Annotated in this window: 192 protein-coding genes, 5 pseudogenes and 2 riboswitches (2 of these 199 only partly in view); of the genes and pseudogenes, 91 read left to right on the forward strand and 106 right to left on the reverse strand. The window is 66.4% G+C overall.

Annotated features, from left to right (window positions below):
• Positions 1-1,331, reverse strand: partial view of a methyl-accepting chemotaxis protein gene (locus DES44_RS26030; protein ID WP_269465240.1) — the 5' portion only. The gene continues 220 nt to the left of window position 1, outside the view; the window shows 1,331 of its 1,551 coding nt (coding positions 1-1,331); the start codon lies at positions 1,329-1,331; its stop codon lies off the left edge, out of view.
• Between the two features lie 244 nt (positions 1,332-1,575).
• On the opposite strand from DES44_RS26030, the gene ribA reads away from it, so the two are divergent.
• Both ribA and DES44_RS19440 read left to right on the forward strand, forming a co-directional pair.
• The gene (ribA, locus tag DES44_RS19435; RefSeq protein WP_058936989.1) at positions 1,576-2,205 is read left to right on the forward strand and encodes a GTP cyclohydrolase II; all 630 of its coding nucleotides are present in this window, start codon (positions 1,576-1,578) and stop codon (positions 2,203-2,205) included.
• A gap of 46 nt (positions 2,206-2,251) precedes the next feature.
• Positions 2,252-2,506, forward strand: a riboswitch (cobalamin riboswitch).
• A 78-nt stretch (positions 2,507-2,584) separates the two neighbouring features.
• Positions 2,585-4,510 (forward strand): TonB-dependent receptor domain-containing protein, encoded by a 1,926-nt coding sequence (locus tag DES44_RS19440; protein ID WP_147307146.1) that lies wholly within the window; start codon positions 2,585-2,587, stop codon positions 4,508-4,510.
• A gap of 30 nt (positions 4,511-4,540) precedes the next feature.
• Here the strand turns inward: DES44_RS19440 and DES44_RS19445 are convergent, their stop codons facing one another.
• Together DES44_RS19445 and DES44_RS19450 are read right to left on the reverse strand one after the other, a co-directional pair.
• Positions 4,541-5,185, reverse strand: coding sequence for a response regulator (locus tag DES44_RS19445; RefSeq protein ID WP_058936991.1), 645 nt, complete (start codon positions 5,183-5,185; stop codon positions 4,541-4,543).
• Entirely contained in the window at positions 5,182-6,627 is a 1,446-nt protein-coding gene (locus DES44_RS19450) for a sensor histidine kinase (protein WP_058936992.1), read from the reverse strand. The genes DES44_RS19445 and DES44_RS19450 overlap by 4 nt, the downstream gene beginning before the upstream one ends.
• Positions 6,628-6,826: 199 nt before the next feature.
• On the opposite strand from DES44_RS19450, the gene DES44_RS19455 reads away from it, so the two are divergent.
• From DES44_RS19455 to DES44_RS19465, 3 genes are all read left to right on the forward strand, one after another.
• Positions 6,827-7,810 (forward strand): hypothetical protein, encoded by a 984-nt coding sequence (locus tag DES44_RS19455; protein WP_198164863.1) that lies wholly within the window; start codon positions 6,827-6,829, stop codon positions 7,808-7,810.
• A gap of 207 nt (positions 7,811-8,017) precedes the next feature.
• Complete coding sequence (locus DES44_RS19460; protein ID WP_211326943.1) at positions 8,018-8,458, forward strand: DUF6088 family protein; 441 nt, start codon at positions 8,018-8,020, stop codon at positions 8,456-8,458.
• Positions 8,406-9,443 (forward strand): nucleotidyl transferase AbiEii/AbiGii toxin family protein, encoded by a 1,038-nt coding sequence (locus DES44_RS19465; RefSeq protein WP_083525949.1) that lies wholly within the window; start codon positions 8,406-8,408, stop codon positions 9,441-9,443. Before DES44_RS19460 ends, DES44_RS19465 begins: the two co-directional genes overlap by 53 nt.
• Positions 9,444-9,501: 58 nt before the next feature.
• Here DES44_RS19465 and DES44_RS19470 read toward each other — a convergent pair whose 3' ends face one another.
• Positions 9,502-10,818, reverse strand: a complete 1,317-nt coding sequence (locus tag DES44_RS19470) for a DUF4397 domain-containing protein (RefSeq protein ID WP_058936995.1) — start codon at positions 10,816-10,818, stop codon at positions 9,502-9,504.
• A 322-nt stretch (positions 10,819-11,140) separates the two neighbouring features.
• Here DES44_RS19470 and DES44_RS19475 point away from each other — a divergent pair, with 322 nt between their 5' ends.
• Together DES44_RS19475 and DES44_RS19480 are read left to right on the forward strand one after the other, a co-directional pair.
• Complete coding sequence (locus DES44_RS19475) at positions 11,141-12,253, forward strand: alpha/beta hydrolase (protein ID WP_058936996.1); 1,113 nt, start codon at positions 11,141-11,143, stop codon at positions 12,251-12,253.
• Between the two features lie 411 nt (positions 12,254-12,664).
• Positions 12,665-13,369, forward strand: coding sequence for a hypothetical protein (locus DES44_RS19480; protein WP_116001786.1), 705 nt, complete (start codon positions 12,665-12,667; stop codon positions 13,367-13,369).
• Here the strand turns inward: DES44_RS19480 and DES44_RS19485 are convergent.
• The 5 genes from DES44_RS19485 to DES44_RS19505 all read right to left on the reverse strand — a co-directional run bounded on the left by DES44_RS19485 (position 13,341) and on the right by DES44_RS19505 (position 21,678).
• Positions 13,341-16,505, reverse strand: a complete 3,165-nt coding sequence (locus DES44_RS19485) for an efflux RND transporter permease subunit (RefSeq protein ID WP_058936998.1) — start codon at positions 16,503-16,505, stop codon at positions 13,341-13,343. The genes DES44_RS19480 and DES44_RS19485 overlap by 29 nt on opposite strands.
• Before the next feature lie 13 nt (positions 16,506-16,518).
• Positions 16,519-17,829 (reverse strand): efflux RND transporter periplasmic adaptor subunit, encoded by a 1,311-nt coding sequence (locus DES44_RS19490; RefSeq protein WP_058936999.1) that lies wholly within the window; start codon positions 17,827-17,829, stop codon positions 16,519-16,521.
• A 34-nt stretch (positions 17,830-17,863) separates the two neighbouring features.
• Positions 17,864-18,994 carry a TolC family protein gene (locus DES44_RS19495; RefSeq protein ID WP_170156704.1) on the reverse strand — a complete coding sequence of 377 codons (1,131 nt, stop codon included), beginning with the start codon at positions 18,992-18,994 and terminating at the stop codon, positions 17,864-17,866.
• Positions 18,995-19,310: 316 nt separating this feature from the next.
• Positions 19,311-19,655, reverse strand: a complete 345-nt coding sequence (gene czcI / locus DES44_RS19500) for a cation efflux protein, CzcI family (RefSeq protein ID WP_058937001.1) — start codon at positions 19,653-19,655, stop codon at positions 19,311-19,313.
• Positions 19,656-19,728: 73 nt separating this feature from the next.
• Positions 19,729-21,678, reverse strand: a complete 1,950-nt coding sequence (locus DES44_RS19505; RefSeq protein ID WP_232309879.1) for a TonB-dependent receptor — start codon at positions 21,676-21,678, stop codon at positions 19,729-19,731.
• 119 nt (positions 21,679-21,797) lie between these two features.
• On the opposite strand from DES44_RS19505, the gene DES44_RS25735 reads away from it, so the two are divergent.
• Positions 21,798-21,938, forward strand: a complete 141-nt coding sequence (locus DES44_RS25735) for a hypothetical protein (protein ID WP_232309880.1) — start codon at positions 21,798-21,800, stop codon at positions 21,936-21,938.
• Between the two features lie 222 nt (positions 21,939-22,160).
• A riboswitch (cobalamin riboswitch) is annotated at positions 22,161-22,413 on the reverse strand.
• A gap of 127 nt (positions 22,414-22,540) precedes the next feature.
• On the opposite strand, the gene DES44_RS19510 is transcribed toward DES44_RS25735, so the two are convergent.
• Entirely contained in the window at positions 22,541-24,013 is a 1,473-nt protein-coding gene (locus DES44_RS19510; RefSeq protein WP_058937002.1) for a PepSY-associated TM helix domain-containing protein, read from the reverse strand.
• 126 nt (positions 24,014-24,139) lie between these two features.
• The gene (locus tag DES44_RS19515; protein ID WP_083525952.1) at positions 24,140-24,673 is read right to left on the reverse strand and encodes a DUF2946 domain-containing protein; all 534 of its coding nucleotides are present in this window, start codon (positions 24,671-24,673) and stop codon (positions 24,140-24,142) included.
• Here DES44_RS19515 and DES44_RS19520 point away from each other — a divergent pair.
• Positions 24,672-25,319 carry an MBL fold metallo-hydrolase gene (locus tag DES44_RS19520; RefSeq protein ID WP_058937004.1) on the forward strand — a complete coding sequence of 216 codons (648 nt, stop codon included), beginning with the start codon at positions 24,672-24,674 and terminating at the stop codon, positions 25,317-25,319. The two genes, DES44_RS19515 and DES44_RS19520, sit on opposite strands and share 2 nt — an antisense overlap.
• A gap of 75 nt (positions 25,320-25,394) precedes the next feature.
• On the opposite strand, the gene DES44_RS19525 is transcribed toward DES44_RS19520, so the two are convergent.
• On the reverse strand, positions 25,395-26,375 hold the full coding sequence (locus DES44_RS19525; protein WP_083525953.1) for a M48 family metallopeptidase: 981 nt from the start codon (positions 26,373-26,375) through the stop codon (positions 25,395-25,397).
• 177 nt (positions 26,376-26,552) lie between these two features.
• Between DES44_RS19525 and DES44_RS19530 the strand changes: the two genes are divergently transcribed.
• Positions 26,553-27,098 (forward strand): flavin reductase family protein, encoded by a 546-nt coding sequence (locus tag DES44_RS19530; protein WP_116001790.1) that lies wholly within the window; start codon positions 26,553-26,555, stop codon positions 27,096-27,098.
• Positions 27,099-27,120: 22 nt separating this feature from the next.
• On the opposite strand, the gene DES44_RS19535 is transcribed toward DES44_RS19530, so the two are convergent.
• The 4 genes and pseudogenes from DES44_RS19535 to DES44_RS19550 all read right to left on the reverse strand — a co-directional run bounded on the left by DES44_RS19535 (position 27,121) and on the right by DES44_RS19550 (position 30,876).
• Positions 27,121-28,635: a hypothetical protein gene (locus DES44_RS19535; RefSeq protein WP_058937006.1), complete on the reverse strand. Its 1,515-nt coding sequence runs from the start codon at positions 28,633-28,635 to the stop codon at positions 27,121-27,123.
• Positions 28,632-29,549, reverse strand: a complete 918-nt coding sequence (locus tag DES44_RS19540) for an ABC transporter ATP-binding protein (protein ID WP_232309881.1) — start codon at positions 29,547-29,549, stop codon at positions 28,632-28,634. Before DES44_RS19540 ends, DES44_RS19535 begins: the two co-directional genes overlap by 4 nt.
• On the reverse strand, positions 29,546-29,947 hold the full coding sequence (locus tag DES44_RS19545) for a GntR family transcriptional regulator (protein WP_058937007.1): 402 nt from the start codon (positions 29,945-29,947) through the stop codon (positions 29,546-29,548). Before DES44_RS19545 ends, DES44_RS19540 begins: the two co-directional genes overlap by 4 nt.
• Before the next feature lie 365 nt (positions 29,948-30,312).
• Positions 30,313-30,876 (reverse strand): annotated as a pseudogene (locus DES44_RS19550) (YdeI/OmpD-associated family protein).
• Positions 30,877-30,952: 76 nt separating this feature from the next.
• On the opposite strand from DES44_RS19550, the gene DES44_RS19555 reads away from it, so the two are divergent.
• Together DES44_RS19555 and DES44_RS24750 are read left to right on the forward strand one after the other, a co-directional pair.
• Positions 30,953-31,612 (forward strand): glutathione S-transferase family protein, encoded by a 660-nt coding sequence (locus tag DES44_RS19555; protein ID WP_058937686.1) that lies wholly within the window; start codon positions 30,953-30,955, stop codon positions 31,610-31,612.
• 346 nt (positions 31,613-31,958) lie between these two features.
• A complete protein-coding gene (locus tag DES44_RS24750) occupies positions 31,959-33,080 on the forward strand; it encodes a hypothetical protein (protein WP_147307147.1) in 1,122 nt (373 codons plus the stop codon).
• 37 nt (positions 33,081-33,117) lie between these two features.
• On the opposite strand, the gene DES44_RS19565 is transcribed toward DES44_RS24750, so the two are convergent.
• The 4 genes from DES44_RS19565 to DES44_RS19580 form a co-directional block, all read right to left on the reverse strand.
• A complete protein-coding gene (locus DES44_RS19565; protein ID WP_147307148.1) occupies positions 33,118-33,888 on the reverse strand; it encodes a zinc metallopeptidase in 771 nt (256 codons plus the stop codon).
• A 103-nt stretch (positions 33,889-33,991) separates the two neighbouring features.
• The gene (locus DES44_RS19570) at positions 33,992-34,231 is read right to left on the reverse strand and encodes a hypothetical protein (protein ID WP_116001794.1); all 240 of its coding nucleotides are present in this window, start codon (positions 34,229-34,231) and stop codon (positions 33,992-33,994) included.
• Positions 34,228-35,160 carry a hypothetical protein gene (locus tag DES44_RS24755; protein ID WP_147307149.1) on the reverse strand — a complete coding sequence of 311 codons (933 nt, stop codon included), beginning with the start codon at positions 35,158-35,160 and terminating at the stop codon, positions 34,228-34,230. The genes DES44_RS19570 and DES44_RS24755 overlap by 4 nt, the downstream gene beginning before the upstream one ends.
• 142 nt (positions 35,161-35,302) lie before the next feature.
• Positions 35,303-35,725, reverse strand: a complete 423-nt coding sequence (locus DES44_RS19580) for a HEAT repeat domain-containing protein (protein WP_058937011.1) — start codon at positions 35,723-35,725, stop codon at positions 35,303-35,305.
• A gap of 46 nt (positions 35,726-35,771) precedes the next feature.
• Here DES44_RS19580 and DES44_RS19585 point away from each other — a divergent pair, with 46 nt between their 5' ends.
• Positions 35,772-36,200 carry an STY0301 family protein gene (locus DES44_RS19585; RefSeq protein WP_058937012.1) on the forward strand — a complete coding sequence of 143 codons (429 nt, stop codon included), beginning with the start codon at positions 35,772-35,774 and terminating at the stop codon, positions 36,198-36,200.
• Between the two features lie 20 nt (positions 36,201-36,220).
• On the opposite strand, the gene DES44_RS19590 is transcribed toward DES44_RS19585, so the two are convergent.
• Genes DES44_RS19590 through DES44_RS19620 form a run of 7 tightly spaced genes read right to left on the reverse strand, consistent with a single transcriptional unit; the run spans position 36,221 to position 43,810 of the window.
• A complete protein-coding gene (locus tag DES44_RS19590) occupies positions 36,221-36,718 on the reverse strand; it encodes a DUF3592 domain-containing protein (protein WP_083525954.1) in 498 nt (165 codons plus the stop codon).
• A 35-nt stretch (positions 36,719-36,753) separates the two neighbouring features.
• Positions 36,754-37,641 carry a polysaccharide deacetylase family protein gene (locus DES44_RS19595; protein ID WP_058937014.1) on the reverse strand — a complete coding sequence of 296 codons (888 nt, stop codon included), beginning with the start codon at positions 37,639-37,641 and terminating at the stop codon, positions 36,754-36,756.
• Between the two features lie 23 nt (positions 37,642-37,664).
• Positions 37,665-38,720, reverse strand: coding sequence for a bifunctional UDP-4-keto-pentose/UDP-xylose synthase (locus tag DES44_RS19600; protein WP_058937015.1), 1,056 nt, complete (start codon positions 38,718-38,720; stop codon positions 37,665-37,667).
• A complete protein-coding gene (locus tag DES44_RS19605; RefSeq protein WP_083525955.1) occupies positions 38,717-39,730 on the reverse strand; it encodes a formyltransferase in 1,014 nt (337 codons plus the stop codon). The genes DES44_RS19600 and DES44_RS19605 overlap by 4 nt, the downstream gene beginning before the upstream one ends.
• On the reverse strand, positions 39,727-40,752 hold the full coding sequence (locus DES44_RS19610; RefSeq protein ID WP_058937016.1) for a glycosyltransferase: 1,026 nt from the start codon (positions 40,750-40,752) through the stop codon (positions 39,727-39,729). The genes DES44_RS19605 and DES44_RS19610 overlap by 4 nt, the downstream gene beginning before the upstream one ends.
• Complete coding sequence (locus DES44_RS19615) at positions 40,731-41,921, reverse strand: DegT/DnrJ/EryC1/StrS family aminotransferase (RefSeq protein WP_058937017.1); 1,191 nt, start codon at positions 41,919-41,921, stop codon at positions 40,731-40,733. Before DES44_RS19615 ends, DES44_RS19610 begins: the two co-directional genes overlap by 22 nt.
• Positions 41,918-43,810: a glycosyltransferase family 39 protein gene (locus tag DES44_RS19620; RefSeq protein WP_232309882.1), complete on the reverse strand. Its 1,893-nt coding sequence runs from the start codon at positions 43,808-43,810 to the stop codon at positions 41,918-41,920. The genes DES44_RS19615 and DES44_RS19620 overlap by 4 nt, the downstream gene beginning before the upstream one ends.
• A gap of 237 nt (positions 43,811-44,047) precedes the next feature.
• Between DES44_RS19620 and DES44_RS19625 the strand changes: the two genes are divergently transcribed.
• The 4 genes from DES44_RS19625 (at position 44,048) to DES44_RS19640 (ending at position 48,226) form a co-directional block, all read left to right on the forward strand.
• On the forward strand, positions 44,048-44,362 hold the full coding sequence (locus DES44_RS19625; RefSeq protein WP_058937018.1) for a hypothetical protein: 315 nt from the start codon (positions 44,048-44,050) through the stop codon (positions 44,360-44,362).
• A 33-nt stretch (positions 44,363-44,395) separates the two neighbouring features.
• Positions 44,396-45,286 carry a LysR family transcriptional regulator gene (locus DES44_RS19630; RefSeq protein WP_375137552.1) on the forward strand — a complete coding sequence of 297 codons (891 nt, stop codon included), beginning with the start codon at positions 44,396-44,398 and terminating at the stop codon, positions 45,284-45,286.
• 218 nt (positions 45,287-45,504) lie between these two features.
• Complete coding sequence (locus DES44_RS19635; RefSeq protein ID WP_058937020.1) at positions 45,505-45,984, forward strand: (2Fe-2S)-binding protein; 480 nt, start codon at positions 45,505-45,507, stop codon at positions 45,982-45,984.
• 1 nt (position 45,985) lies between these two features.
• The gene (locus tag DES44_RS19640; RefSeq protein ID WP_083525957.1) at positions 45,986-48,226 is read left to right on the forward strand and encodes a xanthine dehydrogenase family protein molybdopterin-binding subunit; all 2,241 of its coding nucleotides are present in this window, start codon (positions 45,986-45,988) and stop codon (positions 48,224-48,226) included.
• 113 nt (positions 48,227-48,339) lie between these two features.
• On the opposite strand, the gene DES44_RS19645 is transcribed toward DES44_RS19640, so the two are convergent.
• On the reverse strand, positions 48,340-49,548 hold the full coding sequence (locus tag DES44_RS19645) for an MFS transporter (protein WP_058937021.1): 1,209 nt from the start codon (positions 49,546-49,548) through the stop codon (positions 48,340-48,342).
• 313 nt (positions 49,549-49,861) lie between these two features.
• Here DES44_RS19645 and DES44_RS19650 point away from each other — a divergent pair, with 313 nt between their 5' ends.
• Positions 49,862-50,389, forward strand: a complete 528-nt coding sequence (locus DES44_RS19650) for a (R)-mandelonitrile lyase (protein WP_083525958.1) — start codon at positions 49,862-49,864, stop codon at positions 50,387-50,389.
• 227 nt (positions 50,390-50,616) lie between these two features.
• Complete coding sequence (locus tag DES44_RS19655; RefSeq protein WP_058937022.1) at positions 50,617-50,991, forward strand: cyclophilin-like fold protein; 375 nt, start codon at positions 50,617-50,619, stop codon at positions 50,989-50,991.
• Positions 50,992-51,009: 18 nt separating this feature from the next.
• On the opposite strand, the gene DES44_RS19660 is transcribed toward DES44_RS19655, so the two are convergent.
• On the reverse strand, positions 51,010-52,650 hold the full coding sequence (locus DES44_RS19660) for a C13 family peptidase (RefSeq protein WP_058937023.1): 1,641 nt from the start codon (positions 52,648-52,650) through the stop codon (positions 51,010-51,012).
• A gap of 195 nt (positions 52,651-52,845) precedes the next feature.
• On the opposite strand from DES44_RS19660, the gene DES44_RS19665 reads away from it, so the two are divergent.
• The 9 genes from DES44_RS19665 to soxA all read left to right on the forward strand — a co-directional run bounded on the left by DES44_RS19665 (position 52,846) and on the right by soxA (position 61,328).
• A complete protein-coding gene (locus DES44_RS19665) occupies positions 52,846-53,961 on the forward strand; it encodes a hypothetical protein (RefSeq protein WP_058937024.1) in 1,116 nt (371 codons plus the stop codon).
• Positions 53,962-54,085: 124 nt separating this feature from the next.
• A complete protein-coding gene (locus DES44_RS19670) occupies positions 54,086-55,723 on the forward strand; it encodes a sulfatase-like hydrolase/transferase (protein ID WP_232309883.1) in 1,638 nt (545 codons plus the stop codon).
• A gap of 87 nt (positions 55,724-55,810) precedes the next feature.
• Positions 55,811-56,356: a hemerythrin domain-containing protein gene (locus DES44_RS19675; RefSeq protein WP_083525959.1), complete on the forward strand. Its 546-nt coding sequence runs from the start codon at positions 55,811-55,813 to the stop codon at positions 56,354-56,356.
• Between the two features lie 232 nt (positions 56,357-56,588).
• Positions 56,589-57,092: a (2Fe-2S)-binding protein gene (locus tag DES44_RS19680; RefSeq protein WP_058937026.1), complete on the forward strand. Its 504-nt coding sequence runs from the start codon at positions 56,589-56,591 to the stop codon at positions 57,090-57,092.
• Positions 57,089-59,293 carry a xanthine dehydrogenase family protein molybdopterin-binding subunit gene (locus DES44_RS19685; protein WP_058937027.1) on the forward strand — a complete coding sequence of 735 codons (2,205 nt, stop codon included), beginning with the start codon at positions 57,089-57,091 and terminating at the stop codon, positions 59,291-59,293. The genes DES44_RS19680 and DES44_RS19685 overlap by 4 nt, the downstream gene beginning before the upstream one ends.
• 32 nt (positions 59,294-59,325) lie before the next feature.
• Positions 59,326-59,745 carry a sulfur oxidation c-type cytochrome SoxX gene (gene soxX, locus DES44_RS19690; RefSeq protein WP_116001796.1) on the forward strand — a complete coding sequence of 140 codons (420 nt, stop codon included), beginning with the start codon at positions 59,326-59,328 and terminating at the stop codon, positions 59,743-59,745.
• Positions 59,742-60,170: a thiosulfate oxidation carrier protein SoxY gene (locus tag DES44_RS19695; RefSeq protein ID WP_232309884.1), complete on the forward strand. Its 429-nt coding sequence runs from the start codon at positions 59,742-59,744 to the stop codon at positions 60,168-60,170. The genes soxX and DES44_RS19695 overlap by 4 nt, the downstream gene beginning before the upstream one ends.
• A gap of 4 nt (positions 60,171-60,174) precedes the next feature.
• Positions 60,175-60,498, forward strand: coding sequence for a thiosulfate oxidation carrier complex protein SoxZ (gene soxZ, locus DES44_RS19700; protein WP_058937028.1), 324 nt, complete (start codon positions 60,175-60,177; stop codon positions 60,496-60,498).
• Positions 60,499-60,668: 170 nt separating this feature from the next.
• A complete protein-coding gene (gene soxA, locus DES44_RS19705; protein WP_083525961.1) occupies positions 60,669-61,328 on the forward strand; it encodes a sulfur oxidation c-type cytochrome SoxA in 660 nt (219 codons plus the stop codon).
• 50 nt (positions 61,329-61,378) lie between these two features.
• On the opposite strand, the gene DES44_RS19710 is transcribed toward soxA, so the two are convergent.
• The 7 genes and pseudogenes from DES44_RS19710 to DES44_RS19745 all read right to left on the reverse strand — a co-directional run bounded on the left by DES44_RS19710 (position 61,379) and on the right by DES44_RS19745 (position 70,731).
• Positions 61,379-62,035 carry a HEAT repeat domain-containing protein gene (locus DES44_RS19710; protein ID WP_170156707.1) on the reverse strand — a complete coding sequence of 219 codons (657 nt, stop codon included), beginning with the start codon at positions 62,033-62,035 and terminating at the stop codon, positions 61,379-61,381.
• Positions 62,036-62,375: 340 nt separating this feature from the next.
• The gene (locus DES44_RS19715) at positions 62,376-62,846 is read right to left on the reverse strand and encodes a hypothetical protein (RefSeq protein ID WP_058937031.1); all 471 of its coding nucleotides are present in this window, start codon (positions 62,844-62,846) and stop codon (positions 62,376-62,378) included.
• A gap of 665 nt (positions 62,847-63,511) precedes the next feature.
• The gene (gene mdoH, locus DES44_RS19725; protein WP_058937032.1) at positions 63,512-65,614 is read right to left on the reverse strand and encodes a glucans biosynthesis glucosyltransferase MdoH; all 2,103 of its coding nucleotides are present in this window, start codon (positions 65,612-65,614) and stop codon (positions 63,512-63,514) included.
• Complete coding sequence (locus DES44_RS19730) at positions 65,611-67,143, reverse strand: glucan biosynthesis protein G (RefSeq protein ID WP_058937033.1); 1,533 nt, start codon at positions 67,141-67,143, stop codon at positions 65,611-65,613. Before DES44_RS19730 ends, mdoH begins: the two co-directional genes overlap by 4 nt.
• 162 nt (positions 67,144-67,305) lie before the next feature.
• Positions 67,306-68,669 (reverse strand): annotated as a pseudogene (locus DES44_RS19735) (sigma 54-interacting transcriptional regulator).
• Positions 68,666-69,280, reverse strand: a complete 615-nt coding sequence (locus tag DES44_RS19740; protein WP_058937034.1) for a hypothetical protein — start codon at positions 69,278-69,280, stop codon at positions 68,666-68,668. Before DES44_RS19740 ends, DES44_RS19735 begins: the two are co-directional and overlap by 4 nt.
• Complete coding sequence (locus DES44_RS19745; protein ID WP_232309885.1) at positions 69,244-70,731, reverse strand: sensor histidine kinase; 1,488 nt, start codon at positions 70,729-70,731, stop codon at positions 69,244-69,246. The genes DES44_RS19740 and DES44_RS19745 overlap by 37 nt, the downstream gene beginning before the upstream one ends.
• Positions 70,732-70,895: 164 nt before the next feature.
• Between DES44_RS19745 and DES44_RS19750 the strand changes: the two genes are divergently transcribed.
• Positions 70,896-71,489, forward strand: coding sequence for an ORF6N domain-containing protein (locus tag DES44_RS19750; protein ID WP_058937036.1), 594 nt, complete (start codon positions 70,896-70,898; stop codon positions 71,487-71,489).
• Between the two features lie 55 nt (positions 71,490-71,544).
• Here the strand turns inward: DES44_RS19750 and DES44_RS19755 are convergent, their stop codons facing one another.
• The 3 genes from DES44_RS19755 to DES44_RS19765 all read right to left on the reverse strand — a co-directional run bounded on the left by DES44_RS19755 (position 71,545) and on the right by DES44_RS19765 (position 77,385).
• Positions 71,545-73,473: an ABC transporter substrate-binding protein gene (locus tag DES44_RS19755; RefSeq protein WP_232309886.1), complete on the reverse strand. Its 1,929-nt coding sequence runs from the start codon at positions 73,471-73,473 to the stop codon at positions 71,545-71,547.
• 164 nt (positions 73,474-73,637) lie between these two features.
• The gene (locus DES44_RS19760) at positions 73,638-75,569 is read right to left on the reverse strand and encodes an ABC transporter substrate-binding protein (RefSeq protein WP_058937038.1); all 1,932 of its coding nucleotides are present in this window, start codon (positions 75,567-75,569) and stop codon (positions 73,638-73,640) included.
• On the reverse strand, positions 75,541-77,385 hold the full coding sequence (locus DES44_RS19765) for an ABC transporter substrate-binding protein (protein WP_058937039.1): 1,845 nt from the start codon (positions 77,383-77,385) through the stop codon (positions 75,541-75,543). Before DES44_RS19765 ends, DES44_RS19760 begins: the two co-directional genes overlap by 29 nt.
• Positions 77,386-77,739: 354 nt before the next feature.
• Here DES44_RS19765 and DES44_RS19770 point away from each other — a divergent pair, with 354 nt between their 5' ends.
• From DES44_RS19770 to DES44_RS19800, 7 genes are all read left to right on the forward strand, one after another.
• Positions 77,740-78,678 carry an ABC transporter permease gene (locus tag DES44_RS19770; RefSeq protein WP_058937040.1) on the forward strand — a complete coding sequence of 313 codons (939 nt, stop codon included), beginning with the start codon at positions 77,740-77,742 and terminating at the stop codon, positions 78,676-78,678.
• Between the two features lie 61 nt (positions 78,679-78,739).
• Positions 78,740-79,786 carry an ABC transporter permease gene (locus tag DES44_RS19775; RefSeq protein ID WP_116001802.1) on the forward strand — a complete coding sequence of 349 codons (1,047 nt, stop codon included), beginning with the start codon at positions 78,740-78,742 and terminating at the stop codon, positions 79,784-79,786.
• Between the two features lie 17 nt (positions 79,787-79,803).
• Positions 79,804-81,495, forward strand: a complete 1,692-nt coding sequence (locus tag DES44_RS19780; RefSeq protein WP_058937042.1) for an ABC transporter ATP-binding protein — start codon at positions 79,804-79,806, stop codon at positions 81,493-81,495.
• A gap of 96 nt (positions 81,496-81,591) precedes the next feature.
• Positions 81,592-82,875: a solute carrier family 23 protein gene (locus DES44_RS19785; RefSeq protein WP_058937043.1), complete on the forward strand. Its 1,284-nt coding sequence runs from the start codon at positions 81,592-81,594 to the stop codon at positions 82,873-82,875.
• A 145-nt stretch (positions 82,876-83,020) separates the two neighbouring features.
• Entirely contained in the window at positions 83,021-85,165 is a 2,145-nt protein-coding gene (locus tag DES44_RS19790; RefSeq protein ID WP_058937044.1) for a GGDEF domain-containing protein, read from the forward strand.
• The gene (locus DES44_RS19795) at positions 85,162-87,228 is read left to right on the forward strand and encodes a GGDEF domain-containing protein (protein ID WP_147307151.1); all 2,067 of its coding nucleotides are present in this window, start codon (positions 85,162-85,164) and stop codon (positions 87,226-87,228) included. Before DES44_RS19790 ends, DES44_RS19795 begins: the two co-directional genes overlap by 4 nt.
• A 17-nt stretch (positions 87,229-87,245) precedes the next feature.
• A complete protein-coding gene (locus DES44_RS19800) occupies positions 87,246-88,904 on the forward strand; it encodes a SulP family inorganic anion transporter (RefSeq protein WP_058937046.1) in 1,659 nt (552 codons plus the stop codon).
• 61 nt (positions 88,905-88,965) lie between these two features.
• Here DES44_RS19800 and DES44_RS19805 read toward each other — a convergent pair whose 3' ends face one another.
• Positions 88,966-90,312, reverse strand: a complete 1,347-nt coding sequence (locus DES44_RS19805; protein ID WP_058937047.1) for an MFS family transporter — start codon at positions 90,310-90,312, stop codon at positions 88,966-88,968.
• Positions 90,313-90,602: 290 nt separating this feature from the next.
• Between DES44_RS19805 and DES44_RS19810 the strand changes: the two genes are divergently transcribed.
• Positions 90,603-90,926, forward strand: a complete 324-nt coding sequence (locus DES44_RS19810; RefSeq protein ID WP_058937048.1) for a DUF4148 domain-containing protein — start codon at positions 90,603-90,605, stop codon at positions 90,924-90,926.
• A gap of 598 nt (positions 90,927-91,524) precedes the next feature.
• Complete coding sequence (locus tag DES44_RS19815) at positions 91,525-92,436, forward strand: LysR family transcriptional regulator (RefSeq protein ID WP_058937049.1); 912 nt, start codon at positions 91,525-91,527, stop codon at positions 92,434-92,436.
• Positions 92,437-92,439: 3 nt separating this feature from the next.
• Here DES44_RS19815 and DES44_RS19820 read toward each other — a convergent pair whose 3' ends face one another.
• The 4 genes from DES44_RS19820 to asd form a co-directional block, all read right to left on the reverse strand.
• Positions 92,440-92,817 (reverse strand): YkvA family protein, encoded by a 378-nt coding sequence (locus DES44_RS19820; protein ID WP_058937050.1) that lies wholly within the window; start codon positions 92,815-92,817, stop codon positions 92,440-92,442.
• A 401-nt stretch (positions 92,818-93,218) separates the two neighbouring features.
• Positions 93,219-94,937, reverse strand: coding sequence for an AMP-binding protein (locus DES44_RS19825; RefSeq protein ID WP_058937692.1), 1,719 nt, complete (start codon positions 94,935-94,937; stop codon positions 93,219-93,221).
• A gap of 466 nt (positions 94,938-95,403) precedes the next feature.
• Positions 95,404-96,744 (reverse strand): tryptophan--tRNA ligase, encoded by a 1,341-nt coding sequence (locus DES44_RS19830; RefSeq protein WP_058937051.1) that lies wholly within the window; start codon positions 96,742-96,744, stop codon positions 95,404-95,406.
• A 68-nt stretch (positions 96,745-96,812) separates the two neighbouring features.
• Positions 96,813-97,730, reverse strand: coding sequence for an archaetidylserine decarboxylase (gene asd, locus DES44_RS19835; RefSeq protein ID WP_083526140.1), 918 nt, complete (start codon positions 97,728-97,730; stop codon positions 96,813-96,815).
• A 275-nt stretch (positions 97,731-98,005) separates the two neighbouring features.
• Between asd and trhO the strand changes: the two genes are divergently transcribed.
• The 4 genes from trhO (at position 98,006) to DES44_RS19855 (ending at position 102,724) form a co-directional block, all read left to right on the forward strand.
• A complete protein-coding gene (gene trhO, locus DES44_RS19840; protein ID WP_058937052.1) occupies positions 98,006-98,851 on the forward strand; it encodes an oxygen-dependent tRNA uridine(34) hydroxylase TrhO in 846 nt (281 codons plus the stop codon).
• Positions 98,852-99,035: 184 nt separating this feature from the next.
• Complete coding sequence (locus DES44_RS19845) at positions 99,036-100,337, forward strand: UDP-N-acetylglucosamine 1-carboxyvinyltransferase (protein ID WP_058937053.1); 1,302 nt, start codon at positions 99,036-99,038, stop codon at positions 100,335-100,337.
• Positions 100,338-100,340: 3 nt separating this feature from the next.
• On the forward strand, positions 100,341-101,318 hold the full coding sequence (locus tag DES44_RS19850) for a pseudouridine synthase (RefSeq protein WP_058937054.1): 978 nt from the start codon (positions 100,341-100,343) through the stop codon (positions 101,316-101,318).
• Positions 101,319-101,422: 104 nt separating this feature from the next.
• A complete protein-coding gene (locus DES44_RS19855) occupies positions 101,423-102,724 on the forward strand; it encodes a GGDEF domain-containing protein (protein WP_058937055.1) in 1,302 nt (433 codons plus the stop codon).
• A 26-nt stretch (positions 102,725-102,750) separates the two neighbouring features.
• Here DES44_RS19855 and DES44_RS19860 read toward each other — a convergent pair whose 3' ends face one another.
• Both DES44_RS19860 and DES44_RS19865 read right to left on the reverse strand, forming a co-directional pair.
• The gene (locus DES44_RS19860; protein ID WP_058937056.1) at positions 102,751-103,569 is read right to left on the reverse strand and encodes an HDOD domain-containing protein; all 819 of its coding nucleotides are present in this window, start codon (positions 103,567-103,569) and stop codon (positions 102,751-102,753) included.
• A 99-nt stretch (positions 103,570-103,668) separates the two neighbouring features.
• Entirely contained in the window at positions 103,669-104,430 is a 762-nt protein-coding gene (locus DES44_RS19865) for a sulfite exporter TauE/SafE family protein (RefSeq protein ID WP_375137554.1), read from the reverse strand.
• A gap of 515 nt (positions 104,431-104,945) precedes the next feature.
• Between DES44_RS19865 and DES44_RS19870 the strand changes: the two genes are divergently transcribed.
• Positions 104,946-107,249 (forward strand): DEAD/DEAH box helicase, encoded by a 2,304-nt coding sequence (locus tag DES44_RS19870; RefSeq protein WP_058937057.1) that lies wholly within the window; start codon positions 104,946-104,948, stop codon positions 107,247-107,249.
• A gap of 116 nt (positions 107,250-107,365) precedes the next feature.
• On the opposite strand, the gene DES44_RS25150 is transcribed toward DES44_RS19870, so the two are convergent.
• Positions 107,366-107,527 (reverse strand): hypothetical protein, encoded by a 162-nt coding sequence (locus DES44_RS25150; RefSeq protein WP_157592984.1) that lies wholly within the window; start codon positions 107,525-107,527, stop codon positions 107,366-107,368.
• 215 nt (positions 107,528-107,742) lie between these two features.
• Here DES44_RS25150 and DES44_RS19875 point away from each other — a divergent pair, with 215 nt between their 5' ends.
• Both DES44_RS19875 and DES44_RS19880 read left to right on the forward strand, forming a co-directional pair.
• A complete protein-coding gene (locus DES44_RS19875; RefSeq protein ID WP_058937058.1) occupies positions 107,743-108,165 on the forward strand; it encodes a thioredoxin family protein in 423 nt (140 codons plus the stop codon).
• A gap of 203 nt (positions 108,166-108,368) precedes the next feature.
• Complete coding sequence (locus tag DES44_RS19880) at positions 108,369-109,745, forward strand: leucyl aminopeptidase family protein (RefSeq protein ID WP_058937059.1); 1,377 nt, start codon at positions 108,369-108,371, stop codon at positions 109,743-109,745.
• A 7-nt stretch (positions 109,746-109,752) separates the two neighbouring features.
• Here the strand turns inward: DES44_RS19880 and DES44_RS19885 are convergent, their stop codons facing one another.
• From DES44_RS19885 to DES44_RS19905, 5 genes are all read right to left on the reverse strand, one after another.
• Positions 109,753-111,429, reverse strand: coding sequence for a GMC family oxidoreductase (locus tag DES44_RS19885; RefSeq protein ID WP_058937060.1), 1,677 nt, complete (start codon positions 111,427-111,429; stop codon positions 109,753-109,755).
• A 33-nt stretch (positions 111,430-111,462) separates the two neighbouring features.
• A complete protein-coding gene (creD, locus tag DES44_RS19890) occupies positions 111,463-112,818 on the reverse strand; it encodes a cell envelope integrity protein CreD (protein WP_058937061.1) in 1,356 nt (451 codons plus the stop codon).
• A 51-nt stretch (positions 112,819-112,869) separates the two neighbouring features.
• Positions 112,870-114,333, reverse strand: a complete 1,464-nt coding sequence (gene creC / locus DES44_RS19895; protein ID WP_058937062.1) for a two-component system sensor histidine kinase CreC — start codon at positions 114,331-114,333, stop codon at positions 112,870-112,872.
• Positions 114,334-114,336: 3 nt separating this feature from the next.
• Entirely contained in the window at positions 114,337-115,038 is a 702-nt protein-coding gene (creB, locus tag DES44_RS19900) for a two-component system response regulator CreB (protein ID WP_375137558.1), read from the reverse strand.
• A gap of 125 nt (positions 115,039-115,163) precedes the next feature.
• Positions 115,164-115,931, reverse strand: coding sequence for a helical backbone metal receptor (locus tag DES44_RS19905; RefSeq protein WP_232309887.1), 768 nt, complete (start codon positions 115,929-115,931; stop codon positions 115,164-115,166).
• A gap of 312 nt (positions 115,932-116,243) precedes the next feature.
• Between DES44_RS19905 and rbp the strand changes: the two are divergent.
• Positions 116,244-116,746: pseudogene (rbp, locus tag DES44_RS25155) on the forward strand (RNA-binding regulator).
• Between the two features lie 97 nt (positions 116,747-116,843).
• Here rbp and DES44_RS19920 read toward each other — a convergent pair.
• The 6 genes from DES44_RS19920 to DES44_RS19945 are packed head-to-tail and all read right to left on the reverse strand — an operon-like array spanning position 116,844 to position 121,949.
• Complete coding sequence (locus DES44_RS19920; protein WP_058937065.1) at positions 116,844-117,617, reverse strand: SDR family oxidoreductase; 774 nt, start codon at positions 117,615-117,617, stop codon at positions 116,844-116,846.
• A gap of 27 nt (positions 117,618-117,644) precedes the next feature.
• Positions 117,645-118,352, reverse strand: coding sequence for an LPS export ABC transporter periplasmic protein LptC (gene lptC, locus DES44_RS19925; RefSeq protein ID WP_058937066.1), 708 nt, complete (start codon positions 118,350-118,352; stop codon positions 117,645-117,647).
• On the reverse strand, positions 118,352-118,948 hold the full coding sequence (locus DES44_RS19930; RefSeq protein ID WP_058937067.1) for a KdsC family phosphatase: 597 nt from the start codon (positions 118,946-118,948) through the stop codon (positions 118,352-118,354). The genes lptC and DES44_RS19930 overlap by 1 nt, the downstream gene beginning before the upstream one ends.
• Positions 118,948-119,937 (reverse strand): KpsF/GutQ family sugar-phosphate isomerase, encoded by a 990-nt coding sequence (locus DES44_RS19935; protein ID WP_058937068.1) that lies wholly within the window; start codon positions 119,935-119,937, stop codon positions 118,948-118,950. The genes DES44_RS19930 and DES44_RS19935 overlap by 1 nt, the downstream gene beginning before the upstream one ends.
• A 51-nt stretch (positions 119,938-119,988) precedes the next feature.
• Positions 119,989-121,299, reverse strand: a complete 1,311-nt coding sequence (locus DES44_RS19940; RefSeq protein WP_058937069.1) for a sensor histidine kinase — start codon at positions 121,297-121,299, stop codon at positions 119,989-119,991.
• On the reverse strand, positions 121,296-121,949 hold the full coding sequence (locus DES44_RS19945; protein WP_058937070.1) for a response regulator transcription factor: 654 nt from the start codon (positions 121,947-121,949) through the stop codon (positions 121,296-121,298). Before DES44_RS19945 ends, DES44_RS19940 begins: the two co-directional genes overlap by 4 nt.
• 195 nt (positions 121,950-122,144) lie before the next feature.
• Between DES44_RS19945 and DES44_RS19950 the strand changes: the two genes are divergently transcribed.
• From DES44_RS19950 to DES44_RS19960, 3 genes are all read left to right on the forward strand, one after another.
• Positions 122,145-122,915, forward strand: a complete 771-nt coding sequence (locus DES44_RS19950; RefSeq protein ID WP_083525965.1) for a phosphatase PAP2 family protein — start codon at positions 122,145-122,147, stop codon at positions 122,913-122,915.
• 223 nt (positions 122,916-123,138) lie between these two features.
• Complete coding sequence (locus DES44_RS19955) at positions 123,139-123,717, forward strand: DJ-1/PfpI family protein (RefSeq protein ID WP_058937071.1); 579 nt, start codon at positions 123,139-123,141, stop codon at positions 123,715-123,717.
• Positions 123,718-123,802: 85 nt separating this feature from the next.
• A complete protein-coding gene (locus tag DES44_RS19960) occupies positions 123,803-124,177 on the forward strand; it encodes a ribbon-helix-helix domain-containing protein (RefSeq protein WP_058937072.1) in 375 nt (124 codons plus the stop codon).
• A gap of 154 nt (positions 124,178-124,331) precedes the next feature.
• Here the strand turns inward: DES44_RS19960 and DES44_RS19965 are convergent, their stop codons facing one another.
• Positions 124,332-125,603, reverse strand: coding sequence for a Glu/Leu/Phe/Val family dehydrogenase (locus DES44_RS19965; RefSeq protein ID WP_058937073.1), 1,272 nt, complete (start codon positions 125,601-125,603; stop codon positions 124,332-124,334).
• 335 nt (positions 125,604-125,938) lie between these two features.
• Between DES44_RS19965 and DES44_RS19970 the strand changes: the two genes are divergently transcribed.
• From DES44_RS19970 to DES44_RS19990, 5 genes and pseudogenes are all read left to right on the forward strand, one after another.
• On the forward strand, positions 125,939-127,933 hold the full coding sequence (locus DES44_RS19970) for a monovalent cation:proton antiporter-2 (CPA2) family protein (protein WP_058937695.1): 1,995 nt from the start codon (positions 125,939-125,941) through the stop codon (positions 127,931-127,933).
• Between the two features lie 84 nt (positions 127,934-128,017).
• Positions 128,018-128,752 carry a histidine phosphatase family protein gene (locus DES44_RS19975; protein ID WP_058937074.1) on the forward strand — a complete coding sequence of 245 codons (735 nt, stop codon included), beginning with the start codon at positions 128,018-128,020 and terminating at the stop codon, positions 128,750-128,752.
• A 23-nt stretch (positions 128,753-128,775) separates the two neighbouring features.
• A pseudogene (locus DES44_RS19980) lies at positions 128,776-130,037 on the forward strand (acyl-CoA dehydrogenase family protein).
• A 228-nt stretch (positions 130,038-130,265) separates the two neighbouring features.
• Entirely contained in the window at positions 130,266-131,756 is a 1,491-nt protein-coding gene (locus tag DES44_RS19985) for a GGDEF domain-containing protein (protein ID WP_058937075.1), read from the forward strand.
• A gap of 25 nt (positions 131,757-131,781) precedes the next feature.
• Complete coding sequence (locus DES44_RS19990) at positions 131,782-132,324, forward strand: adenine phosphoribosyltransferase (protein ID WP_058937076.1); 543 nt, start codon at positions 131,782-131,784, stop codon at positions 132,322-132,324.
• Positions 132,325-132,425: 101 nt separating this feature from the next.
• Here DES44_RS19990 and mnmE read toward each other — a convergent pair whose 3' ends face one another.
• The 5 genes from mnmE to rpmH all read right to left on the reverse strand — a co-directional run bounded on the left by mnmE (position 132,426) and on the right by rpmH (position 136,899).
• Complete coding sequence (mnmE, locus tag DES44_RS19995) at positions 132,426-133,880, reverse strand: tRNA uridine-5-carboxymethylaminomethyl(34) synthesis GTPase MnmE (protein WP_058937077.1); 1,455 nt, start codon at positions 133,878-133,880, stop codon at positions 132,426-132,428.
• A 202-nt stretch (positions 133,881-134,082) separates the two neighbouring features.
• Positions 134,083-135,780, reverse strand: a complete 1,698-nt coding sequence (gene yidC / locus DES44_RS20000) for a membrane protein insertase YidC (protein ID WP_058937078.1) — start codon at positions 135,778-135,780, stop codon at positions 134,083-134,085.
• Positions 135,777-136,091, reverse strand: a complete 315-nt coding sequence (yidD, locus tag DES44_RS20005; protein WP_058937079.1) for a membrane protein insertion efficiency factor YidD — start codon at positions 136,089-136,091, stop codon at positions 135,777-135,779. The genes yidC and yidD overlap by 4 nt, the downstream gene beginning before the upstream one ends.
• Before the next feature lie 15 nt (positions 136,092-136,106).
• A complete protein-coding gene (locus DES44_RS26090; RefSeq protein WP_058937080.1) occupies positions 136,107-136,511 on the reverse strand; it encodes a ribonuclease P protein component in 405 nt (134 codons plus the stop codon).
• A 253-nt stretch (positions 136,512-136,764) separates the two neighbouring features.
• Complete coding sequence (rpmH, locus tag DES44_RS20015; protein ID WP_058937081.1) at positions 136,765-136,899, reverse strand: 50S ribosomal protein L34; 135 nt, start codon at positions 136,897-136,899, stop codon at positions 136,765-136,767.
• A gap of 455 nt (positions 136,900-137,354) precedes the next feature.
• Here rpmH and dnaA point away from each other — a divergent pair, with 455 nt between their 5' ends.
• From dnaA to gyrB, 3 genes are all read left to right on the forward strand, one after another.
• Positions 137,355-138,908, forward strand: a complete 1,554-nt coding sequence (gene dnaA, locus DES44_RS20020; protein ID WP_375137555.1) for a chromosomal replication initiator protein DnaA — start codon at positions 137,355-137,357, stop codon at positions 138,906-138,908.
• Between the two features lie 153 nt (positions 138,909-139,061).
• On the forward strand, positions 139,062-140,186 hold the full coding sequence (gene dnaN / locus DES44_RS20025) for a DNA polymerase III subunit beta (protein WP_058933140.1): 1,125 nt from the start codon (positions 139,062-139,064) through the stop codon (positions 140,184-140,186).
• A gap of 122 nt (positions 140,187-140,308) precedes the next feature.
• On the forward strand, positions 140,309-142,828 hold the full coding sequence (gene gyrB, locus DES44_RS20030; RefSeq protein ID WP_058933141.1) for a DNA topoisomerase (ATP-hydrolyzing) subunit B: 2,520 nt from the start codon (positions 140,309-140,311) through the stop codon (positions 142,826-142,828).
• Positions 142,829-143,264: 436 nt separating this feature from the next.
• Here gyrB and DES44_RS20035 read toward each other — a convergent pair whose 3' ends face one another.
• From DES44_RS20035 to DES44_RS20060, 6 genes are all read right to left on the reverse strand, one after another.
• On the reverse strand, positions 143,265-146,774 hold the full coding sequence (locus DES44_RS20035; RefSeq protein ID WP_058933142.1) for an Ig-like domain-containing protein: 3,510 nt from the start codon (positions 146,772-146,774) through the stop codon (positions 143,265-143,267).
• Between the two features lie 19 nt (positions 146,775-146,793).
• Positions 146,794-148,566 carry a hypothetical protein gene (locus tag DES44_RS20040; protein ID WP_058933143.1) on the reverse strand — a complete coding sequence of 591 codons (1,773 nt, stop codon included), beginning with the start codon at positions 148,564-148,566 and terminating at the stop codon, positions 146,794-146,796.
• A gap of 321 nt (positions 148,567-148,887) precedes the next feature.
• Complete coding sequence (locus DES44_RS20045) at positions 148,888-150,207, reverse strand: hypothetical protein (protein ID WP_147307152.1); 1,320 nt, start codon at positions 150,205-150,207, stop codon at positions 148,888-148,890.
• Between the two features lie 451 nt (positions 150,208-150,658).
• The gene (locus DES44_RS20050; protein WP_058933145.1) at positions 150,659-150,901 is read right to left on the reverse strand and encodes a hypothetical protein; all 243 of its coding nucleotides are present in this window, start codon (positions 150,899-150,901) and stop codon (positions 150,659-150,661) included.
• Between the two features lie 342 nt (positions 150,902-151,243).
• Positions 151,244-152,692: an IS1182 family transposase gene (locus DES44_RS20055; protein ID WP_058937082.1), complete on the reverse strand. Its 1,449-nt coding sequence runs from the start codon at positions 152,690-152,692 to the stop codon at positions 151,244-151,246.
• Positions 152,693-152,946: 254 nt separating this feature from the next.
• Positions 152,947-153,252 (reverse strand): peptidyl-tRNA hydrolase, encoded by a 306-nt coding sequence (locus DES44_RS20060; RefSeq protein WP_058933146.1) that lies wholly within the window; start codon positions 153,250-153,252, stop codon positions 152,947-152,949.
• Between the two features lie 451 nt (positions 153,253-153,703).
• On the opposite strand from DES44_RS20060, the gene DES44_RS20065 reads away from it, so the two are divergent.
• Positions 153,704-154,018 (forward strand): hypothetical protein, encoded by a 315-nt coding sequence (locus tag DES44_RS20065; RefSeq protein ID WP_058933147.1) that lies wholly within the window; start codon positions 153,704-153,706, stop codon positions 154,016-154,018.
• A 24-nt stretch (positions 154,019-154,042) separates the two neighbouring features.
• Complete coding sequence (gene pyrF / locus DES44_RS20070; RefSeq protein WP_058933148.1) at positions 154,043-154,744, forward strand: orotidine-5'-phosphate decarboxylase; 702 nt, start codon at positions 154,043-154,045, stop codon at positions 154,742-154,744.
• Between the two features lie 263 nt (positions 154,745-155,007).
• On the opposite strand, the gene DES44_RS20075 is transcribed toward pyrF, so the two are convergent.
• The 5 genes from DES44_RS20075 to DES44_RS20095 form a co-directional block, all read right to left on the reverse strand.
• Positions 155,008-155,559 (reverse strand): chlorite dismutase family protein, encoded by a 552-nt coding sequence (locus DES44_RS20075; RefSeq protein ID WP_083525183.1) that lies wholly within the window; start codon positions 155,557-155,559, stop codon positions 155,008-155,010.
• 162 nt (positions 155,560-155,721) lie between these two features.
• Complete coding sequence (locus DES44_RS20080) at positions 155,722-156,396, reverse strand: peroxiredoxin-like family protein (protein ID WP_232309888.1); 675 nt, start codon at positions 156,394-156,396, stop codon at positions 155,722-155,724.
• A 32-nt stretch (positions 156,397-156,428) separates the two neighbouring features.
• Complete coding sequence (locus DES44_RS20085; protein WP_170156708.1) at positions 156,429-157,340, reverse strand: DMT family transporter; 912 nt, start codon at positions 157,338-157,340, stop codon at positions 156,429-156,431.
• A gap of 38 nt (positions 157,341-157,378) precedes the next feature.
• Entirely contained in the window at positions 157,379-157,633 is a 255-nt protein-coding gene (locus tag DES44_RS20090; protein ID WP_232309889.1) for a carboxymuconolactone decarboxylase family protein, read from the reverse strand.
• Between the two features lie 38 nt (positions 157,634-157,671).
• The gene (locus DES44_RS20095; RefSeq protein WP_083525184.1) at positions 157,672-158,505 is read right to left on the reverse strand and encodes an enoyl-CoA hydratase/isomerase family protein; all 834 of its coding nucleotides are present in this window, start codon (positions 158,503-158,505) and stop codon (positions 157,672-157,674) included.
• 227 nt (positions 158,506-158,732) lie between these two features.
• Between DES44_RS20095 and DES44_RS20100 the strand changes: the two genes are divergently transcribed.
• Entirely contained in the window at positions 158,733-159,650 is a 918-nt protein-coding gene (locus DES44_RS20100; RefSeq protein ID WP_058933150.1) for a LysR family transcriptional regulator, read from the forward strand.
• A 230-nt stretch (positions 159,651-159,880) separates the two neighbouring features.
• Here DES44_RS20100 and DES44_RS20105 read toward each other — a convergent pair whose 3' ends face one another.
• The gene (locus DES44_RS20105; protein WP_147307153.1) at positions 159,881-160,813 is read right to left on the reverse strand and encodes a hypothetical protein; all 933 of its coding nucleotides are present in this window, start codon (positions 160,811-160,813) and stop codon (positions 159,881-159,883) included.
• 72 nt (positions 160,814-160,885) lie between these two features.
• Between DES44_RS20105 and DES44_RS20110 the strand changes: the two genes are divergently transcribed.
• On the forward strand, positions 160,886-161,569 hold the full coding sequence (locus DES44_RS20110; protein ID WP_058933152.1) for a hypothetical protein: 684 nt from the start codon (positions 160,886-160,888) through the stop codon (positions 161,567-161,569).
• Here DES44_RS20110 and DES44_RS20115 read toward each other — a convergent pair.
• Positions 161,547-162,608 (reverse strand): beta propeller repeat protein, encoded by a 1,062-nt coding sequence (locus tag DES44_RS20115; protein ID WP_147307154.1) that lies wholly within the window; start codon positions 162,606-162,608, stop codon positions 161,547-161,549. The genes DES44_RS20110 and DES44_RS20115 overlap by 23 nt on opposite strands.
• A 224-nt stretch (positions 162,609-162,832) precedes the next feature.
• Between DES44_RS20115 and DES44_RS20120 the strand changes: the two genes are divergently transcribed.
• From DES44_RS20120 to DES44_RS20130, 3 genes are all read left to right on the forward strand, one after another.
• Positions 162,833-164,182: an SWIM zinc finger family protein gene (locus DES44_RS20120; RefSeq protein WP_058933154.1), complete on the forward strand. Its 1,350-nt coding sequence runs from the start codon at positions 162,833-162,835 to the stop codon at positions 164,180-164,182.
• A gap of 33 nt (positions 164,183-164,215) precedes the next feature.
• A complete protein-coding gene (locus tag DES44_RS20125; protein WP_058933155.1) occupies positions 164,216-166,966 on the forward strand; it encodes a DUF6493 family protein in 2,751 nt (916 codons plus the stop codon).
• A gap of 78 nt (positions 166,967-167,044) precedes the next feature.
• Positions 167,045-167,707 (forward strand): GAD-like domain-containing protein, encoded by a 663-nt coding sequence (locus DES44_RS20130; RefSeq protein ID WP_058933156.1) that lies wholly within the window; start codon positions 167,045-167,047, stop codon positions 167,705-167,707.
• Here DES44_RS20130 and DES44_RS20135 read toward each other — a convergent pair.
• Entirely contained in the window at positions 167,704-168,600 is an 897-nt protein-coding gene (locus tag DES44_RS20135) for an AraC family transcriptional regulator (protein WP_058933157.1), read from the reverse strand. The two genes, DES44_RS20130 and DES44_RS20135, sit on opposite strands and share 4 nt — an antisense overlap.
• 163 nt (positions 168,601-168,763) lie before the next feature.
• Here DES44_RS20135 and DES44_RS20140 point away from each other — a divergent pair, with 163 nt between their 5' ends.
• Positions 168,764-169,501 carry an SDR family NAD(P)-dependent oxidoreductase gene (locus DES44_RS20140; protein WP_310732377.1) on the forward strand — a complete coding sequence of 246 codons (738 nt, stop codon included), beginning with the start codon at positions 168,764-168,766 and terminating at the stop codon, positions 169,499-169,501.
• Positions 169,502-169,513: 12 nt separating this feature from the next.
• On the opposite strand, the gene DES44_RS20145 is transcribed toward DES44_RS20140, so the two are convergent.
• Together DES44_RS20145 and DES44_RS20150 are read right to left on the reverse strand one after the other, a co-directional pair.
• Complete coding sequence (locus DES44_RS20145; RefSeq protein ID WP_058933159.1) at positions 169,514-170,533, reverse strand: zinc-dependent alcohol dehydrogenase family protein; 1,020 nt, start codon at positions 170,531-170,533, stop codon at positions 169,514-169,516.
• A gap of 147 nt (positions 170,534-170,680) precedes the next feature.
• Positions 170,681-171,547, reverse strand: a complete 867-nt coding sequence (locus DES44_RS20150; RefSeq protein ID WP_233441660.1) for a LysR family transcriptional regulator — start codon at positions 171,545-171,547, stop codon at positions 170,681-170,683.
• 152 nt (positions 171,548-171,699) lie between these two features.
• On the opposite strand from DES44_RS20150, the gene DES44_RS20155 reads away from it, so the two are divergent.
• Entirely contained in the window at positions 171,700-172,899 is a 1,200-nt protein-coding gene (locus tag DES44_RS20155) for an MFS transporter (protein ID WP_058933161.1), read from the forward strand.
• Between the two features lie 54 nt (positions 172,900-172,953).
• On the opposite strand, the gene DES44_RS20160 is transcribed toward DES44_RS20155, so the two are convergent.
• On the reverse strand, positions 172,954-175,101 hold the full coding sequence (locus DES44_RS20160; RefSeq protein ID WP_058937085.1) for a metallophosphoesterase family protein: 2,148 nt from the start codon (positions 175,099-175,101) through the stop codon (positions 172,954-172,956).
• 296 nt (positions 175,102-175,397) lie between these two features.
• On the opposite strand from DES44_RS20160, the gene DES44_RS20165 reads away from it, so the two are divergent.
• Entirely contained in the window at positions 175,398-176,798 is a 1,401-nt protein-coding gene (locus DES44_RS20165; protein WP_058933162.1) for a carbohydrate-binding protein, read from the forward strand.
• A gap of 97 nt (positions 176,799-176,895) precedes the next feature.
• Here DES44_RS20165 and DES44_RS20170 read toward each other — a convergent pair whose 3' ends face one another.
• Both DES44_RS20170 and DES44_RS20175 read right to left on the reverse strand, forming a co-directional pair.
• The gene (locus DES44_RS20170) at positions 176,896-177,705 is read right to left on the reverse strand and encodes an SDR family oxidoreductase (protein ID WP_058933163.1); all 810 of its coding nucleotides are present in this window, start codon (positions 177,703-177,705) and stop codon (positions 176,896-176,898) included.
• Between the two features lie 53 nt (positions 177,706-177,758).
• Complete coding sequence (locus DES44_RS20175) at positions 177,759-179,588, reverse strand: glycoside hydrolase family 15 protein (protein ID WP_058933164.1); 1,830 nt, start codon at positions 179,586-179,588, stop codon at positions 177,759-177,761.
• A gap of 247 nt (positions 179,589-179,835) precedes the next feature.
• On the opposite strand from DES44_RS20175, the gene DES44_RS20180 reads away from it, so the two are divergent.
• Both DES44_RS20180 and DES44_RS20185 read left to right on the forward strand, forming a co-directional pair.
• Positions 179,836-180,933, forward strand: coding sequence for an acyltransferase family protein (locus tag DES44_RS20180; protein ID WP_058933165.1), 1,098 nt, complete (start codon positions 179,836-179,838; stop codon positions 180,931-180,933).
• A gap of 167 nt (positions 180,934-181,100) precedes the next feature.
• Positions 181,101-182,618: a methyl-accepting chemotaxis protein gene (locus DES44_RS20185; protein ID WP_058933166.1), complete on the forward strand. Its 1,518-nt coding sequence runs from the start codon at positions 181,101-181,103 to the stop codon at positions 182,616-182,618.
• A gap of 63 nt (positions 182,619-182,681) precedes the next feature.
• Here the strand turns inward: DES44_RS20185 and rtcR are convergent.
• Positions 182,682-184,220 (reverse strand): annotated as a pseudogene (gene rtcR, locus DES44_RS20190) (RNA repair transcriptional activator RtcR); the annotation flags it as partial.
• Between the two features lie 170 nt (positions 184,221-184,390).
• Here rtcR and DES44_RS20195 point away from each other — a divergent pair.
• Together DES44_RS20195 and DES44_RS20200 are read left to right on the forward strand one after the other, a co-directional pair.
• Complete coding sequence (locus tag DES44_RS20195) at positions 184,391-186,094, forward strand: class I SAM-dependent methyltransferase (RefSeq protein WP_232309890.1); 1,704 nt, start codon at positions 184,391-184,393, stop codon at positions 186,092-186,094.
• Between the two features lie 8 nt (positions 186,095-186,102).
• On the forward strand, positions 186,103-187,188 hold the full coding sequence (locus DES44_RS20200) for a XamI family restriction endonuclease (RefSeq protein WP_058933169.1): 1,086 nt from the start codon (positions 186,103-186,105) through the stop codon (positions 187,186-187,188).
• A gap of 68 nt (positions 187,189-187,256) precedes the next feature.
• On the opposite strand, the gene DES44_RS20205 is transcribed toward DES44_RS20200, so the two are convergent.
• Positions 187,257-188,123, reverse strand: coding sequence for a DMT family transporter (locus DES44_RS20205; protein ID WP_058937086.1), 867 nt, complete (start codon positions 188,121-188,123; stop codon positions 187,257-187,259).
• 198 nt (positions 188,124-188,321) lie between these two features.
• Between DES44_RS20205 and DES44_RS20210 the strand changes: the two genes are divergently transcribed.
• Complete coding sequence (locus DES44_RS20210) at positions 188,322-189,179, forward strand: LysR family transcriptional regulator (RefSeq protein WP_058933170.1); 858 nt, start codon at positions 188,322-188,324, stop codon at positions 189,177-189,179.
• Positions 189,180-189,240: 61 nt separating this feature from the next.
• Here the strand turns inward: DES44_RS20210 and DES44_RS20215 are convergent, their stop codons facing one another.
• On the reverse strand, positions 189,241-190,140 hold the full coding sequence (locus tag DES44_RS20215; RefSeq protein WP_058933171.1) for an alpha/beta fold hydrolase: 900 nt from the start codon (positions 190,138-190,140) through the stop codon (positions 189,241-189,243).
• Between the two features lie 102 nt (positions 190,141-190,242).
• Positions 190,243-191,307, reverse strand: a complete 1,065-nt coding sequence (locus tag DES44_RS20220) for a tartrate dehydrogenase (protein WP_058933172.1) — start codon at positions 191,305-191,307, stop codon at positions 190,243-190,245.
• 451 nt (positions 191,308-191,758) lie between these two features.
• Between DES44_RS20220 and DES44_RS20225 the strand changes: the two genes are divergently transcribed.
• Both DES44_RS20225 and DES44_RS20230 read left to right on the forward strand, forming a co-directional pair.
• The gene (locus tag DES44_RS20225; protein ID WP_058933173.1) at positions 191,759-192,229 is read left to right on the forward strand and encodes a hypothetical protein; all 471 of its coding nucleotides are present in this window, start codon (positions 191,759-191,761) and stop codon (positions 192,227-192,229) included.
• A gap of 17 nt (positions 192,230-192,246) precedes the next feature.
• Positions 192,247-193,269 (forward strand): DUF2145 domain-containing protein, encoded by a 1,023-nt coding sequence (locus DES44_RS20230; RefSeq protein ID WP_232309891.1) that lies wholly within the window; start codon positions 192,247-192,249, stop codon positions 193,267-193,269.
• Between the two features lie 18 nt (positions 193,270-193,287).
• Here the strand turns inward: DES44_RS20230 and DES44_RS20235 are convergent, their stop codons facing one another.
• On the reverse strand, positions 193,288-194,556 hold the full coding sequence (locus DES44_RS20235) for a glycosyltransferase (RefSeq protein ID WP_083525187.1): 1,269 nt from the start codon (positions 194,554-194,556) through the stop codon (positions 193,288-193,290).
• A gap of 427 nt (positions 194,557-194,983) precedes the next feature.
• Here DES44_RS20235 and DES44_RS20240 point away from each other — a divergent pair, with 427 nt between their 5' ends.
• The 3 genes from DES44_RS20240 to DES44_RS20250 all read left to right on the forward strand — a co-directional run bounded on the left by DES44_RS20240 (position 194,984) and on the right by DES44_RS20250 (position 197,567).
• Positions 194,984-196,201 (forward strand): RtcB family protein, encoded by a 1,218-nt coding sequence (locus DES44_RS20240; protein WP_058933175.1) that lies wholly within the window; start codon positions 194,984-194,986, stop codon positions 196,199-196,201.
• Positions 196,202-196,248: 47 nt separating this feature from the next.
• The gene (gene rtcA / locus DES44_RS20245; RefSeq protein ID WP_058933176.1) at positions 196,249-197,283 is read left to right on the forward strand and encodes an RNA 3'-terminal phosphate cyclase; all 1,035 of its coding nucleotides are present in this window, start codon (positions 196,249-196,251) and stop codon (positions 197,281-197,283) included.
• Positions 197,284-197,345: 62 nt separating this feature from the next.
• The gene (locus DES44_RS20250) at positions 197,346-197,567 is read left to right on the forward strand and encodes an oxidoreductase-like domain-containing protein (RefSeq protein WP_058933177.1); all 222 of its coding nucleotides are present in this window, start codon (positions 197,346-197,348) and stop codon (positions 197,565-197,567) included.
• Positions 197,568-197,594: 27 nt separating this feature from the next.
• Here the strand turns inward: DES44_RS20250 and DES44_RS20255 are convergent, their stop codons facing one another.
• Together DES44_RS20255 and DES44_RS20260 are read right to left on the reverse strand one after the other, a co-directional pair.
• Positions 197,595-198,293: a GntR family transcriptional regulator gene (locus tag DES44_RS20255; protein WP_083525189.1), complete on the reverse strand. Its 699-nt coding sequence runs from the start codon at positions 198,291-198,293 to the stop codon at positions 197,595-197,597.
• Positions 198,294-198,427: 134 nt separating this feature from the next.
• Positions 198,428-198,916, reverse strand: coding sequence for a hypothetical protein (locus DES44_RS20260; RefSeq protein ID WP_147307155.1), 489 nt, complete (start codon positions 198,914-198,916; stop codon positions 198,428-198,430).
• A 317-nt stretch (positions 198,917-199,233) separates the two neighbouring features.
• On the opposite strand from DES44_RS20260, the gene DES44_RS20265 reads away from it, so the two are divergent.
• Complete coding sequence (locus DES44_RS20265; RefSeq protein WP_375137557.1) at positions 199,234-199,524, forward strand: H-NS histone family protein; 291 nt, start codon at positions 199,234-199,236, stop codon at positions 199,522-199,524.
• Between the two features lie 88 nt (positions 199,525-199,612).
• Here the strand turns inward: DES44_RS20265 and DES44_RS20270 are convergent, their stop codons facing one another.
• The 3 genes from DES44_RS20270 to DES44_RS20280 all read right to left on the reverse strand — a co-directional run bounded on the left by DES44_RS20270 (position 199,613) and on the right by DES44_RS20280 (position 204,063).
• Positions 199,613-201,811 carry a hypothetical protein gene (locus tag DES44_RS20270; RefSeq protein ID WP_147307156.1) on the reverse strand — a complete coding sequence of 733 codons (2,199 nt, stop codon included), beginning with the start codon at positions 201,809-201,811 and terminating at the stop codon, positions 199,613-199,615.
• A gap of 191 nt (positions 201,812-202,002) precedes the next feature.
• Positions 202,003-202,449: a BON domain-containing protein gene (locus tag DES44_RS20275; protein ID WP_170156710.1), complete on the reverse strand. Its 447-nt coding sequence runs from the start codon at positions 202,447-202,449 to the stop codon at positions 202,003-202,005.
• A gap of 147 nt (positions 202,450-202,596) precedes the next feature.
• A complete protein-coding gene (locus tag DES44_RS20280; RefSeq protein WP_083525191.1) occupies positions 202,597-204,063 on the reverse strand; it encodes a CHASE3 domain-containing protein in 1,467 nt (488 codons plus the stop codon).
• A 45-nt stretch (positions 204,064-204,108) separates the two neighbouring features.
• Here DES44_RS20280 and DES44_RS20285 point away from each other — a divergent pair, with 45 nt between their 5' ends.
• Entirely contained in the window at positions 204,109-204,741 is a 633-nt protein-coding gene (locus DES44_RS20285) for a response regulator (RefSeq protein ID WP_058933183.1), read from the forward strand.
• Positions 204,742-204,826: 85 nt separating this feature from the next.
• Here the strand turns inward: DES44_RS20285 and DES44_RS20290 are convergent, their stop codons facing one another.
• From DES44_RS20290 to DES44_RS20300, 3 genes are all read right to left on the reverse strand, one after another.
• The gene (locus tag DES44_RS20290) at positions 204,827-205,237 is read right to left on the reverse strand and encodes a response regulator (protein WP_058937087.1); all 411 of its coding nucleotides are present in this window, start codon (positions 205,235-205,237) and stop codon (positions 204,827-204,829) included.
• Between the two features lie 205 nt (positions 205,238-205,442).
• Positions 205,443-205,760, reverse strand: a complete 318-nt coding sequence (locus tag DES44_RS20295) for a BON domain-containing protein (protein ID WP_116001808.1) — start codon at positions 205,758-205,760, stop codon at positions 205,443-205,445.
• Between the two features lie 31 nt (positions 205,761-205,791).
• On the reverse strand, positions 205,792-205,989 hold the full coding sequence (locus tag DES44_RS20300) for a hypothetical protein (protein WP_058933184.1): 198 nt from the start codon (positions 205,987-205,989) through the stop codon (positions 205,792-205,794).
• Positions 205,990-206,242: 253 nt separating this feature from the next.
• On the opposite strand from DES44_RS20300, the gene DES44_RS20305 reads away from it, so the two are divergent.
• Entirely contained in the window at positions 206,243-206,734 is a 492-nt protein-coding gene (locus tag DES44_RS20305; protein WP_058933185.1) for a hypothetical protein, read from the forward strand.
• A 119-nt stretch (positions 206,735-206,853) separates the two neighbouring features.
• Positions 206,854-207,504 carry a DUF2242 domain-containing protein gene (locus tag DES44_RS20310; protein WP_232309892.1) on the forward strand — a complete coding sequence of 217 codons (651 nt, stop codon included), beginning with the start codon at positions 206,854-206,856 and terminating at the stop codon, positions 207,502-207,504.
• 80 nt (positions 207,505-207,584) lie between these two features.
• Here the strand turns inward: DES44_RS20310 and DES44_RS20315 are convergent, their stop codons facing one another.
• Positions 207,585-209,759: a M3 family metallopeptidase gene (locus tag DES44_RS20315; RefSeq protein ID WP_058933186.1), complete on the reverse strand. Its 2,175-nt coding sequence runs from the start codon at positions 209,757-209,759 to the stop codon at positions 207,585-207,587.
• 251 nt (positions 209,760-210,010) lie between these two features.
• Here DES44_RS20315 and DES44_RS20320 point away from each other — a divergent pair, with 251 nt between their 5' ends.
• Entirely contained in the window at positions 210,011-211,036 is a 1,026-nt protein-coding gene (locus DES44_RS20320; protein WP_058933187.1) for a Gfo/Idh/MocA family protein, read from the forward strand.
• Between the two features lie 126 nt (positions 211,037-211,162).
• On the opposite strand, the gene DES44_RS20325 is transcribed toward DES44_RS20320, so the two are convergent.
• On the reverse strand, positions 211,163-211,870 hold the full coding sequence (locus tag DES44_RS20325) for a Bax inhibitor-1/YccA family protein (RefSeq protein WP_058933188.1): 708 nt from the start codon (positions 211,868-211,870) through the stop codon (positions 211,163-211,165).
• Positions 211,871-211,979: 109 nt separating this feature from the next.
• Entirely contained in the window at positions 211,980-212,942 is a 963-nt protein-coding gene (locus tag DES44_RS20330) for a LysR family transcriptional regulator (protein ID WP_083525192.1), read from the reverse strand.
• Between the two features lie 359 nt (positions 212,943-213,301).
• Between DES44_RS20330 and DES44_RS20335 the strand changes: the two genes are divergently transcribed.
• Positions 213,302-213,496: a hypothetical protein gene (locus DES44_RS20335; protein ID WP_058933189.1), complete on the forward strand. Its 195-nt coding sequence runs from the start codon at positions 213,302-213,304 to the stop codon at positions 213,494-213,496.
• A 30-nt stretch (positions 213,497-213,526) separates the two neighbouring features.
• On the opposite strand, the gene DES44_RS20340 is transcribed toward DES44_RS20335, so the two are convergent.
• From DES44_RS20340 to DES44_RS20365, 6 genes are all read right to left on the reverse strand, one after another.
• Entirely contained in the window at positions 213,527-214,720 is a 1,194-nt protein-coding gene (locus DES44_RS20340) for a trans-sulfuration enzyme family protein (protein WP_058933190.1), read from the reverse strand.
• A complete protein-coding gene (locus DES44_RS20345; protein WP_083525193.1) occupies positions 214,717-216,186 on the reverse strand; it encodes a pyridoxal-phosphate dependent enzyme in 1,470 nt (489 codons plus the stop codon). Before DES44_RS20345 ends, DES44_RS20340 begins: the two co-directional genes overlap by 4 nt.
• A 622-nt stretch (positions 216,187-216,808) precedes the next feature.
• Positions 216,809-217,684: an ABC transporter permease gene (locus DES44_RS20350; RefSeq protein ID WP_058933191.1), complete on the reverse strand. Its 876-nt coding sequence runs from the start codon at positions 217,682-217,684 to the stop codon at positions 216,809-216,811.
• Positions 217,681-218,682, reverse strand: coding sequence for an ABC transporter ATP-binding protein (locus DES44_RS20355; protein ID WP_083525194.1), 1,002 nt, complete (start codon positions 218,680-218,682; stop codon positions 217,681-217,683). Before DES44_RS20355 ends, DES44_RS20350 begins: the two co-directional genes overlap by 4 nt.
• 10 nt (positions 218,683-218,692) lie before the next feature.
• On the reverse strand, positions 218,693-219,691 hold the full coding sequence (locus tag DES44_RS20360) for an ABC transporter substrate-binding protein (RefSeq protein ID WP_058933192.1): 999 nt from the start codon (positions 219,689-219,691) through the stop codon (positions 218,693-218,695).
• Between the two features lie 133 nt (positions 219,692-219,824).
• Positions 219,825-220,772 (reverse strand): TauD/TfdA dioxygenase family protein, encoded by a 948-nt coding sequence (locus DES44_RS20365; RefSeq protein WP_058933193.1) that lies wholly within the window; start codon positions 220,770-220,772, stop codon positions 219,825-219,827.
• A 256-nt stretch (positions 220,773-221,028) separates the two neighbouring features.
• Between DES44_RS20365 and DES44_RS20370 the strand changes: the two genes are divergently transcribed.
• From DES44_RS20370 to DES44_RS20395, 6 genes are all read left to right on the forward strand, one after another.
• The gene (locus DES44_RS20370) at positions 221,029-221,841 is read left to right on the forward strand and encodes a hypothetical protein (protein WP_058933194.1); all 813 of its coding nucleotides are present in this window, start codon (positions 221,029-221,031) and stop codon (positions 221,839-221,841) included.
• A gap of 864 nt (positions 221,842-222,705) precedes the next feature.
• Positions 222,706-223,713 (forward strand): sulfate ABC transporter substrate-binding protein, encoded by a 1,008-nt coding sequence (locus tag DES44_RS20375; RefSeq protein WP_058937091.1) that lies wholly within the window; start codon positions 222,706-222,708, stop codon positions 223,711-223,713.
• Between the two features lie 10 nt (positions 223,714-223,723).
• A complete protein-coding gene (cysT, locus tag DES44_RS20380) occupies positions 223,724-224,605 on the forward strand; it encodes a sulfate ABC transporter permease subunit CysT (protein ID WP_058933195.1) in 882 nt (293 codons plus the stop codon).
• Position 224,606: 1 nt separating this feature from the next.
• Entirely contained in the window at positions 224,607-225,491 is an 885-nt protein-coding gene (cysW, locus tag DES44_RS20385; protein ID WP_058933196.1) for a sulfate ABC transporter permease subunit CysW, read from the forward strand.
• 24 nt (positions 225,492-225,515) lie between these two features.
• Entirely contained in the window at positions 225,516-226,586 is a 1,071-nt protein-coding gene (locus DES44_RS20390; protein WP_058933197.1) for a sulfate/molybdate ABC transporter ATP-binding protein, read from the forward strand.
• A gap of 7 nt (positions 226,587-226,593) precedes the next feature.
• Complete coding sequence (locus tag DES44_RS20395) at positions 226,594-227,517, forward strand: CysB family HTH-type transcriptional regulator (protein ID WP_058933198.1); 924 nt, start codon at positions 226,594-226,596, stop codon at positions 227,515-227,517.
• On the opposite strand, the gene DES44_RS20400 is transcribed toward DES44_RS20395, so the two are convergent.
• A complete protein-coding gene (locus DES44_RS20400) occupies positions 227,474-228,367 on the reverse strand; it encodes a hypothetical protein (protein ID WP_058933199.1) in 894 nt (297 codons plus the stop codon). The genes DES44_RS20395 and DES44_RS20400 overlap by 44 nt on opposite strands.
• Here DES44_RS20400 and DES44_RS25160 point away from each other — a divergent pair.
• Both DES44_RS25160 and DES44_RS20405 read left to right on the forward strand, forming a co-directional pair.
• A complete protein-coding gene (locus tag DES44_RS25160) occupies positions 228,366-228,512 on the forward strand; it encodes a hypothetical protein (protein WP_157592924.1) in 147 nt (48 codons plus the stop codon). The two genes, DES44_RS20400 and DES44_RS25160, sit on opposite strands and share 2 nt — an antisense overlap.
• 196 nt (positions 228,513-228,708) lie before the next feature.
• On the forward strand, positions 228,709-229,599 hold the 5' portion of the coding sequence (locus tag DES44_RS20405) for a CysB family HTH-type transcriptional regulator (protein WP_058937092.1). The gene runs 57 nt beyond the window's last position; the window shows 891 of its 948 coding nt (coding positions 1-891); its start codon is at positions 228,709-228,711; the stop codon falls past the right edge of the window.

Here is a 229,599-nt window from a genome sequence, read left to right on the forward strand (position 1 = left end):
TGAACCAGTTGCGCCATCGTGGCACCGGTGCTGCCGACGATGCGGCTGCCGCTTTCCACCTGCTCCACCGACGTGGTGATCAGCGCCTTGATCTCCCGCGCGGCCTGCGCACTGCGCTGCGCCAGCGTCCGCACCTCTGCCGCCACCACCGCAAAGCCCCGGCCTTGCTCACCGGCGCGAGCCGCTTCCACCGCGGCATTGAGCGCCAGGATGTTGGTCTGGAAGGCAATGCCGTCGATCACCCCAATGATGTCGGCGATGCGCCGCGACGACTGCTGGATGCCATCCATCGTCTGCACCACCTGCCCCACCATCTGCCCGCCCTGCTGGGCGACGCTGGCCGCCTCCGTCGCCAGCGAGCTGGCCTGCTGCGCCGAGGACACACTCTGCCGCGCCGCGTCCGTCAGCTGATGCATCGCGGCGGAGGTCTGCTCCAGGTTCGACGCCGTCTGCTCGGTGCGGGCCGACAGATCGGTGCTGCCCACTGCTACTTCGCGGCTGGCCTCGGCGATCTGGTCGGCGCTGTCCCGCACCGCCGACACCGACAGATGCAGCGCTTCCCGCATCCGGCCCAGCGACCGCAACAGATCCCCCAGCTCATCGCTGCGCGTGCTGACCGCCACGCCGGTCAGGTCCCCGTCGGCGATACGGTCGGCCGTATGCGAGGCCTCGCGCAGCGGATGCGTCAGGGATCGCGTCAACAGCCAGCCGATCACGGCGCCCAGACCGACCGCCACCGCCACCATGATCCAGATGGCCCACAACACCGATCGATAGCTGGCCTTGGCGTTTTCGTGCGCTTCCTGCGCGCCCAAGCCGTTGACCTTCACCAACTGGTTCAAGGTCTCGGTCGTCGGCCGGAACGCGGCCCGGGATTCACTGCGTTGCAGCGTCATGGCCTGATCCCGCTCGCCGGCGGCCATCAGCGCCACCAGCCGTTTCTGCACCTCCCGGTAGCGCTGGATCTGCTGCTGCAAGGTGTCGAACAAGCGCCGTTCCTCCGGGCTGCTGACGTTGGCGTCGTAGCGCTTGAGCAGGTCCGGCAGACGGGCCCATTGCGTGTCCAGGCGGGCGGATTCGTCCTTCAGCGCCTTGGCATCGCCGCCCAGCAGCATCTGCAGCTCGGCCCGTCGCATCTGGTTGAGCGACTCATTGATGTCGCCCAGCTGCTGGGTGCTGGGCAGCCAGTTGGTGGCCAGGTCCTCGACCTTGTCCTGCACCGTCCCCACCCGGCTCACGGAGAACACCCCCATGGCCAGCATCAGCAGCAGCAGGAGCGCAAATCCCAGCCCCAGCCGCACACCCACCCGCAAGTCCGACAGCATTCGCATCTTGACCCTCCCGAGTTGTGGGCAAAACCTACCACAGCGGCGTGCGATTGGCATCCACAACCCACCCGGCAAGAGCCGCGACAATGCACCAGCGCAGGGCAAACGCCGTCGCGCAGACCCCTTGACGGCAGATGTACGCTGAGAAGAGTTAAATTGACAGGTTTTCCGGCATTGAAGGGCTGGAGCGTTGGTCAAAGCAGGTGGGTCCTGCCACGACCGCGACCTCTGTGAACAGGTTAGAACCATGGCTGTAGTGAATCACTGTGAAAAGATCCCCTTGGGCGCCCAGGGCGCGCAGGAGTGGGAAGTGGTGCAGCTACCGTCCCCCATGGGTGACTTCCAGGCCCGGGCCTTCCGGAGCCCGTCCACCGGGTCGGAGCACCTGGTGCTGTCGGTGGGGCCGCTCAAGGCCCGCGGCGGCCTGCTGCGCCTGCACAGCGAATGCCTCACCGGCGACGTGTTCCAGTCCCTGCGCTGCGACTGCGGCCCGCAGCTGCATGCGGCCCTGGACCTGATCTCCAAGGAAGAAGGCGGCGTGATCATCTACATGCGCGGCCATGAAGGTCGCGGCATCGGCCTGGTGGAGAAGCTGCGCGCCTATGCGCTGCAGGAAGCCGGCGTGGACACCATCGACGCCAACCTGCAACTGGGTCATGCCGAGGACGCCCGCGACTATGCCGACGCCATCGACATCCTCTGCATGCTGGGCATCAGCAGCGTCCGGCTGATCACCAACAATCCGCAGAAGGTGGATGCGCTGGTCAAGGGCGGCATCGAGGTGGAAGCGCTGGTGCCCATCCGCATCGCCGCCAATCCGCACAACGAGCGGTATCTCGAGACCAAGCGCAAGCGCATGGGTCACTACCTGGAGTGAGGGCCCCCCGGTGGCGCCCGCGCCACATCCGGCAGCGTCCTGGGTCGATATGATCGCGGCCGTTGGTGCTCGCGTCCGGCCGTCCGGTCGGCGCAGTTCAACGGGAATCAGGAAGGGCCCCGGGACGCCTGCGCGTCGGCCCCAACCTGAGCTGCCCCCGCAACGGTAAGCAGACCGCGCAACCCGGGCCACCCTGGTTGTTGCGCCGCCGTCATCCATGGCCACTGGAGCCCTGCTCTGGGAAGGCCGCGACGGCGTCAGGTCCGCCAGCCCGGATACCGGCCAACAGGAGGCCCTGACGCATCCCAGGCGCAGGGCCATGTTCGCATTCGGCCGCGGGGAAGCGGCCACCGTGCGCCTTGCTGTACTCCTTCGCTGCATGACTCATCCCACCCTGCGCGCGCTGCCGCGTGCCCTTGCCTCGTCCCTGCTGGTCTCGGCCGCCTTGCCACTGGCCGTGCCGGTCGCTTTCCAGGCCCTGGCCCAGACGGCCGGAGCCTCCGCGGCCAATGCGCTGGCCCCCGTTGTCGTGGTGGGCACCCGTGAAGCCCAGCCGCTGAAGGACAGCGTGGCCGACGTCGTGCTGATCGATGCGCAGACCCTGCGCGATGGCGGCTTTGATTCGGTCGAGGAGGCGCTGCGTCGCCAGGCCGGCCTGCAGATCACCCGCAACGGCGGTCCCGGCCAGACCACCGGTTATCAGCTGCGGGGCACGGGCACCAGCAGCACGGTGGTGATGATCGACGGCGTGCGCGTCGGCTCGGCCACCCTGGGCCAGGCCGCCTTCGAATCGATGAGCCTGAGCGAGATCGACCACATCGAGGTGCTGCGCGGTCCGGCCTCCGGCCTGTACGGGGCGGATGCCGTCGGCGGTGTCATCCAGATCTTCACCCGCAAGGGACAGGGGCCGCTGAACCTGACGGGCCATGTGGCCGTGGGTGACTACCGCTCGAGCGAGGCCGACCTGGCCGTCACCGGCGCCCAGGGCGGCTTCGACTATGCCGCCAGCCTCAGCCATGACCGCTCCCGCGGCGTCTCGGCGGTACGCCCCGGTGACGCGAACGGCACCTACAACCCGGACGACGACGGCTTCCGACGCACCGTGGCCAGCGCCCGCCTGGGCTTTACCCCGGCCGCGGGCCACCGCATCGGCGTGAGCGCCACCCAGAGCCGTCTGAACGCCCAGTACGACGGCGCGCAGTACGCCGCGCCGGACTTCCTGCCGGACAGCACGCCGGACTTCCGCAACCATCTGGTCACCCGCCAGGTCGCGGCCGACTACCGCGGCGTCATCAGCCCGTTGTGGACCACGACCGTGCAACTGGCCCGCAACACCGACGACCTGCGCAGCGGCGCCACCGAGCTGGCCCGCTTCGAGACCGACCGCAACCAGTTGACCTGGCAGAACGCGCTGCGACTGAGCGAAGGCCAGCAGGTGGTGCTGGGGTATGAACGCGTGGCCGAGACGGTGGAAGGCGACGTCTATGCAGACGCTCCCAAGCGCACCAACAACGGTTACTTCGCCGGCTACACCGGGGCCTTCGGTCCGGCGTCGCTGGAAGCCAGCCTGCGCAGCGACCACAATTCCGCTTACGGCACACACACCACCGGTGGTCTGGGCGCCAGCTACGCGCTGACCTCCACCCTCAGGCTGCGCGCGCTGGCCGGCACCAGCTTCCGCGCCCCCACTTTCAACGACCTCTACTACCCGGATTACGGCGTGGCCACGCTGCGGCCGGAACAGGGCCGCAGCATCGAACTGGGTGTGAACTGGACCTCCGGCGTGAGCAGCGCCTCGGCGACGGTCTACCGCAACAAGGTACGCAACCTGATCGGCAACGACCCGAACGCCTCCGGCACCTCTTGCCCGCCGGGTTACTTCTTCGGCTGCGCGAGCAATGTGTCCCGCGCGCTGATCAAGGGCGTGAGCTTGCTGGGTGCGCATCGCATCGGCGATCTGAGCCTGCAGGCCACGGTCGACTTCCTCGATGCCCGCGACCAGCTCACCGGCGCCCGCCTGCCGCGTCGCGCCGCGCATCAGGAAAGCGTCTCGGTGGACTACAACCCGGGCGTGTGGAGCATCGGCGCCACGCTGACCGATGTGGGCGCGCGTCCCGACCTGGTGCAGCCGCTGGGCGACTATGCCCTGCTGGACCTCCGTGCCACCTGGCGCTTCCTGCCGCAGTGGCGCCTGGAGACACGTCTGCTCAACGCCACCGACCGTGATGTGCAGCCGGTGCGGGACTACCAGGGCCTGGGCCGCCAGATCTGGGTGGGCCTTCGCTACGACATGAAGGGCTTCTGAGGTCTGGGCCGGGCCGGGTCAGGGTCCGGCTCAGGATCCCGACGAGGGGCCGCGACTGGCCAGCAGCGCCGCCTCGACCCGGCTGCGCACCTGCAGCTTCTGCAGGATGTTGGTGACGTAATGCTTGATGGTCTTCTCGGCCAAATGCAGCTCGTCCCCGATCTCCCGGTTGGTGCGGCCCAGCCCGATCAGCGAGAGGATGGTGCGCTCGCGGTCGGTGAGCTCCTGCAGCGGGTCCGGCGCCTTGCGCTGGGTGAGTGACACCAGCATCTCGGCCGCGATGGACGGCGAGACATAGACCTCCCCGTCCACCGCCGCCCGCAGTACCTGCGCCAGCTCGCGGGCGGACACCCCCTTGAGCACATAGCCGCGGGCACCGGCCTTGAGGGCGGCCAGCAGCTTGTCCTTGTCCTCGGACGAGGTCAGCATCACGATCACCGTGGCCGGGCAGGCCATGGCGATGCGCTCGGCCGTCACGATGCCATTCCAGCCCGGCATGCTGATGTCCAGCAGCACGACGGTCGGCAGCAGGGCCTGGGCCAGCATCAGCGCTTCCTCGCCGCTGGCGGTCTCCCCGACCACGCGAAAACCCGGCTCCTGGCCCAGCGAATGCACCACGCCCTGGCGGAACATCGGATGGTCATCGACCACCAGCACCTCGATCACTTCATTCATCGTCCCGACTCCAGTCCCACCTTGCTGGCAGAGTCCGCCTCCGGCTCCGTCAACGGCAGCGACACCCGCATCGCGGTGCCCTGCCCCTGGGTGCTGCGCAGATCAAAACGCCCGCCCAGCGACTCCACCCGCTGCCGCATGCCGCTCAGGCCCAGGCGCCCGCTGGCCAGCGCGACCTGGAGGTCGAACCCCGGCCCGCGATCGTTCACCTCGATCACCACGCTGCGCGCATCGGCCCCCACCATCACCTGACAGCGGCTGCCCCGCGCATGTCGCCAGACATTGGCCAGCGATTCCTGCAGCAGACGGTAGACCGTGGTCTTGATGCGTCCCGGCACCCGCAGGTCGGGCGCCACCGCGCAACTCAGCTGCACCTCCTGGCGGGTCTTGCCGACGAAGTCGCGCACCACCCGCTCGGCCACTTCATCGAGCGCCAAGGGCTCGATGTCCGGCAGTTCCAGATTGGCGGCGATGGCGCGCAGATCGGCCATGGCGGCCTCCACGGCCTGGCTGATGCGGGCCACGTCCTGCGCGCCCGGCTGGGGCACGGCGCTGGCGGCAGCCGGTGCTTCCATCAGGCGGTCCTGCAGATTGCGCAACTGCATCAGCGCAAAACCCAGATCCTGGCAGGGCCCGTCATGCACGCTGGCCGAGATCCGCTGCAGCAGGGCCTCGTTCACCACCACCGCTTCCTGGGCGGCTGAGCGCACCCGCTCATGCAGCTCGCGGTTCTGGCGGTTCAGTTCGGTCAGCCGGCGCACCTGCGCACTGAGTGCACCGCGCTGCGCGGCAATCAGCCCGCTGCCGCGCCGCACCAGCACAAACAGCAGCAGGTAGGTGGCCAGCATGGCGCCCGCCACCACCCCCCAGCTGCGTCGCTGCGCGGCACCGGCTTCGCGATCGACCTCGTCGGGCAACTGATAGAACTCGGCAATGGCGCCGATGCGCCCACGGTCGGAGGTGTGGATCGGCGTGTAAGTCTCGATCATGCGCTCCAGCGGCTGGCCGTGATCGGTCTGCGCCTGGCCGCGCCGCACACTCACCTCCGAGAAGATGCTGCCGGCCACTGCCGCCTCCAGCCCTTCGTCGATGTCCAGTTTCTGGCCCACGCCCTGCCCGTCGCTGGAGAACAGCACCGTGCCGTCCGGCCGCCAGATGCGCAGCGCCACGATGCGACGAGCCCATTCGGCGTCGGTGATCATCTCGAAGAGCGCACGGGCCTCGGCCTCGGTCAGATCGCCGCGCTCATCGACCTGCTGCAGTTGCGGCGCAATGAAGCCGTCCACATACAAGGCCGTGTCCGCGCCGATGCGGTGCACCACGCTGTCATGCACCTGGCGACCGACCCACCCGCCCAGCAGCACGGTGGTGGCCAGCAGGATCGGAAAACTGAGCAGAAGAAACTGCTGGGACAGCGACAGCCGCCAACGCGCCGGATTCATGCCGGTCACTGTAACAGTCGGTATGCCCCGTCGCCATGGACCAAAGTCCCGACCGATCGCGACCATCGGCCGCCTCAAGTCCCGACCTGTGCCCCTGCCGGTGCGGCGTCGCGGTTCCTAGGATGCAGGCTCTTCTCTTATTCACCGTCCTTTCATTCACAGGCAGGCGGCCCTTCTCCTGGCCGCCATGGAGCATCCCATGCTGAATCGTTCATCATTGTTCACCGCCGCGCGCCACTGCGCGGTCCAGGCCCCCCGCGCGCTGCTGCTGGGCATGGCGCTTGTGCTGTCCGTCGGCGCGGCGCAGGCGGCCTCCTCCAAGGGCTGCGAAGGCGGCGGCTTCCGGGTGCTGGGCCTGAGCGGGTCCGTCAGCACCACCGTGCCGGCCGCGCAGGTCGGCAGCAGCTTCCTGGTGCAAGGCAAATACGTGCAGTTCGAAGTCGATGCCGCCAGCTTTGGCATCCGCAACTATGTACTCACCGGTGCGGCCAATGCGCTGGACATGACCGGCGGCGTGCCCACCCCGGTCTTTGCCGCCAAGATGCCGGACCACCGCGGCGCCACCCTCACCAGCGGCGTGGATGTGGACCTGAAGGACACCAGCATCGAGCTGATGCGCGAGGGCGCCCAGGTGACGATGAAGCTGCAGGCCAAGGACTGCGCCAACGGCGGCGTGTTCCAGATGGAAGTGGCCCGCGCCGACGGCACCTCCACCGTGTTCACCCACACGCTGGCGACGCATCCGAGCAACCCCAGCCTCAACGCCTTCTACTTCGACAACCGCAAGTTCCGGGACCGGGAAGGCGATGCCGTGCCTTACAAGGACACGACCGTGGTGGTGACGCCGCGCGTGAATTTCGGCAACGACTATTCGGCCCGCTTTGTCGGCCGTGACAGCCCGCAGGTGGCCACCCGCCTGTCCGACGCCAACTGCGTGAATCGCATCGTCAAGCGGGACGGCTCGCTGGCGACGGTGTCGCACTGCGGCCTGACGTCCCGCTGGGACGTGTCCAGCGGCGGCCGCATGGGCATGGTGTTTGGCGAGGACGCGACCGAGGTCGCGCCGCCCGCCACCATTTGCACTCACAAGTGTCAGGCGCAGAACCAGGTGAAGGGCCAATCCACCGTGCTGGGTGCACCGTTCCCGGTGGCACCGGCGGACCGTCTGGCACCGCGGCTGTAAGCAGGCCATGCGGGGGCGGGCTTTTGGTGCAACACCACCCAAAGACCGCCCCCAAACTTCGGGGCAAGCCATGGCTGGAAAATGGGGCTAATCCGGCAAGTTCAGTAGAACTAAGTCATTGTCGATATTGATGTTTTTATCTACAAATGACAGATGTTCTACACTACCTCCACCGACAGATTTTGCGCCATCGATAGGGCATCCGCCATGAAGCTTGAAGAACGACTGATCAGGTCCGTCAAGATGCGGGCAGGCAACGTCATCCTCAGGTCAGACCTTGCATCGCTGGGAAGCGCATCGCAGCTTTCCGAAGCACTCCGGGCGCTTCAAAGACGCGGCTTGCTGGTGCGCATTGGCACCGGCATTTACGCCAAGACACGGGTCAGTTCCATCACGGGCGCAGTCGTCCCTGCTGGGTCACTGGAATCGCTGTCCCAGGAAGCCCTCCAGCGGCTGGGCGTCACCGTATCGGCGAGCAGTGCCGCCGCAGCCTATAACGACGGCGGCACTACCCAGATTCCTGGCAAGTTGGTGGTCAACACCGGCAAACGGCGGATTCAGCGCAAGATTGCAGTCGGTGGACGCCGTCTTGTCTATGAAAACGATTACACCCGAGCAGCGACGAGCGCTGGAAGATCTCTCCGCTGAAGGTCTGCTGGGCGGATTGCCTGTGCAGGTTGCAGAGAAGGACATCCACGTCACCGACCTGCTGGAGGCATTGAGCCATTTGTCGGTCTCGCATGGTCATTTCAAGGGCCTGTCGAAGGACGAGACCGTTCGCGTGGATGACGGAATTCAGCTGGTCTTCGCCGGTGGGACCTGTCTCTCGAAAGCGCACCGCATGATCTCGCGCATGTCGGAGGACATCGATCTCAAGGTCATCCTGTCCGAGCCCCGCTCGGAATTGAAGCAGAACGTAGGGCCGCGGGCTCGCCTCAGGGCCCTTCACTCCGCTATCGAGAGCTTGCTGCATGACTTGGGATTCGAATTGCTTCCGGGTACGCCACAACGGCCCAATCCGCACATTCGCGACAACCACCGCTACTACGCGATCAATGCGAAGTATCACAATGAAGGATCGGTGGTGGGAGTCCTTCGCCCCGAGTTGAAACTCGAAGTCATTCATCGACACCCACGACTTGAAGTGACGCCTTTGAGCTTTGGCTACTTGTACGAAACCCTGGCCAGCGCTCCCTCAACGAAGGAAGTGACGATCCCATGCATTCATGTGGCGGAAACCTTGGCGGAGAAGGTGCTCTCGCTTCTCCGACGATGCCACTGGAAGTGGTCCGGCTTCCAGGAAGACGCATTGGACCCCTCCCTGGTGAGGCATGTGTATGACGTCCATCGAATCCTGACGCTACAACCGGAGCAGCTGGCGCTTTCGTGCACGGTGTTCAAAGCTCTGGTTGAAGGAGACGCCGCAGAATTCTCCGGGCGTGACCCTCGATTCGAAGCAGACCCTCGAATGGCGCTGACCGACGTGCTGGAAAAGGCGAGGCGCAGCGACCAACTCCGCACCAACTACGGGGAGAAGGTGGTTCCCTTGATTCACGAAGGCCACGAGGTGGACTACTCGACCGCCTTTGAGTCGTTCGAGCGGGCGGCCAGCATGCTTGTTGAGCAACTCTGAACCGGCCCGCCTCTTGAATCCACGCCCCCGAAGGGGCTGCTCGTCGCCAGCGCCGCGCTCAGCGCTCCTTGACCAACGACGCCCCCACGGTGGACGCGCTGGTGCCATCCCCCAACAGGAACACCGTGTAGACGCCCTGCGCCAGGATGTCGGTGTCGGCCTGGGTGAACAGCGGCGTGGACGACGCCGTCGAATTCACTGTCAGCAGCGAATCGGTCGTGGCCGTCAACTGGACCGGCGTGGAGGCCGTCCCCGGGAGCACGCCGGATGCCTTCGTCGAGTAATCCAGGAACAGCGACATCTCCGTGCTGTTGTTGCTCAGGCCGTTGAACAGGCGGATCTTGGCGTAGGTGGAGCTGGTCGGCAGCTTGTTGTCGTCGGTGATCAGCTTCACCGTGGGAGCGGCCGCATCCCCGTAGACCACCATGGTGTAGTCATACCCGGCGACCAGGGTGCCGGCATCGGCCGACACCGCATTGCCGTTGACGGCAAGGCTCAGGCTCGGCGTGCCGGCGGTCACCTTCACGTAGCCACCGATGGCCGGTGACGTGCTGGTGGACAGCAGCTGCGTGCCGCCCAGCGAGGCCGTCACCGTCCCGCTGGTCAGGCCCGAGATGACGCGCACTCGCGAATAGGTGTTGGGCAGGTTGGTCAGCGTCCCCTTCTGCACCAGCTGCATGCCGTTGACCAGCAGGCCGCCATTGGAGCCGGTCAGGATGAGGGTCGACACGCCCTTGTCCGGCAGCGTGATGGACGGGATCTCCAGACGCACATCCGAAGTTTCGCTGGCGGCGGTGACCACCAGTCGGAAGGTGCCCGACTTGATCGACAAATACCCCGAACCGGATCCACTGGCCACGCTGCTGGCCAGGGTGGCCGCACCGCTGAGGTCGGTGTCGGAGGTGGCGGTTTCGTAGATGTCCAGGGCACCGGCGTCCGGCGCCAGGTTCAGGATTTGCAGCTTGCTCTTGCCGCTGTCCGGGGTGTCTTCGGTTTCGGTGATCAGCGTGCTCTTGACCGAGCCGCTGACGCCGTAGGCAATCAGCGTGTACTTGTTGCTGGTGCTCAGGGTCGGCGTGGTGGAGACCAGGGTCGCGCCGCTGGTGGCGTTCTGCACTTCCAGCAGGGAGTCGTCTGTGGCGACACCTTCATAATCCCCCACGGCGGCATACGCCACACCGCTGGTGACCACCTTCTCGTCGTCCCCCACGGCCAGATCCAGCGACGCCACACCGATGCTCGCATTGAGCAGGCGCACCTGCGCCTTGTCGTCACTACCGCCGCCACAGCCGGCCACCAGGGCCAGGGTGGCCACCAGGCTCAGGCCCAATGCCGAACCCTTTGCCACACCCTTTGCCAAACGCTTGAATCGCATGTTCCAACTCCATGAAATGACTCATGGATTGGAGAGGCGCGGTGTTTCCCGCTTTCGTGCGCTGCATGGCGGGCGTGTCCGGGACGTGTCCATTCCGACATGTTGTGCGCCGACGCCAGCACACACCACCCGGTCTTTCCAGGTCTCCTAACATGGGGCCATGCACCGACCCTTGCCGACCCTTGAAGATGCCCTCGCTCCCGGGCGAGCCCCCCTGCCCGGTGGGCGAAAGCGCAGGGCCGCCGGGCGGTGCCTGTTCCTGCTGGCCCTGGCGCTGGGCGTTGTGAGCTGCGCCACCCATGTCCCGCCACCGCCAGCCCCCGTGCCCGCGAACGCCAGCTTCCAGGACTACCAGCAGCAGGCGCTGAAGACGCTGACCGAAGGCCGCGCCTATCGCGGGGAGCGTGCCGGCGCGGAAGCGGCCCTGAACGCGCCGCAGGAGTGGCGCCCCATCGGGCCGGTGCGCGGCGGGGTGCTGTTGGTCCACGGACTGGGCGACTCGCCGTGGTCCTTCCGGGACATCGGACAGGCGCTGGCTCGCCAGGGCTTCCTGGCCCGCACCGTCCTGCTGCCCGGCCACGGCACGCAGCCGGCCGACATGCTGGACGTGCGCATGGAGCAATGGCGCGACGTCGTGGAGTCGCAGGCGGCGTTGCTGCAGCGGGATGCGGGCCATATCTACCTCGGCGGCTTTTCCACCGGCGCGAACCTGGTGCTGGATCATGCCTACCGACATCCCGAGGTGGCGGGCCTGCTGCTGTTCTCACCGGCCTTCCGGTCGTCGGTGTCGCTGGACTGGCTGGCGCCGGCCCTGCGGTATGTGCGGCCCTGGCTGATCGAGACCTCGCTGCAGAGCGAAACCATCCCCGTGCGCTATTCCATGGTGCCGACCAACGGCTTTGCCCAGTTCTACCGCAGCAGCCGTGTGGCCCAGGACCATCTGGCCAGCGCCCCGTTCGACCGTCCCGTCCTGATGGTGCTGGCCGCTGGCGACTCGGTGGTGGATGTGGCCTATGCCGCCCGCACCTTCCATGCACGCTTCACCCATCCCGCCAGTCGGCTGATCTGGTACGGCAAGCAGCAGCCGCCCGCGGACGGCGACCCGCGGGTGCTCAGCCGGACCGACACACTGCCGGAGTGGCGCATCAGCCAGTTCTCCCACATGGGCGTGCTGTTCGCCCCGGACAACCCGTTGTACGGGCCGCAGGGCTCGCTCAAGCTGTGCCGCAACAGCCGGGACGGCGACGCCATCCGGGCCTGCGAGCAGGGGGCACAGGTCTGGTACTCCGACTGGGGTTACACCGAGGCCGGCAAGGTGCATGCGCGGCTGACCTTCAACCCCTACTTCGACCTGCAGACGCAGGTGATGGCGGAGGTGATGGAGGCCGGCGAGAAGAGTGCCGTACGTGCAGGGGCGAGCTCTCCGCATTTTTGAAGCCGGAAATCCGACAAAGTCCGATGGTCGCCATGCCCGGCGCCCTGCACCATGCGAGCGATGCCCAGCAAGATGGCGGGCGCGTTTGACCGGGGCCCACCCCGCATGTCCTTGATGCATTCACGGCCACCTCGGCAGCGACAACATCCCGCGTCTCACGCCTTCGCCTCGCGGGGGTCGGGCGGTACTGCCTCCTCGTCGTCCTCGCGGCAGGGAGAGCCTCCCGCGACGGGCCCACTGCGCGTGCAGAGTCCTGCCCAGACGCGGACGCTTCAGGCCATGGTGGATGGCAGCGCGAGGTCCGCGCACATCGGCCGATGGCAGCAAGCGGCGGACCGACACGTCGGCGCGCCAGCGTCCGCATCGACGTCCACTGCCGGTACCGAACGTGCGCCCGTGCAGCGACTGCGCATGTCCCACTCCAACAGCTTCTACGGCGATCCGCTCCAGCCTTCCGATCTCCCGTGGTTCTACTGCGCCGGCATCGTCCACCACCTGGCCCGCAACAACATCACTCTCACGCCAGGAACGCCGGAGATCGTCTGCGTGCCCATCCCCTACGGCGAGACGATCACCATCCGCTGGTTCGAGCTCACGGCCGAGGATGTACCGGCCCTGCAGCGGATCGTTGCGGCCCGCAGCCCCGAAGGCCGCCGCGAGGCCAGCCAGGACGCGCTGGCCCGTGGAGACGACACCGGCGATGTCAATCCATCGGCCTTCGAGGACAACTGCGGCTACTGCGTGCTCACCCGGCTGCTGGGCCAGAGCGATGCCGACCAGATGACACGGGAGATGGAAGAACAGGACCTGAGCGACGGCATGTCCAATCACTGGCTCAGCCTGGAAGACATCGCCAAGACGCTTCAGCACTATGGCCGATTCGTCGGATTTTCCGGCATGGGCCTGAGCCGGGATCACCTGCGTCACTGGATCCTGAACATCAGCCAGGGCAGTGACCAGGTCGCGTTCGTGGTGCACTTCCCCAGCCATTTCGTCATCGCCTACCCGCAGACGGACGGGTCGATCCTGATCGAGGACCCGCAGTCGGTCGATTTCTTCGACTTCGATGCACTGCCCGACACCGTCTTCAAGACCTTTGCGGTGGATCGTCCGTGATGCCCCGCCTGCGTTGATGCGCCAGGCGGTAGAGCACCGGCAGCACCAGCAGCGTGAGCGCGGTCGAGGACAGGATGCCGCCGATGACCACGGTCGCCAGTGGCCGCTGGACCTCCGCGCCCGTGCCGGTGGCCAGCGCCATCGGCACGAAGCCCAGGGACGCCACCAGCGCGGTCATGAGCACGGGGCGCAGGCGGGTCAAGGCCCCCTCGTGGATGGCAGCGTCCAGCGCCATGCCGGACTCGCGCAGGTTGCGGATGAAGGCAATCATCACCAGCCCGTTGAGCACCGCAACGCCGGACAGCGCAATGAACCCCACCGCCGCGGAAATCGACAGCGGAATGTCCCGCAGCCACAGCGCCACGATGCCGCCGGTGAGCGCGAACGGAATGCCGGTGAACACGATCAGCCCGTCCTTGAGATTGCCAAACATCGCAAACAGCAGCACGAAGACCAGCATCAGTGAGACCGGCACCACCACCTGCAGGCGCTCGGTGGCGGACTGCAGGTTCTCATACTGCCCGCCCCAGGCCAGCCAGTAACCGGTCGGCAGACGGACCTGCGTGCCGATCACCTGCTGCGCCTCGGCGACGAAGCCGCCCAGGTCCCTGCCGCGCACATTGGCGCTGATGACGATGCGACGCTTGCCGTTCTCGCGGCTGACCTGGTTGGGCCCCGGCGTGCTCGTGAAATCCGCCACCTCGCTGAGCGGAATGAAGCGACGTGGACCGTCCGCCTTCCCCGCCTGGGACGGTAGCGGAATCGGCAGACGCTTGATCGCCTCCACATCCGACCGCAGCACCTCCGGCAGTCGCACCAGGATGCCGAAGCGGCGGTCGCCTTCGAACATCAGCCCGGCCTCCCGGCCGCCCACCGCGGTGGCGAGCGTGTCCTGGACGTCCTGCACGTTCAGCCCATACCGAGCGGTCCGCTCCCGGTCCACGGTCACGTTGAGCATCGGCAGGCCGGTGGTCTGCTCCACATTGACTTCCGAAGCGCCCTCCAGCCCCTGCAGCAGGGACTGGATCCGCTGGGCGGCGCTGCCCAGCACCGCCATGTCGTCCCCGAACACCTTCACCGCCACATCCGAACGCACGCCGGAGATCAGCTCGTTGAAGCGCAACTGGATGGGCTGGGAGAACTCATAGTTCTGGCCCGGCAGCCGCGCCACCTCCGCCTGCACGGCGGCGAGCAGATCGTCGCGGGTGCGCGCGGGATCGGGCCAGTCCTTCTGCGGCTTGAGCATCACATAGCCGTCGGAGATGTTCGGCGGCATCGGGTCCGACGCGATCTCGGCGGTGCCGGTACGGGCAAAGACCCGCTCGATCTCGGGGAACTTCTGCTTGAGCGTCGTCTCCAGCTGTTTCTGCATCTCCAGCGACTGCGTGAGGCTGGTGCCCGGAATGCGCAGCGCCTGGATGGCGAAGTCGCCTTCGTTCAGGCTGGGGATGAACTCACTGCCCATGCGCGAGGCCAGCAGGCCGCTGAGCACCACCGTGACGGCGGCACCGGTCAGCACCACCGCCTTGGCCCCCATCACGTGGCGCAGCAAGGGCTCGTACGCGCGGCGTGCCCAGGTCATCAGCCGGTTCTCCTTCTCATCGACCTTGCGGCCGATGAACAGCGCCACGGCAGCAGGCACGAAGGTGATGGACAGGATCATCGCGCCCACCAAAGCGATCACCACGGTGAAGGCCATCGGGTGGAACATCTTGCCCTCCACGCCGGACAGCGCAAAGATCGGCAGGTAGACGATCATGATGATCAACTGTCCGAAGAGCAGCGGCCGGCGCGCTTCCTGCGACGCCAGGAACACCTCCTGGAAGCGCTCCTCCCGGGTCAGCAACCGGCCCTTGAGCTGCTGCGCATGGGCCAGACGGCGCACGCAGTTCTCCACGATCACCACGGCCCCGTCGATGATGATGCCGAAGTCCAGTGCGCCCAGGCTCATCAGGTTGGCGCTGATCTTCTGGTTCACCATGCCGGTGAAGGTGAACAGCATCGACAGCGGAATCACCATCGCGGTGAGGAGGGCCGCCCGCAGGTTGCCCAGGAACAGGAACAGGATGGCGATGACCAGCACCGCCCCTTCCACCAAGTTCTTCTTGACGGTGGCAATCGCCTTGTCGACGAGCTGCGTGCGGTCGTAGACGGTCACTGCATGCACGCCCTTGGGCAGGTTGGCGTTGATCTCCTCCATCTTGCGGGCTACCGCCTGCGACACCGTGCGGCTGTTCTCGCCGATCAGCATGAAGACGGTGCCCAGCACCACCTCGCGGCCGTTGTCGGTGGCCGCGCCCGTGCGCAGCTCCCGGCCGATGTCGACCGTGGCCACATCGCGCACGCGGACCGGCAGGCTGCCGTCATTGCGCAGGACGATGTTGCCGATGTCCGCCATCGACTGCACCTGGCCCGGCGCGCGGATCAGCGTCTGTTCCCCGCGCCGCTCGATGTAGCCCGCGCCGACATTGGCGTTGTTGCGGTCCAGGGCGGTGACCACGTCACTCAGCGTGAGGCCGTAGGACGACAGCTTGGACGGGTCTGGAGCGACGTGATATTCCTTGGCGAATCCGCCGATGGAGTTGATCTCGGTCACCCCGGCCACCTGTCGCAGTTGGGGCTTGATGACCCAGTCCTGGATCTCACGAAGGTCCGTGGGGGTGTACGGGTCTCCATTGGGTTTTCTGGCGTCGGGCTCGCTTTCCACCGTCCACAGGAAGATTTCGCCCAGGCCTGTGGAGATGGGGCCCACCGCCGGCGTCACGCCGTCCGGCAGTTGGTCCCGCGCGGACTGGATGCGCTCGTTGACCAGTTGGCGGGCGAAGTAGACATCGGTGCCGTCCTTGAAGATGACCGTCACCTGCGACAGGCCATACCGCGACAGGGAGCGGGTCTGCTGCAGGCCCGGCAGCCCGGCCATCACCGTCTCGATCGGATAGGTGATGCGCTGCTCCGTCTCCAGCGGCGAATAGCCGGGCGCCTGCGTGTTGATCTGGACCTGCACATTGGTGATGTCCGGCACGGCGTCGATCGGCAGCTTCTGATAGCTGTAGACGCCCAGCCCGGCCATGCCGAAGACAGCGAGCAGGACCAGCCACCGATGCTCGATGGCAAAGCGGATGATGCGTTCAAACATGAGGCGTCATCCTTCAGTGTGCGTGCGAGGCGGTGGACTTGCCCAGCTCCGCCTTGGCCATGAAGCTGCCGGTGGCGATGTAGGGCGTGCCGGCTGTCAGGCCCTGGACGATCTCGGTGCGCTGGCCATCGCTGCGGCCGATCTTCACCGGCTGCGCCTGGAATCCGCGCGGCGTCTGGACGAACACCACGGGGCGCTCCTCCACCGTCTGGACCGCATCGGCAGCCACCGTGACCGGCACCTCGACCGCGTCGCCCTTCATCTCCACATTGACGAACAGACCCGGGCGCCAGGTGGCCTTCGGGTTCTCCAGCGTCACACGGGCCTGCGCCGTCCGCGTGGATTCGCCGATCAGCGAGCCCACATAGGCCACCTTGCCGACGGCGGACTGGTCGAAGGCCGTGGCCCGCACCGTCACGCGGTCCCCCACCCGCACCAGCGGCAGGTCCTTGGCCGGGACGCTGATCTGCGCCCAGACGGTGCGCAGGTCCGCCACGGTGAAGACGTTGGTGTCCTCCCGCACCTGCTCTCCCAGGGCAATGTGTTTTTCCACGATGGTGCCGTCGAAGGGCGCGCGCAGCTCGAAGCGGTTGAGGGCGCTGCTGTCGGGCGTGGCGCCCACCGCCATCAGCTTCTGCCGCGCGTTGGTGACGGCAATCTCGGCTTCCCGCAGGGCCTGCTCGGCCCCCTGCACATCCTGCTGCGGGGAGATCCTGGCCTCGAACAGGCTCTTCTCGCGCTCGTAGGTCGTGCGCGCCAGTTGCAGGCGCTTCTGCGCCGCCTGCAGGTCCGCGCGCAGGTCGGACACCGCAGGGCTGCTGAGCACGGCCAGCACCTGGCCCCGACGCACCACCTGCCCCAGGGCAGCGGGCACCGACTCCACCACGCCCACCACCCGCGGCACGACGTGGGCGGTCGTGTCTTCATTGAACTTCACTTCGCCCGGCAGCTGATAGGTGGCGGTGAGCGTGGCGGCCTTGGCGGTGTCCACCACGATGCCCGCGGCCTTCTGCTGTTCGGGCGTCAGGGTGATGACGTCCGGTGCGCCTGCATCGTCGTGCGGTTTCTCGGTGGAGGCGGGTTTCTCGCCGCCGTGGCCCTTGTCGGCGCCGGATTTGGCGTGGGCATGCGCGTCGCCCTCGTTGTGGTCCTCGCCGTCCTCATGGCCGTGGGCGGCTTCACCGCCAGCACCGGCGCGACCGCCTGTGCTGAGGATGCCGATGCCGGCGGCCACGCCCAGGGCGAGCACCACGGCGATGGCAATGGCCTGCTTGCGACGGGCGACGGGCTGAGTGCCGTCTTTCGATTCGTAGGGGGAATTCATGGAGATGTCTCGGTAATTGGGGTCAGCGGCGGGGTCAGCGGCCAACGTGCGGATCGCCAAGGCGGCGGTCGAGCTCGGCAGACAGCCGGTGGGCCTGGGACAGCGCGGTGAAGTACTGGCCGCGCGCCTGGAGGAAGGTGCGCTGGGCGTCGAGCACCTCCACGACACTGAACTTGCCCAGCTCGAAGCCGCGTCGGGCGGCGTCATAGGCGGTCTGCGCGCCCGGGAGCACCTCGCGCCGCAGCATCTCGATCTCCTCCGTGCGGGCCTGGAGCTGGTCTGCCGCCTGCAGCACCTCGGCCCGCAGACGCTGCTCCTGCGCCTGGGCCAAGGCCTGCGCGGCCTCGCGCTTGCGATGCGCCTGCAGCTGCGCGCCTTGGTTGCGGTCAAACAGCGGGATCGGAATCGACACGCTGATCAGCGGCTGCGTCCGTCCCATGTCGGGGGCCCGCTGGGCGCCGAGTCCCACGGTGACGTCGGGCACGCCCCGCGCCCGCTCCAGGTTGAACGCGGCCTCGGCACGCAGCACGTCCAGCTGGGCGCGGCGCAGGCTGGGGGCCGCCTGGATGCGGCTGGCCAGCGTGTCGCGGTCGGGCAAGGGTGGCAGGGCATCGGGCCGCCCGTCCACCACGTCGACGGCGTCCTGGGGCTCACCCATCACGGCGCTCAGTGCGTGCAGCGCCGTCGCCAGGTCTGCCTGCGCCTGCCGCAGCTCGATGCGCGCGGTGGAGGCGGCGACGCGGGCGCGTGTCTCCTCGATCGGCGACACCTTGCCTGCGGTCACGCGGCGCACGACCGCCTCGGTGCCGCTGGTGGCGATGTCCAGTGACTGCTGCGCCACCTGGACCCGTTCCTGGGCGATCAGCACTTCGAAGAAGGACTGGATGGTGGTGGCACGCACCTCGGCGCGCTCGGTCTCCAGTTCCATGGCGGCGACGTCCCGCTCCCGCTGCGCCAGGTCCACCCGGGCCGGGCGCTTGCCGCCGAGCTCCAGGGTCTGGCTCAGCGTGACCTGCGTGGTGCGGGTGGCCGTGCGGGTGTCCTCGGCGCTCAGGCCCAGGGTCGGGTTGGGACTCAGGCCCGCCTGGCGGATGGCGCCCTCGTGGGCGTCCAGCGCATGGCTGAAGGCCCGAAGGGACGGGTTCTGCGTCAGCGCGGCCTGCAAGGCGCGCTCCAGGGTCAGGCCGCGTTGGACCGTGGTCTCACCCGGGCTTTGGCGTTGGCCTTCCGCCTGAGTCTCGGTAGAGGCCGGAGCTCGGCTTTGGCTTTGGCTTTGGCTTTGGCTTTGGCTTTGTGCCTGGGCCTGAGCTTGGGTCTGCGTTTGGAAAAGGAATAGCGCCGCGCACGCCAGCGGCATCAGCAATTGAGGCATCGAATACTCCAGGGTTGGGAAAACCGCTTGAAGGATTCGACGAAGGCAGCGCGGCGCAGGCCGCTATGACGCCATCACGGACAGGGGTGCGCCCGCTGCAATCGCCGAATCAGGCGATGCGCCAGTTGGGGCGTTCAGGATGGTCGGGGGCGCGGGAGGAAAAGCGCAAGGCAGCGCCGGTGCCCAGCACCTGGGTGGCGGGCGCATGGAGCTCGGCCGCATCGGCGGGGACGGTTTTGGCGGCGCTCAGGTGGCAGGTGCCGCAGTCGGTGTCCGGCGCCAGCTTGGAAGGGGACTTGGATTTCTCCGCGCTGCCATCGTCATGCTGGTGGGTGTGGTGACCGATGTGATGCGTGCTGGGGGCGCTCTCGTGCCCGCAATAGCTGGCGGCCACGCTCCAGGTGAACTGGAAGGGCAGCAAAACCAGCAGCAGGATGGAGAGCCAGCGGCGCATGGCGTGGATTGTAGGAAGTTCGCCGCTTCCCGCAACAGGGCGGAAAGCGACGGTTTCACGGTTTTTGCGCTGTTTAGAAGCTGCGGCGCAAGGTCACCCTCAGCGTGCGGGGTTCGGCGGGATGCACATGGCGGTCGGCCACCGGTGCGGCCTCGCCGGGCAGTTGCGACTCATAGAAGTACTCGATGTCGTTGACCTTGCGGTCCGCGAGATTGAAGACATCCAGTGTCAGCTCGGTCTTGTCGCCCAGGCGCCGACTCAATCGCAGGTTGGTGGTGAAGGACGAACGGGACCGCACGCTGTTGTCCTCCACCAGTGCGCCACTGCCCAGATAACGCCAGTTCACGCTGGCCGACCAGGGGCCGAGCGCCTGCAAGGTGACGCCCAGCGTGGCCACCTTGTCGACGGCATTGGGAATGCGGTTGCCCACCGGGTCCTGGTCCGCAAAACGCGCGTGCGTCCAGGCGAAGTCCGCGTCAATCAGCAGCCACGGCAGCGGGACATACCGGTTGTTCCATTCCACGCCGCGGCGGCGGCTGGCCCGGTTGGCTTCGGTCGCTCCGGCGTCACCCACATAAACGAGCTCCGAATCGAAGTCGAGTGTCCACAGCGCAAGGGAGCTCTGCAGACCCGGGATCCATTCCGTCCTCAGTCCGGCTTCGTACCCCTTGGCCTTCGACAAGCCGGGCGCGGGATCAGCCGTCGACGTCACGCCGCGCGCATCATTGCTATGAAAGCCCCGACCCGCGTTCAGGAACAGCTCCGTCCGCGCCCACGGGCCCAGCACCACCGACAGCTTGGGCGAGGCCAGCGTCTGCCGCGCACTGCCGGCGTCCCCGTTGCCCGAGAGCGGGTCCACCCGGAACCGGCCCTGGTCCGCACGAAGGCCCAGCACCGTGCGCATCCAGGGCGTCCACTCCACGCTCGTCTGGCCGTACACGCCGAGCATCGTTTCGCGGACACGGTCTTCCCGCGTGACGTCGGTCACCACGCGCGCTTGCGTCTGGAAGAACCCCACCCGGGCTCGATCCTGCCGCAGCTGGAAGCCCACCTCGGTGCGCGCGGGCCACGGCCCCAGCGAATGCTCCACGGCCTGGCTGCCGCTCAGACCATAGACCTTGCGGTGATCCTCCTGGGCGAACTGGTCGCCCGTGTCGGGACGGTCCAGCGCATAGGTGAAGTTGGAGAACAGCGCCAGTTGATAGTCGATGGCGTAGGCCGCCAGTCGTGCGTGCTGCCCGTCCTCATCCCGCGACCATTGCGCCGACACACTGGTGCGGCGCGTGTGGCCGCCATCCGTCGGATCCACCGCATCAAAGCGTCCGAAGGGGCGCCCCGCCAGCGTGCCGGCCTCGATCAGGCGCTCCGGCACCTGGTCGGTAGACCGCCAACGCGCGTGATAGTCCATCAGGCTCACCGTCCATCGGTCCGGCCCCGACGTGCGCGACAGACTCGTCACCAGATTGCGGCGGTTCAGGCCCTCGGGCAAGGACCACGGGCCATCATTGCCCATCAGCTCGGCCGCGCCCATCCATTGGAGTCCGTGGCCCCAGTCACTGCTGCCGGCCACCAGACCCCGGCGGTAGCGGCCTTCCCCGGCCGTCAAAGAGACGAAGGGGGCGTCCACACGCCGCTGATACACGATGTCCGCCGACCCGGCCGCAGCGAAGTCTCCGTTTGGCGCGAAGTACGGACCCTTGCGGTAGTCGATGCGATCGACCAGTTCCGGAATCAGGAAGTTCAGATCGGAATAGCCTTGGCCATGCGCATGGCTTGGCATGTTCACCGGCATGCCATTGACGGAGGTCGCGAAGTCCGTGCCGTGGTCGAGATTGAAGCCGCGCAGGAAGTACTGGTTGGCTTTGCCGTCGCCGCTGTGCTGGGTCACCATCAGACCGGGCACGAATTCCAGGACTTCCCCCGGGCGCAAGGCGGGCCGGCTCTTGAGCAGCTCGGCCCGGATGCTGCCCTGGGAGGCGGCGTCGGAGCTGCCGATGCCGTTGTCATAGTGACGGCCCTGCACTTGTACGGTCTCCAGGCGGGTCTGTGCGGCGGCGGCCGGACTGGCGGCGGAACTGATGGCCGGGCGCGTCGCAGAAGGGGCAAGGTCGGCGTCAGCGGTCGCCGGATCTGCGGTTGCGCTTGCGGTTCCCACTGCAGGTGCAGGTGCAGGTGCAGGTGCAGGTGTGGGGGCAGGCGTGGGCACAGGTGCTGCTGCTGCTGCTGCTGCAGTTGCACCTGCCGATTCCGATGCAGCGAGCGCGGTCTGCGCGATCGCGCTGATGAGCAGCCAGCCGGCCAGCGCGCTGCGCCGCCGTGTCAAAGGGGGGAGGCCGGACCGGCCAGAGAACCCGCGGCGACCGCGGGGCACAGAGATCAAAGTGTTCATTGCAACAGTCCATTCCCCTGCGTCCCCGCAGGTGGGTCGATGACGACACTGAGGCATGAGCACGGCCCAGGCGGCGCAGCGGACGCGCAGCCTCGACGGCGCGCCGCACCCCGCAGCATCCGGAGCAGTCGCAGGCCGGTATCCGGGCTCGCGGCTGACGCAGGACATGGACCATGTTCCGCGTCGGCGCCCTCTCCTTCCCAGGCGGCAAACCCAGTGGATGTCGGCGCATGGAGCCCGACGTGAGGACGCTTTCAACCGCCGACCGTTGCGGGGGCAGCACAGGCATTGGCCCTTTGAAAGGGCCGCACCTGTTTCCCGTTTAACCCGACCGCGCTGCGGCCGGGCACCTTCGACTGAATGAGGTCGGTGGCCCGATTGGAGGGATACCGACGGAGGGCGAGTGTATAGGGCTAACGGGGGCTTTTTGGGGGCTTTTTGGGGGCTTTTTGGGGGCTTTTTGGGGGCTGACGGGGCTGATGGGGGCTTAGGCCCCCTAGAGCGCAAACCGCTGCTGCCAGTGACGCGGCATGAGCGCATCGACGCCCAGCGCCACCAGCATCGAAGCGCCGAGCAGCGGATAGAGCAGGCCCAGCAGCGCCGCGATGGCCAGCGCGCCGATGGCGGCCCGGTCCCCTTCGCGACGCGGTGGGGCGGCCAGACGTCCGCGCGGGCGGCGCTTCCACCACATCACCACGCTCGACACCGCCAGCAGCACGATCGACAGGCAGCCCGCCAGCATGAGCAGCTGGTTGATGAGCCCGAACTGCCGGCCGGTGTGCAGGCTGATGCCCCATTCGGTCAGGCGCCCCACGGCGCCATAGTCCTTCAACCCGATGTCGGCCAGGACGGCGCCGCTGTAGCGGTCCAGGTGGACCACCCGCAGCTCGCGCACGTCGTCAGGGAACCGCATCGCTGAATACACGCCTTGTGGCCCGCTGGGCAGGCGCACGGGCGTGCCCTCCGGCAGTCCGAGGCGCCGGAAGATCTGCAGGGCTTGATCGATGCCGACTGAAGGTGCTGGGGACGCTTGGGGGGCAGGGGGTGCAGGGGGTGCAGCAGTCGCGGGTGCCATCGCCGGTGCCATCGCCGGTGTAGGGCCATTGTGGCCATCGTGGCCGTTATGGCTGCTCGACGTCGGCAGTGCCGCCTGGCTCGATGCCCAGGGCACATCGGTCAGCCCCGCCAGCGGCAGCGTCGAGGCCGGCGCGCCGCCCCAGACGTAACGCGGTGTGCCCACGCCCCAGGTCTTGGTGAGCCGGCCAAACTGCTCGCCCCAGAAGGCTGACCAGGGCATCCCGGTCACCGCCAGGAAGAGGATGGCAGCCGCGGCCAGGGCGCCGGTGACGGCATGCAGGTCGCGCCACCACAGCCGCTGCCGGGGCTGTCCGCGCACGCGCAGGACGCCGCCGGAGCGTCCCCGCGGCCACCAGAGGAACAGGCCGGACACGACCAGCACGATCGCCCAGCCGGCCACCACCTCGATCCAGAGGTTGGCGACCTTGCCCGCCAACGCCAGCGAGTGCAGACGCTTGACGACGTTCATCAAGCGCGCACTGTCCGCAAGCCGCCCCAGCACACGGCCATCGGAGGGATCCAGGTAGACCGCCACCACGCCCGAGGCGGCGGTCTTGACCCCCACCTCAGCGCTTCGCCCCGGGGATGCTGGAGACACGAAGCGAACCGCCTCACCGGGTTCCGCAGCCAGGGCCCGTGCGACCAATGCCTCGGCGCCAAGGCTCTTGCCGGACGGCGGCCCGTTCACGGTCAGCAGCGGACGGTAGACCCATTGCTCGATGGGGTCCTTGAACAGATAGAGCCCGCCGGTGAGCGCCAGCAGCACCAGAAAAGGCAGGCAGATCAGTCCGGCGTAGAAATGCCATCGCCAGACGCGTCGGTACAGCGCGGAGTCACTGCCGCTACCCAAGCGGTCGGTGTCACCGCCCTTGGGGGTCATTTTGTGATTCATACGGAGGGGTCCTGGGCCGGGCTTCTCACGCGAGCAATCCGGCCGATCGGTGAGGGCGGACCATGGGCGGCCGCCAGCCTCCCGCCGAACAGGCGCAGCACGCCCGCGCCCGGCGGTCTTTGACGCTCAGGCTCGAAGCGGCGGCGCACGCGGCTGGGCACTGACCCAGGCGAACAGGGGCCGCGGCGCGGTCAGGAACAGCGCGGGGACGTGGGAAGCCAGAGCCTCCTGCGGCAGAACGGTTCGCGGCGCGGGCGGCAGGCCCAGCACGGTGGCATGCGTTGCGCAGTAAGGGCAGTGCTTGAGCCCATGCGCGCCGGCGCCCTCCTCAGTGGGGTGGCCGGAATCGGCAGACTGGTCCGCCTGGGTCGCGCTACCGCCGTCCCCCATCACCCGCTGCATGCCCGAGGCGCTGCAGATGTCGGCCCAGCCAGCAGGCACCGGGGTCCGAAAGGCCTGCGCCAGCGCCGGCGCCCAAAGGCTCATCAGGAGCGCGGTGCACGCGATCCATGAGACGAGGGCGTTGAAGGGGCGGCCGATGGGCATGCCGGGGAGTGTAAGAGACGCGGCGCGAGGCGGCCCCCCCATCCCCAGCGCTGCGCCCATAAACTGCAAGGCTGCTGGCGAAGCCGGCCGAATGTGATCGAGACTTGCACCCATGCCCCTGCACTACCGCACCCTCCCCGTCACCCCCTTCCAGCAAAACTGCTCCATCGTCTGGTGCGATGCCACTCGGGATGCAGCCGTGATCGACCCAGGCGGTGAAGTGCCACGGCTCAAGGCCCTGGCCCAATCACTCGGCGTCACGATCAAGGCCATCTGGCTGACCCATGCCCACATTGACCATGCCGGGGGTGCCGGTCAGTGGGCGCGGGAAGACGGACTGCCCATCATCGGCCCGCATCAGGGCGACCTGTTCTGGATCACCGGCCTGCCGCAGCAGTCGGCCATGTTTGGCTTCCCGCCGGCAGAGCCCTTCACCCCCACCCGGTGGCTGGAGGATGGGGACACCGTCACCATCGGCGAGGAGACCCTGACCGTGCGCCACTGCCCCGGCCACACGCCCGGCCATGTGGTGTTTCATTCGGCTGGGGCTCGGCGCTGCTTCGTCGGGGACGTGCTGTTTGCCGGCAGCATCGGCCGCACCGATTTTCCGGGCGGACACCACGACACGCTCATTCGCTCCATCACGGAGAGGCTCTGGCCCATGGGCGACGAGACCGTATTCATCCCCGGGCATGGCCCGGAAAGCACCTTCGGCGAGGAGAAGCGCAGCAACCCGTTCGTGAGCGGCCGGCACGGCTGACCGGTCCGGGCCGCCAGGGCGGCGCGAACCGGCAACGCTCCATCAGCGCTCCTTCAGCGCTCGTTCAGCGGTCCTTCAGCGATTCTGGGCGCTGGCCGCTGGCGGCGAGAACCGCTGCGAGGGCTTGTCCGCACGCTGGTAGAGACCTGCCACCTTGGGCAGGTTGCGGCGCATGTCCTCGATCCGCGTCGGGCCTGACGGGTGGGTGGAGATGAACTGCGGCGGCGCGCCCTCCGACGCTTTGGCCATCTTTTGCCACAGCGAGATGCCCGCCTCCGGGTTGTAGCCGGCGCGAGCGGCAAGCTCCATGCCCACCAGGTCGGCCTCGGACTCGTCCTCCCGGCTGAACCGCAGCTTCAGCAGTTGCCCGCCGATGCCCATGAACGTGCGGCCCACGTCTCCAAAGCCCAGGACAGAAGACAGGAGATCGGCACCGATGTTGGTCGCGGCCGACTTGCCCATGCGCTCGCGAGCATGTTCCCGCAGCGCGTGGGCGATCTCGTGACCCATCACCATCGCGACTTCGTCGTCGTTGAGCTGCAGCTTGCGCAGGATGCCGTCATAGAAGGCGATCTTGCCGCCGGGCATGCAGAAGGCGTTGACCTCGGCGGTCATCAGGAGATTGACTTCCCAGCGCCATTGGTCGGCGCGGCGGTTCCAGGTGCCGGTCAGTGGAATGATCCGCTGGGCGATGAAACGCAGGCGCTGCACTTGCGGGTCATTGGTCGGCGCCAGGACGCGCTTTTGCTGCGCCTCCTTCATCATGGCGGCATATTGCTGCTGACCGGCGGTCTCCACCTGTTCCGCCGAGACCAGCCGGGTGGCCCAGCTTTCCTTGCCGACGTCCACTCCTTCCCGCGCCCAGGCCGGCACCAGCGCCAGACCACCTGCGGCGCCCAGCAGACGGGTGAACAGACGGCGCGAGGTCGGCCTGCCGGCCAAGCTTGCAGTGCTGCCCGAGGCCGCCGGTGCCCCGCAGGTGCAGTGACCAAAACCGTGAGTGGGTGCGCCAGTGAGGGACGGCTGACCGTCCGCGCGGAAATCAACTTCATCCATGGGCAACATTCTAGGGACGCTCCGACGCCGGTCGAGCGGTCCCCCGGGTCCAGGATGCAGGTTTCCTCTGAAGGAGGGACGCAGGAATGCCATGAAATCGGCGCAGTCCTGCCGCATTTGCCAGTGTTGCCTGGCCCACAGATGCAGGGGATTTGCCGGGAGGTGACAATACGAGCCATGTCCCTGCCGCCCTCTCCCACCCCCCTTCACATCAACAGCGACCCCGCGGTGGCGGTGGCCTCTGTGCTCGACAGCCAACAGTTTCGGGCCGCGCTGGGCATGTTTGCCACCGGCGTCACCATCGTGACGGCCCGCGGGGAGGACGGCACGCTGGTGGGGCTGACCGCCAACTCCTTCAATTCCGTGTCGCTCACGCCGCCGCTGGTGCTGTGGAGCCTGGGCAAACGTGCCGGCTCCATGCCGGTGTTCAGCCGCGGGTCGCACTACGCCATCAACATCCTGGCCGCCGACCAGAAAGACCTGGCCCAGCGTTTTGCCACGCGGGACATCGACCGCTTTGCCGGCGTACGGTGGCGGGAAGGGTGCGGCGGTGCACCGGTGCTGGAGGGCTGCGCGGCGGTGTTTGAATGCGCCAACCGCAGCCAGTATGAAGAGGGCGACCACGTCATCTTCGTGGGCGAAGTGGAAGCCTGCTCGCGGGTGGAGCAGGCCCAGCCGCTGATCTTCCACGGCGGGCGCTACTACACGGAATTGCCGATCTGATGCGGCGGGGTCCGGGGCCTGGTCAGACGTCCCGGCCCACTGGCCAGAAGCTGGGGTAGCGGTTGATGCTGCGCCAGCGCAGCGTCACCAGCAGCAGCGTGATCAGCGCGGACGCACCGAGCAGGTAGGCCGGCTGCAGGAACGGCCGGCTGCCCGCCAGTGCCGCCAATGCCGCCGTGCCGCCCACCACCATCATCGACAGCAGTACGGTCCGGGTCGGCGTGGGCTCGCTTTCGATCGACCAATTGCGCCACTGCAGAATCCCCATCGGCAGCACCATCGCCGCAAAGCCCACCGCGGCCCGGCTCCAGAACGACATCGATGTGTCGGACCCGCTGAGGTGGCTGGCCAGCGCCTGCAATCCGAGCACCAGTGCCAGGGCCAGCACCCAATTCAAGGCGTGACTGATCATTTGCCGGGCGGCCCACTGACGATTCAGCGCCTGACCACGCGGCACGCCGGGCAGCAGCAGCAGCAAGGCCTGCTCACGCCGACGACGCAGGATGCTGCTTGTGGCCCCCGCCACCGGGCCCATCAGCATGCCCAGGTAAGAGAAGGCAAAGGACTGCACCACGATGCCGCCAAGCACCATCCCGTCCGCACGCAGCATCGACGTGACCGTCAGCCCGATGGCAACCCCCAAGGCAATCAGCAGCAGCGCGCCAAGGGTCGCCGCCCAGTGCGTCTGCGGACTGGCGGTCAGCTCCGCACGCGCCATCACCGAGCGGACGGTGGGGCGGGCGTTGCGGATCAACCAGTTCATCCAGAGCAAACGCAGCCAGGAAAACGCTCGGGACGACCCGTCCACAAACCCGGCGAACCATGCTTGCTTCGTGGCCTCTTGAGAGACTGACCCGATGCGTGGCTTGAGCAGGTTCCGCAGCTGGGCATGTCGTTTCCAGCTCCTCACATGGCCGGGGCCGCCGGACTGGAACAGATGCCACAGGGTCAGGCCAGCCATCGCCAGCAGGAAGGCGGCCATCGAAGCCGGCTGGTCCTCATAGATCTCCAGCATCCGGGTTTTGGTGGCGGCCTTGATCCCGACCGGCAGCCACGCCGCCACCGAAGAGCCCACCACCCATCCGGCCACCCACAACCAGGGCCACCGCACGATGAAGGCCAGCAGCAAGCAGGCCAGTGCCGATAGGATCAATGCGGCAGGCCCTGGCACCTGCAGCGGAGATGTGGCCAGCAGCCAGGCGCTGGGCAGCACCACGGCCAGGAAGCCCAGCACGGTGACCTCACGCAGGCATCGGAGCTGGCCTGGCAGCAATCGCGCCGGCAGCGGATGGTTCTGCCGCTGCACCGCCGCGAAGAACCCCGCCCAAAGCAACACCATGCCGGCGAGGGCGCAGAACTGCGCCGTTGGCACGACAAACCGGGGCTCGGCCCACCCAGCCACCAGGGCCACGATGCTCACCAGCAGCACCGCCACCAGCGGGGTGGCGTAGCGGACCCGGTGCGTCCACACCCGCAGGATGGCGGTGTACCCGGCCAGCCGCAGCGGGCCCGTCAGGCCCATCGCCGGCGCGCTCACTGGGCCAGCTCCACGAAGAGGTCTTCCAGGCCCAGCGCTTCGCACTGCAGCCCGGCCTGTGGCGGCGGAATCTGTCCTTCAGGAAAGCGCACCAGCCATCGCTGGGACGAGGGCAGGCTACGCCGATGCAGCACCTGCGCGCGGGACGCTTTCACCACGGCCTGCAGCGCCGGCTCGCTGCCCACCAGCAGCCGCACTTCTTCCGCCAACTGGTCCTGCGGCGCCTGCAGGGCGATCTTGCCGCCGCTGAGAAACGCAATGTTGAAAGCCACCCGCTCCAGGTCGGACAGGATGTGGGTGGAGAAGACCACGGTGGTGCCGCGATCGAGCACCTGCTCCACCAGCTCACGCAGAAAGTCTCGTCGGCCCAGCGGGTCCAGGCTCGCCACGGGCTCGTCCAGCACCAGCAGGTCGGGGTCGTGGGCCAGCGCCCGGATGATGGAGAGCCGCTGCTGCTGCCCCTGGGACAGGCGTGCGATGCGCCGGTTGACCGGAATCTGCCAACGCGACATCAGGCCGTCCACCTTGGCCTCATTCCAGCGCGGATAAAAGCTGCGGAAGTAGCGCAGCAATTGCTCGGGCGTGAAGTCGTCGAACAGGTCGGATTGCTGGGGCACGTAGCCCAGCCGGGCGCGCAGGGCATCGGAGGGCTGCAAGGCCGGTTCGCCGAACAGCTGCACCTGACCCAGGGACGGCTCGCGCAGGCCCAGAAGCGTCTCGAGCAAGGTGGTCTTGCCCGCGCCGTTGCGCCCCAGCAGCCCCACCACCTGGCCGGGCTGGATCTGCCAATCCAGGTTGTCGAGCACCGGGCCATGGCCTGCGAAATGAAGATGCAGACCCATGGCCTGGACGGGCGGACGGGCAAGCGGGAAGGGGGCGGCGTCGGTCGCGTCGAGCATCAGGGTCTGCGTCATGAGGGGTCTCCCGGGTCCTTCAACAGGCTTTTGAACAGTGCCAGCACCTGGTCGGGCGGCACCTCCAGCTGGCGGGCTTCGGCGGCGGCCTTTTCCAGGGTGGGCCGCAGCAGTTCCACACGAGACCGGGTGCGCAGCGGCTTCTGGTGATGAGCCGCGACGACCATGGGCAGGCCGCGGCGACGCTCTACCAAGCCCTCGGCTTCCATCAAGCCGAAGGCCTTGGAGATGGTCATGGGATTGACCGCCAGGGCCTGGGCCAGCTCTCGCACCGAGGGGATCTCCTGGCCCGCCACCAATTGCCCGCTGGCCACGCGGCGCCGCATCTGATCGACCAGCTGGCGATAGATGGGCTCGGGGGAGCCGGGGTTGACGGTGAAGAGGAGATCGGGGTCCATGGGTCGTGTGTGTGTATTAGTACGGTAATACACGTGGAGGGGGAGGTCAAGGATCTCTGCAGTCAGGGCGGTTTCAGTGACCCGACGTATTACGAGTGGCGCGCGAAGTTTGGCTGCACCGGCAACTTCGTCTGGGCCGACGCCAATAGCCTGTCACCCTCACTGGCACTGATGTGCCGCGTTCCAATTCCCCGTGGCCGAGACTGCCGACGTCGGTCGGCGAGGGATTGGCCAAGGTCACCACCAGGCCGCGCAAGCGACTGGGGCGTGCTGCCCGCGCCGCTGAGCGAACCGCGCCGGCCGAGTTCGAGATGAACATCTCGGGGTTAATTCAATGCCGGGGCGGGTCAGGACGATCTGCTGCTTCAGCTCCGCGCAAGCATTGCCACAAGCGTCGCGATGCGCGTCGCGCGCGTCTGCGGCTTCTTCGCCGTCTGGATCCGCCATAACACCGCGTAGCGATTCGCAGCATTCAATGTCGCGAAGAACTCTTTCGCCTTGGGTTGCGCATGGAGCGCCGCTTCCAAGTCTGGTGGTACAGCAGCAGTTCGCGGGCCGTCGTACGCCGCATCCCATCGCCCGTCTCGCTTGGCCCGGTCGACCTCAGCCTAGCCGCTCGCTTCCATGCGGCCTGCGCCGATCAGCGCCTCCGCCCTGGCGCGATTCGCCTTTGACCACATGCTGCGCGATCGACGCGGGGTGAATCGCTGCAGCCAGTAGAACGACGTCTCGCCGGCCTTCTTCTGGCCGTCAATCCACCCGTAGCAGAGCGCGGCTTCCAGCGCCTCTTCATAGCCCACGGTCGGTTCGGGCGCACCCGGTTTGGCAATCTCCAACCACACCCCTTGCGAGACGTCGTGATTCTGACGTAACCACAGTTCAAAGATGCGCGCGGAGGGGCATCGAAGCGTGCCGGTGATACGGTTCATTCTGCCGATGACGAAGCCAAATGGCTTCCGATAGAGTCAACCAGCTGCACTATGCAACCTATCAAAGGTAATGTCCATGTCGCTCACTCTCTACGGCCATCCATTTTCTTCGTACACACAGAAGGCGCTGATCGCGCTGTACGAGAACGAGGTCCCCTTCGAGTTCCGATGCATCGACGCAGAGCATCCGCACCATGCGCAGGAGTGGCTGCGCCGCTGGCCGATGGCGAAGTTCCCGTTGCTGGTGGACGGCGATCGCGCGATTGGGGAAACGAGCATCATCATCGAATACCTGCAACTCGCTCATCCCGGGCCCATCAGCCTGCTCCCATCGGACCCCATGGCCGCCCTTGAGGTGCGCTTTCTCGACCGGTTCTTCGACTTGCATGTGATGTCGCCTGTTCAAGGCGCGGTGAGTGGCGCCCTAAGCGGGGATGCGGGCCAGCGCGAGTACTTCCGCGCCCGGGCGCAAGAACTTCTCGAGCGCGCCTACGCGTGGCTCGAAGCACACCTCGCAGACAAGCAGTGGGCCGCCGGCACAACCTTCTCCCTTGCCGACTGCGCTGCCGGCCCCGCACTCTTCTACGCTGATTGGACTCACCCGATTTCGCTCTCACTGCCTAATGTTCACGCCTATCGAGCTCGTTTGCTCGATCGCCCATCGTTCGCCCGCGCGGTGCGCGAGGCAAGGCCCTACCGGCCATTGTTTCCTCTGGGCGCGCCAGATCGCGATTGAGTTCAGACGCCCGCGAGAGCAGGTGTAAACACGCTGACTTTGAACCTGGCCAGCGGCTCAACAGGCGACGATTGGCTCAGTCCACCGGTGGCAGTGGACGCAGTAGACCTGATCCAGTGACTTCGACGGGTTGCCTGAGTCAGACAACACGGCAGTGAACGTCAGAACCATTCAGTTTCGAACTTTTGGGGTGGCACGCGTATTGTCGAAAGACGTTCCGCGCAGCAGAACTGGGCCTGCGATTCAAGGCCTGTTTCGCCTCCTCGTCGCCAGATTCGCGTGCGTACGATCGAGCGCTTCGAAAGGCCCACACCATCGCGGGAAACACTTCCCCCGAGGCCCTTCAATGAAGCTTTACAGCGACGCGCCGACGACGAAACACCAGACTGGCGGGGTTCAGCCATCGAGTCCGCTCCAGCGCACCTCACCGGGACAAGGTGCCGCCGCACGGCCACCTGGCTCGTTTGAACTGTCGGGCCTGACCGCGGCCAGCAGTCGCCCACCCTCCCTGCCCCTGTCCACAGACTCGACCGCCGCCAAGCGCCCGGGTGAAGAGGACAGCACGATTGATCCATCCGCGAAGAAGGTCAGGCGCAACGCCGTTCTGCCAAATCGCCCGGAGCAGCTGGCTTCAGCCACGCCCGCACAGGCATCACAGATCAGCGCCCTGTCATCGCCTGCCGCCGCAGCCCGCCCCCTCGGCGGGAAAGTGATCGACGTTCCGGGTCTTACGCTGCACTCGCAGGTGCCCACCAAAGCGCAGACCAGCGAGATCGAATCGAAGATCAAGCAAGCGTTGCAGGACCAGCACGGGCCCGTCCAGGTGTTTGGATATCACGTCACCACCCAGGAGAACGCCGACGCGATCCGCAATCAAGGCTTTTCTGCCGATGCGAATCACGGCCTGGCAGGCGGCGTTGCCGGGATGAACATCCACGGGCCCGGCCTCTACACCTCCAATCGTCCCGTCGACGACTACGTCAAGCCTGACAAGACCAATGTCATGTACGCCGTGGTGGCACCGCAAGGGGCTGGGTTCAAGGAGGGAAAGATCGGAGCAGGAAAGTCATGGGATGCGGCGAGTAACGCTGCAAGTGCCCACGATGGGGACTTTGTCAACAGCATGACGGGCGACCGCAAAGTCAATCCCGGCGCCATCTCCAAGGTGGCTCTGGTCCCCATCGCGACCATTGGCCCCTCGATGGCGCCAGAACTTCTCGCCATGCAGCCCGGCGCTTCGAGCAAGCCAGCACCCGCCAAGACAGTGTCTCCCGAACTCCACGATCTCATTTCCGTTGCAGTGAAGAACCATCCGGCTGCAGTGCAGGCCATCCGCGACGAGCCGAATCCCGACATCAAGATCGATCGGATCGCCGAGCTCAAGGACAAAATCATCGAAAGCGGGGGCATGCCCGAAGGTGGCACCAACAGGCTCCTGATGATGGATCTCAAGAAGCGCTATCTGTGAGCAGACCTTTGACAGCGGCGGCCGGCGACTGGCCAGCCTAATGGCTTCTGCTGTAACTCACGTAGTCGACCACCTCTGCGCCGTCCCGCGTCTTCAGGCGCACGGTTTTCCCGCGTGGGTCATGATGGGTGATGTCCTGGAACTGCACATCGTCCAGCCCCGCATCGAGAACCTTCTGCGCCAATTCGTCGGTGACCATCAGGTGGCCTGACCAGCGCGAGATAAAGAGTGCGGACGGCGCGGTCGCGTCTTCGCGAAAGGTGAACGTCATCGGTGCATAGCGGATGGGTTCGAGCGGCGTTGGCGGCAGTTGGCGCGGCCGCCAGGTGTCTATCGGATGACCGTCCCAACCGGGTCCGCTGCCGAATTCATAACCGGACGCACTAAGGTCCAGTACGTCTCCAACGGCCAGCACATGCGCCAACCGATAGTCTTGCGCTCGAAACGGTCTGACGCACCGAGTCGTGTCCACCGGGAGGTACTGGATCTGATCGGGCGGCAGATCCAATGCATCGCGCAACGCCCGCGAATAGAAGTCGGGGCCCATCAGGACAATGCTGGGGTGGTAGTCCTCAGCCGTCACCTCGAAGGCTGGAATCGGACATCCAGATAGCGCGCGAATCTCGATTGGGCCCTGCCCAACGAAGGCTGGCCCCGCCGCGAAGGCATCCAGCACTTCGTCCTTGTTGCGGATCCGAAAGCGAGGCGGCTTTGCGCTCGACAGGCGCAGCATGTAGTCGTCCAGTCTGGCCGAGCCATGCATGTGCCAGAACCGAGGCAGGTCCGCTTCATTGGGATGCTCATTCATGGCAGCACTGGTTGACTTCGTGGAAGTAGAGGAGATGACCTGCCATTCGCCGCCATTCGGAGAAAGCCACTAACCACCGCGCAGAGCATTGACTCTCAGGGGCTTAGCGGTTTCCCAAGGCATGAATCGACCGATCGTAAATCGACGCATGCAGTCTTCGGAAGGCCAGCGTATTGTCAAAACTCCCCGCCCGGTAGGCGGCATCCCCCTGCGCGTTGAGCGCGGCTGCTGCGTTTGGGTCCTTCTGAGACGGCGCGGTGCCGTCCACAGCATGGGCTGGAGCAAGCACGATCATCGCCACCAAAGCGACAACGAGTGCGAAACTTCTCTTCAACAGCGTCATGACCCAGTGCCCCTCGGCGCAACGATCCCGATCTGCGAAAGGTCACCTGCCTTCACCGCAGATTCAATCGCTTCCCGAAGCTGGTTGATCCCTTGAATCTGGTCGGGCGCCATAGAGTCCGACCAGTGATGCCAAAGCCCCCCCGAACAGTCCCCTTGCATGGCGCACAGCAGCTGAGCGCTATAGGAACCAGCGCCGCAGTCCTTTCCAAGATTACAGGCTGCGAGCAGGGACGCCATGCTCATCTGCTCAACCCTTGGGTCGGAAGGCGCAATCTTGTGGGCTTGCGCCCAGATTTCAGGCAAACCAGCAAGCCCGGCTTCCACAGCAGAAGGACTGCCGGAGAGGAGAAGTCGGGTCACAGCGGCTGGCGCAGAAGCTGGGATGTCGATGCTCTTCTCGGCAGCGCTCAAACTTCCACCCAACTGCTTTTGGCGATGGTCTAGCGCCCTGACAAGCTCCAGCGTTTTCGCTTTGCCTGCCAACAAGAAACCGCCGCATTTCTCGGCGAGAGCCTGAATTGCAACCTGCCGCTCTGGCGTCAAAACACCTGAAACTCGAGGGCTCGGCGACCCACTTGCGAAGTTTGAGTACTCTGACCAAATCGCAGACAGTCCAAAGCATTCCTTTGCGGCCATGTAGCCCTCGTGGACCTGCGCTTCAGAGTTGCTCTGCAAAGCGCCTTGGGCAAATTTCCAAAGGTCTTTCGCTGAGTTGAACGACGTGGGCAGTGGCTCATCGGGCACAGGTCGCTCCGCCCGGCGAATCGGCGCGCTGGCTGGCATGGGTCCGGCCGGGAACGGAAGCTTTGAGGTTACCGGCGCCGCAGCGTGCGCCACGACTTCAGGCTGTGTTGCCAGCAATTGGTGGGCAGACAGTCCGATAAGAATGGTTGCCGCCAAGAAGATGCTGAAGTGAACGGGTTTCATGAAGGACGGGCCCACTCATTTCTGCATCGCCATGGGCACAACATCGGCGTGTTGTCCTCGGCATGCACGGGAGCAAGCGCGATCGGCGCCACCAGGCGACACCGGGTGCAATCTTGGCATGTGCTGCTACCCCACGCGCGAGTCAGGCGTCATTGGCTGACCTGCTGGCTTCAATGGCATTGACCAGCTCCTCAGCATGGCTCGTGTCGTAGCCAGGGACTGCGACCCCAAGATAAAGCTGAAGGTCGCAAGCTGCGCTGTCGGCCTGGCCACGAACGTAGTCGTGTGGATCGGCAAGGGCCTTGGCGATGAGCGGAACGGCGCGCTCGAGGTTCAACGTTCGACAGGTCCGCGCAATGTGACCCAGCCCCAGGATCGCATTGCCACGGACGTTGAAGTCCTGATGTCCGGCCAAGCTGAAACAAACGCCCTCTGCCCACGCTTGCTCGCAGTCAGCAGCATTCATGCCGACCACGATAGGAACGTAAAGCAGCTCGCTCGGGTCTCCGCGAGCGATAACGGCCTCGACGTCGGCCTCAGTCCAGCCCGCTGCAAAGGGTCCCATGCATGAAGCCTAACGTGTGGCACGAAGGGCCGTTGTAGAGTAATGCATGCGTCAATTCATCGTCTTCGCAGGTCTGGTGCTCGCCAGTTTATCTGCCAGTGCCCAGGACTCGCGTCTCATCTGTCCGGAACGTGTCCGCCTGGACAGTGGGACGGTGGCTGCCGCCGATCTCCCCGCCTCCGCTGAGGCGCTGGTGACATCGGGGCCGCAATGGCTGTCCAGCGTCAGCGTCTTTGATGGCCCCCCGGCGCGGGGCGCCGAGCTGATGCCGGCCAATACTGGAAAGAACGACTCGACAATCGTCTGGCGCATCGAGTCCCCCTCCGCCCAGGGCGTCTGGCTGGCCTGCAACTATGGAAGCCAGGTGGCGCGTATCGTGATGAAGACCGAAGGGACGCCCTCGCAGTGCGAAGCACTGATGACCCGCGGCGGTTCGCCGCGCGTGCTGCGTGCCACGCTGAGCTGCAAGGGCTAGGGTCCTTCTCCCACGCGTGATCAATTCGCCCGACACTGCGTCGACGTGTTGGACATCACCGAATACGAGAACTCGATATCCGGAGAAATGCAGGCCGATTCAGGCGAAGACGGCCGGACCCAGGCCACAACCACAGTCCCACCCCGGGCATCGTCGAAGAATCGCTCCACCTTTGACCAATCCACGCTGACGGTGTTGCTGTCACGGCAGAACATCCGTTTGCTGGTGTATTGCTTGCCGGAGACCGTGTAGCTGTACTCCACCACCGGGAATCGGTAGGTCTTTCGACGGCTCTCCACCGGAACACTGTCGATCCGGATGAAGCGCACCGGCGTGCTGAAGTAGGCGCAGGGCGTGGTGGCAGGCTTCACGAAGAGCGGCACAAGGCTCGCACCCACGGTCAGGCACAAGGCGATTCCAAGAGCAATGGCAAGGACGTGGCGATTCAACGGTGAGACCTTTTGCAAGGGGCCCGCGTTCAGCGGCCACGGCGCCCACAGCACCATGAGATCCGTCATCACGGACAGCCCAGGCTCACTGTAGCAGCCCCTGCTCAGCCCAAGACCACCTCCCCGCTGCGGCCATGCACAGGCCCCCAGCGCAACGGCTGCGCCCTGACCCTGCGTCCGGACATCGCGCGAAACTGGTCGCCCATCGTGCCCAGTTGATGTCCCTGGGCCTTCCAGCCGCTGAGCAAGCGATCCAACACAGGCGCGAACGCACCGCCTTCCAGTTCCGCATGCAGCGTGAACACCTGGTCCTGGCTCGATTCGGTGAGCGACAAAAGCGCACGGTCCATCTGCTGTTCGTCCACGCCGTCCAGACCGATCAACTCGTCCAAGGTCGGCAAGGAAGTCGGCATCTGCACGTGTCGCAGCGGCCGCCCGCTCACGAGCGGATGAAACGGACTGCGGCCCCTGCCGTCGGACGCATACGCCAGGCCCCACTCATCGATCTGCTGCCAGGCCGCTTCATTGATCTGCCACCCCGCAGCGCCGTGAGTGGCAGGAGGGCATCCAAAGATGTCGCCAAAGCGGGCGTAACCCAGCTCCATCTGCTGCAGCGTCCAGGCTGCATCCCGATGCCGCACCTGGTCCTGCCAGGGCACATGGTCCCAGGCGTGCAGCCCGCATTCATGGCCCGCTGCGGCACACGCACGCATGAGCGGACCGGCTCGCCGGCCGATGTCGGGGGCCGGCAGCAGCACCCCGTAGAGCAAGGTCCGCAGGCCGTAGTGCTTCAACACCGAGGTGCGAGACACCTTGCGGAGAAAGCCCGGCCGCAGGACCCGCTTGAGCGCCCAGCCGGTGTGATCGGGCCCGACGCTGAACAGAAAGGTCGCAGCCAGGCCATGCCGATCCAGGATGTCCAGCAGCCGGGGAACGCCCTCCAGCGTCCCGCGCAGCGTGTCGACATCCACCTTCAGCGCAATGTGTGCCATGCCTGATGCACCTGCTGGACGCCTCAAGCCTCAACCAGGCCACGCGCCTGCTCGACAAGGCCCCGGTACGACTCGAAGATGCGACGCAGCGAAACGTCCACGCACACCTTTGGCTCCCAGCCCAGCACTTCCCGCGTCACACGGATGTCGGGCTGGCGCGCCTGGACGTCCTGATAGCCGTTCCCGTAGAACTGGGAGGACGTGGTCTCCTGCAACCGCACCCGGCGCGCGACATCTGCATATTCGGGGAATTCGCTGGCAATGGACAGCATGCGCTCTGCCAATTCCCTCACCGACAGCACATTGTCCGGATGGCCCACATTGAAGATGCGCCCGCTGGCCGCGCCGCCTTCATTGGCAATGATGCGCACCAGCGCATCCACACCGTCGGAGATGTCGGCAAAGGCCCGCTTCTGAAGTCCGCCGTCCACCAGCTGAATCGGCTCGCCCCGCACGATCTGGCCGAGAAACTGCGTCACAACTCTTGAACTGCCTTCCTTGGTCTCGAAGATCGAGTCCAGCCCCGCGCCGATCCAGTTGAACGGACGGAACAGGCTGTAGTTCAGTCCCTGCTCCTGGCCATAGGCGTGGATCACGCGGTCCATCAGCTGCTTGCTGCACGCATAGATCCAGCGCGGCTTGTTGATGGGGCCGTAGACCAGCTCGGAATGCTCCGGGTCGAATTCGGCGTCGGTGCACATGCCATACACCTCGGAGGTGGAGGGAAACACCAGGTGTTTGCGGTACTTCACCGCCGAGCGGACGATGGGCAGATTGGCCTCGAAATCCAGCTCGAACACCCGCAGCGGTTCCCGCACATAGGTGGCCGGCGTCGCGATCGCCACCAGGGGCAGGATCACATCGCATTTACGCACGTGGTATTCGATCCACTCGCGGTTGATGGTGATGTCCCCCTCGAAGAAGTGCATGCGGGGATGCTGCTTCATGTCGCCCAGGCGGCTGGAGGACATGTCCATGCCGTAGACCTCCCAGGGGGTGGTGTCGAGAATGCGGCGGGTGAGATGGTGGCCGATGAAGCCGTTGACGCCGAGGATGAGGACTTTCTTGGGAGGCTTCATGGGGTGGCTTGGGTCGGAGGGTCCAGGGGGTCGGGTGGGTATGAAGGGGTCGATGGGGTCAATGGGATCGACGCGGTCGCTTCGGGCGAGGCGCTCATGGGAATCTGCGGTGAACAGACCGCCCGCATCGCGTCTGGCGCCAGTGGTGTGCCGTGTTCCTGGATCTCCAGAATGCGCAGGACCTGGCCGTCGCCGCAAATGGCAGCAGGCGTGTCCTGGATCAGGCACAGGCCAGGCGCTGCGCCAGGCGGCGCCAGGGCGCCGTTCCAGTGCCGGGCCCGGGCGATGACCAGCCGGCGTCCGTCCCGCTCGATGAAGGCCCCGGGATACGGCGGCGCCACCGCGCGAATCAGCCGTTCAATCTCGTTCGCTGCCGCCTCCCAGTGGATGCGGCCGTCCTCCGGCCTGCGACCCCCGTAGTAGCTGCCTTGCGCCACGGGGTTGGGGCGCCGTGGTGGCTGGCCGGCGATGAGGGCTGGCAGCACGCGCCAGAGGGTGATTTCCGCGGCCACGCAGACCTTGTCAAAGACCTGTCGGGCGTCGTCATGGGGCAGGATGGGGACGGCCTGCTGGTCAATGATGTCTCCGGCATCGGGCTTGTCCACCATCCAGTGGAGCGTGGCGCCGGTTTCGCAGGCCCCTTTGAGCACGGCCCAGTTGGTCGGTGCGCGGCCGCGGAACTGCGGCAGCATCGATCCATGCATGTTGAAGGCGCCTTGCGGCGCCAGCGCGAGCAGAGAGGCCGGCAGCATCGCCCGGTAATAGAACGAAAAGATCACATCCGGCCTGGCTGCGGCCACTGCGTCGAGCAGGGATGGGGCGCGTGGATCATCCCCGTAGATCCAATCAAGGCCCAGCTCGTCGGCGGTATCGGCCACGCGGCTGAACCAGAGCGTCTCCCCGGGTGAGTCGCGGTGGGTCACCACCAGGGTGATCTCCACACCACCGGCCTGCAACACCCGCAGGCACCGGTCGCCGACATTGCTGTAGGCAAACACCACGGCTCTCATGACAGCGGCTCCGCGGAGGTCTGGCCTGTCTCGGCAGTCACCACCGGATGCGCCTGCAGCACCGCGCTGACGCGGTAACGAGGCCGCCGCCGCACTTCCTGCTGGATGCGGCCCACATACTCGCCCATCAGGCCGATGCCGAAGAGCACGATGCCCGTCAGGAAGAATTGCAAGGCAAACAGTGTGAACACGCCCTCCATCTCGGCGCCGAACAGGAATCGTCGCACCGCCAACAGCACGAAGAGCGAGCCCGCCCCTACCGACAGGACGGTTCCCAACAGCGAGAACCACTGCAAGGGCACGATGGAGAACCCGGTGACCAGGTCGAAGTTGAGGCGGATGAGCTTGTAGAGCGAATACTTGGATTCACCCGCATGACGCTCCTCGTGGCGGACCTCGATCTCGGTGGGGGCCGCCGCGAAGGTGTAGGCGAGTGCCGGCACGAAGGTGTTGACCTCCTGGCAGGCATTCAGCGTGTCGACCAGCGCCCGGTCGTAGGCGCGCAGCATGCAGCCCTGGTCGGTCATTTCGATGCGGGTGATGCGCTCGCGCAGACGGTTCATCAGCCGGGAGGCCACGCGGCGAAACGCGCTGTCATGTCGCTGCTGCCGCACGGTGCCCACATAGTCATGCCCCTGACGGATGGCGGCGATCAGGCGCGGAATCTCCTCCGGGGGATTCTGCAGGTCGGCGTCCAGCGTGACGGTGATGTCGCCGCGGGCATGCTTGAATCCCGCCATCAGGGCCATGTGCTGGCCGAAGTTGCCATTGAACAGCACGACGCGGGTCACGTCCGGCCGTCGCCGGAACTGCTCGCGCAGCAGGGCCACGGAACGGTCCCGACTCCCGTCATTGATGAAGATGACTTCGTAGGCCTCGCCCAATGCATCCAGCGCGGGATAGAGGCGGGCAAAGAGCGCATCCAGCACGCCCTCCTCGTTGTAGACCGGGATCAGCACCGACAGTGCGGGCCGCGCAACCTCCCAGGCGTCCGGCGGCGTCACGAGAGCAGAAGACGGCATGCGTGGTCGAGTTGTTGGCAGACACGTTCGACGTCCGCTTCGGACATCGCGGGAAACAGCGGCAAGGTGAGGGTGCCGCGACCGATGCGTTCCGCGATCGGCAGCTGCCCCGGTCGCCAGCCCTGGCGGCGGTAGAAATTCAGCAAATGGACGGCCGGGTAGTGCACGCCGGTGCCGATGCCCGCCTCCTTGAGGTGACGCATCACCGCGGCCCGACCCCCGGACAATCGTTCTGCCGGCAGCACCACCTGGAACAGGTGCCAGTTGGTGATGCCGCCCACGCTGGCGAGCGGGGTCGGCAATTCCACACCCAGGTCCTGCAGGCCGCTGGCGTTCAGCCGCTCCAGGTACTGGGCGGCCCACTGCGCCCGGCGGGCCGTGATCTCAGGCAGTCTGTCCAACTGGGCCAGGCCGATGGCCGCATGCACATCGCTGAGGTTGGACTTGCCGCCGGGCTCGTCCATCTCCAGGCCGTCCCATCCGCTGCGCACGATGCCCTGTAGACGCAGGCGTTCCGCTCGGGCCGCTTCCTCCTCGGTGTTGAACACCAGGCAGCCGCCCTCCGCGCAAGTCAGATTCTTGTTGGCCTGGAAGCTGAAACTCACCAGATCGCCGATGGCGCCGATGCGCTGGCCCTCCTCCACACCGCGCACGCGGCCCACGCTGCCCGGGCTGACCCAGCGCGCGTCGATGGCCTGCGCGGCATCCTCGATCACGCGCAGCGAATGCCGACGGGCGATGGCGGCCAGTCGGTCCATGTCCACCGGCAGGCCGGCGAGGTGGACCGGCATCAACGCCCGGGTACGCGGGGTGATCGCCGCCTCGACGGCGTCCAGATCCAGATTGCGGGTCACTGGGTCCACGTCCACGAAGACCGGCGTGGCGCCGACCGCCACGATCACATTGGCCGTAGCCACCCAGGTCAGCGGGGTGGTGATGACCTCGTCGCCGGGGCCGATACCGGCGATGCGAAGCGCCACTTCCAGCGTGGCCGTTCCATTGGAGAAGCAGCGCACCGGGCGGCCGCCAAACAGCGAGGACAGGGCCGCCTCGAAGGCCTGGGCGCGCGGGCCGGTGGTGATCCAGCCCGACCGCAGCACATCGGCGACAGCGGCAATGGCCGACTCGTCGATCTCGGGGCGGGTGAAGGGCAGAAAGGGGAGGGTCATGGATGCAGCGGCGTCGCGGGCGAGGAGTCCGGCGCCGTGCTCGGAGTCGGCGTCAGGGTCGGAGTCGGCGTCAGGGTCGGAGTCGGAGTCGGATCAGCGCGCCGTTGGAGGTCCACCGGGGGAACGTTGGCCACCACCACACGGCGGGCATCCGCAGCGACCGTCCACATCGGCCACTCCGCCGCCCGGAGCTGCTCATGGGTCTGGCGCGACATCAGGGCCAATGCCGCCGGGCCTTGCCGCCATCGGGTCTCGAAGGCTTGCAGCGTCGGCACCCAGCGCTGCGGCTCCAGACCCAGCCCAAAGGCCAGCTCATCGGGTTCGGCGACCAGGGTCAGCGGATGCTGAAGATAAAACGGCAGGGTGTGGTCCAGCCGCTTGACGCCGTAGAGCGGCATATCGGGCGTCAGCACCCGCTGGATGGACGGAACCAGATCAATGCCGGATGCCGGACGCCCAAACGTCTCGTGGCCGAGCAGGGCCACCGTCAAGCCCAGGTAGAGGCCGGCCGCATAGGCGATGCGCGACGGTCCTTGACGTCCGACGCGGTTCAGCCACAGCGCCACGGCCGCCCCCAGCGCAATGAGGAGGCTGGCTGCCAGCACCCAGTGTCCGAACGTGGCAAAGCTGGCCTGCGCATCGGGACCCTTTCCCAGCCGACCGGTCCAGGGCGACAACGCGGCCGCCAGACTGAAGAGCGCCAGCATTCCCCACAGCCAGCGCGCCCACACGCGCCTCGGCAACCGCTCCAGGGCCAGCCCTCCCAGCAAGGCCGCCGCAGGCATCACCGGCAGGATGTAGCCCGGCAGTTTGGACGAAGAAGCGCTGAAGAAAAGGATGATCACTACCCCCCAGGTCAACAGCAGCCGCGCGGGTTGGAAGCTCACCGGACCGTGCGCGGCCCGGCGCTCGTCGCGTGCTGCCCGCCACATGCCCGGCAAGAGCGCCAGCCACGGGAGAAATCCGACCACGAACTGCGGAACGAAGTACCACGGCGGCGCCTCCCGCCGATGCACGGCGGAGGTGTAGCGTTGCAGATGCTCGTGCAGAAAGAAGAACGAAGGGAAGGACGGATGGCGGCTTCCAATGGCCCAGAACCAAGGAACGACGATCACCAGGAAGACGGCCAGCCCGGGAAGCAGATGCAGCCGCCCCCAGAGCCGCCCATCGCGGGTGAGCAGGCTGTGCACAATCAGCACCAGGCCCGGCAAGGCGATCCCGATCAAGCCCTTGGCCAACACGGCAGCACCCATGCCCGCCCAGGCCAGCAACATCCACCGCCGGCGGCGCGCGATGTGCGAGACCGTGTCCGGATGCTGGGCCATGAGCGTGGCGGCCAGGGTGACCGTCAGCGCGGCGGACACGCTGATATCCAGTGAATTGAAGTGGCCGCCCAGGTACCAGCTTGGCGTCGTGGCCATGACCAGGGCCGTACCCGCCGCCACACGCGGTCCCCACCAGCGCCAGGCTGCCATCACCATCGCGCCCAGGCCCAGCAGTCCACAGCAGGCGCCCCACAGACGGGTCTGCCACTCCCCCAGGCCGAACAGCGTGTATGAGAGCGCAGTCATCCACAGGTGCAGCGGCGGCTTCTCGAAATAGAGAACCCCGTTGTAGCGAGGGGTGATCCAGTCCCCCGACAGGAACATCTCGCGCGCGATCTCGGCATAGCGGCCTTCATCGCTGGGCAGCAGATGACGGGCATCAAGGGTGGCGAACCACAGCACCACTGCGACGGCCAGCAGACAGAGCGCCCATCCGGACACCCCGAGCGCGCCGAAAGTGCCGAAAGTGCCGAAAGCGCCAAACCGACGGCGCGGCGCCTCGCCTGGCGTCAGAACGCGAGGCAAACCGGCAGGGGCGGCGGTGATGCGGGCGGGATCAGTCAATGGCAGAGCACCCATCGGGAAGCGCAGATGACATGGCGCAGAGAAACATCCCCCTGCGGTCAACCGGCGATGAGTGAGGCGTGACCCTGCGGGAAGTTCCCTGACCCAGCACGTCAGCCCCTGAACCGCCGCATACCTTGACGCTCGTCAGCATTCACCGCGATACACTCGCGCAGCGCAAGGCAGGCGCTTGACGGTCGTCATGCGGCATCCGTCCGGCGCGATCAAGGTTTCATCGTGTCCTCATCCCCCCTGCGCTTCCTCACCCTCGACCTGACCGACAGCTCGGACGACGTCCTCACCGTGGAAGCCATGGCCTCCACCCGGGAGGCACAGCATGCGGAGGTGATGGAAGAGGTTGATGCGCTGCTGGCCTGGGCCCGGCGCGAGTTCGGCGGTCGCCAGGGTCCGGTGGAAGAAGGTTACGCCTGGGACGACGAACTGCTCGTGCAGCGCGAAGCGGACGGATGGATCACCGTCACCTTGACGTTCAGCGCCTCTCCTGAATTCGCGCAGGCCTTCATGGCCGCCTTTGCAGACCCCGAGGACTGAGCGCCCCGGCCCCCCGCCAAGCGCCCCCCGATCATGCGAGAGAACCTTCAAGACCTGCTCTACCTCATCGCCGTGGCCCGCGAGCGCAGCTTCACCCGGGCCGCCGCCAAGCTGGGCATCTCCCAGTCGGCTCTGAGCCATTCGATGAAGGCGCTCGAGACCCGCATGGGCGTGCGCCTGCTCACCCGCACCACCCGCAGCGTGGCCCCCACGGAGGCGGGCGAGCGGCTGCTGCGCACCATCACGCCGCGCTTCGAGGAAATCGAAGCGGAGTTCCACGCCGTCGGCGAGCTGCGGGACAAACCCGCCGGCACCATCCGCATCACCGCCATCGACTTCGCCATCGACCACTACATCTGGCCCCGGCTGGCGAAGATCCTGCCCGACTATCCCGATCTGAAAGTCGAGCTGATCGTCGATTACGGCCTGTCCGACATCGTGGCCGACCGCTTCGACATCGGCGTGCGTCACGGCGACCAGGTGGAGAAGGACATGGTGGCCGTGCGCATCAGCCCGGACGTGAAGATGTGCATCGTGGCGCATCCAGACCATGTGCGCGCCCACGGCGTGCCGCGCACGCCCCAGGATCTGCTCACCCACAACTGCATCACGCTGCGCCTGACCTCCAGCGGCGGCCTCTATGCGTGGGAACTCAAGAAAGGCAAGCGCGCCCTGCAGGCCCGGGTGGAGGGCCGCAGCATCTTCAATGGCGTCTATCAGATGATCCAGGCGGCGCTCAGCGGTGCGGGCCTGGCGTTTGTGCCGCTGGAGCTGGTGCAGCCGCATCTGGACAGCGGTGCGCTGGTCAGCGTGATGGAGGACTGGTGCCCCACCTTCCCCGGCCTGCATGCCTACTATCCCAGCCGGCGCGCGTCCTCCCGGGCGATGACGGTGGTGGTGGACGCGCTGCGGCATCGCGGCTGACGGCGCCCGGCCCCAGGCGCCCGGCCCCAGGCCCCCGGCCCAGCGGCGCGCATTCATGAGCACCGCTCATATGCCCATGCGGCGGCAGGCGCTTTATCGCATCAGCACTCCCTCGTAGATTCGCACGCGGCGGAGGCCTTGCGGCACCGCCCGTTCGATCCATCCCAGGGGCACGCCGCATCTTCGCCAGGGCCTGCCCGTCAGACCCGAGAGTGCAGATGAGTTTCACCTTACAGATCAACGGCCAGAAACGGACCGTGGACGTCGACGCCGACACCCCGCTGCTGTGGGTCGTGCGCGACGTGCTCGGCATGACCGGCACCAAATTCGGTTGCGGCATGGGCCTGTGCGGCGCCTGCACCGTGCATGTGGACGGCCAGGCCACCCGCTCCTGCATCACGCCGGTGGAATCGGTGGCGGGCAAGTCGGTGACGACCATCGAGGGTGTCGGCGACACGCCGACGGGCCGTGCCGTGCGCCATGCCTGGCTGAAGCTGGACGTCGTGCAATGCGGCTACTGCCAGCCTGGGCAGATCATGTCCGCCTGCTCGCTGCTCAAGTCCACGCCCGCCCCCAGCGACGACGACATCCGTGCCGGCATGGCCGGCAACCTCTGCCGCTGCGGCACCTATGCCCGCATCCATCAAGCCGTGCGCGAGGCCTCGGTCACGCTCACCTCGGCCAAGAAGGAGGGCTGACATGAACAAGCACTTCGATCTGGACCGCGACACCGCGTCCCCGGCGTCCGCTGCCACTCCGCCCGCCGCGCTCACCCGCCGCACGCTGCTCAAGGCCAGCGCCGCCGCCGGTGTGCTGATGCTGAGCGTGGAACTGCCAGGCACCGCTGCCGCGGCAACCACCGCCAAACCTGGCGGTGTCGCTACCCGCGATGCCAGCCATGATGCCGCCACGGCGCTGAACGCGATGGTGCAAGTGGGTCCCGGAGACACCGTCACACTGGTGATGCCGCGCGTGGAGATGGGTCAGGGGACCTACACCGCGCTGTCGCAACTCATCGCGGAGGAGCTGGAGGTCGATCCCACCCGCGTGACCCTGCAACACGCCCCTGCGGATGACAAGCGCTATGGCAACCCGGCGCTGGGTGCGCAGGTCACGGGCGGCTCGACCTCGATGGCGACCGCGTGGCTGCCGATGCGCCAGGCCGGCGCGGCGGCCCGCACGCTGCTGATCCAGGCCGCGGCGACGCAATGGGGCGTGGCGCCCGGCGCCTGCCGGGCCGAGAACGGCCGCGTCGTGCATCCCGACACCGGCCGGGTCCTGTCCTATGGCGACCTCGCATCCGCGGCAGCGCGTCTGCCCGTGCCGGCGCTGGATCAATTGACGCTCAAGGACCCGAGGGACTTCCGCTATGTCGGCCAGCCGCTGCTGCGCCTGGATGCGCCCGCCAAGGTGGAAGGTCGTGCGCAATTCGGCATCGACGTCCGCATCCCTGGCATGCTGATTGCGGCGGTGGCCGCCAGTCCGTATTTCGGCGGCAAGGTCAAGTCGGTCGATACGGCTGCGGCCCGCCGGGTGCGTGGCGTGCGCCAGGTGCTGAACCTGGGCGACCTCGTGGCCGTGCTGGCCGACCACAACGGTGCGGCCCGCAAGGGTCTGGCCGCAGCCAAAATCCAGTGGGACACCGGTCCTGCAGCGTCCTATTCCACCGCCACGATGGAAGCGGAGCTGGAGGCCGCCTCCCACCGCGAAGGCGCGACCGCGCGGACCCAGGGTGACGTGGCCGCGGCCCGGTCCAAAGGTGCACGAACCTTGGAGGCGATCTACCAACAGCCGCTGATGGCGCATGCCGCGATGGAGCCGATGAACTGCACCGTCCGCCTGAGCCGGGACCGCTGCGAGGTCTGGACCGGCACGCAGGTGCCCACCCGGGCCCAGGCCGCTGCCGCAGAAGCCGCTGGCCTCAAACCCGAGCAGGTCGAGATCCACAACCAGTATCTGGGCGGCGGCTTTGGTCGACGACTGGATGCGGACGTGGTGCCCCAGGCCGTGCGAATCGCCAAGGCCGCACGCGTGCCGGTCAAGGTGGTGTGGAGCCGCGAGGAAGACCTCCAGCATGACGTCTACCGCCCCTACCACTACAACCGCCTCAGCGCGACGCTCGATGCCCAGGGCCATCCGGTGGTATGGCAGCACCGGGTCACCGGCTCGTCGATCATGGCGCGCTTTGCGCCGGCGTTCTTCAAAGACAACATCGATGGCGATGCGATCCGCGATGCCGCCGGTCCGTATGACTTTGCGAACCTGCAGATCCAGTACGTGCGCCAGGAGCCGCCCGCGGGCTTGACGACGGGATGGTGGCGAGGCGTTGGCCACATGCAGAATGCCTTTCCGGTGGAATGCTTCCTGGATGAGCTGGCGCACGAGACCCGCCAGGACCCGCTGCAACTGCGACTGAAGCTGCTGGGCAAACATCCCCGCGCCCAGCATGTGCTGAAGTTGCTGGCGGACAAGGCCCAGTGGGGCGCCCCGGCGCCGGCAGGCCAGGGCCGCGGCCTGGCGCTGACGCAGGCCTTCGGCACCTATGCAGCCCAGGTCACCGACGTGGCGGTGGCGGCGGACGGCACCGTGCGGGTGCTGCGGGTTGTGACGGTGGTGGACTGCGGCATGGTGGTGACACCAAGCACCGTTGAAGCGCAGGTGCAGGGCGGCAACGTCTTTGGCCTGTCGGCGGCGCTCTTTGGCAACATCACTGTCAAGGACGGCCGCATCGAGCAGTCCAACTTCCATGACTTCCGCGTGATGCGGATGAATGAAGTTCCAGTGATGGAAACGCACATCGTGCCCAGCGCCGAGGCACCCACCGGCATCGGTGAGATCGCCACGGTGCTGAGTGCGCCGTCGGTGGTCAACGCGGTGTTCGCGGCCACCGGCCGGCGCGTGCGCAAGCTGCCGCTGGATCCGGAGACGCTGCGCGCTTGATACGTGGGCTGCGGCGACTCGTCCCAGAGTCGCCGCGGGCGGGCTCTGCAGCCGCGCAGCCCCTCAGCCCCGCAGCACTGAGCCGCGGCGCTTGGCCGCAGGGGGTCGCTCGCTCAGCGACCCGACTGCATGCGTGCTGGCCTCGCGGCGAGGATCGCGGCCAGCAGCAGCAGCCCGGCGCCGCCCACAAAGGTCGCGTCGATCGAGACATGATCCAGCAGGGCCCCACCCAGCCCAGCGCCTGCCATGATGGCCAGCTGGATGGCGGCCACCATCAGGCTGCCGCCCGCTTCGGGTTCGTCGGGCACCTCACGCGCCAGCCAGTTGAACCAGGCCACCGGCGCCGCCGCATTCAGCGCGCCCCACAAAGCGAGCATCCCCGCGACCAGCAGCCACTGTGGCGCGACCCAGACCAGCATCAACGTCACCAGGCCCAGCGCCAGCGGCACGGTCCACAGCAGGCGGAACAGGTGGCGCTGCAGCAGAGCCGTGGCCGCCGAGGTGCCCACGAACCCCGCAGCGCCCAAGGCCAGCAGCAGCAGCGACAGCGCGCCCACGGACACATGGCTCCGCATCTCCAGGAAGGGACGCAGATACGTGAAGGCCGCAAACGCCCCGGCAAAGCCCAGCATGCAGGCCAGCACCGCGCGGCGCACGTGCGGCCGGCCCAGCAGCCCGAGCACGCGCGACGGCGGGATGGCCCGTCGCGGCGGCAGCGAGGGCAAACTCATCCACAGCCAGGCCACGTTGATAATGGCCAGTGGCACCAGGGCCCAGAAAACGCCGCGCCAGCCGATCCAGCCGCCGAGGTAGCTGCCGATCGGTGCGGCAAATGCCGTGGCCGCCGCATTGCCCATGTACATCACCCCCAGCGCGCGACTGACGTGAGAGGCCGCCACCAGCCGCATCAAGGTGGCCGTTGCCAGCGACCAGAAGCCGCCGATGGTGATGCCCAGCAGCGCGCGCGCCACCATCAGCAGCGGGAAGCTGCGCGCTTCGGCCACCAGCACCAGCGACAGCAGCATCGTGGCCGCCAGCACCACCAGCACATGGCGCAGGTTGAAGCGGCTGGCCACCGTGGCCACCAGCAGACTCGTGGCCACCGCGAGAAAGCCTGACACCGAAATCGCCTGGCCGGCCTGGCCCTGCGTGGCCTGGAGGTCGGTGGCCATCGGGGTGAGCAGGCTCACCGGCATGAATTCGGCGGCAATGAGCAGGGCCACGCAGAGCGTCATGGCGGCCACGGCGGCCCAGGCATCGGGGCCGTCGGTGGTGGGGGCAGCGGGCGAGAGTGCGGGGGTGGTAGGCGTAGGGGACGTCACGGCAGTCGATGCAGCACGGCCGTAGGCGCGACTCGCGCGGCAGGCCGGCCCCGGCGAATGGGTGGGAGGGTGAGCAGGTCCGCGTCACTCTAGGGAGTACAGCCGTGCCGGCCTAGAGGCAGCGGGCGCAAGGGGCTATGAACGCCGGTCATCAGTGCGCCAACGCCGCAAGCGGTCGAGCCACCACCGGGCTCGGACACGCATGCGAGCGATTCATGAGCAGGAGTGAAAAGGGCATGCGCGCTGGCGGTCTGGTGCTCAGGCGCGGTCCGCCCTAGATTCATCGCATCCTTCCTCTTCTCCTCCATCCGCCATGAAGTCCTCGACCGCTTCCGCCTTGATCGCCCTGTCAGCGACCGGCCTGTGCTCCCCCGCAGACGCCGCTGCGACAGACGCCTCGACGGCCGCCCAGGCCGCCACCCCAGCATCCGCCCGGACCGCCCCGTTGATCGTGACGAAGGTCGGCACGGCGCCTTCGATGAATGGCGCCCCGGAGAATTTCACTGGCCGGGTGCGTGTGGAGATGCTGCATGTGCCCACCGCGCCGTGGCGCTCGTCCAGCGCCTCGGTCACCTTTGAACCTGGCGCGCGCACGGTCTGGCACACCCATCCCGTCGGCCAGACCCTGATCGTGACCGCCGGCGCGGGCCAGGTGCAGCGCTGGGGCGGGCCGCTGGAGTCGATTCGGGCGGGCGATGTAGTGTGGATTCCCGCCGGGGTCAAGCACTGGCACGGCGCGACCGCGACGGCGGCCATGACGCATATCGCCATCACCGAGTCGCTGGACGGCAAGAGCGTGGACTGGCTGGAACCGGCCACCGACGAGCAGATTGGCCGTTGAAGGCATTGCCGAGGCCAATGCCAATGCCGATGCGGTCCAGCCATCCGATCTCACGTCGAGACGCTCTCAAAGCAGCCGCGGCGCTGTCGCTTGGGGCGCCCACAGTGACCGCTATCGCCAGCCCGGCCCCCTGGACGGCGGCCGGTGCGCTTGAGCGCACGCCGCCACAGCACGCGTCAAACGCGCCTCGACCCTCCGCTCACGTCACCGACACGCCCGCTTCCGCCATGCCCGCTCTCCAGCTCCAGATCGGCGAACACCTCATCGGCATCGACCTCGATGCGTCGCCGACGGCGCGAGACCTGATCTCCTTGCTGCCGCTGACGCTCACCTGGGAGGACTATGCCGCCACTGAAAAAATCGCCACCCTGCCACGCAAGCTCGTCACCACCGACGCCCCTGCCGGCGTGAAGCCCGTCGCTGGCGACCTGGCCTACTACGCGCCATGGGGCAACCTCGCGCTGTTCCATCAGGATTTCCGCTATTCAGCAGGGTTGATCCGCCTGGGGCGCATCCGCGGCGGCCTCACTCTCGTGGCGCGCAGCGGCAGCTTCGAGGCACGATTGGCTCCGTCCCCATCGAATCGCGCCACGCCGGGTTGACCGCCGCTGGCTCGTCCATCACTGCTTGGCCAGTGAGGCTTGCTGCGCGGCCAGCCGCTCCAGCACGGGACGGATGGCGGTCCCCATCCGCAGTTGCGGATTGGAATAACCGTCCGTCTTGCCGGCCTCTTTCTCCCGCGTCGCGATCAACTTCCGAGCCTGCGCATGCGCCTCCTCGAAGGACCAAGTCTTGGCCAGCGCATCCACATACATGGCCTGTCCGAAGAAGGTCAGCGGCGACCGGGAGCCGCAGCCGTAGGACGTATGGTCCGCGTCCGCGGCCGTCATCACCAGCGTCTCCTTGCTGACCAGCGCGTCGATCCAGCTGCCGGAGTAACAGGCCGAAATGGAGATCACGCGCCAGCGGATGCCCGCCTCATCCAGCCATTGCTTCAGCAGAACCGGCGTGACGGGTGCACTCTCCATCGGCCACGCATCGACCGCCAGTTCGCCGGAGCGAGCACCATGCGAGGTCAGATGCAGGAACAGCACATCACGGTCGCGGTCCATGACATCGGCCATGTGCTGGATCGACTTGCGCAGCGCCAGCGGCACCGCCCACGGCAGCGTGGTGCCGGTGGCAGGGTTCAGCACCAGTTCCACGGTATGCCCCTGGGCCCCGAAGCGCTTTTCCAGGGTCTCGGTGACCACCCGGCTTTCCTTCATGAACACGTCCTGGGACGCGTAGGGGGCGTAAGTGATCGAATAGAGATTGACCTGTCCCGGGCGGGGTGGCTGCACGGCCTTCAGGGTCCGGGCGAGCAGTTCCGGCTGCCCGAAGACCACCTCGTCGTCCAGGGTCAGCCCTTGGTAGCTGGACTCGTCAGACTCACCGGATTCGCTGGATTCGCTGGCTTTGCTTGACTTGCTGGACTCACTGGATGTGCTGGCAACACTGGACGTGCTGGAAGCGCTGGACGTGCTGGAAACACTGGAATTGGATGTGGCGGGCTGTTTCCACCAGAAAATCGCCGGCTGCCACTGTTGGGAGATCAAAAAGGACAGAGGCAACAGCACCACCACTGCGCCCCGAACCAGCCACGAGCCAGCGACCCCGATCAGCATCCGTATTTGAATCAGGATCCACCAGGCGGTGGTGCCGAGGTAGACCGCCCCACGGAGGACATCCGGCCATTCGGGCATCGGCTTGACCCAGCGGTGCAAGGACACCAGCAGCACCGACACGGGCAACAAAGCCATGAGATCCGACACCAGCATTGCCATGAACAGCACGGACGGAGTCGGCGGGGCCGACTCGCGCTTTGACGCAGATCGGCTGACCACCCAGCATGTCCACAGGACGATCCCGTACGTCGCCCAGCCGGCCAGCCATGCTTTCGGGTAAAAGTGGACGGGACCCGTCATCATCCCGCGTTGGGAGCCCATCGTCATGAGGTAGGACAGGGCCAGCAGCGCGAGGACGGCGATGGGATGCACCTGGAGTCCGGACCAATCCGGCTTCCGAAAGGTCAGCACCCGCACGCCCACCTTGAGCCAATCCCGGGCGGCGTGGCTGAATGGGCGCATATGCGGGTCCGGTGCCACAGCCTCCTGGCGGGTGCCGGGGGCGTTCACGTCTGGCATGGGCGCAGCGGCGCTGTCCGCAGGAGCTGTCTGCGCAGAGGTGGCCTCGGCGCGGGTGTTTTCGTTTTCAGTCACAACTTCTCCCTCCGCCTGGATGCATCTGCAGGCGCATTCTTGTGGCCGGAATGGTAGCCGCGCCGGTTCTCATGCCTGTTCTTGCGGAGGTGACCCAGGCGGAACAATTGCGCAAAGTCGTGAGGCGGGGTGTCTCTAGAATCATGCAGCGTCAAGGACGCAGGGACTCAATCACTCAAAGACAGACCTCGCGCAATGACGGCCGCAATCAGACGCTACACCCTCACCCCGGTGGCCACCACTACGATCGACAGCGGCTACGGCATTGGCAGCGCCATCGACAATCGGAGCGGCAATCAGAGTGGCAATGGGAGCGCCGACCTCAGTCACGGCAGCAGCTTCGCCGACTTCAAGCCCTACGTGCCCTCCATTCGGGGTGATGGCCTCATCTGCTTCCAGGCCGGGCTGCGGGATGGACGAACCGGCGTCTTCACCGCCGATGGAGAAGCCGTCACACAGATCGGCGTGACCGGCACCCCCACCTGCCCGCTGGCCGCCTTCACCAGCCACCCGGACCTCAACTCAGCGGGCGATGTGACGGTCTACGCCAGGCAGCCGTCGGGCGAGGAAGTCCTGGCCTTGTGCAAGGCCGGTGGACGCTGGGAGACGACCGGCGCTGACAGGCAGCTCTATGGCATCGGCCCGCTGGGCCCGACCATGAACGAGCGCGGCGACGTCGCCTTTCGTGCCACCACGCACCGGGGTACAGCCAGTCTCCTACTCTGGCGGGACGGTCAGGTCATCACGGTCGCCGAATCGGACGAGCGCTTCAGCGGCTTCGCCGGATTGCCAGTGGTCAACGGCGGGGGCAATGTGACCTTCCGCGCCAGCCTGCGTGACGGGCGCGAAGGCGTCTTTGTGCGGCAACTCGACGGCCCCTGCCTGGAAGTTGCCGCGACCGGCGGTGACTTCGACGACATCGCCCCCTTCCCGACGATGAACGACCGCGGAGACGTGGCGTTTGTGGCCCGACCGCGAGGCTCACCCGGCTGGAGCGTGTTCATCGCCACCGCGGGCGGCCTGAACCGCTGGATCGGCCCGGATCCTGCCTTTGAGAGTTATCGCGGCCTGCTGCTGAACAACGCCGGTCCGGTCGTGTTCTATGGCACGCCAGCGGGCGGCCAGCTCGGCATCTACTGCGGCACGGACGCGGTGCACCATCGCATCCTCGGACTGGGCGACCCGCTGCTGGGCTCGACGGTGACCGATTTCGCCCTGAACCCGGTGTCGGTCAATGAGGCGGGACAGATCGCCGTGCGCGTGGCCCTGAAGAACGGCCAGCAATGGGTGCTTCGGGGTGACCCGACCTGAATCGCCGGTGCGCGCTCGCCATGACCTCCGCTGCAGCGGTTTTTGAGTCGACAAGCGCTCGACTTCGCTGACCGGATTGGACGCCGCGCCCGCTAGCATCGCGGCGGTCCATTGCCTCGATCCCATGTTCAAACGTCTGTTGCCGGCGGCTGGCCGCCGTATGAATGCGCCCGTTGCGGCCCTGTTGCTGAGCCTGGCGCTGTTGACCGCCCTCATCCTGGCCCACGACCGACACCGTGTCGCCCAGGTGTTCGTGCTGGCCCTGGGGCCCCTGCTTTGGCTGCGCTGGCCGCTGCGGTCCGCCGCAGTTGCCCGGCTGCGCCTCGTGGTGGTGACCGCGCTGCTGGCGCTGTTTGTAGTGGACGCGGCCGCCCGGCTCTACCTGCAGCAGGCCTACCAGGCCGCCCCGGACAGCGCCCTGGTGGTGGCCGCCATTGCCAACACGACGCCGCAGGAGACCCAGGAGTACCTCCAGGCCCATGGACGGGATCTCTGGCCGCTGGCCCTGGGCCTGCTCTCCGCCCTTGCCGCCGTCACGGCGCTGGTGTGGCGCAGCGGCCATCACCAGGCGGCCATTCCGCGATGGCAGCGCTGGGTGCTGGGCCTGCTAGTGCTGCTGTGCCTGGCGGCCTTGCTGATCAAGCCCTGGCGGCGTCACCATCCGCTGCTGTTTTGGCCGCAGTGGGCCCAGTCGGTGGTCCAGTTGCAGCAAGGCTGGAGCGATCAGCGCCTGGAGCGGGAGCAGTTGCTGGCCAATGCCCGCGCCCAGGCGCCGGTGCTGTCGGTGGACGGCCCTTCCACCGTTGTGCTGATCCTGACCGACAGCGTGAACCGGGACAACATGAGCCTGTACGGTTACCCGCGCCCCACCACGCCCGAGCTGGCGGCGCTCCGTGACGAGGAACAGGGCCGGCTGATCGCCATCCGCCATGCCTGGTCGGCGGAGTCCGGCACGGTGGCCTCGCTCAGCGGCCTGTTCAGCTTTGGGGAACGGGACATCGGCGAACCTGCGGGCAACAGCCAGCACATCCTGGCCCTGGCCCGCGCGGCCGGTTACCGGGTCTGGTGGATGAGCAACCACGACGATCTGGCCATCGAGCAGCAGCATGCCCGCCTGGCCGACGAGGTGGAGATGATCAACCGCGCCCCGGGCCGCTCCACCGTGAGCCTGGACGGCGAGCTGCTGGACTGCCTGGAAGAAGCGCTGACGGACCCGGCCCCGCGCAAGCTGATCGTGGTGCACCTGCTGGGCGCCCATCCGCACTACGCCTTGAGGGCGCCCGAGCACTTCAAGCCGTTTGCGGACGTGGACGACGCCGTGGAGCAGCGCCTGCAGCGCGACGGACAGCCGCTGTGGATCCGGTCTGCCCGCCGCGCCTATGACACGGCCATCGCCTATCACGACACCGTGGTGGCCCAGTCGCTGCGCCTGACCCGCCAGCACACGCCGGCCAGTGGCCGCGCGGCCTGGATGTTCCTCTCGGACCACGGGCAGGAGGTGGGGCATGAAGTGGCCCGTGCGGGCCACAGCCCCGGCACCCGCGCCGGTTATCGCGTGCCCGCGGTGGTGTGGCGCAGCGATGGTGCTTTCGACCCTGCGCTGGCGGACGCACGGTTTCGGGTCGACTGGTCGGCGTGGACGCTGGCGTCGCTGATGCATTTGCGGTGGCAGGACGACCGTCCGGAACGCGACGTGCTCGATCCCGCCTATGCCTGGGAGCCGCCCCGGCTGCAAGTGCGCGTGGCCCGCTACGACCATTAAGGTTCGCTGGGCGGCTGGAAACCCAGTGGGCATCGCGCTTGCCCGCTGTCTCCAACGCAATCCTGCACATCCGCAAGGAGTTCCTACATGCCCACGCAAGCCACGACCGCCAGCCGCAAGACCAGCGCACGCAGTGCTGCCACCACGACCCGTCGTGTGGCGGTCAAGAAGACGCCGGACGCCATTGCGTTGCTGCGCGCCGACCACAAGAAGGTGAACGACCTCTTCGAGCAGTTCAAGAAGACCCGGTCCGCCGCCAAGAAGAAGCAGATCGTGTCCGAGATCTGCCTGGAGCTGAGCGTTCACGCCCAGATCGAGGAAGAGATCCTCTACCCCGAGGTGCAGGCCGCACTGAAGGACAAGGAGATGGTGCCTGAAGCCCGCGTCGAGCATCAGAGCGTCAAGGACCTGATCGCCGCCGTGGAGGGCGTGGAGCCCGACGGTGAGGACTACGACGCCAAGATCACCGTCATGGGCGAATGGGTGAAGCATCACGTCAAGGAAGAACAGAACGAGATGTTCCCCAAGGTGAAGAAGTCCAAGCTCGACCTGGTGGAGATGGGCGAACGCCTCCAGCAGCGCAAGGACGAGCTGATGGCGGAGAAGATGAACGGCGAGATGCTGCCGCACTGACCCCGCACTGACGCCTGTTTAACACCCAACGCCGCAGGGGCAGCCTTCTCCGGAAGGTCGCCCCTGTGTTTTTGAGCGTCTCCCTTCCGGGAAACCGCTGTCCGGGCGGCAGCGTCTCCGCGAAATCCCGAACGCAGCCGGCGGGTCGCCTCGCTACAGTGACGGCTTCTCTTGCTGCCCGCGCCAGGCCGCCAACCAGCGCCCGCGGGCCCACCGCATTCAGGGAGACGACATGGCTCAGCTGCAAGTCAATGGCAAGACGATGGAGGTGGACGCCGATGGCGACACACCGCTCCTGTGGGCGCTGCGAGAGCAGTTGGGGCTGACCGGCACCAAATACGGTTGCGGGCTCGCGCAATGCGGGGCGTGCACCGTCCACCTCAACGGCGAAGCGGTGCGCAGCTGCGTGCGGCCGCTCTCCAGCGTGTCGGCCACCGACCGCATCACCACCATCGAAGGCCTCTCCCGGGATGCCAGCCATCCGGTGCAGAAAGCCTGGGCCACGCTGGACGTGCCCCAATGCGGCTTCTGCCAGAGCGGCATGATCATGGCCGCGGCCGCCCTGCTCAAGGCCAAACCCAAACCGACCGATGCGGACATCGACAGCGCCATGACCAACATCTGTCGCTGCGGCACCTACAACCGGGTGCGGGCGGCGATCCATCTGGCAGCCGGCCAGGTGCCCCGCAAGTCCATCGCCATCCGCCTGCTGGACCCCAATGGGAGCGAAGCATGAATGCGCCGCACAAGCACGAGATTCTGAAGGTGGATACCGGACGGCGTCTGTTCCTGCAGTCCAGCGCCGCAGCGGGCGGGCTGATGCTGGGTTTCCATGTGCCTAGTCTGGCCGCGGAAGCTCCGGCCGCCGGAGCGACGCCCGAGCTGAACGTCTGGGTGGTGGTGCAGCCGGATGAGACGGTGACCATCCGCATCGCCCGCTCGGAGATGGGCCAGGGCACGCTGACCGGTCTGGCCCAATTGGTGGCCGAGGAGCTGGACTGCGACTGGGCGCGGGTGCGGACCGAATATCCGACCCCCGGCCAGAACCTGGCGCGCAACCGCGCCTGGGGCAGCTTCTCCACCGGTGGCAGCCGCGGCGTGCGGGAATCTCACGATTACGTGCGCAAGGGCGGCGCCAGTGCGCGGGCCATGCTGATGCAAGCCGCTGCGGCGCAGTGGCAGGTGCCGGTGGGTGAGCTGACGACGAATCAGGGCCAGGTGCGCCATGCCGCGAGCGGTCGCACCCTCAGCTATGGCCAGCTCGCCGCGGCGGCGGTGTCGCAGACGCCGCCCACCGACATCGCCCTCAAGGACCCGAAAGACTGGAAGATTGCCGGCAAGCCCTACAAGCGGCTGGACACACGCGGCAAGCTCGATGGCAGCCAGGTCTACGGCATGGACCTGAAGATGCCGGGTCTGCTCAATGCAGCGATCAAGGATTGCCCCGTCTTCGGCGGCAAGGTCAAGCGCTTTGATGCCGCAGCGATTGCCGCCCGGCCCGGCGTGAAGAAGGTGGTGCCGGTCGGCGAGACTGCCGTGGCCGTGGTGGCCGACACCTGGTGGCAGGCCAAGACCGCCCTGGACGCCCTGCCCATCGAATGGGACGAAGGCCCCAACGCCAAGCTGGACAGCGCGCAGATCGCCGCCACGCTCAAGGCCGGTCTCGATGCACCAGAAGCAGCGGTCGGCCAGCGACAGGGGGACGTGACCGCCGCTCTGGCCGGTGCCGCCCGCAAGATCGAGGCGGTCTACAGCTATCCGCATCAGAACCACGCCACCATGGAGACGATGAACGCCACGGCGCGATGGACGCCGGAGCGCTGCGAAGTCTGGACGCCCACCCAGAACGGCGAAGCCGCGCTGGCGGCGACGGCGGAAGCCGCGGGCCTGCCGCCGGCGCAGTGCGAGGTCTACAAGATCCACCTGGGTGGCGGCTTTGGCCGACGCGGTGCCGTGCACGATTGGGTGCGACAGGCTGTGGCCATTGCCCGCGCCATGCCGGGTACCCCGGTCAAGCTGATCTGGAGCCGGGAAGAGGACATGCTGCATGGCCGCTACCACCCCATCACCCAGTGCAAGTTCACCGCCGGCCTGGATGCCAAGGGACAGCTGCAGGCGCTGCACATGCGCATCTCCGGGCAGTCCATCGTGGCCGACCTGTTCCCGCAGAACATCAAGAACGGCGTGGATCCGGTGGTGTTCCAGGGACTGAACCAGGGCGGCACCGAAGGCGCCTTCGGCTATGCGGTGCCGAACCTGCTGATCGACCACGCGATGCGCAATCCGCCGGTGCCGCCGGGCTTTTGGCGCGGCGTGAACCTCAACCAGAACGCCATCTATGTCGAGAGCTTCATCGACGAGGTCGCCCATGCCACCGGCAAGGACCCGCTGACGCTGCGCCGAGAGCTGCTGGCCCAGTCGCCCAAGCATCTGGCGGTGCTCAATGCGGTGGCGGAAAAGGCGGGATGGGGCAAGCCCGCGCCCAAGGGCCACTACCGGGGCCTGGCGCAGATCATGGGCTTTGGCAGCTACGTGGCGGCCTGCGCGGAGGTGTCAGTGGCCAAGGACGGCACGCTGAAGATCCACAAGATCACCGCCGCGACCGATCCCGGCCATGCGGTGAATCCGCAGCAGATCCAGGCGCAGGTGGAGGGCAGCTTCGTGTATGGGCTGTCGGCCGCGCTGTTCGGGGAGATCACGCTGAAGGACGGCCGAGTGCAGCAGGACAACTTCCACACCTATCCGGTGGTGAAGATGGAGCACATGCCGCAGGTGGAATCGATCGTCATGCCCTCTGGAGGCTTCTGGGGCGGGGTGGGCGAACCCACCATCGCCGTGGCGGCGCCGGCGGTGCTCAATGCGATCTTCGCCGCGACCGGGCAACGCATCCGGGAGCTGCCGCTGTCCCGGCATACGCTCAAGCCCAAGGTGGCCTGACGGCCGCGGGGCGGGCTGCTCCCAACACCACCATGCCGCTGCTCGAGTGGATGCTGGCCACCAGTCTTCTGGTGCCCTTCAAGGTGGAGGGCGATGCCATTCCGGCACCGCTGGAGGGGCGCGCGGGAGATGCGGCACGCGGGCGTGCGATCGTGGCCCAACGGTCCCAGGGCCTGTGCCTGCTGTGCCATGCCGCTCCGATTCCGGAGGAGCGGCAGCAAGGCAACCTTGCGCCGGATCTGGCGGGGGTGGGCCGGCGCCTGTCGGAGGGGCAGCTTCGCTTGCGCCTGGTGGCGCCACAGGCGGTGAACGCGCAATCGATCATGCCGGCCTACTATCGCGCGGGGCCGGATTCGGGACTGCAACGGGTCGCGCGTGAGTTCGACAACAAGCCGGTGCTGGATGCGCAGCAGATCGAGGACATCGTGGCCTACCTGAGGACCTTGAAGTGAGCCGCCCCACGCGTCGCCTGATGCTGCAGGCGCTGTCCCTGGCGGCGCTGCTGCCCCGGCCCGCCCTGGCCAGCCGCGCCGAACTGGAGCAGGCGCTGCGGACTTTCACCCAGGGGCAGCCCCTTAATGCCGGCGAGGTCCAACTGGACATTGCACCGCTGATCGAGAACGGCAATGCGGTGCCGGTGACGCTCTCAACCCGGCAGCCGGTGCAGGTGCTGGCGCTGTTCAACGAACTCAATCCGCAGCGCGAGGTGCTTCAGGCGCAACTGCAGCCCAGCCCGGCCGGCGCGCGGCTCTCCACCCGCATCCGGCTGGCCACCAGCCAGCAACTGGTGGCGGTGGCACAGACGCCCGATGGCCGCTGGTGGTCGCATCGGGTGGACGTCATCGTGACGCTGGCCGCCTGCATCGAAGGAGGCTGAGACCATGGCCATCACCCGCATCACGATGCCGGCCACGGCGCGCCGCGGCGAGACGGTGGACGTGCAATGGCTCATTGCCCATCCGATGGAGACCGGCCACCGCAGTGACGACCAGGGCCGGGTCGTTCCGCGCGACATCATCACCCGCTTCGAATGCCGGTATCTGGGACAGGTGGTGATCGGGCTGGATCTGTTTCCCGCCATTGCTGCGAATCCCTACGTGGCGTTCACACTGGTGGCCGATCGCAGCGGGGATCTGGAGTTCCGCTGGACCGGGGATCATGGGTTCGAGCAGCGGGAAGTGCGACCTCTGGTGGTGACGGGGTGACCGCTGTGGGGGGCTTAGCCATTGCTGCGCTTGTATGCGTCGCGCCGGTGGCGTCGGCCTTGTCCATCGCGTCCGCGGCGGCCGCTGTGCCTGCCACGTCCGCAACAGCGTCACCATCGAACGTGCATTTCTCGGCCTCCCGCGCGGCACCTCGCTCAGGCTTCGACTTCATGACCCCGTCCCTGCAGGCGATGCAACGCAGCGACGCACAAAACCCCGCGATGCTGTGGGTCGCGCAGGGCAGCGAGCTGTGGAAGTCGGCACCCGGCAATGGCAAACCGGCCTGCGCCGGGTGCCATACGGACGGCATGTCGGGCGTGGCCGCACGCTACCCCGCATTCTCCGAGCCCCTGCAACGCCCGCTGACGCTGATGCAGCAGATCAACCGCTGCCGCAGCACCCGCCAGTCGCAACCGGTTTGGCGCAGCGAGAGCGAGGCCCTGTTGTCGCTGGCGGCCTTCATCGGCCAGCAGTCGCGCGGAGTACCCATCGAACCGCCGGAGGACAAGCGGCTGTTGCCTTGGCAGAAAGCGGGTGAAGCGCTGTATCGGATGCGGATGGGGCAGTTGAACCTGTCCTGTGCCCAGTGCCATGAGGAGCGGGCCGGCGGGCGGCTGGCCGGCGCCGTGATCCCCTCCGGCCTTGCGACCGGTTATCCGATCTACCGGCTGGAGTGGCAGGGCATGGGGAGCCTGCCGCGGCGCCTGCTCAACTGCACCACCGGTGTCCGCGCCGCGCCGCTCAATGAAGACGAACTCACGCAGCTGGAGATGTATCTGATGCAGCGCGCCAGTGGGCTGCGGTTGGAAACACCGGCCGTCCGGCCCTGAAGCGCAGGCGACGCCGATGCACAGTCCCGGCGGCCGGGCTCGGTCAACTCCTAAGAGTCGCAGGACTCCGTGCGACAGGCCTCAATGGCGGCCTGTAGGCGTCCGAACCAATAGCCCTCTTTGTCCTCGTCCTTCAATGCCCCGGCAATCGCCTGGAGCGGGCTCAGCAACCTGGGAACAGCAAGCGCCTGGGCAGCATCCAGGTCATAGACGAGACACTGGGGACCTAAGTGCTCCACCAGATGGTCGACCGCTCGCTCGTCGTGCCGAACGGCCAGTCCCACCAGGGCTTCTCCACGCACGTCTGCGTCCTGATCGTCCAGGTTCCTCCACAACGCCGCTCGGATCTCGGGGGTGTCCGCGGATTGAAGCGAGCCCAGCCCGAACGTCGCCCAGTCGCGCACAGCGTCATCGGGGTCGACCGCCAGTCTCAGCAGCGCTTCGATGGCGATTGGATCCTCATATCGACCCAGCGTCACGGCCACATTCCACCGGAGGCTCGTATGGGGATGCGCCGACCACCTGACGAGATCCGCCAGTGCCGAAGGGTGGGGGCGGTGCCCGAGGCCGGATACTGCGGCGCGAACGACGTCAAGGTGTTGATCGTGCAGGCCGTCCAGCAGGAGCTTGTGCGTTTCTTCCACGGCGTACTCGCTGCTCGAAGCACCTTTTCGCTGCGTCAGCTGAGAAGCGATGTACAGGCCCAAGCTCCGCCGGCGCCAGCTGGCACTTCGCGCCAAACGCTTTGCACTCGCCAAGGTGCGCGGTGAGCCTCGCATCTGGAGTTCTGCGATGGCGCACCAGCCTTTGTCAGTGTCCCAGCACCGGAGCGCTGTACGGACAAGACGCTGAAGACTCTTCTTCTTGCTGGGGTTTCTGGACGTCCGCTTCATCGGCTCACATGCTAACAACGCCCCGGCCCACACGGACGCATCCGGCAGCTCATTCGCCAGCGCGTCCAATTGCGCCACGCTCACCCGATGCAAGGCCTGCAAACGGAACCACCGCGGGCGATCCAAGCGCGCAGGCCTCTCCTGAGGGCAGTGTTCAGGTCTCTTGCGCGTCAAGCCTCTCAAACGGGGCAAAGTACCAGAGTACGAACGCTACGCCGAGGCCGATGAGAGAGACGAAACCCCAAATGAACTTCGCGGTGCGGAAAGCAGGGGCCTGAGACTCCTCGGACGCAACTGGTTTTTCGCCAAGCTCAGCGGCCACGATCCAGCGCCCACCCAAAAGGCCGGTATCTTGCAGCCAGACATGAAGAGGAGTGCCCTGACGCGGCATGGGCAGCCTGCAGAGTGTTGGCGCGTTAACGCACTGCACCCGGACTTCACCGAAGTCAGGCGTCTGTAGAAAGAGGTAATCCACGCCCTTTACTTCTGATCGAGTCACAAGGGCGGTCGTCTCTACTGCTTTGGAGACCTGCAGCCGCGAAGGCAGTAGCAGCCAATTCGCGGCAAGAAACAGGGCGGCAGGGATTGCGATCCAACGGGCGATAGTAAAGCGAAGATCCGTCATGGCTGTTTACTGTCAATGCGGCCAGTCGTCATGAACCACTTTCGTGTAGATTGCCGGCTCCATGCCAGGCGAAGCGATGTCTGCTCACTACAGCGCTGGTCTGACTGTATTTCAACGATCGATGCCACGCCGCTCCGAAGTCATTGTCTTCCTGCTTGCCTACCTGGTGCTGCTGGGTGGCCACGCCATGCTCAATCGGAGTGAGTTCCGCCGGAGCCCGGAAAAGGGGCATCGATATCGGTTGCTCCCTTTGGGCTACAAGCTTTCTTGCTGGCTTCTCGTGGCACCCCAATGCGCCGCCATTGCTGTGTGGCCCTGGTTCACCGTCCCGAGCGTGATCTCATATCTAGCTCTGGAGTCTGCCTGCATGCGCTGGTATCGAAAGGCTGGACTGATGCCGCCGTGACGAGACAGGAAACCTGAATCCGAAACCGGCGAAAGCAATCGGGAATCGAAGATCGGGAAACGGTCGTCCGGCCCAGTCACCCTTGGACGCCTACTGCACCACCAACAATCCCACCCAAACCACGGAGAACTTGCTCAGCAAGCGAAGTGTCGACGGTGTCACCTTTTGCAGCTTCCGGCCGCTCCAATGAAAAACGCGGGTCGGGCGCCACCGAAGTGGACACCACGACCCGCGCCGGAGCAACGGGAGGCAGCCGGGATCAGGCGGCCTTGAGCTGGCTCAGTCGCAGCAGATGGCCCGGCTCGCTCAGGAAACGCATGCGCTCATTGGCCGCCATGCTGTGCAGGGCCCCCGGCAGCATCGCGATGCGCGACAGATGCAGGTCCCGCACATGCGCCCGCAGCCCGCGACCGGTGTCGCGACGGCCCATGGCCTGGCAGGCCAGCGCCAGCAGGTGGCGGTTCTTCAGCATGTCGGCCCAGCCCGGCAGGCTGCGGCTCTGCTGGCCGTAGGCCCAGGCGTGGCGCAGCACGGTCGGGGTGCGGCTTTCCTCGGGGATCAGCAGAAGACCGATCTGACGCACACGGGCACCCAGACGCGCCCGGCTGGTCAGCACCGTGATGGGCGCAGCCAGCATCAGCGGCAGGGCGATCGGCGCGATCCACAGCAGCGTGGACGGACGCAGCACCGCCAGCACCAGGGCCACCGCCAGCGCGGCCAGACCCGGACGACCGAAGGCCGCAAAAGCTTCCTTCCAGGACACGTCCTCAGCCGCCCGCGGGGGCGACTTCCATTCCAGCGAGATGCCGGTCACCGCCACCAGGCAGAAGATGCTGTGCGCGACCATGCGCAGGGGGGCCTGCAGCAGCGCCATCACGGCTTCCACGGCACTGCTGCCCAGCAGCTTGAGCGCACCGCCATACTGACCTTGCTCGCCGCGCAGCAGCACAGCGCCGACGGACAGCACCCGCGGCAGCGTCAGCATGCCGATGGTGCCCACCCACAGGGCCAGCACACCCGGGGCCAGCGTGCCTTCCGGCGTGAACGGATGGAAGGCGTCATTGCCACCCACGTTCCACAGCAGCGCACCCAGGCACACATACAGCAGCCACAGCGGCGCGGTGAAGTAGGACAGCGCACCCGTCACCAGCATGGCACGGTGGACCGAATGCAGGCCAGGCTCGGCCACCAGGCGCAGGTTCTGCAGGTTGCCCTGGCACCAGCGACGGTCGCGTTGCAGTTCAGCCAGCAGGTGCGGCGGCTGCTGTTCATAGCTGCCGACCAGGTCGTGCACCAGCCAGACCTGGTAGCCAGCCCGGCGCATCAGGGCCGCTTCGACGAAGTCGTGCGACATGATGTCCTTGCCATGCAGCGGCGCCAGCGCGCAGTGCTTCATGAACGGCTCGACGCGAATGATGGCGTTGTGGCCCCAGTAGTGGGCCTCGCCCAGCTGCCAGTACTGCATGCCGGCAGCAAACAGGCGGCCGGTGACGCGGCTGGCGAACTGCTGGGCGCGGGCATGCAGCGTCTCGTGGCCGCAGACCTGGTTGGCCGCTTGCAGGATGCCGGCGCGCGGATGGGCTTCCATCAGACGCACCAGGGTCAGCAGGCAGTCGCCGCTCATCACGCTGTCGGCGTCCAGCACCACCATGTAGCGGTAGTTGCGACCCCAGCGGCGGCAGAAGTCGGCCACGTTGCCGGCCTTCTTCTTCACGCGGCGCTGACGCCAGCGGTAGTGGATGCGGCCCTGACCGGCGAACTGCTCGCGCAGCTCTGCCCAGGCGGCCAGCTCGGCCGTGCGGCATTCCGGATCACTGCTGTCGGACAGGATGTACACGTCGAACAGACGCAGGGCACCCGCCGCGGCCAGCGATTCGCAGCTGGCCCGCAGGCCGGCGAAGACGGTGGTCACGTCCTCATTGCAGATCGGCATGACCAGGGCCGTGCGTGCGTCCGCGCTGATCGGGCCATTGCCTGCCGAGTGGGCCGACAAGGCATGCCGGTCCCCACGCAGTTGGACCCAGAAGCCCATGACCGCGGTGACGCAGCCGGCACTGACCCAGGCGAACAGCAACACGAACAGGCTCAGATGCAGGCACTGCAGCATCAGCGGCAGACCCGGTGTGGCCCAGCCGCCCTGTGTGTGCACCAGCACGCTGGTCGCCAGCGCGGTGGCCGCACCGATGGACAGCATCAAGGCCTGGCGCCGACGTCGGGCGGCGCGTTCCCAGGGGGCCAGTTCCGGCGCCGCGGGCAGCGCACCCTCGATGGGCGCGCTGCTGAACCACGGACGCGGCACCATGGCACCACGGTTGACCGGCGGAGCGCTGGCGCCCGCCGGGCCGGCGAGGCCGGCACTCATTGGGGAGGAAGTACGAGGCTCCATGTTTCCGTCAGAACGTTGTTGTCGTGTTGCAGGAAGCCGCGCAGCTCAAGAGGCTGCCCGGGGCGAAGTTGCTTGGCTCGGACCGTCATGCGCCAGCCGCCCGTGGCCGGGTTGGGATAGGCGTTGGCTTCGGTGATCTGTCCGTTGGCGTTGGTGCTCAGCTGCGCCTTGACCTCGGCGCCGGCCGGCAGGGCCTTCAGGGAGGGCCCCTCGAAATCGACGATGTACTGGACCTCGTTGGCAGCCAGCTTGGCGTAGCTGTAGCCGGTACGGGTCTGCACCGCCCAGGCGCCCGGCGGACGCTGCTGCGGGTCGTCGCCCTGCTGGTGCAGCTTGTAGGCAAAGTCCAGCGGCTGCCCCGGTGCGGGCTGCTTGGCAGGCACCCAGTAGGCGACGATGTTGTCGTGGGTCTCGTCAGGCGTGTGCAGCTGCATCAGCTCCACGCGGCCTGGGCCCCAGTCGCCCACCGGCTCGATCCAGGTGGAGGGTCGCTTGTCGTAGCGGGCTTCCACGTCTTCATAGCTGGCGAAGCGGCGGTCACGCTGCATCAGGCCGAAGCCCTTGACGCCGGGCAGACCGAAGGAGGTGGTGAAGATGCCCTTGGGGTTCATCAGCGGGCGCCAGATCCATTCGCCGCTGCTGCTGTTGACCATCAGGCCGTCGGAGTCGTGCACCTCGGGGCGGAAGTCGCCGATCTGCGGCTGGTTCTCGCCGAACAGGTACATGCTGGTCAGCGGCGCCAGACCCAGGGTGGCCACCGGATTGCGCAGGAAGATCCGCGCCTTCACGTCCACCACCGTCTCGCTGCCCGGCTGGACCACGAAGCGGTAGGCGCCGCTGACGCTCTTGGAGTCCAGCAGCGCATAAACGGTCAGCGACTTGGCATCGGCGGCCGGACGTTCGATCCAGAATTCGGTGAAGCGCGGGAATTCCTCGCCCTTGCCGCCGACGGTGTCGATGGCCAGGCCCCGGGCCGACAGGCCGTAATGCTGGCCCGCGCCCAGCACGCGGAAGTAGGACGCGCCCTGGAACACCACCAGCTCATCCTTGTAGCCGTTGTTGTTCAGCGGGTAGTGGACACGGAAGCCGGCAAAACCCAAGTCGCCCCACTTCTTCGGGGACAGCTTGTTCTTGCCGTAGTCGAAGTCTTCGGTGCGATAGGGAATCGGCTGGTCGTTGCCGTCCTTGATCTCATGGATGCGCACGCCCTCGGTCTGGTAGTGACCGAGGTGGAAGAACATCACTTCGAAGGGCAGCTTGTCTTCGCGCCACAGCGCACGGGCGGGCTTGAAGCGGATGTCGCGGGCGCCGTCGTAGTCGAGATTCTTCAGCTCGGCCGGCAGGGCCTGGCTGGACGGTTGGTAGGGCTTGGCCGCCAACGCACGTGCACGCTCGGCCACATCATCGAAGCCGAATGCCTGTGCTGCGGCGCAGCGGAGCATGAGCGCCAGGCCCATCAGAAGGCCGGCGTATCGGGGGGTGAGGGTGGGGGCTGGAGTACGCATGTACCGGGGTTAAAGCAACCCCCGTGCCATGTCACTTAACCCTTTTAAATCAACAACTTAGGAATCCGAACGGCAATTTTGCCGGTTCATGTGTCGCCGGACAGCGACGGATCTGCCGCCGATTGTTCCAAGTGATTGATTTGATTGAGTTTTTCCTTGTCGCTATTCAGCGACAGGCGGATCCGCCCGGAAAAGCCCTGGATTCAGGCCGTTGCGCTGCAGCAAACGGTAGAACTCCGTGCGGTTGCGCTCGGCCAGCCGTGCAGCGTCCGCCACGTTGCCGTCGGTGAGCTGAGCAGGCCCACCAGGTATTCCCGCTCGAAGCGTTCACGGGCCTGGGCGTAGCTCAGCACTTCCATGCTGGGCACTCGCAGCGCCCGTTGCACGAGCGACAGCGGAATCAGCGGCGAGGTGGCCAGCGCGCACACCTGCTCCACCACGTTGTGCAGTTGGCGGACATTGCCGGGCCAGGTGGCCATGCTCAGGGCCTTCATCGCCTCCGGCGCAAAGCCGTTGAGCCGCTTGTTGTATTTGTCGGCCAGGCGCGTGAGCAGATGCTGGGCCAGCAGTGGTATGTCCTCGCGGCGCTCGCTCAGGCTGGGCAATGTGAGGCTGACCACATTGAGCCGGTAATACAAGTCCTCGCGGAACAGGCCTTCGGCCATGGCCACGTCCAGGTCCCGATGGGTGGCCGAGAGAATGCGCACATCAATGGGCAAGGACTCGCTGGACCCCACCGGCCGCACCTGCTGTTCCTGCAGCACCCGCAGCAGCTTGACCTGCAGCGGCAGCGGCATGTCTCCGATCTCGTCGAGCAGCAGCGTGCCGCCGTCGGCAGCCTGGAACAGACCCCGGTGGTGGCTGACCGCCCCGGTGAAGGCGCCCTTCACATGACCGAACAGCTCGGACTCCAGCAGCGCCTCCGGAATGGCGCCGCAGTTCACCGCCACAAACGGCTTGCCCGCGCGCGGGCTGGCGGCATGAATGGCGCGGGCCAGCAGTTCCTTCCCGGTGCCGCTTTCGCCGCGGATCAGCACGCTGGCCTGGGAGGCGGCCACCAGCTTGGCCTCGGCCAGCACCTCGGCCATGACGTTGGAGCGGCTGACGATGCCCTGGCGCCACTCGGTGTCGCCCGCGTCCTGCGCATCGCCCGCCGGGGCCGTCAGAGCCAGGGCCTGGGCAATGGTGTCCAGCAGGGCCCGGCCGTCGAAAGGTTTGGTGAGATAGGTGTAGACCCCGCGCGCCGTGGCGGCCACGGCATCGGGGATGGTGCCGTGGGCGGTCAGCAGGATCACCGGCAGGGCGGGGTGGCGTTCGCGGATGGCATCGAACAGGGCCAGGCCATCCATGCCAGGCAATTGCACGTCGCTCAGCACCAGGGCGGGCCGCTGCACCGCCAGGTGCGTCAGCGCGGCCTCGGCCGACGCGACGGCCGTGACCTCGTAGCCGGCGGCATCGAGCCGCATCGACAGCAGCTTGAGCAGGTCGGCGTCGTCATCGACCACCAGCAGGCGCGGACCGGTCATTTGGAGGCCCCGTTGGCAGGTGCACTGGCGGCCGGCGGCTGGGCCGGCGACGCAGGCCGCGGCGCCACCAGGCTGCGTTCGATGGCCTTGAGCGCCTCGAGCTTCTGGTTGGATTGGTCCAGGCGCTGCTGCAGGCTGGCGCGCTGCTGGTTGAGCTTGTCGGCCTGGTCTTCCAGCCGGCGCTGCTCCACCAGACGATCCAGCAGCAATTGCGCGATCGGTTTCCAGTCGCCCGTGTCCGGCTGGCGCAGCACCTGGTCCAGCAGGGACTGCGCCCGCGCCAGTTCCCCCGGCGCATGGTTGGTCATCAGCGCCAGGGCCAGCGGCACAGCGTTGGCCGCCGGCAGGTTGGCGTCGTCGCGCGGCAGCACTTCCTGCGCCAGCTCGGCCGTGCCCATCTGGCGAATGCGGTCGTGATAGGCCAGCAGGCTGCGGGTGGCGGCATCGGCGGGGCTGACGGTGGGCACCTGCACCGGCACCTCCACACGGACCTCGCGCACCACCGTCTTGGGCGGCAGCGGCGCGCAACCGGCTGCCAGCAGCAGGAACAGGCTGGTGAGGACCGGGGTCAGCGTCAGGCGTGGGCGGGTGGAAGGTGCGTGTGGCTGCATGGCAGACTGATTCTGAAATGGGCACCCCGCTCGGAGGGCAGCAGGTCGATCTGCCCGCCGTGCGCGGCGATGTACTCCTTGACGATGGACAGGCCAATGCCGGTGCCGCGCAAGGCGTCCTCCGGCTGGCGTTCGCCTCGGTAGAAGGGTTCGAAGATTCGGGCCTGATCGGCCGGCGCCACACCGGGACCGTCATCGCTCAGGTCAATGAGCAAATGGCCGTCCCGTCGCGACAGTTCGAAACGGATTCCGCCACCGGGCGGGGCGAAGCGTATCGCGTTCGAGAGCAGATTGCCGAACGCGGCGCCGAGCTTGTCCGGATCCACCTCGATCTCCTGCGGGCCGCCTTCCACGCTGATGCGCAGGTTGCGGGCCTGCCACTGCAGCCGCTGCGCCTGGATGGACCCCTGGATCAGCGACGCCAGCTCGGTCGGCTGACGCTGCAGGCGGCGGGCTTCGAAGGCGGCGGCATTAAAGCGCAGCAGGTCTTCGATCTGGCGCTGCAGCACGGCGGTGTTGTCGCGCAGGATGCGGGCCACCTCGCGTTGCTTGTCATTCAGAGCCCCGGCGACTTCATCTTCCAGGAGCGACACCCCCTCGCGCAGCGCTGCCAGCGGGGTTTTCAGTTCATGGGAGATGTGGCGCAGGAAACGCGCCTTGTCGGCATCGAGTTCCCCCAGGCGCAGGCGCAGCCAATCCAGCCGCTGGCCCAGGGACTGCAGGTCGGCGGGGCCGCGGAAGTCGATCGGTTCTTCCAGGCGGTTTTCACCCAGGCGCACGATGGCTTGCTCCAGCCGGCGCAGCGGCCGGGTGAGCCAGAAACCGAAGGCCATGGCCAGCAGCACCGACAGCACGATCGCGCCAAGCACCTGCTGACCCAGTTTGACCCGTCCGCTTTCCAGCTGGTCCTGCAGCGAGCCGTTGCTCTGCTGTGTGTGCTGCCGCACCATGTCGCCGAGCTGCGCGGTCAGGGTGCCGAGTTCGCGGAACTTGGCGGTGAGGTCGGCTTCCTTGCGGCGGGCCGGTCCTGGTTTGACGGCCTGGTCCAGCAGATTGCGGATCTCGGCCAGCTTGGCGGTCCAGGCGTCCAGCGCGGCGGGTTGCAGCGACTGTTCCCGCAGTTGCTGCAAAAGACGCTCGGCATCTTCGGCGTCGTCCTCGAAGCGCTGGCGCAGGCTGCGGTCTTCCAGCACCAGGTACTGACGGGCGGCGCGCTCCATGCCGACGCTGCGCTCGACCAGTTGCTGCACTTCGGTGCCCATGCGGGCGGCGCGCAGCACGGCCTCGCGCCCCTGCACGGTCAGCCGCTCCAGCGTGAGCAGCGCGCCCAGCGACGCGGCCGAGAGCAAACCAGCGATCAGCAGAAAGCCGATCAGCAGCACCTGGCGGAAGGAAATGCGGAAGAAGCCGAACATCAGCGCAACGGCGCCATCGGCTCTCGCCGGGAGCATGGCTGGGCATGGGGGGTGGACATGGCGGGCAGTGTAGCCCCGGGGGCATGGCGAGTTGGGGTCAGGGTGTCACTTGGCGACCTACGCTGACTTTGCGTGAAACGACATGGCGTCTGGCAAGGCATGACTAGACTTTTCCGCCTCCCCACCCACGGCCCGTTTCTATGCACACCCTTCCACCGCTCACCCCCGATTCGCCCACGCTGAGAATTGCTGATATCCGCGGACAACGAGTCATCGTCGATGCCGATCTCGCAGCTCTGTATGGTGTCGAGACCAAGCGCTTCAACGAAGCTGTCAAGCGTAACGTTGCCAGATTCCCAGTGGACTTCATGTTCACCCTGACGCCGGAGGAGTTTGAAGCTTTGAGGTCGCAATTTGCGACCTCAAACGCGCAAGAGACTCCCGCGCGAGGCGGACGCCGATACGCGCCGCGCGTGTTCACCGAGCACGGTGCGTTGATGGCCGCCATGATTCTGAACAGCCCTCGTGCCATCGAAGTCGCCATCTACGTCGTCCGCGCCTTCGTCCGCCTGCGTGAACTGGCCGTGACGCACGGCGATCTGGCCAAGCGGCTGGATGAGCTCGAGCGCAAGACCGAGGCCCTGTCCATCAGCCACGACGAATTCAGCCGTACCACCCGCCTGCAACTCAAGCAGGTGTTCGACGCCCTGCGGCAACTGATGGCGCCCCCGGAGCCACCGAAGCGTCCTATCGGCTTCCTCGCCAAGGGGGATGCCGAAACGGCTGGTGACTGAGGAGCGACGGGCTGAGGGAACCTGGGGCGCACGCCCTTCCCTTGCACGTTTCCCGTCACTGTCGAGTTTGCTTCTCCACATCAACGTCCACGTACTGCCAGAACATCTGGTTGAAGAAGGGCCGGCGGTAGCCCAGCACCCAGGGCTGGGTGATGTCGATCACCATCCGGTGCGTTCGGTACTTCTGCGGCATGTAGGCCGTGGTCAGCCGCTGTGCCTCGCGCAGCAGGGCCAGCCGCTCCGGCCCGTCCGGCAGCACCAGCATCTGCCGGTAGAGCTCGTCGAAGCGGTCCAGCTTGAATCGGCCCAGGTTCTGGCCGCCGGAGGCCGGTCCGTACAGCAGCTCCAGACTCAGCTGCGCATCCGGCGTCGAGTTGTTGAAGCCCAGTTGCCAGATCTGCAGTTGCCCCGCCCGCGCCGACTTCAGGTTCTCCGGCCAGCGCGCCAGCCGGATCTTCAAGCGGATGCCCAGCCGGTCCATGTCCCGCTTCCACAGCTCGTCGTAGGGCTTGGACCGGGAGTCCGGCGTCGAAGCCACCTCCAGCACCAGTGGGCGTCCGTCCGGCAAGTCGCGCCAGCCGTCGCCATCCCGGTCGATGTAGCCGTAGACGTCGAGCAGCGCCTTGGCCCGCGCCAGGTCCGTCTCGCCATTCTCGGACCGGTACTGCGGGTCATACCCCCAGCTCATCGGACTGACCACCGACTGCGCCGGAATGGCCTGATGTTTGCGCGCAATCGCGATCTCCGCTTCGACGTCCGTGGCCAGCGCGATCGCCCGGCGCAGCGCCACCTTCTCCGGTGTGTAGCCGCCCACCACCGGATCTTCCATGTTGAAGTAGTAGAGATAACGGTCACTGGCCAGCACCCGATGCAGATGCATGCCCTGCTTGGCGAGGTTTGGCGCCAGCTTGCCGTGGGGCAGCGCGATGTCCGCATATTCCTCGGGCAGCGTGTACATCAGGTCGAACTCACGCTTGAGGAAGGACAGCCAGCGCGGCTGGCTCTCTTCGATGATGCTGATTTCCACCGCATCCACCAGCGGCAGACGGCGGCCCTGGAATCGGCCCTTCAGCGCCTGGCCTTCGGCATCGTCGGCATTGGGCTGCACGTCATACAGCACCTCGCGGAACTGGGGGTTGCGCACCAGACGGATGAAGGAACTGCGCCGCCACCGGTCCAGCCGGAACGGACCGGTGCCCACCGGATGCTCGCCGACGCTGTTGCCGTAGTGCTCCACCACCTCACGGGCGACCGCGCCATAGGTGTCGCCACCAGCCAGGTTGTAGAGAAAACGCGGCCGCGGGGATTCGAGGTTGAACTGCAGCGTGTAGCGGTCCAGCGCCTTCACACCTTCGACCGGTTTGTCGTAGTTGAAGGGCTTCTTGCGCTTGAGCGATTCTTCGCGCAGCGCCTCCAGCCCCTTGATGCCTTCCTGCCGGAAGCTGGAATAAAGCGGGGATTTCACCGCCGGGTCGAAGAAGCGTTTGAGGCTGTAGACGTAGTCCTGCGCGGTGAGCTCCCGGCGCTGGCCCTTGAACGCAGGATCGTCCGAGAAGTAGGTGCCCGGACGCAGGCGGATGGTCCAGGTGCGGTAGTTGTCCGTCACCTCTGGCATCTCGGCGGCCGTGTTGGGCTTGAGCTTGTAGGGCCGCGCGAGGTAGTCGTAGTTGTAGAGCGACTCGAAGATGTGGGCCGTGATCACCCGCGAATACAGGTCGCTGATCTGCGCAGGGTCGAATGTGCTTTCGGCGACCAGGAAGGCGTAGCGCAGGACCTTCTCCCGGCCCGGCGGTGCCGACGGGTTCGGCGGGATCGGCGAAGGGGCTGGAAGCGTCGATAGCGTTGTTGGCGCCGCCGATGCAGTCGAGGTCGCGGCCGCCGGCGCTGTGTCCGTGGCGGATTGGGGCCCTGAAGGAGCGGCACTCGTCGCGACTGGCCGCTGCGCGCTGGCCGCGCCAGAGGATGTCCAGGCGGTACCGTCCAAGCCCATCGATGCGGTCACCGCCAACAGGACGGCCAGGTGCCACGTCCCGCAGGCCGTCAGCCTCGCCGCCATCGTGCGACACCGCCCCCCGGCTCCATCACGGCTCGCAGCTGAGTCATCACGGGGCAGAGAAGCAGGTGGGTGCATGGTGGCAGCGATGCGATCTAACGAAGGGGTGCAGGAGCGGTGCCGGCCTGCGCCGTCACGGACGAGCGCCCGGCCACGGTGGCGGGCTGGGCATCGATGTCCACATACTCCCACCAGTTCTGCCAGAACGGCGCACGGCGGTAGCCCACGATCTCCGGCCGCGTGATGTCGGTGATGTAGCGATGCGCCCGGTACTTGTAGGGCATGTAGGCGGCGGCAATCCGCTTGGTCTCCAGGAACACCGCCTCGCGCTGCGGACCATCGGGCAGGTGGCTGGCCTCGTTGTAGAGCTTGTCCAGGGCCGGCATCGAGAAGCGCGCGTAGTTCTGGCCGTTGATCTGGCCCGAATACATGCGCGCCAGCGAATCCTGCCCGTCGGGCTTGGAGCCGGAGGTCGCCAGGGACCAGATCGAATAACGCCCCGCCCGCATCGCCTTGAGGTTCTCCGGCCACTTGCCGGTCTTGAACACCAGCTTCAGGCCCACCGCCGCCAGGTTCTTCTGGTAGATCTCGTCGATCTGCCGCTGGAAGGCTTCCGGCGTGGTCAGGCTCTCCAGCACCAGCGGCCGACCGTCCGGCAGGTCGCGCCAGCCGTCGCCGTCCTTGTCGACATAGCCATACAGGTCCAGCAGCGCCTTGGCGCGGGCGGGATCGAAGTCCCCGACCTCGCTCTTGAAGTCCGGATCAAAGCCGGTGGTGTTGGGCAGGTAAAGCGACTGCGCCACATACCCCTGCCCCCGACGCGCCACCCGCAGTTCCCGTCCCACATCCATGGCCAGCCCAATGGCGCGGCGCAAGGCCACCTTCTCCGGCGTGTAGCCGCCCACCACCGGGTCTTCCATGTTGAAGGACGTGAACAGCACATCCGTCGCTGACACGCGGTAGGCCTTCATGCCCAGCTTGGCCAGGTTCGGCGCGATCCGGCCGTTGGGCAGCGCCTGGTTGATGTAGTCCTCCGGCACCCGCTCGATGAAGTTGAACTCGCCGTTGAGGAAGGACAGCCAGCGCGGCTGGTTCTCCTCAATGATGCTGAGCTCGACCCGATCGATCATCGGCAGGCGGCGGCCCTTGAAGCGCGCCTTCAGCGCCTGCCCTTCGGCATCCCCCTCGGCCGGCTGGACCTCCTGGTCGTAGAAGCGCGGGCGGTAGTCGGGATTGCGCTCCAGCACGATGCGCGAGCTGCGGCGCCACTGGGTCAGCACAAAGGGCCCCGTGCCCACCGGATGGGCCGCGGATTGTCCGGGGTAGGCCTCGATGACCTCGCGGGCCACGGCGCCGTAGAGGTCGCTCTGCGCGAAGTTCTCCATCAGGCGCGGGCGGGTTTCGGCGACCTTGAACTGGAGGGTGTAGCGGTCCAGGGCGCGAAGGCCCTCGATCGGCTTGTCGTAGTCGAAGGGGATGCCGCGCTTGCGGACCTCATCGCGGTACGCCTTGAGACCGAGCAGCCCCATCTCTTCGACCTCGCTCCAACTGGGCGACAACACCGCCGGGTCCGCAAACCGCTTGATGGTGTAGACGTAGTCCTGGGCCGTCAGCTCGCGCCGTTGTCCCTTGAAGGCCGGGTCGTCGGTGAAGTAGATGCCGGGGCGCAGGCGGACGGTCCAGGTGCGGAAGTCGTCGCTGACCTCGGGCAGGGCCGCGGCCGTCAGCGGCTTCATGCGCGCCGGGCGGGCCAGATGATCGTAGGTGTAGAGCCCCTCGAAGATGTGGGGCGTGATCATGCGGGAGTAGAGGTCGCTCACTTTGGCCGGATCGAATCCGGTCTCCGCCACCCGCAGCGCAAATCGCAGCACCTTGGGCGGACTGCCGTCGGGCGGGGCCGACTGGGCCTGCGCGCCCGCGCTGGCCATGGGCCCGCTGAGCCAGGCGGCCAGCAGCAGCGGAGCGGCGGCAGCCGCCCAGCGGCGAGGGGCGATCAGATCACTGCGACTGCGACTTGCGCAGCACATCGGTATCGATATCGACATAGGCCCAGAAGTCGCGCTGATAAAGATTCTTGTCGTAGCCGATCACCCACGGCTGGGTGATGTCGGTGAACACCCGGTGGGTCTCCGCCTTGAACGGCATGTAGGCCACGGCCATGCGCTGCATCTTCTGCATGATGGCCAGGCGCTCCGGGCCGTCCGGCATGGAATGCTGCTGCTCGAAGAGCCGGTTGTATTCGGGCAGGTCGAAGCGCGACTTGTTGGACTGGCCCTTGCTCGGGCCATACGCCAGGCCCAGGAAGTTCTCGCCGTCCGGCACGTCCGCGCTCCAGCCCAGGCCCCACATCTGCAGGCGCCCCGCATTGGCCGCCTTCAGGTTCTCAGGCCACTTGCCGATCTTGAAGCGGATGCGAACGCCGATGGCATTCATGTTCTTCTGCCACAGCTCGGCCAGCTGCCGCTTCTGGGCGTCGGGCTCGGTCGCGTATTCCAGCGTGAGCGGGCTGCCATCGGGTAGGTCGCGCCAGCCGTCGCCGTCCTTGTCCACATAGCCGTACAGGTCCAGCAGGGCCTTGGCACGGGCGCGGTCGAACTGGCCCATCTCGGACTTGAGCTGCGGATCGTAGCCGTACACCCCCGGGGAGATGATGCCCTGCGCCGGCTTGGCCTGACCACGACGGGGCAGGCGCACCTGCTCGTCCAGGTTGATGGCCAGCGCGATGGCGCGGCGCAGCGCGATCTTGTCCGGCGTGTAGCCACCCACCACCGGATCTTCCATGTTGAAGTAGCTCATGCTGATGTCCGCCCGTTCATACCGGACGGCCCGCTGGCCCTGCTTGGCCAGGTTGGGGGCGAGCTTGTTCTGCGGAATGGCCACCGGTGCGAATTCGTTGGGCAGGTCGTCGAGCAGGTCGAATTCGCGGCGCAGGTAGGACAGCCAGCGCGGCTGGCTTTCCTCGATGATGGAGACCTCCACGCGGTCGACCATCGGCATGCGGCGGCCCTGCAGCTTCTTCACATCCTCGGCCAGGTCGGGTCGATGCTCCGGTACCGGCTCTCGATAGTAGAGCTCCCGGAAATTCGGATTGCGCGTCAGCACGATCAGCGAGGAGCGCCGCCATTGCGACAGCACATAGGCATTGGTGCCCACCGGATGTTCCCCGACGCGGCCGGCATACCCCTCCACCACCTCACGCGCGACCAGGCTGAGCATGGGGTCGGCGAAGTGGTAGGCGAAGCGCGGGTCACTGTTGCGCACGCGGATCTCGACCGTGTAGCGGTCCAGCAGACGCAGCCCGTCGACCGGTTTGTCGTAGTCGAAGGGCTTGCCGCCCTTGAGCGCGGCATTGCGCACCTCGTCCAGCCCCAGGATGCCGGCCCCCTGCAGACGATAGAGATGGCCGCTCTTGACCTGCGGGTCGTAGTGACGCTTGATGCTGTAGATCATGTCCGCGCCGGTCAGCTCGCGCTTTTGGCCCTTGAACACGGGATCGTCGGCGAAGTAGATGCCGGGCTTGAGCTTGAAGACGAAGCGCGTGGCGTTGTCCAGCACCTCGGGCAGCCCGTCGGTGACGGAAGGCTCGAGCTGGTAGGGCCGCTTGAGATAGCTGAAGCGCAGCGGCGTGTCGAAGATGTTGGCCAGGATGTTGCGCGAATACAGGTCGGTCACATAGGCCGGATCAAAGCCGGTCTCGGCCTGGCGATACGCCACCCGGAGCACCTTCTCCGGCGCAGAGGCGGCAGGCTCTGCCGCCTGGGCCAGGCAGGAAGAAAGACCGAACAGCAGGGCCGTGGCCAGGCCTTGGGTCGAGGCCATCGTGAAGGCCATCAAACGTCGCATCGAAACACCATCCTCGCAAGCCAGCGCGCCGGGCTTGTGGCCGCGCGCGATAAAACGCGCAGTCTAGAGGCGTGCAGCCCCGTTTGACCATGCCAACAACCCTCAACGGCACTGCGGCTTCCCGGCGGCCGGCCTGGCCTGGGCGCTGGACGCCCATCACGCAGGAACAACCGAATGAGCTTCCCGGTTTTTCGTCGAAGCATTCAGGGCAAATGCCGGTGTGGGGGCTTCGGACGCTGACATAGACTCGCGCGTGATTTGCATGGTTCCCGAAGGGCCCTGGCCGTCACAAGCGTCCGGGGTTTTGCTTTTTCTGTCGCCCGTGCGGCGTCGCTTGAATGGAGTCCCCCAGCGATGGCGGCTTACCTGATCAGGCGCCTGTGGCAAATGATCCCCACCTTGCTGGGGGTCGTGCTGCTGGTGTTCTTCCTCTTCAAATTCTTTGGCGGGGACCCCGCGGAAGTGCTGGGCGGCCTCAATGCCAGTGCTGATCAGATCCAGGCCATTCGCGAGCAACTGGGTCTCAACAAGCCCCTCTGGGAGCAACTGCTGATCTTCCTCCAGCAGATCGTGACCTTCGACTGGGGCAAGAGCTGGGCCACCAATGAATCGGTGGCGCACCTGTTCGCCACCCGCCTGCCGGCGACGCTGACGGTGATGATCCCCATCCTGCTGCTGGAAGTGCTGCTGCCGGTGCCGTTCGCCCTGGCGGTGGCCTACCTGCGGGGCCGCGCGGTGGACCGCGCAGTGATGATGGGCACCACCGTTGCGGTGTCGATCTCGCTGCTGGTCTACGTGATCGTCTTCCAGTACGTTTTCGCCTTCCAGCTCGGCTGGTTCCCGGTGCAAGGCTGGAGCGACAGCCTCTGGACCAACCTCACCACCTATGCGCCGCTGCCGGTGTTCGTGGCGGTGGCCGTGGCGCTGTCGCCCTACACCCGGCTCTACCGCACCTTCTTCCTGGACGAGATCGGCCATGAATACGTGCGCACCGCGCGGGCCAAGGGCCTGACCGAGCGGACCATCCTGCTCAAGCATGTGCTGCGCAATGCGCTGATCCCCATCCTGACCAATATCTCGGTGGCCTTGCCCAGCCTGTTCGTGGGTTCGTTCCTGCTGGAGGTGTTCTTCTCGATTCCGGGCCTGGGCCGTGAGATTCTGCTGGCGGTCAACCGCAACGACTATCCGGTCATCCAGGCGTTTGCCATCTACATCGCGGCCATGACGATGGTGGTCAACCTGGTCACCGACCTGCTCTACAAGCTGGTGGACCCACGGGTGGTGCTGAAGTGATGACGAGCTTGAAGGCGAACGTGACGGCAGACAGCAGGGCGAACAGGACGGAGATCGCAGCATGAGCAGCGTGATGACAGCGGGAGGCGCGGCCAGTCCCAAGGCCCAGAAATCCCAAGGGGTGTGGGTGGCGTCCTGGCGCCGCATGCGGGCGGACAAGGTGGGCATGACGGCACTGGCCATCGTGGCGTTGTCGCTGCTGCTGGTGCTGGCCGCGGGCCTGGGCCTGGTGGCCGGCGATTGGCAGAAGGAGACCGGCGTGCCCAATGCACCGCCGACCTTCATGGGCCCGGCCGCCACGGACACCACCGCCACCGTCGCCGCCGCCAAGGGGCCGAATGTGGACCTGAGCGACATCGACCCGCTCGCGCCGAAGTACGGCGAATGGACCGAGCGGGCCAAGCAGTACAAGACCGATGAATCGCCCCGCGCGCAGACCCTGCCCTTCGGCGCGGACCGCCTGGGTCGGGACGTGCTGTCCAAGGCCATCAAGGGCGCCGAGATCTCCATCATGGTGGGCGTGCTCGCTGCCGTGGTGGCCACGCTGATCGGCACGGTGCTGGGCGCCTTGTCCGGCTTTTACGGCGGCAAGGTGGGCGACTTCCTGGAGTGGGTCTACAACGTCTTCACCGCCATGCCCAACATCCTGCTGATCTTCGCCTTCGCGGTGGTGTTCGGCCGCGGGGTGCTGCCGGTGGTGATGATCCTGGGCCTGGCGGGCTGGACCGGCATCTACCGCCTGGTGCGGGCGGAGTTCATGAAGCACTCGGTGCGCGAATATGTGCGCTCGGCCGAGGCCATCGGCGCCAGCCGCACCTCGCGCATGTTCAAGCACATCCTGCCCAACGTCTCGCATGTGGCGCTGGTGCAGCTGTCGCTGCATGTGGTGTCCTTCATCAAGAGCGAAGTGATCCTGTCCTACCTGGGCCTGGGCGTGAGCGTCGATCAGGTCTCCTGGGGCACGATGCTGTCCGAAGCCCAGAACGAGCTGATCCTCGGCTACTGGTGGCAACTGGCGGTGGTGACGGTGTTCATGGCGGTGTTCGTGACCGCCTTCTCCCTGTTCACCGATGCGCTGCGTGATGCGCTGGACCCCAAGCTGCGCTGAAGCCGAGGAGCAAAACCATGTTGTTGAGTATTCAGGACCTGAAGGTGGCCTTCCGCGTGGGCAAGGTTCACGGCGAGGTGCAGCGGGCACTGGCGGTCAAGGGCGTGAGCTTCGACATTCCGGAGAACAGCACCGTGGCGCTGGTGGGCGAGTCGGGCTCGGGCAAGAGCGTGACAGCCATGTCCATTCTCAACCTGCTGCCGGAGAATGCCGAGCGCAGCGGGCAGATCCTCTTCCAGGGGCGCGACCTGCTCAAGACCAGCCTGCGCCAGCTGCAGGCGGTGCGCGGGCGCGAGATCGCCTGCGTGTTCCAGGACCCGATGAGTTCGCTCAACCCGGTCTTCACCGTGGCGGACCAGATCATGGAACCGCTGATGAAGCACCTGGGCCTGTCGCGTCGCCAGGCGCTGGTGCGGGCCGAGGAGCTGCTGAACGAGGTGGGCATTCCCGACCCCAAGCGCCGCCTGCGCAGCTATCCGCATGAGATGTCTGGCGGCCAGCAGCAGCGGGTGATGATCGCGGTGGCGCTGGCCTGCAACCCGAAGCTGCTGATTGCCGACGAACCCACCACCGCGCTGGACGTGACCATCCAGCGCCAGGTGATGGAGCTGCTGGCCCGGCTGAAGGACAAGCATCGCATGAGCATGCTGTTCATCTCCCACGACCTGGGCGTCGTGGGCGAGATCGCCGACCATGTGGTGGTGATGCGCCACGGCGAGGTGCGGGAACAGGCCCCGGTCGCCCAGATCTTCCATGCGCCGCAGGATGCCTACACCAAGGCCCTGCTGGCCTGCCGTCCGTCGCTGACCGAGAACCCGGCCCGCCTGATGGTGATCGACGACCACATCGCCGGCCGCCAGGCACAAGGCACGGCCAAGGCCAAGGACCCGGACGCACCGGTCATCCTGGAAGCGCGCGGTCTGCGCAAGAGCTTCTTCTTCAAGTCCGGCCTGTTCAGCAAGCAGGAGTTCCAGGCGGTCAAGGGCGTGGACTTCCAGCTGCGCAAGGGGCACACGCTGGGCGTGGTGGGCGAGTCCGGCTCCGGCAAGACCACCATGGGCCTGACGCTGCTGCGCCTGCACGAGCCGACCGGCGGTGAAGTCCTGTTCGAAGGGCGGGACCTGCTGAAGATGTCGGGCGCGGACTGGCAGAAGATGCGCCGCCGCATCCAGGTGGTGTTCCAGAATCCCTATGCGTCGCTGAATCCGCGCTTCACCATCGCCCAGACGCTGGTGGAGCCGATGGAGATCCACGGCATCGGCGCGTCCCACGACGAGCGGCTGGCCACGGCCAGCGCCCTGCTGAAGCGCGTCGGGCTGGATGAATCGGCGCTCTATAAATACCCGCACGAGTTCTCCGGCGGCCAGCGACAGCGCATCGCGATTGCGCGGTGCCTGACGCTGCGGCCGGAAGTGCTGGTGCTGGATGAGGCGGTGTCGGCACTGGACGTGTCGGTGCAGGCGCAGGTGCTCAACCTGCTCAAGGACCTGCAGGACGAATTCGGGCTGAGCTACATCTTCATCAGCCACGACCTGGCGGTGGTGAAGTTCATTTCCGACGAGGTGCTGGTGATGCAGCATGGTGCGGTGGTGGAACAGGCCGACGCGCGGCAGCTGCTGGCCGCGCCGAAGATGAAATACACCCGCGACCTGCTGGGCGCGGTGCCCCGCGGCTACACCGGGCGCGACACCACCGCTGCAGTGGCCTGACCCGGCGCCTGGGAACACCGGGCTGGGATTGCCCGGAGAGCACCGGTCGCCAGCCTCACTACACTCGGTGGCTGTTTCACTGAGGTAGACAACACCATGGGTTGGTTGATGCGCTGGCGCCCTGTGGCGGCCGGCCCCGAGACGGCGGTCGCTCCGGATGAGCGACTGTCCTGGCCACAAACGGCGGCGCTGGGTCTCCAGCATGTGGTCGCCATGTTCGGGGCCACCGTGCTGGCTCCGCTGCTGATGGGCTTTGACCCGAACGTGGCCGTGCTGATGAGCGGCGTGGGCACGCTGCTGTTTTTCTTCATCACCGGCGGACGGGTACCCAGCTATCTGGGCTCGAGCTTCGCCTTCATCGGCGTGGTGATCGCTGCCACCGGCTATGGCGGCAGCGGCCCCAACGTCAATCTGCCGGCCGCCCTGGGCGGCATCGTCATCTGCGGCCTGGTCTACACCCTCATCGGTCTGGTGGTGGCGGCGGTGGGCGGCGGCTGGGTGGAGAAGCTGATGCCACCGGTCGTCACCGGGGCCGTGGTGGCCGTGATCGGCCTGAACCTGGCGGCCGTTCCGATCAAGAACATGGCGCCGACGCCCTTCGATGCCTGGATGCAGGGGCTGACCTTTGTCTGCGTGGCACTGGTGGCCGTGCATGGACGCGGCATGATCCGGCGCCTGCTGATCCTGGCCGGGCTGATCGTGGCGAGCCTGCTGTATGCGCTGCTGACCAACGGCCTGGGGCTGGGCAAGCCGATCGACCTGAGCGGCCTGCAGACGGCGGCCTGGCTGGGCCTGCCCACCTTTACCGCCCCCCGCTTCGAGACGCAGGCCATTTTGATGATCGTGCCGGTGGCGCTGATCCTGGTGGCGGAAAACCTGGGCCACCTCAAGGCGGTAAGCGCCATGACCGGACGGGACATGTCGCCCTTCCTCGGACGGGCCTTCATCGGCGACGGCGTAGCCACGATGCTCAGCGGAGCGTCCGGCGGAACCGGGGTCACCACCTACGCCGAGAACATCGGCGTGATGGCGGCCACCCGCATCTACTCCACCGCCGTGTTTGTCGTGGCGGCGCTGATGGCGCTGCTGCTGGGCTTCTCGCCGAAGTTCGGCGCGCTGATCCAGGCGATTCCGCTGGCGGTGATGGGCGGGGTGAGCATCGTGGTGTTCGGCTTGATCGCCGTGGCCGGTGCCCGCATCTGGGTCGAGCATCAGGTCGACTTCAAGGACCCGCGCAACCTGATGGTGGCTGCGATCACGCTGGTGATCGGCACCGGGGACTACACGCTGCATCTGGGCGGCATGTCCCTGGGCGGCATCGGCACCGCCACCTTCGGCGCCATCCTGTTGCATGCCGTCCTCCGGCGTGGCGGGCGTTGAACGCACACCGGGCCCGTCGGGCCCGATCCTGCCGCCGCCGCGCACTAGTGCACGGTTGAGCGGCGGGCAGCACCAGAACAACCCGTAACAACACGTACAAACGTCGCCATTCAGCCGCCACCCGCCGCCCCCCTGCACGACGCCCATGTTCCGGACCCCACGAACCCTCGCCGCAACGGCCCAGCCGCCGATCGCGCCCGCCCGGTTCCCGCAAGGGTGGTGGCAGTGGGGCCGGTGGGGCCGCTGCTCGCTGCTCGCGGCGGTGCTGGGGTCGGTGGGCCTGCTGGCCGGCTGCCCGGCCCGTGAAACCGCGGTGGGCCCGGCCGCCGGCGCGTCCGCGTCGCTGGACCGGGCGATGGCGCTGGAGCTGGAACAGCAGGAGCGCATTGGCGTGGCGCAGGCGCAGGAACATGTGCGCCAGCTGCTGGATCTCGAAGCGCGGCTGCCAGCGGACAGCGCCGAGCGCATGGAAGCGGTCAGCCAGCGGGCGGCCCTGCTGTCCCAGATCCGGGACCGGACGGGGCATGAAGCCGCGGTCGAGACCCTCAAGACCTGGCCCGCCAGCTCTCCGGCCCGCGCGCAAGTGCCGCTGGCCCTGATGCTGGCCAAAGCCCAATGGCTCAAGAACAATGGGCAGCTCGGCGCCGGCATTCGGGTGTTGTCCGCCCTGTCCGACCTGGACCCCGCCGCCGCCGAACGGCGCATGATGTTCCGTGCGCTGCTGCTGCAGGGCTATCTGCAGAGCGACTATGGCGAGGTGGACGCATCGGCCGAGAGCTTGGGCAAGGCCATCGAGCTGGCCCGGGCCATGGGCTCGACCTGGCGCGCAGCCAGCGCGCAGATCACCCTGGCGTTCTCCTACTTCCGCGCCCAGCAGGCCGACCATGCCAAGCGGATCGTCGCCGAGGCGCTGGAAGCGGCCAAGCGGGATCCGGACCCGGTGCTGCTCTACAGCGTCTACACGATGATGGCCATCGTGCATTCGCAGGACGCCGACTCCGCGCTCAACAAGCTGGGCAGCGAGCAGGCGCTGCGGTATGCCCAGGAAGCGCAGTCCCGCTACCTGGAGGCGCTGGCCCTGGGCAACCTGGCCGACTTCGAGCTGCGCCAGGAAAACTACTCGCGGGCCCTGGACCTGTCCCAGCGGGCCAATGTGCTGGCGCAGGACCTGCGGGACATCCACACCGAAATCCTGGCCCGTCACAACATGGGCATCGCCAAGATCGGCATGCGGCGGCTGGAAGAGGGCAAGCGCGACGTGCTGCAGGCCATCACCATGGACGCCCAGCGCGAGGCCAGCAGCTACACCGCCGAGTCCTGGCTGGAACTGGGACGCTATCTGGAAAAGGCCGATGACATCGCCGGCGCGGTCGATGCGTTTCACCGCTCCCGGCAGCTGTTCGATGCCGTGCTGCGGGACGAAACCCGCAAGGCCATGCTGGAGGCGCAGGCGCGCTTTGAAGACCAGCAGCGACAACGGGAGATCCAGCTGCTGAACCAGGACAACAGCCTCAAGGCCGAGCAGATCCGCAACCGCGACCTGCAGCTCAAGCTGTGGGCGGAGGTCGGCGTCGGCGTGCTGCTGTCCGGCGCGCTGCTGGCGCTGGCTTACCGACGGGTGCGCCGCACCAATGCGGCCCTGGCGCAGACCAATGAATCGCTGCGGGTGCAGAGCGAGCGCGACCCGCTCACCGGCCTGGCCAACCGTCGTCACTTCCAGAAGGACGTGGCCGCCCGCTGCGACGCGCAGCAGGGCCTGCGCGGCAGCCTCTTCCTGGTGGACATCGACCACTTCAAGCGCATCAACGACCAGTGGGGCCATGCCGCCGGAGACTCGGTGCTGGTGGAGGTGGCGCGCCGCCTGCGCAGCGTGCTGCGCGAGCAGGACCTGGTGGTGCGCTGGGGCGGGGAGGAATTCCTCATCCTCGTGCGCTCGGAAAACACCGAAGACGCTCGCCTGCTCGCCCAGCGCCTGCTGGACCAGATCGGCGGCATGCCGGTGAACCACGGGCCGCTGTCCATCCCGATCAGCGCCTCCATCGGCTTTGCCAGCTTCCCGATGGCGCCGTCGGGCCTGACGCTGGAATGGGAACGTGCGGTGGACATGGCCGACACCGTCATGTACATGAGCAAGGCCCATGGACGGAACAAGGCCTATGGCGTGGCGGCGATCCATGCCGGCACCCGGGAAGAGCTGCTGACGCTGGCCGGCCGCATGGAGTCGGCCTGGCATCAGGGCCAGGTGAATCTGATCAGCCTGCTGGGCCCGCAGATGGAGGAGCGGTCATGAGCCGCCTCCACCGGGCCCGTGCGTCGCGAGTGGCCCTCGCGGCGCTGCTGCTGTCCTTCGGCCTCAGCGGTCCGGCAGCGGTGTCCGCCAGCGACAGCCACGACCGTCAGCTCGACACGGAGCTGGCCCAATGGGAACGCACCGGCTACAACGAGCCCAAAGAAGCCCTGCAAGGCCTGCAGGCCCTGCGCAGCAGCCGCGCGGAGGCGAACCGCCCGGACCATGCCCTGCGCATCGACTACACCATTGGCCGCGTGCAGGCCATGGCGGGCGACATGGACGAAGCGCGGCGCTGGGCCGACCGGCTCGAGAATCGCCCCGGCGGACAGCCCCTGGCGCTGCTGCTGCGGGCCGAAGTGCAGGATCGCTCGGGTCAGCCGGTCAAGGCGGGAGAGCTGGCGCAGCAGGCGCTGGCCGACCTGGACCCCGGCTGCCCGCAGGAGACCCCGACCTTCCAGGTCAAGGCCGGCTGCGATTGGCGCAGCACCTACACGGCCCTGCGCATCGTGGCGCGGGCCCAGAGCGCCCGTGGCGAACCGGCCTCGGCAGAAGTGCGGCTGCTCCGCGCGCTGGAGCTGGCCCAGTCGGCGGGCGACACCTTCGCCACGCTGATGGTCCTGTCGCAGCTGGCCCTCAATGCCCAGGACCTGGACCAGCCGGCCGTGGCCCAGCAGCGGATCACGCAGGCCTTGCAGCTGGCCCAGGGCGATGTGGGGGCCACCGTCCGGCTGCGCATCGTTGAATCCAGCATGGCGGCGCTGCGCAACGACACCAAGTCGCAACTGGCGCTGCTGGAGGACGGCCTGCGCCTGGCCGCCCACACCACCGCCCGTCGGGAGGTGGCCAGCATGCAGGCCAGCCTGGCCGATGCCTACATGCACACCCAGCAGCCGGCGCGCGCCGCCATGCTGGCCCGCCAGGCGCTGCCGGTGGTGCAGGAATTCGGAGACCAGAAGCTGGAGCGGACGCTGCGGCACAACCTGTCAGTGTCGCTGGTGCTGCTGCGCCAGTTCGATGCGGCGCGGCGCGAGATCAACCGCGTGATCGAACTGGCCCGGGGCGACAACGATGCCGTGCGGCGCATCCTGCAACTGCGTGAACTGGGCGAGGCTTATGCCGCGGTGAACCAGCCCCGCGAGGCCCTTCGGCTCTATCACGAAGAGCGCAGCCTCAGTGCCGAGACGGCCCAGCGCAAGCGGGAATCGGCGCTGCGCCAGCTCAGCCACAAGTACGACATCGAAGCCCGCCAGCGGGACCTGGAGCTGGCCCGGCGCCAACAGGCCCTGCAGGACCAGGAGCTGACCAACCGGCGCCTGGCGCAATATGCGGGCGTGGGCCTGGCGGTGCTGCTGGGCCTGTCCGTCGTGTTGATGGGCGTGATGCTGGTGCGGGTGCGGGACACCAACAAGCGGCTCAAGGCCAACCAGAGCCTGCTGCGGGCCCAGAGTGAACGGGACCCGCTGACCGAGCTGGCCAACCGGCGGCACTTCCTGTCGGTGATGGATCGGGAAGCCGGCGACGCCTTCCGCGGCGCGCTGCTGATGATCGACATCGATCACTTCAAGCAGGTCAACGACCGCCATGGCCATGCCGCCGGCGACATGGTCATCCGCGAGGTCGCGCGGCGGATCAGCCAGGCCGTGCGGTCGGACGATCTGGTGGTGCGCTGGGGCGGCGAGGAATTCCTGGTGTTCGCCAGGACGGTGGCGCCCTCCGCGCTGCAGCATCTGGCCGAGCGCATCCTCAGCGGCATCGGCAGCCAGCCCATTGCCATTGCCGAGGGCTCGCTGCGGGTGACGGCGTCCATCGGCTATGGCCACTTTCCGCTGGCGCCCGCCCTGTTGCCGCAGCACTGGGAGCAGGCGGTCAACTGGGCCGACATGGCGCTCTACACTGCCAAATCCCAAGGGCGGAACCGGGCGCACGGCATCGAGGCGGTGCAGGCCGAGGATGCACAGGCGCTGTCGCAGGTGGAGACGGACTTCGAAGCCGCCTGCAGCCGCGGCCTGGTGCGCTTGCAGACGCTGCTGGGGCCGGAACAGCCCGCCGACGGAACCCACTGAATGCCATCTTCGCGCTCATGCGCCTGAACGACCCCCACTCGCCGCTGCGCCAGCGTGTGCAGACCTATCTCCAGACGGCCCTGAAGGACGACCTGGTGGCGGCGCTCGTGGTGAGCGTGCTGCTGATCCCTCAGAGCCTGGCCTATGCGATGCTGGCCGGGCTGCCGCCGCAGGTGGGTCTGTATGCCAGCCTGATGCCGCCGCTGCTGTATGCGGTGCTGGGCTCCAGTCCTTTCCTGAACATCGGCCCGGTGGCGGTCCTGGCACTGATGATCCTGCAGACCCTGGCGCTGGCACCGACAGGCGTGAGCCCCAGCGAAGCCGCGCTGGTGCTGGCGGCGGAAGTGGGGCTGCTGCTGGGCGCTGCCGCACTCCTGCGACTGGATGCACTGGCGGCACTGCTGTCGGTGCCGGTGCTGCATGGATTCGAGACCGGCGCCACCCTGGCGATTGCGGCCAGCCAGGTGCCGGTGCTGCTGGGTTTGACGGCCTCCGGGGCGACATTGCCGGAGCTCTGGACGTCCGCGCAGCAGCATGGCTTCGACGCGCGCGGCATCAGTGCCGCCTTCGGCTTGGCGGCGCTGGTAGCCCTGGTGGCCGTGCGCCGTCTGCCCAAGGGCCTGCCGGCGCGGCTGGCTCCGCTGGGGGTGCTGATGGCCGGCGTGGCGGCCACCTGGGCCCTGGACCCGCAAGGGCTGGCGCGGGTCGGGACCCTGCCGCCGCTGGCCCTGCATCTGACCGTGCCGCGGCTGGACGCGGAACTCTGGATGGCCCTGCTGCCCGGCGCGGCCTTGATTGCGCTGCTGGGCTATGTGTCCAGCCTGGCGGTGGCCGAGTCCCTGGCGCGGCGCGTCGGACAGCGGGTGTTTCCGCGTCGGGAGCTGATGGGGCTGGCCGGCGCCAACCTGGCTGCCGCGCTGACGGGCGGCATGCCGGCCGCCGCGAGTTTTTCCCGCAGCGTGCTGATGAGCGATGCAGGCAGCCGCAGCCGCATGACCGGTGTCTTCGTGGCGGCGTTGATGGGACTGGCGCTGATGACCCTGTCGCCGGTGCTGGCCTGGTGTCCCAAGCCGGTGCTGGCGGCCAGCATCATCGTGGCGGTGCTGTCGGGACTGGCGCTGCAGCCCTACCGCGAGGCCTGGCGTTATGACCGCGGGGAGGCGCTGCTGATGGGGGCCGTCACGCTGCTGGTGCTGGGGGTGAGCATCACCGCTGCCCTGGGGCTGGGCGTGCTGGGGGCGATCGCGCTGCTGCTCAAACGCAGCGCCCGTCCGCATGTGGCGCTGATCGGCCGCATCCCCGGCACGGAGCACTACCGCAACGTGGAGCGTTACCAGGTGGAGCTGGACCCGCAGGTCCTGGGCCTGCGCATCGACGAGAGCCTGCTGTTTCTCAATGGCCGCAGCCTGGCCGACGTGGTCCAGGCCCATCTGGACACGCATCCGGGGACACGCCGGGTGCTGCTGCAGATGTCGCCGGTCAACAGCATCGATTTCAGCGGTGTGAGTGCGCTCAAGGAGCTTCAGGACGCGCTGAGCCGCCAGAACCGGCGCCTGGACCTCAGTGAGGTCAAGGGGCCAGTGCTGGACCGGCTCAAGGCCGGCGGCTGGGAGGACTGGTTCCGCGGGCGGCTGTTCATGAGCCACCACCAGGGCATGCGCGACGACGCGCCGTGAAGGGGGAAGCAGCGGCGCAGGGATGCGCGGCGCTGCTTCCGTCGGGCCGGGTGAGGCCCCGTCAGTGCTCGTCGTTCAGATAGCCCGTCTTGCGCAGGTCCGGCATCAGCCAGCAGACCAGGAAGGCGAAGCCGCACATCACCGACACGTAGATGTAGAACAGGCTCTCGTGGTTGATGGACTTGAGGTAGAGCGCGGTGGCTTCGGCGGAGCCGCCGAAGATGGCGTTGCCGATGGCGTAGGACAGGCCCACGCCCAGGGCGCGAATCTGGGGCGGGAACATCTCCGCCTTGATCAGCCCGCCGATGGAGGTGTACAGGCTCACGATGGCCATGGCCACGATGATCAGGCCGAAGGCGGCATACGGGCTGGTGACGGACTGCAGCGCGGTGAGGATGGGCCAGGTGGCCAGCATGCCCAGCAGGCCGAACAGCAGCATCGAGGTGCGGCGACCGATGCGGTCCGACAGCGCGCCAAAGAGCGGCTGCATGCACATGTAGCAGAAGAGCGCGGTCAGCATGATGGTGCTGGCCACCTTCTTGTCCAGGCCCACGCTCAGCACCAGATACTTCTGCATGTAGGTGGTGTAGGTGTAGAAGGCGAGCGAGCCGCCTGCGGTGAAGCCCAGCACGATCAGGAAGGCCTTGGTGTGATGCTTGAACAGCTCACGCATCGTGCCGGCGGTTTTGCTCTGGAGCTGCTCGGACTTGGCGGTCTCGTTGAGCGAGCGGCGCAGGTAGAAGGCCACCACGGCGGTCAGGGCGCCGGCCACGAAGGGAATGCGCCAGCCCCAGTCATGCAACTGGGCGTCGGTGAGTGTCAGCTCCAGGATGGCCACGACCGCCACGGCCAACAGCTGGCCGCCGATCAGCGTCACGTACTGGAACGAGGCATAGAAACCGCGCTGGCCACGCAGGGCGACCTCGCTCATGTAGGTGGCGCTGGTGCCGTATTCGCCGCCCACGGACAGGCCCTGGAACAGACGGGCCAGCAGCAGCAGGGCGGGGGCCATCACGCCGATGCTGTTGTAGGTGGGCATGAAGGCGATGGCGAGCGAGCCGCCGCACATCATCAGCACCGAGATCATCATGGCCGTCTTGCGGCCTTTCTTGTCGGCGATGCGGCCGAACAGCCAGCCGCCCACCGGGCGCATCAGGAAGCCCAGCGCGAACACGCCGGCGCTGTTGAGCTGCTGCACCACCGGATCGCCCTTCGGGAAGAAGGCCTGGGCGAAGTAGATGGAGGTGAAGGCGTAGACGTAGAAGTCGAACCATTCCACCAGGTTGCCGGAGGACGCGCCCACGATCGCCATGATGCGGTCGCGTTTTTCATGCGGGGTGTAGTGACCGGGGATCTTGCCGGGCGGGGTGCCGGCCGTTGCCGCGGCGGGGGTGTTGAGGCTGTTCATGGCGGCAAGCCTACTCCCGCGGTTTGTGGGCGGCTGACGCTGGGCCAAGGGTCATGAACGCAGCGCGCACGGGCTGGCGTTCAGCGGGCGTTGCTCACCGCCAATCGCACAAATAGCGGCGATGGGGGTCATTGTTCCAAAAGGTTCAACGGTGTGTTGCTTGCGAATGGATTTAAGGGTGAACCCTAATCCTCTATCGTTACGCCATCGACAAATCAATTCCGAGCTTGTCGAAACCGCTCAAAGCCCCTTCGCAAAATGCCCTGAGGCTGAATTTGAAAGGAATCATCATGAGCACCAAGAACATCATTGCATCCGTGGTTTTTGCTTCTGTGGCCGCTATTTCCGGCCAAGCGATGGCCAATGACAACCCGCATCTGCAGCCGGTGAACACACCGAGCCAGGTGAGCCGTGCTGAAGTGCTGGCGGACCTGCAGATCTATCGTGAGTCGGGCCTGCAGGCTGTGGAGCAATCGGAGACGTACGGCTATGACGTGGCGCGTCGCCAGGAAGCTCAGGCCAAGTACGCCGAGCTGCGCCGCTCGCCCTACTACGCCACCCTGGTCAAGCGCTTCGGCGGCACCCCCTCCGCCACCACCGTCGCAGGCCGTTGATTGGGCCCCCCAGTCGCTTCGCTCCTGCCCCCAAGGGGCGCCTCCCAGCGGCCTGGCAAAGCCAGTTCCGCGGGAGTGGCTTGATGAGCCCCCCAGTCGCTTCGCTCCTGCCCCCAGGGGGCGCCTCCCAGCGGCCTGGCAAAGCCAGTTCCGCGGGAGTGGCTGGAGGGGCCCTCAGGCCGCAGGCCTGACGGGCAGCGACTGGTGAGTTTCGGTCGGTGGCGGTGATTCTCCGCACTCCTCCTCGCGCCGCCACCGACCCCCTCTATACCCTTTGGGAGATATTCGTATCACCCAAAGGGTATTCCTTTTTGTGCGCAGACATGGGAATCTCTCACCGTGACGATATTCAACGGGGGGACGGGCATACCCGCTAGCGCCACCCCACCCGAATATCCAAAATCATCCCGTTCACTGCTCCCCAAAAAGACCCGCGACTTGCCCGTCCATCTGGCTTCGCCAGCCCGCAGGCAGGCGCCTCAGGGGACAGGAGCGAAGCGCCCAGGGGCCCCACCTCAAGCCACTCCCGCGGAACTGGCTTTGCCAGGCCGCAGGGAGGCGCCCCCTGGGGGCAGGAGCGAAGCGACTGGGGGGCCACATGGACCGGATTGTGCAGATGCGGGCGTTTGCCCGGGTGGTGGAAACCGGCAGCTTCACCAAGGCGGCCGAGTCGATGGACTTGCCAAAGGCCAGCCTGACCCGGCTCGTCCAGGCCCTGGAAGCGCGCCTGCGTGTCCAGTTGCTCACTCGCACCACCCGAAAAGTGACGGTGACCCAGGACGGCGCGGCCTACTACGAGCGCACCATCGCACTGCTCAGCGAGCTCGAAGCCATTGATCAGGGCATGCTGCACGACAACAGCCGCCCGCGCGGCCGCCTGCGGGTGGACGTGACCACCCTCACCGGCTCCAAGGTGCTGATTCCGGCGATGGCGGACTTTCATGCCCGCTATCCCGAGATCGAAGTGGCACTGGGCGTCAGCGACCGTTCCATCGACCTGCTCGAAGACAACGTGGACCTGGTCCTGCGCGTCGGCAGGGTGGACGACCCCGGACTGGTGGCCCGCCGCGTCGGCCAGATCCGCTTCCGCATTTGTGCTTCGCCCGACTACCTCCAGCAGCACGGCATCCCGCGCCAGCCCGAGGACCTGGACGCGGCCCCGCACTGGTCCGTGGGCTACTTCTCTCCCCGCACTGGCCGCGCCTTCCCCTTCACCTTCTGGCGCGACGGCACCTGCCTGGAGATCCAGGGACGCCGACGCCTGGACGTCAACGACAGCAATGCGTATCTGGCTGCCGGTCTCTCCGGCCTGGGCGTCGTGCAACTGGCAGCCTACGCCGTGGAGGAGCACATGGCCAGCGGCGCCCTGGTCCCGCTCTTCGAGGAATGGGAAGGCCCCGACATTCCGGTGCACATCGTCTATTCCCCGAACCGCTACGTCTCGTCCCGCATGCGCGTCTTCGTCGAATGGGTCGCGGAAACGCTCAAGAAGCGCGGACTCGGCGTATGAGCCTCAGTGTCCGAGCCACAGAGAGAGCAGAAGCACCAGCAGCAGCGCCCACAGCACCACGATCGCGACGGCCATGCGCAGGTTGCGGGGCAGGCGGGCGCGTTGCAGCGCCGCGCGCTCACGTGCACGGGCGATCACGGCGGGCGGCATCAGGCGCAGCACCAGCCAGAAGCCGAGGGGCACGAGGATCAGGTCGTCGAGCCAGCCGAGGATGGGGATGAAGTCCGGAATCAGATCGATGGGACTGAGCGCATAAGCGGCCACGGCCAGTGCCAGCAGCCGGGCGGGCCAGGGCGCTTCCCGATCCCGGGCCGCGTAATACACCGTGAGCAGCTCGCCCTTGATGAGGGCGGCCCACCGCTTGAGCGAGGCTCGTTTCATGCCCCCATCATGCGCCAGCCCTGCCCACCCATCCAGCAGGTCCCCCCGCCCCTCTCGCCCCAAGAGACCGCACCGCGCGGACCAAATCGACTGGGGGGCCAACAATCCTTGCACCCCTTAGGGCCAGGAGCGCAGCGACTGAGGCCCACATCAAGCAACACCCGCGGAACTGGCTTTGCCAGGCCGCTGGGTGGCGCCCCTTGGGGGCAGGAGCGAAGCGACTGGGGGGCCCATCAAGCCACACCCGCGGAACTGGCTCTGCCAGGCCGCCGGGTGGCGCCCCCTGGGGGCAGGAGCGAAGCGACTGGGGGGCCCATCAAGCCACACCCGCGGAACTGGCTTTGCCAGGCCGCCGGGTGGCGCCCCTCGGGGGCAGGAGCGCTAGCGACTGGGGGGCCTAGTCACTCCACCAAGAGGACCTTGCGGCGCTGGGTGAGCCAGCTCTCGAGCTTGGGGCCAAACAGCTCTTCCACACGCGGCCGGCGGACCTTGAACGTCGGCGTCACAAGGCCGTTGTCCACCGTCCACGGCGTGGTCACCACCGCCAGCATGTCCAGTTGCTCATGCGGATCCAGCTTGGCATTGACCGCGGCCAGATGCGTCGCCAACCCCGCCAGCAGCGCTTCCCGCCCGCCAGCCGTCGCCACCTGATTGACCGCCTCCGCCGACAACATCGCAATGCCCACCGGCTGCGACAGGCCCGCGCCCGCCACCGCCACCGCCTCCAGCAGCGGATGCGCCCCCAGCCGATCCTCGATCGGTGCCGGCGACACATACTTGCCCTTGCTGGTCTTGAACAGATCCTTCACCCGCCCGGTGATCCGCACGCAGCCCGACACCGACCCCTTGGTCAGGATGTCCGCCTTGTCCCCCGTGTGCAGCCAGCCGTCCGGCGTGATGGTCTCCGCCGTGAGCTCCGGCTGCTTGTAGTAGCCCATCATCAGCGCCGGACTCTTCATCTGCAGCTCGCCGGTGATCGGGTCCAGGCGGGTCTGCACCCCGTCGTAGGCCGGTCCGACCGTGCCGGTCTGGTCCTCGCCGGGCGTGGTGATGTGGGACACCGCCAGGTTCTCCGTCATCCCATAACCCTCGTTGATCGGCAGCCCCAGCGAGCGATACCACCGCAGCAAGGCCACCGGCATCGGCGCAGCACCGCCCGCGGCCAGCCGGCACTGGTCCAGGCCCAGCGCGGTCAGCACCTTGCGGCGCACCAGCTTGCCCACCAGCGGCAGCTTCAGCAGCAGCTCCAGCTTGCCCTGCGGCAGCCGCGCCCAGACGCCTTGCTGGAATTTGGTCCACAGCCGCGGCACGGAGAAGAAAACCGTCGGCCGCGCCCGCTTGAGGTCCGCAGCGAAGGTATCCAGGCTTTCGGCGAAGTACAGCGTCAATCCCGTCCGCAGCCAGCCATGCTCCACCAGCACCCGCTCCACCACGTGGGCCAGCGGCAGGTAGGACAGCATGCGGTCCTCACTGTGCAGGTTCACCCGGCGCAGGCCGGAATGGATGGCCCAGGCGAAGCTGCCAAAGCTGTGCATCACGCCTTTGGGTTGCCCTGTGGTGCCGGAGGTGTAGATGATGGTGCAGAGCTCGTCCGCGCCGCGGCTGGGCCGGCCCCGCAGGGGATCGGTGTCCCAGCAGATGGCGTCCCAGGTGTCGTAGTCGTCCTGCGCCTGCTCCGGCGAGACCGGATAACTGATGCAGGGCAGCCCGGCCGGCACGCCCGGCTTCATCGCCTCCCAGCCGTCGAGCTTGCCAACGAACAGCAGGCGCGCCTCGCTGTGGGTCAGGATCTGATGGACGCTGTCGGCGGTCAGCGTCGGGTAGAGCGGCACCGACACATAGCCCGCCATCCAGATGGCCAGGTCGGTCATCAGCCACCAGGCGCAGTTCTTGGACAGGATGGCGATGCGGCTGCCCGGCGCCCAGCCCTGCTCCAGACCCAGGGTCTTCAAGTGGGCCGCCATGCGGCGGGTCTGGTCGGCCACCTCGCGCCAGGTGAAGTCCTTGATCTCGCCACCGCCCATCGGCTGGCGCAGGGTCAGGCGGTCCGGCGCTTCATCCTCCCAGTGGTAGAGGCGCTGCAGGGCCAGGGCATCGGACGACAGGCGCGGAACAGACATCAAAACCCCAAAGTATTTGGCCCCCCAGTCGCTTCGCTCCTGCCCCCAAGGGGCGCCTCCCAGCGGCCTGGCAAAGCCAGTTCCGCGGGAGTGGCTTGGGGTGGGCGGCTGCTGCGCAGCGCCCGGGGTCGAGCAGGCTCGAACGGTGCTGCGGGTGCGGCGGGATCTTTTGGGACCTTGACGGCAGTCGCTCAGCCCCAGAGATTCGGAGTCAGCGCCGAATAGGTGGGCCTGGTTATAGGCGGACGCCACAGGGCGCCCTTGCCGTAAGGCTACGACGCAGCACGCATCCAACGCCCCATGTCGGAGCGCTGGATCGTGAAGAAGTGGACCGGCAGGCCGGATCGTGGGACCCCAGGATGCACTCAGCGGGATGCACCTGGGTGCATTCCAGTGCATCCGGGTGCATTCGAATGGGGTTGGGCGTGCCGTTGTGGTCCGGTCTGACGGGTGACGCGGGGCGTGATCAGCCGTTGGACTGAGCAGCAGCGGCTTTGTCGGCTGCGGCCTGGGCCTCGGCGGCGACCAGGGCGTCCAGCGCCGCGAGCAGCGCAGCTTCGTCGCCTTCACGGACCACGGGGGCGTCGGCCAGCGCGGCCTGTCCTTCGCGCTTGAGGCGGGACACCCACTGACCGGCATCCTTGCCTTGGGCCAGGCCCAGGCTCTGCAGCAGCAAGGTGCCGTCTGCGGCCAGCAGCTTGAAGTAGAACTGGCCGTCGGCCTCGCGGTATTGCTTGAAGGTGGGGACCTGGGCCTTGACCTTGGTCGTCACGGCGCCGGGGGCGGACAGCACCTGGAAGCGCCGCAGACCCACCGCTTCGCGGCAGCGCTGCAGCAGGGGGCCAGCGATGGCCCGCGCCTTGGCGGCCCCTTCCATCAAGATCTCTTCGATGCGCTCGGGGTGGGCCATCAGCTCGTCGTAGCGGGCACGCATCGGGCCGATTTCCGCATCGATCACGTCGAAGAGCTGCTGCTTGGCTTCGCCCCAGGACAGGCCGTTGTGCAGCGCGTCGCGGAAGGCCTGGCGCTGCGCGGGCGTGGCGAAAGCGTCGTAGATCTGGACCAGGTGCGAGCCCTCGGTCTCCTTGGGCTCGCCGGGCAGGCGCGAGTCGGTCACGATGCGGGCGATGGCCTCGCGCAGCGCCTTGGCGCCGCCTTCGAAGAGCGGAATGACGTTGTCATAGCTCTTGGACATCTTGCGGCCGTCCAGGCCGGGCAGCAGCTCCATCTCCTGGTCGATGCTGGCCTCGGGCAGCACGAAGAAGTCCTCGCCCTTGCCGAAGGTGTGGTTGAAGCGCTGGGCCACATCCCGGGCCATCTCGATGTGCTGCGCCTGGTCCTTGCCGACGGGCACGCGGTGGGCGTTGAACATCAGGATGTCGGCGGCCATCAGGATGGGATAGCTGTAGAGCCCCATGGTGATGCCGGCGTCCGGGTCCTCGCCGGCCGCCACATTGGCATCGACCGAGGCCTTGTAGGCGTGGGCGCGATTCATCTGGCCCTTGGACGTCACGCAGGTCAGCAGCCAGGTGAGTTCCGGGATCTCGGGGATGTCGCTCTGGCGGTAGAAGGTGACGCGACGGGTGTCCAGACCCGCGGCGAGCCAGGTGGCGGCGATCTGAAGGCGGGAGGCCTCAATGCGGTCGGGCTCATCGCACTTGATCAGCGCGTGATAGTCCGCCATGAAAAAGAAGCTCTCGGCGCCCGGCTCACGGCTGGCCGCAATCGCGCGACGCACCGCGCCGACGTAATTGCCAAGATGCAGGGTACCGGTGGTGGTGATGCCGGTCAGGACACGCACAGTCATGGAGGCCTTCTTCACAAAATCGCTCCCCCCATTATCGCCCCGCCACCCATCGCGATTGGTGCGCCTTTCTACCCAGCCACGCCCGCGGAACTGGCTCCGCCAGGCCGCTGGGCGGCGCCCCCTGGGGGCAGGAGCGAAGCGACTGGGGGGCACATAACCTCGCCGAGGCGGACGGGGCCGCCCGGCAGCCAGGCGGGGTTGAAGGTGAGCGGCTGCTGCTTGGGGAACAGCATCACAACGGTGGAGCCCAGCAGGAAGCGGCCCATCTCCTGCCCCTGCGTATAGCTGAAGCGTTCGTCCTCGTAGTGCCAGGTGCGGATCCGTCCCGGGCGCGGCGGGTTCACCACGCCGTGCCAGACCGTTGCCATCGACCCCACGATCGTCGCGCCCACCAGCACCATGATCCACGGTCCCTGCGGCCCCTCGAAAAGACACACCACCCGCTCATTGCGCGCGAACAGCCCCGGCACCCCGCGCGCGGTCGTCGGATTCACCGAGAACAGGTCGCCCGGCACATGGATCATCCGCACCAGCCGCCCGTCGCAGGGCATGTGAATGCGGTGATAGTCCTTCGGGCTGAGATAGATCGTCGCGAAATGCCCGTCCCGGAACTGTGCCGCCAGTTGCTGGTCACCGCCCACCAGCGCCGTCACGGAATAGGTGTGCCCCTTGGCCTGGATGATCTGATCGGCATGCACCGGGCCGAACTGGCTGATGGCGCCGTCCACCGGACAGATCAGCGGCGCCTGGGCCAGCGGCCGGGCGCCCGGCTTCAGGGCCCGGGTGAAGAAGTCGTTGAAGCTGGCATAGGCCGCGGGATCGGGTTCCGCAGCCTCGCTCATGTTGACGCCGTAACGATCGATGAAGCGGCGGATCACCCAGGTGGTGAAGTCCCCCAGCTCCGCCACCGCCAGCCGGCCGGCCATTCGGGTGAGCAGCAGTTTGGGCATCAGGTACTGCGGCAATACGGCGAGGCGGTCGGACACCATGGGCTTTCTGTCGTCGAAAACGCGGGATTCTAGTGGGGGTGGGCAAAGCGGACGCCCGGGCCGCACCCAGGGCCTCACCCAGAGCCGCACCCTGGACCGCTCCCCGAAGCGCCCGTCCTTGCGGGAATCGCAGCGGGCGGTGCACGCCACCCGGTACGATGACGGGCCAGGGCGAGCGCTCGCTCCATGTCCTGGCGGCCCTGGATGCCCGGGCCGCCTGGGCGGTGCGGCCGCTTCCCGCAGCTTCCCGTTTTGATGTTGTCCTGAGACCCATGCCCGACGCCCCCGCTCCCGGTTCTGTCGAACACCAGCACAGCTCGTTCTACAGGTTCGTCCCGCTGGAGGACACGCCCGCGCTCGCCCAGCAGCTGCGCGACTTCTACGAACGCCAGGGACGTGTGGTGGGCGGCAACATCCTGCTCGCCCCGGAAGGCATCACCGGCGCCATTGGCGGTCCGGTGGACGCGCTCACCGAGTTCGAGGCCGAGCTGCGCCGCCATCCCCTTTTCGCGTCCCTGCACTTCAAGCGCAGCTTCTGCACCTCGCGTCCCTTCACTTTGCTGAAGGTCCACGAAAAACCCGAGCTGGTCGCCTTCGGCCTAGACGGCGTCACCGGCCTGACCGACCGCCCCGACACCCATGTCTCTCCCCAGGACTGGCGCGAGCTGATCCGCCGCGACGACGTGGTGGTGCTGGACAACCGCAACCACTTCGAATTCAAGCTGGGCCACTTCAGCGGCGCCGTCGATCCGCAGGTGCGCCATTTCCGCGACTTCCCCGATTACGTCCAGGCCCATGCCGAGACCTGGAAGCGGGAAGGCAAGACGGTGGCCATGTATTGCACCGGCGGCATCCGCTGCGAGAAGCTCTCCGGCTGGATGCAGGACCAGGGCCTGAGCGTGCGGCAGCTCGACGGCGGCATCGTCAACTACTTCGAGCAGATGCCGGATGCGGAGGCCGACTGGCTGGGCGAATGCTTCGTCTTCGACAAGCGCATCGCCATCGACACCCAGCGCCGCGAAACCGCGACCACCGCCGAGCAGGTCTACGGCGACGATCCGGCCGAAGCCTGGCGGCTCGCGCGGGCCCGGCGCCTGGATCCCGGCGGCAATGCCTGAGCGCTTCTGCAGCGCCTCTTGAGCGATTCGTGAGCGATTCCTGAGCGGGGTTCTCGGGGCAGTTCCCGAGCTGGTGCGTCCAGGATTCGTGAGATTGCGTGACGGCATGCCCGCGGCCGCGCACCGGTCTTGCAAGCTGGGTCGATAATCGTCGCCTGATTGCTCCAACCGGTTCGCGCGGCCCATGTCCAACCTCATCGTCCACGGCGGCTCCCCCCTGAAGGGCCGCATCGTTCCCTCGGCCAACAAGAATGCCGTGCTGCCCATCCTGTGCGCCACGCTGCTGACCCGGGAACCGGTCCGGCTGCATGGCGTTCCGGAAATCACTGACGTCAAGAAGATCCTGGAGGTCTTCCGCCAGCTCGGCAGCAGCGTGTCGGTGGATTTCGGCACCGGCGTGCTGGACCTGCACCACCAGAACACCCACTTCGACCCGGCCAAGGACCATCTCCCCGAGGAGATGCGCAGCTCCATCATGCTGGTGCCGGGCCTGATGGCCCGCTTCGGCGCCGCCCGCATCGAGGACGACGTCAAGGGCTGCACCCTCGGCGCCCGCGAGATCGACCCGCATGTGGAAGTGTTCGAACGCTTTGGCGCCTCGGTGGACCGCGCCGCCGACGGCCTGCTGCTGAAGGTGGACGGCAAACTGCGCCACAACGACCACTGGACCGACTACGCCTCGGTCACCACCACCGAAAACTTCGTGCTCTGCGCCGCGCTGGCGGACGGCACCTCCACCCTGATGAATGCGGCCAGCGAGCCGCATGTGCAGGAGTTCTGCCAGTTCATGCAGATGCTGGGAGCGAAGCTGGAAGGCCTGGGCACCTCGCGCCTGACCATCCATGGCGTGGACCGGCTGGGCGGCGGTGAATTCACCTTCGCCGAAGACTTCCACGAGATCGTCACCTTCCTGGCGCTGGGCGCCATCACCGGCGGTGACGTGCGGGTCAAGAATTCCCAGCCCGAGCAGTTCCCGCTGATCGACCGCACCTTCGCCAAGTTTGGCGTGCAGATCGTGCATGAGGACGGCTGGTCCCGCTCGGTGGTGAACGGCAAGCTCAAGGTGAAGGAGCCCTTCACCCGCAACATCCTGCAGAAGGTGGAAGCCGCCCCCTGGCCGTATCTGCCGGTGGACCTGCTGCCCATCTTCGTCGCCCTGGGCGTCAAGGCCGAAGGCAGCGTGATGTTCTGGAACAAGGTCTACGACGGCGCCATGGGCTGGACCACCGAGCTGTCCAAGTTCGGCGCGCATGCCTTCCTGTCCGACCCGCACCGCATGGTGACCTTCGGCGGCAAGCCGCTGACGCCTGCCGAGGTGGAGAGCCCCTACATCATCCGCGTGGCGATTGCGCTGCTGATGGTCGCGGCCAGCATCCCCGGCAAGTCGGTGATCCACAACGCCGCACCCGTGCGTCGCGCGCATCCGCAGTTCGCCGAGAACATCACCCGGTTGGGCGCCCGCGTGGAGTGGGTCGAGGGTGACTGACGGGTGGCCCGTCCACCCAAGCTGACCCTGCCCCTGCGGGACGGCGTGGCCGCCTCGGCACTGGCCTGCCCGCCCGGCCCCTGGCCGCTGGTGCTGGACTTCCTGGCCGAGCGGCTGCCGCTGGTCACCCGGCAGGACTGGTCCGAGCGCATGGGCCGCGGCGACGTGCTGGATGACCAGGGCCAGCCCCTGCCCCCCGACACCCCGCTGGCCCGCTGCCAGGGCCGCCGGCTCTATTACTGGCGCTGGCTGGAGAACGAGCCGCAGGTGCCCGGGGAGGTGCGGATCCTCCATCAGGACGACCACCTGCTGGTGGCCGACAAGCCTCACTTCCTGCCGGTGACGCCCAAGGGCCGGTATGTCCAGCAGACCCTGCTGACGCGGCTTCGCCGCATGACCGGCCTGGCCGATCTCAGCCCGCTGCACCGGCTCGACCGGGAAACCGCGGGGCTGGTGCTGCTGTCCGTGCAGCCGCAGCACCGGGATGCCTACCAGCGCCTGTTCCGCGATCGCTGCGTGGAGAAGGTCTACGAAGCCGTCGCGCCGGACAGTGACGGCCTGCCGGTGCCGCTGAAATTCCCGCTTCAGCTCGCCACCCGGCTGCAGGAACATCCGGTGGACTTCATGCAGATGCAGACGGTGGACGGTGAGCCCAACGCCTTCACGCAGGTCGAGCGGCTGGCGTCGCTGCCGGGCGGCTGGGCCCGCTATGAGCTGCGTCCCAGCACCGGGGCCAAGCACCAGTTGCGGGCGCAGATGGCGCATCTGGGACTGCCCCTGAAAGGCGACCGCATCTATCCGGTGCTGCTGCCGGTGGAAGACACGCCGGACTTCTCTGATCCGCTGCAGCTGCTGGCGCGCGAGATTGCGTTCACCGATCCGGTCACCGGCGCACCACGGCAGTTCCGCACTCAATTGAGACTGGAGGCGGCCCTCGACGTGCATCCCAGCCATCGACCCGACCGGCGACTCGATCCCTGACCCGTGCGCCCCCTCCGCCCAGGGACAGGGGGTGCGCGTTTCCCCCGGGGTTTGGGCGATGTTCGCCCATGCACAATGAGTCGAGATCCTTGCGGCAGAGTCCCATGACCCCAAAGGCCATTCGCATCTCGGTCGGCGCACGGACGCTGCTGGCGTTGTTCGTGCTCGGCCTGCTGCTGTCGGCGGTTTCAGCCGGATGGGATCTCCAGCAAGACGTGAAGCGGCGCAGCCAGCAACTGGTGCAGGACCTGGATGCCATCCCGCTGATCTACGCCTCGCCCCTGCTGCACAGCCAGGGACAGTCGCAGGAGGCGATGCAGTCCCTGCTCACCACCATCCTTCGGCAGCACGAGCTGCGCAGCATTGAGCTGCTCACCCGCTCCGGCGAGCAGATCCGCGCCGAATCCGGGGAAGTCGGGGAACCCGGGCCCAGTGCCGAATTCGCACTGAGCGGCGGGGGAGGCGCCTTGAAGGTCCAGGCCCAGCGCCTGACGCTGATGCAGATGCTGCAGCACGATGCCCTGCTGCGCAGCGCCCTGGGTCATCTGCTGTTTGTGGTGCTGCTGGGCCTGCTCGCAGCCGTTCTGCTGGACCGCTGGCTGCTGCGCCAGCTCCGCCGCCTGTCCGATGAAGCCCACCGCTTCGAAGCGACGATGCCGCCGCAGTCGCTGTCCTGGCTGGAGCCGGAGGACCATGGGCCGCAGGAGGTGCTGGAGCTCGAGCGCGCCTTTGCCCATGTGCACAGCACCCTGGGCGGTGAACTGCAGCGCGAGCAGACGCGCGGGCGTCAGTTGCGGGATGAGATGGTGCGCCAGCATCAGCGGCTGGCGGAAGTGGAACGGTCGCTGGAAGCGAAGCGGCGGGAACTGGCGGCTCTGGAGCGGCACGATGCGCTGACCGGGGCCTGCAACCGCCGTGAGTTCGAGGTGGCATTGCGGCGCGAGTTCAAGCGGGTACAGCGGGACCAGGGCCGGCTCGCGATCGCGGTGCTGGACGTGGACCACCTCAGGCTCTACAACGAGCGCCACGGCCGGGCGGCCGGCGATGCCCTGCTCAAGCGCCTGGCCGACCTGCTGGCGGAGCAGTTCCAGCGCGATACCGATGTCGTGGCCCGGTTGGGCGGTGAGGAATTCGTGGTGCTGATGCCGGGACTGGACATCCGACTGGCGCAGGAGCGCATGGAGACGGTGCGGGACGCCCTGCGTGCGCTGGCGCTGTCCCATGGGGCGTTGCCGGATTCAAACGCCGCCGGGCTGCATCAGGACTGGGTGACGGTGAGCATTGGCGTCGCCGCGTACCAGCCGGGTCGGCCTTACCTCAGCAGCCAGTCGATGCTGCAGGCGGCGGATGAGGCGCTGTACCTGGCCAAGCACACCGGGCGCGATCGGATCTGCCTGGCGTCCTGAGGCAGGGCCCGGGGGCCCCGCCGGGTTCAGCGACCTTGCGCCTGCGCCTGCTGCAACTGCTCTTCCACCTTCCGGGCGGCGCGCAGCACCAGGGTTTCGTCCAGCTGCGCCTGCGGGGCAATGGTCATGACGTTCTCGTCCAGCCGGGACGGGTCGTTCATCAGCGTCCAGGCCACCAGCGAGATGGCGCCGATGCCGCGACGCTGCATGGCGTCCGGCATGCGCAATTCGCTCTGCACTTCCACGTGATACCAGACACTGGCCACTGCCGCAGGGGCCAGGCCCCAGCTTTCGCACATCGAGGCGCCCAGCTTGTCGTAGCTGACCCCGAAGGCCGTGCTCTCCAGCATGGTCAGTTCCTGATCGCTGCTCGCGGCCCGCAGCATGGCCGGGTAGTGGGCTGGCGCATGCCGGTAGAGCAGCGCCTTGCCGCATTCCTCAAACAGCCCCGCCGAATGGGCGGCCCAGGGGTCCACGCCCAGCAACTGGCCCATGCGTCCCATCAGCAGACCGCGCTTGGCCGCGCGTTGCCAGATCGGCTCGAGTTCCGCCGCGGGCGGGAAGGCGGCGCGAAGCCCCATCTCGAAGGTGATGGCGGCCACCTCGCGCATGCCCAGATAGGTCAGCGCCTGATGCACCGTCTGCACGCGGCCGCGCAGGCCGTACAACGAGGAGTTGACCGCCTTCATGACGGCGGACGCCAGGGCCATGTCGGTTTCCACGAGCGCGGACACGGACTGCAGGTCGATGTCATCGTCCGCCATGAGCAGGGACAACTTGACCAGCACTTCCGGCTGGGTGGGAATTTCAATGTCCAGCGAACGCAGCTGAGGATCGACGGGCATGGCAGATGAGGGTTGTTTGTCCAATGGTATAGCGAGAGGCGACTCCCGCGTCATCCCGCCTTTGGCGGAAGTCGGCTGGAGCGGCCAGCGACAGGAAGTTCAGCGCAAGAACGCGTCGTAGCCGGTCTTGAGGATGAGCAGGGACACCACCACGACGAACATGCCGCGGACGAAGCCGGCGCCGCGGGCCAGGGCCATGCGGGTGCCCACCAGGCTGCCGGCCACGTTGGCCACGGCCATGACGGCGGCGATATGCCACCAGACATGGCCCTTGCTGGCAAACAGCACCAGGGCGGCCGCATTGGTGGCGGTGTTGAGCAGCTTGGCGGTGGCCGAGGCATGCAGGAAGTCAAAACCCAGCAGGCGCACGAACAGGAAGACAAAGAAGCTGCCGGTGCCGGGGCCGAAGAAGCCGTCGTAGAACCCGATCACGACCCCGATGGCCGCAGCGATGGCGGTCTGCGCACGCAGCGTGTGGCGCGGGGCGTGATGACGGCCCAGGTCCTTCTTGGCTAGCGTGTAGAGCAGCACGGCCAGCAGGATCACCGGCAGGGCCTTGCGGAGGCCCGATGGGTCTACCTGCGTCACCGCCCACGCACCGCAGAAACTGCCGCCCAGCGCGGCCAGGGCTGCGGGCAGCAGCGCCAGCCAGGGGAGCGTCACGCGCTTGGCATATTGATGGGTGGCCCAGGCGGTGCCCCAGACGGAGGCCCCCTTGTTGGTGCCGAACAGCGTGGCCGGGGCCGCAGTGGGATAGGTACTGAACAGGGCCGGCACCAGCACCAGACCCCCGCCGCCGACCACCGCATCCACAAAGCCGGCCAGCAGGGAGGCCAGGGCCACGGTCAAAAGCTCGATCATGAAAAGCGACTCGCAGGAGCGGGCCGCAAACCAGGAAAGTCGGGCCACAAAAACAAAGCGGGCACCTGGTTCCAGGTGCCCGCGAATTGTGACAGTGTCACCGCATTTCGTTGGTGTTGGTTCTGATTTGTTTGTCTCCTCAGCCCCCGTAGGCAACCACCATTCGCACAGCAGTCGCGTCGAGTGATTGGCATCGTAGGACTGTGAATCCATGCACGCACTTGGGGTTTTCACTCGGGGAATGCACCAACTTGGGATGGTTGGCCTGCGCTTACTTGCTAGTTTATTCACGTGGTCTCACACGCTGCGCATAGCGCCCTCTGCACGCATCTGGCTCCTGGGCGGGGGTCGCACAGCGTTACACGGGCACGTCATCTCCCTGAAATGAAGGGGAGGGGCTCGAATCACGTGGGGCGAGGGCCACAGACGCGGGTTGCGACCCCTTGTCGTGCACGCCTGCTTGCGCCTGCATCTGAGCCGACGCATGGCCCGGAACCGGGACAATCGCGGTGCCCATGACCGACCACCGACCGCCCCACCTGCTGCTGCGCACCTACTCCCGGGGCGATGGCCTTTTGGGCCTGCGTCCCCACGGCAAGCTCGGGCCGCGGGGCGACAGCGTCACCCTGATCCGCCTGCTTCACGCGCCGACCCGCGCGGAGCACCGACAGCAGTGGTCCGCGCTGCCCCTGCAGCCGCTGGACCCGCTGATGCTGCAATGGCGGTCAGCGGGCTTCGGCCAGGCGCTGTCCCCCAGCTGGACGCTGGAGCGTGAGGACCAGTTCGCGGATTTCGCCGCCGAGGACCTGCCGCGCCTGCGAGACGCGGGCTGGGAGGTGGAAATCGCCCCCGGATTCGCCCATCACAGCCAGCCCATCGACGACTGGGCGATGGAAGCCGTGCCGGCGGACGGCGAAGCGCCGCCGGGCGACCAGGACCGCCTGCCCGCGCTGGGACTATCCCGGCGCAAGGGGTCCTGGCTGCTCAGCCTGGGCGTGACGGTACAGGGCCAGCGGGTGGATCTGGCGCCGATGATGTGGGACCTGATCCGACGGGATCGCCGCTGGGTGTCGGCCGAAGCCCTCGCCGAGATGGACGACGACGCCGTCGTCAGCCTGCGCGCACCCGGGGGCAAGCGACTGCACACAACGGCCGCGCCGCTCAAGCAGTTGATGCTGACGCTGCTGGAAGTGCTGGTGGCCCAGCGCTCGCGGCGCGCCCCGCTGATGCTGACGTCCTGGCAGGCAGCGCGGCTGTCGCTGCTGGACGGCCCGGACAGCCGCTGGCAGTTGCAGGGCGCGCAGGCGCTGCGAGCCCTCTGGACCCGGCTGCAGCATGCCGGCCCCCCGCCGGCCGTGGACGAGCCCACGGGGTTGGGGCTCCAGCTGCGTCCGTACCAGCGCCATGGGCTGGCGTGGCTGCAGTATCTCGCCGCCCACCAGCTGGGCGGCATCCTGGCCGACGACATGGGCCTGGGCAAGACCGCCCAGGCACTGGCGCATCTATGGGTGCAGAAGCAGGCCGGCCGGCTGGACGCACCGGCGCTGGTGGTGGCGCCCACCTCGCTGTTGTTCAACTGGGCGCAGGAAGCCCAGCGGGTTGCCCCGGGTCTGCGGGTGGCGAGCCTGTCGGCCCCGGGAGAACGCAGCGAGGTCCTGGCCGCTCTGGCGCAGACCGATGTGCTGCTGTGCAGCTATGGCCTGGTGTGGCGGGAGCTCCGGGCGCTGTCCCGCCACCGTTTCAGCGTGCTGGTGGTGGACGAGGCGCAGGCGGTGAAGAATCCCCGCTCCCGCGCTGCCCGCGCGTTGCGCCGCTTGCCGGCCGGCCAGCGCCTGGTGCTGACCGGGACCCCGCTGGAAAACCATCTGGGCGAGCTGTGGACCCAGTTCGACTTCCTGCTGCCGGGTTATCTGGGTGACAGCCGCGAATTCACCCGTCACTGGCGCAAGCCCATCGAGCAGTCGGGGAGCCTGGCCCGGGCGCGTCAGCTGGCGCAGCTGGTGAGGCCCTTCATCCTGCGCCGCCTCAAGGAAGACGTTGCGCCCGAGCTGCCACCCTTGACCGTCGTCACCCAGCGCATCGCCCTCCAGGGCCGCCAGCGCCAGCTCTATGAAAGCGTGCGCATCGGCGCGGACCACCTGGTGAGGCGGGTGCTGGCGCAGCAAAAGCTGTTCGGCGACGGGCTGATGTCGGTGCTGGACGCCATGCTGAAGCTGCGCCAGGTCTGCTGCGATCCCCGGCTGGTGCCCGGCCTGACCCTGCCGGCAGGCATCGAAACAGCCAAGCTGGACTGGCTGCGGCAGCAGATTCCTGCCTTGGTGGCCGAGGGCCGGCGGCTGCTGGTGTTCTCGCAGTTCACCGGCATGCTGGCGCTGATCCGGGACGCCCTGGATGAGATCGGCATGCCCTGGCTGAGCCTGACCGGCGACACCCCGGCGTCACAGCGGGGCGACGTCGTCCAGCGCTTCCAGGCGGGCGAGGTGCCGGTGATGCTGGTCAGCCTCAAGGCCGGGGGGGTGGGCCTGACCCTGACCGCGGCCGATACCGTCATCCAGGTGGACCCGTGGTGGAACCCGGCGGTGGATGCCCAGGCCATGGCCCGGGCGCATCGGATCGGTCAGACCCGGCCGGTGTTCGTGCATCAACTGGTGATTGAGGGCAGCATCGAGGAGCGCATGCTGGAGCTGCAGCAACGCAAGCAGGCCCTGGCAGACGGGCTGCTGGGCCGGGATGGCGGGGATGCGCTGGAGAAATTCAGTCCCGCGGACATCGAGCGCCTGCTGGCGCCCTTGCTGGATGACGGGGACGAGATGGGCTGAGGGGGCCGGCCGGGGCGCACGCGTGGGGGGTGACCGCGACGGGCGGCGCCGGCGCCCTGGAATGCCGGGAGGTGGGGAAGCCGGGAGGCACCTGCGTGCTCCCGGCGCCCGCCCGATCAGCGCTTGCGGTCGAAGCGCAGGGCGCGGGCGACGCTGCGGCGGTCGCAGCCGAGGCTGGCGACTTCAAAGGCTTCGTGCTTGCGACCCTTGTCGTTCTGCCACTCGGGCAGCGGGGCGCGGCGAGTCTGGGTGTCGGTGCGGAGTTGGGACTTCATCATGGTCTTGGACCTTCTGGCTTCCGAGCGGGATCGGCCCGCTTTGGGCACACAACGCATGGGCCTCACGCCCCGTTGACAGGCACTTCACATTTCCTTGGGGCGCAAAATGCACCGAAATGTTGCAGAAGTCACAGGCCGCGTTCCGTGGCCCACCCACCACGGGGTTTGCGGACGGGGCGGCACGGTCGGGGCGGTTTGTCGCTAAGCTAGCCGCCATGTCCGTGCCCGCCTCCGCCTCCACGCCGCCCTCCGACCCCGCCACCCCCGAGGCTGCGGCCTGCGCCGACCTGCTGGTGGCCTGCCTGTGTGCGGCCTGGTGCCGGGTCTGCGACGGGTTCCATGACGACTTCGCCCAGCTCCGCCAGCAGTTTCCGCACGCCCGGTTTGTCTGGGTCGACATTGAGGACGATGCCGAGCTGGTGGATGACCTGGAGGTGGAGACTTTCCCCACCCTGCTGATCGGCCAGCGGGAGCATCTGTGTTTCATCGGACCGGTGCTGCCCCAGGCTGGTGCATCCCAGCGGCTGGTCCAGGCCGCCGTGGACAACCCGTCGATGGCCGCCGCCAGCGGGTCAGCGCCCGCGGGCACCACGGCTGCGGCCCAGGCGCTGCTGACCCGGCTGCGGCAGTCCTGCTGACGGTCCTCCGCCCCAGTTCGCGAGGCCGCGACGCTGATCCGCCTGCCGCCCGGCGCAGCGCTTCGGCGTCCACCGTGGCGCCACGACAACCGTTGTCCCACGCACCTGCCGCAGGTCACTTGTGACTGGGCGGTCCCTCCGGGGGAGAATTCCACCCTTCGCGGCCCGACAAGGGCCCCCCTCCCTAGCCCAACGGCAAGTCGATGAACGTCCAATTCAAGAGTTCGGTGGCACGCGCCACGCCCATCCTGGCGCTGGATCGCGCTGCTTATCAGGCACTGGTCCCTCAGCTGCCCAAACGCACCCAGCAATGGCTGGCCACGCTGGGCTTCAGTGCCGCGCCCGACACGTTCGCGCTGGTCCCGGGAGAGGACGGCAGGCTGGCCCAGGTGTTTGCGGGTGTCGCCCATGCGGCGCATCCGTATGCCCTGTCGGCGCTGCCGATGGCCCTGCCGGAGGGCGACTACACCCTGTCTCCCGAAGGCCTGAAGCTGCAGGACGAAGCCGCAGCCCTGTCCTGGGAGCTGGGCTGCTACCAGTTTGACCTCTACAAGCCCCGCAAGCGCGCGCCGGCGCAACTGCTGGTCAAGACCACGCCGGACGGCCAGCGGGGCCTGGCCCTGGCCACCGCCATCAGCGCGGTGCGGGACCTGGTCAACACGCCGGCCGAGCACATGGGCCCGGAGGAACTCTCCCGCGCTGCCGCCGTGGTGGGCAAGCAGCATGGCGCCAAGTTCAAGGAAGTGGTCGGCGACGACCTGCTGAAGAAGAACTTCCCGGCGATCCATGCGGTGGGCCGCGCCAGCACCCGCGCGCCGCGCCTGATCGAGCTGAACTGGGGCAGCGACAAGCATCCGCGCCTGACCCTGGTCGGCAAGGGCGTGTGTTTTGACACCGGCGGCCTGGACATCAAGCCGGCCGACGGCATGCGCCAGATGAAGAAGGACATGGGCGGCGCCGCCAACGTGCTGGGCCTGGCCACGCTGATCATGGCGCTGAAGCTGCCGGTGCGCCTGCAGGTGCTAATCCCGGCGGTGGAAAACGCCATCGCCGGCAACGCCTATCGGCCCGGTGACGTCATCAAGTCGCGCGCGGGCCTGCATATCGAGATCGGCAACACCGATGCCGAAGGCCGCGTGATCCTGTGCGACGCGCTGGCCTATGCCGCCGAGTTCAAGCCCGAGCTGATCATCGACATGGCCACCCTGACCGGTGCCGCACGCATCGCCCTGGGGGCGCAACTGCCGGCCCTGTTCTCGCGTCATACCGACACCGCCCGGGACCTGATGGACCTCGGCTTCAAGCTGGACGACCCGATGTGGCATTTGCCGCTGTGGTCGCCCTACAAGGAGGGCATCGCCTCCAGCATCGGCGACATCGTCAACACCGGCCGCAGCGCGCTGGCCGGCGCCATCAATGCCGCCCTGTTCCTGGACGCCTTCGTGCCGGAGCAGCAGGACTGGCTGCACCTGGACCTCTTCGCGTGGAACGATGTGTCCCGGCCGGGTCGTCCGGTCGGCGGCGAAGCGCAGACCATCCGCACGCTGCTGGCGTATCTGGAAGAGCGCTTCGGCGGTTGAAGGACGCTCAGTCCCCCTGCCGCAACCAGGCGGCCGCCCGCTCCGCGATCATCAGCGTCGGTGAGTTGGTGTTGCCGCTGGTGATGGTGGGCATCACGCTGGCATCGATCACCCGAAGACCGGACACGCCGCGCACCCGCAGGCGGCTGTCGACCACCGCCTGCTCATCCTCCTCCCGGCCCATGCGGCAGGTGCCCACCGGGTGGAAGATGGTGGTGGCGATGTCGCCGGCCAGGCGGGCGAGCTCTTCATCGGTCTGGTACTGCGGACCGGGCTTGTATTCCTCGGGCCGGTAGCGGGACAGCGCCGGCTGCGCCACGATGCGCCGCGTCAGCCGCAGGCTCTGCGCGGCGACATGCCGATCGGCCTCGGTGCTCAGGTAGTTGGGCGCGATCATCGGCGCATCGGTCGCCTGCGGACTGCGCAGTCGCACCGTGCCGCGGCTGGTGGGATTGAGGTTGCAGACGCTGGCGGTAAACGCGTTAAAGCCGTGCAGCGGCTCCCCGAAAGCGTCCAGCGACAGCGGCTGCACGTGATATTGCAGGTCCGGCCAGGACTTGTCCGGCGCGCTGCGCGCAAAGGCGCCCAGCTGCGACGGCGCCATGCTCATCGGCCCGGTGCGGCGCAAGGCGTATTCCAGCCCGATGCGGGCCTTGCCGAACCAGCTGCCCGCCAGTGTGTTGAGCGTGCTGACGTCCTGCACCTTGAAGACGGCGCGGATCTGCAGGTGATCCTGCAGGTTGGCCCCCACACCGGGCAGCTCGCGATGCACCGCAATGCCCAGGCTCTGGAGCAGATCGCTCGGTCCGAGGCCGGAGAGCTGCAGCAGCTGCGGCGATCCGATCGCGCCGGCGGCCAGCAGCACCTCACCGCCCGGCGCCAGCAGGGCGGATTCAATGCCCTGCGGCGTGCGCACCTCCACCCCGGTGCACTGGCTGCGGCCCTGCGGACCGCCCTCCGAGAGCAACAGCCGCTGCGCCTGCACGCCGGTCCACATCTCGAAATTGGGCCGCGCCAGGCAGGTGGGTCGCAGGAACGCCTTGGCCGTGTTCCAGCGCCAGCCGCCGCGCTGGTTCACCTCGAAGTAGCCCACGCCCTCGTTGTTGCCGGTGTTGAAGTCGCAGCTGGCCGGAATACCGGCCTCCTGCGCGGCCTCTGCAAACGCATCCAGCACCGCCCAGCGCAGGCGCTGCTTTTCCACCCGCCATTCGCCGCCGTGACCATGGCGGCTGGCATCAAAACCGGGCGGGCGTTCAGCCCCCTCGTCCAGGCGCCAGTGGTGCTCGTGGCGCATGAAATACGGCAGCACCGCATCCCACCGCCAGGCATCGTCCCCGGTGAGCGCCGCCCAGCCGTCGTAGTCGCGCGACTGGCCCCGCATGTAGATCATGCCGTTGATGCTGGAGCAGCCCCCCAGCACCTTGCCACGCGGATACCGCAGGCTGCGGCCGTTCAGGCCCGCATCGGGCTCGGTCTTGAACAGCCAGTCGGTGCGGGGGTTGCCGATGCAATAGAGATAACCGACCGGGATGTGGATCCAGTGATAGTCATCCTTGCCCCCGGCCTCCAGCAGCAGCACCCGCTTGGACGCATCGGCGCTCAGCCGGTTGGCGAGCAGGCAGCCGGCCGTGCCGGCGCCGATGATGATGTAGTCAAAGTGCTGGTCTCCATTGTGGTCTCGCATGGTGCCTGGTGCCTGCCCGCAGGGCCGTTTTTATTAGCCCGATGCTGGCGCATGCGCATCGGCTCGGCAAGGGCGTTGGCCCTGAGCCTGCATCGCATACCAGTCGATGCGACGGGTCAGCACCATCACCAGGGCGAGCACCGAGAACAGCAGCAGCGCACCGATCAGCAGGGCCGCCTGTTCCTGGATCAGCACCACATACAAGGCGCCATACAGCAGGGCGATCAGCGCACCGAAGCCCAGGCCGCGCCCGCGGTGGCCCAGCATGGCCATGCCGTAAAAGCCCAGCAGCCCCACCACCGCGCCAGCCGCGGCCCCATAGGACCAGGCAAAGCTCAGGTGTTCCGACAGGCTCAGCAGCAGCAGGAAGAACAGGCTGATCGCCAGGCCCACCAGCAGGTATTGCACCGGATGCACCCGCCGGCCCACCAGCAGCTCCAGCATGCCGACGCAGACGAAGGTCAGGACGATGAACATCAGTCCGTACTTGATGGCGCGGTCACTCATCACATAGGGGTTGATCGGATCCACCATGGAGAAGTCCAGCGTGTCGAGATCCTTTTGGCCACGGCGAACATCCGCCATCGCATCGGTGGCCAGTTCGGAAACCTGCCACTGCGCGGAGAAGCCCTTGGCATCGACCTGGCGCGTGGCCGGCGAGGGCAGGAAGCGTCCGCCGAAGCTCGGATGCGGCCAGTCTGAACGCAACTGCACGTCGGTGGCCGAGGCCGCCGGCACGACCGAGAAGCGGGTGGTGCCCGACAGCTGCAGCGACACGCTCAGCGCCAGCGGCTGGTCCAGCGCCTGATTGCGCAGGGCCGCATGCAGGCCGCGCGGGAAGGTGGGGTGGAGCGTGCCGGTCTGCACCGCCAGCAGATCTGCGCCGCGGCGGATCTCCACCGCCTGCAGGCCCCGCGGATCCGACACCGACACGGCCATCTGCGGGTCGGAACAGGTGAGCTGACCGCCGGGATGCTCGGCCACCGGCACCAGGGCGGCGAGGTCGTCAAACTGCGCCTTGATCATGACGCGGCCGGCATAGCCCCGTACCTTGAACACGCTGCGATAGCGGGTCTCCTGGTTCAGCGTCCCGTCCACCGACAGCCGGTTGGGCAGCCGCATCAGGGTGAACTCACGGCGCTGGCGCTCCACCCGCCGGTTGTCGCCCGTGCCGGTCGTTTCCTCCCAGCTCTCCACACACCAGCGGGACACCATCGGTCCGAGCAACTGCTGCTCGCCGGCCTGCGAGGCCGCCACGCTGAGCACCGCCTCCTGCTGGCGCGCCTGCCGCTCATCGACCAGCCATCCGATGCGCGTCAGCGCCACGATCAGCACCAGCGTGACCAGCATCAAAATGCCCAGCTTCACCCACACCGCCTTCGATTTCATTCGTCTTGCTCCAGAACAGGGAAGACGGCAGTGTCAAAAGCCCGTGTGAGCTCAGGGCGAAGTTTGTGAGGCCAGTGTGAAGGACGGCGGCAGCTCCAGATGGACCCGCAGGCCGGGCTCCGCCGGTGTGAAGCGCAGGCGCCATCCATGCAGGCCGGCGATCTGCCGCACGATGGCCAGGCCCAGTCCGGAGCCCTTGCGCAGGCTGCCCGGCCGGGCGGTGGAGAAAAAGCGCTGGCCCAGCTGGTCGAACGCGGCCGCAGGCACGCCGGGGCCGTGGTCGCGCAGCTCGAAACCGCCCTGTGCGCTGACGCTGACCTCGAGCAGCCCGCCCACCGGGCTGAAATCCACCGCATTGCTCAGCAGATTGCTCAGCGCCAGGGCCAGCAGTTCCGGATCCGCCTGCAGGGTCAGCGGCTCGCGGCACAGCCAGCGCACCTGCATCTGGCGCTGGGCAAGCCGGTCCGATAGGGCAGAGAGCGCCTGATTCACCGCCTCGTCGAGCCGAACCGCCTGCGGATGCTCCGGACCGCGCCGCAGCTCCAGCGCGGACAGCGCCAGCAGCCGCTCCACCAGCTCCGTCAGACGCTCACTCTGCGCCACCACCTGCGTGGCAAAGCGCTGCCGATCGGCGGGGGCCAGGTCTTCCTGCAACAGCTCGCCGGCACCGCGCAGGGCGGCAAGCGGGCTCTTCAACTCATGCGTCAGCGCGCGCGCCAGATGCTCCATGCGTTCGCGCCCGTCCAGCCGCTCCCGCATCGCATCCATGGCCTGGGCCAGTTCTCCGAGCTCGCCGGGCACCTTGGGCGGCGGCTGACGCTGGCCCAGCTGCACCTCCTGCGCATAACGCCGAAGGCGACGCACATGGCCCACCACCCACAGCGTGACCGCAACGCCGATGCCCAGCGACACCACCAGCAGGCCCAGCCCCGCCGCCCAGATGCGGCGTTCCGCGCGGTCGATGAAGCGCTGCACGGTGGCCACCGGCTTGGCCACGGTCACCACGCCCAGCAGCTCGCCCTGGTCCGAGCGGACCGGCGCAGCCACATACATCACGGGGCTCAGGTCGCCGCCGTAGCCATCCTGGGTGGAGCGCGCGCCATAGCCGCCCCGCAGCGTGCGGGCCACGTCGTTCCAGCGGGAATAGTCCTTCCCGAGGGACGATCCGGCGCCCTGCACCGTGTCGAAGATCACCCGGCCCTGGGCATTGGTGACGTAGATGCGGAAGTCCAGCGTCTGCTTGCGCAGGCCCCAGATGTGCACGTCCACCGGACGGTTGGCATAGTCCCGCACGCGGCGTGCAAAGGGCGTGTCGTTCAACTGCGCGCCGGGTGGCAGGCGGCTCAGATCATCGGTGGCCAGCTCCGCCAGGAGGTTGGCGGTGTCCACCATGATGTCTTCCATCACCTCCCGCACACTGGGCTTGACCTCGCCCAGCACCACCCGCAGCAGGATCACCGAGCTCAGGCCCGCGATCAGGAAGAAACCGAAGAACACCCGCAGGCCCAGGCGCATGCCTCACTCCAGCGAATAGCCCATGCCGCGGTGGGTGCGGATGGGATCTAGGTCCGGCCGGACCTGACGCAGCTTGGCGCGCAGGGTCTTGATGTGGGTGTCCACGGTGCGGTCGCTGCTGTCGGCCTCCAGGCCCCAGACCGCATCCAGCAACACCTCGCGGGAGTGGATGCGCTGCGGTGCGCCCAGCAGGCGCAGCAGCAGACCCAGCTCTCGGCGGGTCAGCGGCAGCAGTTCCCCGTGGAAGCGAACACGCGAGCCTTCCGCCTCGACCACGAAGCCGCTCGGTCCTTTCACCGCCGCCGGCGCGACGGCCTGGGCGCGGCGCAGCAAGGCGCGCACGCGAGCCACCAGTTCACGTGGGCTGAAGGGCTTGGCCAGATAGTCGTCCGCGCCGAGCTCCAGGCCCAGCACCTTGTCGGCCTCGTCGCTGCGAGCGCTCAGCATGAGGAGGGGCAACTGGGGATGCGCGCCCTGGCGGATCTCCCGGCACAGGTCCAGGCCGTTGCCGTCCGGCAGGCCGACATCGAGGATGGCCAGGTCCAGGTCGCCCCGGGCCAGCTGGGTGCGGGCCTCGTGGACCCAGCCGCAATAGCGCACCTGGAAGCCTTCACGGGTGAGCGCGAACTCCACCGTCTGCGCGATGGCGGGGTCGTCTTCGAGCAGCAGCAGTTGGGGCGGCGGGGGAGCGGTGTTCACGGAAATGGCGCAGGGAGTGGCGCTGGGGGTGGCGCAGAGAGTGGACGGGCCGCAGACGCGGGCGCAGCGACAGCGTAGCGATTGTGTGTGTGCTCAGTGTGAGGTCCGTGCAGCAAGCGGCCAGTGTCAGCTCAGGACTCCGCCATGGCCCGCAGACAGGCCAGCCCGTCGGCGGCCCGCGGCCCGTACCAGCTGACCAGTTCCCCATCGATCAGGCGGACCCGCGCGTGCGGACACAGCGCCTGCGCAGCATCGATGTGGGTCGCATCGAAGCGGTAAGGCTCTGAGCTGAGCAGCACTTCCTCCACCTCCTGCAGCCACGGCTCCTGGCCGGTCAGCGTCGGATAACGGGCGGCGCCGTGCTCCCCGCCGTCCACCGGCGGCCAGGTGGACCAGCCGACCTCGGCCAGCATCCGGGCGATGTAGGTGTCCCGCGCGACGGTCATCCAGGGATCTCGCCAGATCAGATACAGCACCCGCCGCGGCGTCCAGGCCTGGGCTTTGCACGCGGCGAGTTCGGCTTCCAGACGCTGCGCAAGGCGCCCAGCCTCGATGCGCACCTGCGGCTGCGCCTGCCCGAAGCAGTCCACCATCTGCTGCAGCAACGTCAGGTTGTCCTGCGGCGAACACGGGTGCGTGACCACCACTTCCGCCCCGAGTTGTCGCAGTGCCGCGACGTCTTCAAGGCGGTTTTCATCAACATTGACGATCACATGGGTGGGGGCCAAGGCCTGGATCCGCGTGAGGCGAAGGTCCTTGGTGCCCCCCACTTTGGGAATGTCGGCCACCCCCTTTGGGGGATGAATGCAAAAACCTGTGCGTCCGACCACCTGCGGGCCGAGCCCCAGGGCGAATAGAAGCTCGGTGATGGAGGGGACCAGCGAAATGATGCGAATCACGGGTGGCTGACCCTCCAAGCGGTGACAAAGCGTGATATCCACATCGGAACTTGCAATTTACCCTTCACCCACCTAGGGTTTGGGAATCATTTTTGCCCCTGGTTCAGTTCGTCAAAAAGAAGGTTGTGTGTTCTTGGCACCTGCTCGGGGTTTCTTCGCAGAAGCCGAAAAACAACATCACGGTTGACGCGTTGCGAATCGCCAATCCTGTCACACATAATCAGACGGCCTGAATGCAGCGCCTTCGTATGAGTGGTTCACGATGGGTTGAAGCAGCACATTGGGTTATTTGGTTTTTGAAAGGGCTTCCCCATGGGAAACAAGCTATACGTGGGCAACCTCGCTTACAGCGTGCGAGATGAGACGCTCCAGGAGGCATTCTCGCAATTCGGCACCGTCACGTCTGCCAAGGTCATGATGGACGCGAGACCGGTCGTTCCAAGGGCTTCGGCTTTGTGGAAATGGCGACTGATGCCGAGGCGCAAGCCGCTATCAACGGCATGAACGGCCAAGCCCTCGAGGGCCGCGCCATCGTGGTGAACGTGGCTCGTCCGCGCGAAGAGCGTCCGGGCGGCTTTGGCGGCGGCGGCGGTGGCCGTGGCGGCTTTGGTGGTGGTGGCGGCGGCAGCCGCGGCGGCTTCGGCGGCGGCGGTGGTGGCGGCGGCTACGGTGGTGGTGGCGGCGGCGGCAGCCGCGGCGGCTACGGTGGCGGCGGCGGCGGCGGTGGCCGTGGCAGCTACGGCGGTGGCGGCGGCTACGGTGGCGGCGGCGGCGGTGGCCGTGGCGGCTACGGTGGCGGCAACGGCGGCTACTGATCCCCGGCATCCAGCCAGGAGGGCTTCGGCCCTTCCAGCAAAAAGGCACTCCTCGGAGTGCCTTTTTTGTTGCCCGTGTCCTGGGGCTCGGCCCGCATCACTCGTTTTCGCGGTGCTTGCGCGGCCGGCCGGCCAGCACGCGGTCAAAGAGGGCGCCGGGCAGCACGCGCATCACCCGCGCCACCACGCCCATCTGCCAGGGAATGAAACGCACCCGTGCACCGGCTGCAATCGCGTCAAAAGCCTTTGCAGCAAATGCTTCCGGCTGCATCAGGAAGGGCATCCGGTAGCGGTTCTTGCGGGTCAGCGGGGTATCGATATATCCGGGTGCAATCGTCACCACCTGGACGCCGTCCGGACGGCATTCGCCGCGCAGGCTTTCGCAGTAGGCAAACACCGCCGCCTTGCTGGAGGAATAGGCGCCATGGCCCGGCAAACCCCGGATGCCCGCCACGCTGGCAATGCCCACCAGCGTGCCGCTGCGGCGCTGGCGCATCGGCGTGATGAAGGGCTGGAAGGTGGCCGCCATGCCGAGGTTGTTCGTGGCGTAGATGCGCTGCATCACCTCCAGGTCGGCCTCGATGGCGGTGTCCACCCCGATGCTGATGCCGGCATTGGCGATGACCACGTCCGGCAGGCCCTGTTCGGCGATGCAGCGGCGACCGGTGGCGGTGATGTCGGCGATGTCACTGACGTCCGCGCGGTAGACGCGCCAGCGAGCAGGATCCAGGGACTGGGACTGCGCCCATGCCGTCAGCTCCTCCACCCGCCGCGCCACCAGGGCCAGTGACCATCCCTGGCGGTAGTACTGCAGCGCGAGCGCCTGGCCGATGCCGCTGGAGGCACCGGTGATGTAGACAAGACGTGACATGGAGTTCCCTGCGACCAGGGTCAAAGATCAGCGGCGGGTCGGCGATGAGGCCGACGGCGAAGGAGCGGCAGGCGCTGCAGCCGCCCGGCGAGGCTGCGCACTGAACTGCGCCTTGCCGCCGCCGGCGAAGGTCAGCAGGCCGGTCAGGTTGTTGTATTCGAAGCTGCGCACCTGCATTTCACCGCCCATGCCCACCACGCGGGCCGGCAGATGGGAACGCATCTTCTGCTCCGGCACGAAGGCGTGCAGGAACTCGCCGTACAGCTCCAGGTCGGTGGCGGAGGCCGGGTCGCCGTTGGGATAGCGATGGAGCTTCACATCGCCCATCAGCTGCACTTCGCTGCCGTCGCCGTTGGACAAAGCCCGCTTGGCCTGCGCGATCATCAGCTCGCCCTTTTCGCCGTAGGCGCGCAGCTCGGGCTGGTCGATCTCGACCGTGTCGTTGTCCGGATAGTGCCGCAGCTCCTGACCCAGGATGCGGGCCACCAGGCGGCCGTCGCTGCTGAAGCGCTCCAGCTCGAAGCCCTGCATGCGGTAGTCGGGCACATGGCGCGGCGCAACCTTTTCACGCGGCGCTTCCAGCTGCGGCGTGCTCTTGATCAGCCACCAGGTGAGGCCCGCCAGCGCCGCCATCAGCAGCAGCGGCACATAACTCGCCAGGAAGGATTGCAGACGCCACAGCAGGGGCTGCACCCGGCGGCGGGGGCCCGTGGGCGGCGGAGCCAGGACCGCCATCAGTGCGTGCCCCCGTCCAGCGTGTCCAGGTGACCCCGCAGCAGGCGCGCGTACTGGCCGGCGGCCATCAGCAGCAGGTCGCAGAACTCACGGGCGGCGCCGTGGCCGCCTTCGGCCTGGGTCACGTAATGGGCGGCGGCGCGGGTCTCGGCATGTGCCTGGGCCGGCGCGCAGGCGAAACCGGCGCGCACCATCAGCGGCAGGTCCGGCCAGTCGTCGCCGATGACGGCCACGGCCTCCCAGCGCAGACCCAGTTGGTCCAGCACCGGTTGGGCCGCGGCCAGCTTGTCCTTGGCACCGTAGACGGCATGGGTCAGCCCCAGGTCCGCCACGCGTCGGCGCACGGCCGGCGAGTCTCGGCCGGTGACCACGATCGGCAGGATGCCGCCCTGGGCCAGCAGCTTCAGGCCGTGACCGTCCAGGGTGGAGAAGGCCTTGAAGTCCTCGCCGCGTTCGCTGATGTAGATGCGGCCGTCGGTCAGCACCCCGTCCACATCGAAGATGGCCGCCTTCAGGCCGCCGGCCGGCCCTTGGGCCAGCAGCAGCAGCTCGGGATCAAACCGCAGGGACGGCTGGAGTTCGCGCACCACCGTCATCAGATCACCTTGGCCCGCATCAGGTCGTTGATGCTGATGGCACCCACCAGGCGCTGATCGTCATCCACGGCCAGCACCAGGGTGATGCGGGCCGACTCCATCAGGTCGGCGGCATCCACCGCCAGGGCGTCGGCGGAGACGGTGCGCGGGCTGCCATGCATCACCTGAGCGGCGGTCAGGCCGCGCAGGTCGGTGCCGCGTTCGATCAGGCGACGCAGGTCGCCATCGGTGAAGATGCCGGCCACCCGCTCCTGCTCATCCACCAGGATGGCGCAGCCCAGGCCCTTGGCGGACATCACCCGCATCATCTCCAGCAGGGTCAGGTCGGCGCTGACCCGGGGCAGGGCGTCGCCGCTGCGCATCAGGTCGCGGACATGGGTCAGCAGCTTGCGGCCCAGCGCGCCGCCGGGATGGGAGCGGGCAAAGTCTTCCGCGCGGAACCCGCGTGCGTCCAGCAGCGCGACGGCCAATGCATCGCCCAGCGCGATCTGCGCGGTGGTGCTGGCGGTCGGGGCCAGGTTGAGCGGACAAGCTTCCTGGTCCACCCGGGAGTCCAGCACATGGTCGGCGTGACGGGCCAGCGAGGAATCGGCCCGGCCGGTCATGGCGATCAGCTTGACGCCCAGGCGCTTGAGGGTGGGGAGGATGGCGTTGAGCTCGTCGCTCTCGCCGGAATTGGACAGGGCCAGCACGATGTCCGACCGGGTGACCATGCCCAGGTCGCCATGGCTGGCCTCGGCCGGATGCACAAAGAAGGCGGGCGTGCCGGTGGACGACAGGGTGGCGGCGATCTTGCGGCCCACATGGCCGCTCTTGCCCATGCCCATCACGGCCACGCGGCCGCTGCTGGACAGGATGAGCTGCACCACCTGCTCGAAGGCCTCGCCCAACCGGGGCCCGAGCGCCAGCAGCGCATCGGCTTCGACCTTCAGGGCCTGGCGCGCCACTTCGAGGGCACGGGAATGGGTGAGAACAGCTTGTGTCGTCATACAGGCGGCAGTGTAGCCGGGAGCGGTTCAGCGGCGGCCGGCGGCCCCGGTCTACGGGGGCGGCGGGCCCAGGTGCAGCGCGACGGCAAATCCCGTGCTGACCGGGAGCAGGCGCAGATCCCCGCCGTGCGCGCGAGCCACCAGGTCGGCCATCATCAGGCCCAGGCCCATGCGGCCCTCGTATTGCTGGCGCTCCAGCGCATCGTTGAGATCCTCGCGGCGCCATTCCGGCACGCCGGAGCCGTTGTCTTCCAGCTCCACCACCGTGCCGCCGTCGGGCAGCGCCCGCAGGCGAAGCGTCATCCGGCCGGCGCGGTGGCGCCAGGCGTTGTCCAGCAGATTGATCAGGGCGGCGGCCAGCAGGTCGGGGTCGCCCTGCACCCAGGGCTCGGGCGGCAGGTCCAGTTCCAGTTGCTGGGGCAGCGGCAGATGGGCCAGCAGGGCAGCCAGGTCCAGGCGCTGCCACTGCAGGCTCATGCCGCTGCGGAACAGGGTCAGCAGCGCGGTGACCACCCGGCGCAGGCGGTCGGCCGCTTCCCGGGTGCGCTGCAGCCGGTCGCGCTGCTCCGGCGGCGCTTCCCGCAGGGCCATGGCCAGCTGGGTGTCCATGCCGGCCAGGGGCGTGCGCAGGGCATGGGCCGCGTGGGCGCTGAAGGCGCGCTCGTTGGCCACCCGCTGGGCCAGGCGCTGGCCCAGGTCCAGCACGGCGGCACGGATTTCCGCCAGCTCGCGGCGCGGCTGTTCCGGCAGGCTCTGGCGGCTGTCCAGCGGGTCGTACTGGTTCAGGGATTCAGTCAGGCGGGCCAGCGGCTCCAGCTCCTGCCGGGCGCGCCGGTTGAGCCAGATCATGCACAGGCTGCCCACCAGCAGGGCTGACAACGCACTGGCCATGCCCACCCGGGATCGGACCTCCCGCCGCTCGCTGGTGGTCTGGGCCACCATCAACCAGGCCGCGCCGGTCGGCGACTTGAGGGGGCGCACATGCACGCGCCAGTCGTCGCCGTCGCTGCCGTCGTCTTTCCAGTCGCTGAAGCCGGCCGGCAGTTGCCAGGGCTTGCCCGGCGCCAGGGGGGAGCGATGCAGCAACTGGCCGTCGGACGACACCAGCTGCCACGCGAAATGGGTGCTCAGGTCGTCCGCGTCCGCCACTTCGGCGCTCAGCAGCGCATTGTTCTGGCGCAGCAGCTGGCCCAGCACCTGGGAGGAGGCCTGCAGCGTCTCGTCCAGCAGTTCATCCACTTCCTCCTGCACCACCAGCCAGACCGACACACCGGCCACCAGCGCCCAGAAGACGGAGATCAGCAGCAGCTGGCGGGCCAGCCGGCCGGCGATCGACGGTTTGCGGGCGGGAGCGGACCTCATGCGCCCAGCCGGTAGCCCATGCCGCGCACGGTTTCGATGAGGCTGCGGCCGAGCTTGCGTCGCAGGCTGGAGATGTGGACCTCCAGGGCGTTGCTCTGCACCTCGGCGTCGGTGCCCAGCACCCGCAGCTCCAGCTCATGCTTGGGATAGAGCCGGCCGGCGCGCTGGGCCAGCGCTTCCAGCACCGCCCATTCCCGGGCGGTCAGCTCCACGGCCAGGCCGCCGCGGCGGGCCCGCTTGGCGGCCAGGTCCAGCCAGACGTCGCCATATTGGCGATGGGAGCTGCTGGCGCCCATATGGCGGCGGCTCACGGCACGCAGCCGGGCGGCAAGCTCCTCGGGGGCGAAGGGTTTGACCAGATAGTCGTCCGCGCCGCTGTCCAGGCCCTGAAGCCGGTCGGCCAGCAGGTCGCGGGCGGTGAGCATCAGGGCGGGAGTGGCCACGCCGCGCTGGCGCAGCGAGCGCAGCCAGTCCAGACCCGACCCGTCGGGCAACTGCCAGTCCACGAGCAGCGCTTCCGCATCTTCATATTGGCGGGGCAGCAGGTCCGACAACCGGGTGGCCCAGGTGACCTCATGGCCTTCGGAGACCAGGAAATCACGCAGGCCGCTCCCCAGCAGTTCGTCGTCTTCAAGCAGGAGCAATCGCATCGTGGCAGTGGCGCGGGCAGGGTCGGATCGGGTGGAACGATAACAGGCCGGCCGGACCGAGCTGTCCGGTGGGCGAATCGGCCCCATTCGGAAATCACGATGCAGTCCGGTCATTCGGGGCGGATCCGGCGCTTCAGCATACCTTCAGGTTCGCTTCAGGGATCCTTCAGCGCGGTCAAGCCCACTTACGGCGCCATGAAGCCACTTTTGCTGACCGAACTGTCTGATCCATCCCTCGACCTGCCGAGGGCTGCGGGTGCCGTGACAGGCCCGCGCTGGTTGCCGCGACTGTCCCTGCTGGGCTGGTCGGTGATGCTGGGCCTGCTGGCGCTGGTCGTCTGGGACGGCCTGGGGCTGGACCTGGCGGCGGTGCGTCTCTTCGGGGACCTGCGGGGGTTTGCCTGGCGCGACCACTGGCTGACCTCGGGCGTGATGCACCAGGGCGGACGCTGGCTGGCGACGGGGCTGGTCGTGATGCTGCTGGTCAATGCGGTGCGTCCGCTGTGGCCGGGCCTGACGCGCCGGGAGCGCTGGACGGCGGTGGCGATCACGGCGGTCTGCCTGATCCTCATTCCCTTGATCAAGCAGGGCAGCAGCACCAGCTGCCCCTGGGACCTGGCGGAGTTTGGCGGCACGGCGCGTTATGTCTCGCACTGGCGCTTTGGCGTGGCGGATGGAGGACCGGGGCATTGTTTCCCGTCCGGCCATGCCAGTTCGGCATTTGCCTTCTTCAGCCTGTTCTTCATGCTGCGCCGGGCCTATCCACGGCAGGCGGGCGTGGTGCTGGTGGGCGTGATGGTGCTGGGCTTTTGCTACGGCATGGCCCAAATGGCGCGCGGCGCCCACTATCCCAGCCACACCCTGTGGACGGCCTGGATCTGCTGGGCGGTGACGGTGGGCATGACACGTATCAGCCAGGGCCAGTGGCGCCTGCGGCGGGCTGCGCCTGCCGGGCACACCGCCTGAGCCGGCGCGGCCGGTCCGCGCCTACGCCGTCATGGGGCCGCGGCACGGTCGGCTGACCTGGCCCGGCTCACCTAGCCCGCTGGCCTCATCCGGCTGGCAGGGCGGACTAGCATGTCCGACGCGCATGTCCGGCAGACATAGCCGGCAGACATAGCCCGCTACTACCCACGCAGGCTGCTTGCTTTCCAGAATCGGGCTTCCGACTCGATTTCTGGAGACATTCATGGGCAAGAAGCTGTTGTTGCTGGCCGGCGACTATGTGGAGGACTACGAGATCATGGTGCCGTTCCAGGCCTTGCTGGCGGTGGGGCACCAGGTGCACGCGGTCTGTCCCGGCAAGAAGGCGGGGGACTTTGTCCTGACGGCGATCCACGACTTCGAGGGGGCGCAGACCTACTCGGAAAAGCCTGGCCACCGTTTCACCTTGAACGCCACCTTTGACGAGGTCGACCCGGCGTCCTATGACGGACTGGTCATTCCGGGTGGCCGCGCCCCTGAGTATTTGCGGACGATGCCCAAGGTGCTGCCGCTGGTGCAGCACTTCTCGCAGGCGGGCAAGCCAATTGCGGCCATCTGCCATGGCGCGCAGTTGCTGGCTGCAGCGGGGGTGATTCGTGGCAAGCGGGTGTCGGCCTACCCGGCGTGCGCGGCGGAGGTGGAGCTGGCCGGGGCCAGTTATGCGGACATCCCGGTGGACCAGGCGGTCACGGATGGCCAGTTGGTGACCGCACCTGCCTGGCCGGCCCATCCGGCGTGGATTGCGCAGTTCCTGACGGTGCTGGGCACACGCATCACCCCATGACGGAGCGGGTGGGCGCTGGGCGCTGCTCTTGAGGCGGCGCACAATGACCCCAGCCGTTGCCTGCAACGCCAAAAGGGGAAATGCGATGTGTCAGGTCTTCATCAGTGCGGATCCACAGAGTTATGAATCGCGGACGCGTTCGGTGCGCCTGCACGGTGTGGTGACCAGCATCCGTCTCGAAAACCTGCACTGGGAAGTCCTGGAGGAGATTGCGGCGCGGGACGGCATGTCAGTGACGCAACTGATCACGCGCCTCTACGACGAACTGGTGCAAGCCCGCGGCGCCGTCGGCAACTTCGCCTCATTTTTGCGCGTCTCCGCCCTGCGCTACATGGCCTTGGTGGCCCAAAACCGCATCCCCGCCGACCCTTCGATCCCCCTGCGCACCCTGAACCCCGACACCGTCCTCACCGGCCTCCAAGGATGGACCCACACCCCTCACCCCATCCAGCTCTCCTAAAACGACAAAGGGCTTCCCAAAGGAAGCCCTTGTCACCTGCGCGCCCTCCGGGCCGCGCCCCCTCAAGCGGAGGCCGTGGATCCGGCTCCGCCGGTCCACCGTCCTCGCCCCCCTGGGGGGGCCGCCGTCAGGCGGTAGGGGGGGGTCAAGGTCATCAAGGATAGAGTCCGCGTTCTTCGCGGGCTTGCAGCACGCGCGTGCAGGCCACGGTGAACGCAGCGGTGCGCAGCGGGATCTTGTGCTGTTCCGACGTATCCCAGATGCCCTTGAAGGCACCGATCAGGATCTTGTCCAGACGCACATTGATCTCGTCTTCCGTCCAGAAGAAGGACGAGAAGTCCTGCACCCACTCGAAGTAGGACACCGTCACGCCGCCGGCATTGGCGATCACGTCCGGCACCACGATGATGCCGCGGTCCGCCAGCACGGCGTCGCCGTCCGGGGTGGTCGGGCCGTTGGCGCCTTCCAGCACCACACGGGTCTGCACACGCTTGGCACGCTCCGCCGTGATCTGGCCTTCCAGCGCCGCCGGAATCAGCACGTCGGACTTCACGTCCCAGAACTGCTCGTTCTCGATGCGGTCGGCGCCCTTGAAGCCACCCACGCCGCCCGTCTGGGCCACATGGTCCAGCAGGCTGGTCATGTCCAGGCCCTTCTCGTTCAGGATGGTGCCGGTGTGGTCCTGCACGGCGACGATCTTGGCGCCGTTGGCGGCAAACATCTTGGCCGCCACCGAGCCCACATTGCCGAAGCCCTGGACCGCCACGCGGGCGCCGTCCATTTCCACGCCCAGGCGACGCATGGCTTCACGGCCCACGACGAACACGCCGCGGCCGGTGGCCGCCACACGGCCGAGCGAGCCGCCCAGCGGAATCGGCTTGCCGGTGACCACGCCGGTGGCGGTGGCGCCGACGTTCATCGAATACGTGTCCATCATCCAGGCCATGATCTGGCCGTTGGTGTTCACGTCCGGTGCGGGGATGTCCTGCGTCGGGCCGATGATGATGCCGATCTCGCTGGTGTAGCGGCGGGTGACCTTTTCCAGTTCCTTGGTCGACAGCAGCTTGGGGTCCAGGCGGATGCCGCCCTTGGCACCGCCATACGGCAGGTTGACGGCGGCGTTCTTGACCGTCATCCAGGCCGACAGGGCCATGACTTCTTCCAGCGTCACGTCCGGGTGATAGCGCACGCCGCCCTTGCCGGGGCCGCGGGTCAGGCTGTGCTGCACGCGGTAGCCTTCAAAGTGCGCGATGGTGCCGTTGTCCAGTTCGATGGGGATGTCCACGATCAGCGCGCGCTTGGGACGGCGCAGCGTTTCCACCCAGCGGGCCAGCTTGCCCAGGTAGGGCTCGACGGCGTCGATCTGCGACAGGTAGGTGCCCCAGGGACTGTTGCGCGTGGGCGAAACGAAAGACAGATTGGGCATGAAATGCTCCGTAACTTTTCGGTGGCGCGAACGGTACCCTGAAGCCTCACCGGTTCGCCACGTCCGGCAAAGCCGCTTGCACATGCGGGCATGCACCCGATGCATAAGCCTGCAAGTTTGCCGCTGTGGCGTGAGGAACGCCAGCCTCTGTGGGGGGTGGGCGCCCTCCCGCTTGAGGGCGAATCGCCGCATGACCTGGGTCAGGAGGGGACGGTCAGGGTGTGGACGTTTTGAGACGCCCGACCCACGCGCCGGTCGTTGGCCGGCGAACCTGGGCGAAACCTTGCCGTTTTGGGGGCGGCGCTGCGGGGCGGACCAGTAGGATCGGGGCCATGCTGACTGCCCTGGATCTGACCCTCGTCTACCTCATCGCCGCTGTGCTGGGCGTGGTGGTCTGCCGTTCGCTCAAGCTGCCGCCCATTCTGGGCTACCTGGTGGTGGGGGTGGTGATCGGTCCCAATGCGCTCTCCCTGGCCAGCGATGTCCCCGGCGTGCAGCACCTGGCGGAATTCGGCGTGGTGTTCCTGATGTTCGCCATCGGCCTGGAATTCAACCTGCCCAAGCTGCACAGCATGCGTTCGCTGGTCTTCGGCCTGGGCCTGCTGCAGGTGGTGATCACCGTGGGCGGCACCATCCTGGGCAACGTCTTCCTGGAATGGGCCTTTGCCATGGCCGGGCGCCACTGGGAGCTGGGCTGGCAGGGTGCGCTGGTGCTGGGGGCCGCCATGGCCATGAGTTCCACCGCCATCGTGGTGAAACTCATGGCCGAGCGGCTGGAACTGGAAAGCGAGCACGGACGCCGGGTGATCGGCGTGCTGCTGTTCCAGGACCTGGCCGTGGTGCCGCTGCTGGTGCTGATCCCGGCGCTGAGCGGCAGCGGCAGCGCCATGGCCCAGTCGCTGGGCTGGGCCGGCCTGAAGGCCGTGCTGCTGCTGACCCTGCTGCTGACCGGCGGCCAGCATGTGATGCGCCGCTGGCTGACGCTGGTGGCGCGGCGCAAGAGCCAGGAGCTCTTCATGCTCAACCTGCTGCTGGTCACCCTGGGCCTGGCCTGGCTAACCGAGCATGCGGGGTTGTCGCTGGCGCTGGGGGCGTTCGTGGCGGGCATGCTCATCGCCGAAACCGAATACCGCCACCAGGTGGAAACCGACATCCGCCCCTTCCACGATGTGCTGCTGGGGCTGTTCTTCATCACCATCGGCATGCGGCTGGACTGGCAGACCCTGGTCTACCAGTGGCCGCTGGTCATCGTGCTGACGCTGGTGCCCACCTTCGCCAAGTTCGTGCTGGTGGCGGGTCTGGCCAAGCTGTTCAAGGCCCCCACCGGCGTGGCGCTGCGTACCGGCCTGTATCTGGCGCAAGCCGGTGAGTTCGGCTTCGTGCTGCTCACCCTGGGCGCCCAGCAGAACCTGATCGCAGCCCAATGGGTCAGCCCGGTGCTGGCGGCCATGGTCATGTCCATGCTGATGACGCCGCTGGTGATCGAATACAGCGACCGCATCGTGATGAAGCTGTCGGCCAGCGACTGGCTGCTGCAGTCGGTGCAACTGACCACCATTGCCAAGAAGGCGATCAAGACCGACGCCCACGTCATCATCTGCGGCTATGGGCGCAGCGGGCAGAACCTGGCGCGGCTGCTGGAGGCCGAGGGCATCCCCTACATGGCCCTGGACCTGGATCCGGACCGCGTGCGCCAGGCCGCCGCCGCCGGCCAGAGCGTGGTCTTCGGCGATGCGGCGCGGCTGACGAGCCTGATCGCGGCCGGCCTGTCCCGCGCCAGCGCCCTGGTCATCAGCTATCACGACACGCCCTCCGCGCTGAAGGTGCTGCATGAGGTGCGCAGCCATGCGCCGCAGGTGCCGGTGGTGGTGCGCACCATTGACGACACCGACCTGGAAAAGCTGCGCGCCGCCGGCGCCACCGAAGTGGTGCCGGAAGCCATCGAGGGGTCGCTGATGCTGGCCAGTCATGCGCTGGCCCTGGTGGGGGTGCCGATGCGGCGGGTGCTGCGCATCGCGCGCGACGCGCGGGACCGGCGTTATGGCCTGCTGCGCGGCTACTTCCATGGCCTGGACGACGACACCGGCGAAGACCGCGACCAGGCCCGGCTGCAGTCCATCTCCCTGCCCGCTGGCAGTGTGCTGAACGGCTGCAAGCTGGGGGATGTGGGGACGGTGGCCTGGGGGGTGAGCGTGATCTCGATCAAGCGCAGCAACGGCGCGGTGCTGGCGGCCGCCGAGGACGTGGTGCTGCATGGCGGCGACACGCTGGTGATTTCCGGGACGCCCGAAGCGCTGGCCCGCGCGGAACACGGGCTGCTGGTGGGCTGACCCGGCGCCAGGGCGGCGCGGAATCACCACGCTGCCGCCTGCGCGACAGAACGCGGGCAGGCAATGCGCCACACTGGCTTCCCTATGTTGGACACGTTGCCCCGCAGCCCCCATCGCCGCCGCATCTACCTGATGCGCCACGGTGCGGTCACCTACTTCGACGGCGCCACCGGCCGGCCCGTGCTGCCGGAGCAGGTACAGCTCAATGAGGACGGGGTGGCGCAGGCCCGGGCCGCGGGTGAGGTGTTTGCCCAGGCCGGTGTGCGGTTTGACCGTGTGATCGTCTCCGGCCTGCCCCGCACCGTGCAGACGGCCGAGTTGGTGCTGAACCAGGCCGGGCAGTCCTCGCTGCCGGTGCAGGTGTGGCCGGAGTGGCAGGAAATCCGCGGGGGTCGCCTGGGCGACATCCCGGACGACGCCCTGGTGAAGGCCTTCACCGGTCTGCAGCAAAGCCCGGTGGACGAAGACCAGCGCTTCCTCAACGGCGAGCGCATCGGCGACCTGCTGGACCGGGTCCTCGGCGGCGTCCAGCGGCTGCGGGCCGACCCCGATTGGGACTGCGCCCTCCTGGTGCTACACGGCGTGGTCAATGCAGCCCTGCTGTCCCATGCCGTCAGCGGCGGTCAGCGGCTGATGATGGGCAGCTGGGTCCAATCCCCGGCTTGCATCAATGTGCTGGACATGGGCCCCGGCCCGGCCGACTGGCTGCTGCGGGTCTGCAATTTCGCTCCGTTGCATCCGCTGCATGCGGATGAGCGGTCCACCACCATGGAAGCGCTGTTTGCCCAGTACCTGCGCTACCGTCAACAGCGCGCTTGAGCGCCCTGCCTCCGGGAGGATCCATGAACTTCGACTACAGCCCCAAAGTGCAGCAGCTGCAGGAACGTCTGCTGGCGTTCTTTGACCAGCACATCTATCCCAACGAGAAGCGCTATCACGAGGAAGTGGAAGCGAACCGGCAGGCCGGCAACGCCTGGGTGCCGACCCGTGTCATCGAGGAACTCAAGCCCAAGGCACGCGCCGCCGGCCTGTGGAACCTGTTCCTGCCGCGCTCGCCACGTGCGCCGGAGGGCCTGTCCAACCTGGAATATGCGCCGCTGTGCGAGATCATGGGCCGGGTGCACTGGGCGCCGGAGGTGTTCAACTGCTCAGCGCCGGACACCGGCAACATGGAGACGCTGGAGCGTTATGCCACCGAGTCGCTGAAGGACCGCTGGCTGGAGCCGCTGCTGCGCGCGAGATCCGCTCCGCCTTCCTGATGACCGAGCCGGACGTGGCCTCCTCCGACGCCACCAACATCGAATGCCGCATCGAGCGGGACGGGGACCACTACGTCATCAATGGCACCAAGTGGTGGTCCTCCGGCGCCGGTGACCCGCGCTGCGCGCTCTACATCGTGATGGGCAAGACCAATCCGGAGGCGGGCCGCCATGAGCAGCAGTCGATGGTGCTGGTGCCGGCCGACACGGCAGGCATCACCGTCAAGCGCCATCTGAGCGTGTTCGGCTACGACGACGCGCCGCACGGCCACATGGAGATCGAGCTGCGCAATGTGCGGGTGCCGGTGGAGAACATCCTGCTGGGCGAAGGCCGCGGCTTCGAGATTGCCCAGGGCCGGCTGGGCCCAGGCCGCATCCACCACTGCATGCGCTCCATCGGCGCGGCCGAGCGGGCCCTGGAGCTGATGTGCCAGCGCGCCATCGCCCGCACCGCCTTCGGCAAGACCCTGGCGCAGCAGACCGTCACGCAGGAGCGCATCGCCGAGGCCCGCTGCAGCATCGAGCAGGCCCGCCTGCTGACGCTCAAGGCGGCCTACATGATGGATACCGTGGGCAACAAGGTCGCCAAGGCCGAGATCGCGATGATCAAGATCGTGGCGCCCAGCATGGCGCTGAAGGTCATCGACTGGGCCATGCAGGTGTATGGCGGCATGGGTATCAGCCAGGACACGCCGCTGGCCTACATGTGGGCAGGCCAGCGGACGCTGCGCTTTGCCGACGGGCCCGATGAGGTGCACCGCAACTCCCTGGCCAAGCTGGAGCTGGCACGCCACATGAAGCTGCCCACCGGCGGGGTGGACATGCCCATCACCCGCGGCAGCTGAACGGCTGATCGACCCATCGGCGGGGGGGCTTGCCCCCGGGGCCGCCGGGGGCGCATGTGGGGGCGTCGGTGTGGATTCGGTGTGGGTTCGCGCACACGTCGGTGAAATCGGGGACGCGCCAAACCCGCATGCAACAAGCTGTTTCGCGCCCACCCCCGTCAGGGGCGTACCGGAGCGTTCGACAGGTGGATACGATTCGTCCACCCTTGCGTTGCACTCCTCCCCGTCATGACCCGTCTCGCCGAAGCCCGCCTCTGGCCCCTGCTCGCCTTCGCGCTGCTGGTGGGCCTGCAGGCGGCCATCCTGATGGTGGCGCTGGGGGGCTTGTCCGAGTTCCCGCGCTGGGAGCCGGTGGTGCCGTGGCTGGCGTTCGGCGCCCTGGCCTTCACCGTGCTGCTGGCGGTGGGCGTGATGGGCAGCCTGTCCCGCGCTCAGGAACGGGCGAAGCGGGCGCAGCGCACGCTGGAGGAGGCCATCGACGCCCTGCCCGCCAGCGTCGAGATCTTTGACCATGAGGACCGCCTGGTGGCCTACAACCGGCGCCTGGTGGAAATCTATCCCCACATGCTGCGCGCCTTCGAGCGACGCGCCACCTTCGAGGACATGGTGCGGGAATCGCTCGAGCGCGGCGGCATTCCGGAGGCAAGAGGCCGGGAAGATGAATGGCTGCGCGAGCGTAAGGAAAGCCGCGGCCGCCAGACCGCGCCGCTGCTGCAGCGGGTGCATGACGACATGTGGCTGCGCATTTTCGAGAGCCGCACCCCTTCGGGCGGCATCGTGGGCGTGCGCATGGAGGTCACCGACCTCATCCATGAACAGCAGAGCCTGGCCGCCAGCCGGGCCCAGCTGCGGGCGACCATCGAGGCCGCCGTCAACGGCATCCTGACGCTGGATTCGGGCGGGCATGTGCTGGAGGTCAATCCCAGCACCGAGCAGCTCTTTGGGTTCAGCGCCACCGAGCTGCAGGGGGTGCACATCGGCATGCTGTTCGGCAGCACCGGGGACCTGATGCATCCACAGGAATTGCTGGGCGCTCCGCGTGAGCTGACGGCCCGTCACCGCAGCGGCGAGCGGCTGGCGCTGCAGCTCACCGTGGCGGAAGTCCGCACGGACACCATCCACCTGTATGTCTGCATCGTCACGGATTTCACCGAGCGGCAACGGCAGGAGGAGCGACTGCGCCGCGCCAACGAACTGCTGGCCCGCCAATCCACCACCGATGGCCTGACCGGCGTGGGCAACCGGCGCCTGTTCGACCAGTTGCTGCAGCAGGAGTGGCTGCGGGGCACCCGGTCCGGGCGGTCGCTGGCGCTGGTGATGGTGGACATCGACCATTTCAAGCAATACAACGACCGTTATGGCCACGTCGCTGGCGACGACTGTCTGCGGCGGGTGGCCACGCTGCTGCGCAGCTGCGTGGCGCGGGGCAGCGAAGCGGTCTGCCGGTACGGCGGCGAGGAATTCGCCATGCTGCTGGTGGACACCGACCTGGCGGGTGCGCAGGTGGTGGCCCAGCGCTGCCTGGACAGCGTGCGGCTGGCGGCGATCGAGCATGAAGGCTCGCCGGTGCGGCGCTCGGTCAGCCTGTCGATCGGGGTGGCGACCTGCATTCCGGACCCGGCCACGCCGCCGCAGCGGCTGATCGAGGCGGCTGACCGGGCCTTGTATGACGCCAAGCAGAGTGGGCGCGCCCGGTTGATGTGCCAGCAGATCGCCTGACCCCATCGGCGCGACAATCACGCCCATGCAAGACGCCATCGCCTTTCTCAAGCAGCAGATCCGCACCGTGCCCGACTGGCCGGAGCCGGGGGTGCAGTTTCGGGACATCACGCCGCTGCTGGCCAATCCACGCGCCTTCCGCGTGCTGATCGACCAGTTCGTGCACCGCTACTTCGACAGCCGCCCGGATGTCGTGGCGGGGCTGGATGCGCGCGGCTTCATCATCGGTTCGGTGCTGGCCTATGAGCTCAACATCGGGTTCGTGCCCATCCGCAAGAAGGGCAAGCTGCCCTTCACCACGGTGCAGGAAACCTATGAGCTGGAATATGGAAGCGCGACGGTGGAGATGCACACCGATGCGGTCAAGCCTGGCGACCGGGTGCTGCTGATCGACGACCTGATCGCCACCGGCGGCACCATGCTGGCCGGAAAGCGGCTGCTGGAACGGCTGGGCGCGACTGTGATCGAAGGCGCGGTCATCGTGGACCTGCCGGAGCTGGGCGGCTCTGCGAAGATCCGGGAACAGGGGCTGCCGGTGTTTGCGCTGGTGGATTTCCAGGGGCACTGAGCCGCCCAGCGGGGTTCCATCGCGGGTGGCGCTCGACGGCTCGTGGAGAGCGTCAGCGATACGCCCTCGTCGTCAGCCAGGTCGTGCGAATGCGCGGTCCGTCACTTGCCGATGCAGAACCGGCTGAAGATCTCGCCCAGCAGGTCGTCCGCCGTGAAGGCGCCGGTGATCTCGCCCAGCGCGTCATGCGCCAGTCGCAGCTCCTCCGCCATCAGGTCCAGCGCGGCGGGTTCCTGCGCGGCCTGCTGCAAGGCCAGGTCCACATGCTCGCGGGTGCGGCGCAGGGCCTGCACGTGACGCTCGCGCGCAATGAACAAACCTTCCGGCACGGCATGCCAGCCGACCTGCTGGAGCAGGCGCTGCCGGAGCACGTCCAGGCCCGCGCCGGTTTTGGCGGAGAGCCGTAGAACGTCGGTGGTGGTGGGGGCACCCGTGGCAGCGGTGGCACCCGTGCTGTTGTCCCTCGGCGCGTCCACAGAGGTAGGTGCGGCGGCCCCCGCCTCACTGGGCGCCGACGCATCCGCCTTGTTGTAGACCTGCAGGATGCGCGCCGGTTCCACGCCGGACAAACGGCTGCGGATCTCCGCGTCCTCGCGCTCGTAATCCGCCTGACCCATGCGGGTCAGGTCGTGCAGGAACAGGACGACGTCGGCCTCGCGGATGGCGTCCCAGCTGCGGGCCACGCCAATGCGCTCGACCTCGTCGTCCGTGTCCCGCAAACCCGCCGTGTCGCTGATGTGCAGCGGCACGCCTTCGATCTGAATGGTCTGGCTCAGCTTGTCGCGCGTCGTGCCCGGAATGGGCGTCACGATCGCCAGTTCCGCCCCCGCCAGTGCATTGAGCAGCGAGCTCTTGCCCACATTGGGCTGCCCCGCCAGCACGACCTTGATGCCTTCCCGCAGGATGGCCCCCTGGCGGCTGCGATCCAGCAGCGCATCCAGCCGCTCCAGCAGTCGCCGGAGTTTGCCCAGCGCATCGGCCTGCTGCAGGAAGTCGATCTCTTCCTCCGGGAAGTCCAGCGTCGCCTCCACCAGCATGCGCAGCTGGATGAGCGCGTCGCGGAGCTGCCCCACCTCACCGCTGAGCGCCCCCGCCAGTGCCCGACCGGCGCTGCGTGCCGCCGCTTCCGTGCTGGCATCGATCAGGTCCGCCACCGCTTCCGCCTGGGCCAGGTCCAGCTTGCCGTTGAGGAAGGCGCGCCGGGTGAATTCGCCGGGCTCGGCCAGGCGGATGCGCAGGGCCGGGTCCGCCTCCAGGCAACGGGCCAGCAGCAGCTGCAGCACCACCGGACCACCGTGGGCCTGCAGCTCCAGCACATGCTCGCCGGTGTAGCTGTGGGGCGCCGGAAACAGCAGGGCCAGGCCGTGATCGATGGCCTCGCCCTGCGCGCTGCGGAACGGGAGATAGGTGGCTTCGCGCGGCTTGAGGGGACGACCGCAGACGGCGGTCACCAGCGCGGAAAGATCCTGGGGAGATGAGACTCGGACAATGCCCACCGCGCCTCGACCGGGCGCGGTGGCAATGGCGGCGATGGGGTCCTGGTGGCGCGACAGCATGGCTGCATTGTCTCCCACCGACCCTTCGAAGATGGCGCGGGGCAGGGCGGGTGGTGTTGCTCGTGCTTCACCACCGCGCACCTCCGGTTCCCTGGATTCCCGACCGAGGGAAGCGAGCCCCGCAAGAACGTATTAAGCGCCTGTGTGCGGACGAAAAAAAGCCCCCGTCCTGCGGGGGCTCCGTGTGCACGCGCTTTCAGCGTTACTTGTTCACACCCAGCTGCTTGTTGATCATCCATTGCTGGACGATCGACAGCAGGTTGTTGACGGTGTAGTACAGCGTCAGACCGGCCGGGAAGAAGAAGAACATGACGCTGAAGGCGATCGGCATGATCCACATCATCTTGGCCTGCACCGGGTCGGTGGGCTGCGGGTTCAGCCACACCTGCAGCAGGCTGGTGGCCGTCATCAGCAGCGGCAGCGGGCCCAGCGGCACGTTCAGCCAGGGCAGCACGCCGAAGAAGGCATCCGGACGCGACAGGTCATGCACCCACAAAATCCAGGGAGCGCCGCGCATTTCCACGCTGGACAGCAGCACCCAGTACAGCGCCAGGAACACCGGCATCTGCAGCAGGATGGGCAGGCACGAGCCCAGTGGATTGATCTTCTCTTCGCGGTAGAGACGCATCATTTCCTGCTGCTGCTGCTGCGGCTTGTCCTTGTAGCGCTCGCGCAGTTCCTGGATGCGGGGGTTGATGGCCTTCATCTTGGCCATGCTGCGGTAGGCCTTGGCATTCAGGCCGTAGAAGGCGATCTTCAGCAGCACCACCACGCCCACGATCGCCCAGCCCCAGTTGCCCAGGATCTTGTGCAGCTGGTCCATCAGCCAGAACAGCGGCTTGGCCAGGATGGTGAACATCCCGTAGTCCTTGACGCGTTCAAAACCGGGCGCCAGTTGCTCCAGGCGCTTTTCTTCCTGCGGACCCACGTACAGCAGGTTGTCCAGCTTGCCGGTGGCGCCGGGGGCAATGCTCGGGAAGGCGGTGACCATCGACAGCGTCACCAGCTTGCTGGGCGACTCGCTCACGTCAAAGGCGCGCGGACCCGGCTCGTTGCGCAGCCAGGCGCCCACGAAATAGTGCTGCACCATGGCGATCCAGCCATCGTCCGCACGGCGTTCGTAGTCGGCCTTGTTGTCCTTGAGCTTGTCGAAGGGCACCTTCTGCATCTTGCCCTTGTCGGTATAGACCGTCGGGCCGGTGAAGGAGCTCGGGGCCATCGACGGACCGGTGTGCTCGACGTGGTCGTCACGAACCAGCCAGACCGACAGCTCCGGCGTCACCGGTGCGGTGCCGACGTTGGTGACTTCGTGCTGGACATCGATGGCGTAGTCGCCGCGCTTGAAGGTGTAGACCTTGGCCAGCTTCACGCCGCCCATGGCCGGAGACTCCAGACGCACGGTGAGCTTGTCGGCGCCGTCCTTGAGCTCACGCGGACCATCGACCAGGCTCAGCACGGTCTGGTGGTTCGGTGCGCCCGCGACATTGCGCAAGGCGGTCTGGGCGCTGTATTGACGCAGCGGGTCCAGCACCACCACATGGCCGCTGGGGTCCTTCTCGTCCAGATGCTTGAGCAGTTCCACCCGCACGAGCGCGCCGCCGCGGGTGTCCACGGTGGCCTTGACGACGTCGGTCGTGATGGTCACCAGTTCACTCTTCACCGGCGCGGGAGCGGACGCAGCGTCTGCGGCCGCCACAGCAGCGGCAGCCCCGGAAGCGGCCGTGGCCGGAAGCGTGGCGCCGGGTACGGCGGAAGCGGGCGTGCCCGGAACGCTGGCCGTCTTGGCCGGCGCAGGGCCGAACATCGACGCATGGCCGTTGTGCCGTTGCCAGCCGTCCCACAGCAGGACCAGCGACATGGTGAACACCACCCACAAGATGGTGCGGCGTATATCAGTCATGGGGAAGCTTTTGATTTGGCGGTTGAAGAGGCTCGACCATCCCTGCGCCGAGCAAGGAAGGTGAAGAGACGGGGCGGATTGTCAGGCACGGGATCATGCCCGCCCGGACAGAACGGATTGCAGCGCAGGATGCGCGCCGCCGCGAGGTAGGTGCCCGCTGCCGCGCCATGCTGGCGCAGCGCCTGCATGCCGTAGTTCGAGCAACTGGGCGAATAGCGGCAGCCGGCACGCAGCCAGGGGCTGAACAGCAGCTGGTAGGCGCGCACCAACCCCATGAGCACACGGGTCGGCAGACTGGGTCGTGAGGCCATGGGCGTCTCCTGCCGTCAGCCGGCGCTGGCCGGTGCCGGCCCGTCGGAAGACAGGGAGGACGTGGCGGGAGGCGGCTTGCTGCGCTCGGTCCGGCTGCTGCCAGGGGCGCTGCTGCCGGCGGCGATCTTGCGGATCAACGACTGCAGTTCTTCCCGCGCGGCGGTCCGCAGCGCATCGGACGACGCGCTGGGGAATTGCTTGCGGTCGAACGGCAGGCGCAGGCGCACGACCCACAAGCCGGGAGGCAATGTGGGGAGTGTGCCGAACACCTGTCGGATCTGCCGCTTCAGCAGGGTGCGGGTCACCGCCCGTCGCGCATGGCGCTTGGGCACCACATACCCGAGCCAGGCGGCGTCAGGCAGGTGAGGGACCGCGTCATCCACAAGCTGTGGATGATTCTGCGCATCACCTGTGGACAAGTCCGCCTTTCCTGTGGATGCAACTGTGGATGACCCTTCGACGGGCTCCGCAGTGGACAACTTGGGAAGACGGCGCGCCGGCTGCGAAGGACTCTCGGCCAGGTGATGAACGGCGAAATGGGGGCTGCGAGCGCGGCTGGGGGTGCCCAGTACACGCTCGAAATCGGCCGATCGAACGATGCGGCCGGTCACGGCTTGGTCGGACTGAAGAAGACGCGACGTGTCGAGACGATCAGGCAGTGCCCGACCGGCCTCAGACGGCCAGGCGCTTGCGGCCCTTGGCGCGACGTGCAGCGATGACGGCGCGGCCACCGCGGGTCTTCATGCGAACCAGGAAGCCGTGGGTACGGGCGCGACGGGTCTTGGAGCCTTGGTAAGTGCGTTTCATGGTGAACCTCTATCGAAATGTCGGGAATGTCGGACTTGACGGTGGTACTGTCGGACACCGACAGCGGCATCAGGAACATCGCTCTTTGCGGCCCGGGCGATCCTTGACGGATGCATCGGTTGGCAAGGGGCGGCGCGCGCCCGTCAAAGGTGGCCACTGCAGCCTTGCCCTCTGCAGTCAACGACTGCCCCTGGCAATGCCGCAAGGCGCAACCCTCTGGGGGTAGATGCCTCAAAGCTTAATTTCTGGAAAGGCCCACGAACATGCGTCCGGGCGTCCGGAAAACCCGCGATTACAGCAAAGATTCCAGCGCCGGTCAATCTGCGGGATTGTGCGAGCGGGGGATTACCTGATCTTGACCCTGCCAAAAATTCTGTGGATAACCCGGACTTGGCGGCCCCTCGTCGGTACAATCCGGCCGCTCGAAGAATAAGTTTTCCACAATGAGCGCAGACGTGTCTGAGGTGACTTTGTGGCAGCGCGTTTGTGAACGCCTGGCCACCGAGCTGCCTGAACAGCAATTCAACACCTGGATCCGGCCGCTGCCCGCAGCCGAAGTGATCCACCTCCAGGAAGGGAATGGCGAGGACGCCGTCCTGGTGTCCCTGCGCGTGCCCAACCGTTTCAAGCTGGACTGGATCCGCAGCCAGTATGCCGGCCGCATCGAGATGATCCTGGGCGAGCTGGCCGGCAAGACGGCCCGGCTGGAGTTGTCCCTGGCGCCCCGCGAAACCATCGCCCCCCTGCCGCGCAACACGGCGCCGGCTGCTTCCATGGGCCAGGTGCTGCAGCAGCATGGCCTGCGCAGCGGCTCGTCGGCGGCTGCAGCGGCTGCGGCCTCCAATGCAGCCGCCTCCAACGCCGCCGCATCCAGCAGCGCCGGTGCTTCCGCCCCTGCCGCCAGGCCGGCCGCGCCGGTCACGGCCGCCAGCCTGGTCGGCAATGCGCCGCCCCCGGGGGCCGCGCAGACCCTGCCGCCCAGCGCCACCCGCCATCGCATCAACACCAGCCTGACCTTCGACACGCTGGTGCCGGGTCGTGCCAACCAGATGGCCCGCACCGCCGCGCTGCATGTGGCGGGCGCCCCTGGCCAGATGTACAACCCGCTGTTCATCTACGGCGGCGTGGGCCTGGGCAAGACCCACCTGATCCACGCGGTGGGCAACGCCCTGCTCAAGGACCGTCCGGATGCCCGTGTGCTGTACCTGCACGCCGAGCAGTTCATCTCGGACGTGGTGAAGAACTACCAGCGCAAGACCTTCGACGAACTCAAGGCCAAGTACCACTCGCTGGACCTGCTGCTCATCGACGATGTGCAGTTCTTCGCCGGCAAGGACCGCACGCAGGAAGAATTCTTCAACGCCTTCGAGGCGCTGCTGGCCAAGCGGGCCCACATCATCATGACCAGCGACACCTATCCCAAGGGGTTGGTGGACATCGATGAACGCCTGACCAGCCGTTTCGACGCCGGCCTGACCGTGGCCATCGAGCCGCCGGAGCTGGAAATGCGGGTGGCCATCCTGATCAAGAAGGCGGAGGCCGAAAGCGCCCCCATGCCCGAGGATGTGGCCTTCTTCATCGCCAAGAATGTGCGTGCCAACGTCCGGGAACTGGAAGGCGCGCTGCGCAAAGTGCTGGCCTACAGCCGCTTTTCGCACAAGGAAATCAACATCCAGCTGGCGCGGGAGGCCCTGAAGGACCTGCTGTCGATCCAGAACCGGCAGATTTCCGTGGAGAACATCCAGAAGACGGTGGCCGACTTCTACAAGATCAAGGTCGCCGACATGTACTCCAAGAAGCGGCCGGCCAGCATCGCGCGGCCCCGCCAGATCGCGATGTATCTGGCCAAGGAGCTCACCCAGAAGAGCCTTCCGGAAATCGGCGAACTCTTCGGCGGCCGGGATCACACGACGGTGCTTCATGCCGTGCGCAAGATCGGCGGCGAGCGACAGAAGAACACCGAGTTGAACCAGCAGTTGCATGTGCTGGAACAGACGCTCAAGGGATGACGAAAAAACGCTCCGTCATCAGCGAAAATAGCGCGTTTGCCAGAGTGGCGCTGGCCGGTGGGGCCGGCGCCGGACTCCGTTTGCAGGCGGCCGAGCGCCTGACGTGCCGGAACAACGGGATGAGCGAACAGCCAACAGTGGAGAGAGGTTGACATGATCGTGTTGAAAGCCAGCCAGGACAAAGTGCTTGCCGCGTTGCAGGCGGTGTCCGGCATCGTGGAGCGGCGCCATACCTTGCCCATCCTGGCCAATGTGCTGCTCCGCAAGCAGGGCTCGCAGGTGGAGCTGACCACCAGCGACCTGGAAATCCAGGTGCGCACCACGGTCGAGTTCGATGGGGATGAAGGCGACTTCACCTCCACCATCGGCGCCCGCAAGCTGATCGACATCCTGCGGTCGATGCCGTCGGACCAGACCGTCAGCCTGACCTCCAACCAAAACAAGATGACGCTGCAGGGCGGCAAGAGCCGCTTCACGCTGCAGACCCTGCCGGCGGAAGACTTCCCGCTGGTGCAGGAAGCGGCCGACTTCGGCCCGGCGTTCAGCGTCCCGCAAAAAACCCTGAAGACCCTGATCAACCAAGTGCACTTCGCCATGGCGGTGCATGACATCCGCTACTACCTCAACGGCATCCTGTTCGTGGCCGAAGGCAAGTCCCTGACGCTGGTGGCCACCGACGGCCACCGCCTGGCGCTGGCCCAGGCCGAGCTGGACACCGAAATGCCCAAGCAGGAGGTGATCCTGCCCCGCAAGACGGTGCTGGAGCTCATGCGCCTGCTCAAGGACGGCGGCAAGGGCGAGGAAGAAGAGCAGCCGATCGAGATGCGCTTTGCCGGCAACCAGGCCAAGTTCAGCTTCAGCGGCATGGAGTTCGTGACCAAGCTGGTCGAAGGCAAGTTCCCGGACTACAACCGCGTCATCCCCAAGAACCACCGCTTCCACGTCATTCTGGGTCGCCAGCAGCTGCTGGCCGCCCTGCAGCGTGCCGCCATCCTGACCAGCGAGAAGTTCAAGGCGGTGCGCCTGGCCTTCGAGCCGGGCCTGCTGTCGATTGCTTCCAGCAATGCCGAGCAGGAAGAAGCGAAGGAAGAAATCGAGATCGATTACGGCGGTGACCAGATCGAGACCGGCTTCAATGTGACCTACCTGATGGATGTGCTGGCCAACATGGGTCAGGACATGGTTCGGGTGGACCTGAACGACAGCTCCTCCAGCGCCCTGATCAGCATCCCTGACCAGACCGGCTTCAAGTATGTCGTGATGCCGATGCGCATCTGATCCCCAGCCGCGGCGCCCGCCCCCGCAAGGGGTGACCGCTGCGGCACCCCTGCCCCCGTCTCCGATGGGGGCCACTGACAAGATGGACAAACGGCCGCCACGGCGGCCTGGAATACTCTCTGATGAGCGATAACACCTCCCCTGAGAACACTCCGGACTCTGCCAGCAACAACGGCGGCTACGGCGCGGATTCGATCCAGATCCTGGAAGGCCTGGAGGCGGTTCGCAAGCGCCCCGGCATGTACATCGGGGACACCTCCGACGGCACCGGCCTGCACCATCTGGTCTTCGAGGTGGTGGACAACTCCATCGACGAAGCGCTGGCGGGTTATTGCGACGACATCGTCGTGACCATCCACACCGACAACTCCATGTCGGTCATCGACAACGGCCGCGGCATCCCCACCGGCGTGAAGATGGACGACAAGCACGAGCCCAAGCGCAGCGCCGCGGAAATCGCGCTGACCGAGCTGCATGCCGGCGGCAAGTTCAATCAGAACAGCTACAAGGTCTCGGGCGGTCTGCACGGCGTGGGGGTGTCCTGCGTGAATGCGCTGTCCAAGTGGCTGCGCCTGACGGTGCGCCGCGAAGGCAAGGTCCATCAGCTGGAGTTCCGCAAGGGTGTGCCGCAGGACCGCGTGATCGAGGTGCGGGACGGCTTCGAGACCAGCCCGATGAAGATCGTCGGCGAGACCGACAAGCGCGGCACCGAAGTGCACTTCCTGCCCGACACGGAAATCTTCACCCAGAACCACGAGTTCCACTACGACATCCTGGCCAAGCGCCTGCGGGAGCTGTCCTTCCTGAACAACGGCGTGAAGATCCGCCTGGCGGATGAGCGCAACAACAAGGAAGACAACTTCGCCTATTCGGGCGGCGTGCGCGGCTTCGTTGAGTTCATCAACAAGGGCAAGACGACCCTGCACCCCAACATCTTCCACGCGCAGGGCGACAAGCTGTCGGACCAGGGCACCAACATCGGCGTGGAAGTGTCGATGCAGTGGAACGACGGCTTCAATGAAAGCGTCCTGTGCTTCACCAACAACATTCCGCAGCGTGACGGCGGCACCCACCTGACGGGTCTGCGTGCGGCGATGACGCGCGTCATCAACAAATACATCGAGGACAACGAACTGGCCAAGAAGGCCAAGGTCGATGTCAGCGGCGACGACATGCGCGAAGGCCTGGCCTGCGTGGTGAGCGTGAAGGTGCCGGAGCCCAAGTTCAGCTCGCAGACCAAGGACAAGCTGGTGTCCAGCGAAGTGCGCGGCCCGGTGGAAGAAATCGTGGCGGCCAAGCTGAACGACTGGCTGCTGGAGAACCCGATCGACGCCAAGATCATCTGCGGCAAGATCGTGGATGCGGCGCGTGCACGCGAAGCGGCCCGCAAGGCCCGCGAAATGACGCGTCGCAAGGGCGTGCTGGACGGCCTGGGCCTGCCCGGCAAGCTGGCCGACTGCCAGGAGAAGGATCCCGCGCTGTGCGAGATCTACATCGTGGAGGGTGACTCCGCCGGTGGCTCCGCCAAGCAGGGCCGGGACCGCAAGTTCCAGGCGATCCTGCCGCTGCGCGGCAAGATCCTGAACGTGGAGAAGGCCCGCTACGAGAAGCTGCTGACCAGCAATGAAATCCTGACGCTGATCACCGCGCTGGGCACCGGCATTGGCCGGGGCGCGGGGGGCGACGATTTCAACCCGGACAAGCTGCGCTACCACCGCATCATCATCATGACCGACGCGGACGTGGACGGTGCCCACATCCGGACGCTGCTGCTGACCTTCTTCTACCGGCAGATGCCGGAGCTGGTGGAGCGTGGCCACATCTACATCGCGCAGCCGCCGCTGTACAAGGTGAAGGTGGGCAAGCACGAGCAGTACCTGAAGGACGGCAACGAGCTGGACGGCTTCCTGCTGCGCGTGGCGCTGCAGGATGCGGAGCTGCATCTGCAAGGCGTGGGCGGCCCGTCGATCAAGGGCGAGGAGCTGGAGCAGAAGGCACGGCAGTACATCGCGGCGCAGAACGTGATCCAGCGTCTGTCGGCGTGGATGGACGGGGAAGCGCTGCATCTGCTGGCCTCGGGCCTGTCGCTGAACCTGGACACCAAGGAAGCGGCCGACATCGCGGCGACGGCGCTGCAGACGCAACTGCACGATGCCGTGGTGACGGCCGAGACCGACCCGCGCACCGACAAGCTGCTGCTGCGCATCAGCCGCCGCCACCATGGCAATGTGCGCTCGAGCATCATCAGCGCAGACTTCGTGCATGGCGCCGACTATGAAGTGCTGGCCGAAGCGGGCAAGACCTTCAAGGGTCTGGTGACGCAGGACGCGGTGATCAAGAAGGGCGAGGGCGAGAAGGCCAAGGAGTCCAAGGTCGGCGATTTCCGCGCGGCGATGGCGTGGCTGATGACGCAGGCGGAGTCCAGCGTTGGGCGTCAGCGCTATAAGGGTCTGGGTGAGATGAACCCCGAGCAGCTGTGGGAGACCACGATGGATCCGACGGTGCGCCGTCTGCTGCGTGTGCAGATCGAGGACGCGATCGAGGCGGATCGGGTGTTCACGATGCTGATGGGCGACGAGGTGGAGCCGCGTCGGGAGTTCATTGAGGCGAATGCGTTGAGGGCGGCGAATATTGACGTTTGAGTGTTTGCCTGTGAGATGACGGTTTTAACCGGACAGGTCTCGAATTCGTCGGACGGGAATGCTGGATAAAACTGGATTTTCTATCCGATGAAGCGCATAAGCCCCTGATTCGTAAGGCGTCAGGGGCTCTTTACGTTGAAGCGAGCGGGAGCGGGAGCCCATGCGCCACTCCACTTGACCTGCCCCCTTCCAGCCGTGCCCAGCAACATGTGAGATTCCGCCACCTGCCTCAGTCAGCATAGGGGCGGATTCGAGAATCCGGAATTAGGAGTTCGTGGAAGGAGGTGGCCAGCGTCCTGGGCGGACCTGGCCCGAAGTCGCCCCAGCTGCCTGCGCGGCAGTGGCCCCGCGGATGGTCGCAGTCACGCTATGAATCAGTGACTCGCGCAACTTCACAAGAAAACCCGCGGATCCCGTCCGACCTTTCGCTTCAATCCTAGTGTTGCTGGTCCGGGTCAAACTGGTAGATGCTGCCCGCGATGATCATGCAAACGCCGTAGCTGACCATCAACGCCGCCTGCACGACCGCCATGATGGCCTTGGGCTTGATGTCTTCTACCATCGCGATCGGGAACTCCATAATGCCGCCGATATTGAAGGCGAAATTGCCGATCGACTCTGGAATGAGCGATTTGTAGGTCGTGTTCCACTCGTCCTTGTTGACCACGATGTTGGCGATAACGGGGACGTTCCACACCAGGTTGATGAAGCTCTCTAAGAAGGCAAAACTCTTGCCCACAGCCGGGCGGCTGCTGGTGGCGGCCGGTATCGCGGCGATGCCCTTGAGGATGCTGATACCCGTGAGGGCGTTATTGAGGTTCGCGTACCAGTTGTCAGTCTTCGCGTTGACGAGCGTGGCAATGTTGGGCGACACATAGGCGATGTTGCCGATACAGCCAATGGTGGCCAGTGTCTTCAACCGGGCGCCAGGAAGGCCCAGCACGTCAATGGTGCGCTGGATGTTCGTGACCACGACCAGCGTCAAACCGCCGAATAGCGAAACGATGCCAGTGATGAAGCCGAAGGTCTTCAATTTGGCTTGGTCAAGCACTGGTTCGTCGGAATCCGCACCGTCCGCTGCAGGCGCCTCGGCCGTGGTGACGCCGAGGAGGGCTTGATGAGGTGTCGGCCTTGCGGCGCGCGCCACCGTGTGAGTTGGGGCAACAAACAACGCCTGCACCTGCGACCAGTTCCTGGCCGAGAGCAGCCCCTTCGTGAAAGCATCATTCGCTGGGAAGGGCGTCTTCTGCGCCGCGGCCTTGTAGATGATGGTCGCCGGAATCGCCACCACCAAGCAGATGACGTCAAGGAAGGAGAGATCCTCCCCCGTCAATTCGTTGTACAGCCATGAGAGCACGGGGATGTCGAGCTTGGCAGTTAGCACGTCCATCATGCCTTGCACCAATTGACTGAACACGTCGAGCACCGTGAGGATCACGTTCTCGGCCGACTGCAGCAAGGTGTCGGCCAGGATCGCGGCGAATCGCTTGATGATGTCACTCACCGAGAGCGTGCTGAACGGGTCGATGATGTCGGTCTTGACGGCATTCGCCGCCGCGGCCAGCGTGTCACCCTCGGCCTCCAGCAGTGCCACCAGGTCCTTGAAGATCGACTCGACCGGACCGTCGGGTGACAGCGCAGAGGTGCTGGACGCGCACGAGCCCTGGAAATGGTGAATCCCCAGGTTGGCAGGCGCGCTGTTCTGGCCGCTGGCGGGCGGGTTGGCTGCCAGCACACCGGACAAGGTTTGATTGAAGTCCGGAATGCCGGCCCATGAGTTGATCTGGCTCTGCACCTGCTGAAACAGCGCTGCCACGCTGGTCTTGGTGCTGGCGATGCCGTCGATCGCATGCTGGCCCAGGCACACGAATAGGTTTTTCAACACCTTGTGCGTGACCAAGATGTCCTGCCAGCCGAAAAGGAACTCGAGGAACTTGATCACGTCTTCCACCGCGATCTTGATCGCGCTATAGACCCAGGTGGCTGCGGCCGCCACCGCTTCCACGCAATCGAGTGCGGCGTGGTACACCGCGTCGCCGATCGTCACCACGAAATGCCAGACGCCTTCGGCCGCGTCCTCGATCAGTTCCACAAAGGCCTCAACGCCCGATTCGAGCCAGCGGAAGAGGTCACCGATATCGACCTCGATGCCCTGGATCACGCTTTGCTGCACCACACCCGCCGCCAGCGCCGTAGGCCGCGGCCGGGCCAACGCGCGCAGTGCGGGCGGCGGCGTGGACGAGGATACGCTGGCGTAGGCCTTGGCCAGGCACTGGTTGGAATAGGCCACGCGGTCCAGATCGGCCTGTGGTGTGCCGGCCGGAATGAAGTTGCGGGTGCTGCCGTCGCGAGACACGATCTGTGCTGAGGCTAAGCTGCCTGAAGTGGTGTACTGCGCGTTGCGTTGCCAGGCTGAGTCCATGGTGTTCACCGGGATCGGCTTGTCCGAGCCCGCAGCCACGGAAAAGCGCGTGCCGGCCAGCGAACTGGTGAGCTCCACGATGGTTACGGTGCCCAGCGCGTCCGTGGCGACCAGGATCGGTGAGGGCCCGACCACGTAGTACAAGTGGTTGATGTACACCGAGGTGACGTTGGTGGCCGTCAGCGTCACGGGCACGTTGGCGGCTGCCTTGCCCAAGGCGTCGGTCACTTGCACGTGCGTGGTGTAGGAGTGAATCGCCGTTGCAGGCTGGGTGGTTACGCTGGGCGGAAGTGCGATCGCGCGCTGGCTCCACAGCCCGGTGGTGGGCGACTTCACCAGCTTGACCAGCCCGGTGGCCGAATGCGCGAAGAATGTGTTGGCGCTGTAGGCCCGGTCCACGAAAGGCGAAATGGCGTCACTGCCGGCCATGATGGGCAGAGGCACCGTCCACGAGGCTGCGCTGGCCTGCTGGCCTAGCGGGCACGAAAGGTAGAACACCTCGTTGTTACCGTTGAGCCCCCACACCGTGATGCTGCCGTCGGCTACGTATGCGAACAGCGACCTCACCGCCATGAGCAGCGGGTTCGCAGCCACCAGGACGCCGGCGGCTCCGTCCTTCTGGTTGTTCGCGGCAAACCAGTAAAGCTGCCCATGCGAGGCAGCGTAGAGGTCGGAGCTGTTGTCGGCGTTGCGTGCCGCGGCAATGGCATCCACCATTGCGTCCCCGGGCAGATGCAGGCGCGACGGCAGCGGCGGCTGCGAAGGATCGAACGCGTTGTATAGCGGCGTATAGATCAGTTGCGGCGACGGGCCGATGGTGCCCTTGGTATAGAGACCATCCACGCCAAAGGCCTGTGCCGAGCGCCCCAGGCATGAGCTGTAGCCCGCTGCCTGTACGTCGATGGCTAGATCGTGCAGCTTCCACACCGGGCTCGCCGGCGCCGACACGTCGATGTAGTAGCGCGTCAGCAGGCCCACCGCCTGAGCGGGGTTACGGATCGTGTCCACGACGATGTACTCGCCGTCGACGGCTTCGCTCAAGAAGACGTTGTTGATCTTGAGAGGGCTGGGCGGAACCAACGGTTGGCCCGCCGCATCTACCGCGTTGAAAGGGCTCGCGGTCCAGGTGGGCTCGTCGGCCCAGCGCAAGTCGCTATCGGAGTTGTTGAGGCTCAGGAACAGGTGGTCGTTGGTGCCGTCGTTGATCACCATCGCCAAGTGGATATTGACCGGCACACCCGACTGCAAAGACACCGATTGCGCGGCACCGAATGTCGTGACGTGGGCCTTGCCGCCAAACAGCGCCTGGATGCTTGCAGCACCCAGATCCACCTGACGCCAGCCGTTGATTGCGCCGGGGGTCTCAATCGTGAGTTTGAACGCACCCCCGGTCCCTATTGAAAACAGCAGAGAGGCGCCTGCATTGGTTTGCAGTGCAATGAACTTGTCCTGAGGCAGAAGGAAGTCAGCCTGGATGTAGTTCTCCATCAGCTCTGCCGAGGTCGTGACGTTGTAGTCGCCCATGATGAATCTCCTCAAGCATTCAGTTCGGGTTCACGTAAGTCAGCTGCGCGATCAGGTCTTGGCCCGACGAGAAAGCGACGTTTTTGAAGGTGAATGCGTCGTTGCCGGGGAATACCCAAGCGCGGTAGCCGTTGATCACAGCCGTGAGCTGCTGCACGTAATTGGTGAAAGTCGAGTCGATCACCGACGCAAGGTTGTTCTCCACGCTGGTCACGCCATTCCTCACTGCGTCTTCGAAGCCGAATTTGCCCAGGATGCCCTTTGGATCGAAGTTCCAGGGCACGGAACTGTCGCTCACGCCGTGGGTCTCAGTGACCTGGAGTGCGCCGTTCTGATCCACACCCAGCGAGTAGGTGACGGTAAGGGTCTTGTCGTAGTAGTTGGCGCCATCCAGGTCGGTGTAGTTCACGAACACCTCGCGGTGCGCGAACTTCATGTACACCTGGACCTGCACCTGCACACGCATCTGGTTGCTTGATACGGCCACCGTGCCGTTGAGGGTGTAGTTGTAGTCGCCCCAGATCTCCACCAGGTGCGTGGACGAGGTGGAGTCGTCATGCGAGTTGCACGCGTAATTGAGCGTGAGCATCGTGGTGAAGCCATCAGACTCAGCAGGCGCGACTCTCGCGACAGGCCGAAACGATGCTGGGTTCTGCGAGCGGGCGGAGGAGTATTGGACGGTGAAGTCTTCGCCCGAGTGAGTGAGCGACAGGTTGGTGTCGATGCACAGCGGTGCTACCTGGCTGTTCACCAAACCCGCGAAATAGGTGAAGAACACGTCACGGCGCACCGACTGCACGCCCGAGAAAGACGACACCTCGCCAAGTTCCACCCAGTTCCACGCGAACGGCACCGGGATGGGCGGCGTTGTCGAGGTGGTACCCACGTACACCAAGGCGGTGGCTGCCAGTTGCGCCGGTGTGGGGTTGGTGATCGGCTGCCCGTTCGCCAGCAGCGGCAGGCACTCACGAGACACCGAACCAAGCTGCAACGTGGCTGGGCGTGGCGCGGCCATGGTGAAGCTGTAGCTGAGCACCGGGTTTCCGTTTTGTCGCAGTTGGGTGAAGTAGCTGCCCAGGAACACTGTGGTGATCAGGTTCCATACCGGCCATCCGGACGGTACGCCCTGGATCGTGGGCGAGGACTGCAGGATCGCCGTGTCCAAGTCGAGAAACAGCTTCTGGATTGCGAACGCGTTTGCGGGGTCGTGCTGCAACTCGGCAATGCGTTGCTGGACGGCCGGCGGTACGGGGGAGTTTGGATCGATGGTCGTACTGTTAAGAGAAACGTTGGCCGAGAAGTACCAGGGCGAACCAGAGCCCGATGGCTGAGACTGGTTGATCCAGGTGGCGCTGCCGCGCGGGCCGTACTGAAAACCGGTGATCTGGAATTCGCTGCACAGCAAGTTGAACAGCACGGGCGCATTGCTGCCGCTGCCTAGCGTCGCAATGGCGGGTAGGCTGTCCACGGGAAGGTTGGGCAAGCCGATCCTGGCCCGCACAGCGCCAGCAAAGTTGGCCGCGGACAAGTTGATGAGATCGGGATCGGTGGCCGGGTTAGAACCGGCAGGCACCTTGAAGGGGTCAGAGCCTTTGGCGTCGCCCACCAGCGTGCGATAGTCCACCGGCACGAGGTCGTTGTTGTTGTCATAAACATAGCAGACCGTCACCTCGGGCGCACTAATGCCTGCAAGGAACTGCTTGAGTGTGGCGTTGACACTGGCTTGCGTGACGGCGACGACGAGATCGAAGCCGTAGTGCAGATCGGAAAGGTTCGATTGCGATGCGCTCATGTTGCTGCTCCCTGAAGCGGTGGTGGACTATCGCGGAGACCTGTTGTGGTACAGGCTAGTGCACGCAGGTCCATGCCGGCGATCAGAAGAATGCTGATCTCTGCCTTCCAAAATGATGAGAAATGTTGGGGACCGTTCGTGGACTTCACGAACAACCCAGAGATGGGTTGACATGTCGGCGCGCGAGATTTGGACTCTGACCCGCGTCAGGACCCCACTTGATGCCCTACGGGGAGCTCACGAGCGCAGCAGTGCGGCGCAGCTGGAAGGCCAGGAAGAGGCCCGGGTGGACTCGGTCGCAAAGAACTTCACCGGCGCTCACTAAAGCCGCCAGACCCGCCCCTGCGACGCCTTGACCACTTTGGTCGCCGGCGCGGGCGTCCAGTACATCGAGGAGATTCCGGCGACTGCCCCTTCGATGCGGGCCACGACGTAGACATTGCCATCCACGCCGCTGATGAAGTAGTCATCCTGGGACAGATGGACCTGCGTGCTGGTCATGACGGTGGATCGGTGAATGGCGTCCTGCATGTAGGTGTCGTAATACCGGTTCAGAATATCGGCCGCCAAGCCCGGGAAGGTGTTCGTCAAGTTACCGAACAGGCCCAACTGCACCGCGTTGTTTGGGTCGAACACGTGACCTGCCGGTGCTGTGTCGTAGTTGGCCCCGAACTCCTGCTGGAGGCCCTGGTGCAAGGCCGTCGGCATGCTGTAGGTGAAGGGAAGCACGTACTGGAGCGATGGCGTGAAACCGATCGCGTTCCACCAGAAGGCCGCCTCCCCGGGCGGCGGCGCGACGTTTCCGACTGGGAAGTCGTAGCAGATGTGCTTCAGGAAGTGCTCCTGCGCGTTCTCGTCGGGGCTGTCGTGATTGCCATCGCCCCACGCTGCGATCCCATTGAATCCGCCCGGTGGATAGGCCTCGAAGATGGGCTCCAGCTTGGGAACCGTGGCGGCCGACACCAGCCCGGGCACACCGGCAGTCTGGCGATTGGCGGCGATCATGTCCAGCACCGTCCGCCGATTGGTGGCGGGGGCTAGCAGGGATAACAGCGTGCCTGCAGCCGCCGTCCTCACCGCCGCAAGATCCAGGACAGGCAAGAGTGCCATGTCCGTGAGAAGGGCCCGGAGGTCGTCAAACTTGTCGGCCTGGATGTCCGGCCTGCGCGACTGAATTGCGAACAGGCGGTTGTAATCGATCAGGACCGACGCTCGGGTGTCGTAGTCGTCGGGATTCCCCCATGCACAGTTAAGGTAGCTGTAGAGCTGCATGAACTGAGGCCAACTGCCCACCAGCGGCGCGAGGTCGCCGGCGCGATCAATCATGACTTGCAATGCGCCAGCGGCCAGGCCGTCGACCGCAGTCTCTTTGCCTTGGATCGCGCCGTAGTGCGGCAGCAGTTGTGCCGAGAAGCTCACGCGCTGGACGACAACGGGCCCACGGGGATTGCCAGGCGACGGACCGAAGAGTGCCGCGATGGTGCGTCGCTGGGCCGTCATGCGGGGAGATTCATTGACCCATTCGCCTGCCAAGTTGGCCGGCGATGGCCGCATTGCGACAACGCCCATTGGCGGCTCTCGGGTCGGCGCCGTCGCGGGTGTGAGCGGCGCGCGGCCGCGAGTCGTCAGGGTTTGTTTCATCCTGCAGCCCTTTTCTTGTGCCGGGGAGTGCGCAAGTCACCCAGGTTATGCCCTCGCCGTGCCGCGCGACATCGGTCGAAATCTGATTCGAGCCCAGGGATCGACTTAGGCCCCCGCCTCACTTGTCACACCACAGCTTTTCAAGCTTGCTCCATCATGCGTTCCGGGTACCGCGTGTAGACGACGGCGGCGGGCCGCTGTCGTGCACCTCCCAGCCCACGATCTTGCGCCTGGCAGATGGGTCGGCACCGTGCGACTGCGGAAGATCTTGTTGCCTCGCGGTCCTCCGCCGTTTTCGTATGCGCAAATACGACAAGTCAGATGTACATGTAGTTGATTCCAGTCGCGCCGGGTGAGATGGCCGCAGAGATGACAGTTCGCCATCCGTTGCGGACATACATTGCCCCAGGCTCGCCTCCAAAGAGCAGCCGTTGGCGCGATGAGACATCAATCATTCGTCGCCAGGCTCGCCAGCGTCAAACAAGTTTTGGGATGCGCCGAAACGGCAAATCTCCATCAGCGAAGCGCCTGTCTGCAGACGCAGGTAGTAGACAACGGGAAGCGTACTGGGCTGCCTCGCCAGAGTCTCGACGTCCCTCAGTACATCGGCCGGCAGCGCGCTCAAACTGTGGGAAGCCGTCTTCTCGCTCGCAAGCAGCTTTCGTCCGAGAGCTTGTTCGATAGGGATTTCCATGGGGCAGCAGCCTACCAATTCCGTCACCGCCGAACCACCCCTTCTGGTCGGCCCGCTGCGTGTTCGACTACGACACTTACTGAGGGCGGCGATCCCAGCACGACTAGCGGCGCGGACCATGGACGCCTTCCGCCACCCGAAGATGACTTGCCCCGCACCGGACGATTATCAGTGTCTGTTCTAGGTAGAGGCCGTGTGGAAACGCATTTTGACTGAGGCCCGCCACGAGCATGGGCCACGCACGTTCCCTGCGAAGCGCCAAAGGGCAACCCGAGGGCTCGTCTGAGCTTGAGGAGTGCTCCGTCCGGGCATCGGAGCTGCGATGCGAGGTTTAAAGGGCGCTCACGCGCCCGCCAGCCTCATCGCCTGCACTGCTTTCTTGATGCCCACGATCTGCATCACTCGTTTGAGGTTGTAGGCCAGGACCTGCAAGCTCATCTCGGTGCTGACATTGCCGAGCCTGCGCGTCAGGAAGTGCGTGCTGCCCATCCAGTGCTTGAGCGTGCCGAAGACATGCTCCACGGTCCTACGTCGGATCATCATCGCGTCGGTGTCTCGGTCCAGTCGTCGCTGCATGGCATCGAGCACCTCTTGATGCTCCCGGCGGGAAATCCGGCGATGCTTGGAAGGCGTGCACTCAGCCTTCATAGAGCATCCGGGACAGGCGCTGCTCCAGTAGCGACGGATCTGCAGCCCGTCTTCATCGCGCGTGAAGCGATAGGTGGCTCGCTCGCCCGCTGGACATCGGTACTCGTCGTCCTTGGCAATGTAGATGAAGTCAGTCTTGTCGAAGCGGCCCTCGGCCTTCGCATTCGAGGTCATCGGCTTGGGTACGAAGGGCTTCATGCCGTCATCCGTGCAGCGCTTGATCTGCGAGGCGTTGAAGTAGCCCCGGTCGGCGTAGACCTTCAGGTCTGGCTTGTTCATCGCCTCTTGGGCCGCGCGTGCCATGCCACTGAGTTGGCCTCTGTCGCTGCCGATGTTGGTGACTTCGTGGGCCACAACCAGGTGGTGCTTGGTGTCGACCGCAGCCTGCACGTTGTAGCCTACGACCCCGCTGCCTGCAGACTGAGTTGCCATGGCGCGTGAATCCGGATCCGTAAACGAGACCTGCTTGTCTGGCTGCTGCTGGAGGTGTTGCTCCATCTGGTCCAGCAGCTTGATCTGCTCGCGTAACGCGTCGAGCTTGTGGCTGAGCTCGGCATACCTCGGACCGAACTCCATGATCGGCAACGTCCTGTCCGCCGTGTCAAGCGCCGCGAGGTAGCGCTGGATGCTTTCCTCGATCTGCTGGCGCCGCTTCTCGATCTTGGTGGCGGTGAAGTTCTGGTCGCGGCTATTGACTGCCTTGAACTTGCTGCCGTCCACCGCCACACTGTCACCGCTCAGCAGCTTCAGCTGCCGACACAACTCGACGAAGCGACGGCAGACGTTGCGGATGCCCTGTCCGTTGTCACGGCGGAAGTCGGCGATGGTCTTGAAGTCCGGAGCCAGGCGCTCGGTCAGCCACATCAGCTCGATGTTGCGCTGTGCTTCGCGCTCCAGGCGCCGGCTCGACTGGACGCGGTTGAGATAGCCGTAGATGTAGATTTTGAGCAGAACCGCCGGGTGGTAGGCCGGGCGTCCCGTCGCCGCGGGGGTGGCCCCCGAGAAGCCAAGCACCTCGAGATCAAGCTCTTCAACGTAGGCATCGATGACGCGCACAGGGTTATCTTCAGCGACGAAGTCATCCAGGCACTCGGGCAGCAGCGTCACCTGATGTCGCCCCTGACCTTCGACGAATCGCGCCATCGTCACCTCCACGTTGTCCATTCGACACGATGAATCTAGGCAGCGTCGGTCAGATCGCAAGGAGGGTTTTCACACAGCCTCGGCCGACAGACGACATCCGGGCCAATCACCTGACCGGTCGCAATCGCTGCAAAGGCGTCTGCCTCACCTCTTTGCTCAACCCCGTCGCAGACCAGCGCCCATGCACAGACATTGGCTGTCCAACTTCCGGGGGTCAGTTCAGTTCAAGATGCCCCCTGCCCCGTTCAAGCAGCCTATCGGTACAGGCGCAGGAAGCGAAACATCTTCGGCCATTCCTCACGTGGCTTGAACGCGATCGCAACCTCCTGATGGCCAAGCGCTGATTCGGTGAGGACGACGTGGTCTTCGATCAGCTTGGCCTGCTCAAACTCCCTGGGGCTGGCCTTGCAGATCACTTTGAAAAACGGACCTGGGTTGAGCCATTGTTTGACCTCTGGCGTGTCCTGGAACTTCAAAAATGCTGCAAGAGAAGCATGGGCGACGGCGACCATGCCGAAGCCCAGGGGAATGTCGTCTCGCACGAGGATGTACATCTTCATGAGCTCATTCTTTCGGATCTCCAATTCCTCGCCGCCCCGAGTGGACGGCACCGGACACGGTTCTACCCCACCGGCGTTCAGGAAACGCTTCGCTTGTCATGACCGGCCACATAGCAGGATAGGCGGAGGAGTTTGCTGCTTGAATTGCCAGCCTGTGATGTGACAGAAGATGTCAAGGCGTCGCTCACGAGTCGTAGCAACGGGTTGTGCTCACGCTCGATTTCGTCGCCACAGTGGCTAGAAAGCCAGTGATGCGCCGTCGTTAATTGGTTGCTGAACTTCGTCGCCTGGCCTCACATCGACAGCCGCAGTGACCCGGGTTATTGGCCACCACCCAAGTTGCTCAGGTTCGACGAGGCGAGTTCACTTGATAATCGCCGCCGTTATTGAGCCGATCGTTTTGAGGGGAGCAACCTGAGACTTCCCCGAGCGCGGCGGAGGGAGAGATGCAATGAATGAAATTCGCAAAGCCGGGCTGAAGCAGCTCGTCACCGCCGGCGTGATCGCCGTGCTGATCGAGGCACTGATGCTTTGGCTCAAGGATCATGGCCGGTCCATCGTCGGGATCGGTTGGGCCATTCCAGCCGCCTTTGCGCTGACTGGGCTGATCCAGTTGGTCTCGGGGGTCCCGTTTTTGGAGCTTTCTGCTCGTTGGGACAGCTTGAAAGGCTGGCAGCGCGGCATCCTTGGAACGCTGATCGTCATCGTCGCTGTCGCGCTGATGATGCTCGGCTTCATCGGTTTCTCCACCCTGTTCCTGAGCTGATTCCGCCTGAGGCCCCAGCACCACATGCCAATCCCAGTCATCGTCGCATTGGACTATCCCAGCCGGGCAGACGCCTTGGCTCTTGTAGATCTGTTGGGCCCTGAATCCGCGTTCTACAAGGTCGGCCTGCAGCTTCTGACCGAAGAAGGCCCGGAGGTCGTTCGCGACCTCGTCTCGCGGGGAAAAAGCGTCTTTCTCGATCTCAAGTTGCATGAGATTCCCAACTCTGTAGCGGGTGCCGTGCGCGCTGCTGGCAAGCTCGGAGTGAGCATGGTCACGGTGCATGCCTGCGCCGGGTCGGCCGTGCTTCGTGCTGCGGTCAACGCCGCGGCGCCTTTCCCTGGCCTCAAGGTATTGGCGCTCACCGTCATCACAAGCCTCACCGACCGCGAGCTTCCGGAAGTTGGACTTGCACCGTCGGTGCAGCAGCAGGTGGAGCGACTGGCCGCCCTTGCTGCGGAATGTGGATGTCACGGCGTCGTGGCATCAGCGAATGAAGCCGCTTATCTTTCGAGGCAGTTGCCGCAGGGCATGCTCATCGTCACGCCCGGAATCCAGCTCGCGGGTGCCGGCACCAATGACCAAGCGCGCGTCACTACGCCCGAGGTCGCTCGCCAGAATGGGGCCACACACATTGTGGTCGGCCGGTCCATCGCTCAAGCGCCAGATCCGCTGGTTGCGTTTCGCGCCGCGCGCGCCGGCATGGAGACGACGAGAGCGGGCTAACTGTTCGGGTCTGAGCGACTGCTTTGCTACCCTTTAAACCTCGCATCGCAGCTCCGATGCCCGGACGGAGCACTCCTCAAGCTCAGACGAGCCCTCGGGTTGCCCGTTGGCGCATCGCATGGAACGTGCGTGGCCCATGCTCGTGGCGGGCCTCAGTCAATGCGTTTCCACACGGCCTCGACCCAAAGCGGAAATCGGCGCAGCCCAGATCGGCCGCCGAAAAGAAGGCGCTCAACGCCAAAACGGTAGGCTGGAGTGCCTTGTTAGGCTTGTTTTACAAGACGAATATCAACCTCGCGTTCCACGTATGCCCACTCTTTTGTTGCGCGGAGTTGCACCAACAATTTGTTGAATGCAGATGTATGTTCAGGCGCAAACTCGAACCAGGTTAAAAAATCAAAAGGCTCGCCGAGATCACGGGAATGATGAAGTTGCCTTGCGATTTGCGGTAGATATGCAAGCCCAATTTCGGTGTGGTGTGATTCAGCTTCAAAAATAGCCCGTCGCTCCTCTTGGGACATTGCCCACCACTCCGGGCTTTTCTTAATGGGTATGAGCGCGGCACAACTGGAGCTTGGGCGGTTTAGCCCCTCCTGCTTTGCACGAAGCTGATTTATCTCGTGTCGCTCGGCGTAGCGCACATTGCTTGTAAAGCCTTTGAGCACCCACGTGCCATGCGGTGCTGGGCCTGAGAATTGCGTGTTGAGTACGTTTACTCTCGGTACTGTTACGAGAGAGGTGCCGATGACTGCCTCGCAGCTCGTAACTTGCCATTGGCCATCGGTGCCGCCGATGAATGAGTAATGGTTGTTCATGCGAGGAATATCCTTAATGCCTAACTCGTTATCGCCAGTCTGCGTAATGTAGGCCTTTGTAGGCCTGTGCCGCGCAATACGTGCGCCTGTGGCAAGAGCCAGCGATGCGCCGTCGCTGGTCCCGGCACTGCACCGTCGAATGCGATGAACAGACCGCAGACCTCAGATCAAGTCCGCGTCGCGTGCATGCGCTACAGCTTCAAGCACCATCTTTGGCTCAGCGCGCTCTCGATAATCCGCCTCGATATGAGCGAAGACCACGCGGCCGTCTCGGTCGATCACGTAAGTCGCGGGCACCGGCAGCTCCCAACGGCCATTGCCGTTGAGCACGGGCAGGTCGTTGCCGACGCGGCTATACAGGTCAATCAGTTGGGGCGGCAATTCGAAGGTCAGGCCGAAGCCTTCGGACGCTTGCAACGCAGAATCGCTCAGAACCGGGTAGGCCAGGTCGTTCTTCTGTGCCGTCGACAACGAGTGGTCCGGCGTCTGCGGGGACACGGCGACCAGTTGTCCCCCCATCTGCTTCAACGATGGCAGATGCTCATTCCAGGCTCGAAGTTCCAGGTTGCAGTACGGGCACCACCCACCCCTGTAGAAGATCAGCACCAGGGAACCGCGACGCCACAGATCAGAGAGTCGAACCGGGCGGTTCATGGCGTCCGGCAAGGTCACGTCCGGCGCGCGGGCTCCCACCTGCATCGCGCGAGCCTCAATGCCGCTGCTACGCAGGTCAGCGGTTGCGGCCTCCATCATCGCCACGCGTTCTGGCGCCACTCGCTGCTTGAAACCGGCCTTGTAGTCGGCCAGTTGATCGGCCAATGTCTTGTGCTTTTCCATGGAAATGATCCGGAGGTTGAAATAGAAGCGACTCAGTGCCTTGCCGGCGACGTGACCGCCAGGATCAAGCCGCTCATCGCCACGAGGAGCCCGATCGCCTCGGCGGCGAGGGGAACGTGGCCGAGCACTGGCCAGGCCAGCAATGCCGCCAATCCGGGAGCCAGCGCGGGAAACACGGCGGCGCGCGCCGATCCCAGCATCGCGACGGCCTTGGCGTAGGTGAACAGCGTCCCGGTGCCAGCAATCACACCTTGCACGAGTACTTCGGCCCAGAACACCAGCGGTGCCGCTTGGGTCAAGCGTGAGGGTCCGACAAGCAGTAGATACGCTGGCACATACGTGAGCAGGGCCGAGAGCGAGACGACGGCGGTGGCGAGCAGAGGGTCCAGCCGATGCTTTCGCAGCACGATGCCGAATCCCGCCCACAAGGTGCCTGCAGTCAGGAACATCGCATCGCCCACCGCTGTTCGGGCCGTGAAGCTCCTGGCATCCACGCCCGACAGCAGTAGCAAGCCGGCAAGCACGATGACGATGCCCGCCACCTTGCGCGCGCTCAGGGGCTCGCCCAGCATGACTGCTCCCAGCACCAGGCCCATCACGCTCATGGCCGTGAAGGGAAACACGGCGGCGTGGCTTGCCGGCGCGAATTGCAAGGCACCGAACATCAGCAAGCCGAACGGCGCCCCCGCCAGGAGCGCGACCAGGATCCAGGCACGCCAGCGGGCGAGGAAGCCTGCCGCGTCGCGTCGCCACGCGAAGAGCAGCACGGGCAGCGTCAATATCCCCGCGACGCCAAAGCGCAGCACGGTGAGATCCGGCGACAGCAGCCCGTGGGTGATACCCCAGCGCGCGAACACCGTGTACAAGGCGCCGATCCCTGCGGCCAGTAGGCCCATGGCCGTGCCGACGACGAGCCGGAAATGGCCAGCGCGGGGGGTGTGCATGCTCGACGCCTGGTGTTCCATGAGCGGGCTCAAAACGATCACGCCGGCAGTGCGGGAGCGGCAGGAAAGTCCACCGGTACCCGTGTCGTGCCATGCAGGTAATTGGTGACCGTCTTGTCCCCGATTACGACGATGGCATCGACCAGGTTCTCGGACGTCCAGCCGGCCGCGAAGAAAGCCCGCACCAGGGACGGATCGGCATGGCCACGGTCGCTCGCGACGTGCTTGACCAACTTGGCCAGCACGTCGGGCGAGACTTGATCGCGCGAGGGCACGTTGAGAAGCGTGTTCATGAGGAGTTCCTCTGTGGATGAAGCGTGGCGGGGATCATTTACTTCGAGGCGTTAAACGACTTGACCAGGGCCGAGGCGCTGGCGCCTTCGAGGCTCAGGCCGTAGCCGGTCTGCTGGACCAACGCCAGCTTCAGCGGCTGCACGAAGTGGATGCGGGTGTTGCGCAGCGTGACTTCAGGCTTCTTGAGATAGTCGGCCGCGATTTCGTAGGCTCGGCTCGTGGCGCGCCCGTCCGGCACGACCTCGGTCACGGCGCCCCACTCCTTCGCCGTTGCGGCCGACAGAGGCTTGGGGGCGAGCAACATGGCCTCGGCGCGGGTCGGCCCGACTCGGTACGACCAAGTCGTGAAGATGCCATCGCCTGGCACGATGCCGCCAGCGAAGTGCGGCGCGTCATGGAACGTAGCGCCGTTGCCCGCCACGATCACGTTGGCCAGCAGGCAGTACTCGGTGTGCACCCAGGCCTTGCCTTCGACGGCGCAGATCATCGGCACGCGGATGTTGGCGATGTTCTCGACGATCTGCGTGCCTTCGTCGTGCACCTTGGACCAAACATCAGGATCGGCCACATTGCCAAAGGACGCGAAGTCGATGTCGCCCATCCATTGACCGCCCGCGCCGGTGAGGATCACGACTTTGTTGCCGCGGTCACGGCCGATGTCGTAGAAGGCGTCGACGAACTGTTCGTGCTCGCGTGCCGAGAACTTGATCGGGCCACCCTTGGTGTTCATCTCGACCAGCAGGACGCCGGCGCCATTGCGAGACATGCGCATGCCGTCGTACTTGGTGAAGTAGCCGGGGTCGGCGGCATGCGCTGCACCGAAGGCGATGGCTGCGGTGGCGGCAACGAGGATCGTGCGAAGGAATTTCATGAATGTTCTTTGAGGAAGTTGAGAGAGGACGGTGGGTGTCATTGGGCGGTGAAGCCGCCGTCGACGTTGGCGCACTGGGCCATCAGGACGAAGGTCTTGAAGCGTTCATCGATAGCTCCTGGCAAGAAGTCGGTTGCGATCAGCGAACTGTGATTCATGACCAACGACGGCGCTAGACGGCGTTTTGTCCTAACATCAAGTCCAACGAGGAATGAATGGGGGCGAAGATGGACCGACTGGCAGCGATGCAGGCCTTCGTACGGGTGGTCGAAAGCGGCAGCTTCTCAGCGGTCGCCCGTGAGACCCAGACGACACAGAGTGGAGTGAGCAAGCAGATTGCTGCGCTGGAGCGCACGCTGGGCGCGCGCCTGCTCAATCGATCGACGCGTTCACTGGCGCTGACCGAGGAAGGTGAGCGCTACTTCGAGCAGGCCCGGCGCCTGGTGGCTGAGATTGCCGAGGCCGAAAATTCCCTGCGGAAAGGCGAACAGCAGCTCACAGGCTTGCTGCGCGTGGCGGCCTCCGTCGGCTTCGGCCGCTTGAAGCTGCTACCGCAGGTGCAGAGCTTTCTCGCCCTTCACCCACACGTGAAGATCGATTTGAGACTGAACGACGGCTTCATCGACCTCGTCGAGCAAGGTGTCGACGTGGCGGTGCGCATCGGCGAGTTGGCCGACAGTACGCTGGTGGCGCGCCGAATCGGTACGACCCATCGCACCTTGATCGCCAGCCGGAAGTACCTGCGCTCGCTGCCCAGCGGTCTGAAGGCGCCGCGAGTGCCGGAGGACCTTCAGCGCCACAACTGCCTCGTCTACACCGAGCTGGCGACACAGAACGCCTGGACCTTCACCGCCGGCGTGGGGGCACCAGTGGCGGTCGGCACGCAGGTGACGATCCGGGCACAGGGCAACCTGCAGACCAACAGCAGCGAGGTGGTGCGCGCTGCGGTCCTGTCGGGGATGGGGATAGGGTTCGCGCCCACTTGGCTGTTTGAAGACGAGATGTCGCAAGGCGATCTGCAGGTGCTGCTGCCGGATTGGCCCGCGCCCTCCATGCCGGTGCACCTGGTCAGTCCTAGCCAACGCCGGAATTCAGCAAAGGTTCGGGCTTTCGCAGAGCATCTGGCAGCGGCGTCAGAGTCGTAGCGGCGCACATGCTCGCCAGAGCTCCGTGCATTTCCCGAGATCCACGGCCGGGCCGCTCAACCTGCAGAAGTCGGTCGTTCTGGCCTACCTCCGAGCCGAAAGCCGACGACGGACATCAAGCACGATTCAGCGTCCTGACGACCAGCTCCGCCTGCCACAGGCCCATGGTAGTCCATGGGGGCAAAGCTCACTTCAACTGGGTTCGCTTCCGCTGCGATGCTGCCGCGGCTTCAGCCTGTGAGCGGAAGTGGGTGGTTGGGCGACTGACGCGCAAAGCGCAGTGCAATCAATTGCGAACCCAGTCCGCTCCCGATGAAGACGGCGCGGCGATTGGAGGATAGCTGGCCAAGCCAGTCGAAGACTCCACCATCGGCCAGCGGAAGCTCTCCCCCGTCGGGCGCCGGTACCCATATGCGATAACGAAGTCCGCCGCAGTAATAAGGATGCTCCAGAGGCTGCACGTCGGCGCAAAGGATGTCGGCAATCCGGGCCCCGAGTTGCCGCTTCTCTGCCGACACGAGGACCTCCACGCGAGGCCGGTGCAGTGAGTACCCCAACTGTTCGAGCCGACTCAAACCCGCAAGCATCGTGCGCACATGCAGCGCGACTGCCTCGACGGTGAACGCGTGGTCCTTGCGTTCAAGGCCCCCGCTCCCAAGCGCGAACAGACGAAAGTGTTGGGCGTATCCCGGCTGCTTTGGAAACGGTTGGGTTCGCAGGACGCGGTGGCTTGTGGCGAGGTGAACATCAATTGCCGAAGAGGCCCGCATTCGCAGCGAACACTCCAACGCGAGAACATTCGTCGGGTCCGATACGACCTCGGTCGACCGCAACGCTGACAGCACCCGGTTCTGATGGGAGGGGCCCACCACCGAACAGGCCCCTAAGGGAGCCACCGGTGACAGTTCAACCGCCTCGAAGCGCTCGGCGGCCGCGAGCAATTGCGCGTCGATGGCCAGCATTGCACGGAGGTCAATCGCCGACGGTGCGCAAAAGCGGTCGCGACCATACTGATCGACCAGGTCGCTCGCGCATCGCGCCGCGGCTCGTGCGTGCATCACTTCAAGCAGCAGCGATTGAAGAGCAGAGCCCGTCAAACCGTCTGCCAGCTGACGAAAGGCCGCCTCACCCACCGAATCGACTATCCACGCGCGATCTGTCATCCGGAAAATCATACAGTTGGCCCGAGCCGCTTCTCGCGCTTCAGCTAACCAACCTGTGATGACCTCGAGACCATGACGCTTCTTCGCCTTTCAGGAGGCACCGATGTTGCCGGAATCGCGATTTTTGACATCGACGCGCTCTCCGCCAGCAGGCCAGAGGATTCAACACTTGTAGCGCTGGAGGAATCCGGCCGGTTGATCCGTTTCCCCACAGGCGGAGATGGGGGTTACCTCCTTCACCTGTTTGTGGACGAACCGATCCCGGAAGACCTTCAGCGCTATTGCCTCGCCGAAGACACGCTGACCGGCGGCTTCAAGACCGAGCAGGGCAACATCGCCTTCGGAGGCATCGAATCTGCGTTTGTCGGCTTCAAGCCGAACCGCAACATCAGAGCTGATGGAGCCATCCCGCCAGGCGAATATAGCTACACAGCGTTTCACACGGAATTCCCCGACGAGTTGGTCACCCGAACCCTGGAGGTTGAGGCGAATTCCACAGAGGTCTGGCTTTCACGCGCCCCCGTGGTCGTCTCGCTGGCAACGATTGCATTGGCCGTAGCGCTATCGGCGGCCCAGCGGTTTGCTCTGGTGGGTCTTGCGCTGCTGGTCGGCTATTTCGCAGTCAAACTCATTTGCAAGGCCCCCGCGTATCAAGACATCAAGTCCAGGCGTGAGGTCGCGCAGCTGGATCTGCCCAGCATCGTGGTGGAGCTTCGTCCAGCACCAGCCCGCGTCACGCTTCAGGCGTGCCGCTGAACAGCAGCGTCCACGCTTGGCCGTCATACAGCGACGCCCCGTGCATGCCGGCCACCAGCATTTGCCGGCCATTCGGCGAAACGTCCAGGCGGTGCGCATGCACGGAAGTGTGGACGGGCATCGGATCACGCTGTGCGCGGTGAGCCGGCACCATGTCGCCGTTCTCCAGTACGAAGCAACCGGCTGAATCATTGGCGCAATACAACCGGCCATTGAACCAGGCAGCATCCTGATAGGGCTGCATGTGCTGGCTCTGCACCACCCGCTGCCATTGGTCATCACGGCCCTTCCAGACAGAGCCGTGGATGTCGGTGATGTAGGCCGTTCCGTCGGGCGACACGGCTACGGTGTGCAAGCTCAGATCGGAGGGAAAGGGCAGCTCTCTCCAGACGCCTCTGCTGTAGCGCCACACGGCCCCGGCATGTCCAACGGCATAGAGGTCGTTATCGGCCAAGCCCGCCATGTCCAGGAAGGCGCATTCATCGATGGCGGCTTCCCACGTCTCTTCATCGGCGCTGCCCAGATCCGCCGGTAGAGGAATGCCCTCATGCTCGCGCCACTGCTGCGGTCCTTCCCGCTCAAAGACACGAAACGGCGTGCCCAGCGCAAACACCGTTGGGCCCACCCGCACGGTCTTGTAGATGGCACAGTCGAACTGCTCGTAAGCCTCCTCGGACAACTTGCGCACGTCGAAGGGAATGCCGTCTTCCTCACGACCCTTGTAAGCCTTGGGCTTGTAGGCATAGACCTCACGTGTGGCACCAACGGCGACGAATTCCGAGTCTCGCGGCGACCAGGCGCTGCTGAGCTGGCCTGCCACGCTGAGCCGGTTGACCGGCAGGGAGAAGAAACGGGATTCGGGCGGCTGGTCCAGCTTGACCGCCAGCAGCCAAATGTCGAAGCCGTCTTCCATGCGGTCATCGGCGCCCAGCTCCTCGAAGAGCAGGAAGCCCAGCCGACCCTCCTCGAAGCCGAGGGTGCAATCGCGCACCAGGTAGCCGTCCATGAAGCGAGCCCAGGTTTCTTGATTGAATAGCAATGCCGACTCCTTGATCCATCTTCAACGACCACCGCATGCGTGCGGTCCACTCCACCTCTGCTGGATGCGAATCGCCCCGCCCCCATTCACGCATTGCCGGCGCCGCTCCATTCTGCGTCCCACCAATGCCGACACTGAGTAAAAGTCGGTGATTCTCCTCGGCAGCCCGTGCGACGTTGCCAGCCCACCGAGCCTGCGCGTCCGAACTGGCACACTCCCCGCTCATGAGCAGCGTCTCCCACTCATACCGCTACCCCCATCCCTCGTTTGTCGCCACCCAGGACAAGCCGCGCCTGGTGCTCGCCACCTCCGCCACCGCTGAAACCCCCGCCCCCAACTTCTTCGAAGGTCAGCTGCGTTCACCCCGCATCGTGGCCGACATGCTCACGGCCGTCCACCTGACCGTCGGGGCCAGATTCTTCGTACCGCCCAACAGCGTCGCGCGCGCTGCCGCCTTGGCAGACCCGGTGGTGACTGCTGGCGGGGGCGTCTTGCGGTTCGAAGGCTTCTCGTCCTGCTGCAGCACCTACATTCGCGCCGACCTCCTGCCCGAGGCCTATGACGGGCAAGTGGTGGGCAAAGGCACCACCAACATCGACTTCAACGCGCCCATGCGGGCAGCATTGGCCGGCATTCGGGACGCGTCCGGCCTGGCACTCTCCGTGGGTCCCGACGCCCTGACGCTGCGGTCCGGCATCGCGGAAGTCACCGAACGCAAGGTCGAATTGCCGACCCGGTGGATACGCGGCATGGTGGAGGTGCAGTCCTACCAGGCTGCGATGCAGAAGCGCTTTGAAGTCTCAGCCCTCGAAGCCCTTCGCTTCCTGCGCACCCTGCCCAAGGCCTCGACGAGCCGCACACCGCTCTGGATTGCATCAGGGCCAAGGGGCCTCTACACCACCACCCGCCCCGTCGATGGCGGCGTACGGGTCACAGATACCCGCCGGCTCCGCGTCCTTCAAGCACTGCTGCCGCAAGCCCTCACGCTCGCCGTCCATGCAGATGACACCCAACAGACCAGCGCCTGGGTCGTCGACTTCGGCACCGCGCGTCTCACACTGGCTCTGAGTGCCGAGGTCTGGCGCGGCTTCTCCGGCGAAGGCCAGGCCCTGCGGGCCCTGCTCGATGCAGGCACACGCGGCGCCCCGCTGCTGGCCCGCGTGCGCTCGGCACTGCAGTGGCAAGCCAGGCTCGATCCGCAGCTTCTGGCCGATGAATTGGCCCTCTGCCCTTCGCAGGTCGCCGATGCACTACGCGTGCTGGGTGCCAGCGGACTGGCCGGCTTCGACGTGACGGAGGGACTCTATTTCCACCGCGTGCTGCCGCTGGACCTCTCTGCCGTTGCCGACATGCATCCCCGTCTGGTCGATGCACAAGCCTTGATGGACGAAGGCGCCGTGACGGTTCTGAAGCGTGAACCGTTCGAAGCAACGGTGCGCAGCGGCGATCTCCTGCACCGCGTGCGCGACAAGGACGGTGAGCTGCACTGCACCTGCCCCTGGTTCGCCGCCCACCACGGCTTGCGAGGGCCCTGCAAGCATGTCCTGGCCGCCGAAGGCAGCCGCATCCCGTAAATCCCAGACCGCGACCCGCTCCGCACGCCACCGATGTTCAACCCCACCACACCGCTCGAATCCGCCATTGCTGCCGGTGATGCCGATCAGACGCTGTCCCTGCTGCGCAGCGAAACCCCCGAGCAGCGGCGGTCGCATCGTGCCGGGCTGCTACGGATGCTCAAGTCGCTCGAGGACGCGGGTTGGAAAGTGGCCACCGGCACATGGACCGGAGACTCGATTGACCAGCAGGAGCTCAGCTTGTCGATCGCCATCGCGTTGTGCGGAACCGCCAGGGATGTGATGGACGCGCGCGTGGACATTGATCTCCTTATTGAACTGGGTCGCGAGTTCCACCCGCGCTGCCTGGATGAACTGGCGGACACCTTCCTGAAGGCTTCACCCAACCGGATAGAAGCCGTGCAGCAATTGATCGGAGCGGGACTGGTTTCTCGCCCAGACACGGACGACTACATCCTGGGCCTCATCGCATTGCCCCGTGTCATCCGCAGCACCCAAGGCCTGAAGGCATTGTTCGATGCGGACCCAGGGCTGCGCCCGCTGCTGCTGCGCGTCTTCGAGATCGAAGGCACGACCGAGTGCAGCCTCGCGTCCTCCGACCAATACAACCGTGTCCATGGACTGGACTGGGTGACGCTGTTGCTGTCCATGGCGGACGATGGACTGACGACCCGCGCCGAGCTGCTGGACCTGACGCTTGGCGCGCTCGAAAAGGATTGGCCGCAGTACCGCTCGGGCTGGTTCTCTCGCTTTCATGCGGTACTGGACCCAGATGCCGCCACCCTGCGGGCCCGCTTGCCGCGCTACCTCGCCCTGTGTGCCAGCCGCATCCCGCCGACAGTCGCCCTGGCCCTGCAGGCGCTCAAGACCATGGACCTCGCGGCCCCCATCGACGCGGACGCCTTGCTCAATGCGTTGCGACCGGTCATGGCGTCGTCGATCAAGGGCCAACTGGAGGCCGCGATGAAGCTGCTGGATCGACTGGTCGCACGTCAGCCCGAACGCCGACTGTCGACCTCCTCGCTGGTGGCGATGGCGCTGCTGCACGATTCCGCCGCTGCGCAGGCCAGCGTGCTGGAGAGACTGAAATCCTGGGGCGTCGACCAAGCGACACGTCAGCAGCTCTCGGACTTTGTGGCGACCGTGGCTGCCGTCAACCGACCGCAACTGCTGCAATTGATTGGAGAGGCACCGACGGCTGTCGCTGCCGATGTGAACGCCTCCGCAGCCCATGCATCGCCCTCTGCGCCCTGTGCAGCCTCCTCGCCATTACCCACCGCGCATCCGCTGGACGACGCCCGTAGGCTGCCCCGCTTCGACGATCTGCACGAACTGGTCGAATGCATCGCGCATGTGTTTGAGAACGCCACTGACGTCGATGCATTTGAGCGATGCGTTGCTGAATTGGTCCGCATCACACCGCTGGCCGAGGACGACAGGCCGCTGTTTGGTCCCGTGCGCAAGCACGCAGCGCGTGTCAAACCGCTGCTCCCGCGCGAGTTGGCCCGGCTGCTGATCTATGTGCTCGACGGGGTGCGGACCCCGGGGTACGCGAATCAGGACCATGGTGGCAACCTCAGTCCGGTGGAATCGCTTCTGAATGAACGCATCGACGCGCTGATGGACCTCGCGGCCCAAGGGCGCGGCCTTGTGCCCTTGTCCGCACCGACGCATCAAGGCGGCTACATCGCAGCTGAGGCCTTCATCGACCGGGTGGCGCAACATGGGGCCGCCAACGCCGTCTCCACGGAGCTGGAACAGGTGGCAGGCCTGCTGCGCCTGATGCCCATCGTGGGGCACGACGAAGCGCCCGCCCTTCGCGCGCGAGCCCGCGCGTTGGTGGACGCCCCGCTCACGCGGGCTCTCCGTTATGCACTCGGAGACGAGCTCACGCCCGACACGCACCGGGAACTCTTCGCGGCTGCGGCGCGCATCCGGCACCCGCGGGAGGACGACCTTGTTCTGGATGGCTGCCATCCCAACCTCGGACCGGACGGGGCGCTCATGGCCCGTCCAACATGGCGGGTCCATACCCACTTGCATCGATATGGCGACAAGACGACGACCTACTACGACCTGCAGGTGGACACTCCGCCCGTCCCCGCTCAAACACCCAGCACCCGGCTTGCAGTCCGGCGCCACCCGCCCGGCCCGAACGCACGCGAGCACTATCGCTGGTGGAGCTTTGCAGGGATCGACGAGGGAGCCGTTCGCTATTCAGCCACCTTGCTGCCGTCTGACCCTGAAGCCTTTTTCGCGGATGGGGTCCGTGCCGTCGGCAACAACCTCGATTGGTCAGAGGCGCAGTGGCAGAACCGTGCTTATCTGGATCGACTGCTCGATCCGGTGACGGCCATGACACCGATGGCCTGCCTGCTGCTGGTGCTGGCGCTGTTCGGCAAGGAGCCGGGACAGACAGCGATCGCGGTGGATGCATGGGTGGCGGCCCACACCGAGGGCCGCTTGAGTTCCGCGCAGTTGCTGGTGGAGCCGCTCACAGTGCTGATCGCCTCGCCGCTGGTCAAGCCGGCGCGGCTGCACAAGAGTCTTCAAGCGGCCCTGCGCATCGATGCGCGCATGCAGGCGCTAGTCTTTGAGCTGCTGTGTGCGGCGGTCACGGTGAATCCGGAAGGCCCGCCCCGGGATATGGCGCTGTTGCTGAGCCTGTTGCTCGAGCTGAAAGTCGATGGCGCCAGGCCACTGCCACCGGACGTGCAGTCAAGCCTGTCGCAGATGAAGTTGAGCGGTCAGGCCAAGCAGCTGAGGGCACAACTGCTGGCGTGAGGGGACTCTTGGCCAGGACCTGCGTGGAGAAGTGACAATGACCCTCCAGCTGGAAACCGGCACACGAAAGGATCTACGTTGAGAGACGAAGATTTTGAGGCGTTCATCGAGGAGTTCGGTGAAGCAGAGGACACCTTGCCCATCGCAGCAACGGATATCGATCGATGGCATGGAAAACTCCCCGAAGCCTTGCTTCAGTACTGGCGCGAAGAGGGATGGGGCCGCTACGCCCAGGGGCGATTCTGGCTGGTCAATCCAAGCGACTACACGGACATCCTGAAGGCGTGGCTGAAAGACTCGCCCCTGGAACAGATCGATTCATTCCATGTCATCGCTCGCACCGGCTTTGGCAAGCTCTACCTCTGTGGGGAGAAGTCCGGCCAGTCCGCAGTGATCAATGGCGCCACTCATGCGGTCTTTGCGCTGCCGAATGCATTGAAGCCAAAAACGCCGGAGCGGCGAGACCTGTCGATACGTGTGTTCCTGGGCGTGGACCAGGACGAATGCGATCTTGACGACGAAGATGGCCTGCCCTTGTTCGCCAGAGCCGTCCAGCAACTCGGGCCACTGGACGCCGATGAGGTCTACGGTTTTGAGCCCGCGCTTGTGGTCGGAGGTCGGATGCGGCTTGAAAACCTTCGACGACTGAAGCTTGACCAGCACCTCACCATCCTGCGGCAGCTCGCCGCCCCGTCCATGCCGTTCTCTGGCGAGGCCGTCGCGCGGCTGCTGAACGGCTAGACGGAAGGCGCATGCATCTTGATGGCCGCTGAGAGTCGCAAAGCGTCCTTCGCCGGTGGCAGCCCAAATGCGCGCCCATACTCCCGACTGAATTGGGTGGGACTTCCGTATCCCACCTCGTAAGCGACCGCCGTGACGTTCATCCCTGCGGCCAAGAGACGCTTGCGCGCTTCAAGCAGACGCAACTGTTTCTGATACTGAAGCGGGCTCAGCGAGGTCACTGCCTTGAAGTGCCTGTGGAACGCTGACAAGCTCATGGCGGCTTCCTTGGCGAGATCCTCGACCACCAACGGTTGGGCAAAGTCCCGGCGGATGCGTTGGATGACTGTGTGGATCCGCGCCAGAGCGGAATCTGGCGTGGCGATATCCCGCAGCATCCATCCCATGGGCCCCTGCAAGACGCGATAGAGGATCTCGCGCTCGAAAGCTGGTGCCAGAGCCGGGATGTCAGCGGGTCTGTCCATCAATCGCAGCATCCGTACCCATGCGTCCAGCAAATCAGGCGTCACAGGCGCCACTGAGAAGGCCTGGCTGGACGTCGTGGGCGCACGCTCCGGCAGCGCCGATAACAGGTCCGCCAGGACCGCTGGGCTCAGCGTCAGCGCCACCGCCAGATACGGTTCGCCGTCTGCTGCCGACCGCACAGCACCTGAGGCCGGCAAGTCCACCGACATGACGAAGTAGGTGGCGGGGTCATAGTGCAAGGCCTGGTCGCCCACGGTCAATGTCTTCCCACCTCTCAGAATCAGGTTGACCATCGGTTCGTACACCAGCGCCAGCTCATGTTCCGGGATGTGGCCCTGAACCATGAATACACGCGGGATGCCGGTGGGCGTGGGACGGTTCTCCGCGCGGCTGGCGAGTGTTCGGAGTTCATCGAGTGGCTCGGTCATGACGAGTGGGAGATCGATTCGCCCGGCGCCCGATTGGGCCCAAACGGCGTGCAGGAATGGGCAGGAATGCGGCAGAAACGGTTGGGACACAGATTGGCCGCTTCCCTATCGTTCAGTCACCCCAATCCCTCAGTTCCTGGAGCATTCAATGAGTCAAAGCAAAGTGGTCGTGATCACCGGTGGCAGCCGCGGCATCGGCGCCAAGACAGCCATCGAAGCGTCACGTCGTGGCTTTGGTGTCATTCTCACCTACAACGCCCATCCGGAAGCGGCGCACGACGTGGTGGCAGCCATCGAAGCGGCCGGTGGCAAGGCAGTCGCGCTGGCGCTGAACGTGGCCGCTGCTGCCAGCTTCGCCGACTTCCGTGCCGACGTGCAAGACGCGCTTGCGAAGACCTGGAACGTCTCGCATCTGTCTGGCCTCGTGAACAACGCCGGCTACGGTTTGTTCCAACCGATCGCCACCGTGACCGAGGCGCAGTTCGATGGGCTGTTCAATGTCCATCTCAAAGGCCCCTTCTTCCTCACGCAAGCGCTGCTGCCGCTCCTTGAGAACGGGTCGAGCATCGTGAACCTGACCAGCGCCACCACCCGCGTGGCCACTGCCGGCGTGGCGCCCTACGCCGCGTTCAAGGGGGGCCTTCAAGTGCTGACGCGTTACATGGCCAAGGAGTGGGGGGAACGCGGCATTCGCGTCAATTCCGTGTCTCCAGGCCCCATCCGCACCGAGCTGGGGGGTGGCCTCAACGAAGACTTCGAAGCGCTGCTGTCCTCCCAAACGGCTCTGGGCCGCGTCGGCGAGCCTGAGGAGGTCGCGCGCGTCATCACGACACTGCTCAGTCAGGACAGTGGCTGGATCAACGCGCAGGACCTCGAAGTGTCTGGCGGGTACGTGGTCTGATCTGCCCCGGCCTCAACCGCGGATCGTGACCGCCACCTTGCCCCGGTTCCGCGGAGACGCCATCTGCGCAAAAGCTTCGTTCACCTGGGCCAATCCAAAACGCCTGTCGGAGAGGATGGGCCGCAGCGCGCCACTGCGGGCCAATCTTGCGGCCTGCTGCAGGATGTCGCCGTGGTGGCTCAACCCTTTGCCAGTCAGCAGCGGAAGCAAGGTGAACACGCCGGAGTAGGTGGCTCCCCGGAAGGACAGCGGTGCCAACGAATGGGTGCCCCAGCCCAGCGACGTCACCACGTGCCCGGTATAGGTGCGCACAGCCGCAAAAGAGGCGTCGATGGTCTTTCCTCCGACCGTGTCATACACGATATCGAAGCCTTCCCCTTGAGTGGCGCGAGTGACGTAGCCTTCCACCGTCTCGTTCTCGTAATCGATGGGCGTCGCGCCAAGGGCTTGGATCACCTCATGCTGGGAAGCGGTTCCAGTCGCCCAGACCTCGGCACCAAAGGACTTGGCGATCTGAATCGCGATGTGTCCCACGCCGCCCGCACCACCGTGCACGAGCACCTTGTCTCCGGCCTTGACCTGGGCCCGATCGACCAGTCCTTCCCAGGCTGTGATGAACACCAGCGGGAGCACAGCAGCCTCCTGCCAGGTGAGCTCTTCCGGTTTGAGCGCAAGCAGCCGGGCATCGGCAGCGATGTACTCGCTGAGCGTGCCCGGGTGACCGCCCACGCCACCGACCATCCCAAACACTTCGTCGCCAACGTGGAAGGCTGTCACGTCTGGCGCCACAGCAACAACAACACCGGCCATGTCCAGCCCAATGGTCGAGGGAAGGCGCTGCTGGGCATGTTCTGCCTGATCCGCGCGGATCTTGCCGTCCAGCGGATTGATGCCGGCGGCCATGACTCGGACCAGCAGGTGGCCAGCGTCGAGCTCGGGGATGGGTCGCTGGTCGATAACCAGATCGGCGCCAGCGCTTGGGGCGATCGCGACCTTCATCGTCGCAGGAATGGGAGAGAAAGCGGTTGTCATGAGATCACTCCGTTGAGGGGGTGAAGTCAGTGTGCAAGCCGCTCCCGGGTCTGTCGACGCATGGGCGTGCATGATCAGATTGCAGAAATGAATAGCCCCATGCGGAGTCTCGTGGTCGCTCGCAGCGCAGATGGGCGCAGCTTCGCTCTAGCGCAACTCGTTCACTTTGTTCCAGGCCAGTTCCAGGAACGCCTTGATGCGAGGGGCCTGTCGCAGATCTTCGTGATAGCCGAGCCACAGCTTCCTGCTCGGTGGCGCCTCGGTCAGCGACACCTCGCGCAGGCCAGGGATGCAAGAGGCCAAGACCTTGGGCAGCACCGCCACACCACCACCTTGTCCGCAATACCAGGCCTGTGCCTCGCGGCTGTTGCTGGCAAAAGTCACTCGCCCTTGGGGGAACTGCCCCTTGAGCCAAAGAACGTCTGGGGAGTGTTCGAATGCGCCGCTCAAGGTGATCAGCTCCACGGCCCCGTCGGACGGCGGGAAGTCCTCCGGCAGATGCTGCGCACAGTACAGCCCGTACTGCATCTCGCTGAACAGTCGCTGCACGATGCCGGCTTCGTTGAAGGGCGTGATTCTGAACGCGATATCTGCTTCACGCTGAGTCAAGCTCACGGGCCTGGCATCCGTGAGCAACTCGACTTCCACCCCAGGGTGCAGACGCGTGAAGTCAGCGATCCATCGGGACAGCACTCTGGCGCCGAACCAGTCTGACGAAGCCACGCGGATTTGCCCCTTCAGCTCCGAACTAGCGCCAAAGAACTGACGCTCCATGGCCAGGAACTCTTCTTCCATGCGCAGCGCGTGAGGCAGCAGCAGCAGGCCTTCGTCGGTGAGCGCAAACCCGTTCGTGGTCCGCTGAAACACCTTTTGACCCCACGCCGCTTCGATGGATTTCAGTCGCCGGCTCAGCGTGGGCTGGCTCAGCCCCGTCATGCGCGATGCGCCCGTGAGGGAGCCTGCCCGATGGATGGCCAACAGCAGGCGCAGATCGTTCCATTCCATGCTATTCATTTTTGCAATTCAACCATGCGCGACCATGCATCGACAACGTCCCTGCCCAGCTTGACACTGGCCAGGAGCCGCTTAGGCGGAGGCCAGGCAAGCAAGAAAGCGCAGCCGCGTGACCCATCGTTCCGCGTTGCGCGATTGACAGGAACTTTTCCGTGAAGACGACGATACAGGGCGAATCCATCCAGCCGATTTGGCTGTCCCTCGCATGCTGCATAGGGATTGGCAGCTTGTACTACGCACAGCCGCTGCTGTTGAGCATGGCGCAAGCCTTCCAGGTGCCGATCAGCCATCTCGGATGGATTCCGATGGCATCGCAACTGGGCGGATGGCTGGGCGTCCTTTTGCTTTTGCCACTCGGCGATCTGCGAGAAGGCCGATCGCTGATCGTCACATTGCTTGGCGTGAATGCGCTGGGGCTTGCGGCTGTGGGGCTGGCGCCGAGTTTCACGATCCTCATCGCATCAAGCCTGGCCGTCGGCTTCACGACCATCGTGCCGTATCTCCTTCCACCTCTGGCCTCCAGGCTGGTGTCGTCCGAGCGAAGAGGAAACGTCATTGGGATTCTCGCCGCAGGCATCTTTTCCGGCATCCTGATCTCCCGGGGATTGAGCGGGTGGCTCGGGGAGCATTACGGTTGGCGCTGGCCATTTTTGGTGGGGGCGTTTTTGAACGTCGCAGTGGCGCTGATGCTGCGCGTTCGTCTCCCTCGGATCGAGCCTCACTCCCGGGGAAATTACCGGCAGCTGTTGGGATCAATGTGGAGCGTCCTGCGCGCGCAGCCCTTGCTTCGTGAAGCAGCGTTCACCCAAGGATTGATGTTTGGCGCCTTCAATGTTTTCTGGTTATCCCTGCCTTTATGGCTGGGTAGCGCCCCTTATTCGCTGGGCAGCAGCGCAGTCGCCTGGTTCGCGGCGGTTGGGCTCATTGGCGTCTTCGCGGCCCCGCGCGTCGGCCGTTTGATCGATCGCTTCGGATCCCAGGTCATGATCGCCGTCTCCACTGCGATTTCCGTGGTGGGCTGGGTCGTCCTCTTTGAGTTTGGCGACTCGCTCTATGCACTGTTCGCAGGTGTGGTCCTGCTGGATCTTGGGACCACCGCATCCCATGTTTCCAATCAAGCGAAGATCTTTTCGCTGGATCCAGGTTTGAGAAGTCGCATTGGCACGCTGTACATCCTTGGGCTGTTCACAGCAGCTGCCATCGTGTCGCCCTTGACCACCTGGATCTGGGCCGCCCATGGATGGGTGGGCGTCTGCTCGCTGGGAGGCGCGCTGGGCATTGTTGCCATGGCGTTCAATCTTCGCCTGACGCTGCGCCAGCGCGCGGCGACGCACGTCAAGGCCTCGACGTAGCGCGGACTTGCCGCGCCGGTGCGCCCCCTCAGCTGAGTCACTCAGTGGAGTCGCTCAGTTGAAACTGGGTGACCCACTCTCCGCGTTGGTCAGCGTCTTGGCCTTGAAGTCAATCACGAAATGGCCGCTCGGCTTGCCCGAGCCCAGCCCCTTCAGGATCGAGAACACCTGCTTGAACTGATCCTGGAACGCCACCGGCACGGCATTCTGGTCCGACAGTTTGTCGCCGATCTTGACCGGCTTGACCGGAGCAGCCGGGAAGGCGCTCATGAGCAGCTTGTACTGCTTGACGCGGTCGGCGCCCATGTCGCGCAGGGACAGCTCACCGGCATAGACCGTGCGGTGGAAGTCGCCGTAAAACTCATAGGCGGTGACCTTGGCCATGGCGTCGAAATCCACGCCGGCTGCGGTGGCCAGCTGCCGGGCCTTGGAGGTCGCCGTGGCCCAGTCCGCCGCCAGCTGTCCTGCCGCGGCAGGAGCACCCGACGGCGTGCCGGTGGCATAACAGGCGGCGGTCAGCGGCACCACGCCGGTCTGGTCCTTGAGCTGGGAGACGGTGACGGAGGTCTGCAGCTGCGTCATCGTCAGCATCTGCGCCAGGTTCAGGCTGGTGGCCGCCTCCTTCATTTCGCACGGCCAGTATTCGTCCATGAAACGCAGCCGCGACAGCTCGCCGAAGTAAAAGCGGGTGAAATCGCCGTAGCTGGTGGTGTCCAGCACCGCGTGGTTCCAGCGCTTGGCCACGTCGGCCGGGGCGGCGCTCGATTGCAGGTACTTGTATTCCGTCTCGTAATGGGGGAACAGTTCCTTGAACCGCGGCACGTTGTTCAGGGCAATCGTCTGCACATCGACCGTATCGGCCGTCTGGTAGGTGACGATCTTGTACGCCGCGCCATACACCGCCAGGGACGGCGACTGCACATTCACCAGGTAATTGCCCGACGCATCAGTCAGGTCGTTCGTGCCGTTGAAATGCATATGGCCGCCAATGTGCAGCCGCAGGCCGGTGGCCGCCACGGCCGCCGTTGTGGCCACCTCGGGCACGCGTGCCGTCTGGAAGGCGCCCGACTTGAAGACGGCCTTCATGGCATCCGTCTGGTTGGCGTAGAAATCCATGGTCGGATAGTGCGAAAACGCCATGAGCTGTTTGCCCTGGGCCTTCGCCCGCGCGCTGACCGACTGGATCCATTCCATCAGGTGGCGCTTGTGCGTCAGCACCTTGTTCCAGCCCGCATTGCCGGCGCCGTCGAATCCCTTGAAGCTCTTGGGATTGGCCGGGTCGAACCGCGCATTGGGCAGATAGACATTCGCATCGATGCTCAGCAGCCAGACGCCCTTGACCGGCTCCACCAGGTAGCTGGCGTCCATCACGGTGCTGCACTTGGTGTAGGGCTTGCCCAGCGCCGCCTCCCCAGCCGCCTTGTACGCACCGCCTTCCCCCTCGGCGCAGAGCTCGAACTGGCGATTGGCGGCGGCAGCGCTCTTCTGGGCTTCGGCCAATGAATACTTGCCGTCGGGGTAACGGCTGAACGGCGTTTCCCAATGCAGGTCGGCGGCCTGCGGTGTGTAGCCGAAGTCGGCCAGTTTGGCGATCAGGGCGTCGTAGCCGAGTTCCTTGAGCTGATCGGTGCAAGCTACCGTCGGATCGCCGGATTTGCAGCCCGCATTGCCCGTCGCATAGACCTTTTGCTCCTTGCCCTCGCGGGTCAGGAAGTCGTTCTTGCCGGCTTCGTCGTCGTCATACGGCTCGTTGGGATCGTGATTGCCGGGCGCGATGAAAAAGCGCATGCCTTTGGCCTGGTACTCCTTGAGGATGGCCGCAATGCCGTCGATGTTGACCGGCTGCGCATCGTCCGAGAAGTCACCCGGCAGAGCGACCAGCCGCACGCCCTTGGCAAAGGCGTCGTCCAGCGCGGCGCGGAAGGCAAAGTAGTTCTCGTTGAAGAGGCGCGTCGAGGTCAGCTGCGCATACATCGTGCGGATCGTTGCATTCTTGCCGTCCGCGGTCGGGATGCCGGTGTACGCCGTGGTCTTGAAATCGCCATAGACGTCTTCGAAATGCACATCGGTCATGAACGCCACGGGCGTCGAAAACGCGGCGGGCGGCGCACTCGGCTCGTTGCTCTTGTTGTCACTGTTGCAGCCAGCCAGCGAGGCGGCTGCCAAGGCCGTCAGGGCGACCAGGCGAGGGGTGGAGAGCATGGGAAGGCGCTTGCCGAGTGGAAAGCGCGCATGCTCGTCGGCGCGCGTGACGCGGCCATGACAGCGCGGCGCGACCAGCCCGAAGGCCATCGCTGAATTCTCGGAGGCGCTCGTGGGGCGCACCAGCGGACCGCTTGACTTTGTCACCACCCGAAGCGCCGTTGCAGGGCCCGAAGCACCCGCAACAGCCGGTTGCAATGCAGCCCGTTTCCGGGGACGAAAAACAGGGTTTGCCCTGACAGGCATAGGTGAAACCGCTTTCAGAATTTTCCGATCCTCATCCCCCGGGAAATGTCATGACACTGCCAATCCGCCTTCGCTCTCACCTTCTCATTGCAGCGCTCGCCCTGTGCGGTGTCGCCGGCAGTGCGCTCGCCCAGACCAAGGTCGTGGGCTACATCCCGTCCTACAAGGGGCTGAGAGCCGTTGCGGACCGCACCGATCTGAGCAAGCTCACCCACATCAACATCGCCTTCGCGAATCCCTCCGCCAATGGGAGCTTCCTCAGCGGCGGGAATCCCACTTGTATGGAATCGGCGACCGGGGGTGACATCAGCTATGTCGTGCAGAAGGCCCATGCTGCGGGCGTGAAGGTACTGGTGTCGCTGGCCGGCGGCGTGATCCCTGGCTGTTCGGGCAACTGGCAGACGCTGCTGCAGCCCGGCAACCGCGGCAACCTCGTCAACAACCTGGCTCAATTCGTCAACACCTTCGGACTGGACGGCGTGGACGTGGACCTGGAAGGCGCCCTACTGACCGCCATCGACAAGGCCGGCAACTACACCCCCTTCATCCAGAACCTGCGCAGCGCCCTGCCCGGGAAGCTGGTCACGGCGGCGACTGCTACGTATGAAGGCGGCATGGTGCCGGTGTCCTCGTTGCCGCATTTCGACTTCGTCACGCTGATGTCCTACGACGCCGTCGGACCCAGCTGGGGCAGCGTCGGCACGGAGCATTCGTCCTACGCCATGGCACAAAGCCACATTGCCACCTGGCAGGCGCGGGGACTGCCCAAGGAGAAGCTGGTGCTGGGCGTGCCCTTCTACGGCTATGGCTTCAACGGCTATGCCGCGGACTACGGCTTCAATGACATCGTGGCGCAGTTCGGCGCTTCCGCCGCGCAGAAGGACCTGATCGGTACGCTGTGCGCGTCCTGTGGCTACATCACCTATAACGGCATCCCGACCATCAAGGCCAAGACACGGCTCGCACTGCAACAGGGCTCGGGCGTGATGATCTGGGAGCTGTCGCAGGACGGCACCGGCGCCAACAGCCTGCTCGCGGCAATCCGCTCCGAGATCGGCACACCACCGCCGTCCGGCAGCTCGCGGTTGATCGAAGCTGAGAGCTTCACCAACCAGAGCGGCGTGCAGACCGAAGCCTGCGTGGAAGGCGGCTCCAATGTCGGCTGGATCGATGCGGGCGACTGGATGGTCTACGGCAACGTCAACTTCCCGAGCAGCGGCTCCTACAAGGTGGAATACCGCGTGGCCAGCCCCAGCGGCTCGAAGCTGTCGCTGGACCTCAATGCCGGCTCCATTCAACTGGGTCAGGTCACCATTCCGGCCACTGGCGGCTGGCAGAACTGGACCACGGTCTCGCACACCGTGAATGTGACTGCGGGCACCTACCCCCTGGGCGTCTACGCCCCCGCGGGCGGCTGGAATCTGAACTGGGTGCGCATCACCAAGCTCTGACGCGCTCGGGCACAGGGCGCCGGTGTGGCGTCGGTCGTACGACGCCAACGGCCAAGCGTGGTGGAACACGGCACAGGGTACGGGCCGGGGGCGGCACTCAGCCCCCGAACCGAAACTCCGGATACAAGCTCATCCCCCCATCCACAAACAGCGTCGTGCCCACGACATAGTCCGCCGCATCACTGGCCAGCCAGACGGCGGCCTGCGCCACGTCGCGCACATCACCCACGCGTCCATACGGGATCATGGTGAGCAGCTTCTCGCGGGCCTTCGGGTCCTGTGTCGCGTCCTCGTTGATGGCGGTGGCAATGGCGCCTGGTGCGATCGCATTGACGCGGATGCGCTCGCCGGCCACCTCCTGCGCCAGCGTGCGCATGAACAGATCTACGCCGCCCTTGGACGCCGCATAGTTGGCATGCCCGGCCCACGGGATCACCTGATGCACCGAGCTCATGTGGATGATCTTGCCCAGCGCACGACCGGCCACCGGTGCCCGGCCCTGTTTGCGGAACTGCTGCACCGCTGCGCGTGCGCACAGGAACTGGCCGGTGAGGTTGGTGTTGATCACCGCGTTCCACTGGTCCAGCGTCATCTCCCCGATGGGCGCGTCCCGCTGCACGCCGGAATTGGCCACGAGGATGTCCACCCGGCCGAAGGCCTTCACCGCTTCGTCGAACAGCCGCTGCACATCCGCCTCATCGCCCACGTCCGCTTTCACGGCCAGCGCCTGTCCGCCCGCCTCACGGATCTTGTCCACCAGCGCCTGCGCGGGTTCCGCCTGCGAGTGGTAGTTCACCACCACCGAGGCACCGGCCTGCGCCATCGCCTCGGCAATCGCATGACCAATGCCGGAACTGGCGCCCGTGACCAGCGCCACCTGCTGTTTCAAGACATGTTCACGGTCCATGGAAGTCTCCAGACAATTGCGTTGAGGAAAAAGACGATCCGCGCCTTGCGCTTTCACCAGCTGGGTTTGCGCCCGTCGATGGCGCGGTCCAGCGCATAGGCGGCGCTGATCAGCGCCAGATGGGTCAGCGCCTGCGGAAAGTTGCCCAGGTGCTCGCCGCCCAGGCCGATCTCTTCGGCGTACAGGCCTAGGTGATTGGCATAGGTCAGCAGCTTGTCGAAATACAGCCGCGCCTCATCCACCCGGCCGGCGCGGGCCAGGCATTCGACATACCAAAAGGAGCAGGCGGTGAAGGTGCCTTCCTGCCCTTTGAGTCCGTCCAGATTCGCAGCGCCGTCGTCGTCAGTCGTGGCGTAACGCGCCACCAGCCCATCGACCGCGAGCTCTCGGCCCACAGCATCCAGCGTGGACTGCCAGCGCGGGTCGCTGGAGCTGATGAACTTCACCATCGGCATCAGCAGCACCACCGCATCCAGTTGGTCCGCGCCGCGGTATTGGACGAAGGCCTGCTTGCCCTCATGCCAGAACTCATTGAGGATCTGCGATGCGATGGCGTCTCGGGTCTCCACCCACAGGGCCAGCGGTGCAGGCCGCGCATATCGACGGGACATGCGCAACGCCCGGTCCAGCGCCACCCAGCTCATCAGCCGCCCGGACAGGAAGTCCCGCCGTTGCCCGCGCATCTCCCAGATGCCGTCATCCGGCTGGTCCCAGTGCTCACACAACCAGTCGATGCGCTGGGCCAGCCGGGTCCAGATGTCGATGGACGGGGCCTCGCCATGCTTGTCGGCCAGGTACATGGCGTCCACCAGTTCCCCCACCACGTCCAGCTGCAGTTGGCCCGCGGCGGCATTGCCGATGCGCACCGGTCGTGAGCCCCGATAGCCGTCCAGGTGGGTCAGCTCGATCTCCTGCTCGCTCGCTCGGCCATCCACGGCGTACAGCACCTGCGGCAGGGCATCCATGTCCTGCTCGTCAGCGCGGTCCTTGGTCCAGTCGATGAAGCGCTGCGCCTCGTCGGTGTAGCCCAGCCGCATCAGCGCGTAGACGGTGAAGGCGGCATCGCGGATCCAGCAGTAGCGGTAGTCCCAGTTGCGCTCGCCGCCCACCTGCTCCGGCAGGCCGAAGGTGGCCGCACCGATGATGGCGCCGTGCTGGGCCGAGCTGAGCAGCTTCAGCGCCAGGGCCGACCGCTGCACCACCTCGCGCCAGCGTCCGCGGTAGGCGGATTGCTGGCTCCAGCGCTCCCAGAACTTCACCGTCTCGGTGAACGAGGTCTGCAGAAAACCCTGCAGGTCATCGCCGCTGGGCTGCTCCTTCACGCATTCGAGCACGAAGCCGACCTCCTCCCCCGCCTTGAGCGCCAGCAACGCCTGGACAGCGCCGCCGTTCACCTGCAGCGGCACGGTGCTGCGCAGTTGCATCGGCGCGCCCTGGCCGTCCACTGTGAAGGTCGCGGTGTCGCCGCCCGCATCCAGCGCGGCGTGGCAATCCGCACGGGCATAGTCGAAACGCGGCTCGCAATGCACTTGCAGGCTCGCCTGGCCACGCACGCAGCGCACGCGCCGCACCAGCGCGCTGCGCGGGCCGTCCTCCCCGGCCGGCATGTAGTCGGTGACTTCCACCAGGCCGGTGGGCCCCATGTAGCGCGTCACCAGCACATTGGTGTCGGGCAGGTACATCTGGCGGCTGCGCATGTCCGAGCCCTCCGCCGGGCGGATCGAGAAATGTCCGCCACGCTGGTCGTCCAGCAACGACAGGAACACGCTCGGCGAGTCAAAGCGCGGGAAGCAGAAAAAATCGACCGTCCCGTCGCTGCACACCAGGGCGGTGGTGCGCAAGTTACCGATCACGCCATGGGATTCAATGTCCGGGTAGCTCATGAGGGGTGGGGAGAGGGAGCATGGATGCCTCCCTGGCATGCCACGAGCCTGCCCCCGTCTGGCGGGATGGGAAGGGCTGTCAGGCTTTTCCGGCGGGGAGTCGTTGGCCGCATGCCAAGGTTGCGGCATTTCAGAAAAGCCCCATCAAAGCCGCGTCAAAGCCGTGTCACGCCAGTAACGGCGCTTCCGGTCCGCCCCCGTGACGGCGCCTGCACAATCCAGCGCGCTTTCACTTCTCTGCTTCGCAATGTCCCGTCTCCCCGGTCTCGATCTGCTTCGCGCCCTCGCGGTGATCTGGGTGATGCTGTTCCACACCTTCCTGGTGGGCGGGCTGGGAGAGGACTTCAACTGGCTTTCCCGGTTTGGCTGGGCCGGCGTGGACATGTTCTTCGTGCTCAGCGGCTTTCTTATCGGCTGCCAGTGGCTCACGCCGCTGGCCCAAGGTCAGGCGCCGAGCTTCACGGCGTTTTATGCGCGGCGCGCTTGGCGAGTGCTGCCCGCCTTCCTGGTGGTGTTGGCCGTGTATGTCGCGGCGCCCACCTGGCGAGAAGCGCCGGGCATGCAGCCGTGGTGGCAGTTCGCCACCTTCACCGTCAACCTGCTCATCGATTACGGCAGCAACCAGGCCTTCTCTCATGCATGGTCGCTGTGCGTGGAGGAGCATTTCTATCTGGTGTTTCCAATGCTGGCCTTGGCGCTGTCCCGAGGTGCCACCCTCGGCCGGACGCTGAGTGTGTGCATCGCACTGGTTCTGGCGGGCATCGCGCTGCGCACCGGCATCTGGCTGCGCGATGATGCGGCCGACCCCGCTCGAGCCTGGTTCGTGGAAGACCTGTACTACCCGACCTGGACGCGACTGGACGGCCTGCTGGCCGGTGTGGGGCTGGCCCTGGTCAAGGTGTGGCGGCCGACGTGGTGGGCCGCCCTTCTCAAGCGCGGCTCTCAGATCCTGCTGCTGGGCCTGGCGCTGGTGGCCGCCGCCCTGTGCCTGTTTCGCGACCGCACCGGTCTGGCGGCCAACTCGGTGGGCTGGCCGCTGCTGTCGATGGGCATGGCGGCACTGGTCGTCGCCGGCGCAAGTCCGCGCAGCTGGATCGGCCGGTGGCCCCTGCCCGGCATCGGCTGGATCGCCACCATCTCCTACACCCTTTATCTGAGCCACAAGCTGGTGATGCATGCGGTGGCGCAGGCCTTGCCGCCTTCGTTCACCGGCGTTCCGCGCTTTTGCGTCTTCGCACTGGCCATCCTCGCGGTGGGTGCAGCGCTTCACTTTCTCGTCGAGCGCCCTGGCCTGCAATGGCGGGATCGGCAAGGCCGGCGCGGGCGGGGGTGGATACCTGCCTGAACCGCGTGCCGGCGCACGCCACGCACAGCCGCGCCCTGGCGTGATCTTGTTTTCCATAACGGCGTCCGTTAGCGCGCTGGGCGCTTCAGCGAGGCGCCAAACCGGGCGATAACAAGGGCTGGTCCATCCGCCCCAGGCCGCCCTGACCGGCGACCGTGAAATCCGCCATGAAGCTCCGCACCCGCATCCTCCTGCTCTGCCTGGCCGCCCTCCTGGGCATGGTGGTTCTTGCAGCGGTCTCGCTGACCACGCTGCGCCAGACCATGATGAAAGAACGGGTCGCCCAGCTCTCCACGCTGGTGGTCCTGGCGCAGTCGGCCCTGGAGAAACTCCACGAGCAGGAAACCGCCGGCAAGCTCACCCGCGAGGAAGCCCAGAAGCAGGGCAAGCTGATCATCAGCAGCTTCCGCAAGGACGAGCTCTATTTCTTCGTGCGCGGCTACAGCGACGACGTGAACCTGGTCCACCCCAATCCCAAGCGCGTCGGCATCGTGGACGCCAAGGGCGGCAAGGAAGCCGGCGTGCGGTATCGGACGGCGCTGGAAGGCAAGGCTGTCGGCACCGTCATCGCCCTGGGTACCCGGCCAGGCACCAAGGACGAGGTCGAGAAGCTCTATGCGGTGGTGCACTTCAAGCCCTGGGACTGGATCGTCGGCTTTGGCGACTACATCGACGACATCGACAAGGCGTTCTGGCGCACTGCCGCCGTCATGCTGTCCATTGGCGTGGCGCTGATGGCCGTAGTGGCCGTGCTGGGCTGGCGACTGGCCACCCGCACCTATCGTCAGCTGGGCGGGGAACCCGGCTATGCCTCCGACATCGTGCGCCGCATCGGCGCCGGTGACCTGAATGTGAGCGTGGACCTTCGCGGCGCCCATGACGACAGCCTGCTCGCCGCCATGGACCGCATGCAGCGCAGCCTCAGCAAGACCGTCAGCCAGATCCGCGGCTCGACCGATACCATCGCCAGCGCCGCCGGTGAGATCGCCATGGGCAACCGCGACCTGTCCTCCCGCACCGAAGCGCAGGCCAGCGCCATCGAGCAGACTGCGGCGTCCATGGAACAGCTGACCGCCACCGTCAAGCAGAGCGCCGACAACGCCCGCCAGGCCAATCAGCTGGCGGTCTCGGCATCGGACATCGCGGTGCAGGGCGGCAAGGTGGTCGATGAGGTGGTGGCGACCATGGCGTCCATCAGCCAGTCGTCCAACAAGATCGTCGACATCATCGGCGTGATCGACGGCATCGCCTTCCAGACCAACATCCTGGCGCTGAATGCGGCGGTGGAAGCCGCGCGCGCCGGGGAGCAGGGTCGGGGCTTTGCCGTGGTCGCCTCGGAAGTGCGGACGCTGGCCCAGCGCAGCGCCACCGCGGCACGCGAGATCAAGACGCTGATCGGCGATTCCGTCGAGAAGGTGCAGGCCGGCGGGGCGCTGGTGTCCCAGGCCGGCGAGACCATGAACCGCATCGTTGGCAGCGTCAAACGCGTGACCGACATCGTGGGCGAAATCTCCAGCGCCAGCCAGGAACAGACGGCCGGCATCGAGCAGATCCATCAGGCCATTTCGCAGCTGGACCAGACCACGCAGCAGAATGCCGCGCTGGTGGAAGAGGCATCCGCCGCTGCCGAGTCGCTGGAACAGCAGTCCCAGGTGCTGGTCAACGCAGTGGGCGTGTTCTCATGAGGCCTCTCGCACCGCCGCCCAGGTCAGGCCCAGCTTCAGCAGGTATTTGCGCAGCCGGTCCGCATCGTTGACCACGGTGCGCTGGGTGCGCGATCGGTCAAACAGCTTGCGCCCGGCTTCCGACAAGGTGGCCGAGCTCCGGCAGACCTGCACCACCGCTTCCAGCTGGACGCGGTCGAACAGATCCAGCGCCGCGGCCACCTCGGGCGCCAGCAACGCGTCCAGGTCGATGCCCGACGCCGCCTCCGGCGCCTCGGCCGGCTGCCAGAGCCAGCGCAGGCGCTGGATTTCGGCGTCGACCAGGGCGGTGGAGATGCGTCCCCCATCGGCCAGTGTGGACAGCCGCGTCATGCTGGAGAGCAGGTCGCGAAAGTTGCCCCGCCACAGCGCTTCCGGCGAGCGCGCGAACTGCAGGTACTTCGCCTTGGCCTCCGCATTGAAACGCACCGCCCGGCCCGATTCCGCGCTGAAGCGTGCCAGCAGATGCTCGATGTTGGGCTCGATGTCCTCGCTGCGCTGGGCCAGGCCCGGCAGCGTGTAGGCCCACAGGTTGATCCGCGCGAACAGGTCTTCGCGGAAACGCCCTTGCGCCACATCCCGGCGCAGATCGCGATTCGTGCCGGCAATCAGCTGGAAGTCGCTGGTGACCTCGCGGTCGCTGCCCATCGGGAAGAAGCGCTTTTCCTCCACCGCCTTGAGCAGCATCGCCTGCTCGTCCAGGCCCAGCTCGCCGATCTCATCGAGAAACAGCACGCCCTCGTGTGCGGTCCGCAGCAGGCCGGCCCGGTCCGCCGCCGCACCGGTGAAGGCGCCCTTCTTGTGTCCGAACAAGGTGGACGCGGCGCTGTCTCCCCGCAAGGTGGCGCAGTTCACCTCCACGAATTCCCCGCGCACCTGATGACGCGAGCGCTTGAGCTCGAACATGCGCCGGGCCAGATGCGACTTGCCCGCGCCGGTCGGCCCGGTCAGCAGGATCGGCGCCTGCGAGCGGATGGCCACCCGTTCGATTTCCTCGATCAGCGCGTTGAAGCGTTGGTTGCGGGTGGCCACGCCGCTTTTGAGGAAGTCCAGGGCTTCGTCGTGGGCGCGGTTGAACCGCTGGGCCAGCACGTCGTAGCGGGAGAGGTCCAGGTCGATCAGGGTGTAGCTGCCCGGGTCTCCGTGGCGCTGCCGCCGCGGCGGCGAGGTCTGCAGCAGCACACCCGGAATGAAGCGCGACTCGACCATCAGGAACATGCAGATCTGCGCCACATGCGTGCCGGTGGTGATGTGGGTCCAGTAGTCCTCGCTGGCGGGGTCGAAGCGGTAGCTGCGGGCCCAGTCGTAGAGCGCCGCATACATCTGGCCGAAGTCCCAGGGGTTCTCCATGTCCATCGGGATCAGGTTCACCTGGGTGTCGGGCGACACATTGGCCAGGTCCTTCACCACTTGCTCGGCCAGCGCCAGATGCTTGGAGGCATGCAGCAGCTCGATGCGGTCGATGGCCAGGTCCTCATACTGACCCAGGGACACGGTGGGGCGCCATTTCGTCCAGCGGCCAGGCCCCATGCCTGCATCCAGCTGGGAACCGAGAAACCCGATGACGACCTTCTTTTTCTGCATAGCGGCTCAGCCATTGTGACTAGCGGCGAGTCTAGCCTGCACTTTGTCAGCAGACCTGCGGCGACCCGGGCGCACTGTGCAGATTCCCAGTGGCCCCCCGCTACAATCCGTCGCCCGCAGCTTGCCCGGCCGTGGACCTCCCCCAACATGGATTGCCTGGATTGGCCGCAGTGAACGATCGGAACGCTTGGCAGAGCGCCTGGACGCCGCCCGGGCCGCCGGACGGCCAGCCGGCAGCGACCGCACAGGCCCTGCTCGGGCTGGCCAAGGCGCTGATCGGCGATGCGCCGGTCACCGAGGCCGAACTGCAGCTGCTGCAGACCGTGCCGGCCTGCGACGACGCAGCGCAGCTCACCGCCCTCACCCAGGACATCCGCGCCGGCCAGGACCCGCTGGGCGCGCTGTTTTGCCGGCTGTTCCATGCCACCACCCGCCGGCCGGAAGGCCAGACCTTCACGCCCGAACCGGTGGTGCGCGGCATGGTGAACTGGGCGCTGCGCCAGGGTCGCCCGGTGACGCGCCTGGTGGACCCGGGGGCCGGCTCCGGCCGCTACACGCTGGCCGGTCTGCGCGCCTTCCCTGACGCCGAGGCCGTGGCGGTCGAGAAAGATCCGCTTGTGGCGCTGCTGCTGCGCGCCAACCTGGCCGCCGCCGGGCTGTCGCACCGGGCGACGGTGCTGGTCGGGGACTACCGGGAGCTGTCGCTGGCACCCAGCGCCGGACCGACCCTTTTCATCGGCAATCCGCCCTATGTGCGGCATCACGACATCAGCCCGGGCTGGAAGACCTGGTATGCCTACTGCCTGGCCCATGCAGGCCTGAAGGGCAGTCAACTGGCCGGGCTGCATCTGCACTTCTTTCTCAAGACGCGGCAGCTCGTGGCGCCAGGGGACTTTGGTGTGTTCGTCACTGCCGCCGAGTGGATGGATGTGAATTACGGTCAGGCCCTGCGGGACATGCTGACCGATGGCCTGGGCGGCACCGAGATCTACGGGGTGGCGCCCGAGCTGCAGGTGTTCGAGGACGCGATGGTGTCCGCCGCCATCACCTGCTTTGCGCCCGGCCCCTCCACCGGTGGAACGCCAGGCACGACCCACCGCCCGAGCGGGGCTGCCGCAGCGGCTCTTCCGGCGCCAGCACCCCTGCGCTTTCAGTCCATCCAGGCCCCCGAGGAATTGCTGACCCTGCCGCCGGGCCGTGAGGTCGCGCGCGAGACCGCCCGCCAGGAGCGCAAGTGGTCGATGCTGCTGCGCGGAGGACGACCACCGCGTCAGCCCGGGCAGATGGAGCTGGGCGAGCTGTTCCAGGTCTCACGCGGGCAGGTCACGGGCTTGAATCGGGTGTGGGTGCATTCGTCCGCCGCTCCCGCGCTGCCCGAGGCCTACCTGGTCCCTGCGATCACGGATGCCGCCGACATCTCAACCGCCCCTGGTCAGGAGATCCGCAGCCTGGACCGCCTGCGCCGGGTGGTCTGCCTCCCGCGCGACCCGGCGCCGCTGCCAGCGGCCCACCGACGCGCGATCGACACCTTCCTGGAATGGGCCCGCGAGCAGGGCGCACAGGACGGCTACATCGCCCGTCACCGCAAGCCGTGGTGGCATGTGCATCTGCGGGAACCGGCGCCCATCGTCATGACCTACATGGGGCGGCGTCCGCCCGCCTTTGCGCTGAACGCCGCCGGCGCGCGGCTGATCAACGTCGCGCATGGGCTCTATCCCCGTCAGCCGCTGACCGACGCGCAGTTGCGGCGCCTGGTGCAGTGGCTCAATGCAAATGTGAGCATCGAGGCCGGCCGGGTCTATGCCGGCGGCCTCACCAAATTCGAACCGTCCGAGGCCATGCGCATCCTGCTGCCGCGCGACTTGCTGGAGTGACGCGCGTCATGGCTCAACCTTCGATCACTGCACGTGCGCTGCCGGAGCGGGCGTCCCTGGAACAGATCCAGGACGACTGCCGCCAGGCCCGCGCGGAATTCCGCAGCCGTCGGCTGCTGGATCCGCTGAAGGATTACAACGGCGTCTATCCCGAGGCGGTGGATGCGGCGGCTTTTGTCATCGATGCGCTGGGGTGCCTGTTGGTCGGCCCGGGTGTGCAGCGGGGAGCGAGTGCGAGTGCGAGTGCGAGTGCGGGTGCGGGTGCGAGTGCGGGTGCCGTCTCCGGCGTCACGATGGATCTCTTCGACGACCTGCCTGCCGATGCGCCCGTCCCCTCGGACGAGCCCGCTGGCGCAGACGCCGAACTGCTGGCCAGCATCGTGAGCCACAAGCTGCAGTTCCAGGCGCTTCGTGCCCTGGCCGCACCGCCGATCTCCGAGGACGACCTGGACACGCTGCTCGACGCCCGCGTCAACAAGACCGCCGTGCGCCGCAACTCCGCACTGGCTGACGAGATCGGACGCCTGCTGCTGGCCGCCCTGGATCCGCATCGATTCCCCTGGGTGCTGCAAGGCCGGCCGCCCACCGAGGTGGAGCGCTACACCGCCATCATGGCCACTGCCGTGCTCATCAGCATGAACACGGTCTACACCCGTCGCCGCAGCGATGAGCGTGACCAGCTCGAAGGTCGCCTGGAGCAGTTGCTCGTGGACAAGGGCTACACCCGCGCGCCCGCCCCCCGGGGCGGCATCGCCGACGTCGGCATGCTGCCACCCCGCGGCGTCTTCATGCGGCAGTGCAAGCTGGGCAAGCACAACGCCGACCTGGTGGTGATGCTGTGGGACGGCCGTCTGCTGGCCGTGGAGTGCAAGGCCTCCAACAGCACGGTCAACGGCGAGAAGCGGCTGAACAAGGAAGTGGTGGCCGATGCGGGCGACTGGTATGACCAGTTCGGCCGATCCAACCTGGTGGCGGCCGCGCTGCGGGGCGTGTTCAAGCCGGCCAAGGTGCGGGAAGCGCAGGAGCAGGGCGTCTACCTGTTCTGGTGGCACCGCATCGACGCGCTGGCTGACTTCCTGGACCGCGCGCGCTGAGTGGGCGCTGAGCGGACGCTGAGTGGGCTGCGTCCTGGCGCGTTATCGAGTCGCCCTGTCGAGCCACCTTATCGAGCCACCTTCGCCGCCCGGCTGGCCAGCACGATGCCGGCCAGCACCAGCGCGCTGCCCGCCAGGAAGGCCGGTGTCAGCGATTCCTTCAGCAGCCACGCCCCCAGCAACACCCCCAGCATTGGCGTGAGGAAGGAAAACACGCCGAGCCGGGAGGCCAGATACTTCCTCATCAGCCAGAACCAGGTCAGGAAGCTGGCAAACGAGACCACCACGCTGTGAAAGCCCAGGTGCGCCCAGACTTGCAGCGTCGGCTCGAAGTGCGCCTGCCCGGTGATCCATACCGCCGGCAGCAACCACACGACCGCGCCCAGCAGCTGATAGAGCAGGGTCTCGGTCGCAGGGGCCTGGCTGAGCGAGGTGCTGCGGATGGTGATGGTGGTGGCCCCCCAGGCGGCGCCGCCCAGCAGCGCGAGCGCGTCGCCCAGCAGGCTGCTGCTGGTGGACGGGCCCGCCGAGGGGCCGGTGCCGTGTCCGCCCAGGAACGCCAGCGCGGTGCCGCCAAAGGCCAGCGCCACACCCACCCACTGGCCACGCACCAGTCGCTCTTCCGGACGCAGCAGATGCAGGCCCAGCACGGCAAACAGCGGGGCGGTGTAGAGAAACACAACCACATGAGCGGCAGCGGTCAGACGCAGCGCTTCGGCCACCAGCAGGAACTCGATGGCGAACAGCGTGCCGACCGCCGCCCCGGCGCCAAAGCGCGGTCGCTCCAGCCGCTCGCCCCGCCATGCCATCAGGCCTGCCAGCAGCACGGCCGCCACCAGGGAGCGAAGCGCCACCATCAGCATCGGGCTGATCTGGTCGGAGATGGCCTTGAGCGAGATCTGCTGCAAGGCCCAGGTGAAGCACAGCAGCGTCATCACGGCCACGGCCCGGGCGTCCAGGGCGCCGGGCAGGCGGACCGGGGAGCCAGAGACTGCCGTCTGGCCCGCCCCCAATGGACTCGGGGCGGAAACGTTGGAAGGCGAGAGAGAACCCATGATGGGCCGGACTGTGCGCCAGCCCGAGCATGGTGACAAGCGCATAATTTGCCGACCTTCCATTCGATTCTCGAATCCATGCAGGACCTGCAGACTGACTGGCTCAAGTGCTTCGTGGCGGTGGTCGATGCCGGATCCCTGACGGCTGCGGGCCCCGAGCTGCACCGGTCCCAGTCCGCGGTGAGCATGCAGCTCAAGAAGCTGGAGGCTGCGGTCGGCTGCCGCCTGCTGGAGCGTGGCACCCGGCAGCTGCAGCTCACGGACGATGGCCAGACCCTGCTCGGATACGCCCGTCGCCTGCTGGACCTGCAGGCCGAGGCGCAGGCCGCCCTGCAGGGGGAAGCCCTGTCCGGCCTCATTCGTCTCGGCGTGCCCGACGACTACGCCGCACGCTACATGACCCCGGTGCTCAAGCGCTTTGCGCCGCGCCACGGCGGGGTGGAAATCCAGCTGGACTGCGAGCAGTCCACCCGGCTCATACCGCGGGTGGCCAGTGGGGACCTGGACCTGGCGCTGATCTCCCGCGACCATGCACGGCGCGGCACGCTGCTCTTTCATGAACCGATGGTGTGGGTCGGCTCGCCACAGTTCGACATCTGGCAGCGCACGCCGCTGCCGATTGCGGTCTACGAGCCCGAAAGCCTGGGCCGACGCAGTGCGCTGCAGTCGCTGGCCGTGCAGGGCCGGCCCTACAAGGTGGTCTACAACAGCTCCAGCCTCGCCGGCCAGATCGCCGCGGTGGAAAGCGGCCTGGCGGTGGCGGTGCTGACGCAGTGCAGCGCACCGCCGCATCTGCAGATTCTGGGCGCGGCGCAGGGGCTGGGCCCGCTGGCGCCGATGGAAGTGGCGGTCTATCGCAGCACCGCGTCCAAGGGGTCGAAGGCGGTGGACCGGTTGCACCGCATGCTGGTGCAGACGCTGCGTCAGGCGGTGTGAGGGAGGGGGTCGCTGGGGCGGTGCAGGGTGGCCGCCCTCTCCAAGCCGAACGGTGAGGGACTCAGGCGGCGTCTTTCAGCAGGAAGGGCAGCGCCGCCGCCAGCAGCTCGTCAGGCGCCTCCTCCGCGATGTAGTGGCCGCAAGGCAGCGCATGGCCCTGCACCTGCTGCGCCACCCGCTGCCATTCCGCCAGCGGGTCGAAGCAGCGCTGCACCACGCCCTGCTCGCCCCACAGCGCCAGCAGCGGCATGGCCAGGCGGTGGCCGCGGTCCCGGTCTTCCCGGTCGTGGACCAGGTCGATGCCGGCCGATGCCCGGTAGTCTTCGCAGACGCCGTGGGCGGTTTCGGGTAGCCGGGCGCAGCGGATGTATTCCGCGAGAGCGCGGGGGTCGAAGGGCGCAAGGCCGGCATTGCGACGGCCCATCACCTCGCGCACGTAGGCGTCGGGATCGGCCAGGAGGAAGCGTTCCGGCAGCGGCGCGGGCTGGATGAGGAAGAACCAGTGCCAGTAGGCGCGGGCGAAGGCTTCGCTGGTCTGTTCGTACATGGCCAGGGTGGGGGCGATGTCCAGCAGCACCAGGCGCTCGACGGCATCGCCGTGGTCGGCCGCCAGGCGGTGCGCCACCCGGGCGCCGCGGTCATGCGCCATCACACGGAAGCGGGAGTGCCCCAGCGCCTGCATGACCCGGAGCATGTCGCGGGCCATCACCCGTTTGCTGTAGTTCTCGTGGTCGGGCAGGCCGGTGGGTTTGGAGGAGTCCCCATAGCCGCGCAGGTCGGCCAGCACCACCGTGAAATGGCGGGCCAGGGTGGGCGTCACTTTGTGCCAGAGCGCGTGGGTTTGGGGATGGCCGTGCAGCAGCAGCAGCGGGGGGCCGTCCCCGCCGACCCGGGTCTGGATGTGGATGCCGTCCTCCGTCGGGACGGTCTGGGCGATGAAACCGGGAAAGAGCTCGGACATGCAGGGCCTTCCAAGTAGCGGGTGTTTTGCTGCGGCGCTTGAGCGAGCGGCGTCCGGTTGAACGGATGGGCACGGTCGGCGCGGAAGCTCGCTCAGATCAAATCAGATCAGCTCGGCAATGGCCCGGCCCATGTCGGTCGTGGTGGCGGTGCCACCGAGGTCCGGGGTGCGTGGGCCTTCGATCAGGGTGCGTTCGATGGCCCGCAAAATGGCGTCGTGGGCGTCGGTGTGACCCAAAAATTGCAGCATCAGCGCCCCGGACCAGATCATGGCCACCGGGTTGGCGATGTTGCGGCCGGCGATGTCCGGCGCGGAGCCGTGCACCGGCTCGAAGAGCGACGGAAACTTGCGCTCCGGGTTGAGGTTGGCCGACGGGGCCAGGCCGATGGTGCCGGTGGTGGCGGGGCCGAGGTCCGAGAGAATGTCCCCGAAGAGGTTGGAGGCGACCACGACGTCGAAACGGTCGGGTTGGAGGACGAAGCGGGCACTGAGGATGTCGATATGCTGCTTGTCCACGGTGACTGTCGGATACGCTTTCCCCACTTCATCTGCGCGGCCGTCCCACCAGGGCATGGCGATGGCGATGCCGTTGCTCTTGGTGGCCACTGTCAGATGTTTGCGAGCCCGTTGTTGTGACAGTTCGAAGGCATATTTGAGCACTCGGTCTGCGCCGAATCGAGAATAAACAGACTCCTGGATGACGATCTCGCGGTCCGTCCCCGCATACATGACGCCGCCGAGGTTGGTGTATTCGCCCTCGGTGTTCTCACGCACCACCAGGTAGTCGATGTCCCCAGGCTTGCGGCCGGCCAGCGGGCAAGGGACGCCTTCGAAGAGGCGCACCGGGCGCAGGTTGATGTACTGGTCGAATTCGCGGCGAAACTTCAGCAGGGAGCCCCACAGAGAAATGTGGTCCGGCACGGTCGCCGGCCAGCCCACCGCACCGAAGTAGATCGCATCCATCGGCTGCAGTTGCTCGCGCCAGTCGTCGGGCATCATCTGGCCGGTCTTCTGGTAGTGGTCGCAGCTGGCCCAGTCGATGGGGGTGAAGGCCAGGTGGATGCCAAAGCGTCGGGAGACAGCATCCAGCACCCGCAGGCCTTCCGGCATCACTTCCTTGCCAATGCCGTCTCCGGCAATGGCTGCGATCTTGTAGGTCTTGGTCATGGGCAGGTCCTCAGTCAGTGATGGGGGACGATGGCCAGGGTGCGGGCCGGGGATTCGATGATCTCCGATCTTGAGGAGCGGTGGCAGAGTTGAGGGCTGCAAATGGCTTGGGGATGGGCGAAGAGCGGCTTGGCGCCCAAGGGGGCGCGGTGCGGAGCGCGTTGGGTGCCGGGGGCGCGCGGCAACCGGGGGGTTAAGGTGGCGCGCGCTGGAGGGCAGGAGGCCGGGCACCTTTTGCTCCATGTCCCCCGTCGCCTTCGGCTCCTCCTCCTTCACTTCCGCAAAAGGCACCCGGCCTCCCGCCCTCCGGACCGTCTCACTGCTTCGGTGGTCTGCGTGGGCGAGCGCGGTGCGGGTAGACACAACTGCTACATCCGCTTGTACCGAACAGAAAGATGTGGCGGGCATCGCTCTGCTTTAATCAGAACTCCGTCACTGCGATTCGGACACCATGCATCCCCGATTCTTCGCCCTCCCACTGGCAGCCCTGTTGGCCGTCACTGGCGCCCCCACCCACGCCGAAAGCTTCGTCTCGTCCGCCTCCAGCGCCGGATCCGAATCGTCCGGTAGCGTGTCCGATTCCATCGGCGCCTCCAGCAACAGCTCCAAAAAAGACGATCGCAAGGTCGGTCAAGGCCGCTACCGCGTCGTGGAAGTGGCCGCAGCCCAGGGTCGCCCCGGCATGATGCAGGTGGCACTCGCCGCCGACGAAGGCGTGTCGCCCGAAGCCATGCAATCGTTCAATCTGTACGTACCGGACAAAATCCTGGTGCAGCAGCCCCTGGTCAAAGGCCAGGCCGTGCGGGTCAAAGAGCGGGAGTACGGCCTTGAGTTTTCTGACGACACGTCCCAGCGGCCCTTCTTCCTGGTGCTCGAAGACGCGTGGAAGCAGCAGATGCGCACGAAGGTGGTCAAGGCCTGATCTTGTTCGGGCTCATCGTGAGCGCAGGACTGATGGCCGCATGGCGGCGCGTGGCGCATAGGCTTCCGCTGGCGGCGGCCAGCCTGGGGGCGGCCCTTTTGGCCTTCAGCCCGCCTGCGGCAGCCCAGTCGGCGTCACTTGGGCTCTGTGAACGGGGCGCGTCCCTGTCCGCCTCGGACCAGGACCTGGTCCTGCGCTTCACCGCCATCGTGCTGCGAGAGCTTCAAGGCAGCGGCGCGCGCACGGCGTTGGTGTCCCGTGCAGGCACGGATTTGCGCCGGTTCGGCATCCGCTATTCGCATGCGGGCATGGCGCTTCAGGACAATCCCGAAGGGACCTGGGCAGTTCGGCAGCTCTATTACGTGTGTGATGAATCGCGGCCGCGACTCTTCGATCAGGGTCTGGGCGCCTTCCTCCTGGCAGGCAAGGCAACTGGCTCGACCTTCGTCTCCATCGTCACCCTGCCCGAGGACTCGCAGCCCGGGTCGCAGGGCGCCGCGCCCGATCCGCAGAAAGGCCCGGAGCGCCCGCTGCATGACCGTCTGCTGGACACCGCCACCGCCCTGGCCCTGCTGAGCCCGAGCTACAGCGCCAACGCCTATGCCTTCGGCCTGCGGCACCAGAATTGCAATCAGTGGGTGGCTGAGATGATGGCCGCTGCGTGGGACCCGGCCTTTGAGCAAGCCGTTGAGCCAGTGGGGCCGCGTCAGTACGACCGCCGTCGCGCGCAGGCCTGGCTACAGGCCGCCGGCTACCAGCCCACCCGCATCCAGGTGGGGTCCCACGGCCTGATGTTCATCGGGCAGTGGATTCCGCTGCTGCATATGGACGATCACCCGCTGGACGATCTCTATGCGCTGCGCATGCAGGTCAGCCTGCCAGGCGCGCTGGAGGCATTCCTGCACCAGCAGGTGCCCTCCGCCAGGCGGGTCGAGGTGTGCCTGCGGGACCGGCAGGTGGTGGTGCACCGCGGCTGGTCATCGCTGGGCGATGACTGCCAACCGGTCGATCCGCTGGATGAGGTTCGAACGCTCGACTGAGCGTGCCGCCCGGGACCCTCAGTCCCCGTGCCCACCCACCGGCACGCCGTGGGCAGGGGCGCGCACGCCCACCGGAGTCGCATCAGGCTGCGCATAGTCGCGGAACAGCACCGCCAGGCGCGCCGCCTCCTGGTCCACATCGTGACCCGCCATCACCCGCGTGCGGGCCGCTTCGCCCATGCGGTGCAGCGTGCTGTCCTCGCAGGCCAGGCAGTCCGCCATGGCGCGCGCCAGCGCCTTCGGGTCACCCGCCGGCACCAGCCAGCCGTTTTCCTTGGGCACGACCAGTTCCGGGATGCCCGCAATGGCCGTGCTGATCACCGGCCGGCGCAGCGCCATGGCCTCCATGGCCACCACCGGCAGGCCTTCGGCAAAACTGGACACCACCAGCGCACGGGCCGCCAGCATTTCCTCACGCACCTGGTCACTGCCGATCCAGCCAGTGATGCGCACATGTCGCTCCAGCTTCAGCGCCGCAATGCGCGCTTCGATCGGTGCGCGCAGTTCGCCGTCGCCCGCCAGCACCAGCTCGAAATCCACCCCGTCCGCAGCCAGGCGCGCGGCGGCTTCCAGCAGCAGCAGGTGGCCCTTTTGTTCACACAGGCGACCCACCGCCACCAGTCGCCGACCACTGGCCGGGACCGGCTGGAAGGTGTGGAAAGCAGGGTCCACGCCGCAGCGCACCACCTGGATCTTGGGCCAATGCGAATGGTCCACCCAGCGGTAGACCTGGCTGCGGCAGAAGGAGGTGATCGCCACCACGAAACGGGCGCGGCGGATCTTCTCGCCCAGGTGCAGAGATTCCGGTTTGTCGAATTCCTCCGAACCGTGGCAGGTGAAGCTGTAACCCGGGCCGCCCAGCGCTTCGATCAGCAAGGCCACTTCAGTCGAATTGGTGCCAAAGTGCGCATGCACATGGCTGATGCGCTGCTCGCGCAGCAGGCGCAGCGCCATGCAGGCTTCCGCCAGGTAGACCAGATGCAGCGGCATCGGTCGGTCAGCGCGGTGGCCCAGCCGCAAGGCCAGGCCCAGGGCCTTCAGGAAGCGCACCGGCGCACGCAGCGCCTCGGACACCGTGGCACCCAGCAGCGGCTTGAGCCCGTCCCGCAGCAGGTAGTGGGTCCGCGTCTTCTCCTGCTGGTCCACAGGGTCAGGCGCAGCATCGTCCCAGCCGCGCACCGCCACCCGCAGCACGTCCACGCCCTGACGCTCCAGCGCAATGATCTCCCGGCGGATGAAGGTGTGACTCACCTTCGGATAGTGATTGATCAGGTACGCGATCTTCATGCTTCATTTCTCCGTACACCGACCGCCCACTTTTGGGGTGCGGCAGCCGGCAATCGACAGGGCCGTGTGAGAGGCGCTGATGACATCTGCGGGCGCTTTTTGTCAGTTTCGCCCTTCTGTGGTGCTGCCCGCACCATGATAGTTGCTGGCGCATGCGGCAATCCCCTGAAGAGGGCACATGACTCTCCCGAGTCCCGGGGGGTGTGGGCACACCAAAACGTATCCAAATCGCCAAGCTGTTTTGCTAAATGGACTAGCTGACGTTCTCTTTTGAGGGACTTTCTCAATCAATCACTTGGCTGGAGTTCAAGTCCATCACCGGCGTTTTCATTGGAAAATCAAGCACTTGGCAGTTCCCCCCACTGGAGACAGGGCAAGCTGGCACAGCCCTTGCGCAAGAAGCGGCACTGATCAACAGGACCAGAACATGAATTACAAAACGCAAGAAGTGGCCGGGGGAGTGCCGGTCAAGATGTGGACCAACGGCGTGCCGGTGGAGCCCGAAGCGATGCAGCAGCTCTCCAATACGGCTCGCCTGCCCGTGGTGTTCAAGCATGTGGCGGCGATGCCGGACGTGCATCTGGGGATTGGGGCCACCGTTGGCTCAGTGGTGCCGACCATCAAGGCGATCATTCCCGCCGCCGTGGGCGTGGACATCGGCTGCGGCATGATGGCCGCCAAGACCACGCTGCGCGCCGAAGACCTGCCGGACAACCTGGGCCCCCTGCGCTCCGCCATCGAACGCGCAGTGCCCCACGGTTTCTCGCCGCGCAACCGTGGCCGTGACCACGGGGCCTGGGAGAATCCGCCCGACCGCGTGGATCAGGCCTGGAGCACGCTGGCCGATGAATTCGATGCGCTGTGCGAGCTGCACCCCCGCCTGAAGCAGACCAACAACCGCAAGCATCTGGGAACCCTGGGAACGGGGAATCACTTCATCGAGGTCTGCCTGGATGAAGCCGGCTTCGTGTGGTTCATGCTGCACTCGGGCTCACGCGGGGTGGGGAATGCCATCGGCACCCACTTCATCGAGCTGGCCAAGAAGGATGCCGAGCGCAACCAGCGCAACCTGCCCGACAAGGACCTGGCCTACTTCGAGGAGGGCGCCCAGTACTTCGGCGACTATGTCCGCGCCGTCTCCTGGGCCCAGAAATTTGCCATGCGCAACCGCGAAGTGATGATGGCCAACCTGATCGCCGTCGTGCGCCAGGTCATTCCCAAGCCCTTCGAATCCCATGTGGAAGCGGTGAACTGCCACCACAACTACGTGCAGAAGGAACATCACTTTGGCGAGGACGTGTTCGTGACCCGCAAGGGCGCGGTCAGTGCCAAGCGCGGTCAGCTGGGCATCATCCCGGGCAGCATGGGGGCTCGCAGCTACATCGTGCGAGGCCTCGGAAATCCGGAGAGCTTCGAGAGCTGCAGCCACGGTGCCGGCCGCGTGATGAGCCGCACCAAGGCCAAGAAGATGTTCACCGTGCAGGATCACATCAAGGCGACTGAAGGCGTGGAATGCCGCAAGGACGCCGATGTGATCGACGAGATCCCGATGGCCTACAAGGACATCGACGCGGTGATGGAGGCCCAGAAGGACCTGGTGGAAGTGGTGCACACCCTGAAGCAGGTGGTGTGTGTGAAGGGCTGACCCGCGCTGCCGGGGCCCCAACAAAACAGAGAAAAAGAAAGAACCCCATGATCGAGATCGATGGAGCCGCCGGGGAGGGCGGCGGCCAGATTCTGCGCACCTCGCTGGCGCTGTCCCTGTGCACCGGCGAGCCGGTGACCCTGCACAGCATCCGCGCCGGCCGGCCCAAGCCAGGTCTGATGCGCCAGCATCTGGCCTGCGTGCGGGCGGCCGCGCAGATCAGCAATGCCCAGGTGCTGGGAGACGAGTTGCAGTCGCGGGAGCTGCATTTCGCGCCCGGGCCGGTGCAGCCGGGCAGCTACCAGTTTTCCGTGGGATCGGCCGGCAGCTGCCTGCTGGTGCTGCAGACGGTGTGGCCGGCCCTGATGCTGGCGAACGGGCCTTCCAGCCTGCAACTGTCCGGCGGCACGCACAACCCGATGGCGCCCCCGTTCCAGTTTCTTGCGCGGGCCTACGCGCCGCTGATGCATCGCCTCGGGGCCCCCGCGGAACTGCACTTGCGCCGGGCCGGTTTCCATCCGGCTGGAGGCGGTGAAGTGACGGTAAACCTGGCGTCCGCCGCCCAGTCCCTGCGTCCGTTCGACCTGATGAGCCGCGGCGAGCCGGTCTCCACCCAGGCGGAATGCCTGGCGCCCGGACTGCCGCGTCACGTGCCTCAGCGCGAGCTGGAGGTGCTGTGCGAAGCCATGGGTTGGGCCCTCGATCCCAAGCAGCTGCTCGCGCTGCGGCAGAACGAAGGGCCGGGCAATGCGCTGATCGCCACGCTGACCCATGCGAATGTCACCGAGGTGTTCATGCAACTGGGTGAGAAAGGCGTGGCTGCGGAAACGGTCTCCCAGCGTCTGGTGAAGGACCTGAACGACTACCTGCGACAGCCGGGTGCCGTCGGACCGCATCTGGCCGATCAATGGATGCTGCCGCTGGCACTGGCGGTGTGGAAGACGGGCATGACGGCGTCCTACACCGCGACCGAGCTGACGCTTCATGCCACCACCAATGCCGAAACGATCGAGAAGTTTCTGCCGGTGAGCATCACCACCGAGCGGACCGACGCCGGTTGGTGCGTGACCGTCCAACCCTGATGCGTCCGGGGAGGCCCTCTGCGGTGCAGGGGACCTTCCCATTGCGGCGGCACAATGTCGTCATGAGCACGCCGGCCCCCTCCCTCCCCCTCCTGGATGCTGCCGCTGACCTCGCGGCGGACCCAATGCCCCAGCCGCCGCCCGAGCCCGATTTCGATGCCTGCTGCGGCAATGGCTGCGATCCCTGCATCTTCGATCTGCATGACCTGGAGATGGACCGGTATCGGCAAGCACTCAGGGCCTGGCGTGAACGCCACCCGGATGCGACGCCGCAGCGGCCCTGACGCTCCACCAGCCCCGGTGCCCCAGCCCTAACGCACCGACCGTGTCGCCAGCCGATGCGGCGCGCGCAGCATCCGCGACAGATGCAATCGAAGCGCCGCCAGATGCTGCGCCATCAACTGGATGGCGGCATCCGCCTCCGAGCGGCTGATGGCCTCACACATCATCAACAGCCGCTGAGGCCAGCGGGCGGGATCGACCGGTGCCATCGCGGGATGCGAGCGACGGAACGCCTCCAGCAGACAGTTGCGCGGCGTCAGCAGGGCCAATGCATGGGCATTGCCGCCGGTCTCGTGGAGCTGGCTCGTAAATTGACGTTCCGCAGCAAACATCGCTTCCCAGTCTTCGGTGTCCACCGCCCGCTCCATCGCCCGTTGATGGCGGCCCAGCAGGGCCAGGTGCTCGACCCGGTGGCGCTCACACGCATTGCGGATGAGCATGCCCTCCAAGGCTTCGCGCACCGCGAGGAAATCGCGCAGCCATGCGGCATCCACCTGGGTGACGGTGGCGCCCAGGTTCATCCGCATCTCCACCAGCCCATCGCCTTGCAGCTGCAGCAGGGCTTCCCGCACCGGCACATTGCTGACCTTGTAATGGCTGCCCAGCCCCCGCAGGGTGAGATGACTGCCCAGTGGCCATTGACCACTCATGATGTCCTCGCGGATTTGCATCCTCAGTCGGAGATAGGTGGGCGTGTTGATCGGCGGGGACGGGGGAGACAGGACCATGGAGCGTCACTTCGGCAATCGGGCCGACTACTGTAAACAGCGGACCGGTGGCCAGAGCCCCGTCATGAGACGGTCTCTCGTGAAGATTGTTGTTGATCAATTTGGCGACATCTCTGGACTGCCTTCTTGGGTAGTCATGTCGCGATGAATGCCCTCAACTCGTGACCGTCTAACTCGACTTGTTGAAGCGCGGCGACCAGCAAAGCGGCCGGATCATCTTCCTGGAGTGCGGTGATCAGTTGCTTCATGAGCGCGATCCGCTGCGCGGCGTCCACGGTGGGCGGTCTGCCACCGCTGGCCTCGATGCATTGCCGGTCGCCATCGGACAACATGCGCGCGCAAAGGCCGGTGTCCTGCGCGGCGAGCTGCCGCATCAGCGCCAGACGCAGACGCCATTCCTGATCGGCCATGCGCGCGGGTGTGGCCAGCAGCGCCGCACTGCGCAACACACGCCAGGCCGATTCCAGATCCTCGGTCCAATGAATGCCCAAAGGACGCGCAGCGCCACGACAGCAATGCGCCACCAACGCGGCACGCACCTGCAGGATCTGACTCGCCCGCTCTCCTCCCCCTTGAATGCAGGGGAGGGTTTCGCGTGCCGTGGACAGCATGGGGTCGTTCAAGCGCAGCTCCAGAACTCAACACCGATGCGGCATTCTCAAATGATTCACAGACGTCACCGCCTGGTTTCCGGTCCGTGTCTGACGCAGCCGACGTGCATCAATCGGCGGATTGACTTTGCACAAGCGACAACGCAATCCCACTTGCAATCTCAAACGCGATAAAGTCCCGCCTGGGAGGCACATGCGGCACAGAGCCTGAGGCCCGTCGCTTGATCCGGAGTAGATCAATGCCCAAATCGTTGAAGCAAGTTCTCAGTCAAATCGAAAAACTCCAAAAGGAAGCTGAATCGCTTCGGAGCAAGGAGATTTCCGGTGTGGTGGCCCGCATTCGCGAAGCCATCGACCATTACGGCCTGACACCGGAGGAGCTGTTTGGCTCGGCAGTGAAGAGCACGGCGCGGGGTCGCCGCGCTGGCAAGGCTGCTACCGCTACCAAACCGGGCCGCAAAGCTGCCGGCAAGCGTGTGGGCACCGGTCGTGCTTCCATGGGATCGCCCAAGTACCACGACGGCGCCGGCCGCACCTGGACGGGCGTTGGCAAGCGTCCGAACTGGTTCAAGGACGCACTGGCCGCCGGCAAGAAGGCGGAAGACCTGCTGATCCGTTGAGGCAGCCAAGCGGCGGCCGGCCGACGACTCCCCTATGGGGGGCGCGGCCGGTGGGTCCGCTCGCTGGCCACCGCGGAGCCGCCGTTGGTCAGATCCTGATCGTCGGATCGGTGCCGACGTCATGCAGGGCCATAAAGCTCATGAGCGTCAGGCTGTAGGCCGCCACGAGTTCGATCTCATGAGATGACGGCGTTTTGTTTTTCCTCAGTTCAGTGCCCAGAATGTCACACTTCGATTGCAGGTTCTGGATGGCATCGCTGATTTCTGACTTGGCCGATCGACGGATCCAGGTCTGCTGAGCTGTGCGGTCCAGCTGCTTGAACTCTTGGGTCAGTTCGGTTCTCATGATGGCGATCAGGAGGGCATGCGCCATGGCCTCTTGACTGGGATCGGCCTCACTCATCGTGGTGGCCAATGCGCCGGACAACTCTTTCCAGAGTTTGTTCTTGGCTTCGCTCTCGACCAAGTCAATGGCCTTCCCAACCCCGTAGGCGTTCTTCGGCGCGAACAAGCGCAATCCCTGTTTGGCGTCCTGGCTGAACATCAAAGCCAGCGCATGAACGTATTTTTTCAGCTCCGCGCTTTGGGGATGACGGGATTCTTGCCAGGCATGTAGCGTTTGGTGAACGGTCGGCTCTCCACGCTCGATCTCCAATGGGAGTGAGTAGTCGTTGAACGTGCGCACATCCGAATAGATATTCTCGCTGGTGCGTTGCAGCAATCGATTCAGAGTGCGGATGGACGCCCTCGCGTCAAACTGTCCGCGTGCAGGCGCCTGGACCCCCCGCGCCAAAACTTGGGCGGGGATCTGGTTTTCCCATGGTTCCGTATAGACCCGCGACGGCCGCATTTCGACTTCGGAGTAGTCGCCTCCCGAAGCGCCAGCAGTCTGCAATGCAGAAGGCGCGCCTTCGGTGGCCGTCGGCGGAATGATCCCCAGCGGCTTGCCTTCACCGGGCTTCGGGTTGTAGACGGTCGATGGCGTGCCCCCTGTCCTTGGTTGACGGCGCTCACCGAGCTTGTGGAAGGTCTCTCTGGCGGTACTGGAGGTGGAGCTGAATTCCGACTCGGTGTCGCTGTGGCCGGAGGCGATGGATTCGGTGTCCGACGACTTCAGGGTCCGAGGAGCGGGTACAGGTCCGGGCAAACGCGCGGGTTTGGGAGGAGTCTGAGGAGGTGTGGTGGGTGGCTTACCCAGCGCTGCTGTCGCGGTGGACTTGGACGCAAGCGCCGCTGCCTGCGCGGGCTGTTGGCCTGCAGCCGGTACAGCAGCCTGAACAGGCTTGGGCGCGATGGCGGGACGTGGCTTGGACTTCTGGGCACCCAGTCGGTCACCGATCTCTGCGGCCAGCGCGTGCGCATGGCTTTCCAGAAGGCCTTCCGGCATCCTGGTCCCGAAATTCGAGCCACGGGCCGCCTTGCAGTCCTTCTCCCATGTCGCCGCCCCGTTGATCAGATCAGCCGCCCGGGGCACTTCACCGCGTTTGAGAGCTTCCTCGGCCGCCTTGCGTTGGTGGAAGAGCAGCGCAGCGGCGCCCGAGCGGGAATTACCGCTCTGGCAGCAAAACGCCACATTCTGACCTTCGGACTGCTGATACAGCGCCCCGAGCGTCGTCAGCACGTCCTGGGCTGTCGCCCCTTCGAAATTGAGATTCCAGACGCCGATGTCGCCGGAATCCTCGTATTCATTGCCCGGCAGATGGGCGTCGATCCGGAACTGCTCAGGCGCGGGTCCGTCCGTGTGCGCCTGGGAAAACGTCATCTCCAGCGGCCCCAGTTGCGCCGGCAGCTGGATCTGGCGCAGGAATGGCATACGGGCCGCGGCGGACGTGGCACTGTGGTTGGCGCAGACGACATGCGCCACTTTTTTCGACAGCAGCGCGGCGCCGAATCGGGCCAGTCGTTCGTCGGCTCCGACTGCGTTGGAGTCTTCACCCGGGGCCGCCATGACCAGGCTTTCGCCGGACATTCCGTCGGAAGGCAATACCGTGGCATTGGCCCGGCTGGCCTGCGTCATGCCCAACTGCTTGAACTCGCCAATGTCGGGAAGGCCGTACCGTTCGGGCAATGGAAGAAGTTTTTGCACAACGACCGCCGCCGCCGGATTCTTGAAGCGCGTGATGCCGCAGTCTTGAAGGATCAGCTCCTGCGCCTTCTTCGGTTGCACTTGCGCATAGACGGGAGCGTCCCCGTCCGTGGGATGCGTCGACGAGACGTTTGAAAGGGGATTGGGGGAATAGTGTGCGTGGGTCGCTTGAGAAAGGGCCGGTGTCATGTCGATCCTCATGGTCAGAGAGCCCTCGAGACATCCGAGGACGATCATGAGTTGTCACATGCCTGTCTCTCAGTTCCTGACCTTGATATGCACAGCGCCAATGCCAATGGCCCTTTGCAGTGTTTTGCAAAGGGCCACCAAGATCTCAAAAATCGGCTACCTTTCTCAACGAAAGGTGTGATCCGTCATGCTGATCCCTGAAGTCAGCTATTGACCTTGATGCGGTTGTTGACCGACTGCACCCCCTTCACCGCCAGTGCCATGGAGCCGGCGCGCTCGCGTGCGGCCAGGTCCGGCGCGGTGCCTTCCAGGGTGACGTGACCCTTGTCGGTGTCGACCTTCACATCCAGCGCGCTCAGCTTGGGATCGCCCGCCAGTGCGGTCTTGATCTGGGTGGTGATGGAGGCGTCCGAAGCATCAGCACTGACCTTGTCAGCGGCCCGGTCCATCTTCTGACCCATGGCATCCATGGACTCACGGGTCTCCTGCCGAGCCTGATCGCTCTTCTGTTCCATCTTGGCAATGCCATCGTCCAGGCGCTGGCCAGCGGTGCGATCGTCCTCTTCACGACCGCAGGCGGTCAGGGCGACGGCGGCCACCAGGGCCGGCAGCACCATCAACATCGGGCGGTGTTCATGCAGCTTCTTCATCTCGGTCTCCTTGAAGGAAGGGAGGATCCGATGGCGGTGCCACGGCCGGGTCATCGGCCTGAGAAGCGGTGCATCGGTCCTGGGTGGGAGGGGTTCATGGGGCCCGGAAGCAGTGCTCCGGGACATGGCTCCACTGTAGACAGGACCTTATTCGCGCGGGGTCGGCGGCTGCCACGACGTGGGGTCGCCCGCCGTGCCGGCGGTCTGTAGGAGGGGGCCTACGTCGATCCGCTCGGTGCCGGTCTCCACCGTCGGCACCGAAAGCGGCAGCCAGGCGCGTACTTCGCAGCCCTGCCCCGGCGCACTGCGCAGCTGCAACTGGCCCCGCTCGGCTTCCACCCGGAACCGCATGCCCAGCAGGCCATGGGAGCCCAATGTCATGCGCCCGGGATCGAATCCGCAGCCGTCGTCCACCACGCTGACCAGCGCCTGCGCATATTCCTCCTTCAGCACCACCTTGGCGTGGCTGGCCTGGGCATATTTGGCCATGTTGGTCAGGGCTTCCTGCACCAGGCGGAAGGCGGTCAGCTGGGCGCTGCGGGGCAGCTCCACGCTGTCGTCCAGCTCCACCTCGATGGGCACCCCCAGGCGTTCCGACGTCTCCCGGCACAGGATTTCCAGCGCGGGCACCAGCCCCAACTGGTCCAGCGTGGAGGGCCGCAGGTCTTCAATGATCCGGCGCTTGAGCGCAATGCCGCTGTTCAGGGTTTCGGTCAGGTGATTGAGCCGCTGCATCAGCTCGGGCGCTCCCGCCTGCAGCTTGGGCCGCAAGCGGGCGACGTCCAGCTTGGCAGCGGTGAGCAGCGCGCCCAGCTCGTCGTGCAGGTCGCGCGCCAGCCGTGCCCGCTCGTCCTCCCGCGCCGTCTGCAGATGGCGGGCCAGCTGGGTCAGCTCGGCAGTGCGCCGCCCCACCTCGATCTCCAGCCGGTCCCGCTCGGCACGGATGTCCTGCTGCTGCTGTTCACGCTGGTGGTCCATCGCCCGGCTCTTGCGCAGGAACAGCACGAACACCACGAGGCTGATCAGCGTCATGGCCGCCACGCCGATGCGGTTGAGCATCAGGGTGTCGTAGACCTGTGCCGTGCCCAGCGCGATCCGCTGGTTCTCATCGGCCAGCAATTCGGACGATTTGCGGCGGATCTGCTCCATCTGGTCGCGGCCAATGTCGGTCATCATCAGCGCCTGGGCGGCTTGGTGGCGCCCCTCCTGCGACAGCTTCAGCACTTCCTGCAGCTCGCTGAGCTTGGCGCTGACGGCGGTGGCGATCTCCTTGCTGCGGGCCTCGGCATCGGTGGCGCCCACCTGCGAATACATGTGCTGCAGCGCATTCAGGCCCTTGGAGGCATCCTCGGCGGCAAAGCGGTAAGGGTCCAGATATTCCGGCCGTCCGGTGATCAGGTATCCCCGTTGCCCTGACTCCGCGTCCGCGACCCGCGCCGTGAGCCTGACGAGCTCCAGCCGGGCACGGCCCAAGGTCACCAGTCGGTCCATCTGGGACACGGCTCCGAAGTAGGCCAGCTCGCTGATCAACATCATCAGCAGCGCCACGAAGAGCCCGAGCGGCAAGGCCCACGTCTTGCTGCCCAGATTGGCCACGGTGTCTTTGAAACTCATCCTCTACACTCCCCAGGGCATCCAGCCCAACTGACCACAGCCACCATGATCCGAATCGCCATCGTTGATGACCACGCGATTGTCCGCGCCGGATTGCGGCAATTTCTGTCCGAGCAGGTAGACCTGCGCGTGACCGGTGAAGCCAGCTCCGGCCGCGAGGCCCTCGATCTCGTCCGCGCCGGCGAGGTGGACGTCATGCTGATGGACCTCTCGCTGCCCGACCAGAGCGGCGTCGAGACCCTGGCCGCCATCAAGGCGCGCAAGCCTGAATTGCCGGTCCTCATCCTGAGCGGTTTTCCCGAAGCGCATTACGCCACCACGCTGCTGCGCCAGGGCGCCAGCGGTTATCTGAACAAGGAATGCGACCCCGAAGAAATCGCCACGGCCATCCGAACCGTGTTCCGGGGACGCAAGTACATCACGCCCGCCGTGGCCGAACTGCTGGCCGACGGTCTCGGTGCCGCCCAGGACCAGGCCCCGCACGACACCCTCTCCGAGCGGGAGCTGCAGGTGTTCCTGCGGCTGGCGCGAGGAGAGACGGTGGGGCATATCGCGGACGGCATGTCGCTGAGCGTCAAGACCGTGAGCACATATCGTTCCCGGGTGCTGGAAAAGCTGGCGCTGAGCACCAACAGCGAGCTGACGTACTACGCGTTGAAGAATGGTTTGATCGAGTAGGCGCTCCGGCCCGTATCGCCCGGTATCCCCCGGTATCGCCGGGTATCGCCAGGAATGGGCCGAAGCCGGCGCTCGTCCAGACGAATCAAGCGTCAGGGTCTTGCCGTTCTGCCAGGCACTGACAATAGGCCAGCAAATCTTCCAGTTCCGCCGACTTGTCAAACACCCGGTGGGCACCGAGCGCCATGCAGCGCTTGCGCATGTCCGGGGTGGCGTAATTGCTCAGGATCACCCGGCGCGCCGAAGGCATCCGGGCCGTGGCGGCCTGCAGGACATTGAGCCCGGTCCCCTGGCTCAGGAAGATGTCGATGATCAGCAGGTCGCAGCCGCCCTGCTCCTGCGACATCCAGGTCAACGCGCCATCTTCATCCACCGCATGACCCAGCACGCGCAGGTCCACCATCTCCTCCAGGGTCGCCACCAGGTTCTCGCGGATGACGTCGTTGTCCTCCACCAGGAAGCAGGTGAGTGCGGGAGAAGAAACAGGGGAGTCCATGGCGGGCGCTGGCACGAGACTGCGGACGGTGAACAACGGAGCCGCACCGCGGTGACCAGTTCCACGGGAGTGTCCGGGCCCTGGCAGCGGTACCAATGACGGCGCGCGGACGGTCAACATGCCATTGCATGCGGATCGTCCGCGCCAGGGGTGATCACCACGAGGGTCCCCGTCCGGGCAGACCCGACGTGGTGGTCCTGCGCCATCAGTTGCGGATGGCGATTTCGTTCTTGACGCGCTTGACGCCCTTCACACCGCGAGCGATGGCTTCGGCGTTGGTCTTTTCAGTGGCGTTCTTGGCAAAGCCCGACAGCATCACCTCGCCCTGCAGCGTTTCCACGCTGATGGCGGAGGCATCCACGGTCTTGGCTTCGACGAACTTGGCCTTCACCGCGGTGGTGATGGACGCGTCGTCGACGTATTCGCCAACGGAGGACTGACCGCGGGTGACGGCGCAGCCCGGCAGCATCGTGACAGCGCCCACAGCGGTGGCCAGGGCGAGAACGGTGGCTCGAATCATCATTTATATCTCCTTGTCGATGACAGACACAGGCTCACGCGGCGTGGCGGGGATTCGACACGACGGCAGGGGCCGGCTCGGCAAACGTCGCGGGGGCGTGGTCCATCAGATAGGGCAGCGCCGCTTCCAGGCCCAGCACCGCATCATGGTCGGACACCGAAGCCCAGTGGATCTGGGCTGCGCCGTCGTCGGCATGTTGATGAAATGTCTGGAAGTGGTCGGTGTGTCCCATCGTCTGGCTCCTTGGCGCCCCGTGGCGTGCTGAGATGAACTCTACGTATCCCGAACAGACTGGCCTGTCGTCCACATCCGCGAGTCGTTGTAGGACAAACGGAAATGGTGGCGGGTGCGCCACGTTTGTGCATGAGTCCAACCGATCGGCCTGCGCGTCACGAAGGATTCGCAAGGGCACGGCATGCTGTCCTACATCCGGTTGCGACAGCACCCGACAGGTGCGGCAGCATGCTTTCCCTAGGATCACGGCCATGGACAAGAACACGATGGGCGCCTCGTTGGGAAGCGCCATGAACGCCCCCCTCCCGACCTCGCTGGTGGAACCCGCACACCGGCCCTCGAATCTGCCCGCTCACCTGTCAGCGCAGGTGCACTTTGCGCCGGCCCCGGCCGCCAAGGCTTTCAAGCCCTCGCATTGCGTCAGCGCCGAGCTGCTGCTGTCCACGCCGCTGACGGTGGTGGTGCGTGCCAAGCTGGACTTCGTGATGGACGGCCAGGTGCGGGAAGACGAAGTGGCGCTGGTGATCTCGCGCAACCGCTGCGAGGGAGACCATCCCTATTGGCCCGCGCTGCTGTCGGCGGCGCAGGAGCACTGGCATCGCTGCCGCGGCCAGGCGCGCCGGATGACGGCCTGCGTGGACGGTGAATGGCAGACGCTGCTGGCAGCGCAGCCCACCGCTGCCAATGATCTGGATGGCGGCCTGGCCGCGCCCGTGCAGCGGCCGGCTTACGTGCAGCACTGAACCGGCGGCACGCCCGCCGGGCTTCTTTACAGAATCGCATCATGGCTGTCAGCCCGTCGACGGCCACCCGCCGACGTCGGCGGCGATAATGTCCTCGTTGGCCGCAGTGGCCCGATGACATGACCCAGCGCATTTCCAGCATGCTCCGCACGCCCGAGGCGTCCTCCCGTTCCCGTTCTCCCGACCTGCTCCGCGTCGTGGGCTTGCTCGGTGTGGTCGCCATGGCCAGCGCCTTGTCGGCATGCGGCAGCTTCGGGGGCGACACCGCCGCGGGCGGCCGCAAGGGATCGGTCTACCAGAACGAACGTTTCCAGGCCGACGAAACCTTCTCCCGACTGTTCGACGCCAGCGTGGAAGACACCTGCGAGGCGGCGCGGCGCGCGCTGCTGAGCCAGGGCTATGTCATCAACCTCGCACAGGCCGGGTCCATCAGCGGCAGCAAGCGCTTCCAGCCGGAAGGCGAGGTGCATGTGGAGATCGCCTTCAACATCGTCTGCGTGCCCGAAGGCGGCGGCGGCAAGCTCTCCACCGCCTACGTGTCTGCCCTGCAGGACCGCTACACCGTCAAGCGCAGTACCAACTCCACCAGTCTGGGCGTGAGCGCCATCGGCTCGATCTCGGTGCCGCTGTCGTCCACGTCCGAGTCGCTGGTGAAGGTCGCCTCCGAGACCATCCCCGCCGGGCAGTTCTACGACCGCTTCTTCGCATTGATGCAGAAGATGCTGCGGGAGCAGGCGCAGGTGGTGTCCACCGGGGAAGCATCGCCCTGAGGGCGAGGCCACCCGATCCACCCGTTGAGCATGAAAAAGGGGCGCCTTCAGCGCCCCTCTTTTCCATCGGTCTGCCTCGTTTACTTCGCCGCAGTGGCCTTGGGCTTGTCGATCACCAGCCCACGACGCTCCAGCAGCGGCGCGATGTCCGGCTCATGGCCCACCACGCTGCGGAACAGCGTCAGGGCGTCCTGGCTGCCCCCCTGGGACAGCAGCCGGGCGCGGAACTGGTCTCCCAGTTCGCGCTTCAGTCCGCCGTTGGCCTTGAACCATTCGACCGTGTCGGCATCCAGCACTTCCGACCAGATGTAGGCGTAGTAGCCCGCCGCATACCCGCCCATGATGTGGCTGAAGTAGGGCGTGCGATAGCGCGGCGGCACGGCCGCGTAATCAAAGCCGTCCTCGCGCAGCGCCTTGGCCTCGAAGTCCATCACACCGGCGGCCGCAGGCACCTGCTCCAGCGGCAGCTGGTGCCAGCGCTGGTCCAGCATGGCCGCGCTCAGGTATTCGGTGGTGGCGAACCCCTGGTTGAACTTGTGGGCCGCCAGCACCTTGTCCAGCAGCTCCTTGGGCATGGGAGCGCCGGTCTTGTAGTGCTTGGCATAGTTGGCCAGCACGCTGGGCCAGGTCGCCCACATCTCGTTGACCTGGGACGGATATTCCACGAAGTCGCGCGGCACGCGGGTGCCGGCCATGCTGGGGTACTTCACGTTCGAGAACATGCCGTGCAGGGCATGGCCGAACTCATGGAACATGGTGTTGACCTCATCCCAGGTCAGCAGCGTCGGCTTGCCGTCGGCCGGCTTGGGGATGTTGAGGTGGTTGGCCACGACCGGCTTCTGGTTGAACAGGCCGTTCTGGTCGACGTACGCATTCATCCAGGCACCGCCGCGCTTGGACGGGCGGGCATACATGTCGGCGATGAAGATCGCCAGCTGCGAGCCATCCGCGTTGAACACGTCGTAGACCAGCACGTCCGGATGGTAGACGGGCAGGTCCTTGCGTTCCTTGAAGCTCAGGCCGTAGAGCTGGCCGGCGGCGTAGAACACGCCGTTTTCCAGCACGTTGCGCATCTCCAGATAGGGCTTGAGCTGCGATTCGTCGAAGCCGTACTTGGCGGCGCGCACCTTCTCCGTGTAGTAGCTCCAGTCCCAGGCGGCCAGCTTGAAGCTGGGCTGGTGACGGGCCGCCTGCTCACGGTCGATCATGGCCTGCAGGTCGTCGCCCTCACGACGGGCGGCGGCCACGGCGGCCGGTGCCAGCTGGCCCAGCATCGCATTCACGGCCTTTGGCGAGCGGGCGGTCTCGTCACTCAGCACGAAGTCCGCGTGCGTGGCAAAGCCCAGCAGGCGGGCACGCTCGGCGCGCAGGGTGGCCACGCGGGACACGAGCGCGGTGTTGTCGAAGGCATTGCCGCGGCTGCCGCGCGCCACCGACGCCTTGTAGATGCGCTCACGCAGCGCCCGGTTGTCCAACTGCGCCAGCACCGGCTGACCCGTGGTGTTGAGCAGGGCGATCAGATATTTGCCGTCCAGCCCGCGTGCCTTCGCAGCGGCGGCCGCGCTGGCGATCTGCTCATCACTCAGACCGGCCAGCTCTTCTGCCTTGTCCACCACCACGGCCGAGTCGTTCACCTCGGCCAGCACGTTCTGGTTGAACCGGGCGCCCAGGGTCGCCAGCTCGGCATTGATGGCCTTCATGCGGGCCTTGCCGGATTCGTCCAGCTTGGCACCGGCACGCACCAGGCTGTTGTAGTGGCGCTCGACCAGACGCTGCTCCTGCGCGTCCAGGCCCAGCGAGCCGCGACGTTGCCAGAGCGACTCCACCCGGGCGAAGAGTTGCGGATTCAGCGCGATGGCATCACGGTGCGCCGCCATGCGGGCGGCGAAGTCGCCCTGCAGCTTCAGCCGGGCTGGATTGGCGTCGGCGCCGACCAGGCTGCCCAGCAGCGTGCTGGCGCGTTGCAGCAGGCGACCCGACCGCTCCAGCGCAACGATGGTGTTGTCAAAGGTCGGCGGCTTCGGATTGCTGGCGATGGCCTGCACTTCCTTGAGCTGCTCGGCCATGCCCTGCTCCAGGGCGGGGGCGATGTCTTCGTCCCGGATCTTGTCGAATGGCGGGTACTGCAGCGGCAGCGGGCTGGGGGCGATCAGCGCATTGGCGATGGCGGCAGAGGCCGCCTGGGCCGGAACGGTCTGCGCCAGCACCGGCGCGGAAAGGGCCAGCGAGGCGGCCAGGACAAAGGGGATCCTCATTGGGGGAGCTCGGGGTGCGAGTGCGTTCAGGAAGACGCAGAGCCTAGCCCATCGATCGGTGGCAGCCGAAGGGCATGGGCAGAGGGGGGCGGAAGCCGCCCCGCAGGGCTCTGATCGGCGGCGAAGTCGGGGGTAACCCTGATGGAGCACCCCGGCACCGGCTGGATGAACCGCCGTTCACACTGCGGGGACTCCGATGGCCCTAGCATGCAGGCCCAGGTCCCACTCCCGCGCAGCGCGCGCTCGCCCGCATGACTTCCACTTTTCAATGGGCCCTCATCGGCCCGGGTGCCATTGCCCACGTGTTTGCGGAGGCGGTCAGCCAGCTCGACCACTGCCGCCTGCACACGGTCTGCGGCCGGGACGCCCAGCGCGCCGCCCAGTTCGCGCAGCGCTGGTCAGTCGAGGGCGACACGCCGGTGCGCGCCACCACCGACCTGGCGTCGCTGCTCGCCGACCCGCAGATCGACGGGGTCTACATCGCCACGCCGCACGGCCAGCATTTCGAGCCGGCGCTGGCTGCGTTGAAGGCCGGCAAGGCGGTGCTCTGCGAGAAGTCGCTGGTGCCGACGCGGGCCATGGCGCAGCAACTGGTGGCCGCTGCGCAGGAGCAGCGCGTCTTCCTGATGGAAGCCGTGTGGACCCGTTTCCTGCCGGTCTACGAAGAGATGGCGCGCTGGCTCGCCGAAGGACGCATCGGCCGCCTGCGAGCGCTGCAATCGAGCTTCTGTTTCCCGGCGCCCTACGATCCGGACAGTCGCCTGTTCAGTCCGGCCCTGGCGGGAGGCGCGCTGCTGGACGTGGGGGTCTACAACCTCAATGCCACGCGTTTTGTGCTGCGGCACGCGCTGGGCGAGGTGCCGCCGCTCCAGGGCCTGGCGGTCCAGGGGCTGCTGGCGCCCACGGGCGTGGATGCGCGCGTCAGCGCCAGCCTGGATTTCGGTGACGGACTGGTGGCGCAGATGGTGTGCGGCCTTGACACCTTCGCTCCCAACACCCTGCATGTGATGGGAGAGGGCGGCGCGATCGTGCTGCCGGAGACCTTCTGGCAGGCCACGCGGGCCCAGTGTTTGCGCCCTGGCCAGGACGCGGTGACGGTGGATCTGCCGTTCAACACCAATGGCTTTGAATATCAGATCGCCGATGCCATGGCCCGCATCCGGGCGGGCGAGATCGAAAGCCCGGTGATGCCGCATGCGGAGACCTTGGCCGTGCTCGGCTGGATCGATGAGATCCGCCGCCAATTGGGTGCGCGTCTGCCGTTTGATGCGCTTTGATTCGCAACAGGACCGGCTGTTCAAAGAAAAGGCCGCCTCCCGAAGGAGGCGGCCTTGATGTCACCGTCGCAGCGCTGAGCAGGTCCGGCCTCGTGTCGGCCGGGGCCCGGCAGCGCAGCGCCGTCCTCAGTCGTCGCTGCTGCCAGCGAAACCGAAGATGCTCAGCAGGCTGGTGAACAGGTTGAACAGCGACACGAACAGGCCGACCGTGGCCATCACGTAGTTGCGCTCACCGCCGTTGACGATGTTGCTCGTCTCGAACAGGATCAGGCCGATCGACAGCAGGGCCACCACGCCGGAGATCACCAGACCCATCACCGGCATCTGCAGCCAGATGTTGGCCACCGCCGCCAGCAGCGCCACGATCATGCCGGCGAAGAGGAAGCCGCCCATGAAGCTGAAGTCCTTCTTGGTCGCCAGCACGTAGGCGGACAGGGCCAGGAAGGTGCCACCGGTGGTGGCCAGGGCCAGGGCGATGGTGTTGGCGCCGCCCGGCAGCTTCAGATAAAGACTCAGCAGCGGGCCCAGGGACCAGCCCATGAAGCCGGTGAGCGCGAACACCAGCGGAATGGCCATCGCACTGTTGCGCATGCGGTGGATGCCGAACAGCAGGGCGAAGTAACCCACCAGGGTCAGCAGCATGCCGGGGGCGGGCCACTGGAAGGCCACGGCCGCGGCCGCAACGCCGCCGCTGAACAGCAGCGTCATCGACAACAGCGCATAGGTGTTGCGCAGCACGCGGGCCACGTCCCCGGGCTGGCTGAAGACCGAGCCACCGGCGGTGGCGGGCGTCCAGGTCGTGGGGGACGCCGAAGATCGTTGGAAGTCACTCATGACTGAACTCCTTGGGTGGACAGGACGCGCGGTGTGGATCCGACAACCGGCCCCCTCACCGCGCGCGCGCAAGCTGCACCTTAAGACTTCATCGACTTCCGAAAAACCATCAATTCCCTTGCAACACTGAAGACAAAGCCGAAGCGTCAGAAATCTCGGACGACTCCGTTTCGGCGCGGCCCTGGCGCCGGGATGCGAGGAGCTTGGCTACCAGCGGATGGTTCTGACCGCGGCGGGAATAGATGCCGTGCAAGTCTTCCACCACGTCGCTCTGGCCCAGCAGGTGCAGCCCACTCATCAGCGCCAGGTCATCCCCGCCCAGCCGGCTGACAGGAAACACGCCCAGGCCGCGGGCGGCAAACACGCTCATCAGCGCACTGTCTTCGAACTCCCCCACCACCTGCGGGCGGATGTGATGCTGTTCGAACCAGCGCTCGATGCTGGCCCGCAGCGACGCATGACGGGTGGGCAGTAACACCGGCAACTCTTCCAGGCAGTACGGGAAGGGACGGCCGGGTGAACGCTGGGCGCGAGCAACCAGGTCGGCCGGGCCCCACCAGTCCACCGGCGTGCTGGCCAGCAACTGGCTGGTGATGCGAAGTGTCGGATTGACGGGGGCTGGCTGGTCAGTGAGCACTAAATCCAGATGGTGCAGAGCCAGTTCACCCAGCAGCTGGTCGACCTCGCCTTCGTGACAGATCAGGCGCAGGTTGGGGGTGTCCAGCACCGGCGCCAGCAGGGCATGGGCGGCCAGTTTGGACAGTCCGTCGGACAAGCCGACCGACAGACGTTGCACCCGCTGGGTGGCGGCTTCATGCACCTCATGCGGGACCAACTGGCCGATCTGGAAGATTTCCTCGGCCCGGCTGAAGGCGGCCTGGCCGGCTTCGGTCAGCACCAGGCCGCGGCCTTCCGGCTTGAGCAGTTGATGGCCGAGCGCACGTTCGAGCTCACGCACCTGGGCGCTGATGGTCTGCACGGCCATGCCCAGACGGTCGGCCGCACGGGCAAAGCCGCCTTCCTTGGCGACCACCCAGAAGTAGTGCAGGTGACGGTAATTCAGCGAACTCATCTGACTCTCCGAAAAGACGAACCCGCATCATACATAACTTCGGTTTAACGGGAGCGAGAAATTCCATCCCTATGGATTTTCCGAGTCAATACAGATGCGCGGTGAGGTGGGTTCGCAGATCCCGGCGGCGCCGTCGCCGACCATGGAAGGTTGGCTTGGTCAGAGCCTTCCTGAACGCCGCTGCCGCCGTGACGGGACCGAAGTTCAAGGATCTTGTTGGCAACGCCTGGTCCTGGCGCGGAGCGGTCTGACCCACCCCGTTCGCGTTTCATCGCAATCGACCCGTTGACCAACGCCGACCTGCCTACAGTCCCACCAAGCCCGCCCTCCCGGCGGCGCGATGGACCCTGGAGCCCGTCATGCTGAGCCTGTTGCTGTGGTTGATTCTGTTCGTGCTGTGCTGGCCGCTGGCCTTGTTGGCGCTGCTGCTGTGGCCGGTGGTCTGGCTGGTGCTGCTGCCCTTCCGGCTGATCGGCCTGAGCGTGGATGCGGTGTTCGCGCTGCTCAAGGCGATCCTGTTCCTCCCGGCCCGAGTGCTGGGAGGACGGCCCTGAGCGAAGGCGCCAGGGCCGTCCGCGCCCGGATCAGATCGCGTCCAGGCCCGCCTGCAGGTCGGCGCGCAGGTCTTCGACATCCTCGATGCCGGCGGAGATCCGCACCAGCGAATCGGTGATGCCCAGAGCCGCCCGCTTGTCGGCGGGAATCGACGCATGGGTCATTAGCGCGGGCAGGGAGATGAGGCTCTCCACCCCGCCCAGGCTTTCGGCCAGCGAGAAGATGCGCACCCGCTCCAGGAAGCGGCGGGCGCCGGCCAGGTCGGTGTCCAGCTGCACGCTGATCATGCCGCCGCCGCCGCGCATCTGGCGGCGGGCCAGCGCATGCTGCGGATGGCTCTCCAGCCCGGGATAGTGCACCTTGCGGACCTTGGGCTGACCCTCCAGCCACTGCGCCAGCGACAAAGCGCTCTCGTTGTGCCGGGCCATGCGCAGCGCCAGCGTCTTGAGACCGCGCAGGGCCAGGAAGCTGTCGAAGGGGCCGGCGATCGAGCCGACCGCGTTGTGCAGGAACTCCAGCTGCTCGCGCAGCGCAGCCTGCCGCTCTTCACCGCCGACCACCACCACCCCGGAGATCACATCGCTGTGGCCGTTGAGGTATTTGGTGGCCGAGTGCAGCACCGCATCGAAGCCGAGCGACAGCGGCCGCTGGCCCCAGGGGCTGGCAAAGGTGTTGTCGGCAATGGTCAGCGCGCCATGTTCGCGGGCGATGGCTGCCACGGCGGCCAGATCGGTCAGCTTCAGGATCGGATTGCTGGGCGTCTCGATCCAGACCAGGCGGGTTTCCGGCCGCAAGGCAGCCCGGACCTCGTCCGGATTCGTGCTGTCCACATAGGTCACCTGCAGGCCGGCGCTCTTGCGACGCACCCGCTCGAACAGCCGGTAGCTGCCGCCGTAGAGGTCGTCCCCGGCGACGATGTGGGACCCGGCTTCCAGCGTGTCCAGCACCGTGGCCATCGCGGCCAGGCCCGACGAGAACGCATAGGCCTGCACGCCGCCTTCCAGACTGGCCACCGCCCGCTCGTACGCCTGCCGCGTCGGATTGTGGGTGCGGCCGTATTCGTAGCCCTGGTGCACGCCCGGGCTCTGCTGCCGATAGGTCGAGGTGGCGTAGATGGGCGGCATCACCGCCCCGGTCAGCGGATCCGGATGCTGGCCGCCGTGGATGGCCAGCGTGTCGAAGCGCAGGTCGGCGCCGTGGGAGTCTCGGGAATCCTGGCTCATGACAAGCCCTTTCGCAGATGGTTCAGCAAATCAAAACGGGTGACCAGGCCGTAGAAGCGCTGGTCGTCGGCAATCACCGCCACCAGGCCCCGGCGCAGCTGCTCGATCAGCGCGGACAGCGGGGCCCCAGGCGGCAGGGTCTGCACATCATGGCTCATCGCCGAGGTCACCGGGTCCTTGAAGTGGCGGGCGTCCATGTGCATCTGGGCCAGCAGGTCCGACTCGTCCAGCAGGCCCACCAGGCGGCCCTGCTGCAGCACCGGCAGCTGGGAGACATCGGCCTGGCGCATGCGGGAGAAGGCGGTGGCCAGCGTGTCCTCCGGGGAGACGCTCACCACGGCACCGTCTTCCGTGCGGCGCGAGATCAGGTCGCGCAGGTCGCCCAGGTGGGCGCGCTGGAGCAGGCCCTGGTCGAACATCCAGGGGTCGTTGTAGACCTTGGACAGGTAGCGCGTGCCGGTGTCGCAGACGAAGGTGACCACCCGTTTGGGCGTGGTCTGGGCGCGGCAGTAACGCAGCGCGGCGGCCAGCAGCGTGCCGCTGGAGGAGCCGGCCAGGATGCCTTCGGCGCGGTAGAGCTCGCGGGCCGTGGCAAAGCTGTCGGTGTCGCTGACGGCATAGGCGTGGCGCACGCCGCTGAGGTCGGCGATGGGCGGAATGAAATCTTCGCCGATGCCTTCCACCGCCCAGGAGCCGGCCTCGCCGTAATGCCCGGTCTCGACATAGTCCTTGAGCACCGAGCCTTCCGGATCCGCCAGCACCAGGTCCAGGCCCGGACGCACCTTGGCGAAGAAGCGGGACAGGCCCGTCATCGTGCCGCCCGAGCCCACGCCGCACACAAGTGCATCGATGCGGTGACCGGTCTGTTGCCAGATCTCCGGGCCGGTGGTGGTTTCATGGGCCAGCGGATTGGCGGGATTGTTGAACTGGTCCGCGTACCAGGCACCGGGGATGTCCTGGACCAGCTTGGCGGCACGGTCCTGGTAGTAGTCGGGATGTCCCTTGCCCACATCGGAGCGGGTCATGTGCACCTCGGCGCCCAGGGCCTTGAGCTGCAGCACCTTCTCGGCCGACATCTTGTCCGGCACCACCAGCACCACGCGGTAGCCCTTGGCGCGGGCCACCAGGGCCAGGCCCAGTCCGGTGTTGCCGGCCGTGGCTTCCACCACCGTGCCGCCAGGGGGCAGCAGGCCGTCGCGCTCGGCGGCCTCGATCATCGACAGCCCGATGCGGTCCTTGATCGAGCCGCCCGGGTTCTGGGACTCCAGCTTGAGGAAGAGCTCGCAAGGGCCCGTGTCCAGCCGCCGCACCGGCACCAGGGGCGTATTGCCGATCAGGTCCAGCACGGCGGGGCGCGCGTTTTCGCCGGCGAAGGGCGCACGGACAGGCGCGGTGGACCCGGCCGAACCGGTCGGGGCGGAAGTGTTAGCGGCCCGGTGAGGGGCGGCCGTATCGATGGTCGTCATGCAAGCTCCTTGAATCCTGTTGGGATCTGGGGGACAGCGCCCACTTCGCTTATGCGCGGGTGGCGCGATGCGTTACGCGCGGGTGGCGCGATGCGCGGGCAAAACCCTATAGCGTAGGCCGAACCGGCGCAGCGCGCCAAGTGCGGTTCACTCAGCAGCTTATACCGGCACCGTATATCGAGGGCGTTGTCGTGGACGCTATCGGCGACGCTACCCCAGACGAGGTTGCGGCCGCAGGTGCGGCCGTATTCCGGCGGGTGATCGCCCGGAGCAAACGGCGCGCCTCATCAAAAACCTGATGTGGATATGAACAAGCCTTCGTTCACCGCCATCGGCGTCCGGCCTAACCTGCAGCCATGTCAACGCTTCACCCTCTTCCGGCCCGCGCAGCGATGGTCGATCGCGCCCACCACATCATGGCCACCACCGCCGCCATGCTGGGCTTGCGCCTTCGCCCTCGCCTGCCCCCGGGCACGCCACCGGCAGAGCGGCGGGCGTTGGTGTCTTGGACCCCACCTGGAGGACTGCACCCACCGATGAACTGATCACCTTGTCATCCGATGCGAGCGACGCCCCGGCTACGGCCGGGGCGTTCCTGTTTTTGGCCTCGGCGCTGCATGCCTCAGCGCTGCATGCCCCAGCGCTGCACCGTCCACCGTTCCACGCTGCTGAACACCAGCCGCTCCACCAGCCAGCCGATCAGGATGACCAGGGCCAGCCCGGCAAAGACGTGGTCGGTCATCAGCTCGTTGCGGTTCTGGAAGATGTACCAGCCCAAGCCGCCCTGGCCGGACGAGGCACCGAAGAACAGCTCCGCGGCAATCAGCGTACGCCAGGCAAAAGCCCAGCCCACCCGCAGCCCGGCCAGCACGGACGGCAGCGCCGCCGGCAGCAGGATCTGCGCCACGAAACGCGGCCCGGTCAGGCCATAGTTGCGCCCGGCCATGCGCAGGGTCTCGGGCACGGCGGACACACCGGCGCTGGCCGCCAGCGCCAGCGGCCACAGCACCGCATGCACCAGCACGAAGATCAGGCTGCGGGCGCCCAGGCCGAACCACAGCAGCGCCAGCGGCAGCAGGGCAATGGCCGGCAGCGGATTGAACATGGCGGTGAGGCTGGCCAGCAGGTCCCGGCCCCAGCGCGACGCGGTGGCCAGTGCGGTCAGGCCCAGCGCAAGCACCACGCCCAGGCCATACCCCTGCAGCAGCAGCCGTAGCGACACACCGGCGCGCATCAGCAGTTCACCGCTGGCCAGATCCGTCACCAGCGCCCGGGCGGCGGCGGTGAAGGTGGGCAACAGCAGGTCGTTGTCGGCCCAGCGGGCCGCGACTTCCCACAATCCGGCGAGCAGGACCAGCAACAGGGCCTGGCGCCAGCTGCTGGCCTCCAAAATGCGTCGCCACAGCGGCAGGGTCTGCGCGGCCGACGGCACATACGGCTGCGGCTCCAGCAAACGGTCGGGTCGCCGGGCGGGATGGGGCAGGTGCGAGACGCTCATGATTCAAACAGCAGGGCTTCGATGCGCTGACCCAGGGCCTGCCGCTGCACGGCATCCAGCCCCTGGGCATTGAATTCCGCCCGCACCCGGCCCGGATGCGGCGACAGCACCAGGATGCGGTGGCCCACATGCAGGGCTTCTTCGATCGAATGGGTGACGAACAGCAGGGTGAAACGCTCCTGATCCCACAGGGCGAGCAGCTCTTCCTGCATGCGGCGGCGGGTGAGCGCATCCAGCGCGGCGAAAGGCTCGTCCATCAGCAGCATGCGCGGGGACAGCGCCAGCGCCCGGGCAATCGCCACCCGCTGCTTCATGCCGCCGGAGAGCTGATGCGGATAGGCCGTGGCAAAAGCGGCCAGTCCGACGCGTTCCAGCCACTGGCGCGCCTGTTCCCGGGCGCGAGTCTTGTCCAGCTTGCGGGAGGCGGTCAGCGGAAACGCGACGTTGTCCAGCACCGTTTTCCAGGGCGGGAGCTGGTCGAATTCCTGGAACACGGCCATGCGGTCCGGGCCAGGCCCGTGCACCGCCTGGCCGTCGAGCAGCACGCGGCCTTCCGACGGTGACAGGAAGCCGCCGACCGCTTTGAGCAGAGAGGACTTGCCGCAGCCCGAGGCGCCCAGCAGCACGAAGCGCTCGCCCGGCATCACGTCGAAGTCGACCCGGTGAGTGGCGCGGATGCTGCGGGGGCCGACGCGGTAGTCCAGGCTCAGCCCCTGCACGCTCAGGCGCGGCTGGACGGGGGCCGTGTCCGGCGGGGTGGCCTCGGCCTCGCGGTCATGCGGGGTGCCGGGAAGGGAAGCGGGAAGGGTAGCGGGAAGAGGGAGGGGCCTGCGTGCATCCACCGCCAAACGCAGCCGGGCGGCGGGATCCTCTCCCGCGCTGCGCAGGGACGGGGAAAGTGCCGGTGACGGTGGCGAGGAGGGAGACGCGGACGAAGACTGCGGCGAAGACTGCGAGGAAGTCGGCGGCGGGGCGAGTCCTTCGGGACGGGCACTCATGACGGTCTCCTCAACTGCCGGAGGCGTTGTGAGGATCGTCGAAGAAGTAGTCCTTCACCGAGGCCGGCTTGTTCTTGATGGCGCCCACGCGATGCATGAACTCGGCCAGCGCGGAGGTGTTCTGCGGCGCGATCTTGAACTGCACCTCCGGATTGCGGATGACCTTCAGCAGCAACTCGCGCGGCACCTTGGAGCCTTCATTGCGCTGGTAGATGTCGGCGGCCTGTTCCGGATTGCGGGTGATGAAGTCGGCGGCTTCGGCCAGCGCGGCCACGAAGGCCTTGTAGGTCTTGGGGTTCTCCGCGCGGAACTTCTCGGTGGTGTAGAGCACGGTGGCCGAGGCGGGGCCGCCCAGCACGTCGTAGCTGCTCAGCACCTTGTGCACGGCGGGATTGCCGGCCAGGCCCTGTTCCTGGAACGGCGGATTGCCGAAGTGGGCATTGATCTCGGTGCCGCCCTTGATCAGCGCCGCCGTGGCCTCGGGATGCGGCAGGGCGACCTGCAGGCGGTCCAGCCGGTTGTACTGGGCGTCCCCCCACTGGCGCGCCGAGGCCAGCTGCAGGATGCGGGCCTGCACCGACACGCCCACCGCCGGCAGGGCGATGCGGTCCTTGTCGCTGAAGTCGGCAATGGTGCGAACGGCCGGGTTGCTGCTGGTGAGGTAGTAGGGGAAGTTGCCCAGCGACGCAATGCCGCGCACGTTCTGGCGGCCGCGGGTCTTGTCCCACAGCGTCAGCAGCGGGCCCACGCCCGCGCCGGCCACATCGATGCTGCCGGACAGCAATGCCTCGTTGATGGCGGGGCCGCCGGACAGCTGCACGGTCTGCACACGGATGTCGATGCCTTCGGCCTTGCCGTGTTTTTCGATGAGCTTCTGCTCCTGGGCCACGTTGAGCAGCAGATAGACGATGCCGAACTGTTCGGCGATGCGAAGCTGGCCTTCGGCCTGGGCGGGCAGGGCGCTCAGGCCCAGGGCGGCGGCCAGGGCCGCGGCGATCATGCGTTTCATGGGAGGACCTCGGAAAACGGGGGCGCTGTTGGGACTCGAGAGCCAGGCGCGGGTGGAACTGGCGAGTGGAGCTAGCGGTGGGACTGGCCGGTGGAGCTGCCAGGTGGGTGGGGGTTCGGGAGCGGACGCGGCGTCAGCCCAGCACCGCGTCCCCTTCGACGGTGGTGCGGTGCAGATGGCGTCGCAAATGCTCCGGACAGCCGGTGGCCAGGTGCATCAGCGATCGGTTGTCCCAGAACACCAGGTCATGGGGCTGCCAGCGATGGCGATAGACCAGCGAAGGCCGGGTGCTGAGCGCAAACAGCTGCTGCAGCAGGTCGCGGCTCTCGTCCTCGGGCAGACCGACGATGCGGGTGGTGAAGTGCTCGCTGACGAACAGCGCGAGGCGACCGGTCTCGGGATGACGGCGCACCACCGGATGGACCGTGGGTCGCACCTCGGCCACCTGCGCCTCGGTCAGTGCGGGGCGCCAGGGATTGCGGGCCCGCAGTTCCTCGTAGCGGGCGAGATAGCTGTGCTCGGCCTTCAGGCCGCGGATGGTGTCCTTCAGCGCCTGCGGCAGCTCGTCATAGGCCAGGTGCTGGTTGGCAAACAGCGTGTCGCCGCCTTCGGCGGGCAGTTCCTGGGCGTGCAGCAGGGAACCCAGGCTGGGCTTTTCCTTGTAGGACAGGTCGGAATGCCAGAAGACACCGGCGTCCCCCAGGCCCAGCGGGCGGCCCTGGTCATCCCGCACATTGGACACCTGCAGGATTTCCGGGTGACCGGGCAATTGGAAGTTGCGCAGCACATGCACCTCCAGCGGACCCCAGCGGCGGCTGAAGGCCACATGGGCGGCGGGGGTGATGCGCTGGTCCCGGAACACCAGCACGTGGTGGTCCAGATGCGCGCGATGCAGCTGAGCGAAGGTGGCGTCGTCCACCGGCTGGTTCAAGTCCAGGCCCAGCACTTCGGCGCCGAGTGGGCCCTCGAAGGGGCGGATCTCGAAGGCTCCAGCGGGGGAGGACCGTCCCGGAGCGCTCTGCGCGCGGGGGGCATCGGCGGCGGGTGAACGGCTGGGGAGGGGGGAGGCGGTGACAGTCATGGCGACTGACTCTAAAAACGCGCGCATCTGACGCCAACGAATAAGGACGCATGAGCTCAGTCGTTTTTCGAGGATGCTGCGACTCTGATATGGTGTCGCCCTCGCTGTTGGCGCGGGTTCTTGGCGGATTGCCACACACGACCCTTGAATCCAGGGGATGGTGGGGCGACGTACAGGATGTCTGGGCGTTTGCGGTTTTCGGCGGTTTTTTAGCGGTTTTACAGAGGCGGCACGGACCGTCCGGGAGCGAATGCGAATGAAGCAAGTCATCTGCGTGAAGTGGGGCACGGCCTATGGGGCGGACTATGTGAACCGGCTCTATGGGATGCTGACGCGCCATGTCACGGGTGACTTCCGCCTGGTGTGCCTGACCGACAACAAGGAGGGCATCCGTCCGGAGGTGGACGCGTATGACCTGCCGGAGCTGGGGTGTGAGTGGCCCAAGAAGTCGATGGGCAAGTGGCGCAAGCTGGTGATGTGGGGGTCGGACCTGGGGCCGACGACGGGCTTGACGGGGCCGGTGCTGTTCATTGACCTGGACTCGGTGCTGGTGGACAACATTGACGGCTACTTCACGCACGGGCATCCGGACGATGTGGTGCTGGCGCGCAACTGGGCCAAGCCGATGCAGAAGCTGGGGCAGACCTCGGTGTTCCGTTTCCCGGTGGGCAAGTATCCGCACATCATTGCGCAGTTCCGTGCGGACCCGCAGGGGGTGGCGGACCGTTATGGGTTTGAGCAGCACTTTGTGACGGCGTCGGTGCCGGGCGGCATCAAGTTCTGGCCGCCGACCTGGACGCGGCATTTCCGGCTGCACTGCATGCCGCCGTTCCCGCTGCGGTATTTCGTGTCGGCCAAGTTGCCCAAGGGCGCGAAGATCGTGACGTTCCCGGGTGGCCCGAACCCGAGTGATGTGATGGTGGGCCGCTGGACGCAGGATTTGCCTGCGCACGAGAGCCCGTGGGAGCACTTCAAGGGCACGTTTGGCAAGGGCGTGAAAAACCGCTGGCGCCACCTGACCCGCTACGTCCGCCCCGTCCCCTGGATCGCCCAATACTGGAGGGAATGAGGCCCCCCAGTCGCTTCGCTCCTGCCCCCAAGGGGCGCCACCCGGTGGCCTGGCAGAGCCAGATCCACGGGTGTTGCTTGAGGCTCCCCCAGGCTTCGCCGGGGGGGGGGGGTTGAGCCCCCCAGTCGCTATCGCTCCTGCCCCCAGGGGGCGCCTCCCAGTGGCCTGGCAGAGCCAGATCCACGGGAGTGGCTTGAGGCTCCCCAGGCTTCGCTGGGGATGGGCCCCTATCGCTTCGCTCCGGGCCCGGAGGGGTTAACGGGTTGATGGGGGGTTGCGGGCTTATGCGGGGAATGCAGGAGCATGGGAGAAATGGTGATTGGCCTTCGGGACGAGGGTCGCCCACACTGTGCTTCAAGGGTTCTATCCATGAAGGCCCGGCGGCGCCACCAGCGCCGAGTTGCATGGTGAGTCCCAGGACGTGACACGCGATCTCTCAGAGTCTGGGGGAGGCGCTTTGAGGTAGGCGGCACTGTCCTGCGGCATTCATACCTAAAGGAAGGGGCCCATCCCTCTCCCCACCCCGCGCGAAGCGCCGGGCCCAATCTCCCGAAAGCTCTGAAGCCTCAAGCCTCTCCCGTGCTAACCCCCGCGAAGCCGGGGGCGCCTCAAGCCACTCCCGTGGATCTGGCTCTGCCAGGCCACTGGGAGGCGCCCCCTGGGGGCAGGAGCGAAGCGACTGGGGGGCCCAATCCTTGGGGCCAGTTATATAGAAATGAATAAAGAATTGTTTTGTGAATAAGGGTGTGTTGGCATGCTGTGCGGTCCGGCTCATAGTCGATCGCCACCTGCCCTGTCATGTCTCAACAAAACGTTCGTAGCGCCCGCCCCTCCCCGGTGTCCTCGTCCCGTCGTCAGCTCCTGATGCTGGGCGCCGCGCTGCCGCTGCTGGGCGCCCAGGCCTGGGCCCCCGTCCACGCCCAGTCCACCGCCGCCCCCGCGACCCTGCTGAACGTGTCCTATGACGTGGCCCGCGAGCTCTACAAGCAGGTCAACCCCGCCTTCGTCACCTACTGGAAAGCCAAGTCCGGCCAGACCGTGACCATCAACCAGTCCCACGGCGGCTCGTCCAAGCAGATCGGCTCCGTCATCGGCGGCCTGGAAGCCGACGTGGTCACCATGAACCAGGCCACCGACGTCGATACCCTCGCCGAAAAGGGCCTGACCAGCGCCGACTGGCGCCAGCGCTTCCCCAACGGCGCCGCCCCCTACAGCTCCACCATGCTGTTCCTGGTCCGCAAAGGCAACCCCAAGCAGATCAAGGACTGGAACGACCTCGCCCGCCCCGGCGTCCAGGTCATCATCCCCAACCCCAAGGTCACCGGCAACGGCCGCTACGGCTATCTGGCCGCCTGGGGCAGCGTGATCGCCAAAGGCGGCTCCGACGCCCAGGCCAAGGACCTGCTCACCCGCATCCTCACCAACGTGCCGGTGCTGGACGGCGGCGGCCGCGGCGCCACCACCACCTTCACCCAGCGCGGCATCGGCGACGTGCTGCTGACCTTCGAATCAGAAGCCGAACTGATCGAAAACGAATTCGGCAAGGGCCAGTTCGAGGTGGTCTACCCCAGCATCTCCATCGAGGCCGACGCCCCGGTGGCCGTGGTCGACAAGGTCGCCGCCAAGAAGGGCTCCACCGCCCTGGCCAAGGCCTACCTGGACTTCCTGTGGACCCCCGAAGCCCAGGAGATCATCGCCCAGAACAACTTCCGCCCCCGCGACCCCGCCGTGTTCAAGAAACACGCCCAGCGCTTCGCCCCCATCAAGCTGTTTGGCGTGGACCAGACCCTGGGCGGCTGGAGCAAGGTCTACAAGACCCACTTCGTGGACGGTGGCCAGTACGACCAGATCATGGCGTCCCTGAAGCGCTGAAGCCGCCACCATGAACACCGCCGTCCTGTCCCCGGCATCGGCCCCGCCGGTGCCCGCCCGCAAGCGCCGACGCGTGCTGCCCGGCTTCGCACCGACGCTGGGCTTCACGCTGTTCTACCTGTCGCTGCTGGTGCTGATCCCGCTGTGCGCCGTCTTCCTCAAGTCGGCCGGACACGGCGCGGAGGCCTTCTGGGCCGCCGCCACCTCGCCACGCGTGCTCGCCTCCTACCGCCTGAGCTTCGGCGCTGCGCTGCTCGCCGCCGCCATCAATGTGGTGTTTGGCTTCATCCTGGCCTGGTCGCTGGTGCGGTACGACTTCTTCGGCAAGAAGCTGGTGGATGCCCTCATCGACCTGCCCTTCGCCCTGCCCACCGCCGTCGCCGGCATCGCCCTGACGGCCCTGTATGCCCCCAACGGCTGGCTGGGCAGTCACCTGGAGCCGCTGGGCATCAAGGTGGCCTTCACCCCGCTGGGCGTGCTGGTGGCCCTGATCTTCATCGGCCTGCCCTTCGTGGTCCGCACCGTGCAGCCGGTGCTGGAAGACCTGGACACCGAGCTGGAAGAGGCCGCCGCTTCGCTGGGCGCGCACCGCTGGCAGGCCTTCCGCCTGGTGGTGTTGCCGATGCTCACCCCGGCCCTGCTCACCGGTTTCGCGCTGGCCTTTGCCCGCGCGGTCGGTGAATACGGCTCGGTGATCTTCATCGCCGGCAACATGCCGATGGTCAGCGAAATCACGCCCCTGATGATCATCACGAAACTGGAGCAGTACGACTACGTCGGCGCCACCGCCATCGCCGTCGTGATGCTGGTGTTCTCCTTCTCGCTGCTGCTGGCCATCAACGGACTGCAGGCCTGGAGCGTGCGTCGCAACGGACTGGATGGGAAGCGCTGACATGGCCGGAACCGCCGCCACCCTGGGCCGCGCGCGCAGCGCCGGCCACTACCAAGGCAACCCCGCCACCCGCGAAGCCCGCTGGGTGCGCTACACGCTGCTGACGCTGGGCCTGGGCTTCTTCGCCCTGTTCCTGCTGATGCCGCTGATTGCCGTGTTCACCGAAGCCCTGCGCAAGGGCTGGGAGGCCTATGCCGCCTCCCTGATGGAATCGGACACGATCTCCGCCGTCAAGCTCACGCTGCTGGCTGCGGTGATCTCGGTGCCACTGAACCTGGTCTTCGGCGTCAGCGCCGCCTGGGCCATCACCAAGCATGATTTCCGCGGCAAGCAGCTGCTGATCACGCTGATCGACCTGCCCTTTTCCGTCTCCCCGGTCGTGGCGGGCCTGATCTATGTGCTGATCTTCGGCGCGCAGGGCTGGTTCGGCCCCTGGCTGCAGGCCCACGACATCCGCATCATCTTCGCCGTGCCCGGCATCGTGCTGGCCACCGTGTTCGTGACCTTCCCGTTCGTGGCCCGCGAGCTGATCCCGCTGATGCAGGCCCAGGGCCGCGACGAGGAAGAGGCCGCCACCGTGCTGGGCGCCTCCGGCTGGCGCACCTTCTGGCATGTGACCCTGCCCAACATCAAGTGGGGCCTGCTGTATGGCGTAATCCTCTGCAACGCCCGCGCCTTCGGCGAATTCGGTGCGGTGTCGGTGGTGTCGGGCCATGTGCGCGGGCAGACCAACACGCTGCCGCTGCAGGTCGAGATTCTCTACAACGAGTACCAGTTCGCCGCCGCCTTCGCCGTGGCCTCGCTGCTGGCCCTGCTGGCCGTGGCCACCCTGGTGCTCAAGCAATTCGTTGAATGGCGTGCCTCGCGCGCCGTGGTCATTGACTGAGCGGCACGCCGAAGAAAGAGTCCCATGAGCATTCAAGTCCGCAATATCCACAAGTCGTTCGGCAGCTTCACCGCGCTGGGCGATGTCAGCCTGGACTTCCCCACTGGCGAGCTGACCGCACTGCTGGGCCCCTCGGGCTGCGGCAAGACCACGCTGCTGCGCATCATCGCGGGGCTGGAGACCGCCGACCTCGGCCAGGTGCTGCTGGACGGCCAGGACGCCTCCGACACCCATGTGCGCGAGCGTGAAGTCGGCTTTGTGTTCCAGCACTACGCCCTGTTCCGCCACATGACCGTGTTTGACAACGTGGCCTTCGGCCTGCGGGTCAAGCCGCGCAAGCAGCGTCCGCCGGAAGCGGAGATCAAGCGCAAGGTGCATGAGCTGCTGCAACTGGTGCAGCTGGACTGGCTGGCGGACCGTTATCCGCCGCAGCTCTCCGGCGGCCAGCGTCAGCGGATCGCGCTGGCCCGGGCCCTGGCGGTGGAGCCGCGGGTGCTGCTGCTGGACGAGCCTTTCGGCGCCCTGGACGCCAAGGTCCGCAAGGAGCTGCGCCGCTGGTTGCGCCGCCTGCATGACGAGCTGCACATCACCAGCATCTTCGTCACCCACGACCAGGAAGAAGCCCTGGAAGTGGCGGACCGCGTGGTGCTGATGGACCATGGCCGCGTGGAACAGGTCGGTGCCCCCGCCGAGGTCTACGAGCGGCCGGCCACTCCCTTCGTGTATGGATTCCTCGGCGCGGTGAACCGCTTCGAAGGTCGCTCGGAAGGCGGCCGGCTGCATGTGGGCGACCAGGTGCTGGCCCAGGACCTGGCCAGTGCCGCGCAGGATCCGCAAGGCCTGGTGCAGGCCTATGCCCGGCCGCATGAGCTGGTGATCATTCCGCAGGTCGACGCCCCGGGCCTGCCCGCCACGGTGGAGCGCGTGCTGAGCTTCGGCGCAGCCGCCCGTGTGGAGCTGCGCGGACCGAAGGGCGAGCACCTGGAAGCCGAACTCAGCCGTGAACAGGCGCAGGCCCTGAGCCTGTCGAGCGGCCAGCAGGTGCGCCTGCAGGCATCCCGCCTGAGCGTGTTCGGACTGACGCAGGCCGCCTGACCCTGCCATGAACCTCCAGCAGTTGCGCATCATTCGGGAGGCGGTGCAGCAGAACTTCAACCTGACCGAAGTGGCAGCAGCGCTGTTCACCTCGCAGTCGGGGGTCAGCAAGCACATCAAGGACCTGGAAGACGAACTGGGCGTGGAGCTGTTCCAGCGTCGCGGCAAGCGGCTGCTCGGCCTCACCGAGCCCGGCAAGGAAGTGGCCCAGGTGGCCGACCGCATGCTGCAGGACCTGCGCAACATCAAACGGCTGGCTCAGCAGTTCTCCAGCGCCGACCAGGGCCAGCTGACCATCGCCACCACCCACACCCAGGCGCGTTATGCGCTGCCGCAGGTGGTGGCGCGATTCAAGGCGGCCTATCCGCGGGTGCACCTGGTGCTGCATCAGGGCAGCCCGGCGGAAATCGTCTCGCTGCTGCAAAGCGGTGAAGCCGATGTGGGCATCGCCACCGAGGCGCTGGGCCGGGACGAGGCCTTTGTCACCTTCCCCTTCTATGAATGGCACCACGCCGTGGTGGTGCCCCAGGGTCATCCGCTGGCGGCGCAGCCGCTGACGCTGGAAGCGCTGGCCGAGCAGCCCCTGATCACCTATCACGAGGGCTACACCGGCCGCGCCCGTATCGACGCCAGTTTTGCGCAGGCGGGCCTGGCGCCCGACATCGTCATGTCGGCCCTGGATGCGGATGTCATCAAGACCTATGTGCAGGTCGGGCTGGGCGTGGGCATCATCGCCGCCATCGCATTCGAGCCGAACCGGGATGCCGGTCTGCAGCGGCTCGACGCCAGCCACCTGTTTCCGGTCAACACCACCCGCATCGCGCTCAAGCGCGGCCACTACCTGCGAGGCTTCGCCTACCGCTTCCTGCAGGAATGCGTGGACAGCCTCACCGAGGAGCGGGTGAAGGCGGCGATGGAGCTCGAGGGTTGACCCGCTCGCGGCTGGTCCCCCCGCTGGCCGCGCTCGCCCCTGCAGCGCCCGCGGACGTGCTGGACATCAGCAGCGGCATCGGCCGGGCGTAGAACGCTTCGATGCGCGCGCCATAGCGGGTCCGGGCATTCGGGCTGAGGCGATTGAGCAGCTCGTCCTTGAGCAGCCGCCGGGCTTGCGGCTGGGCCAGCACTTCATTGGCGCGGGTGGCCACCCGCTGGCCCCAGTCGTTCTTGGGGCAGGCCACGCCCGACAGAATCGGGTCGGCATGGCCTTCGATGGGCAAGGTGATCAGCTCCGCACCGGAGCCGCCGGCCGCCAGGTGGTCGGTCACGATGAAGTCGTATTCGAAGGTGTAGTCCGCACGGCCCAGCCCCACCATGGCCAGCAGATTGCCACCGACGTCCGGCGTGACATAGGTACTGAGCGCCGACGGCGGTTGATGACGAATGACCTCGTCCAGCTCCGGTCCGTAGCTGCGACCTTGAACCAGCGCGCCACGCAGCCGTCTCTCCTGCCAGATCTGGTCCAGCCGGGCTTCTCCGGCGGCATTGCGCGGCACCTTGTCCAGCAGCGCGGCCCGCACCACCAGGTGATGCGGCGGCACGAGATGCGTATCCGCAAACCAGGCCATCGCATCGCGATCCGCCGTATGCAGCATCCCCAGCATGCAGGCCGGCTCTCCGGATTGCAGCATGCGAAGACTGCGCTTGATGTTGGCCATGACCAGCTCATGCTGGGTGCTGCCGCCCCAATTGGAGATGAGCAGGTCGACCGTGGTCTGGGTGAGCACGCGCCGGGGCATCGGACCGCCATTGCTGGAGGCGGGTGTGGCGTCGATCTGCGGCATGAGCCAGATGATCCGGTCCACCGCCCTGGTCGGCGAAGGAGGCCATGGAGACGACGTCGACGCCACTGCCGCAGGTGGCGCAACGGCCAGGCCCGCCCCCGCAGCCGTGCCTGCCGCGTCCTTCGGAGCGGTGAAGCCTCCCTGAACGGTCACCATCATTGCAATGACTGCGACCCGTCGAATCCACGCTGTGGCGAGCGATCTCATGGCGTCCTCTTGAGATGCAGCATAAGCGCTTCAGCGCATTTGAGAAATGCTTATCGATATTTGTTGGAGGACACCTTAGGGGTAGATGCGAATAATGAAACCGAATAAGCCCTGCATCCTCCATTGGATTGACGATGAATTTTCAGCAATTGCGTTCCGTCCGTGAGGCACAGCGTCGTGGCTTCAATCTCACTGAAGTCGCGCAGGCGCTGCACACCTCGCAACCCGGCGTCAGCCGGCAGATTCGCGAACTCGAAGACGAATTGGGCATTGACATCTTCATTCGCGCCGGCAAACGTCTGACCGGATTGACCGAGCCCGGCCGCAATGTCATGCCCATTGTGGAGCGTTTGCTGCGCGAGGCGGAGAATCTGCGCCGCGCCGGCGAGGACTTCGCCCGCGCCGACAGCGGTCATCTGCGCATTGCCGCCACCCACAGTCAGGCGCGTTATGCATTGCCGCCGGCCGTGCGTGATTTCCGCAATTCACATCCGGAAGTGAGCCTGCAATTCCAGCAGGGCACGCCGCAACAGGTGGCGCGTCTGCTGATGGACGGCGAGGCAGACATCGGCATTGCCACCGAAGCATTGGCCGAGCATCCGGAACTGCTGACGCTGCCTTGCTACCGGTGGACGCATACCGTGCTGGTGCCGCACGATCATCCCCTGGCCCGCGAAACGTCCGAGGGACGCCCGCTGACGCTGGAGCAACTCGGCCGGCATCCGATCATCACCTATGAAAGCGGCTACACCGGCCGCAGCCACATTGACCAGGCCTTTGCCGCGGCTGGTGTCGACCTCAATGTGGTGCTGGTGGCCATGGATGCCGACGTGATCAAGACCTATGTCGAGCTGGGATTGGGCGTGGGCATCGTCGCCGCAATCGCCTATGACGAGGAGCGTGACCGCCAGTTGCGCGCGATCGATGCCCGCCATCTGTTCGCCGACAACCTGACCCGCCTGGCGGTGCGGCGGGACGCCTACCTGCGGGACTATGTCTACGCCTTCATCGAGACCTTCGCCCCG

This window comes from Roseateles depolymerans (assembly GCF_003387155.1).
Taxonomy (GTDB): domain Bacteria; phylum Pseudomonadota; class Gammaproteobacteria; order Burkholderiales; family Burkholderiaceae_C; genus Roseateles; species Roseateles depolymerans.

What these genes read in the sequence shown, in the direction of transcription:
- DES44_RS20185 (WP_058933166.1), top strand. Translation starts at nt 181,101, where the DNA reads ATGAAGCTCCGCACCCGCATCCTCCTGCTCTGCCTGGCCGCCCTCCTG.
- DES44_RS19830 (WP_058937051.1), bottom strand. Translation starts at nt 96,744, where the DNA reads ATGACTGTGCGTGTCCTGACCGGCATCACCACCACCGGTACCCTGCAT.
- DES44_RS20105 (WP_147307153.1), bottom strand. Translation starts at nt 160,813, where the DNA reads ATGACAGATCGCGCGTGGATAGTCGATTCGGTGGGTGAGGCGGCCTTT.
- DES44_RS19630 (WP_375137552.1), top strand. Translation starts at nt 44,396, where the DNA reads ATGCGAGAGAACCTTCAAGACCTGCTCTACCTCATCGCCGTGGCCCGC.
- DES44_RS20040 (WP_058933143.1), bottom strand. Translation starts at nt 148,566, where the DNA reads ATGAGCGCATCGCAATCGAACCTTTCCGATCTGCACTACGGCTTCGAT.
- DES44_RS19685 (WP_058937027.1), top strand. Translation starts at nt 57,089, where the DNA reads ATGAATGCGCCGCACAAGCACGAGATTCTGAAGGTGGATACCGGACGG.
- DES44_RS20240 (WP_058933175.1), top strand. Translation starts at nt 194,984, where the DNA reads ATGAATTACAAAACGCAAGAAGTGGCCGGGGGAGTGCCGGTCAAGATG.
- DES44_RS20295 (WP_116001808.1), bottom strand. Translation starts at nt 205,760, where the DNA reads ATGATGATTCGAGCCACCGTTCTCGCCCTGGCCACCGCTGTGGGCGCT.
- DES44_RS19865 (WP_375137554.1), bottom strand. Translation starts at nt 104,430, where the DNA reads ATGATCGAGCTTTTGACCGTGGCCCTGGCCTCCCTGCTGGCCGGCTTT.
- DES44_RS20325 (WP_058933188.1), bottom strand. Translation starts at nt 211,870, where the DNA reads ATGAGTGACTTCCAACGATCTTCGGCGTCCCCCACGACCTGGACGCCC.
- cysT (WP_058933195.1), top strand. Translation starts at nt 223,724, where the DNA reads ATGAACACCGCCGTCCTGTCCCCGGCATCGGCCCCGCCGGTGCCCGCC.
- DES44_RS19815 (WP_058937049.1), top strand. Translation starts at nt 91,525, where the DNA reads ATGGACCGGATTGTGCAGATGCGGGCGTTTGCCCGGGTGGTGGAAACC.
- DES44_RS19990 (WP_058937076.1), top strand. Translation starts at nt 131,782, where the DNA reads ATGCAAGACGCCATCGCCTTTCTCAAGCAGCAGATCCGCACCGTGCCC.
- DES44_RS19665 (WP_058937024.1), top strand. Translation starts at nt 52,846, where the DNA reads ATGACGGCCGCAATCAGACGCTACACCCTCACCCCGGTGGCCACCACT.
- DES44_RS24755 (WP_147307149.1), bottom strand. Translation starts at nt 35,160, where the DNA reads ATGAAACCCGTTCACTTCAGCATCTTCTTGGCGGCAACCATTCTTATC.
- DES44_RS19750 (WP_058937036.1), top strand. Translation starts at nt 70,896, where the DNA reads ATGCACACCCTTCCACCGCTCACCCCCGATTCGCCCACGCTGAGAATT.
- DES44_RS19860 (WP_058937056.1), bottom strand. Translation starts at nt 103,569, where the DNA reads ATGCCCGTCGATCCTCAGCTGCGTTCGCTGGACATTGAAATTCCCACC.
- DES44_RS20395 (WP_058933198.1), top strand. Translation starts at nt 226,594, where the DNA reads ATGAACCTCCAGCAGTTGCGCATCATTCGGGAGGCGGTGCAGCAGAAC.
- soxA (WP_083525961.1), top strand. Translation starts at nt 60,669, where the DNA reads ATGACCCCGTCCCTGCAGGCGATGCAACGCAGCGACGCACAAAACCCC.
- DES44_RS20090 (WP_232309889.1), bottom strand. Translation starts at nt 157,633, where the DNA reads ATGAACACGCTTCTCAACGTGCCCTCGCGCGATCAAGTCTCGCCCGAC.
- DES44_RS19600 (WP_058937015.1), bottom strand. Translation starts at nt 38,720, where the DNA reads ATGAAGCCTCCCAAGAAAGTCCTCATCCTCGGCGTCAACGGCTTCATC.
- DES44_RS19570 (WP_116001794.1), bottom strand. Translation starts at nt 34,231, where the DNA reads ATGACGCTGTTGAAGAGAAGTTTCGCACTCGTTGTCGCTTTGGTGGCG.
- DES44_RS20400 (WP_058933199.1), bottom strand. Translation starts at nt 228,367, where the DNA reads ATGCCGCAGATCGACGCCACACCCGCCTCCAGCAATGGCGGTCCGATG.
- DES44_RS20045 (WP_147307152.1), bottom strand. Translation starts at nt 150,207, where the DNA reads ATGAAACAAACCCTGACGACTCGCGGCCGCGCGCCGCTCACACCCGCG.
- DES44_RS19810 (WP_058937048.1), top strand. Translation starts at nt 90,603, where the DNA reads ATGAGCACCAAGAACATCATTGCATCCGTGGTTTTTGCTTCTGTGGCC.
- DES44_RS19635 (WP_058937020.1), top strand. Translation starts at nt 45,505, where the DNA reads ATGAGTTTCACCTTACAGATCAACGGCCAGAAACGGACCGTGGACGTC.
- DES44_RS19670 (WP_232309883.1), top strand. Translation starts at nt 54,086, where the DNA reads ATGTTCAAACGTCTGTTGCCGGCGGCTGGCCGCCGTATGAATGCGCCC.
- DES44_RS19765 (WP_058937039.1), bottom strand. Translation starts at nt 77,385, where the DNA reads ATGCGACGTTTGATGGCCTTCACGATGGCCTCGACCCAAGGCCTGGCC.
- DES44_RS20120 (WP_058933154.1), top strand. Translation starts at nt 162,833, where the DNA reads ATGAGCAGCGTCTCCCACTCATACCGCTACCCCCATCCCTCGTTTGTC.
- DES44_RS19650 (WP_083525958.1), top strand. Translation starts at nt 49,862, where the DNA reads ATGAAGTCCTCGACCGCTTCCGCCTTGATCGCCCTGTCAGCGACCGGC.
- DES44_RS19780 (WP_058937042.1), top strand. Translation starts at nt 79,804, where the DNA reads ATGTTGTTGAGTATTCAGGACCTGAAGGTGGCCTTCCGCGTGGGCAAG.
- DES44_RS19515 (WP_083525952.1), bottom strand. Translation starts at nt 24,673, where the DNA reads ATGGGTGCAAGTCTCGATCACATTCGGCCGGCTTCGCCAGCAGCCTTG.
- DES44_RS20135 (WP_058933157.1), bottom strand. Translation starts at nt 168,600, where the DNA reads ATGACCGAGCCACTCGATGAACTCCGAACACTCGCCAGCCGCGCGGAG.
- DES44_RS25160 (WP_157592924.1), top strand. Translation starts at nt 228,366, where the DNA reads ATGAGCCAGATGATCCGGTCCACCGCCCTGGTCGGCGAAGGAGGCCAT.
- DES44_RS19885 (WP_058937060.1), bottom strand. Translation starts at nt 111,429, where the DNA reads ATGCGAGACCACAATGGAGACCAGCACTTTGACTACATCATCATCGGC.
- DES44_RS20290 (WP_058937087.1), bottom strand. Translation starts at nt 205,237, where the DNA reads ATGGACTCCCCTGTTTCTTCTCCCGCACTCACCTGCTTCCTGGTGGAG.
- DES44_RS20345 (WP_083525193.1), bottom strand. Translation starts at nt 216,186, where the DNA reads ATGACGACCATCGATACGGCCGCCCCTCACCGGGCCGCTAACACTTCC.
- DES44_RS19605 (WP_083525955.1), bottom strand. Translation starts at nt 39,730, where the DNA reads ATGAGAGCCGTGGTGTTTGCCTACAGCAATGTCGGCGACCGGTGCCTG.
- DES44_RS20170 (WP_058933163.1), bottom strand. Translation starts at nt 177,705, where the DNA reads ATGGACCGTGAACATGTCTTGAAACAGCAGGTGGCGCTGGTCACGGGC.
- DES44_RS19870 (WP_058937057.1), top strand. Translation starts at nt 104,946, where the DNA reads ATGACCGACCACCGACCGCCCCACCTGCTGCTGCGCACCTACTCCCGG.
- DES44_RS19930 (WP_058937067.1), bottom strand. Translation starts at nt 118,948, where the DNA reads ATGACGGTGGTGCGCGAACTCCAGCCGTCCCTGCGGTTTGATCCCGAG.
- DES44_RS20315 (WP_058933186.1), bottom strand. Translation starts at nt 209,759, where the DNA reads ATGAGGATCCCCTTTGTCCTGGCCGCCTCGCTGGCCCTTTCCGCGCCG.
- DES44_RS19580 (WP_058937011.1), bottom strand. Translation starts at nt 35,725, where the DNA reads ATGGGACCCTTTGCAGCGGGCTGGACTGAGGCCGACGTCGAGGCCGTT.
- pyrF (WP_058933148.1), top strand. Translation starts at nt 154,043, where the DNA reads ATGCCAATCCCAGTCATCGTCGCATTGGACTATCCCAGCCGGGCAGAC.
- DES44_RS19760 (WP_058937038.1), bottom strand. Translation starts at nt 75,569, where the DNA reads ATGTGCTGCGCAAGTCGCAGTCGCAGTGATCTGATCGCCCCTCGCCGC.
- DES44_RS20205 (WP_058937086.1), bottom strand. Translation starts at nt 188,123, where the DNA reads ATGACGCTGCTGTGCTTCACCTGGGCCTTGCAGCAGATCTCGCTCAAG.
- DES44_RS20330 (WP_083525192.1), bottom strand. Translation starts at nt 212,942, where the DNA reads ATGAGTTCGCTGAATTACCGTCACCTGCACTACTTCTGGGTGGTCGCC.
- DES44_RS20065 (WP_058933147.1), top strand. Translation starts at nt 153,704, where the DNA reads ATGAATGAAATTCGCAAAGCCGGGCTGAAGCAGCTCGTCACCGCCGGC.
- DES44_RS19945 (WP_058937070.1), bottom strand. Translation starts at nt 121,949, where the DNA reads ATGCGATTGCTCCTGCTTGAAGACGACGAACTGCTGGGGAGCGGCCTG.
- DES44_RS19950 (WP_083525965.1), top strand. Translation starts at nt 122,145, where the DNA reads ATGAAGCCACTTTTGCTGACCGAACTGTCTGATCCATCCCTCGACCTG.
- DES44_RS19745 (WP_232309885.1), bottom strand. Translation starts at nt 70,731, where the DNA reads ATGCTCCCGGCGAGAGCCGATGGCGCCGTTGCGCTGATGTTCGGCTTC.
- DES44_RS20320 (WP_058933187.1), top strand. Translation starts at nt 210,011, where the DNA reads ATGACTTCCACTTTTCAATGGGCCCTCATCGGCCCGGGTGCCATTGCC.
- DES44_RS19595 (WP_058937014.1), bottom strand. Translation starts at nt 37,641, where the DNA reads ATGGCACACATTGCGCTGAAGGTGGATGTCGACACGCTGCGCGGGACG.
- DES44_RS20150 (WP_233441660.1), bottom strand. Translation starts at nt 171,547, where the DNA reads ATGAATAGCATGGAATGGAACGATCTGCGCCTGCTGTTGGCCATCCAT.
- DES44_RS19480 (WP_116001786.1), top strand. Translation starts at nt 12,665, where the DNA reads ATGTCCCACTCCAACAGCTTCTACGGCGATCCGCTCCAGCCTTCCGAT.
- DES44_RS19740 (WP_058937034.1), bottom strand. Translation starts at nt 69,280, where the DNA reads ATGCAGCCACACGCACCTTCCACCCGCCCACGCCTGACGCTGACCCCG.
- DES44_RS19470 (WP_058936995.1), bottom strand. Translation starts at nt 10,818, where the DNA reads ATGCGATTCAAGCGTTTGGCAAAGGGTGTGGCAAAGGGTTCGGCATTG.
- DES44_RS19450 (WP_058936992.1), bottom strand. Translation starts at nt 6,627, where the DNA reads ATGAATCCGGCGCGTTGGCGGCTGTCGCTGTCCCAGCAGTTTCTTCTG.
- DES44_RS19805 (WP_058937047.1), bottom strand. Translation starts at nt 90,312, where the DNA reads ATGAACAGCCTCAACACCCCCGCCGCGGCAACGGCCGGCACCCCGCCC.
- DES44_RS20255 (WP_083525189.1), bottom strand. Translation starts at nt 198,293, where the DNA reads ATGGTCCTGTCTCCCCCGTCCCCGCCGATCAACACGCCCACCTATCTC.
- DES44_RS20215 (WP_058933171.1), bottom strand. Translation starts at nt 190,140, where the DNA reads ATGTCCGAGCTCTTTCCCGGTTTCATCGCCCAGACCGTCCCGACGGAG.
- DES44_RS20270 (WP_147307156.1), bottom strand. Translation starts at nt 201,811, where the DNA reads ATGAGGATCGACATGACACCGGCCCTTTCTCAAGCGACCCACGCACAC.
- DES44_RS20280 (WP_083525191.1), bottom strand. Translation starts at nt 204,063, where the DNA reads ATGAGTTTCAAAGACACCGTGGCCAATCTGGGCAGCAAGACGTGGGCC.
- creC (WP_058937062.1), bottom strand. Translation starts at nt 114,333, where the DNA reads ATGCGCCTGGGCCTGCGGGTGTTCTTCGGTTTCTTCCTGATCGCGGGC.
- DES44_RS19545 (WP_058937007.1), bottom strand. Translation starts at nt 29,947, where the DNA reads ATGGACCCCGATCTCCTCTTCACCGTCAACCCCGGCTCCCCCGAGCCC.
- DES44_RS19825 (WP_058937692.1), bottom strand. Translation starts at nt 94,937, where the DNA reads ATGTCTGTTCCGCGCCTGTCGTCCGATGCCCTGGCCCTGCAGCGCCTC.
- DES44_RS19440 (WP_147307146.1), top strand. Translation starts at nt 2,585, where the DNA reads ATGACTCATCCCACCCTGCGCGCGCTGCCGCGTGCCCTTGCCTCGTCC.
- yidD (WP_058937079.1), bottom strand. Translation starts at nt 136,091, where the DNA reads ATGGCCTCACGACCCAGTCTGCCGACCCGTGTGCTCATGGGGTTGGTG.
- soxX (WP_116001796.1), top strand. Translation starts at nt 59,326, where the DNA reads ATGCCGCTGCTCGAGTGGATGCTGGCCACCAGTCTTCTGGTGCCCTTC.
- DES44_RS19585 (WP_058937012.1), top strand. Translation starts at nt 35,772, where the DNA reads ATGCGTCAATTCATCGTCTTCGCAGGTCTGGTGCTCGCCAGTTTATCT.
- DES44_RS20370 (WP_058933194.1), top strand. Translation starts at nt 221,029, where the DNA reads ATGAAGCAAGTCATCTGCGTGAAGTGGGGCACGGCCTATGGGGCGGAC.
- DES44_RS20060 (WP_058933146.1), bottom strand. Translation starts at nt 153,252, where the DNA reads ATGAAGATGTACATCCTCGTGCGAGACGACATTCCCCTGGGCTTCGGC.
- DES44_RS20300 (WP_058933184.1), bottom strand. Translation starts at nt 205,989, where the DNA reads ATGGGACACACCGACCACTTCCAGACATTTCATCAACATGCCGACGAC.
- DES44_RS19935 (WP_058937068.1), bottom strand. Translation starts at nt 119,937, where the DNA reads ATGACGACACAAGCTGTTCTCACCCATTCCCGTGCCCTCGAAGTGGCG.
- DES44_RS19965 (WP_058937073.1), bottom strand. Translation starts at nt 125,603, where the DNA reads ATGCCCAATCTGTCTTTCGTTTCGCCCACGCGCAACAGTCCCTGGGGC.
- DES44_RS20275 (WP_170156710.1), bottom strand. Translation starts at nt 202,449, where the DNA reads ATGAAGAAGCTGCATGAACACCGCCCGATGTTGATGGTGCTGCCGGCC.
- ribA (WP_058936989.1), top strand. Translation starts at nt 1,576, where the DNA reads ATGGCTGTAGTGAATCACTGTGAAAAGATCCCCTTGGGCGCCCAGGGC.
- DES44_RS24750 (WP_147307147.1), top strand. Translation starts at nt 31,959, where the DNA reads ATGAAGCTTTACAGCGACGCGCCGACGACGAAACACCAGACTGGCGGG.
- DES44_RS20035 (WP_058933142.1), bottom strand. Translation starts at nt 146,774, where the DNA reads ATGGGCGACTACAACGTCACGACCTCGGCAGAGCTGATGGAGAACTAC.
- DES44_RS19730 (WP_058937033.1), bottom strand. Translation starts at nt 67,143, where the DNA reads ATGCGTACTCCAGCCCCCACCCTCACCCCCCGATACGCCGGCCTTCTG.
- DES44_RS20125 (WP_058933155.1), top strand. Translation starts at nt 164,216, where the DNA reads ATGTTCAACCCCACCACACCGCTCGAATCCGCCATTGCTGCCGGTGAT.
- DES44_RS20050 (WP_058933145.1), bottom strand. Translation starts at nt 150,901, where the DNA reads ATGGAAATCCCTATCGAACAAGCTCTCGGACGAAAGCTGCTTGCGAGC.
- DES44_RS19975 (WP_058937074.1), top strand. Translation starts at nt 128,018, where the DNA reads ATGTTGGACACGTTGCCCCGCAGCCCCCATCGCCGCCGCATCTACCTG.
- DES44_RS20250 (WP_058933177.1), top strand. Translation starts at nt 197,346, where the DNA reads ATGAGCACGCCGGCCCCCTCCCTCCCCCTCCTGGATGCTGCCGCTGAC.
- DES44_RS20340 (WP_058933190.1), bottom strand. Translation starts at nt 214,720, where the DNA reads ATGAGCCAGGATTCCCGAGACTCCCACGGCGCCGACCTGCGCTTCGAC.
- DES44_RS20110 (WP_058933152.1), top strand. Translation starts at nt 160,886, where the DNA reads ATGACGCTTCTTCGCCTTTCAGGAGGCACCGATGTTGCCGGAATCGCG.
- DES44_RS20305 (WP_058933185.1), top strand. Translation starts at nt 206,243, where the DNA reads ATGGACAAGAACACGATGGGCGCCTCGTTGGGAAGCGCCATGAACGCC.
- DES44_RS20310 (WP_232309892.1), top strand. Translation starts at nt 206,854, where the DNA reads ATGACCCAGCGCATTTCCAGCATGCTCCGCACGCCCGAGGCGTCCTCC.
- DES44_RS20160 (WP_058937085.1), bottom strand. Translation starts at nt 175,101, where the DNA reads ATGCTCTCCACCCCTCGCCTGGTCGCCCTGACGGCCTTGGCAGCCGCC.
- DES44_RS19845 (WP_058937053.1), top strand. Translation starts at nt 99,036, where the DNA reads ATGTCCAACCTCATCGTCCACGGCGGCTCCCCCCTGAAGGGCCGCATC.
- DES44_RS19940 (WP_058937069.1), bottom strand. Translation starts at nt 121,299, where the DNA reads ATGAGGTCCGCTCCCGCCCGCAAACCGTCGATCGCCGGCCGGCTGGCC.
- DES44_RS19875 (WP_058937058.1), top strand. Translation starts at nt 107,743, where the DNA reads ATGTCCGTGCCCGCCTCCGCCTCCACGCCGCCCTCCGACCCCGCCACC.
- DES44_RS19675 (WP_083525959.1), top strand. Translation starts at nt 55,811, where the DNA reads ATGCCCACGCAAGCCACGACCGCCAGCCGCAAGACCAGCGCACGCAGT.
- soxZ (WP_058937028.1), top strand. Translation starts at nt 60,175, where the DNA reads ATGGCCATCACCCGCATCACGATGCCGGCCACGGCGCGCCGCGGCGAG.
- lptC (WP_058937066.1), bottom strand. Translation starts at nt 118,352, where the DNA reads ATGGCGGTCCTGGCTCCGCCGCCCACGGGCCCCCGCCGCCGGGTGCAG.
- DES44_RS19785 (WP_058937043.1), top strand. Translation starts at nt 81,592, where the DNA reads ATGGGTTGGTTGATGCGCTGGCGCCCTGTGGCGGCCGGCCCCGAGACG.
- DES44_RS19775 (WP_116001802.1), top strand. Translation starts at nt 78,740, where the DNA reads ATGAGCAGCGTGATGACAGCGGGAGGCGCGGCCAGTCCCAAGGCCCAG.
- DES44_RS20175 (WP_058933164.1), bottom strand. Translation starts at nt 179,588, where the DNA reads ATGAGCTACCCGGACATTGAATCCCATGGCGTGATCGGTAACTTGCGC.
- creD (WP_058937061.1), bottom strand. Translation starts at nt 112,818, where the DNA reads ATGAAATCGAAGGCGGTGTGGGTGAAGCTGGGCATTTTGATGCTGGTC.
- DES44_RS19610 (WP_058937016.1), bottom strand. Translation starts at nt 40,752, where the DNA reads ATGCCGTCTTCTGCTCTCGTGACGCCGCCGGACGCCTGGGAGGTTGCG.
- DES44_RS20095 (WP_083525184.1), bottom strand. Translation starts at nt 158,505, where the DNA reads ATGAAATTCCTTCGCACGATCCTCGTTGCCGCCACCGCAGCCATCGCC.
- DES44_RS20390 (WP_058933197.1), top strand. Translation starts at nt 225,516, where the DNA reads ATGAGCATTCAAGTCCGCAATATCCACAAGTCGTTCGGCAGCTTCACC.
- dnaN (WP_058933140.1), top strand. Translation starts at nt 139,062, where the DNA reads ATGATCGTGTTGAAAGCCAGCCAGGACAAAGTGCTTGCCGCGTTGCAG.
- DES44_RS19510 (WP_058937002.1), bottom strand. Translation starts at nt 24,013, where the DNA reads ATGAATCACAAAATGACCCCCAAGGGCGGTGACACCGACCGCTTGGGT.
- DES44_RS20235 (WP_083525187.1), bottom strand. Translation starts at nt 194,556, where the DNA reads ATGAAGATCGCGTACCTGATCAATCACTATCCGAAGGTGAGTCACACC.
- DES44_RS20180 (WP_058933165.1), top strand. Translation starts at nt 179,836, where the DNA reads ATGTCCCGTCTCCCCGGTCTCGATCTGCTTCGCGCCCTCGCGGTGATC.
- DES44_RS25150 (WP_157592984.1), bottom strand. Translation starts at nt 107,527, where the DNA reads ATGATGAAGTCCCAACTCCGCACCGACACCCAGACTCGCCGCGCCCCG.
- DES44_RS20200 (WP_058933169.1), top strand. Translation starts at nt 186,103, where the DNA reads ATGGCTCAACCTTCGATCACTGCACGTGCGCTGCCGGAGCGGGCGTCC.
- DES44_RS20285 (WP_058933183.1), top strand. Translation starts at nt 204,109, where the DNA reads ATGATCCGAATCGCCATCGTTGATGACCACGCGATTGTCCGCGCCGGA.
- DES44_RS19525 (WP_083525953.1), bottom strand. Translation starts at nt 26,375, where the DNA reads ATGGATGAAGTTGATTTCCGCGCGGACGGTCAGCCGTCCCTCACTGGC.
- DES44_RS19960 (WP_058937072.1), top strand. Translation starts at nt 123,803, where the DNA reads ATGTGTCAGGTCTTCATCAGTGCGGATCCACAGAGTTATGAATCGCGG.
- DES44_RS19655 (WP_058937022.1), top strand. Translation starts at nt 50,617, where the DNA reads ATGCCCGCTCTCCAGCTCCAGATCGGCGAACACCTCATCGGCATCGAC.
- DES44_RS19820 (WP_058937050.1), bottom strand. Translation starts at nt 92,817, where the DNA reads ATGAAACGAGCCTCGCTCAAGCGGTGGGCCGCCCTCATCAAGGGCGAG.
- DES44_RS20085 (WP_170156708.1), bottom strand. Translation starts at nt 157,340, where the DNA reads ATGCACACCCCCCGCGCTGGCCATTTCCGGCTCGTCGTCGGCACGGCC.
- DES44_RS19445 (WP_058936991.1), bottom strand. Translation starts at nt 5,185, where the DNA reads ATGAATGAAGTGATCGAGGTGCTGGTGGTCGATGACCATCCGATGTTC.
- mnmE (WP_058937077.1), bottom strand. Translation starts at nt 133,880, where the DNA reads ATGCTGTCGCGCCACCAGGACCCCATCGCCGCCATTGCCACCGCGCCC.
- DES44_RS20225 (WP_058933173.1), top strand. Translation starts at nt 191,759, where the DNA reads ATGCATCCCCGATTCTTCGCCCTCCCACTGGCAGCCCTGTTGGCCGTC.
- DES44_RS19615 (WP_058937017.1), bottom strand. Translation starts at nt 41,921, where the DNA reads ATGACCCTCCCCTTTCTGCCCTTCACCCGCCCCGAGATCGACGAGTCG.
- DES44_RS19490 (WP_058936999.1), bottom strand. Translation starts at nt 17,829, where the DNA reads ATGAATTCCCCCTACGAATCGAAAGACGGCACTCAGCCCGTCGCCCGT.
- DES44_RS19790 (WP_058937044.1), top strand. Translation starts at nt 83,021, where the DNA reads ATGTTCCGGACCCCACGAACCCTCGCCGCAACGGCCCAGCCGCCGATC.
- DES44_RS19680 (WP_058937026.1), top strand. Translation starts at nt 56,589, where the DNA reads ATGGCTCAGCTGCAAGTCAATGGCAAGACGATGGAGGTGGACGCCGAT.
- DES44_RS19715 (WP_058937031.1), bottom strand. Translation starts at nt 62,846, where the DNA reads ATGACGGATCTTCGCTTTACTATCGCCCGTTGGATCGCAATCCCTGCC.
- DES44_RS19530 (WP_116001790.1), top strand. Translation starts at nt 26,553, where the DNA reads ATGTCCCTGCCGCCCTCTCCCACCCCCCTTCACATCAACAGCGACCCC.
- cysW (WP_058933196.1), top strand. Translation starts at nt 224,607, where the DNA reads ATGGCCGGAACCGCCGCCACCCTGGGCCGCGCGCGCAGCGCCGGCCAC.
- DES44_RS19800 (WP_058937046.1), top strand. Translation starts at nt 87,246, where the DNA reads ATGCGCCTGAACGACCCCCACTCGCCGCTGCGCCAGCGTGTGCAGACC.
- DES44_RS19590 (WP_083525954.1), bottom strand. Translation starts at nt 36,718, where the DNA reads ATGACGGATCTCATGGTGCTGTGGGCGCCGTGGCCGCTGAACGCGGGC.
- DES44_RS20335 (WP_058933189.1), top strand. Translation starts at nt 213,302, where the DNA reads ATGCTGAGCCTGTTGCTGTGGTTGATTCTGTTCGTGCTGTGCTGGCCG.
- DES44_RS19795 (WP_147307151.1), top strand. Translation starts at nt 85,162, where the DNA reads ATGAGCCGCCTCCACCGGGCCCGTGCGTCGCGAGTGGCCCTCGCGGCG.
- DES44_RS19555 (WP_058937686.1), top strand. Translation starts at nt 30,953, where the DNA reads ATGTCGCTCACTCTCTACGGCCATCCATTTTCTTCGTACACACAGAAG.
- DES44_RS19955 (WP_058937071.1), top strand. Translation starts at nt 123,139, where the DNA reads ATGGGCAAGAAGCTGTTGTTGCTGGCCGGCGACTATGTGGAGGACTAC.
- DES44_RS19920 (WP_058937065.1), bottom strand. Translation starts at nt 117,617, where the DNA reads ATGTCACGTCTTGTCTACATCACCGGTGCCTCCAGCGGCATCGGCCAG.
- DES44_RS20075 (WP_083525183.1), bottom strand. Translation starts at nt 155,559, where the DNA reads ATGAACAACCATTACTCATTCATCGGCGGCACCGATGGCCAATGGCAA.
- czcI (WP_058937001.1), bottom strand. Translation starts at nt 19,655, where the DNA reads ATGCGCCGCTGGCTCTCCATCCTGCTGCTGGTTTTGCTGCCCTTCCAG.
- DES44_RS20210 (WP_058933170.1), top strand. Translation starts at nt 188,322, where the DNA reads ATGCAGGACCTGCAGACTGACTGGCTCAAGTGCTTCGTGGCGGTGGTC.
- DES44_RS20350 (WP_058933191.1), bottom strand. Translation starts at nt 217,684, where the DNA reads ATGAGCGTCTCGCACCTGCCCCATCCCGCCCGGCGACCCGACCGTTTG.
- trhO (WP_058937052.1), top strand. Translation starts at nt 98,006, where the DNA reads ATGCCCGACGCCCCCGCTCCCGGTTCTGTCGAACACCAGCACAGCTCG.
- DES44_RS19465 (WP_083525949.1), top strand. Translation starts at nt 8,406, where the DNA reads ATGAAAACGATTACACCCGAGCAGCGACGAGCGCTGGAAGATCTCTCC.
- DES44_RS20360 (WP_058933192.1), bottom strand. Translation starts at nt 219,691, where the DNA reads ATGAAACGCATGATCGCCGCGGCCCTGGCCGCCGCCCTGGGCCTGAGC.
- DES44_RS19540 (WP_232309881.1), bottom strand. Translation starts at nt 29,549, where the DNA reads ATGACGCAGACCCTGATGCTCGACGCGACCGACGCCGCCCCCTTCCCG.
- DES44_RS20165 (WP_058933162.1), top strand. Translation starts at nt 175,398, where the DNA reads ATGACACTGCCAATCCGCCTTCGCTCTCACCTTCTCATTGCAGCGCTC.
- DES44_RS20220 (WP_058933172.1), bottom strand. Translation starts at nt 191,307, where the DNA reads ATGACCAAGACCTACAAGATCGCAGCCATTGCCGGAGACGGCATTGGC.
- DES44_RS20100 (WP_058933150.1), top strand. Translation starts at nt 158,733, where the DNA reads ATGGACCGACTGGCAGCGATGCAGGCCTTCGTACGGGTGGTCGAAAGC.
- gyrB (WP_058933141.1), top strand. Translation starts at nt 140,309, where the DNA reads ATGAGCGATAACACCTCCCCTGAGAACACTCCGGACTCTGCCAGCAAC.
- DES44_RS19565 (WP_147307148.1), bottom strand. Translation starts at nt 33,888, where the DNA reads ATGAATGAGCATCCCAATGAAGCGGACCTGCCTCGGTTCTGGCACATG.
- DES44_RS20055 (WP_058937082.1), bottom strand. Translation starts at nt 152,692, where the DNA reads ATGGCGCGATTCGTCGAAGGTCAGGGGCGACATCAGGTGACGCTGCTG.
- DES44_RS19985 (WP_058937075.1), top strand. Translation starts at nt 130,266, where the DNA reads ATGACCCGTCTCGCCGAAGCCCGCCTCTGGCCCCTGCTCGCCTTCGCG.
- DES44_RS20080 (WP_232309888.1), bottom strand. Translation starts at nt 156,396, where the DNA reads ATGGAAAAGCACAAGACATTGGCCGATCAACTGGCCGACTACAAGGCC.
- DES44_RS19520 (WP_058937004.1), top strand. Translation starts at nt 24,672, where the DNA reads ATGCCCCTGCACTACCGCACCCTCCCCGTCACCCCCTTCCAGCAAAAC.
- DES44_RS20355 (WP_083525194.1), bottom strand. Translation starts at nt 218,682, where the DNA reads ATGAGTGCCCGTCCCGAAGGACTCGCCCCGCCGCCGACTTCCTCGCAG.
- DES44_RS19640 (WP_083525957.1), top strand. Translation starts at nt 45,986, where the DNA reads ATGAACAAGCACTTCGATCTGGACCGCGACACCGCGTCCCCGGCGTCC.
- DES44_RS19880 (WP_058937059.1), top strand. Translation starts at nt 108,369, where the DNA reads ATGAACGTCCAATTCAAGAGTTCGGTGGCACGCGCCACGCCCATCCTG.
- DES44_RS19855 (WP_058937055.1), top strand. Translation starts at nt 101,423, where the DNA reads ATGACCCCAAAGGCCATTCGCATCTCGGTCGGCGCACGGACGCTGCTG.
- DES44_RS19455 (WP_198164863.1), top strand. Translation starts at nt 6,827, where the DNA reads ATGCTGAATCGTTCATCATTGTTCACCGCCGCGCGCCACTGCGCGGTC.
- DES44_RS20375 (WP_058937091.1), top strand. Translation starts at nt 222,706, where the DNA reads ATGCTGGGCGCCGCGCTGCCGCTGCTGGGCGCCCAGGCCTGGGCCCCC.
- DES44_RS20365 (WP_058933193.1), bottom strand. Translation starts at nt 220,772, where the DNA reads ATGACTGTCACCGCCTCCCCCCTCCCCAGCCGTTCACCCGCCGCCGAT.
- DES44_RS20145 (WP_058933159.1), bottom strand. Translation starts at nt 170,533, where the DNA reads ATGACAACCGCTTTCTCTCCCATTCCTGCGACGATGAAGGTCGCGATC.
- yidC (WP_058937078.1), bottom strand. Translation starts at nt 135,780, where the DNA reads ATGACTGATATACGCCGCACCATCTTGTGGGTGGTGTTCACCATGTCG.
- rtcA (WP_058933176.1), top strand. Translation starts at nt 196,249, where the DNA reads ATGATCGAGATCGATGGAGCCGCCGGGGAGGGCGGCGGCCAGATTCTG.
- DES44_RS19485 (WP_058936998.1), bottom strand. Translation starts at nt 16,505, where the DNA reads ATGTTTGAACGCATCATCCGCTTTGCCATCGAGCATCGGTGGCTGGTC.
- DES44_RS19460 (WP_211326943.1), top strand. Translation starts at nt 8,018, where the DNA reads ATGAAGCTTGAAGAACGACTGATCAGGTCCGTCAAGATGCGGGCAGGC.
- mdoH (WP_058937032.1), bottom strand. Translation starts at nt 65,614, where the DNA reads ATGAGTGCCGGCCTCGCCGGCCCGGCGGGCGCCAGCGCTCCGCCGGTC.
- DES44_RS19770 (WP_058937040.1), top strand. Translation starts at nt 77,740, where the DNA reads ATGGCGGCTTACCTGATCAGGCGCCTGTGGCAAATGATCCCCACCTTG.
- rpmH (WP_058937081.1), bottom strand. Translation starts at nt 136,899, where the DNA reads ATGAAACGCACTTACCAAGGCTCCAAGACCCGTCGCGCCCGTACCCAC.